196 protein-coding genes, 1 tRNA gene and 1 pseudogene (2 of these 198 cut by a window edge) are annotated in these 230,686 nt (G+C 53.0%); 103 read left to right on the top strand and 95 right to left on the bottom strand.

Features of this window, described 5'->3' with window-relative positions; translation table 11 throughout:
- Positions 1-481: the end of a cellulose synthase family protein gene (locus HU175_RS01430; protein ID WP_176564893.1), read on the top strand. The gene continues 1,004 nt to the left of window position 1, outside the view; 481 of the gene's 1,485 nt are visible here — the last part of the coding sequence; the start codon falls outside the window, past its left edge; the stop codon is at positions 479-481.
- A 57-nt stretch (positions 482-538) separates the two neighbouring features.
- On the opposite strand, the gene HU175_RS01425 is transcribed toward HU175_RS01430, so the two are convergent.
- Positions 539-2,152, bottom strand: coding sequence for a carboxylesterase/lipase family protein (locus HU175_RS01425; RefSeq protein WP_176564892.1), 1,614 nt, complete (start codon positions 2,150-2,152; stop codon positions 539-541).
- Between the two features lie 152 nt (positions 2,153-2,304).
- Here HU175_RS01425 and HU175_RS01420 point away from each other — a divergent pair, with 152 nt between their 5' ends.
- Positions 2,305-3,036, top strand: a complete 732-nt coding sequence (locus HU175_RS01420) for an NUDIX hydrolase (RefSeq protein WP_176564891.1) — start codon at positions 2,305-2,307, stop codon at positions 3,034-3,036.
- Between the two features lie 3 nt (positions 3,037-3,039).
- Here the strand turns inward: HU175_RS01420 and HU175_RS01415 are convergent, their stop codons facing one another.
- Entirely contained in the window at positions 3,040-4,146 is a 1,107-nt protein-coding gene (locus HU175_RS01415) for a hypothetical protein (RefSeq protein ID WP_176564890.1), read from the bottom strand.
- Positions 4,147-4,217: 71 nt separating this feature from the next.
- Positions 4,218-6,350, bottom strand: coding sequence for a S9 family peptidase (locus HU175_RS01410; protein WP_176564889.1), 2,133 nt, complete (start codon positions 6,348-6,350; stop codon positions 4,218-4,220).
- A 104-nt stretch (positions 6,351-6,454) separates the two neighbouring features.
- Here HU175_RS01410 and HU175_RS01405 point away from each other — a divergent pair, with 104 nt between their 5' ends.
- From HU175_RS01405 to HU175_RS01390, 4 genes are all read left to right on the top strand, one after another.
- Positions 6,455-7,150, top strand: coding sequence for a DUF3431 domain-containing protein (locus tag HU175_RS01405; RefSeq protein ID WP_176564888.1), 696 nt, complete (start codon positions 6,455-6,457; stop codon positions 7,148-7,150).
- 111 nt (positions 7,151-7,261) lie between these two features.
- The gene (locus tag HU175_RS01400) at positions 7,262-8,755 is read left to right on the top strand and encodes a M20/M25/M40 family metallo-hydrolase (protein WP_176564887.1); all 1,494 of its coding nucleotides are present in this window, start codon (positions 7,262-7,264) and stop codon (positions 8,753-8,755) included.
- A 142-nt stretch (positions 8,756-8,897) separates the two neighbouring features.
- A complete protein-coding gene (locus tag HU175_RS01395) occupies positions 8,898-9,305 on the top strand; it encodes an FtsL-like putative cell division protein (RefSeq protein ID WP_176564886.1) in 408 nt (135 codons plus the stop codon).
- Positions 9,292-11,424: a penicillin-binding protein gene (locus HU175_RS01390; RefSeq protein ID WP_176564885.1), complete on the top strand. Its 2,133-nt coding sequence runs from the start codon at positions 9,292-9,294 to the stop codon at positions 11,422-11,424. Before HU175_RS01395 ends, HU175_RS01390 begins: the two co-directional genes overlap by 14 nt.
- A gap of 4 nt (positions 11,425-11,428) precedes the next feature.
- Here the strand turns inward: HU175_RS01390 and HU175_RS01385 are convergent, their stop codons facing one another.
- From HU175_RS01385 to HU175_RS01365, 5 genes are all read right to left on the bottom strand, one after another.
- Positions 11,429-12,157: a DUF1223 domain-containing protein gene (locus tag HU175_RS01385; RefSeq protein ID WP_176564884.1), complete on the bottom strand. Its 729-nt coding sequence runs from the start codon at positions 12,155-12,157 to the stop codon at positions 11,429-11,431.
- A gap of 12 nt (positions 12,158-12,169) precedes the next feature.
- Entirely contained in the window at positions 12,170-12,970 is an 801-nt protein-coding gene (locus HU175_RS01380) for a molybdopterin-dependent oxidoreductase (RefSeq protein ID WP_176564883.1), read from the bottom strand.
- On the bottom strand, positions 12,967-13,686 hold the full coding sequence (locus HU175_RS01375; RefSeq protein ID WP_176564882.1) for a cytochrome b/b6 domain-containing protein: 720 nt from the start codon (positions 13,684-13,686) through the stop codon (positions 12,967-12,969). Before HU175_RS01375 ends, HU175_RS01380 begins: the two co-directional genes overlap by 4 nt.
- 89 nt (positions 13,687-13,775) lie before the next feature.
- Complete coding sequence (locus tag HU175_RS01370; RefSeq protein WP_176564881.1) at positions 13,776-14,372, bottom strand: peroxiredoxin-like family protein; 597 nt, start codon at positions 14,370-14,372, stop codon at positions 13,776-13,778.
- 105 nt (positions 14,373-14,477) lie between these two features.
- Complete coding sequence (locus HU175_RS01365) at positions 14,478-15,338, bottom strand: AraC family transcriptional regulator (protein WP_176564880.1); 861 nt, start codon at positions 15,336-15,338, stop codon at positions 14,478-14,480.
- A gap of 129 nt (positions 15,339-15,467) precedes the next feature.
- On the opposite strand from HU175_RS01365, the gene HU175_RS01360 reads away from it, so the two are divergent.
- The 6 genes from HU175_RS01360 to HU175_RS01335 all read left to right on the top strand — a co-directional run bounded on the left by HU175_RS01360 (position 15,468) and on the right by HU175_RS01335 (position 24,131).
- On the top strand, positions 15,468-16,304 hold the full coding sequence (locus HU175_RS01360; protein WP_176564879.1) for an MBL fold metallo-hydrolase: 837 nt from the start codon (positions 15,468-15,470) through the stop codon (positions 16,302-16,304).
- Between the two features lie 61 nt (positions 16,305-16,365).
- Complete coding sequence (locus tag HU175_RS01355; protein WP_176564878.1) at positions 16,366-17,148, top strand: patatin-like phospholipase family protein; 783 nt, start codon at positions 16,366-16,368, stop codon at positions 17,146-17,148.
- Positions 17,149-17,383: 235 nt separating this feature from the next.
- Positions 17,384-20,434, top strand: a complete 3,051-nt coding sequence (locus tag HU175_RS01350; RefSeq protein WP_176564877.1) for a SusC/RagA family TonB-linked outer membrane protein — start codon at positions 17,384-17,386, stop codon at positions 20,432-20,434.
- Between the two features lie 18 nt (positions 20,435-20,452).
- On the top strand, positions 20,453-21,832 hold the full coding sequence (locus HU175_RS01345; RefSeq protein WP_176564876.1) for a RagB/SusD family nutrient uptake outer membrane protein: 1,380 nt from the start codon (positions 20,453-20,455) through the stop codon (positions 21,830-21,832).
- 338 nt (positions 21,833-22,170) lie between these two features.
- Positions 22,171-23,394 carry an OmpA family protein gene (locus tag HU175_RS01340; RefSeq protein ID WP_176564875.1) on the top strand — a complete coding sequence of 408 codons (1,224 nt, stop codon included), beginning with the start codon at positions 22,171-22,173 and terminating at the stop codon, positions 23,392-23,394.
- Positions 23,395-23,468: 74 nt separating this feature from the next.
- The gene (locus HU175_RS01335; protein ID WP_176564874.1) at positions 23,469-24,131 is read left to right on the top strand and encodes an endonuclease III domain-containing protein; all 663 of its coding nucleotides are present in this window, start codon (positions 23,469-23,471) and stop codon (positions 24,129-24,131) included.
- A gap of 152 nt (positions 24,132-24,283) precedes the next feature.
- Here HU175_RS01335 and HU175_RS01330 read toward each other — a convergent pair whose 3' ends face one another.
- Positions 24,284-25,453, bottom strand: a complete 1,170-nt coding sequence (locus HU175_RS01330) for a TlpA disulfide reductase family protein (protein WP_228724282.1) — start codon at positions 25,451-25,453, stop codon at positions 24,284-24,286.
- Between the two features lie 267 nt (positions 25,454-25,720).
- Between HU175_RS01330 and HU175_RS01325 the strand changes: the two genes are divergently transcribed.
- Both HU175_RS01325 and HU175_RS01320 read left to right on the top strand, forming a co-directional pair.
- Entirely contained in the window at positions 25,721-26,764 is a 1,044-nt protein-coding gene (locus HU175_RS01325; RefSeq protein ID WP_176564873.1) for an isoaspartyl peptidase/L-asparaginase family protein, read from the top strand.
- A gap of 272 nt (positions 26,765-27,036) precedes the next feature.
- The gene (locus HU175_RS01320) at positions 27,037-27,924 is read left to right on the top strand and encodes a cation diffusion facilitator family transporter (protein ID WP_176564872.1); all 888 of its coding nucleotides are present in this window, start codon (positions 27,037-27,039) and stop codon (positions 27,922-27,924) included.
- 52 nt (positions 27,925-27,976) lie between these two features.
- Here HU175_RS01320 and HU175_RS01315 read toward each other — a convergent pair whose 3' ends face one another.
- The 3 genes from HU175_RS01315 to HU175_RS01305 are packed head-to-tail and all read right to left on the bottom strand — an operon-like array spanning position 27,977 to position 30,238.
- Positions 27,977-28,609 carry an NAD(P)H-dependent oxidoreductase gene (locus tag HU175_RS01315; protein ID WP_176564871.1) on the bottom strand — a complete coding sequence of 211 codons (633 nt, stop codon included), beginning with the start codon at positions 28,607-28,609 and terminating at the stop codon, positions 27,977-27,979.
- 30 nt (positions 28,610-28,639) lie between these two features.
- Positions 28,640-29,347, bottom strand: coding sequence for a DsbA family oxidoreductase (locus HU175_RS01310; protein ID WP_176564870.1), 708 nt, complete (start codon positions 29,345-29,347; stop codon positions 28,640-28,642).
- Positions 29,348-29,383: 36 nt separating this feature from the next.
- Positions 29,384-30,238, bottom strand: a complete 855-nt coding sequence (locus HU175_RS01305) for a pirin family protein (RefSeq protein ID WP_176564869.1) — start codon at positions 30,236-30,238, stop codon at positions 29,384-29,386.
- 921 nt (positions 30,239-31,159) lie between these two features.
- Between HU175_RS01305 and HU175_RS01300 the strand changes: the two genes are divergently transcribed.
- The 6 genes from HU175_RS01300 (at position 31,160) to HU175_RS01275 (ending at position 49,889) form a co-directional block, all read left to right on the top strand.
- Positions 31,160-40,456, top strand: coding sequence for a beta strand repeat-containing protein (locus HU175_RS01300; RefSeq protein WP_176564868.1), 9,297 nt, complete (start codon positions 31,160-31,162; stop codon positions 40,454-40,456).
- 332 nt (positions 40,457-40,788) lie between these two features.
- A complete protein-coding gene (locus HU175_RS01295; RefSeq protein WP_176564867.1) occupies positions 40,789-42,039 on the top strand; it encodes a hypothetical protein in 1,251 nt (416 codons plus the stop codon).
- Positions 42,040-42,088: 49 nt separating this feature from the next.
- Positions 42,089-46,870, top strand: a complete 4,782-nt coding sequence (locus HU175_RS01290) for a beta strand repeat-containing protein (protein WP_176564866.1) — start codon at positions 42,089-42,091, stop codon at positions 46,868-46,870.
- 30 nt (positions 46,871-46,900) lie between these two features.
- Positions 46,901-47,821: a T9SS type A sorting domain-containing protein gene (locus HU175_RS01285; RefSeq protein WP_176564865.1), complete on the top strand. Its 921-nt coding sequence runs from the start codon at positions 46,901-46,903 to the stop codon at positions 47,819-47,821.
- 248 nt (positions 47,822-48,069) lie between these two features.
- Entirely contained in the window at positions 48,070-48,912 is an 843-nt protein-coding gene (gene accD, locus HU175_RS01280; RefSeq protein ID WP_176564864.1) for an acetyl-CoA carboxylase, carboxyltransferase subunit beta, read from the top strand.
- Positions 48,912-49,889 carry a radical SAM protein gene (locus HU175_RS01275; protein WP_176564863.1) on the top strand — a complete coding sequence of 326 codons (978 nt, stop codon included), beginning with the start codon at positions 48,912-48,914 and terminating at the stop codon, positions 49,887-49,889. Before accD ends, HU175_RS01275 begins: the two co-directional genes overlap by 1 nt.
- On the opposite strand, the gene HU175_RS01270 is transcribed toward HU175_RS01275, so the two are convergent.
- The 9 genes from HU175_RS01270 to HU175_RS01230 form a co-directional block, all read right to left on the bottom strand.
- Positions 49,890-51,002 (bottom strand): T9SS type A sorting domain-containing protein, encoded by a 1,113-nt coding sequence (locus HU175_RS01270; RefSeq protein WP_176564862.1) that lies wholly within the window; start codon positions 51,000-51,002, stop codon positions 49,890-49,892.
- 245 nt (positions 51,003-51,247) lie between these two features.
- A complete protein-coding gene (locus HU175_RS01265; RefSeq protein ID WP_228724281.1) occupies positions 51,248-51,880 on the bottom strand; it encodes an IS5 family transposase in 633 nt (210 codons plus the stop codon).
- Between the two features lie 183 nt (positions 51,881-52,063).
- Positions 52,064-52,519 (bottom strand): hypothetical protein, encoded by a 456-nt coding sequence (locus HU175_RS01260; protein ID WP_176564861.1) that lies wholly within the window; start codon positions 52,517-52,519, stop codon positions 52,064-52,066.
- 64 nt (positions 52,520-52,583) lie between these two features.
- Complete coding sequence (xylA, locus tag HU175_RS01255; protein WP_176564860.1) at positions 52,584-53,918, bottom strand: xylose isomerase; 1,335 nt, start codon at positions 53,916-53,918, stop codon at positions 52,584-52,586.
- A gap of 91 nt (positions 53,919-54,009) precedes the next feature.
- Complete coding sequence (locus HU175_RS01250; protein ID WP_176564859.1) at positions 54,010-54,768, bottom strand: hypothetical protein; 759 nt, start codon at positions 54,766-54,768, stop codon at positions 54,010-54,012.
- Between the two features lie 81 nt (positions 54,769-54,849).
- Positions 54,850-56,244 (bottom strand): sulfatase, encoded by a 1,395-nt coding sequence (locus HU175_RS01245; protein ID WP_176564858.1) that lies wholly within the window; start codon positions 56,242-56,244, stop codon positions 54,850-54,852.
- Between the two features lie 99 nt (positions 56,245-56,343).
- A complete protein-coding gene (locus tag HU175_RS01240) occupies positions 56,344-56,706 on the bottom strand; it encodes a DUF5615 family PIN-like protein (RefSeq protein ID WP_176564857.1) in 363 nt (120 codons plus the stop codon).
- Positions 56,703-56,927 carry a DUF433 domain-containing protein gene (locus HU175_RS01235; protein WP_176564856.1) on the bottom strand — a complete coding sequence of 75 codons (225 nt, stop codon included), beginning with the start codon at positions 56,925-56,927 and terminating at the stop codon, positions 56,703-56,705. Before HU175_RS01235 ends, HU175_RS01240 begins: the two co-directional genes overlap by 4 nt.
- A gap of 25 nt (positions 56,928-56,952) precedes the next feature.
- Positions 56,953-58,437, bottom strand: a complete 1,485-nt coding sequence (locus HU175_RS01230; RefSeq protein WP_176564855.1) for a xylulokinase — start codon at positions 58,435-58,437, stop codon at positions 56,953-56,955.
- A 294-nt stretch (positions 58,438-58,731) separates the two neighbouring features.
- Between HU175_RS01230 and HU175_RS01225 the strand changes: the two genes are divergently transcribed.
- On the top strand, positions 58,732-61,185 hold the full coding sequence (locus HU175_RS01225; RefSeq protein ID WP_176564854.1) for a family 78 glycoside hydrolase catalytic domain: 2,454 nt from the start codon (positions 58,732-58,734) through the stop codon (positions 61,183-61,185).
- A gap of 2 nt (positions 61,186-61,187) precedes the next feature.
- Here HU175_RS01225 and HU175_RS01220 read toward each other — a convergent pair whose 3' ends face one another.
- A complete protein-coding gene (locus HU175_RS01220) occupies positions 61,188-63,251 on the bottom strand; it encodes an OPT family oligopeptide transporter (protein WP_176564853.1) in 2,064 nt (687 codons plus the stop codon).
- Positions 63,252-63,379: 128 nt separating this feature from the next.
- On the opposite strand from HU175_RS01220, the gene HU175_RS01215 reads away from it, so the two are divergent.
- The 3 genes from HU175_RS01215 to HU175_RS01205 all read left to right on the top strand — a co-directional run bounded on the left by HU175_RS01215 (position 63,380) and on the right by HU175_RS01205 (position 65,718).
- Positions 63,380-63,452 (top strand) — tRNA-Gly (locus tag HU175_RS01215).
- A 622-nt stretch (positions 63,453-64,074) separates the two neighbouring features.
- Positions 64,075-64,680 carry a hypothetical protein gene (locus HU175_RS01210; protein ID WP_176564852.1) on the top strand — a complete coding sequence of 202 codons (606 nt, stop codon included), beginning with the start codon at positions 64,075-64,077 and terminating at the stop codon, positions 64,678-64,680.
- Between the two features lie 306 nt (positions 64,681-64,986).
- A complete protein-coding gene (locus HU175_RS01205; protein WP_176564851.1) occupies positions 64,987-65,718 on the top strand; it encodes a hypothetical protein in 732 nt (243 codons plus the stop codon).
- Positions 65,719-65,758: 40 nt separating this feature from the next.
- On the opposite strand, the gene HU175_RS01200 is transcribed toward HU175_RS01205, so the two are convergent.
- The gene (locus tag HU175_RS01200; protein WP_176564850.1) at positions 65,759-66,451 is read right to left on the bottom strand and encodes a TlpA family protein disulfide reductase; all 693 of its coding nucleotides are present in this window, start codon (positions 66,449-66,451) and stop codon (positions 65,759-65,761) included.
- Between the two features lie 289 nt (positions 66,452-66,740).
- Here HU175_RS01200 and HU175_RS01195 point away from each other — a divergent pair, with 289 nt between their 5' ends.
- From HU175_RS01195 to HU175_RS01185, 3 genes are all read left to right on the top strand, one after another.
- Positions 66,741-67,037, top strand: coding sequence for a hypothetical protein (locus tag HU175_RS01195; protein ID WP_176564849.1), 297 nt, complete (start codon positions 66,741-66,743; stop codon positions 67,035-67,037).
- Positions 67,038-67,086: 49 nt separating this feature from the next.
- Positions 67,087-67,347 carry a hypothetical protein gene (locus HU175_RS01190; RefSeq protein ID WP_176564848.1) on the top strand — a complete coding sequence of 87 codons (261 nt, stop codon included), beginning with the start codon at positions 67,087-67,089 and terminating at the stop codon, positions 67,345-67,347.
- Positions 67,348-67,806: 459 nt separating this feature from the next.
- Complete coding sequence (locus HU175_RS01185; RefSeq protein ID WP_176564847.1) at positions 67,807-68,148, top strand: LytTR family DNA-binding domain-containing protein; 342 nt, start codon at positions 67,807-67,809, stop codon at positions 68,146-68,148.
- 38 nt (positions 68,149-68,186) lie between these two features.
- Here the strand turns inward: HU175_RS01185 and HU175_RS01180 are convergent, their stop codons facing one another.
- A complete protein-coding gene (locus HU175_RS01180; RefSeq protein ID WP_176564846.1) occupies positions 68,187-68,573 on the bottom strand; it encodes a hypothetical protein in 387 nt (128 codons plus the stop codon).
- A gap of 249 nt (positions 68,574-68,822) precedes the next feature.
- Here HU175_RS01180 and HU175_RS01175 point away from each other — a divergent pair, with 249 nt between their 5' ends.
- A complete protein-coding gene (locus HU175_RS01175; RefSeq protein WP_176564845.1) occupies positions 68,823-69,422 on the top strand; it encodes a phosphatase PAP2 family protein in 600 nt (199 codons plus the stop codon).
- A gap of 33 nt (positions 69,423-69,455) precedes the next feature.
- Here the strand turns inward: HU175_RS01175 and HU175_RS01170 are convergent, their stop codons facing one another.
- Positions 69,456-70,994 (bottom strand): PQQ-dependent sugar dehydrogenase, encoded by a 1,539-nt coding sequence (locus HU175_RS01170; protein ID WP_176564844.1) that lies wholly within the window; start codon positions 70,992-70,994, stop codon positions 69,456-69,458.
- 218 nt (positions 70,995-71,212) lie between these two features.
- Here HU175_RS01170 and HU175_RS01165 point away from each other — a divergent pair, with 218 nt between their 5' ends.
- From HU175_RS01165 to HU175_RS01155, 3 genes are read left to right on the top strand one after another with little or no spacing between them, the layout of a single operon-like run.
- Positions 71,213-71,794 carry a vitamin K epoxide reductase family protein gene (locus HU175_RS01165; protein WP_176564843.1) on the top strand — a complete coding sequence of 194 codons (582 nt, stop codon included), beginning with the start codon at positions 71,213-71,215 and terminating at the stop codon, positions 71,792-71,794.
- A gap of 23 nt (positions 71,795-71,817) precedes the next feature.
- Positions 71,818-72,174 carry an SPW repeat protein gene (locus HU175_RS01160; RefSeq protein WP_176564842.1) on the top strand — a complete coding sequence of 119 codons (357 nt, stop codon included), beginning with the start codon at positions 71,818-71,820 and terminating at the stop codon, positions 72,172-72,174.
- 36 nt (positions 72,175-72,210) lie between these two features.
- On the top strand, positions 72,211-73,194 hold the full coding sequence (locus tag HU175_RS01155; RefSeq protein ID WP_176564841.1) for an SDR family oxidoreductase: 984 nt from the start codon (positions 72,211-72,213) through the stop codon (positions 73,192-73,194).
- A 39-nt stretch (positions 73,195-73,233) separates the two neighbouring features.
- Here HU175_RS01155 and HU175_RS01150 read toward each other — a convergent pair whose 3' ends face one another.
- From HU175_RS01150 to HU175_RS01125, 6 genes are all read right to left on the bottom strand, one after another.
- Positions 73,234-74,364: an NAD-dependent epimerase/dehydratase family protein gene (locus HU175_RS01150; protein WP_228724280.1), complete on the bottom strand. Its 1,131-nt coding sequence runs from the start codon at positions 74,362-74,364 to the stop codon at positions 73,234-73,236.
- A 16-nt stretch (positions 74,365-74,380) separates the two neighbouring features.
- Positions 74,381-75,877: a vitamin K epoxide reductase family protein gene (locus HU175_RS01145; RefSeq protein ID WP_176564840.1), complete on the bottom strand. Its 1,497-nt coding sequence runs from the start codon at positions 75,875-75,877 to the stop codon at positions 74,381-74,383.
- A 208-nt stretch (positions 75,878-76,085) separates the two neighbouring features.
- A complete protein-coding gene (locus HU175_RS01140; protein ID WP_176564839.1) occupies positions 76,086-76,643 on the bottom strand; it encodes a DUF4136 domain-containing protein in 558 nt (185 codons plus the stop codon).
- A gap of 64 nt (positions 76,644-76,707) precedes the next feature.
- Positions 76,708-77,688: a mechanosensitive ion channel family protein gene (locus tag HU175_RS01135; RefSeq protein ID WP_176564838.1), complete on the bottom strand. Its 981-nt coding sequence runs from the start codon at positions 77,686-77,688 to the stop codon at positions 76,708-76,710.
- A 14-nt stretch (positions 77,689-77,702) separates the two neighbouring features.
- Positions 77,703-78,248, bottom strand: coding sequence for a hypothetical protein (locus tag HU175_RS01130; protein WP_176564837.1), 546 nt, complete (start codon positions 78,246-78,248; stop codon positions 77,703-77,705).
- Between the two features lie 92 nt (positions 78,249-78,340).
- The gene (locus HU175_RS01125; protein WP_176564836.1) at positions 78,341-79,672 is read right to left on the bottom strand and encodes a DUF2254 domain-containing protein; all 1,332 of its coding nucleotides are present in this window, start codon (positions 79,670-79,672) and stop codon (positions 78,341-78,343) included.
- 239 nt (positions 79,673-79,911) lie between these two features.
- On the opposite strand from HU175_RS01125, the gene HU175_RS01120 reads away from it, so the two are divergent.
- The 3 genes from HU175_RS01120 to HU175_RS01110 all read left to right on the top strand — a co-directional run bounded on the left by HU175_RS01120 (position 79,912) and on the right by HU175_RS01110 (position 83,123).
- Entirely contained in the window at positions 79,912-80,709 is a 798-nt protein-coding gene (locus tag HU175_RS01120) for a hypothetical protein (RefSeq protein WP_176564835.1), read from the top strand.
- Between the two features lie 129 nt (positions 80,710-80,838).
- Positions 80,839-81,996, top strand: a complete 1,158-nt coding sequence (locus HU175_RS01115) for a zinc-dependent alcohol dehydrogenase (RefSeq protein WP_176564834.1) — start codon at positions 80,839-80,841, stop codon at positions 81,994-81,996.
- A 29-nt stretch (positions 81,997-82,025) separates the two neighbouring features.
- Positions 82,026-83,123, top strand: a complete 1,098-nt coding sequence (locus HU175_RS01110) for an SDR family NAD(P)-dependent oxidoreductase (protein WP_176564833.1) — start codon at positions 82,026-82,028, stop codon at positions 83,121-83,123.
- Positions 83,124-83,565: 442 nt separating this feature from the next.
- Here the strand turns inward: HU175_RS01110 and HU175_RS01105 are convergent, their stop codons facing one another.
- Both HU175_RS01105 and HU175_RS01100 read right to left on the bottom strand, forming a co-directional pair.
- Positions 83,566-85,716, bottom strand: a complete 2,151-nt coding sequence (locus HU175_RS01105; protein WP_176564832.1) for a plastocyanin/azurin family copper-binding protein — start codon at positions 85,714-85,716, stop codon at positions 83,566-83,568.
- Positions 85,717-85,738: 22 nt separating this feature from the next.
- Complete coding sequence (locus HU175_RS01100; RefSeq protein WP_176564831.1) at positions 85,739-87,640, bottom strand: family 16 glycoside hydrolase; 1,902 nt, start codon at positions 87,638-87,640, stop codon at positions 85,739-85,741.
- A 358-nt stretch (positions 87,641-87,998) separates the two neighbouring features.
- On the opposite strand from HU175_RS01100, the gene HU175_RS01095 reads away from it, so the two are divergent.
- Entirely contained in the window at positions 87,999-89,966 is a 1,968-nt protein-coding gene (locus HU175_RS01095) for a TonB-dependent receptor plug domain-containing protein (protein ID WP_176564830.1), read from the top strand.
- A 300-nt stretch (positions 89,967-90,266) separates the two neighbouring features.
- Here the strand turns inward: HU175_RS01095 and HU175_RS01090 are convergent, their stop codons facing one another.
- Entirely contained in the window at positions 90,267-90,557 is a 291-nt protein-coding gene (locus HU175_RS01090; protein ID WP_176564829.1) for a hypothetical protein, read from the bottom strand.
- Positions 90,558-90,621: 64 nt separating this feature from the next.
- On the bottom strand, positions 90,622-92,097 hold the full coding sequence (locus HU175_RS01085; RefSeq protein ID WP_176564828.1) for a TonB-dependent receptor: 1,476 nt from the start codon (positions 92,095-92,097) through the stop codon (positions 90,622-90,624).
- A 221-nt stretch (positions 92,098-92,318) separates the two neighbouring features.
- Here HU175_RS01085 and HU175_RS01080 point away from each other — a divergent pair, with 221 nt between their 5' ends.
- Genes HU175_RS01080 through cobU form a run of 3 tightly spaced genes read left to right on the top strand, consistent with a single transcriptional unit; the run spans position 92,319 to position 94,988 of the window.
- Positions 92,319-93,407: a FecCD family ABC transporter permease gene (locus tag HU175_RS01080; protein ID WP_176564827.1), complete on the top strand. Its 1,089-nt coding sequence runs from the start codon at positions 92,319-92,321 to the stop codon at positions 93,405-93,407.
- On the top strand, positions 93,404-94,522 hold the full coding sequence (locus tag HU175_RS01075) for an ABC transporter ATP-binding protein (RefSeq protein ID WP_176564826.1): 1,119 nt from the start codon (positions 93,404-93,406) through the stop codon (positions 94,520-94,522). The genes HU175_RS01080 and HU175_RS01075 overlap by 4 nt, the downstream gene beginning before the upstream one ends.
- Positions 94,485-94,988 (top strand): bifunctional adenosylcobinamide kinase/adenosylcobinamide-phosphate guanylyltransferase, encoded by a 504-nt coding sequence (gene cobU, locus HU175_RS01070; RefSeq protein ID WP_176564825.1) that lies wholly within the window; start codon positions 94,485-94,487, stop codon positions 94,986-94,988. Before HU175_RS01075 ends, cobU begins: the two co-directional genes overlap by 38 nt.
- Before the next feature lie 62 nt (positions 94,989-95,050).
- Here cobU and HU175_RS01065 read toward each other — a convergent pair whose 3' ends face one another.
- Complete coding sequence (locus HU175_RS01065; RefSeq protein WP_176564824.1) at positions 95,051-96,499, bottom strand: S41 family peptidase; 1,449 nt, start codon at positions 96,497-96,499, stop codon at positions 95,051-95,053.
- A 225-nt stretch (positions 96,500-96,724) separates the two neighbouring features.
- On the opposite strand from HU175_RS01065, the gene HU175_RS01060 reads away from it, so the two are divergent.
- Positions 96,725-97,213, top strand: a complete 489-nt coding sequence (locus HU175_RS01060) for a hypothetical protein (RefSeq protein WP_176564823.1) — start codon at positions 96,725-96,727, stop codon at positions 97,211-97,213.
- On the opposite strand, the gene HU175_RS01055 is transcribed toward HU175_RS01060, so the two are convergent.
- The 5 genes from HU175_RS01055 to HU175_RS01035 all read right to left on the bottom strand — a co-directional run bounded on the left by HU175_RS01055 (position 97,210) and on the right by HU175_RS01035 (position 103,438).
- Positions 97,210-97,563: a YraN family protein gene (locus HU175_RS01055; protein WP_176564822.1), complete on the bottom strand. Its 354-nt coding sequence runs from the start codon at positions 97,561-97,563 to the stop codon at positions 97,210-97,212. The two genes, HU175_RS01060 and HU175_RS01055, sit on opposite strands and share 4 nt — an antisense overlap.
- 40 nt (positions 97,564-97,603) lie before the next feature.
- Positions 97,604-100,666, bottom strand: coding sequence for a lantibiotic dehydratase (locus HU175_RS01050; protein WP_176564821.1), 3,063 nt, complete (start codon positions 100,664-100,666; stop codon positions 97,604-97,606).
- 137 nt (positions 100,667-100,803) lie between these two features.
- Positions 100,804-101,163 (bottom strand): hypothetical protein, encoded by a 360-nt coding sequence (locus tag HU175_RS01045; RefSeq protein WP_176564820.1) that lies wholly within the window; start codon positions 101,161-101,163, stop codon positions 100,804-100,806.
- Positions 101,164-101,442: 279 nt separating this feature from the next.
- A complete protein-coding gene (locus HU175_RS01040; protein WP_176564819.1) occupies positions 101,443-102,648 on the bottom strand; it encodes a sensor histidine kinase in 1,206 nt (401 codons plus the stop codon).
- Positions 102,649-102,652: 4 nt separating this feature from the next.
- Positions 102,653-103,438, bottom strand: a complete 786-nt coding sequence (locus HU175_RS01035; protein WP_176564818.1) for a LytR/AlgR family response regulator transcription factor — start codon at positions 103,436-103,438, stop codon at positions 102,653-102,655.
- Positions 103,439-103,629: 191 nt separating this feature from the next.
- Between HU175_RS01035 and HU175_RS01030 the strand changes: the two genes are divergently transcribed.
- The 19 genes from HU175_RS01030 (at position 103,630) to HU175_RS00940 (ending at position 120,772) form a co-directional block, all read left to right on the top strand.
- Positions 103,630-103,932, top strand: a complete 303-nt coding sequence (locus tag HU175_RS01030; RefSeq protein WP_228724279.1) for a helix-turn-helix domain-containing protein — start codon at positions 103,630-103,632, stop codon at positions 103,930-103,932.
- Between the two features lie 27 nt (positions 103,933-103,959).
- Positions 103,960-104,391 carry a hypothetical protein gene (locus HU175_RS01025; protein ID WP_176564817.1) on the top strand — a complete coding sequence of 144 codons (432 nt, stop codon included), beginning with the start codon at positions 103,960-103,962 and terminating at the stop codon, positions 104,389-104,391.
- 140 nt (positions 104,392-104,531) lie between these two features.
- Positions 104,532-104,723 carry a hypothetical protein gene (locus HU175_RS01020; protein ID WP_176564816.1) on the top strand — a complete coding sequence of 64 codons (192 nt, stop codon included), beginning with the start codon at positions 104,532-104,534 and terminating at the stop codon, positions 104,721-104,723.
- Positions 104,724-105,151: 428 nt separating this feature from the next.
- Positions 105,152-105,424 (top strand): hypothetical protein, encoded by a 273-nt coding sequence (locus HU175_RS01015; protein ID WP_176564815.1) that lies wholly within the window; start codon positions 105,152-105,154, stop codon positions 105,422-105,424.
- Positions 105,425-105,493: 69 nt separating this feature from the next.
- Positions 105,494-106,252, top strand: a complete 759-nt coding sequence (locus tag HU175_RS01010; RefSeq protein WP_176564814.1) for a GLPGLI family protein — start codon at positions 105,494-105,496, stop codon at positions 106,250-106,252.
- Between the two features lie 34 nt (positions 106,253-106,286).
- On the top strand, positions 106,287-107,081 hold the full coding sequence (locus HU175_RS01005; protein ID WP_176564813.1) for a GLPGLI family protein: 795 nt from the start codon (positions 106,287-106,289) through the stop codon (positions 107,079-107,081).
- Positions 107,082-107,094: 13 nt separating this feature from the next.
- A complete protein-coding gene (locus tag HU175_RS01000; protein ID WP_176564812.1) occupies positions 107,095-109,731 on the top strand; it encodes a hypothetical protein in 2,637 nt (878 codons plus the stop codon).
- A gap of 11 nt (positions 109,732-109,742) precedes the next feature.
- Positions 109,743-110,318: a TlpA disulfide reductase family protein gene (locus HU175_RS00995; protein WP_176564811.1), complete on the top strand. Its 576-nt coding sequence runs from the start codon at positions 109,743-109,745 to the stop codon at positions 110,316-110,318.
- 61 nt (positions 110,319-110,379) lie between these two features.
- The gene (locus tag HU175_RS00990; protein ID WP_176564810.1) at positions 110,380-111,306 is read left to right on the top strand and encodes a bestrophin family protein; all 927 of its coding nucleotides are present in this window, start codon (positions 110,380-110,382) and stop codon (positions 111,304-111,306) included.
- A gap of 108 nt (positions 111,307-111,414) precedes the next feature.
- The gene (gene lipB, locus HU175_RS00985; protein WP_176564809.1) at positions 111,415-112,182 is read left to right on the top strand and encodes a lipoyl(octanoyl) transferase LipB; all 768 of its coding nucleotides are present in this window, start codon (positions 111,415-111,417) and stop codon (positions 112,180-112,182) included.
- Positions 112,183-112,227: 45 nt separating this feature from the next.
- Positions 112,228-112,632, top strand: a complete 405-nt coding sequence (locus HU175_RS00980) for a hypothetical protein (protein WP_176564808.1) — start codon at positions 112,228-112,230, stop codon at positions 112,630-112,632.
- A 29-nt stretch (positions 112,633-112,661) separates the two neighbouring features.
- Positions 112,662-113,399 (top strand): ribonuclease H-like domain-containing protein, encoded by a 738-nt coding sequence (locus HU175_RS00975; protein ID WP_176564807.1) that lies wholly within the window; start codon positions 112,662-112,664, stop codon positions 113,397-113,399.
- A 27-nt stretch (positions 113,400-113,426) separates the two neighbouring features.
- Positions 113,427-115,928 carry a ribonuclease R gene (gene rnr / locus HU175_RS00970; protein WP_176564806.1) on the top strand — a complete coding sequence of 834 codons (2,502 nt, stop codon included), beginning with the start codon at positions 113,427-113,429 and terminating at the stop codon, positions 115,926-115,928.
- 72 nt (positions 115,929-116,000) lie between these two features.
- Positions 116,001-116,435: a nucleoside deaminase gene (locus HU175_RS00965; RefSeq protein ID WP_176564805.1), complete on the top strand. Its 435-nt coding sequence runs from the start codon at positions 116,001-116,003 to the stop codon at positions 116,433-116,435.
- Between the two features lie 114 nt (positions 116,436-116,549).
- Entirely contained in the window at positions 116,550-117,374 is an 825-nt protein-coding gene (locus tag HU175_RS00960) for an outer membrane beta-barrel protein (protein WP_228724278.1), read from the top strand.
- Between the two features lie 60 nt (positions 117,375-117,434).
- Positions 117,435-118,406 (top strand): polyprenyl synthetase family protein, encoded by a 972-nt coding sequence (locus HU175_RS00955; protein WP_176564804.1) that lies wholly within the window; start codon positions 117,435-117,437, stop codon positions 118,404-118,406.
- Between the two features lies 1 nt (position 118,407).
- Positions 118,408-119,031, top strand: a complete 624-nt coding sequence (locus tag HU175_RS00950; RefSeq protein ID WP_176564803.1) for a rhomboid family intramembrane serine protease — start codon at positions 118,408-118,410, stop codon at positions 119,029-119,031.
- A 16-nt stretch (positions 119,032-119,047) separates the two neighbouring features.
- Entirely contained in the window at positions 119,048-119,935 is an 888-nt protein-coding gene (locus HU175_RS00945) for a LytR/AlgR family response regulator transcription factor (protein WP_176564802.1), read from the top strand.
- Between the two features lie 135 nt (positions 119,936-120,070).
- Entirely contained in the window at positions 120,071-120,772 is a 702-nt protein-coding gene (locus tag HU175_RS00940; RefSeq protein WP_176564801.1) for a DUF2306 domain-containing protein, read from the top strand.
- On the opposite strand, the gene HU175_RS00935 is transcribed toward HU175_RS00940, so the two are convergent.
- The gene (locus HU175_RS00935; RefSeq protein WP_176564800.1) at positions 120,769-121,467 is read right to left on the bottom strand and encodes an SGNH/GDSL hydrolase family protein; all 699 of its coding nucleotides are present in this window, start codon (positions 121,465-121,467) and stop codon (positions 120,769-120,771) included. The genes HU175_RS00940 and HU175_RS00935 overlap by 4 nt on opposite strands.
- 161 nt (positions 121,468-121,628) lie before the next feature.
- Between HU175_RS00935 and HU175_RS00930 the strand changes: the two genes are divergently transcribed.
- Entirely contained in the window at positions 121,629-124,763 is a 3,135-nt protein-coding gene (locus HU175_RS00930) for a PVC-type heme-binding CxxCH protein (RefSeq protein WP_176564799.1), read from the top strand.
- A gap of 46 nt (positions 124,764-124,809) precedes the next feature.
- Complete coding sequence (locus tag HU175_RS00925) at positions 124,810-125,739, top strand: hydroxypyruvate isomerase family protein (protein ID WP_176564798.1); 930 nt, start codon at positions 124,810-124,812, stop codon at positions 125,737-125,739.
- 88 nt (positions 125,740-125,827) lie between these two features.
- Here the strand turns inward: HU175_RS00925 and HU175_RS00920 are convergent, their stop codons facing one another.
- From HU175_RS00920 to pnuC, 3 genes are all read right to left on the bottom strand, one after another.
- Positions 125,828-126,136, bottom strand: a complete 309-nt coding sequence (locus tag HU175_RS00920) for an isoamylase early set domain-containing protein (protein ID WP_176564797.1) — start codon at positions 126,134-126,136, stop codon at positions 125,828-125,830.
- A gap of 159 nt (positions 126,137-126,295) precedes the next feature.
- A complete protein-coding gene (locus HU175_RS00915; RefSeq protein WP_176564796.1) occupies positions 126,296-126,835 on the bottom strand; it encodes an AAA family ATPase in 540 nt (179 codons plus the stop codon).
- Positions 126,832-127,500: a nicotinamide riboside transporter PnuC gene (gene pnuC, locus HU175_RS00910; protein ID WP_176569081.1), complete on the bottom strand. Its 669-nt coding sequence runs from the start codon at positions 127,498-127,500 to the stop codon at positions 126,832-126,834. Before pnuC ends, HU175_RS00915 begins: the two co-directional genes overlap by 4 nt.
- Before the next feature lie 103 nt (positions 127,501-127,603).
- Between pnuC and HU175_RS00905 the strand changes: the two genes are divergently transcribed.
- A complete protein-coding gene (locus HU175_RS00905) occupies positions 127,604-128,113 on the top strand; it encodes a GNAT family N-acetyltransferase (RefSeq protein ID WP_176564795.1) in 510 nt (169 codons plus the stop codon).
- A gap of 97 nt (positions 128,114-128,210) precedes the next feature.
- On the opposite strand, the gene HU175_RS00900 is transcribed toward HU175_RS00905, so the two are convergent.
- Positions 128,211-128,537: a HesB/IscA family protein gene (locus HU175_RS00900; protein WP_176564794.1), complete on the bottom strand. Its 327-nt coding sequence runs from the start codon at positions 128,535-128,537 to the stop codon at positions 128,211-128,213.
- Positions 128,538-128,693: 156 nt separating this feature from the next.
- On the opposite strand from HU175_RS00900, the gene HU175_RS00895 reads away from it, so the two are divergent.
- Positions 128,694-130,343 carry a M1 family metallopeptidase gene (locus HU175_RS00895; RefSeq protein ID WP_176564793.1) on the top strand — a complete coding sequence of 550 codons (1,650 nt, stop codon included), beginning with the start codon at positions 128,694-128,696 and terminating at the stop codon, positions 130,341-130,343.
- A gap of 15 nt (positions 130,344-130,358) precedes the next feature.
- Here the strand turns inward: HU175_RS00895 and HU175_RS00890 are convergent, their stop codons facing one another.
- Genes HU175_RS00890 through HU175_RS00880 form a run of 3 tightly spaced genes read right to left on the bottom strand, consistent with a single transcriptional unit; the run spans position 130,359 to position 132,712 of the window.
- On the bottom strand, positions 130,359-131,411 hold the full coding sequence (locus HU175_RS00890; RefSeq protein ID WP_176564792.1) for a hypothetical protein: 1,053 nt from the start codon (positions 131,409-131,411) through the stop codon (positions 130,359-130,361).
- Positions 131,412-131,463: 52 nt separating this feature from the next.
- Positions 131,464-132,183, bottom strand: a complete 720-nt coding sequence (locus tag HU175_RS00885) for a hypothetical protein (RefSeq protein ID WP_176564791.1) — start codon at positions 132,181-132,183, stop codon at positions 131,464-131,466.
- Positions 132,155-132,712: an RNA polymerase sigma factor gene (locus HU175_RS00880; protein ID WP_176564790.1), complete on the bottom strand. Its 558-nt coding sequence runs from the start codon at positions 132,710-132,712 to the stop codon at positions 132,155-132,157. The genes HU175_RS00885 and HU175_RS00880 overlap by 29 nt, the downstream gene beginning before the upstream one ends.
- A 190-nt stretch (positions 132,713-132,902) precedes the next feature.
- On the opposite strand from HU175_RS00880, the gene HU175_RS00875 reads away from it, so the two are divergent.
- The 4 genes from HU175_RS00875 (at position 132,903) to HU175_RS00860 (ending at position 136,559) form a co-directional block, all read left to right on the top strand.
- The gene (locus HU175_RS00875) at positions 132,903-133,994 is read left to right on the top strand and encodes an AAA family ATPase (RefSeq protein ID WP_176564789.1); all 1,092 of its coding nucleotides are present in this window, start codon (positions 132,903-132,905) and stop codon (positions 133,992-133,994) included.
- Entirely contained in the window at positions 133,991-134,611 is a 621-nt protein-coding gene (locus tag HU175_RS00870) for a hypothetical protein (protein ID WP_176564788.1), read from the top strand. The genes HU175_RS00875 and HU175_RS00870 overlap by 4 nt, the downstream gene beginning before the upstream one ends.
- Entirely contained in the window at positions 134,608-135,984 is a 1,377-nt protein-coding gene (locus tag HU175_RS00865) for a cystathionine beta-synthase (RefSeq protein WP_176564787.1), read from the top strand. Before HU175_RS00870 ends, HU175_RS00865 begins: the two co-directional genes overlap by 4 nt.
- A 206-nt stretch (positions 135,985-136,190) precedes the next feature.
- Positions 136,191-136,559: a hypothetical protein gene (locus HU175_RS00860; protein WP_176564786.1), complete on the top strand. Its 369-nt coding sequence runs from the start codon at positions 136,191-136,193 to the stop codon at positions 136,557-136,559.
- Between the two features lie 223 nt (positions 136,560-136,782).
- On the opposite strand, the gene HU175_RS00855 is transcribed toward HU175_RS00860, so the two are convergent.
- Entirely contained in the window at positions 136,783-137,448 is a 666-nt protein-coding gene (locus tag HU175_RS00855; RefSeq protein WP_176564785.1) for an arginine-tRNA-protein transferase, read from the bottom strand.
- A gap of 253 nt (positions 137,449-137,701) precedes the next feature.
- Between HU175_RS00855 and HU175_RS00850 the strand changes: the two are divergent.
- Positions 137,702-138,550, top strand: a pseudogene (locus HU175_RS00850) (GH39 family glycosyl hydrolase); the annotation flags it as partial.
- 48 nt (positions 138,551-138,598) lie between these two features.
- Here the strand turns inward: HU175_RS00850 and HU175_RS00845 are convergent.
- Positions 138,599-139,435 (bottom strand): IS3 family transposase, encoded by an 837-nt coding sequence (locus tag HU175_RS00845; RefSeq protein WP_176564784.1) that lies wholly within the window; start codon positions 139,433-139,435, stop codon positions 138,599-138,601.
- 14 nt (positions 139,436-139,449) lie between these two features.
- A complete protein-coding gene (locus HU175_RS00840; protein ID WP_176564783.1) occupies positions 139,450-139,740 on the bottom strand; it encodes a transposase in 291 nt (96 codons plus the stop codon).
- Between the two features lie 2 nt (positions 139,741-139,742).
- Here HU175_RS00840 and HU175_RS00835 point away from each other — a divergent pair, with 2 nt between their 5' ends.
- On the top strand, positions 139,743-140,681 hold the full coding sequence (locus tag HU175_RS00835; protein WP_410528574.1) for a GH39 family glycosyl hydrolase: 939 nt from the start codon (positions 139,743-139,745) through the stop codon (positions 140,679-140,681).
- Between the two features lie 82 nt (positions 140,682-140,763).
- Here the strand turns inward: HU175_RS00835 and carB are convergent, their stop codons facing one another.
- Positions 140,764-143,640 (bottom strand): carbamoyl-phosphate synthase large subunit, encoded by a 2,877-nt coding sequence (gene carB, locus HU175_RS00830; RefSeq protein WP_176564782.1) that lies wholly within the window; start codon positions 143,638-143,640, stop codon positions 140,764-140,766.
- Between the two features lie 314 nt (positions 143,641-143,954).
- Between carB and HU175_RS00825 the strand changes: the two genes are divergently transcribed.
- Positions 143,955-145,397, top strand: coding sequence for a hypothetical protein (locus tag HU175_RS00825; RefSeq protein ID WP_176564781.1), 1,443 nt, complete (start codon positions 143,955-143,957; stop codon positions 145,395-145,397).
- Between the two features lie 72 nt (positions 145,398-145,469).
- Here the strand turns inward: HU175_RS00825 and HU175_RS00820 are convergent, their stop codons facing one another.
- Complete coding sequence (locus HU175_RS00820) at positions 145,470-146,246, bottom strand: ferritin-like domain-containing protein (RefSeq protein ID WP_176564780.1); 777 nt, start codon at positions 146,244-146,246, stop codon at positions 145,470-145,472.
- Between the two features lie 20 nt (positions 146,247-146,266).
- Entirely contained in the window at positions 146,267-147,019 is a 753-nt protein-coding gene (locus HU175_RS00815; RefSeq protein ID WP_176564779.1) for a ferritin-like domain-containing protein, read from the bottom strand.
- A 374-nt stretch (positions 147,020-147,393) separates the two neighbouring features.
- Here HU175_RS00815 and HU175_RS00810 point away from each other — a divergent pair, with 374 nt between their 5' ends.
- On the top strand, positions 147,394-147,849 hold the full coding sequence (locus HU175_RS00810; protein WP_176564778.1) for a PA2169 family four-helix-bundle protein: 456 nt from the start codon (positions 147,394-147,396) through the stop codon (positions 147,847-147,849).
- 80 nt (positions 147,850-147,929) lie between these two features.
- Here the strand turns inward: HU175_RS00810 and HU175_RS00805 are convergent, their stop codons facing one another.
- The 8 genes from HU175_RS00805 to HU175_RS00775 form a co-directional block, all read right to left on the bottom strand.
- Positions 147,930-148,796: an aldo/keto reductase gene (locus HU175_RS00805; protein WP_176564777.1), complete on the bottom strand. Its 867-nt coding sequence runs from the start codon at positions 148,794-148,796 to the stop codon at positions 147,930-147,932.
- A 102-nt stretch (positions 148,797-148,898) separates the two neighbouring features.
- On the bottom strand, positions 148,899-149,756 hold the full coding sequence (locus HU175_RS00800; RefSeq protein WP_176564776.1) for a prephenate dehydrogenase: 858 nt from the start codon (positions 149,754-149,756) through the stop codon (positions 148,899-148,901).
- A complete protein-coding gene (locus HU175_RS00795) occupies positions 149,753-150,910 on the bottom strand; it encodes a pyridoxal phosphate-dependent aminotransferase (RefSeq protein WP_176569080.1) in 1,158 nt (385 codons plus the stop codon). The genes HU175_RS00800 and HU175_RS00795 overlap by 4 nt, the downstream gene beginning before the upstream one ends.
- A gap of 96 nt (positions 150,911-151,006) precedes the next feature.
- Entirely contained in the window at positions 151,007-151,591 is a 585-nt protein-coding gene (locus HU175_RS00790) for an NUDIX hydrolase (protein ID WP_176564775.1), read from the bottom strand.
- A gap of 18 nt (positions 151,592-151,609) precedes the next feature.
- Positions 151,610-151,747 carry a hypothetical protein gene (locus HU175_RS00785; RefSeq protein ID WP_176564774.1) on the bottom strand — a complete coding sequence of 46 codons (138 nt, stop codon included), beginning with the start codon at positions 151,745-151,747 and terminating at the stop codon, positions 151,610-151,612.
- Positions 151,748-151,762: 15 nt separating this feature from the next.
- Complete coding sequence (locus HU175_RS24920; RefSeq protein WP_255433089.1) at positions 151,763-151,885, bottom strand: hypothetical protein; 123 nt, start codon at positions 151,883-151,885, stop codon at positions 151,763-151,765.
- Between the two features lie 46 nt (positions 151,886-151,931).
- On the bottom strand, positions 151,932-152,072 hold the full coding sequence (locus HU175_RS00780; RefSeq protein ID WP_176564773.1) for a hypothetical protein: 141 nt from the start codon (positions 152,070-152,072) through the stop codon (positions 151,932-151,934).
- A gap of 98 nt (positions 152,073-152,170) precedes the next feature.
- On the bottom strand, positions 152,171-152,440 hold the full coding sequence (locus HU175_RS00775; RefSeq protein ID WP_176564772.1) for a hypothetical protein: 270 nt from the start codon (positions 152,438-152,440) through the stop codon (positions 152,171-152,173).
- Between HU175_RS00775 and HU175_RS00770 the strand changes: the two genes are divergently transcribed.
- The 5 genes from HU175_RS00770 (at position 152,439) to HU175_RS00750 (ending at position 163,194) form a co-directional block, all read left to right on the top strand.
- Complete coding sequence (locus HU175_RS00770; RefSeq protein ID WP_176564771.1) at positions 152,439-156,782, top strand: T9SS type A sorting domain-containing protein; 4,344 nt, start codon at positions 152,439-152,441, stop codon at positions 156,780-156,782. The two genes, HU175_RS00775 and HU175_RS00770, sit on opposite strands and share 2 nt — an antisense overlap.
- Before the next feature lie 95 nt (positions 156,783-156,877).
- Positions 156,878-157,468, top strand: a complete 591-nt coding sequence (locus tag HU175_RS00765) for a hypothetical protein (RefSeq protein WP_176564770.1) — start codon at positions 156,878-156,880, stop codon at positions 157,466-157,468.
- 116 nt (positions 157,469-157,584) lie between these two features.
- Complete coding sequence (locus tag HU175_RS00760) at positions 157,585-158,880, top strand: TolC family protein (protein ID WP_176564769.1); 1,296 nt, start codon at positions 157,585-157,587, stop codon at positions 158,878-158,880.
- Positions 158,881-158,911: 31 nt separating this feature from the next.
- Positions 158,912-159,874 carry an efflux RND transporter periplasmic adaptor subunit gene (locus HU175_RS00755; RefSeq protein ID WP_176564768.1) on the top strand — a complete coding sequence of 321 codons (963 nt, stop codon included), beginning with the start codon at positions 158,912-158,914 and terminating at the stop codon, positions 159,872-159,874.
- Between the two features lie 140 nt (positions 159,875-160,014).
- A complete protein-coding gene (locus tag HU175_RS00750) occupies positions 160,015-163,194 on the top strand; it encodes an efflux RND transporter permease subunit (RefSeq protein ID WP_176564767.1) in 3,180 nt (1,059 codons plus the stop codon).
- Positions 163,195-163,231: 37 nt separating this feature from the next.
- Here the strand turns inward: HU175_RS00750 and HU175_RS00745 are convergent, their stop codons facing one another.
- The 5 genes from HU175_RS00745 to HU175_RS00725 form a co-directional block, all read right to left on the bottom strand.
- A complete protein-coding gene (locus HU175_RS00745) occupies positions 163,232-163,588 on the bottom strand; it encodes a VOC family protein (RefSeq protein ID WP_176564766.1) in 357 nt (118 codons plus the stop codon).
- Between the two features lie 2 nt (positions 163,589-163,590).
- Positions 163,591-164,445, bottom strand: a complete 855-nt coding sequence (locus HU175_RS00740) for a sugar phosphate isomerase/epimerase family protein (RefSeq protein ID WP_176564765.1) — start codon at positions 164,443-164,445, stop codon at positions 163,591-163,593.
- A gap of 121 nt (positions 164,446-164,566) precedes the next feature.
- Complete coding sequence (locus HU175_RS00735; protein ID WP_176564764.1) at positions 164,567-164,962, bottom strand: DUF4870 domain-containing protein; 396 nt, start codon at positions 164,960-164,962, stop codon at positions 164,567-164,569.
- 122 nt (positions 164,963-165,084) lie between these two features.
- A complete protein-coding gene (locus HU175_RS00730; RefSeq protein WP_176564763.1) occupies positions 165,085-168,537 on the bottom strand; it encodes a pyruvate carboxylase in 3,453 nt (1,150 codons plus the stop codon).
- Positions 168,538-168,700: 163 nt separating this feature from the next.
- Positions 168,701-169,108 carry a hypothetical protein gene (locus tag HU175_RS00725; RefSeq protein ID WP_176564762.1) on the bottom strand — a complete coding sequence of 136 codons (408 nt, stop codon included), beginning with the start codon at positions 169,106-169,108 and terminating at the stop codon, positions 168,701-168,703.
- Positions 169,109-169,277: 169 nt separating this feature from the next.
- Here HU175_RS00725 and HU175_RS00720 point away from each other — a divergent pair, with 169 nt between their 5' ends.
- Positions 169,278-172,568, top strand: a complete 3,291-nt coding sequence (locus tag HU175_RS00720; RefSeq protein WP_176564761.1) for a S41 family peptidase — start codon at positions 169,278-169,280, stop codon at positions 172,566-172,568.
- Positions 172,569-172,806: 238 nt separating this feature from the next.
- On the opposite strand, the gene uvrA is transcribed toward HU175_RS00720, so the two are convergent.
- Positions 172,807-175,677: an excinuclease ABC subunit UvrA gene (gene uvrA, locus HU175_RS00715; RefSeq protein ID WP_176564760.1), complete on the bottom strand. Its 2,871-nt coding sequence runs from the start codon at positions 175,675-175,677 to the stop codon at positions 172,807-172,809.
- Between the two features lie 407 nt (positions 175,678-176,084).
- On the opposite strand from uvrA, the gene HU175_RS00710 reads away from it, so the two are divergent.
- Positions 176,085-177,134 carry a ribonucleotide-diphosphate reductase subunit beta gene (locus HU175_RS00710; RefSeq protein WP_176564759.1) on the top strand — a complete coding sequence of 350 codons (1,050 nt, stop codon included), beginning with the start codon at positions 176,085-176,087 and terminating at the stop codon, positions 177,132-177,134.
- A gap of 111 nt (positions 177,135-177,245) precedes the next feature.
- On the opposite strand, the gene HU175_RS00705 is transcribed toward HU175_RS00710, so the two are convergent.
- The 5 genes from HU175_RS00705 to HU175_RS00685 all read right to left on the bottom strand — a co-directional run bounded on the left by HU175_RS00705 (position 177,246) and on the right by HU175_RS00685 (position 181,925).
- Positions 177,246-178,646: an ArnT family glycosyltransferase gene (locus HU175_RS00705; protein ID WP_176564758.1), complete on the bottom strand. Its 1,401-nt coding sequence runs from the start codon at positions 178,644-178,646 to the stop codon at positions 177,246-177,248.
- A 66-nt stretch (positions 178,647-178,712) separates the two neighbouring features.
- A complete protein-coding gene (locus tag HU175_RS00700; protein ID WP_176564757.1) occupies positions 178,713-179,759 on the bottom strand; it encodes a glycosyltransferase family 4 protein in 1,047 nt (348 codons plus the stop codon).
- Positions 179,760-179,810: 51 nt separating this feature from the next.
- Complete coding sequence (locus HU175_RS00695; RefSeq protein ID WP_176564756.1) at positions 179,811-180,278, bottom strand: regulatory protein RecX; 468 nt, start codon at positions 180,276-180,278, stop codon at positions 179,811-179,813.
- Between the two features lie 42 nt (positions 180,279-180,320).
- Positions 180,321-181,235, bottom strand: coding sequence for a TIGR01777 family oxidoreductase (locus HU175_RS00690; RefSeq protein WP_176564755.1), 915 nt, complete (start codon positions 181,233-181,235; stop codon positions 180,321-180,323).
- Positions 181,236-181,373: 138 nt separating this feature from the next.
- Entirely contained in the window at positions 181,374-181,925 is a 552-nt protein-coding gene (locus HU175_RS00685) for a hypothetical protein (RefSeq protein ID WP_176564754.1), read from the bottom strand.
- Between the two features lie 312 nt (positions 181,926-182,237).
- Here HU175_RS00685 and HU175_RS00680 point away from each other — a divergent pair, with 312 nt between their 5' ends.
- From HU175_RS00680 to HU175_RS00665, 5 genes are all read left to right on the top strand, one after another.
- Positions 182,238-182,828 carry a TetR/AcrR family transcriptional regulator gene (locus HU175_RS00680; RefSeq protein WP_176564753.1) on the top strand — a complete coding sequence of 197 codons (591 nt, stop codon included), beginning with the start codon at positions 182,238-182,240 and terminating at the stop codon, positions 182,826-182,828.
- A gap of 106 nt (positions 182,829-182,934) precedes the next feature.
- Complete coding sequence (locus HU175_RS00675) at positions 182,935-183,660, top strand: SDR family oxidoreductase (protein WP_176564752.1); 726 nt, start codon at positions 182,935-182,937, stop codon at positions 183,658-183,660.
- A gap of 49 nt (positions 183,661-183,709) precedes the next feature.
- A complete protein-coding gene (locus tag HU175_RS00670) occupies positions 183,710-184,264 on the top strand; it encodes an alpha/beta fold hydrolase (protein WP_228724277.1) in 555 nt (184 codons plus the stop codon).
- Complete coding sequence (locus HU175_RS24735) at positions 184,162-184,557, top strand: alpha/beta fold hydrolase (RefSeq protein ID WP_228724276.1); 396 nt, start codon at positions 184,162-184,164, stop codon at positions 184,555-184,557. Before HU175_RS00670 ends, HU175_RS24735 begins: the two co-directional genes overlap by 103 nt.
- 58 nt (positions 184,558-184,615) lie before the next feature.
- Positions 184,616-185,632 (top strand): NADP-dependent oxidoreductase, encoded by a 1,017-nt coding sequence (locus HU175_RS00665; RefSeq protein ID WP_176564751.1) that lies wholly within the window; start codon positions 184,616-184,618, stop codon positions 185,630-185,632.
- Between the two features lie 210 nt (positions 185,633-185,842).
- Here the strand turns inward: HU175_RS00665 and rimK are convergent, their stop codons facing one another.
- The 4 genes from rimK to HU175_RS00645 are packed head-to-tail and all read right to left on the bottom strand — an operon-like array spanning position 185,843 to position 189,615.
- Positions 185,843-186,751: a 30S ribosomal protein S6--L-glutamate ligase gene (gene rimK / locus HU175_RS00660; protein ID WP_176569079.1), complete on the bottom strand. Its 909-nt coding sequence runs from the start codon at positions 186,749-186,751 to the stop codon at positions 185,843-185,845.
- A gap of 28 nt (positions 186,752-186,779) precedes the next feature.
- On the bottom strand, positions 186,780-187,283 hold the full coding sequence (locus tag HU175_RS00655) for an ATP-dependent zinc protease (RefSeq protein WP_228724275.1): 504 nt from the start codon (positions 187,281-187,283) through the stop codon (positions 186,780-186,782).
- A gap of 5 nt (positions 187,284-187,288) precedes the next feature.
- Complete coding sequence (gene holB, locus HU175_RS00650; protein ID WP_176564750.1) at positions 187,289-188,416, bottom strand: DNA polymerase III subunit delta'; 1,128 nt, start codon at positions 188,414-188,416, stop codon at positions 187,289-187,291.
- 5 nt (positions 188,417-188,421) lie between these two features.
- Positions 188,422-189,615: a putative sugar nucleotidyl transferase gene (locus tag HU175_RS00645; protein ID WP_176564749.1), complete on the bottom strand. Its 1,194-nt coding sequence runs from the start codon at positions 189,613-189,615 to the stop codon at positions 188,422-188,424.
- Positions 189,616-189,845: 230 nt separating this feature from the next.
- Between HU175_RS00645 and HU175_RS00640 the strand changes: the two genes are divergently transcribed.
- A complete protein-coding gene (locus tag HU175_RS00640) occupies positions 189,846-190,937 on the top strand; it encodes a hypothetical protein (RefSeq protein WP_228724274.1) in 1,092 nt (363 codons plus the stop codon).
- Positions 190,938-191,481: 544 nt separating this feature from the next.
- Here HU175_RS00640 and HU175_RS24730 read toward each other — a convergent pair.
- Together HU175_RS24730 and HU175_RS24725 are read right to left on the bottom strand one after the other, a co-directional pair.
- On the bottom strand, positions 191,482-191,838 hold the full coding sequence (locus HU175_RS24730; RefSeq protein WP_228724273.1) for a hypothetical protein: 357 nt from the start codon (positions 191,836-191,838) through the stop codon (positions 191,482-191,484).
- A complete protein-coding gene (locus HU175_RS24725; protein ID WP_228724272.1) occupies positions 191,813-192,220 on the bottom strand; it encodes a transposase in 408 nt (135 codons plus the stop codon). The genes HU175_RS24730 and HU175_RS24725 overlap by 26 nt, the downstream gene beginning before the upstream one ends.
- 109 nt (positions 192,221-192,329) lie before the next feature.
- Between HU175_RS24725 and HU175_RS00630 the strand changes: the two genes are divergently transcribed.
- Positions 192,330-192,842 carry a hypothetical protein gene (locus HU175_RS00630; RefSeq protein ID WP_176564748.1) on the top strand — a complete coding sequence of 171 codons (513 nt, stop codon included), beginning with the start codon at positions 192,330-192,332 and terminating at the stop codon, positions 192,840-192,842.
- Between the two features lie 30 nt (positions 192,843-192,872).
- On the opposite strand, the gene HU175_RS00625 is transcribed toward HU175_RS00630, so the two are convergent.
- Both HU175_RS00625 and HU175_RS00620 read right to left on the bottom strand, forming a co-directional pair.
- The gene (locus HU175_RS00625) at positions 192,873-193,382 is read right to left on the bottom strand and encodes a hypothetical protein (RefSeq protein ID WP_176564747.1); all 510 of its coding nucleotides are present in this window, start codon (positions 193,380-193,382) and stop codon (positions 192,873-192,875) included.
- A 53-nt stretch (positions 193,383-193,435) separates the two neighbouring features.
- Complete coding sequence (locus HU175_RS00620) at positions 193,436-194,329, bottom strand: ChaN family lipoprotein (protein ID WP_176564746.1); 894 nt, start codon at positions 194,327-194,329, stop codon at positions 193,436-193,438.
- Between the two features lie 83 nt (positions 194,330-194,412).
- Between HU175_RS00620 and HU175_RS00615 the strand changes: the two genes are divergently transcribed.
- From HU175_RS00615 to HU175_RS00590, 6 genes are all read left to right on the top strand, one after another.
- Positions 194,413-195,828, top strand: a complete 1,416-nt coding sequence (locus tag HU175_RS00615) for an ATP-binding protein (RefSeq protein WP_176564745.1) — start codon at positions 194,413-194,415, stop codon at positions 195,826-195,828.
- Between the two features lie 6 nt (positions 195,829-195,834).
- Complete coding sequence (locus HU175_RS00610) at positions 195,835-197,496, top strand: FAD-dependent oxidoreductase (RefSeq protein WP_176564744.1); 1,662 nt, start codon at positions 195,835-195,837, stop codon at positions 197,494-197,496.
- Between the two features lie 55 nt (positions 197,497-197,551).
- Positions 197,552-197,815 (top strand): UBP-type zinc finger domain-containing protein, encoded by a 264-nt coding sequence (locus tag HU175_RS00605; protein ID WP_176564743.1) that lies wholly within the window; start codon positions 197,552-197,554, stop codon positions 197,813-197,815.
- Positions 197,816-197,906: 91 nt separating this feature from the next.
- Complete coding sequence (gene egtB, locus HU175_RS00600) at positions 197,907-199,079, top strand: ergothioneine biosynthesis protein EgtB (RefSeq protein WP_176564742.1); 1,173 nt, start codon at positions 197,907-197,909, stop codon at positions 199,077-199,079.
- Complete coding sequence (gene egtD / locus HU175_RS00595) at positions 199,043-200,122, top strand: L-histidine N(alpha)-methyltransferase (RefSeq protein ID WP_176564741.1); 1,080 nt, start codon at positions 199,043-199,045, stop codon at positions 200,120-200,122. Before egtB ends, egtD begins: the two co-directional genes overlap by 37 nt.
- 176 nt (positions 200,123-200,298) lie before the next feature.
- Positions 200,299-200,697: a response regulator gene (locus HU175_RS00590; protein ID WP_176564740.1), complete on the top strand. Its 399-nt coding sequence runs from the start codon at positions 200,299-200,301 to the stop codon at positions 200,695-200,697.
- Positions 200,698-200,704: 7 nt separating this feature from the next.
- Here HU175_RS00590 and HU175_RS00585 read toward each other — a convergent pair whose 3' ends face one another.
- Entirely contained in the window at positions 200,705-201,310 is a 606-nt protein-coding gene (locus HU175_RS00585) for a hypothetical protein (protein WP_176564739.1), read from the bottom strand.
- Between the two features lie 213 nt (positions 201,311-201,523).
- Here HU175_RS00585 and HU175_RS00580 point away from each other — a divergent pair, with 213 nt between their 5' ends.
- From HU175_RS00580 to HU175_RS00555, 6 genes are all read left to right on the top strand, one after another.
- The gene (locus tag HU175_RS00580; protein ID WP_176564738.1) at positions 201,524-202,111 is read left to right on the top strand and encodes an RNA polymerase sigma factor; all 588 of its coding nucleotides are present in this window, start codon (positions 201,524-201,526) and stop codon (positions 202,109-202,111) included.
- A gap of 99 nt (positions 202,112-202,210) precedes the next feature.
- A complete protein-coding gene (locus HU175_RS00575; protein WP_176564737.1) occupies positions 202,211-203,314 on the top strand; it encodes a FecR family protein in 1,104 nt (367 codons plus the stop codon).
- Between the two features lie 249 nt (positions 203,315-203,563).
- Entirely contained in the window at positions 203,564-206,965 is a 3,402-nt protein-coding gene (locus HU175_RS00570) for a TonB-dependent receptor (protein ID WP_176564736.1), read from the top strand.
- A gap of 12 nt (positions 206,966-206,977) precedes the next feature.
- A complete protein-coding gene (locus HU175_RS00565; RefSeq protein WP_176564735.1) occupies positions 206,978-208,444 on the top strand; it encodes a RagB/SusD family nutrient uptake outer membrane protein in 1,467 nt (488 codons plus the stop codon).
- Between the two features lie 183 nt (positions 208,445-208,627).
- The gene (locus HU175_RS00560) at positions 208,628-210,031 is read left to right on the top strand and encodes a glycoside hydrolase family 30 protein (RefSeq protein ID WP_176564734.1); all 1,404 of its coding nucleotides are present in this window, start codon (positions 208,628-208,630) and stop codon (positions 210,029-210,031) included.
- 109 nt (positions 210,032-210,140) lie between these two features.
- A complete protein-coding gene (locus HU175_RS00555) occupies positions 210,141-210,947 on the top strand; it encodes a DUF1080 domain-containing protein (RefSeq protein WP_176564733.1) in 807 nt (268 codons plus the stop codon).
- A gap of 94 nt (positions 210,948-211,041) precedes the next feature.
- Here the strand turns inward: HU175_RS00555 and HU175_RS00550 are convergent, their stop codons facing one another.
- Positions 211,042-212,187, bottom strand: a complete 1,146-nt coding sequence (locus tag HU175_RS00550; protein ID WP_176564732.1) for an acyltransferase family protein — start codon at positions 212,185-212,187, stop codon at positions 211,042-211,044.
- Positions 212,188-212,836: 649 nt separating this feature from the next.
- Between HU175_RS00550 and HU175_RS00545 the strand changes: the two genes are divergently transcribed.
- The 3 genes from HU175_RS00545 (at position 212,837) to HU175_RS00535 (ending at position 215,650) form a co-directional block, all read left to right on the top strand.
- On the top strand, positions 212,837-213,130 hold the full coding sequence (locus HU175_RS00545; RefSeq protein ID WP_176564731.1) for a hypothetical protein: 294 nt from the start codon (positions 212,837-212,839) through the stop codon (positions 213,128-213,130).
- Between the two features lie 134 nt (positions 213,131-213,264).
- Positions 213,265-214,143, top strand: a complete 879-nt coding sequence (locus HU175_RS00540) for a DUF1684 domain-containing protein (RefSeq protein WP_228724271.1) — start codon at positions 213,265-213,267, stop codon at positions 214,141-214,143.
- An 85-nt stretch (positions 214,144-214,228) separates the two neighbouring features.
- On the top strand, positions 214,229-215,650 hold the full coding sequence (locus tag HU175_RS00535; protein ID WP_176564730.1) for a phytoene desaturase family protein: 1,422 nt from the start codon (positions 214,229-214,231) through the stop codon (positions 215,648-215,650).
- 13 nt (positions 215,651-215,663) lie between these two features.
- On the opposite strand, the gene HU175_RS00530 is transcribed toward HU175_RS00535, so the two are convergent.
- Both HU175_RS00530 and HU175_RS00525 read right to left on the bottom strand, forming a co-directional pair.
- Positions 215,664-216,092 (bottom strand): RrF2 family transcriptional regulator, encoded by a 429-nt coding sequence (locus HU175_RS00530; RefSeq protein ID WP_176564729.1) that lies wholly within the window; start codon positions 216,090-216,092, stop codon positions 215,664-215,666.
- Between the two features lie 62 nt (positions 216,093-216,154).
- Positions 216,155-216,856 (bottom strand): redoxin domain-containing protein, encoded by a 702-nt coding sequence (locus tag HU175_RS00525; protein WP_176564728.1) that lies wholly within the window; start codon positions 216,854-216,856, stop codon positions 216,155-216,157.
- Positions 216,857-217,152: 296 nt separating this feature from the next.
- On the opposite strand from HU175_RS00525, the gene HU175_RS00520 reads away from it, so the two are divergent.
- Positions 217,153-217,656, top strand: coding sequence for a SixA phosphatase family protein (locus tag HU175_RS00520; protein WP_176564727.1), 504 nt, complete (start codon positions 217,153-217,155; stop codon positions 217,654-217,656).
- Positions 217,657-217,667: 11 nt separating this feature from the next.
- Here the strand turns inward: HU175_RS00520 and HU175_RS00515 are convergent, their stop codons facing one another.
- The 5 genes from HU175_RS00515 to HU175_RS00495 all read right to left on the bottom strand — a co-directional run bounded on the left by HU175_RS00515 (position 217,668) and on the right by HU175_RS00495 (position 223,483).
- The gene (locus HU175_RS00515) at positions 217,668-218,285 is read right to left on the bottom strand and encodes an energy transducer TonB (RefSeq protein WP_176564726.1); all 618 of its coding nucleotides are present in this window, start codon (positions 218,283-218,285) and stop codon (positions 217,668-217,670) included.
- Positions 218,286-218,403: 118 nt separating this feature from the next.
- Positions 218,404-219,873, bottom strand: a complete 1,470-nt coding sequence (locus HU175_RS00510) for a TonB family protein (RefSeq protein ID WP_176564725.1) — start codon at positions 219,871-219,873, stop codon at positions 218,404-218,406.
- Positions 219,870-222,047 carry a TonB family protein gene (locus HU175_RS00505; RefSeq protein WP_176564724.1) on the bottom strand — a complete coding sequence of 726 codons (2,178 nt, stop codon included), beginning with the start codon at positions 222,045-222,047 and terminating at the stop codon, positions 219,870-219,872. Before HU175_RS00505 ends, HU175_RS00510 begins: the two co-directional genes overlap by 4 nt.
- On the bottom strand, positions 222,044-222,415 hold the full coding sequence (locus HU175_RS00500) for a BlaI/MecI/CopY family transcriptional regulator (protein ID WP_176564723.1): 372 nt from the start codon (positions 222,413-222,415) through the stop codon (positions 222,044-222,046). The genes HU175_RS00505 and HU175_RS00500 overlap by 4 nt, the downstream gene beginning before the upstream one ends.
- 108 nt (positions 222,416-222,523) lie before the next feature.
- Positions 222,524-223,483: a hypothetical protein gene (locus HU175_RS00495; protein ID WP_228724270.1), complete on the bottom strand. Its 960-nt coding sequence runs from the start codon at positions 223,481-223,483 to the stop codon at positions 222,524-222,526.
- Between the two features lie 60 nt (positions 223,484-223,543).
- Between HU175_RS00495 and HU175_RS00490 the strand changes: the two genes are divergently transcribed.
- Positions 223,544-224,170, top strand: a complete 627-nt coding sequence (locus HU175_RS00490) for an HAD family hydrolase (RefSeq protein WP_176564722.1) — start codon at positions 223,544-223,546, stop codon at positions 224,168-224,170.
- Here the strand turns inward: HU175_RS00490 and HU175_RS00485 are convergent.
- Entirely contained in the window at positions 224,167-224,619 is a 453-nt protein-coding gene (locus tag HU175_RS00485) for a hypothetical protein (protein WP_176564721.1), read from the bottom strand. The two genes, HU175_RS00490 and HU175_RS00485, sit on opposite strands and share 4 nt — an antisense overlap.
- Positions 224,620-224,742: 123 nt before the next feature.
- On the opposite strand from HU175_RS00485, the gene HU175_RS00480 reads away from it, so the two are divergent.
- A complete protein-coding gene (locus HU175_RS00480; RefSeq protein ID WP_176564720.1) occupies positions 224,743-225,039 on the top strand; it encodes an SCP2 sterol-binding domain-containing protein in 297 nt (98 codons plus the stop codon).
- Between the two features lie 119 nt (positions 225,040-225,158).
- On the opposite strand, the gene HU175_RS00475 is transcribed toward HU175_RS00480, so the two are convergent.
- From HU175_RS00475 to HU175_RS00465, 3 genes are read right to left on the bottom strand one after another with little or no spacing between them, the layout of a single operon-like run.
- Complete coding sequence (locus tag HU175_RS00475; protein WP_176564719.1) at positions 225,159-227,393, bottom strand: xanthine dehydrogenase family protein molybdopterin-binding subunit; 2,235 nt, start codon at positions 227,391-227,393, stop codon at positions 225,159-225,161.
- Positions 227,390-228,385 (bottom strand): FAD binding domain-containing protein, encoded by a 996-nt coding sequence (locus HU175_RS00470; protein ID WP_176564718.1) that lies wholly within the window; start codon positions 228,383-228,385, stop codon positions 227,390-227,392. The genes HU175_RS00475 and HU175_RS00470 overlap by 4 nt, the downstream gene beginning before the upstream one ends.
- Positions 228,386-228,388: 3 nt before the next feature.
- The gene (locus HU175_RS00465; RefSeq protein ID WP_176564717.1) at positions 228,389-228,910 is read right to left on the bottom strand and encodes a (2Fe-2S)-binding protein; all 522 of its coding nucleotides are present in this window, start codon (positions 228,908-228,910) and stop codon (positions 228,389-228,391) included.
- 607 nt (positions 228,911-229,517) lie between these two features.
- Here HU175_RS00465 and treZ point away from each other — a divergent pair.
- On the top strand, positions 229,518-230,686 hold the 5' portion of the coding sequence (gene treZ / locus HU175_RS00460) for a malto-oligosyltrehalose trehalohydrolase (protein ID WP_176564716.1). 697 nt of this gene lie beyond the right edge of the window; the window shows 1,169 of its 1,866 coding nt (coding positions 1-1,169); its start codon is at positions 229,518-229,520; the stop codon falls past the right edge of the window.

The following is a 230,686-nucleotide window of genomic DNA, read 5'->3' as shown; positions in this document are numbered from 1 at the left end:
TCGACGGATGCACCCAGAATGGGAGACGGTGTTTACAGTCATCAACTTGTTCCAGGTCAATCTGCTGATCCTCATTACCTTCTACGGCATCCCGCTCTGGGCATTGGGTGAAAAGAACAAAGCTAAACTAGCCTGGTATTTTCCGATGTACTCGTCGCTGATGATGGGGCTGTCGCTGCACAACACCATTGCTGTGGTTGAAGGATACATTGGTCGTAAGACGCCCTTTGTCAGAACGCCTAAATTCAACGTGAACGTATCCAGCGACAGCTGGGCAGCGAACAAGTACGTAAGTCGTAAACTGAACTGGCTGACCCTGGTAGAGGGGACACTGGCGCTTTACTTTCTGGGAGGTCTAGCCCTCGCGTTTTATGTGAACGATTTCCGGATGTTCTTCCTGCACATTATGCTGATGGTGGGCTTCGGGATGGTATTTATTTACTCGCTGGTCCATGCGGGGCAGAAGACTGTGACGGCATAAAAAAGGGCGCTCTATGGAGCGCCCTTTTTTGTTTTATTGAGTTGGTAGTATCGCTGACTATTGGGCGGATTTTTCCATGAACAGGTAGCGTGCCCGGTTTTTGTCCGGCTCCACCCGCGTGTTAACGTCAATGTGCATAACGGGTGGAGTATCTCCTCCTTTCAGAGCTGGCCATTCGGGTAAGCCAGCTCCGTTCGGATTACCGGTTTTGACGAAGTTGGCGAAATATTCCTGCATCACTTTTGATACGTTATAATCGTCGGCAGTCCACTGGTAAACATCATTGTACGGCAGGTTACCCATCGCATATTCAATTTCGGCTGAGTGAACGGCTCCCCGCGCTGCGGGCATTTTAGGCGCGTCGCCACCGCGTACGACACCACCAGCCAGACCTGCCGTAGCGTTACCCATGGAGGCTTTCATGGCTGGACGAGGCCGCGAGAACAGATACTGATACACTGGCTTACCGCCCGTTTTGCTTTGCAGGTCGGCCCAGCGCCAGGTGCTGAAGGCAATAAAGCGGTCGCTGGCCAGGTCAGTAGCCGATTGCAGCGCTTCTTCATCGTTCGAGGCCGGGTATAGTTTCAGAACTTCATCGGCCTTATCGTTGTACAACCGCTGCACGGCTTTCTTGTAGTTTTCTGCGGTTGGCTGCTCGCGGCCAATCACGGCAAACGGACTCATCTCTTCGGAATTCCAGCCTACCAGCAGGGGTACGTGCGCCTGTTCTCCTGCTTTGAATGACTCGACGGGAGCCTTCGTAAAGAAGTAACCATCAATGGCGGGTGAAAAACGAGGGGTGTTCGGTTTGGCTGTTGCTTCCAGAACTTGTTCCGCTGACATCGCCCGTAGGTCGGCCAGTGATTTTGCACCAACCATTTCGGCAAACTTAACGCCCTGTTCTTCCGCTTCGGCCAGTTTGACGGGGGGCAACGCACCCAACAGCGAACCGCTCTCTCCGATAGCACCAGCAATTAGATTTTTAGACAGGGGCGACACCATCTGGGCGCTAACCGAAATCGATCCGGCTGATTCCCCGGCGATGGTTACGCGTTTCGGATCACCACCAAAAGCGGCAATATTGTCCTGTACCCACTTCAGCGCTGCCTGCTGATCGAGGAAGCCGTAATTGCTCGACGATTTATGCGGAGACTCTTTTGTCAGCTCCGGGTGGGCCATAAAACCGAAAACCGAAAGCCGATAGTTTACCGTAACAGCGACCATACCTTTCTGTGCCATGCTTTCGCCATCATAACGGCCTTCGGAGCCGTCGCCAGCTATCAGACCTCCGCCGTAGAAATAAACCAGCACCGGCAGTTTCTCCTTACCTGATTTGGCGGGCGTCCAGACGTTTAGATACAGACAGTCTTCGCTCATGCCATCAGACCGGAAACCCATATCGCCGAAAACGGCCCGCTGCATGGCGCGAGGGCCAAACTTGTCAGCTTTGCGGACACCCTGCCAGTTTTTGACGGGCTGTGGTTCTTTCCAGCGCAGATCACCAACGGGGGGGGCACCAAACGGTACGCCTTTGTACATCCGGATGCCCGTTTTCTCGTTGGTAACGCCCTCCAGCGTACCATTCTTTACCTTGACCTGAGGCCCAGTCTGCGCCATTGTATCCGGCAGGAAACTAACAGCTGTTAACAAGAGAATAACTAGTTTTTTCATTGCTTATAACCAAGTATAGGGTATTTGTTAGGAAAAATGTACAAGGCAATTAGCCTTGTTATGCTATTATTGTAACAATATGGTACAATAGTAAATCTTTCTTGGTTAACTGACAAATTCTGTTCGTTACTTGCCAACGATTTTTTATGGGTATGGAAAAGCAGGCTGAGTATAAGGTGAGCGACACACGGGGGGAGGGTTTTCTGCCAGGGCTGGCTATGGATTTCGTTATTTTCGGATTTCATCAGAATCAGCTGAAAATTCTGCTGCTCGAATACAAAAATACAAGCCTGTTTGCCCTGCCCGGCGGCTTTGTGAGAATCAACGAAGACTTAAATGAGGCTGCCCGGCGTACACTGGCCGAACGGACTGGGCTGCATGATATTTATCTGGAGCAGTTTTATACTTTCGGCGATTTAGGCCGCTACGATCCGGAACCCATGCGCGCCATTATGCAGGGAAAGGGCCTGACGCCAACGGACGACCATTGGCTGCTGCGCCGGTTTGTGACGGTCGGGTACTACGCCCTGCTTGACTTCACCAAAGCAAGCCCGATTCCGGATGCGCTGGCCGATCACTGCGAGTGGTGGGAACTGAGTAGTCTGCCTACGCTAATGCAGGATCACCGGTATATTGTTGAGAAAGCGCTGGATACGTTACGTGCCAATCTGGACCGAATGCTTGGTTTGGCGTCTCTATTGCCCGAAACGTTTACTATGGGCGAACTACAGAGCCTGTACGAAACGATTCTGGGTCAAAAGCTGCACCGGTCGGGATTTCAGCGCAAAATGCTGAGTCTCGATGTGCTCGAACGAATCGAGAAAAAATACAGTGGTGGGGCTCACAAAGCCCCGTACCTCTACCGGTTTCAGACCGGTGCGTAAAGATCACCGCTGGATTCGATACGTTTTGAGCCAGGCTTTCAGCACGACCGGATCGGATAAATCCTTGATGTCTTTCTTGGTGGCTTTGATACTTCGTTTCAGCGAGCGAACGTCGTTGTTGAAGCTCAATTCCAGACCTAGTACGGAGCCGACCATCATAAACGGCTGACCCATAGCACCCGCAAGCTGGCTCTGTATGCCGTACAATTCATTGTCCAGTTCCTCAGCCTGCTGTTTCAGGATTTTGTTGTAATACCGAAGCTGATCATCGGCGAGGGTTTCGAGATGCTGCTGGTCGATGCGATTAAATTCAAGCTGGAGCCGGAGCAGGGCCAGCAGATCGCTTTTCTCGTAAGCCTCCGTCACGCGCTGCATGATTTCAGTCTTCCGGTCTTTCTCGGCTTCATCGGGTTCCCGGTCAGGGTGAAATGCCTTGACCAGGTCCATGTACAGAGTCCGAACAGCCTTGGTAATGTTACGTTCTTCCAGCTGCTTTTTGGCTTCCCGTTCCAGTTGTTTGGCCGTTTTGGGCTTTTGAGCGCGTTTCTGCTCAGCCTGTTGCTGACGTTCGGCATTGGCTTCCTGCTTGCTACGTAGTTGCTCGTCGACGTAGGCCGTGAATTTTTCCTTGGTACTAACATCCACAGCCGGGTCGAACGTAATGCCGTACATCGAGCTGACCATTTCTTTCATTACGTCCGAGATCTGAGCGTCTGCTTCAGCATCGGTAGCATCGAAGCTATCGGTATTGTACTTGTCGAAAATGGGTTTCAGCTCGTCCATACCGTGCTCGCTGATGAGGTCGTAAGCGAGGTTACTGATCAGATCAGCCAGTTTTTTCTTTTCCGTTTTGGTGACTTCGTTCCGTTCGTACGCCCGATCAAACAGCCAGATAAGATCGGCCCGGAATTTGTTCAATTCATTCAGAAGGGGTACGTACTCCTTGTGAACGCGCTGCTGCAGCGAGGTAGCGGCCTGCCGGAAGTCAACGAGTTGCTGCTCCAGGTCACTGATTTTACGGGTCAGTCGGTTAAACTCTTTCTGCGCTTTGGAAAGGGGCGTCTTGTCTTTGCCGGGCGTCGGGATGCGAACGAGTTGCAATTGGCTCATGGGGTAAACATACAAATTCCCCCGGTTAGTGCCAGTCGGCAGCAACCAGGGGAATCATAAAAGAAAAAAGATTACTGCTGGATACCGACCAGATTCAGCATGAACGCGTACTCAAGGGCGGTTTCTTTCAACGCCTGGAACCTGCCCGATGCACCACCGTGGCCCGCTTCCATGTTGGTGTGAAGCAGCAGTTGGTTGTTGTCGGTTTTTAGGGTACGTAGCTTGGCAACCCACTTGGCGGGTTCCCAGTACTGCACCTGCGAATCGTGCAGACCCGTCGTGACGAGCAGGTTTGGATACGCTTTCTTCTCGACGTTATCGTAGGGCGAATACGACTTCATGTAGTCGTAGTACGTCTTGTTTTTCGGGTTACCCCATTCTTCAAACTCACCCGTCGTCAGCGGAATACTTTCGTCCAGCATCGTCGTCACGACGTCCACGAATGGTACGGCGGCTACGACGCCCCGGTATAACTGCGGAGCCTGATTAATGACCGCGCCCATCAGCAAACCACCCGCGCTGCCGCCCATGGCAAACAGCTTGTCGGAGCTGGTGTACTTGTTTTCGATCAGGAACTTCGATACGTCGACGAAGTCGTTGAAGGTGTTTTTCTTCTTCAGCATCTTGCCGTCCTCGTACCACCGACGCCCCATTTCCTGGCCACCCCGGATGTGGGCAATGGCGTAAATGAAACCCCGGTCGAGCAAACTCAGGCGGGTGGAGCTAAAGCCTGGATCAGTCGAGTAGCCGTACGAGCCGTACGAGTACTGGAGCAAAGGAGCAGAACCATCTTTTTTCGTGCCTTTGCGGTACACAATCGAGACCGGGATCTGAACGCCATCACGCGACTTCGTATACACTCGCTCCGATACGTAGTTGTCTTTGTTGAAGCCACCCAGTACGTCCTGCTGCTTTTTCAGCGTCTTGACCTTGGTGTCCATGTTGACATCGTAGGTCGAGCTGGGTGTCGTCAGCGACGAGTACGAGTAGCGCAGTACGTTTGTGTTGAAATCCGGGTTGTAGCCAATGCCCGCTACGTAAGCCGGTTCGCCGAAGTCGATGTAGTAATCGTCTTTAGCCGGCGTGCCCGTCTTTTTCTGGTTGATAACCCGGATGTTGGTCAGGCCCGCTTTTCGCTCGCCCAGCACCAGGTAATTGGCAAAGACGTCCATGTTGGCCAGGTACACGTCGGCGCGATGAGGGATAACGTCTTTCCAGGCGTTTTTATCCGCATTTTTTCCCTCGGCGACTTCCATCAGCCGGAAATTCTCCGCCTTCCAGTTCGTGCGGATATAGAATTTGTCTTTGTAGTGAACCAGGTCGTATTCGTGGCCTTTCTCGCGGGGCAGGAACGTTTTGAACGCGTCGGTTGGCTTGCTGGCTTCCAGCAGTTGGTATTCGGTCGAGACGCCGTTCTGGTCCGAAACGATGGTGATGTATTTCTTCGATTTCGTCCGGCCTAGGCCCATGTAAAACTGGTTGTCTTTCTCTTCGTACACCAGTACGTCATTCTTTGGGTCGGTACCTAATACGTGCCGGTAAACCTGATAGCCCAGCAGGGTTTTTACGTCTTTTTTAACGTAGAAAAGCGTTTTGTTATCGGCTGCCCAGGCAAAGCTGCCTGCTTCGGTGTTGGGGATAGCTTCCGGATAGATCTGGCCGGTTTTCAGGTTTTTGACCTGCAGCGTATACAGGCGACGGCTGACGGTATCCTGCGCAAAAATGGCCAGCTCGTCGTTGTCCGATACTTCGTAGCCGCCGAGCTGGAAATAGTTATGCCCTTTGGCCATCGTATTGCCGTCGAAGATAATCTCTTCGGCAGCGTCCAGCGAGCCTTTTTTGCGGCAGTAGACCGGGTATTCTCCCCCCGTTACGTATTTGACGTAGTAGTAATAGTTACCTTCCTTGTAGGGCACCGATTCGTCCTGCTGCTTAATCCGGCCTTTCATTTCCTCGAAGAGCTTTTCCTGCAGATTTTTGACCGGCGCCATCACCTGATCGAGGTAGGTGTTTTCGTCCGTCAGGTATTTGATGACCTCAGGATTTTCGCGTTCGTTGAGGTAATAGTAATTGTCGATCCGAATGTCGCCATTGGTCGTCAGTTCTTTAGGCTTAACGGCGGCCTTCGGAGGAGATACTTGTTGTGCTTGTGTCATGCCGTACAGCGTGAGCGTGGTGATGAGGAGTAAACAACGTTTTTTCATAGATCGTTTGTTGTTTGGGGATGCGTAAATGTACGTAGTCATGGGCTGGTTCGTATCGTCGTCTTTCTAAAAGGTCGCATCTTTGCCAATCCAACCTGGTACATATGCCTGAAGTAGAATTAGTTGTTGCCCGCTACACCGAAGACCTAAGCTGGCTGCGTAAGCGCCCAGCGTCGCTAGGGGTTACGGTGTATGACAAAAGTCCGGACCGGTCGGCAGGGGATACGGCTTTGGTCTTGCCCAATGTGGGCCGTGAAGCCTATACCTATCTGCACCATATTGTGAGTCGATACGATAGCCTGACTGACTGGACGGTATTCTGCCAGGGCAAACCGTTCGATCATGCCTTCGACTTCAAGAAAACCTTGCAGGCTTTAACTGCTGATCCTGACGCCTTCATGACAGGGAATTGGTTTCGCTGGCTGGGCCACCTGATCGATACGGACGACAATCGGGGGGAGCGCCTGTTTCAGCCCTGGAGCAAAAACGAAGATGGGCGTGGACTCGACCTGCTGGGTTTTCATAAAGCATTGTTCGGTACTGATGGTCCGGAACGGTATACGTTCGTGCTGGGGGCGCAGTTTATCGCGCACCGCGACCTGATCCGGCAGCAACCACTGTCATTTTATGAACGGGCACTGGCCGTATCCATTACGTTTCCCGACGCGGCCCACTGCTACGAGCGGAGCTGGGACCGGATACTGGGCGTAACGGGTATCGACCCGGACTGGCTGGCCGGGCGCCAGACAGTATACCTGAAGCCAATGAGACACCAGGCCGATACGGAGCAAAATCAATAGAACGGAGCCGCAACAAAAAATTTTATTCGATTAAAACGTTTTCCCGATTTCTGGCGTCTTATCTAGCAACTCCTCAGCCGTATATTTAGCGGAGTGTAAGTCATTCTCTCTATGCATCGAAAGCTTTACGTATCTCCTTTTCAGTTTGTTCTACTGTGTGCGGGGGCCGTTGGGTGCCTGACGGCTTTTCTGCCCGCCAAAAACTCACTCGAAAAAACCTTCGCCCGGATCAACGAAGAAGTCAATCAGCACAGCCGGGCTTATGAAACGCTGGCCGATGCCTCGAAGACGATTGGGCATCGGCTGACGGGCAGCGCCAATGGTAGCAAGGCCGAAGCCTACGCCTACCAGCTGCTGTCGTCCTACGGCTTCAAAGACATTCGCTACGAACCGTTCGAAGTAGAAGCCTGGACGCGAGACACCGTTACGTTATCGGTCGTCCCCCGGCGGAGCGATGACTTCCGTGAGGTGCCGGTCGTGGCGCTGGCGCATTCGCCGGTTGACGCCCATGTGTCGGGTGAGATTGTCGATGTGGGCAACGGACTGGAAGGTGACTTTGCGGCCGTAAAAGACAAAATCAAAGGCAAGGTCGCGCTGGTAAACATCGGCCTGGCTGCACCAACGCGGGGCGCCCGGAACCTGCACCGCTCCGAAAAAACGGCACTGGCCATTCAGTACGGAGCATCGGGCGTTATCATGGTCAACCTGGTCCCTGGCAACGTACTGCTGACGGGGACGGCTTCGGTAACGGGAAAGCTGATCCCGATCCCATCGGTCTGTATCTCGCTGGAAAGCGGGCAGGCATTACGGACCTGGATGCAGGAAACGCCTTCTCCGCTCGAAGCGACCATTGATATGACCAACAAAAGCCGGAAGATTCGCGCCCGTAACGTGATTGCTACGTTGAAAGGCTCGAAACTGTCCGATGAAAAAATCGTTGTGGGCGGGCACCTGGACTCGTGGGACCTGGCCACCGGCGCAATCGACAACGGCATTGGTTCATTTGCGGTGATGGACATCGCCCGGACCTTCAAAGCGCTCAAATTAAAACCCAAACGTACGATTGAGTTCGTCTTGTTTATGGGCGAAGAACAGGGGCTTCTGGGCTCGAAAGCGATGGTAGACGGCATACGAAAAGCTGGTAAGCTCGACCATGTACGGTATATGCTCAACCTGGATATGACGAACGATCCGACGGGACTGAACGCTTTTGGCCGACAGGATATGGTGCCGTTCCTGAACACCATTGGTGAAACCATGAAGCAGATCGAACCCGCTTTCGCGAACCAAATGCAGAACCAGGCTGGTCTCCATTCCGATCACCAGCCGTTCATGCTGGAGGGAATTCCAGTAGTGGGTATGAACGGGCATCTGGAGCGCTCGGTGCTGGATTGTTACCACGCTAACTGCGACCGGATCAATCTGGTCAACGCCAATCAGATGAAAAACACGGTTCGCTACGCGACGATGCTGCTGTACGCGCTGGCCGATGCTGACCAGTTACCTGCCAAACGCCAGACCGATACGCAAACCCGCGATTACCTGACAGCGCAGGGCCTGCGTACTCCACTGCAGCTTGCCAATGAGTGGCGCTGGAAAGAGTAATCGAACACCTACCCATTGACTATAGAGTCGGTTGTTTTATAAAAATGGCCGGCTCTTTTCGTATACGGCTCGGATGGATGCGGGATGTTTTCGTTACTTTGTATATACTGAGTAGACGAACTAACCCACAAGTTTCGGCATCATGGCCAAGAATACTTTTCGGCAGCCCGAACGGGTTGTCAAGCAGCAGCAACAACGGCGTCGGCTCCGGCTGGCGTACGGCCTGAATCGCCTGATTGGCCTCGACCGCCTGTTTGGCGAGGATACAACCTGGCCGATCCGGAACATCGACCGGATTTTGTGGATAACGTTTCTGATCATTGTGTATATCGGCCTGAATCACAACGCCGAACGGCTTGTCCGGCGGATTCAGCGGGCCAATCGGCAGGCGGATGAACTCCGCTCGGAAGCTACGGTGCTGAAAGCCGATTTCATGAAAAGCGGTAAGCAGTCTGAACTCAGCAAGCGCGTTGAAGCGCTGGGTCTGGTGATGACCGACAGCCAGCGACCTCCTCACAAAATTATTGTCAAGATCGATGAGCAACATTAAGGAAGATATCATCCAGCGATCCAAGCACATTTTTTATCTGGTTATGGTGCTGGCTTGTGTCGTCGTGGGGCGGCTGATCTATCTCCAGTATTTTGATGAGTTCAAAGGGAAACACTGGCGGGACCGGGTTGTTGAGGCCACCATCAAGCGTGATACGCTCCGGGCAATGCGGGGAAATATCTACGCGGCCGATGGCAGCCTGCTGGCCACTTCACTACCGACATACGTTGTGGGGCTGGATCCTACGATGGCCAAGCCCGATTATTTTAACAAAAAAGTGGATTCGCTGGGTATACTGCTGGCGCATATCTACGGCGACCGGTCGGCTCGTGATTATACCGATCTGGTTCGGGATGCCCGCGAGCGGAAGCGTCGTTATGTGCTGCTGAACCGTCGGCGTGTAACCTTTCAGGAACGGCAGTACATGCTGAAATGGCCGTTCTTCCGGTCGTCGGCCAAGGTGGCGGCCCGGGGCGGTGTGCTGCGGCCGTACTACGAGCGCTACCATCCGTTTGATCAGATGGCGGAACGGACCATCGGCAATCTGGACGCTAAAACCGGCCGGGGGCTGATCGGTCTGGAAGCCAGTTTTCAGTCGGAGCTGGCGGGTAAAAACGCGGTTGGTCTGGTTGAGGTGCTGTCGGGCGGGGTCCGTAAACCCGTGAGCGATGGTCCTGATATGAAACCTGAACCGGGTATGGACCTCTACACGACGATCGATGTCAACTACCAGGATATGGCCGAAACGGCGCTGCGAAAAACGCTGGAGAAATACGGCGCGGCCAAAGGGTGCGTGATCGTGATGGAAGTGGCTACCGGCGAAATCCGGGCGATGGCGAACCTGACCCGCCAAACTGGTCGGGATGGGAACGCGCGTTACGTCGAAAACTTCAACCATGCCCTGTCGGGCCGCACTGATCCAGGCTCGACCTTCAAACTGGCTACGATGATGGCGCTGATGGAGGAAAAAGCCGTTTCACTCGATCAGACGACGGTACATACCGGGCCGGGAATCATGAAATACAAAAGTGCCTACATTCGGGATGCGCACCGGGGCGGTATGGGCACGCTGACGGCCCGGCAGGTATTCGAGAAGTCATCAAATATTGGTACGCATCTGCTCATGCAGCGGTATTTCTATAGCCGCCCGGACCTGTACTGCCAATACCTCCGGCAGTTCCACCTGACCCAGCCAACCGGCATCCGGATGAAAGGGGAGGCCGTGCCGGTGGTACGTAATCCGGACATGAAAGGCTGGAGTAAAACCTCGCTGACGTTTATGTCGTACGGCTACGAAATGCAGATTACGCCCCTGCAGATGCTGACTTTCTACAATGCGATTGCCAACAATGGCCGCTGGGTACGGCCTATGCTGGTGCGTCAGATCAAACTGGCCGATGAGGTTGTGGAAGACAACCAGCCTTACGTTGCGCCCGAACGGATCTGCTCGCCCGAAACGGCGAAAAAAGCGCAGGAACTGCTGCGGGGGGTGGTACAGCGTGGGACTGCCCGGCACATCAACAGTGCACACTATGCTATTGCGGGTAAGACCGGAACTGCCCAGAAGATCGTAAACGGCAAATATCAGGTTGGTAAATACTATACGTCGTTCATTGGTTACTTTCCCGCAAGTAAACCCCGGTACACTGTATTGGCGGTGGTCGATAGTCCACAGGGGGACAATGCCGATTTACTGTATGCCGGTACGGTAGCCGCTCCCGTTTTTCGGGAAGTGGCCGACCGGATTGTGGCTTACGACATTCAGATGCACGAACCTACACGGTCCAGCCAGCAGCAGGGTCGGCCGGATCCCAAGCTGATGGCTGGCTACGCCAACGACCTGCACATCATCAGCAATCATCTGAACATGAACGAGGTGCCATCGACAGAAGGCTGGGTAGAAGCGACATCGAAAGGCCAGTGGCGGTCGCGACCGACGAAACCGAACCAGGTGCCCGACGTTCGTGGATTGAGCCTGCGCGACGCCTTGTTCGTGCTGGAAAACAAAGGTTATCGCGTACTCATTGAAGGCAAAGGGCGGGTAAAAGAACAGTCCATGTCACCCGGTCAGTCCATTGCCGATGCCAACTCGAAGACGATAACTCTGCGCCTGGGCTAGGGGATCAAAGTTGCTTTGCGCCAATAATCTGGAGGTTGTCGGTACGCTGTACGTAAAGCAGCAGGGCCGTTTGCTGACTGGTGAGTCCAGCCGGTATAGGTAGCGTCAGGCTTCCCGATGTACCATTTGGCGTGACTGATGTAAACTGACGTACAACATTGACATTCTGCAAGGTACGTCCGCCGTTTTCGCCAGCGCGAACGGCGGTCTGTGCTTCCTGCTGGATCAGGGCGGCATTGACCTGGTACGGCCCCGCTTCTGATAGCGCATACGTAACGGCTACCTTGTCGGACGAGTAGGCGGCTTTTCCCGTGATCTCGACTAAAGAACTAGCCGACTGCTGTTGTATAAGCTGCAGAACCCGGCCTTTCTGGCCACCAATCACATCCTGCCGACCATTGATAATCAGTTGGGGCGTGTAGGTCTGGGTTTTCAGGCGTCGGTCATAGGCACGCTGCCTGTCGGTGAACGCTCTGGCGCTGAAGGGGTCCTGCCAGCCCAGGCGGTTCCAGTAATCGACGTGGAAGGACAGTCCGTAAACTTTCCGGCCAGCGTAGCTATCCTGCTGCGTGAGTTCACGCAGTACCTGGTCGGCAGGTGGGCAGCTGGAGCACCCCTGCGACGTAAACAGCTCCAGCACTACCACGGGTTGTGGGGCCGGTCTGGTTGACGCTGTCATCGACAGCAGAGCCGTTAGGCCAATCAGGAGTATGCTGATGAGGTTCTTTTTCATGTGGTCGCTTAATTACAAACCTACGTAGTAGTCATAACCGCGCTCGAACCAGAAATCACGCGGGCGCTCGTCGGCGAAGAAGATCCGACCGATCCGTTTAAGATTCTTGACGCCGTATTTAACCGGAATAATCAATCGCAATGGCGCCCCGTGCTGCGAATTGATGGGCTGCCCGTTTAACTCGTAGGCTAGCAGCGTCTGCGGGTGCATCGCGCTTTCGATGTCAATACCGACGTAATACCCTTTGTCCGGCGTTTCCATGCCAACGTACTTGTACAGATCGTCGGTGTTGTCGGGGCTGGGTACGTTACCGCTTCGGGTACCCAGTTTGTATTTTTCCAGAAAGTCAGACAGCCGGACACCGGACCAGTTTTGCATCTGACTCCATCCTTCGATGCATTTAAATTCGTAGGTCAGCTCGTGCTTGGGCAACGATTTGATATCATTCATTGTCAGGTAAAGAGGTTCCTGATTGGATCGATCTACCTGGAGCTTCCAGTCGGTGGGGATAGGCTGTTTGAGACCATCAGACCCGTTGACGCGGGCAACCTTGGCGGCTGCTTCTCTGGGAAACGTAGGGACCAGGTGCGTATCGCTGAAGTAGGCCCGGGATACTGTTTCGTTGGCGTCGAGGACGTAACGAAGTGGTTTCTTGACGCCCCGTAATTTGCCGCTGTTCGCGATCCATTCGTAGATACCAACAGGAACGGCGGCTGCCAGAGCAAACCAGCCAAATGATTTTAATGCCCGACGACGAATGGCCGATTCGGGGAGGTCTTCCTGGGGTAAGTTGGGTTCGGTAGGCTGACTCATGAGGCAATGGGTTGCGTAGGTGTATCGGTGGGTTCTTCATCAACAAGCGGACGGTCGGGATCGTTGGGCTTGATGGTTTCAAAACCCGTAACCATCGATTGGAAATTCTGCCAGCCCGCCTGGATAACCTGCCAGATATGAATAACGAAAAACAGGACGAAGCCAATGGTAAGCACAAAATGCTCCAGCCGGGCCGCTTCATACCCGCCCAGCAGGGTGGTTAGCCCGTTGAACTGCGCTGGTTTGTAAATAGCGTAGCCTGTCAGCGCGGAGCCAATGCCCATCAGCATCACGGTGAAATAAGCGATCTTCTGCGCGCCGTTGTACTTGATAAATGGCGGCTGGGTTTTACGGAGGCCGAAATCATACAGTGTTACCTGAATAGCCTCCCGGAACGAATGCCGGTTTGGCACCAGATGCCGCCACTCGCCCGAAATGAAGGTGTAAAGAATATACAGAATTCCGTTGGCTATGAAGACCCACATGAATACCCAGTGCCAGGCCATACCATCGGCTAGTCGGAACGGTACATTCAAGGCTTTGTAAAAGCCATCCGGGAAAAATGAAAATAGTACGTAATCTCCGATCTGGATTTTATACGGATCGTAGGCCCAGTAAATGAGCAGGCCACTCCAGATCATGACGAACAGCACTGGGAAATTAATCCAGTGAAACCATCGGATGGCCAGCGGATGCTTATGAACAATACGTTTCATGCCAAAATGGATTAATTACAGAAGTGAACGATTCGTAAGACCGTTACGTACAATAACGGTCTTACGGATATAACGTTTGGCTGGATTACCTAACCGCGTACAGTTTCAGCCGCTACTTTAAGCAACTGCCCCGGTATTCGTTCCTTAAAGTTGGGATTGATATACTCAAACTTAATAATACCCTGGGGGCTGAGCAGGAACACAGACGGAACAGGGAGTAGTTTCTCCGTATTCTTTCCGGCACTGCCTTTCTCCAGGGTAGCGCTGTAAGCCGCCGGGGCTTTGAAAGCCAGCCCAAAGGCTTTAGCGCTCGTCAGGTCTGCGTCAGAAAGCAATGTAAAACCCAGTTCGTTTTTGTCGAGTGTACTTTTCAGGTTTGCCGGACTGTCGGTGCTGATGGCTATGATCTGGTAGCCCATTTTCTTCAGATCGGGCTCCAGGGTACGCAGTTCTGCCAGTTGTCGGTTACAGTACGGGCACCAGCCTCCCCGGTAGAAAATAAGAACCGTTGGTTGCCGGGCTACCTCTTTCGTCAGCGAAATAGACTGCCCGTCAATCGTTTGCAGGCTAACGTCCGGAATCGTTTCGCCAATCAACAGAGGACTGATGTCCTCGGCTTTCTGAGGGACATCGGCGACGGGAAGAAAGGAGACGGCACACAGCGCCAGGGTAAGCAGTATTTTCATGGTTTGGGAGTTGATAAGAGGGCCATTTTGGGCTTCAGCCTGAAGACCGGACAAAGCTGATGGTTTTTTCGGGTCCCTGGAATAGCATTTGTGCCTGTTCTGTTATCAACTTTTCCCGAGGTCTGGAAGAGTATTCTGATTTTCTTTCCGAAAATCAGAAGGAGCTAGTTTAATCTGTTTTTTGAAAAAACGACTGAAGTTGGAAACTTCCTCAAAACCCAGCTCAGCCGCGATCTCTTTCGTCGATTTATCGCTGTATAACAGCAATCGCCGGGCTTCCATCGCTATCCGTTCGTGGATAATCTGCCGGGGACTTTGCTGATTATACAGCGCAAACACATTCGCCAGGGTTTTGGGCGATTTGTTCAGTAGGTCGGCGTAGGCCCGAACGTTGTGAAGTGTTCGGTAATTGATCTCGACCAGCAGATTAAATCGCCGGACCAGAGTTAGTTCTTTATCGCTCAGGGCTCCGTCTACGTATTGCTCCCGTCCCAGACGGGTTAGTTTGATGATCAGCCGTTTCAGGAGCATCCGCAGCATTTCCCCCTGAATCGTATCCTGGGTCGAAAATTCGTCGTAAAAGACGGTTAACAGCGCACCGAACCGGTGTTGCTCCTGATCCGACAACTGAATAAACATCGGTATTCGAGCCCCGTAGAACAGAAAACCAGCGCAGGAAACTTCTTCGTCATGGTCAGCAATGCAATAGAACTCCCGGTCGAACTGCCAGGCCACAATAGTCTCCGGTTCCTCGAAGGCAAAGGATTGGCTCATCATGAGCGGTAAAATCGACTGCGCTGGCATTGAGTAGGTCAGGTTATCGATTATCACCTGTTGCGTGGGGCCGGTGTTCCAGGCAATGGTCAGCAGACGCCCATGCCGGAACGGGACCTGATCCAGGAGCGGCTCGGCGCAAAGCAGCCGTAAACGGCCTTTTGTTCGGGAGTCATGGTAGTTGTACTGCATACAGCAGCCGGGGCGGTTAGCAAAACTGACGTTGGGAGAACAAGTTACGGAGGTCTGGTCCGCCCAACCAAATAAATGACCGGCTCCCCCGCTTCCAAATACTGGAAATATACTGCACCTTCGTCTGGTATGATGCTTCAAACTCTTAATACGGGCTTATTCAAACTCGACGGCGGAGCTATGTTTGGCGTAGTGCCCAAACCACTCTGGAATAAACTTAACCCGGCCGACGAACAGAACCGCTGCACCTGGGCTATGCGCTGCCTGCTCTACGAATCGGGCGAGCGGTTGCTGCTGGTCGACACCGGTATTGGTGACAAACAGGATGCTAAATTTTTCGGTCATTACGATCTGCACGGCTCTGGCTCGTTGCAGGGGTCTATTCGTGCGGCTGGCTACGACCTGACCGATGTAACCGACGTACTACTCACGCACCTGCATTTCGACCACGTTGGAGGAGCCGTTCAGCGTACCGGTGATCTGCTTCGGCCTGCGTTTTCGAACGCTACGTACTGGGTTCATTCGGCGCACTGGCAGTGGGCTACTGAACCGAATCTACGCGAGAAAGCCTCTTTTCTGGCCGAAAATATCCGGCCGCTGCAGGAAAGTGGTCAGCTCAGTTTTCTGGACAGACAGCCTTTTCCGTTTGAGGCCATCGATCTGATGTACGTCGATGGCCATACCGAAAAGATGGCCTTGCCCATTTATCGTATCGGGGGCCGGACCGTTGCTTACGTAGCCGATTTGATTCCATCGGCAGCCCATCTGCCACTGCCGTACGTAATGAGTTACGACGTTCGACCGTTGTTGAGTATGGACGAAAAAGCCCAGCTACTCCAGCGAGCCGCCGACGAAGACTGGATACTGGTGTTCGAACATGATCCGATAGTGGAAGCGGCCACTGTCATGCATACGGAAAAAGGCGTGCGACTTCGTGACAAAGGTCCATTAAGCGCGTTTTTGTAGACAAGCAGATGGTCAAACTAAAGCGTAAAACGGGTCGTTTACGAAACAGAACATCAGGATTATGGCAAGAATTGGAATAGCCCTGTCGGGCGGAGGAGCACGGGGTATTGCCCATCTGGGCGTTATGAAAGCCCTGCTGGAAATGGGCGTACAGTTCGACCAGATTGCCGGAACCAGTGCGGGAGCTATTGCCGGAGCGCTCATTGCAAACGGGTATTCTCCCGACGAAAGCCTGAAACTAATCGAAACGTCCTCATTCATGCGGCACCTTCGACCGGCCTGGAACCGGATGGGACTCTTACGTATCGACACCATCATTGACCTCTATAAAAAGTACATTCCGCACGATAGTTTCGAAGGATTACAAATTCCGCTTCATGTCGTTGCTGTCGATCTGACCGACGGAATCCAGGTGATCTTTGAGCAGGGGGAACTGATTCGGCCGGTACTGGCGTCATGCTGCCTGCCGGGAATTTTCGAACCCATGATCATCAACAAGCGGCAGTACGTAGACGGGGGAGTACTCAATAATCTGCCGTCCGACGTGATTGAGAACAAGGTGGATATTATGATCGGGTCACACTGCAACCCCTTCGGGCTGGCTCGTCCCATCCGATCCATGCGTAGCGTGATTGAGCGGAGTCTGATTTTGGCGGTGCAGAGCAAAACCCGCGAAAAATTCCAGCGTTGCCAGGTACTGATTGAACCAACGGAACTGATGGGCTACAGCCCGACCGACATCAGTAAGTCGCGCGAGTTGTTTCGAATTGGTTACCAGCATACCCAGCAGATGGCTAGCCAGATTGAAAAAATCCTTATACAACCTGTCTCGACGTCGACCTAGAAAGACACAAGATACATTCATACGTATTTTTCAGGCGCCGGAACAAATGTATTCCTCAGTGCTTGGCAAGCAAGTGTCAAAGCAGTCGTGATTGGGGCTGCTTTCTTGCTTTCGTCACCTTCCTGCTTTGCTTTATACTACCAGATAATGAAATGAATTATTATTCTGTATAGCTTTTGATGTAACAAACTTTACCGCTTACTTTAGCAAATTCACAGACGTAAAATACCAATCTATGAGACGTTTTTTACTGTTTATAGTCGTGATCTTATGCGCTATAACAACGAATACCCTGGCCCAGGAACGACGGGTAACGGGGAAGGTCACATCCGCCGAAGACGGTGGAGCCCTGCCGGGCGTATCGGTCGTTGCCAAGGGAACAACCCGGGGAACACAGACTGATTCCGAGGGGAACTACTCAATAGTGCTGCCTGATAACATTGCTACGCTGGTATTCAGCTTTGTGGGCGTAACAACGCAGGAAATCAACGTAGGCAGCCGCACGACGGTTGACGTTGTCATGAGCAACGATACGCGCTCGCTCGACGAAGTGGTCGTAACGGGGTACGGTGCCCAGTCGAAACGGAACCTGACGGGGAACATCGCCAGGGTATCGGCCCGGGAGATCGAAAATATTCCGGTTCCCAGCGTCGAGCAGGCTTTCCAGGGTAAGCTGGCGGGCGTGCAGGTAACCTCCCTGAACGGTAAAGTTGGTCAGGGTATTCAGATTCGGGTGCGGGGGGCGTCGTCGCTGACGGCCAGCAGCCAACCGCTCTACGTCATCGATGGTATCCCCATTACGTCATCGGACCAATCGTCGACAACGGCGCCAACGAACCCGATTGCCGACCTGAACCCCAACGACATTGAGTCGCTGGAGGTGCTGAAAGATGCGTCGGCGTCGGCCATCTACGGGGCCCGGGCCTCGAACGGCGTCGTGCTGATTACGACCAAGAAAGGAAAGGTCGGGAAAACGACTTTTGAGGCATCAGCGCAGGTCGGTGCGAGCTCTCCCACACATCTGCGGACGTGGCTGAATACCCAGCAGTATGTGGAACTGTTTCAGGAAGCCCGGGCCAACTCGGCTGCTTTGGGCATTCCGGTTTATTCGGCGGCATCGGTAGCGAGCCGCTTTACCCGTTATGCGGCCGATAATGCTGCAGGCTGGCAGGGCGCTAATCCGCTATACAATACGGATTGGCAGAAAGAAGCGTTCCAGAGTGCACCGTCACAGCAGTACGATCTGAGCGCTCGGGGCGGTGACGCCAAAACGCGGTTCTTCGTATCGGGGCAGTATTTCGATCAGAACGGTATCCTGATCAAAAACCGGTTCCGCCGGTTGGGGGCTCGTGCCAACCTGGAACACAGCGCAACGGACAAACTGACGATCGGTGTCAACTTAAACCTGACCCACTCGATCAACGACCGGGTATCGAACGATAACGCCTTTTCGACCCCATTGCAGATCGTGGCCCTGCCGCCAATAACCCCGGTGATTGATCCGCGCACGAACCAGTTGAGCGGTAATTACACACTGTATTATAACCCGCTGCTAAACCGAGATTTCGCATCGCTGCAGGCGCGAGTGTACCGGATTATCGGGAATGCTTTTGCTGATTACAAAATTTTGCCTGGATTATCGTTCCGAACCGAGTTTGGTACTGATCTGATTGCCCAGCAGGAAGAAGAATACTACGGTCAGGAAACGGCCCGGAATACGGGAGCACCGAATGGATTGGGAATTAACACCTTCCGGCAGGTAACGAACTACACGACGAACAACTACTTTACATTTGGTCAGACCTTCGCTGAGAAACACGCCATCGACGCTACGCTGGGGATGTCGTATCAGGAGTCGCGGACGAATAGCGGCTCGGTAACGGGGCAGCAGTTCCCAAGTGATGCCTACAAGCAGATCACGTCGGCGGGACGTATTACGGGCGGAACCGGTGCCGAAACGCGCTTTAGCTTCTTGTCGTACTTTGCCCGCGCCAACTACCGCTTCAACAATCGCTACCTGATTGGGGTATCAGGCCGGGTTGATGGTTCATCGCGCTTTGGTGCCAACAACAAATATGGTTTCTTCCCGGCGGTATCGGCGGGCTGGATCATTACACAAGAGTCGTTTATGCAGAACGTGAAAGCGTTGAGTACTCTGAAACTTCGGGCTAGCTATGGCTTGACGGGTAATGCCGAAATTGGAAACTTCAACTCACAGGCATTGTATTCGGCTGTAGGTTATGCGGGTGTTCCGGGACAGGTGCCCATTCAACTGGCTAACCCGGATCTGACCTGGGAAAAAACCCTGCAAACTGACATCGGTCTGGAGTATGGTTTCCTTGGAGATCGAATTACAGGGGAGATTGACTTCTATCAGAAAAACACAAGTGGTTTGTTATTGAGTGTAAACGTACCAGGTTCAACAGGGTACCGGTCTCAGCTCCGAAACGTTGGTAATCTCGAAAATAAAGGCGTTGAATTTGTTTTCAACTCTCAGAACCTGGTTGGCGATTTCCGCTGGAATACGTCGCTGAACGTGGCCTACAATAAAAATACCGTAACGAATCTGGGTGGTACAACCATTACGGGTAGCTTCCTGAACCGGGCACAGGAAGGGCAGCCGATTGGTGTGTTTGTTGGCCCTGAATATGCTGGAGTTGATGTGCAGAATGGCGACGCGCTGTATTACACCAACACTGATCTGGGCAATGGAAGCCGGGACCGGGCAACGACGAACGACTATAATGCGGCTGCATTCGTGCCGCTAGGAAGTCCAACACCGAAATTTACGGGTGGGGTCACCAACTCGTTCTCCTACAAAGGTGTTGAATTAAGCTTCCTGTTCCAGGGACAGTTTGGTAACTACATCTACAACGGGGGCGGTAAATTTCAGGAAGCCAATGGCGACTTCTTCGACAACCAGGACATCTCGCAGCTGAGACGCTGGCGGAATCCGGGTGATGTTACCGACGTGCCACAGGCTCGTCTGCTGGGCGGCAACGGTACCGGCGAATCATCGCGGTACCTGCAGAAAGGTGACTACGTTCGTCTGCGAACCATTACGCTGGGATACTCGCTGCCAAAACCGATTATCAGTCGGGTTGGTCTGAACCGGGTGCGGGTGTACGTAACGGGTCAGAACCTGCTGACTTTTACGAATTACACAGGCTGGGATCCGGAAGTAAACTCCGATGCCTACCAGGGTAACCCGGTTAACCTTGGGATCGACTTCTATTCGGCACCACAGCCGCGCACAATCGTTGGTGGGTTACAAATTGGCTTCTAAGCGACAATTCAAGACACGATGAAAACAAAGCATTCTCTTCTCTTTATGTCGGCGTTGTCGCTATCTCTGTGGCTGACTTCGTGCGATAATAAACTAAATATCGAGCCGGTAACTTCGATTGGAACGTCGCAGGCGCTGAGTACGGCTGCCGATTTACAGGCTCTGCTTGCTGGTGCATACGACGGCATTAGTAGTGCATACCTTTATGGAGGTGACCTACAACGTGACGGCGAACTGCTGGGTACCGTGCCCAACACAGGCGATGTTCTATGGACGGGTACATTTGCAGCACCTCAGCAGATATATACAAAGAATATTCTGATCAATAACAGCCAGGCTGACTTGACTTGGACGGAAGCGTACCGGACAATCAACATCTGTAATACGGTACTGGCAAATCTGAATCTGGCCGCTACGGCCAATCGTCCCCGGATTGAGGGCGAAGCCAAATTTATCCGGGGTTCTATGTATTTTGAGTTGGTGCGCTTTTTTGGCAAAGCCTGGGGCGATGGCGATGCCAATGTGAATCTGGGTGTTCCCATTGTGACGACACCAACGGCGGTGCTTAACGCCGGTAGCAATATTCCCCGGAATACGGTGGCAGCAGTCTATGCACAGATTATTCAGGATCTGACCCAGGCCGAGACCAATCTGCCTAACGATGGAACCAATGGATTCTTTGCGACCAAAAGTGCTGCATCGGCGCAGCTTTCCCGTGTGTACCTGCAGCAGGCCGATTATCCAAATGCGGCCAATGCCGCCAACCGCGTAATTGGCCGCAATACGTTCTCGCTGGTGCCTCTGGAAGGTGTATTTGACTTACGTGCCTTCCTGAATGGAGTGAATACAGCCGAGACGATTTTTGCCGTTCAGATTACGGACCAGGATGGCACCAACGACCTGAATACGTTCTATGGTTCGTCGGAAGTAGGCGGTCGTGGCGACATCGAAATTACGGAAGCGTTCTTCAACCAGTTAGAAGCCGACGATTATCGAGGAGCGCTTTTCTATCAGGATGATATTGGCGCTATTCGGACGTACAAGTACTATAACCAGTACGGCAATATCCAGGTTTTCCGCCTGGCCGAAATGTACCTGACGCGTGCGGAAGCGAATTTTCGGGCGGGTACCACGGTGGGTGCTACGCCACTGGCGGACATCAACCTGATCCGGGCACGGGCCGAACTGGGCGCAATCACTCAAGCACAATTAACCGTGGCTGAGATCCTGCGTCAACGCCGGATTGAACTGGCTTTTGAAGGAACGCTGATTCACGATCTGAAGCGTACGCGCAGCCGGGTTGGCTCGCTCAACTGGAACGATTCGCGTCTGATCTATCCAATACCACTGCGGGAAATCACGACAAACCCCGCACTGGTACAGAACCAGGGGTATTAACCAAAGAAGATAGCGTATGCGAAGCGGCTCCCCGATTGGGGAGCCGCTTCGCATTTGACGGCTTACCACTTTTGATGATGTACAAACGGCCGATCCGAAAAACTTAGCGTCGACGAGGTACTTTCATTATAACTCGCCGTTTAAGTACAGCACGATTTTTCAAAGACGTTTATGCTCGTATTTGAGTGGATAGTACCAGGCCACTGTCATGAGCGTACTCGACAAAACAGCCGTAAAATTGTACGCGTGGGAAGGAAGAAATGCGAATGAATTAAACCCAAAACTACAAGTCGTTGTCAAACGTTTAGTGTAGACTAACTCTCTGTCAGACAACAACGATGAACCGCTTTCTCCTCTTTCTTTTATTGACGTTTGCTGCGCCTGGCCTATACGCGCAGGTGCAGTACGCTACGCCTAACCCACGCATTGAAGACGCAAATGACCCCGACGTGACTATTCAGCGCGTCGAGCTCACAAAAGAATATACAATTGTGTATATGAAGTTTCAGCAGGTACGGCAAAGCTATCGGCGAAGTATGCCCCGGATGTTCAGCCTGCCATCAGAAAGCAATATTGGTCTACAGGCAAGTACCAAATTATACGTTAATCAGGGGGAGCGATCGTATAAGCTGATTCGGGCCGAAAATATTCCGTCGGAGATGCGTCGGAAAGTAGCACCCGGTGAACAGGTTGACTTCGTTGCTTATTTTGAGCGTATTGATCCAGGGTATACTGTATTTGATCTATTCGAATGCAAGGATTATATTGATCAAAAAGGTGGTGCCATCACTTGTTTTAATTTCTGGGGTGTTCATATCATAAATCCGGCCAGACAGCAATATTCACAACGGCCCCAGCCCAAAACCCAGCCCCGCGCGACGCCAGCTCCGCCAAAGCAAGCACCAGCTCCTCAACCGCCGGTTGCTGTTGCGCCGGCGGTAATAGCCATCAACGGCGTAACGCGCGATGCTAAAACCAAAGATCCCGTACAGGCCACGCTGACGTACCGGCTTATTTCGGGGGCGGAGGTGACTGGCGACGGCCCCGCCGACTCGACCCGGAGCGCAATCCCATCGGGTGCTTATTCAATCCCTGTCGAAACGCGGGGCGTTTACGTTGTTACAGCATCGGCAAAGGGATACTTCAGTCAGAGCGATACGCTGGCAACGAACCGGGTGAACATATCCCGCGATTTTAATCTAGTACCTATTGAAGCCGGAGCCCGGATTACGTTGAAAAACATCTATTTCAACGTATCGAAATACGACCTGAAGTCAGAATCCTATCCCGAACTGGAGCGGTTGGTAGGTATTATGCGGGATAATCCAACCATGCGCATCAAGCTGGAAGGACACACGGATATCGTGGGCGATTTTGACGCTAACGTGGAGCTGTCGCGCAATCGGGTCGATGAAGTAAAGCGGTACTTGGTATCAAAAGGCATCAACAGCGACCGGGTTGAAACGGTTGGCTATGGCCCATCGCGACCTATTAATACGAATCGCTCGCTGAAAGAGCGGCCCGAAAACCGGCGAGTTGAACTAGTCATCGTGCAGGCCTGATAAAACAGTTTGGTTGATTTAGGAGTCATGTTGACGCGGGTGACGATTTCATTACCCGCGTTAACTACTCCGTCATGAAACCCGACTTTGATCTTGGCCTCGTTCTGCGCGAAGTCGAAAAAGCGATCCAGCCTTATCCAAAAGCGGCCATGTTTGAGCTGTTTGAGCAAGGGTACGATACGTTGTTCGAACAGCTGATTTCCTGCATCATTTCCATCCGGACGCTGGACGAAACGACCATTCCGGTTTCGTTGCGGCTCTTTGAACAGGCACGTACCCCTGAGCAGATACTGGCGATCGACATCCCAACGCTGATCGATCTGCTGTATGGGACGACCTACCCCGATCAGAAAGCATACACCCTGCACGGCATCGCTGATCGGATCATTAACGAGTTTGGCGGAGAGTTGCCCGCCGATTATGAAACTCTAATTTCACTGAAAGGCGTTGGCCCGAAATGCGCAAACCTGGCGCTGGGCGTCGCAACGGGACAGGCGGCCATCAGCGTCGATGTCCACGTTCACCGGGTTGTCAATCGCTGGGGATACGTGCAGACCAAACAGCCGGAGCAGACGTTGAAAAAGCTGGAAGCGCAGGTGCCTCGTGAGCAATGGGTAAATATAAATCGGCTACTGATGCCCTTCGGTAAACACATCTGCACCGGTTCACTACCTCGCTGTTCCACCTGCGTCGTGCTGCCTTGGTGTGAGCAAGTAGGCGTTGAGCGGCATCGGTGATTTAGACGTAAGAAGAAAGAGGTAAGACAAGATTAGACAATAGAGAAAAGAAGAAAGAGAAAAGACCGCTCGTGTCTGAAGTCATCAGCACACGAGCGGTCTTTTCTCTTTCTTCTTGTAATACGGTTTTTTCTCTTTCTTCTATCCTTCTCTTATTTCACCGGCAGCAGCTCAGCCAGTTTTTTGCCGAGTTCCTCCCCGCGAATGTTTTTTGCCAGAATCTTGCCGTCGGGACCGATCAGAAAATTCTGGGGAATAGCCCGGACGCCATACATCTTGGCGACTTCGTTGTCCCAAAATTTGAGATCCGATACGTGCGTCCAGGTCAGGTTATCCTTGTGAATGGCTTTGATCCAGGCGTCCTTGGCATTGGGACGGTCCAGCGACACGCCTAACACGGTAAACTGACGATCTTTAAAGGCATTATAATTCTGGACAACGTTCGGATTTTCGGCCCGGCAGGGACCGCACCAGCTCGCCCAGAAATCAACCAGCACGTATTTGCCTTTGAAGTCGTGCAGCGCAATTTCCTTACCCAGCGTATCGGCTTGTGTAAAATCGGGCGCCACAGCCCCGATGGATGTTTGCTTAATGGCCCCCAGCATTTTGTCATACGACTGGCCCAGCTGGGTATTTTTGACTTCTGGTGACAGACCCGCGAAGAGGGGTTCAACCTCGCCATATTCCGGGAAAGAGCCCCCGTAGGAACGCAGCGCATCCAGACTCACCAGGCTTTTCGGATTTGCCTGAATAAACTGTTTCAGGAACACTTTCTGATCGGCCTGAATCGCTTCGTAACGCTTGTCAATGCTGGCTTCAAATTCTTTTGACTGGCGCTGCTCGGGTGTTGCCGATCGGTACTCTTTCATCAAAGCCACCATCTGATCACTGGCGGGCTTTAGTAGATTCTTTAACTTCTGGTTATCGGTATTCAGCAAAGTGCCGCTGGCTACCGCGTTGTTCAAGGAGTCAGGGCTAATGACGGCAATTGTACCCGGCTCCAGATAAACACCCGTGCCCGGAATAGGCCGGGCCCGGCTGTAGCCCGTACCGAGTTTATCAACGAGCAGTGTAGCCTGAAGAGGCTCTTCGACGGTACCTTTAAATTCGAACGTACCAGTACTGCTCACCAGGGCCGAATCCATCTGAGGGGCTCCTTTAACCGTATAGCGCAGATAAGCTTTAGCGGGCGCTTTCGTCGTTCCCAGTTTGCCCTGCAACGTAAACGGGCCACTCTGAGCGAATCCCTGCTGGGCGAGTGTTAAGGCTGGCAGAAGAGCCAATGCGGCCCACCTCATGACGGCTGTTAGCTTTTTTTTCATTGTGATAGGTCGATTAAGGCGTTAAGCCCGTACTATGCGTTGACTAAATTTCGATTAATAGGCAAAGAATATTTTCTGTGTCAGCCTGATAGGTGAGCTTGACTGCTTAAAGCTACGACTTCACCGGTGTTTTTATACGTAAACCCCTCAATTTATAGTTATTTTGCGTAAACGGACGCGCAGAATTTAGGTAGCCGGCGGGTGCTGGTTTTCGATTATACTGATTGAACAGCGTGCGTGAGTAGTCGACGCTAACCAACTTTTTTTATGTCATCAAGACGGTCTTTTCTTCGCTGGAGTGCGCTGGCCGTGCCTTTTACCAGCCTTACTGAAACCTTTGCGCGTACAACGGTACGAAGCAGTGCAGTCGCCAAACCCCTTGTTATTTCAACCTGGGACAGTGGTACCATTGCCAACGGAGCTGCCTGGCCCGTGCTGCAGAAAGGCGGTAATGCACTAGATGCCGTTGAACAGGCGGGTATTGCGATTGAAAACGATATCAACTGCTGCGTTGGGCTGGGTGGTAATCCGGATCGGGACGGCTATGTTACGCTGGACTCCTGCATTATGGACGATAAATACAATTGTGGGTCGGTTGTTTTTCTGGAGCATATCAAACACCCCGTTTCAGTGGCGCGTAAACTGATGGAAACAACGCCCCACGTCATGCTCGCGGGTGAAGGAGCTTTGCAGTTCGCCCTGGCAAACGGCTTCAAAAAAGAGCCCGAAAAGCTTTCGGCCGATGCGGAGAAGACGTATAGGGAATGGCTGAAAAAGTCGGAGTACAAACCGATTATCAATATTGAGAATCAGAAACCCATGGGCAAAAAAGGCGGCCCGTTCGCGCCCTCTTATTTTGACGACGGCACGCCTAATCACGATACGATGGGTACGCTCGCACTGGATAAAGCCGGTAATCTGTCGGGTATGTGTACCACGAGCGGTATGGCGTTCAAACTACGCGGTCGAATAGGGGATTCACCTATTATCGGGGCTGGTCTTTACGTCGACAATGAAGTGGGCGCGGCCACCTGCTCGGGTCAGGGCGAAGAGGTTATCCGAACCTGCGGCACGCACCTTGTCGTGGAGGGGATGCGGTCGGGACTCTCGCCGAAAGAAGCCTGCAAACGCGCCGTTGAACGAATCATCAAAATCAATCCGGAGAAAGCAAAAACCTTTCAGGTGGGTTTTATTGCGGTCAACAAACAAGGCGAAGTAGGGGCTTACTCGATTCAGAAAGGGTTTAGTTATACCATCACTCAGGGCGACGAAGCGGCCAAAGTTGTTCCTTCTGAAAGCCATTTTGCCTAGAGCTGTTTTCCGACAACTACCACCCCCTGCCCCCTCCTAGAAAATTAGGAGGGGGTTGTCAAAAGTGTTCCCCTCCTGTTTTAGACAGACGGTCCGCCGTTGCGGAGGGGCTAGGCAGGGCGGCCCGTGCCGGTGGTCAGAGCCACACCTCTACAAGATTAGCCCAAAATGGGTGAGGGGAAACAGCGGACAACCTAACTAACCAATACACTGGCCAATTATTCAGGATCAGGTTTTGTTTATTGAGGAACAGAGCCTGATGATCGCATCACATGGAAGCAACACCACTGGAGCCACATAAAGCCAAACGAGGGGAGAAAACGACCATTACCGGTATTCTGGTTAATATTGGCCTGGTGCTGGCAAAAGGATTGGCGGGCTGGTTCGGTAATTCCTACGCGTTGCTGGCCGATGCGATGGAATCGGCAACTGATATTCTGACGTCGTTTTTTGTGTGGATCGGTCTGCGTACAGCTGCTAAAGCGCCTGATCAGGACCATCCGTATGGGCACGGCAAAGCCGAACCGCTGGCTGCCATCGTGGTATCTATGGCCCTGGTGGGCGCGGCTATTCTGATTGCAGTACAAAGCATTCAGCATATTCAGGAACCTCACGAAATTCCGGCTCCCTTTACGCTGATCGTGCTGGCCGGGGTTGTTATCGTAAAAGAAATCCTGTTCCGGCGCGTGGCCAAAATAGGAAATGAGGTCGATAGCAACGCCATCAAAGCCGATGCCTGGCACCATCGTAGTGACGCAATTACCTCATTAACAGCCTTTGTTGGAATTAGCATTGCCCTGATCGGGGGCCCCGGCTACGAAAGCGCCGACGACTGGGCAGCTCTCCTGGCGTCCGGGTTCATTGTCTACAATGCGTACACCATTTTCCGCCCGTCGTTTGGCGAAATCATGGATGAGGTGCCCGCTGGTGACTGGCAGCAGGAATTGAAAACGCTGGCAATGAGCGTACCGCAGGTAAAGGGAATCGACAAGTTTCGGGTACGAAAAACCGGATTTGAATTTTATGTTGATCTGCACGTACTGGTGCCCGGCCAGCTAACGGTAACAGAAGGTCATGCCATTGCTCACGCCGTCAAAGACGCTATTCTGGAAGCAAAACCTTCTGTTTATGATGTACTGGTGCATATTGAACCGGCCTGAACAAAAAGACCCAGTCAATCCTGACTGGGTCTTTTAGCTTTCATGCTTGGGCTTACGCCATTTCCAGGAAGAAGTCTTCGGCGGGCCGTCTTACCTTGGCTGCTTTTGCCAGAAAATCATTCTCCGCATCCCGGTACCCCAGCGCCAGAATAGCTATGCTCTTTAACCCTTTGGCTGGTAGGTCAAGAAGTTCGTCAAGGGCAGAGCCATTGAATCCTTCCATTGGCGTCGCATCAACCTTTTCAACCGCTGCTGCGATCAGCGCCGAGCCCAGACCTATATAGGACTGACGAGCTGCCCAGTTATAGCGTTGCTCATCGTCCATCGTCAGCAGTGATCCTTTGATTGAATCCGCAAAGGGCGTCAACGTGTCGGCACTGGTTTTCCGGGTATCGGCAATCAGTTGAATGTACCGGTCAATGTGTTCGGCCTCGAGAGATGTCCAGGCGGCAAAGATTAGGATATGTGAAGCTTCAACAACCTGCGGCTGTGGGCAGGCCAGCTGATGAATCTTCCCTTTCAACTCGTGGCTGTCTGTAACGATCACATTGTAAGGTTGCAAGCCTACTGACGAAGCCGACAGGCGAATAGCTTCCAGGATTGTATTCAATTTTTCTTCTGGAACGGGCTGACCGTTCATACGCTTGGCAGCATACCGCCAATTCATGGCATCAAGTAATTCCATAGTTGGATATGAGTAAATTGATTTTATAAATTATGTAGTTGGTAATTCGCAGGAACCGTCTGGTTCACAGGCTGGTCCGTCGTTGCTGGCAACGGCTTTGGGTGCCAGTTTCGACCAGGCTGTTTGTAGCGCCCCCAGAAATGTTTCTGGCTGTTGCGCCCCTGACACGGCGTATTTATGATTCAGGACGAAAAAGGGTACTCCCCGAACGCCAATCTGGCGCGCTTCGTACAGGTCCTGGTCAACGGCCTGTCCGTATAGATCGCTTGCCAGCATGGCATTTACCTCCGATGCATCCAGACCAATGTCGGTACCCAGTTCCAGCAGCGTAGCGTGGTCGGCCGTGTTACGTCCTTCGGTGAAATACGCTTTGAACAGGCGTTCCTCAGCGGCATCACCCAGCCCGCGCTGTTTAGCCAGTTGGATAAGCCGGTGCGCATCCCAAGAATTGGCGACCACGGCTTTGTCAAAACGATACGTCAGACATACTTCCTGCGCCATTGCCGTTACGCGGTTGTTCATCTGCTCAGCCTGCTCCAGACTCCAGCCTTTTGCGTTAGCGAGGTACTGATTGATGGAAGTTTCCGGATCAGTTTCCATGTCCGGATTCAGTTGAAAGCTTTTCCAGGTTACCCGGATATCATCCCGGTTCGGGAATTGGCTGAGTGCCTGTTCAAATTTCCGCTTGCCAATGTAGCAGAAAGGGCACATGACATCACTCCAGATTTCTACGTCCATAGTTGGTAATGATTTGATCGTCAGTAAGTTTTGTGCTTAGTGCGTCCAGCTGCCAAACTTGCCTTTGCGATAATCGTCGTACGCCTGGGCGATTTCGGCCTGTGTATTCATCACGAAAGGCCCCTGCGAAACGACGGGTTCATTCAGTGGTTTGGCATGACCAAGTAGCAGTATACTTTCCTGATCTGAGGTAATCGTCAGGGGGCCGCCTGTCTGATCAAACTGCGCCAGGTGCAGTGACTTTACCTGCGTACCGTTTGCTTCGAGCGCCCCCCGAATCATGTAGAAAAAGATCGTATGGCCGTCTGGTATGTTAACTGTCAGTTTGCCGCCTGGCTGGAAGAAAATAGTATTCAGAAAAACACCTGTATCAGAAGTAAATGCAGCTGCGTGTCCGTCCCAGTCGCCCGAGACCAGATTAACCGTTACCCGGTCATTGTCCAGTTTCAGGCTGGGGATCTCGTTTTGCTGGAGTCCTTTATAGAACGGCTTCGTCATTTTGGAGCGGGCGGGCAGGTTAATCCACAGCTGTAAAATCTCCAGTTGGCCACCCTCTTCCATAAATCGGTCGGATGAAACTTCAGCGTGGATCAGGCCACTACCAGCCGTCATCCACTGTACCCCACCGGCCTCAATAACGCTTTCGTGCCCGCTGCTGTCCTTATGCGCAATGTCGCCGTCGATGATAAACGTAACCGTCTCCATCCCCCGGTGTGGGTGGGGGCCAAATGGGAGACCATTGTTGTGCGGTTCGTAGCGTTGCGGACCGTGGTGATTCAAAAAAAGGAAAGGATCAACGTACTCAACCGACCGGGTGGGCAGCGCCCGATACGTGATTAAATCCGCAATAGGCGAATAGTCGGCGGCACTAATTTTTTTAATGTCAGGCATGATTTCTACAGGAGCTACTGCTTCCTGTTTTATCGTATGTTACGTTTTATAACAGTGTTAACTATTCGTGAATAAACAAAGTTCCAGCGCCCATACAAATCCCTATTCTTTGAGACCTGGCGGCTGATCTATCCTATCGGGGGAAGCCCATTATATGAGCAAAGTTCGCCGGATTTATACCGTATATATATAGGCGCAAAAAAACGACAGATTGCAAGCGCGTAATCAGATGGCCCCCGTCCGGGAAAAAAGGCATGGGAAATCAAATCTGACCTCCTCTTTGTAAAGCCCCGGCAACACCAGCGAAAGCTGAAAGCCGGATAAAAACTCGCTCTGCTTCTCGGAAGAAAATCGTAACCGATACACAGGTTTGGTGGAGACGGAGAATGGGCGGGTTTAAGTGTAAAATGGCTCACTTTTTGTTACAAACAGAGCTCTGGTAGGCTATAGTTATTTATAGCTATTCGACCAGATAAAAGTCTCCCCGACGTAAGCCTATCTAAAGGATAATCCCCTCAGAAATACTCATTGGCATAGTTTCTGTACTTATTGGGGTGTATACATAGAGCGAAAATATAAATCTATAAGTCAAAAAACTTGTAATTCTATTACGCTGGTGTAGGCATAAAGTCGGATGTAGTATATATGGTATGTATAGTAATGTCTATTGCGTAACCATTTGCTGCATTCGTACGCTTTTGTTGCAGTAAGTAAACATTAACAAATAATTAACTCACTTAATCCACCAATTCCGGACTGGTACGTAGAGGAACTTGTCAGGAATTTCTCACTAAAGGCAATCCTCGAGCAATTTACTTTTAGATCCAATTTATGGAATCAACCGTTTACTGTACGTCTAAATCCACTCTGTTGCAATTCTCCCGGAGAGGCCCTTCTCTGCCGGGAAATTGGTTGTTAGCAATGGGTATGGTCTCCGATGGTTACCGACGCCGGTCGGTATTCGCGTCGGTCAGTTTGCTGATGGTACTTCTGATGTCGTTGACGCAGGCACAGGCGCAGACAACAGCCTGTAATTACCGAACGCTCACGACTAACAACTTTACGGGCGCTACTATTATATCGTCAGGTGGAGTTGGGTTGATTCCTGGAACTGTAACGAATCCGGGTAACCTGATCGATAACCCCAGCGTGAACAACTCCGCAACTGTCAGTACGTTTATTGGCGTGCTTGGTGGTGGTGGACAGATTACTGTTGGTGCTGGCGAAACATTACCTGCCAGTACTACGGTTGGTTTCGTGCTAAGTAACTCGGGAAGTGCGATCAGTGCAAGTTTGCTTAATGCAATAACGGTAACGACCTATCTGAATGGTACCCAGCAGGAGCAGAGTGGAGGAAGCAGTCTACTATCGCTAAATCTGCTTACGCCCATTCTTGGTACACAACCAGCCGTTGCACTGACAACAACAAGGCCCTTTAACCGGGTGCAGATTACTGTTAGTAGTTTGCTGAGCGTTGCTAACACCACGCAGATTCTTTATCCGTTTACGCTCTTTCCAACGTTAGCGGCTACGGCTACGGCAGTAAATGCCACAGGTGCTGCTTCGGCAGATGGCGCGGTAAACCTGACCGTGTCGGGCGGACGTTCTCCTTATACGTATGCATGGAGTAATGGCGCCACAACGCAAAATATAACGGGTGTTAATCCAGGTACTTATACAGTTACCGTAACCGACGCAAATGGTTGTACAACAACGGCTTCGGCTACAGTAGGTATTGCAGTTGCTCCCTGTCCAACAGCGGGGCAAAACGGCTTTACTGCGTTTACGTTTGGATCACCAACAATAACCGGTACTACTACAAACCCAATAGCACGCTATACTAATGTAGCTACGCTCAATGGTCAGCAGGTTGATATTATAGGTCAAGTAACTGGTGGTACATACGCAGGAGTAGAATTTACAAATGTAGGAACTGATGCTCAGTTCTTGTTAACGGGTAATTCTGGGACAGCTGCGACTCCAAACAGCGCTACTGCAACCGTTCGTTGGTCATTTGTTAGAACAGGAACGAATACTCCTGTTCCAGTTCAGGCTTCGTTAACGATAGGAGACCTCGATTTAATTGCCATTAGTAGCACTAATGCCAGAACAGAGGCTTTTGATATATCGAAAGCAAATTTATTCTCCTATGCGACAGAGCAAGGTGGGACAGTAACAGTAACGAATGTACCAACTGCTAACTTTGTTCGCTTCCAGGGAACGCAAAACCAGAGCACAGGGAATTCTTCCAACTTTGCAGCAACAATCAACTTCGTTGGTATAACCTCATTTGATATTGTCTATCGTATCTCCAATCTGCGAACTTCTAATTTAGAAGCTGGTTTCACATTCGATGGATCTGGTGATATAGCCTTTACAAATAAAGTTTGCGTAGCTGTTCTGGATACGGATGGTGATGGAATTCCGAATGCAAACGACATTGACGATGATAATGACGGTATTACAGACGATACAGAGGGAGGTCCTCTGGTCGATACAGATGGGGATACAATCCCTGATCTGTATGACCTGGATTCTGACGGTGATGGTATTCCTGATAACATCGAAGCGCAGACCACTGCAGGCTATATTGCCCCAGGTGCGATAACTGCTGTCAATGCACAGGGCTTACCGCTGGCATACGCATCGACAAATGGTTTGACGCCTGTCAATACTGACGGTACTGATCAACCGGATTATAAAGATACAGATAGTGATAATGATGGTCGACCAGATCGTACTGAAGCAGGGCTCGCAGCAGCTGGAACGGATGCTGACCGAGATGGCTTAGATAGCAGTGCTGATGCTAATAATAGTGCATTTGGTCCAGTCAATGCTAACATTACTAATCCGTTAACAAATTATCCGAATAACGGGACACAAGTAAATTTCCGGGTTGCCCAGGGAACTGTAGCCTTTGGGAACTGTGCCAATGCAACCACTACAGGTGTATTTGTTGCAGGCACGGCGTCTACTGGTACATTAACCATACCTATAACAGTAAGTCAGGCAGGTGCGGTTGACTTCACCGTAACTGGAACCGGGTTTACATCGGTTCCTGCTTCGATTACGCTGACGGTCGTAACGAGCCAGACTGCCGTTTCAATTCCGATTTCCTACGATGGAACTGGAGTTGCCGGTACGAGGACACTGGCCGTTAGTTCGTCAGAAGCGTCAAATACTTGCGCACCTGTTGTCAGTGTGAGTGCTGCACCAAGCATCAGCATCGACAGCCCACGTAACATACAGACGACGCTGACGCCAACCGTGTCGGGAACGGCCACGCCAGGTGGTACGGTGATCATCACCGGGGCCAATAGCGCAACGCTTTGCTCCACGACAGCAACGGCGGGCGGAAGTTATTCCTGCGTAATTAATGCAGCAACAGGTGTTAACTCGCTGACTGCTATCGTTATTACGCCAATCGGTGTGAGCCCGACGCCCGCAACAACGAGTTTTACGGCTGTGGCTCCGCCCACGGTGAGCATCGTCTCGCCCCGCAACGTAGTGACGAGCCTGACCCCAACGGTATCGGGCACGGCCACCCCAGGTAGTATCGTAACCCTGTCCAGCCCCACCAACGCGACCCTGTGTTCGACCACGGCCACGGCCGCGGGTACGTACTCGTGCGTGGTGACGGTGACGGCCGGTACTAACTCGATCACGGCCATTTCCCGAAATGCGGGCGGCACGAGCATCGCCGACGTAACGACGTTCACGGCGGTCGCTCCACCAACGGTGAGCATCGTCTCGCCCCGCAATGTGCTGACGAGTCTGACGCCAACAGTGTCAGGTACGGCTACACCAGGTAGTATCGTAGTTCTGTCGAGTCCAACTAACGCTACGCTCTGTTCGACCAACGTTTCGGCAACAGGTACGTACTCGTGTGTAGTGACAGTAACGGCGGGTGTGAACTCGATCTCGGCCATCTCGACCAATGCTGGTGGCATCAGCGCGACGGACGTAACGACCTTCACGGCCGTAGCCGCGCCAACGATCGCGGTTCAATCGCCAAGCAATATTCAGACCTCGACCAACCCAGTGGTCTCGGGTACGGCTACGCCAGGTAGTTTGGTCACGATCACGGGGCCAGGCAACGCCACGCTTTGCTCGACCACGGCTACGGCTGGTGGCAGCTTCTCGTGTGCAGTAACGGTAACGCCAGGCACCATATCAGTAACGGCAGTGGCGACTAACGCAGGTGGCACCAGCATCCCTGCTGTGACCAGCTTCACGGCACTGGCACCACCGACGGTGAGCATTGTCGCACCTCGCAACGTGCTGACGAGCCTGACGCCAACGGTATCGGGTACAGCAACGCCCGGCAGCATCGTAACGCTGTCGAGTCCAACCAACGCGACCTTGTGCAGTACAACAGCCACGGCTACGGGTTCTTACTCGTGTGTGGTAACGGTAACGGCAGGTGTCAACTCGATCACGGCAATTTCTCGGAATGCCGGCGGCACGAGTGTCGCGGACGTGACAGCGTTCACGGCTATCGTAGCACCGACCGTAGCGATTCAGTCTCCGAACAACATTCAGACCTCGACCAACCCAGTGGTATCAGGTACGGCTACGCCAGGTAGTTTGGTCACGATCACGGGGCCTGGTAACGCCACGCTTTGCTCGACCACGGCTACGGCTGGCGGCAGCTTCTCCTGCGCCGTAACAGTAACGCCTGGTGTCACCTCGGTAACGGCGGTGGCTACCAACGCAGGCGGCACCAGCACACCAGGCGTAACCAGCTTCACAGCTTTGGCACCGCCAACGGTAAGCATCGTCGCTCCACGTAACGTACTGACGACGCTGACCCCAACGGTTTCGGGTACGGCTACTCCAGGTAGCCTGGTTACACTGACCGGTCCAGTAGGTACTACGCTTTGCACGACGACAGCTACGGCTCTGGGGTCTTACTCCTGCGTAGTGACGGTGGCTTCGGGTGTGAACTCGATCACAGCCATCTCGACCAACGCAGGTGGCACGAGCATCGCAGACGTAACGACCTTCACGGCGGTGGGACCACCAACAGTGAGCATCGTTTCGCCACGTAACGTGCTGACCACCTTGAGCCCAACCGTCTCGGGTACAGCTACGCCAAACAGCACCGTGATCCTCTCCAACGCCACCAGCGCCACACTTTGCACCACGACGGCTTCGGCCACGGGTTCTTACTCGTGTGTGGTGACGGTAGCCGCGGGCGTCAACTCGATCTCGGCCATCTCGACCAACTTAGGTGGCGTGAGCGCGACGGACGTAGCAACCTTCACGGCCGTTGCCGTACCGACGGTAGCGATCCAGTCGCCAAGCAATATTTCAACGAATCTGACGCCGACGGTATCGGGTACAGGTACGCCAGGTAGTGTGGTAACCATCACCGGTCCGGTGGGCACGACGCTTTGCTCGACCACGGTAACGGCGGGTGGCAGCTTTAGTTGCGCAGTGACGGTGCCAGCGGGTGTGAACTCGGTGACGGCGGTCGCCACCAACGCGGGTGGCACCAGCACGCCGAGCGTGACCAGCTTCACGGCTTTGGCTCCGCCAACGGTGAGCATCGTGGCACCACGTAATGTACTGACAAACCTGACTCCAACGGTATCGGGTACGGCCACGCCAAACAGCACCGTAATTCTGACCGGTCCAGCGGGTAATACGCTTTGCACGACGACAGCTTCGTCTCTGGGTTCCTACTCCTGCGTGATTACCGTAACAACGGGTGTAAACACCGTGACGGCGGTAGCGATCAATGCGGGGGGTACCAGCGTGGCGGACGTAACGAGCTTCACGGCGGTGGGTCAACCAACGGTGGTAATTCAATCGCCTAATAATATACAGACTAACCTGACGCCGACGGTATCAGGCACAGCCACGCCAGGTAGCGTAGTAACCATCACAGGGCCAAGTAATACAACCCTGTGCTCGACTACAGCCTCAGTTGGTGGTAGCTTCTCCTGCGCAATAACAGTAACACCAGGTGTAACATCAGTGACGGCAGTCGCTACGAACAATGGCGGTATTAGTACCCCAAGCGTGACCAGCTTTACAGCCGTGGCTCAGCCGACCGTAGCGATCAACTCGCCCCGCAACGTAGTGACGACGCTGACGCCAACGGTGTCGGGCACGGCCACCCCAGGGGCGACGGTCGTCCTGACGGGGGCTAACAACACGACCCTGTGCAGCACCATGGCCACGGCCAGCGGTTCCTACTCGTGCGTGATCAACGCAGCGGTGGGTATCAACTCGGTGACGGCTATCGCCACCAACGCGGGCGGTGCCAGCGTGGCGGACGTGACTTCGTTCACGGCGGCCGGTGCGCCAACCTTAACGGTGACCGCGCCGGTGGGTGTGTCGACGACGACCTCGCCGACGGTGTCGGGCACGGCTACCCCGGGTAGCGTGGTGACCATCACAGGGCCAGGTAACACGACGCTTTGCTCGACCACAGCCTCAACCTCGGGCAGCTTCGCCTGCGGGCTAACGGGTCTGCCAGTTGGTCCGACCAGTGTGACGGTGACGGCCTCGGGTCCTGGCGGTTCGACCAGCCAGCCCATCAGCTTCACCACGGTGGCTCAGCCCACGGTGGCGATCAACTCGCCCCGCAACGTAGTGACGACGCTGACGCCGACGGTATCGGGTACGGCCACCCCAGGGGCGACAGTGGTTCTGACGGGGGCCAACAACACCACGCTTTGTTCGACCACAGCCACGGCTTCGGGTTCGTACTCGTGCGTGATCAACGCAGCGGTGGGGGTCAACTCGGTGACGGCTATCGCCACCAACGCGGGCGGTGCCAGCGTGGCGGACGTGACTTCATTCACGGCGGCTGGAGCGCCAACCCTGACGGTGACCGCGCCGGTGGGTGTGTCGACGACGACCTCGCCGACGGTGTCGGGCACGGCTACACCGGGTAGCGTAGTGACCATCACGGGTCCAGGTAACACGACGCTTTGCTCGACCACAGCCTCGACCTCGGGCAGCTTCGCCTGCGGGCTGACAGGTCTGCCAGTTGGTCCGACCAGTGTGACGGTGACGGCCTCGGGTCCTGGCGGCTCGACCAGCCAGCCCATCAGCTTCACTACGGTGGCTCAGCCCACGGTGGCGATCAACTCGCCCCGCAACGTGGTGACGACGCTGACACCAACGGTGTCGGGTACGGCCACCCCAGGGGCGACGGTCGTCCTGACGGGGGCCAACAACACGACCTTGTGTTCGACCACGGCCACGGCTTCGGGTTCCTACTCGTGCGTGATCAATGCAGCGGTGGGGGTCAACTCGGTGACGGCCATCGCCACCAACGCAGGTGGCAGCAGCGTGGCGGACGTGACTTTGTTCACGGCGGCCGGTGCACCAACCCTAACGGTGACCGCGCCGGTGGGTGTGTCGACGACGACCTCGCCGACGGTGTCGGGCACGGCTACCCCGGGTAGCGTAGTGACCATCACGGGTCCCAACGGGGCCACCCTGTGCAGCACCACAGCCTCAACCTCGGGCAGCTTCGCCTGCGGTCTAACGGGTCTGCCAGTTGGTCCGACCAGTCTGACGGTGACAGCCTCGGGTCCTGGCGGCTCGACCAGCCAGCCTATCAGCTTCACCACGGTGGCTCAGCCCACGGTGGCGATCAACTCGCCCCGCAACGTAGTGACGACGCTGACGCCAACGGTGTCGGGCACGGCCACCCCAGGGGCGACGGTCGTCCTGACGGGGGCCAACAATACAACGCTCTGCAGCACCACAGCCACGGCTTCGGGTTCCTACTCGTGCGTGATCAACGCAGCGGTGGGGGTCAACTTGGTGACGGCCATCGCCACCAACGCGGGCGGTGCCAGCCTGGCGGACGTGACTTCGTTCACGGCGGCCGGTGCGCCAACCCTAACGGTGACCGCGCCGGTGGGTGTGTCGACGACGACCTCGCCGACGGTGTCGGGCACGGCCACGCCGGGTAGCGTGGTGACCATCACGGGTCCCAACGGGGCCACCCTGTGCAGCACCACAGCCTCGACTTCGGGCAGCTTCGCCTGCGGGCTGACGGGTCTACCAGTTGGTCCGACCAGTCTGACGGTGACGGCCTCGGGTCCTGGCGGTTCGACCAGCCAGCCCATCAGCTTCACCACGGTGGCTCAACCGACCGTAGCGATCAACAGCCCCCGCAACGTAGTGACGACGCTGACGCCAACGGTGTCGGGTACGGCCACCCCAGGGGCGACGGTCGTCCTGACGGGGGCCAACAATACAACGCTCTGCAGCACCACAGCCACGGCTTCGGGTTCCTACTCGTGCGTGATCAACGCAGCGGTGGGGGGCAACTCGGTGACGGCCATCGCCACCAACGCGGGCGGCAGCAGCGTGGCTGATGTGGCCAGCTTCACGGCGGCCGGTGCACCAACCTTGACGGTGACCGCGCCGGTGGGCACCTCAACGACGACCTCGCCGACGGTGTCGGGCACGGCTACCCCGGGTAGCGTAGTGACCATCACGGGTCCGAACGGAGCCACCCTGTGCAGCACCACAGCCTCAACCTCGGGCAGCTTCGCCTGCGGTCTAACGGGTCTGCCAGTTGGTCCGACCAGTCTGACGGTGACGGCATCGGGTCCTGGCGGTTCGACCAGCCAGCCCATCAGCTTCACCACGGTGGCTCAACCCACGGTGGCGATCAACAGCCCCCGCAACGTGGTGACGACGCTGACGCCAACGGTGTCGGGCACGGCCACCCCAGGGGCGACGGTCGTCCTGACGGGGGCCAACAACACGACCTTGTGTTCGACCACGGCCACGGCTTCGGGTTCCTACTCGTGCGTGATCAACGCAGCGGTGGGGGGCAACTCGGTGACGGCCATCGCCCAGAACGCGGGCGGTGCCAGCGTGGCGGACGTGACTTCGTTCACGGCGGCCGGTGCACCAACCCTGACGGTGACCGCGCCGGTGGGTGTGTCGACGACGACCTCGCCGACGGTGTCGGGCACGGCTACCCCGGGTAGCGTGGTGACCATCACGGGTCCCAACGGGGCCACCCTGTGCAGCACCACAGCCTCGACTTCAGGCAGCTTCGCGTGCGGACTGAGCGGTCTGCCGGTTGGTCCGACCAGTCTGACGGTAACGGCCTCGGGTCCTGGCGGTTCGACCAGCCAGCCCATCAGCTTCACCACGGTGGCTCAACCCACGGTGGCGATCAACAGCCCCCGCAACGTAGTGACGACGCTGACGCCAACGGTGTCGGGTACGGCCACCCCAGGGGCGACGGTCGTCCTGACGGGGGCCAACAATACGACGCTCTGCAGCACCACAGCCACGGCTTCGGGTTCCTACTCGTGCGTGATCAACGCAGCGGTGGGGGGCAACTCGGTGACGGCCATCGCCCAGAACGCGGGCGGTGCCAGCGTGGCGGACGTGACTTCGTTCACGGCGGCCGGTGCACCAACCCTGACGGTGACCGCGCCGGTGGGTGTGTCGACGACGACCTCGCCGACGGTGTCGGGCACGGCTACCCCGGGTAGCGTGGTGACCATCACGGGTCCCAACGGGGCCACCCTGTGCAGCACCACAGCCTCGACTTCAGGCAGCTTCGCGTGCGGACTGAGCGGTCTGCCGGTTGGTCCGACCAGTCTGACGGTAACGGCCTCGGGTCCTGGCGGTTCGACCAGCCAGCCCATCAGCTTCACCACGGTGGCTCAGCCCACGGTGGCGATCAACAGCCCCCGCAACGTAGTGACGACGCTGACGCCGACGGTGTCGGGTACGGCCACCCCAGGGGCGACGGTCGTCCTGACGGGGGCCAACAATACGACGCTTTGTTCGACCACGGCTACGGCTTCGGGTTCCTACTCGTGCGTGATCAACGCAGCGGTGGGTATCAACTCAGTGACGGCGGTCGCCACCAACGCGGGCGGCAGCAGCGTGGCCGATGTGACTAGCTTCACGGCGGCCGGTGCACCAACCTTGACCGTAACGGGTCCGATTGGAACAACCGTCACCACGACGCCAACGATATCGGGTACGGCCACACCAGGCAGTACGATTGAAATCAGGGATAGCAACAACGTTCTGCTCTGCACGACGACGGCTCAGCCGAATGGAAACTTTGCCTGCACGCTCACAAGTCCTTTACCCGTTGGGCCGAATACGCTCAGGGTAACGGCTTCGGGACCGGGTGGTAGTGTGAGTCAGTCCATAAGCTTTACAACAGATGATTGTCAGGCTCAGGCTCCAACCCTCAAAAAGTCCTAAATAGTTGACGAACCTGGCTTCCGTGAAAGAATATCCTCATGGAAGCCAGGGCGTTACTAAACTATAACATCGACGAAGCTATGCGGTCTTTTTATACAGATAAATCCTGTCGAACGAGCTCCAGAATTGTGCGATACGCAATATGGGTAGGCGTTTTCTTTGCCTCTGCCTTTGGTACAGTATTTGCACAAGTTGGGTGTACTTACCGGGCTGGTACAATCAGTTTTGTAGCCTCGGGAGGTAATATGGGGGCAGCTTATACGACACAGTACATTTTGGCTGATGTTAATGATAAGATTCTTGCCACTAGCTCTACAACCAGCTTCAGCAGCGTGGCAGCAGGAAATTACAGATTATACGCACTGAATTATGACACATCGAAAGGAGTAACGGGCAATACCGTTAACTCGACGATCTCGTCTATAAGCGGTTCCTGCTTTGACGTATCAGCGGCCTTTCCAATTAACGTCTGTCCACAGGACGGCTCTGGCTGTGACTACACGGTAGGTACGGTAAGCTTTGTGGCTTCCGGCGGAAATATGGCGACAGAGTATGCAACAAGCTATGTGCTGACCAATGCTGACGGGGTTGTTACGGCTATTTCCGGTACGGCATCATTCACCGTAACAACGGCTGGCACGTATCTGGCACACGGTTTGAATTATAGAAACGACGGTACGCTGGCCGGCTTGTCTGTTGGTCAGTCCCTGAGTACGGTAACCGCCAGTTGTATTGACGTAGGGACACCGACAATTATTCAGGTTTGCGGTCCTCAGTACGTAACACTGCTGCCTAAGGTATATCTGCAGGGCGCTCTGTTCGGCGTCAATTCACCTGAAGTATTGATGCGTGACAATCTGCGGATGATGAACTACCTGCCAACTACGAGCCCTTATCCGTCACTTGGCTTAACGGGACTTACCTCGACCACGGCAGTTAGTCCAACGATCTTTGCCACTACAGGGCAGGACGCTATTGTTGACTGGGTATTTGTCGAGTTAAGAAGCGCAACAAACAACCAGCAGGTAGTAGATAGTCGGTCGGCACTGGTACAGCGGGACGGTGATATCGTGGCCGAGGATGGTGTGTCGCCCCTGCGATTCAACCAAGTGACTTCCGGAAATTTCTACGTGGCCGTGAAACACCGAAACCACCTCGGCGTAATGACCAGCACGGCTATTCCAATGAGTACGACGGGAACAATTGTTGACTTCAGAACTCCGCTAACACCAACGTATGTCCTGACGGCAGGCAACCTGAGTAATCAATCACAGGTGATCGTGGATCAGGGTGTAGCTCTATGGGCAGGTAATTCGCTGGTAGACAAAAATGTCATCTTCCAGGGTACCAATAACGACGTAAATGCTATTTCGCAACAGGTAATCAATGCCCCAGGCAACACGTTTGTGACACCTTTCTATAAACTGAGAGGCTACTATGTGGGAGATATCAACATGAACGGCGAAACGATTTTACAGGGTACCGGTAATGACGTGGATTTCATTTTTCAAAATGTTATTAAAAACCATCCAGGTAATATCCTGAAGCAAAATTTCTTCATCATCAAGGAACAACTGCCCTGAGCAGTGCCCTCACCCACCGCTTGTTGATACCAGGTAAAACACACATTGTATGAAACGTATTTCTACGATTTCGCTCTTGTTGGGATTATTGCTGATCTGTAATCTAGTACGGGCGCAGCAATCGTCTAATTCTGTAAAGTTTAAGGTTACATATGATGCTGCCACACAGATTTATACCACATATGTTATTCCCAACTATAGCGTACCTAATGCGAACAATAATCTAACCACCGAAAAAGGCGCTACAGCGCAATTCACAGTGGTTGTTCCGAAAGACTTCGTAATTTCCAGCATTACGGACATCAATGGTACCTGGGATAAAAACAACCTGAAATTAGGGCCAGGTCAACCACAGCAGAACTGGAGCGCCTACCCGTCCCTGGATCCAAATCTGAACTACTATGTTATTGGTAAGGCTCCAAATGAAACGGATTACGGTGCTTTTATCACAGGCCAGCCAGTACCCCTGTTTTCCTTCAGAGGGAATGGTTGTTTTGGGCCGATCTATCCATTACCCGCTAACGATCCATTTATCAATGCCGCCGACCAGTATCTGTCGCTGAACGTTGGTAACAGCTTTTACTCCCGGTCGGGGCAACCCGCCGGTGGAAACCAGGTGCCACTGGAGCAGTTCGAGACACTTATGGGGCCTCCGGCCGACTGTCGTCCACCGGTAGTACTGGTAGCCAATCCGGATAACGCAACGATTACAACGGGTTCTGTCAGCACAGTAGCGGTGCTGGGCAACGACACCAACACGGGTCGCCCGGCTAGCACGAGTAACGTAACGGTAAGCATTCTGACACCACCAGCTAACGGTACGGCTGTTATCAATCCGAACGGTACCATCAGCTTTACGCCAGCTCCCGGATTTACCGGGCAATCCTGTTTTCAATATCAAATTTGCGACGTAACCAGTACCACTGCCTGCGCTAATGCACAGGTGTGTGTAACCGTACGACCACAAACGACAGTAGTTGCTAATCCAGACGCGGCCACCATCACGGCGGGCACGGTGAGCACCGTAGCGGTACTAGGTAACGATACTAACACGGGTCGTCCTGCGAGTATTACCAACGTAACGGTGAGCATCGCCACACCATCACCTAACGGCACAGCTGTCGTGAACGCCGACGGCACCATCAGCTTCACCCCGGTGGTGGGCTTTGTGGGCCAGGCTTGCTATACCTACCGCATCTGCGACATCACCAGCACCAGCGTTTGTGCAACCGCACAGGTCTGCGTGACGGTCAACCCGCAAACAGCCGTAACCGCCAATCCAGACGCGGCCACCGTCACGGCGGGCACGGTAAGTACCGTAGCGGTGCTGGGCAACGACACCAACACAGGCCAGCCAGCCAGCATCACCAACGTAACGGTGAGTGTGACTCAGCAGTCGCCCAACGGCACAGCTGTCGTGAACGCTGACGGCACCATCAGCTTCACGCCAACGGCGGGCTACACCGGCACCACCTGCTACACGTACCAGATCTGTGACATCACCAGCGGCACGGTCTGCGCCACGACTCAGGCTTGTATCACGGTCAACCCGCAAACGGCTGTAACCGCCAATCCAGACGCGGCCACCGTCACGGCGGGCACGGTAAGTACCGTAGCGGTGCTGGGCAACGACACCAACACAGGCCGTCCGGCCAGCATCACCAACGTAACAGTGAGCGTGACCCAGCAGTCGCCCAACGGTACAGCCGTCGTGAACGCCGACGGCACCATCAGCTTCACCCCGACAGCGGGCTACACCGGCACCACCTGCTATACGTATCAGATTTGTGACCTTGTCAGTGGCACGGTCTGCGCCACGACCCAGGCTTGTATCACGGTCAACCCACAAACAGCCGTAACCGCTAACCCGGATGCGGCTACCATCACCACAGGCACGGTGAGCACGGTAGCGGTACTAGGTAATGATACCAACACGGGTCGCCCGGCCAGCATCACCAACGTAACGGTGAGTGTAACCCAGCAGTCACCCAACGGCACGGCGGTAGTGAACGCCGACGGCACCATCAGCTTTACCCCGGCGGTGGGCTTTGTGGGCCAGGCTTGCTACACCTACCGCATCTGCGACATCACCAGCACCAGCGTTTGTGCAACCGCACAAGTCTGCGTGACGGTTAATCCGCAAACGGCCGTAGTAGCTAACCCGGACGCGGCTACCATCACCACAGGTTCGGTGAGCACGGTAGCGGTGCTGGGTAATGATACCAACACGGGTCGTCCTGCGAGTATTACTAACGTAACAGTGAGCCTTGCCACGCCACCTGCCAACGGTACGGCGGTAGTGAACGCTGATGGCACCATCAGCTTCACCCCGGCGGTGGGCTTTGTGGGTCAGGCTTGCTATACCTACCGCATCTGTGACATCACCAGCACCAGCGTTTGTGCAACCGCACAAGTCTGCGTGACGGTCAACCCGCAAACAGCCGTAACCGCTAACCCGGACGCGGCTACGATTACAGCGGGCACGGTGAGCACGGTAGCGGTGCTGGGTAACGACACCAACACAGGCCGTCCAGCCAGCATCACCAACGTAACGGTGAGCATTGCTACGGCACCTGCTAACGGTACAGCAGTGGTCAATGCCGACGGCACCATCAGCTTCACCCCGGCGGTGGGCTTTGTGGGTCAGGCTTGCTACACCTACCGCATCTGTGACATCACCAGCGCCAGCGTTTGTGCAACCGCACAGGTTTGCGTGACGGTTAATCCACAAACGGCCGTAGTAGCTAACCCGGACGCGACCACGATCACAGCCGGTGCAGTAAGCACATTGGCAGTACTAGGTAACGATACCAACACAGGCCGGCCAGCGAGCATCACCAACGTAACGGTGAGCATTGCTACGCCATCACCAAACGGCACGGCGGTAGTGAACGCTGACGGCACCATCAGCTTCACGCCAACAGCAGGCTACACCGGCACCACCTGCTATACGTATCAGATCTGTGATATCACCAGCGGTACGGTCTGCGCCACGACCCAGGCTTGTATTACGGTCAACCCGCAAACGGCCGTAACCGCTAACCCGGATGCGGCCACCATCACCACGGGCACGGTGAGTACGGTAGCGGTGCTGGGGAATGATACCAATACCGGTAGCCCGGCCAGCATCACCAACGTAACGGTGAGCATTGCTACGGCACCTGCTAACGGTACAGCAGTGGTCAATGCCGACGGCACCATCAGCTTCACCCCGGTGGTGGGCTTTGTGGGCCAGGCTTGCTACACTTACCGCATCTGTGACATCACCAGCACCAGCGTTTGTGCAACCGCACAGGTCTGCGTGACGGTCAACCCACAAACAGCGGTGGTTGCCAACCCAGATGCCGCTACGATCACGGCGGGCACGGTGAGCACATTGGCGGTGCTGAGTAATGACACCAACACAGGCCGTCCGGCCAGCATCACCAACGTAACGGTGAGTGTGACTCAGCAGTCGCCCAACGGCACAGCTGTCGTGAACGCTGACGGCACCATCAGCTTCACCCCGACAGCGGGCTATACCGGCACCACCTGCTATACGTATCAGATTTGTGACATCACCAGCGGTACGGTCTGCGCCACGACCCAGGCTTGTATCACGGTTCGTCCGCAGGCTATGGTAGTGGCCAATCCGGATAGTGGTACAACCACCGCCGGATCTCCTATCACGATCAATATTTTTGCGAACGACAATAGCAACGGGGCTCCAGTAAGCTCGACCAACGTAACGGTTAGTCTGTTAACACCACCTGCTAACGGCACGGCTACATTGACAGCTGACGGACGGATTCTGTACCGATCTGCAGCTGGTTTCTCTGGAGTCGACTGCTTTACGTATCAGATTTGCGACGTGAACAGCACTATTGCCTGTTCCTCGGCACAGGTCTGCGTAACGGTATCTGCTGCACCGGTTCCAGTAGTATTGGCTGCTAACCCGGATAGCGGCACAACAACTTCGGGTACGGAAATAATTACCCGCGTACTGGCTAACGATACGAACACGGGTCGTCCGGCGAGCGCTACGAACGTAGTCGTGAGCCTGCCGACACCACCTGCCAATGGGACAGCAGTGGTGAATGCCGATGGTACGATCAGCTTTACACCAGCTACCAGCTTCACGGGAGTAACCTGCTATACGTATCAGATTTGTGATCTGACCAGTACAACGGTTTGCACGACGTCTCAGGTGTGTATTACAGTACTGCCAAAACCAATCGGCAATGCTGATATCCGCGTAACGAAGGCGCTGGTTGGTAACAAAATCCGGGCAATCAACGATGTCGTTACGTTCACGATCGTCGTGAAAAACCTGGGTGCCGACCGGGCAACGAACGTAGTTGTTAAAGACAGTCTGGGTAGCGGTCTGCAGTTTGTTTCGGGTTCAACTACGGTTGGTACGTATGCCGCATCAATGCTGACAATTCCTGCCCTGGCAGCCGGTGACAGTGCTATCCTGACCGTCAACGCCCGGTTGCTGGTAGAAGGTATCGCCTTCAATTACGCCCGGACAGTGTCGCTGGATCAGGTTGATCCGAACAGTGCCAACAACAGCGATCAGAGCTGCGTATCGGTTCCCGTGAATGTGTGTACGGGGGAAGCCATTGTGGCAACCATTCCGTCGCTGTACACCAACGTAACCTGGTATAAGGACGGTGCGCAGGTAGGTTCAGGAAACACAATCACGCTGGTTGCTGCGGGTACCTACACCTTTAGCGCGTCAAACTCGACTTGTCCTGCGGGGGGATGTTGCCCACTGGTTGTTGTTGAGCAGAATTGCTGCCCGGCTAACGTATGTGTACCGTTCGTCATCACGAAAACGAGACGGAGATAGCCGAACTGTCAGACTTAATCCATTTCGATTATGAGAGCATTAATTGCCACGTTATTGATTGCCGGACTGAGCCTGAGCCAGGCCCTTGCCCAGTCAGCTTCTAACTTCTCGGTCAAGTACATGGTTACGTACGACACAGACAAGAAGTTATACACCGCCTGGATCATCCCGGAATATAGTACGCCTAATTCCAACAATGGCGATACGGAGGAAAAAGGGCTGACGGCTCAGTTTACCCTGAAAGTACCAACCAACTTTCTGGTATCGAACATCAAGGACGTACGGGGCACCTGGGAGAAGAGCCCAATCAAAATTGGTCGCCAGAAAGAGTTTAACGTGCAGGGCGTAAGTCCTTTCTACGAGTATTACGTCATTGGGAAAACTCCGAGCGAAACAAACTACGGTGAGTTCAAAGAAGGTGAGCCGGTAGCGCTGTTCACTTTTACGGGGCAGAACGGCAATCCGGCCGACGTAACAGTGCTGGAAAATAATGACTCATTCATCAAGATTGCTGATGAGCGGATGTCATTAAACGTAGCCAGCAGCTTTTATTCCCGCTCGGGTCAGGCTGCTAATATGAACGCCCGTCCACTGGATCAGTTCGCCCGGCCGACAACAATGAACACGGTTCTGACCGAAATGGCCAAGAAACTAACGGCTATTGCGCAGTTAAACGGTGTGTCGGAAGGAGTTGAGGAAATGTCGGTTATTGCTTATCCCAACCCGGTTGCCGAAACCCTGAACGTGAAGTATTTCTCGCAGCAGGATGACGCAATCCGTCTGGAAGTTGTCGACATGAAAGGCAACATCAACCAGACATCAACCCAGGAGGTGAAGCGGGGGGTAAACACGTTCCGGATTAACATGGAGAAATCAGCGGGCGGCACATACTTGCTGCGGACGGTTGTCGGCGGTAAAGTGGTGAACCGGAAAATTGTCAAAGATTCGTAACCAATTTCACCATTTATAAACCCAGGCCCATTTGGTACTTACCGAATGGGCCTTTTTGTTGGCCCTCAATAGACGGAAGAAATCGGCTCAGAAAGCCTTGTTTGCTAACCTATATAACTAATTCAGCGGCCCTGACGAGCGTGAATGTAAACGCTTTTGATTCGGTCACCTGATTTCTTCGTAACTTTACAAGCCGTTTGCCCATCAACAGGGTTTAAGCGGTAACAAGCCAACTGCAACGAGAGAATATGTCCTGGTTCGTCCGAAAAGATAAGGGTATTCAGACGCCGACCGAAATGAAACGGGAAGCCCCCGATGGTCTTTGGTATCAGTGTCCGAATTGTAAAAAAATCATGCATACGCGGGAGCATAAGCTCAATGCATTTACCTGCGTCCACTGCAACTACCACGAGAAAGTGGGCTCCGAGGCCTATTTTTCGATTCTCTTCGACGACAACGAATTCACAGAACTTGACGCCGATATGATCTCGGGTGATCCGCTGAAGTTTGTCGATACGAAAGCCTATCCGAGCCGGATCAAGACAACGATCGAAAAAACGGGTCTGAAAGACGCGGTTCGCACGGCTTATGGTCCAGTGCACGGCCAGACGGTAACGATGGCTGTGATGGATTTTAACTTCATCGGCGGATCAATGGGGTCGGTAGTAGGGGAGAAGATCGCACGCGCGATTGACTACGCGATCGCCAACAAAACGCCGTTCTTAATGGTCTCCCGCTCGGGGGGTGCCCGGATGATGGAAGCCGGTTTCTCGCTCATGCAGATGGCGAAAACCTCCGCTAAACTGGCGCTTTTAGCGAACGCTAAATTGCCGTACGTATCCTTGCTGACTGATCCCACGACGGGGGGAGTTACGGCGTCTTACGCAATGCTGGGCGACTTCAACATTGCCGAGCCCGGTGCGCTGATCGGTTTTGCCGGTCCCCGCGTTATTCGGGAAACGATTGGCAAAGACCTGCCCAAAGGCTTCCAGAGCGCCGAATTTGTTCTGGATCACGGGTTCCTTGATTTCATTGTTGACCGGAAAGATCTGAAGGATAAACTAGCTACTCTATTCCGGATGCTCCAGTAATGCGACTCGTCTCCCATCCTGTTCTCTGCAACTACTACGTAACGTACCGCTGTAACGCCAGTTGTAGTTTCTGCGACATTTGGGAGCGTCCATCGCCTTACATCACACTCGAAAATGCGCGCCAGAATCTACGCGATCTGAAAAAACTGGGCGTTCGGGTGGTCGATTTTACGGGTGGTGAACCCCTGCTGCACCGGCACTTACCCGAACTGCTGCAGGAAGCGAAACAGCTCGGGCTGATTACGACAATCACGACCAATGCCCTGCTCTATCCTAAACAGGCGGAGCGGCTTCGTGGGCTGGTGGATATGCTGCATTTCTCGCTGGATTCGCCCGTTGCCGAGGAGCACGACCAGTCGCGGGGTGTAAAGTGCTTTGATAAAGTAATGGAATCTATCCGGATCGCTCGCCAGTTGGGGGAGCGTCCGGATATTTTGTTTACGGTCTTTGAGCACAATGTTCACCAGATTCGGCAGATGCACGAGGAAATTTGCCTGCCCAACGATCTGGTGCTCATTCTGAACCCGGTTTTTGAGTACAACACCGTCGAAACCGGCGATCGCTTTTCGGAAGAGGCACTGCAGACGATGAGCTGGTGGAGTCGCCAAAAGAACGTGTATCTGAATGATGCATTCATTCAACTCCGGCGCGACGGAGGAAACCACGTAGAAGACCCCATTTGCCGGGCCGCCAGCACCACCATCGTTATTTCTCCCGAGAACAAGCTTGTTCTGCCCTGTTATCACCTGGGGCTGAAAGAATACCCTATCGACAACGAGCTGCATACGCTCTACCATTCGGAAGAGGTACAAAAACTCGTTGCGCTGGAAGGCCGTCTGCCGGCCTGTGAAGGCTGCGCCATTAACTGCTACATGCAGCCCTCCTTTGCCGTTGAGATGAGCAAATACTGGTGGAAAGCGCTGCCCAGTACGCTCAAATACAACTGGCTGAAAGGTACCTGGAAACAGCTTCTCTAGCTATCGTTTAAGGACTTTCTGCGTCAGCGTACGCTGTCCAACCTTCGCCCGGAGCAGGTACGTTCCGGCCGACAGATTTTCCGTACTGATTACCTGCTCGTGCTGCCGGGCTGCCTTCGTAAAGGTCGATTGATGAATTAACCGCCCGTTCATGTCCAGCAGTTGAACCGTAGCGGGGAGGGTGCGGGTGCTCTGAATCGTTACCTGCAACCGATCGTCGACCGGGTTCGGAAAAGCGCTGAATAACACATCTTCGTCGCGGTACTCGGGCAGGGCAGTAACCAGGTTAGTACCAAGTACGGCGGGTTCATAGGCTGGCAGGGGCGTGGGCGAACCAGGTCGGTCAATGACCATCAGGATAATTTCTTCCTGCGTCTGGCTGATAAGCGTACCTCGTCGGTATTCGCTCACGGTCAGCGCTACGCTGAAATTGCCCTGCTGAGTAGGTACATCCCAGATGAGTACGCCCGTTGCCGAATTAAGCTTGAACGTACCCTGCCGGGTCAAATCGTTCGGAAACTGAAACGAACTAACCGCTGTAACCGACGTACAGGGTTCTATCATCGCCTTGTTAAGTGGCCGGGCCAGACCATATACCAGGCTGTCTCCATCGGAGTCGGTAGCGCGCAGATTGACCGTTGCTCGCTGGTTAACAGTTAACGTATCGCCGGAATAGGCAAATACAGGCGTTTGGTTACCTGAGTTGCTGATTGAGAGTGTAGTAGTGAGCGCAAACGCGATCTGGTCGGCGCTGGGGATGTTCTGCACCCCAGTTCGATTGACAACACCAACCGTAAGCGTATAAACGCCCGGACCGGCGTAGGTATGCATGACCTGATACGTATTGACGCTGATCGTACGATTGGCCAGATACTGCCGGGCCTGACGTGGGACTAGTAGCGAGCTACCATCGCCGAAGCAGATTTCCTGTTCCGTACTTACATCAGCCGCTGCTCTGCCGTATAGTTCATCCATATACAGGACAAGCGTAATCTGCTGCGTCAGGGCATTGGTTGATGCGGACTGCGTACGAATGTAGCCACCGCGTAAATGGGTGGCATGCGCCATCTGAAGGCCTGCTACTAGCAGAACCAGCCAAAGAAAAGGTTTCATGGTGTTTACGTTAAAGGGAAGTCGGAATACACCACAATAACTATGGATGAAAATCTATTCGTACGTTAGCCGAAGAAGATTTAGAGCGTGTTGGGGAATTACATTTGGTTCAAACCTCAAATACGCTGTAGTATCACTTGAATGTTAGCCAAATACAGCCAGTTGACCGAAGAAGCTACCGTATACTCATAGTCCTTGACGATCCGGCGGAAGAAATTGGTCCAAGCGATGCTGCGTTCGACTACCTATCGCTTAGCTACTGGTACAAAGCCTTGAGCGGACTCGGGACGCGAGGCTTTTTCAAATACAATACTCCACCCCTCCAACTCACGGGCAAACACGCCGTTATAAGCTTGATCGCCGTAGATTTTCTCCAGCCGTTCGCCTACGCGCCACAGCATGTTGGTGATCAATGGCACGGCTAAGGGGCCGTCAGCCTCGTTAGCCGCCGATACGTCAGCTACCCACAAGCGCCCCTGGGTATCCACGATTAGAGTTCGTTTGCGGCCATTGATACGCTTGTTGCCGTCTAGACCGCGCTGTTCACAGATCATGGGATGCAACTTAACGCTTTGTGAATCAATGCATAGTACTGATGGATGACTTGCTCGTCCGGCTTGCTGACGGTCGAGTTGATTCAAAGCAGCGTTGATCTGCTCAAATATACCAGCCTGTTTCCACTGATCGAAATAGTAGTACACCGCCTGCCAGTGTGGCCAATGCGAGGGCAGGTTACGCCACTGACAGCCGGTTCGAAGCAACCACAACAAGGCGTCTACGATGTGGCGCAAATTATGAGTCCGCTTGCGTCGAAGGTCAAAGAAAGGCGAAATTGCGGCCCATTGAGGGTCGGTCAGTGGTTGCCACTGTTTAGTCATTGCTTCATGTCTTGGTCGACACAAAGTTGACACGACTCTCAAGCTTTCTCAATTCCCCAACACGCTCTTATTAAGCGGTATTGTTCTCATAGACAGCTCACTACGCAATAGGTCGACTAACAAAAAAGCCTGCGCTTCTGAAAGGCAGGCTGACTCGGACAGGTGCATTATTGATCCGACTGGCTAGGGCAGGTCCGGGCACGTCTCCGTCCGGCGCGTGTCGATGATGCTGTGAATGTACCATTTGTCGTCCATCTTCACTAGCGTAAACGTATTGACGCCACAGTGACTCTTCTTGCCATTCAGGTAAAAGACGTAGGGCGTCCAGGCGGTGGCCAGCAGAGGCTCCGTTTTGATGTCGTACGAAGCCAGCCGCTCATCCAGAGAACCCGGTTTCTGCCGTCCGATCGACGTAACGAATTTAGCGATGGCGGTTTCCTGAATCATCACTGACTTTTTCATGCTAACGCTGGTAAGTGTAGAGGTGGGCAGAAAAACCGATTGTACCATCGACGAGTCGGCTTTACGCATTCCCGTGAACAGCCTATCGATAACAGCCCGAACTGCCGTTTCATCGTTTGACTGAGATAGGGCGGGAAAAGAACAGACCAGCAGGCAGAACAGGGAAATGTATTTCATGGGGAGGGGGTATGAGGTGCCGCAAAAAAAACAGCCCGATCAAGTCGATCGGGCTGTGGGAAACCTAGATATACTGGTTGACAATCATTTCGTAGAGCTCTTGTTTGCCGCTGAGTTGTTTTGGCTCACCGTTGCTCATCGCGTACTCACGTAAGTCTTCCAGCGTTAGCTCGCCTTTTTCGAAACGGGCGCCTTCTCCCGAGTCGTAACTGGCGTAGCGGTCGGACCGCATTTGCTTGTACTTTGATTTTTCCAGAATCGCTTCGGCGGCAATGGCTGCCCGGGCGAAGGTATCCATACCACCGATATGGGCGATGAAAATATCTTCGAGATCGGTTGAGTTCCGGCGCGTTTTGGCGTCGAAGTTTACCCCCCCCGATTTGAAACCACCCGCTTCCAGAATCACCAGCATCGCTTCGGTCAGCTCATACACGTCAACGGGGAACTGGTCGGTATCCCAGCCGTTCTGGTAATCACCCCGGTTGGCGTCAATGCTGCCCAGCATGTTATTATCAACGGCAACCTGCAGCTCGTGGGCAAACGTGTGGTTAGCCAGCGTAGCGTGGTTGGTCTCGAGGTTAAGTTCGAAATCGTCCTGCAGACCGAATCTGTTCAGGAAGCCAACGACCGTAGCCGCGTCGAAGTCGTACTGGTGTTTGGTTGGTTCCATCGGCTTGGGCTCGATGTAGAACGAACCTTTGAAACCCTGTTTCCGGGCATAGTCGCGCGAGATCTGAAGAAACTTACCCAGGTGCTCCTGCTCCCGTTTCATGTTCGTGTTCAGCAGCGACATATACCCTTCGCGGCCGCCCCAGAACGTGTAGCCCCGACCACCCAGCTCGATGGTTGCGTCGATGGCGTTTTTCACCTGCCAGCCGCCGTGGGCCAGTACGTGGAAATCCGGATTGGTGCTGGCGCCGTTCATGTAACGCTCGTGCGAGAACAGGTTGGCCGTACCCCACAGCAGTTTGACACCACTGGCGGCCTGTTTCTGCTTGGCGTAATCGACAATGGCGCGGAAGTTCTTTTCGAACTCGGCGTTTGATTTGCCTTCAGGTGCTACGTCCACATCGTGGAAGCAGTAATAATCCATCCCGATTTTAGTGATGAATTCAAAGGCTGCATCCATTTTATCGTGGGCCGCGCCCAGAGCATCGGCGTTAGCATCCCAGGGGAAGTGCTTGACGCCCGGTCCGAAGGGGTCACCACCGGTACCGCAGAAGGTGTGCCAGTAAGCCGTCGCGAACCGGAACAGGTCTTTCATGGGTGTGCCCAGGATGGGGCGGGTAGCGTCATAAAACTTAAATGCGAGCGGGTTGTCCGATTCGCGGCCTTCGTACTGAATAGGTTTCTCGACAAATGGGAAATACGTTTTGTCGCCAAGGGTTAACTGAGCCATACTTGCTGGTTTTGGAACGAATAAGGTCCCAAAGGTCAGATACCTTTGGGACCTTGTCAACTATATGAAAGACAAATAAGCCAATTTACTACTATTGGGGCAGCGTGATGTAGAACCCGTCTGGCTTTCGGAAGGCTGTTGGGGTTGAATATGTATTGTCATATTGAAGAACCGGTTGCGCAACAATTTCCGCTTTGGGCAGCACCCGTACGTCGGACGCCCAGAATTGTGTATCGATATGAAACTCGTTTTTGAAGTCTTTATCGGTCGAGAGTGTCAGGTAGTTTCGGAACGTCAGCGGTGATTTTTCTTCGGAGTAGTTGAAGATGCTAACCACGATTGGCTGTTTCTTACCCGGGTCTGCCTTCGAGTTCTGGTGCGTGATTTCTGGCTGTCCTTTCAGTAGGAGGTTTCCCTGTGGGACGACGACAAAATCCTTTTTCTCAATTTTAGTATTGGGTGGAATAAAACCAACCGCGTCTTCTTTGGTAATCGTACCACTCAAACTACCAGTCGAGTAGCGTCGGTATAAACCCGAGCCGGCGAACGAGCCCGACAGATTTACGTTTGCTACGTCGTACCAGTAGTCCAGTTTGTTCTGCCCAATAATGAACGATGAGCGTTTCCAGTCGACGTAGAGGGGTTGCTGCAGTTTATTAACCAGCGTGATGTGCATCAGACCCCGGCTGCTGGAGAAATCGTAGGTAAGCGTCAACGTATCATTGTCCAGTACCAGTCCCTTGTCCGGAACGGTCTGAACGTTGTTTCCGCGTAACGTAACGAGCTGGGCCTGGGGCGAGCAGGCCGCCAGTGCCAACAGGCACAGAGCGAGTAAAAAGAACGTTTTCATAGGCGTGTATCAGTTGGTCGAAATATATGAAATGAACCATTAGTTTAATGTCTATTCATTCCACAATCGGCAGAATCTGATTTATTGCCTGGTCAGTCCCGCCCGCCAGGCTAATAATCTTGCCTTCATGTCGCCGGCCAGCTTCGCATGCTGACCCGCTACGTCCGTTTGTTCGGCTGGGTCGGTGGTGAGGTCATATAACTCGGCACCGGTGCCATCGGCATTGAGCAGCAATTTCCAGTTGCCCTGTCGCATGGCCAGATTCGGGCTTTTATCGCGACCTGCCGGGTAACGGAACGATACGCTATTACGGCCATATTCCCAGAAAAGAGGAGTTTTGCGAACGCTGGGTTTACCCAGTAATACGGTTGCTTTGTTTTCGCCGTCGGTAGATGAATTACTCACTTTTTTGCCTGCCATACTGACGAACGTAGGCAGCAGATCGACCGCACTCAACACCGACTGATTGTCAACCTTGCCTTTGGGTACTTTGGTAGGATACCGAACGATAAAAGGCATTCGGATGCCTCCTTCGTACAGGGAGAGTTTGCTGCCCCGGAACGTAGCCGACCGATTTCCCTGAAAGGTAGGCAGCGCGCCGTTATCGCTGGTGAAGACAACGAGCGTATTGTCGTCGACCCCCAATGCTTTGAGCCCTGCTATCAGCCGACCGATCTGTACATCGAGTTCAGCCAGGACGGCCTTGAATTCGCGCGGCTTTTCGGTTCCGTTCGGAAACTCGTTGAGGGTTGTTTCGTCGGGTACCCAGGGCGTGTGCACATCGTCGGGCCAAAGGTTAATGTAGCAGGGCTTACCCGGGTTTCGTTTCAGAAAATCGAGTGTTTTGTCGACGAAGTAGGCCGTGCGGTTCCAGCGCTTCACACTGTCCGATTTAGCCCATATCCAGTCGGTCGACGTGAGCAGCGGATCAGGATCAGGGCTTTCCCAGGTGCTGGCGTATTCATCAAAACCGTATTGACGGATACCCGGCGCATTGTCAACATCGCGTCCCCCGCCCATGTGCCATTTGCCAAAGTGCGCTGTCGCATACCCAGCCCTTTTGAGCTGACGCGCCACTGAGGGAGCCGACGCATCCAGAAAGTCGACCTGTTCGCAGGTACGATTGTGTTTTTTATCCGCCAGAAACGAGGTGATTTGCCACTTGCCGGGGACGTTACCCGTCAGCAGACCCACCCGCGAAGGCGAACAAATTGGGGCGGCACTGTAATAGTTGGTAAATCGAGTACCCTCGGTAGCTAGCTGATCAATATTGGGCGTTGGCGGCAACTGACCCGCCGTCGGGCTGGATCGATAGCAGCCTACATCGCCGATACCCATGTCGTCGATTAGAATCAGGATGATATTGGGCTGCCGATTCGTCTGCTTTGGAACCAACGCTGGTTTGGGCATCCAGAAGCTACTCAATAGCGCTAATACGCCTACACTTACTACCAAAAGGGCAAGACGACGATTCATATAGTAACGTGAGTATCGGGTTTAGGAATCGATGATTACCGGAAATCTGGCTAGAAGCAGTTCCAGTCGATGATAACATTGGAGTAACTTGTAGCTGGCCTAAAAATGCTCAAGACCATTCTGATAAATCGCCAAACATCCATCTGAGTCTATTTTTTCGTCAGATATGAACGATTCAATGCTTTGTTTATGAAGAACGAGTAACGCTACAAGTTGATCGTTAGCTAGGTTACCTGTCCGTAACCAGATGATTTTAGGTGGGTGCCCATAGAGTGCCGTCAGATTGTAAAGATCTTCATCGAAGGTTACAATCGCATACTTCTTTTGTCTACAGAACTCCCAGATGGCGCGGTCGTCCCTATTATAGAGTCCGTTCTCCCGAACGCCCTCTACAACAGGAAAATACTCTTTTAATTTCTTTACGACACGGAATGAGATATTCTGGTCCAGAAGTAGCTTCATGCCGCGATGCGAAGATGGTTCTCCTTATGTGCTGCAAAAGCAAGACTGGCATAAATATCATCTTTAGTCAGCTCGGGAAAATCGCTGATTATTTCATCCATCGTCATCCCGGATGCCAACCAGGATAGAATGTCTCCTACGGCAATACGCATACCGCGAATGCAGGGTTTACCTCCTCGCTTTCCGGGTTCAATGGTAATAATCTGCCGATAGTCTACCATAGCAAAACTATGTTTAGCGTTTAAACTACAATTTCGATTCCAGCAGTTCCAGCCAGCTGTTGTAGGCGTTTCGGGAGGCTTCCTGAGCACGCATGTCAGGCTCGATGGTTTTGGTAATGTTCAACCCGATAAACGCGTCCTGCTGATTTTTGTAGTGCCCCAGGCCAATACCAGCCCCGCGAGCAGCACCCTGCGCCCCGTCGGTGTTATACAGCTCGATGGTAGCCCCGGTCAGGTTGGCCATCGTATCGCGGAAGAGAGGGCTTTGGAACATATTGGCTTCTCCGGCGCGAATGGTCTGGACGCCAACGCCCACGCTTTCCATGATCTGGATGCCGTAATACAGGGCAAAAACAATGCTTTCCTGGGCAGCCCGGATCAGGTGGGGCAGGCCATGCCGCGTTAGTTGCAGACCATGAAACGAAGCGCCCAGGTCTTTGTTCTCCAGCATGCGTTCTGCACCATTACCGAACGGCAGACAGATGAGGCCATCGGCACCAATCGGCGCTTCGTGGGCCAGCAGATTCATGTCGTTGTAGCTGATCGATCGGCGCAGAATCTGATTCCGCAGCCAGCTGTTCAGAATGCCCGTTCCGTTCACGCAGAGGAGTACACCGTAACGGGGCGTTTCGGGAGTGTGGCTGACGTGCAGGAACGTATTAACGCGCGATTTGGGATCGTAATCCAGCTTGTCGCTAACGCCGTAGACCACCCCCGACGTACCGGCGGTGGCCGCAATCTGACCCGGCTCCAGCACGTTCAGCGAGAGCGCGTTGTTCGGCTGATCGCCCGCGCGGTACGTAACGGGCGTACCCGCTGCCAGACCCAGCTCAGCCGCGGCCGCTGCTGTTAGCTCGCCCTGGGGCGCGAACGTAGGTTTGATGTTTGCCAGGAGTGATTTATCGAAGCCGTAATAGTGAAGCAGGAACTCGGCGGGCTGATTCTCCTGAAAATCCCAGAGAACACCTTCCGAAAGCCCCGACGCCGTGGTCACGACCTCGCCGGTCATGCGCATCGCCAGGTAATCGCCGGGGAGCATGAACTTGGCAACGTTCGCATACACGCCCGGCTCATTGGCTTTCACCCAGGCCAGCTTGGCCGCCGTAAAGTTGCCGGGAGAGTTCAGCAGGTGCTGTAGTGTACGATCATGACCCAGGTCGTCGAACGCCTGATTACCAAAGGGCACCGCCCGGCTGTCGCACCAGATGATGGAAGGACGCAGTACGTTCTGTTGGTCATCAACCACAACCAGGCCGTGCATCTGGTACGAAATACCAATCGCCTTCACGTCTTCTGGTTTGACATTGGCCTGCTGTACTACAGCTTTGCTGGCCAGACAGGCATTTTTCCACCAGTTTTCGGGCTGCTGTTCGGCAAAACCAGCCTTGGGCGCTTCAATCGCCATTTCTGTTTCGGGGAAAAAAGCCGAAGCAACGGCCACGCCGGTATCGGCATTTACCAGACAAGCTTTTACGGAAGAACTACCAAGGTCAAAGCCAATAAAGAACATGCGGAAGAGGGTTAAGAATTTACTGCGAAAGTACAACGAACGCTCGATAATCAGTAAGAAGCTGTTTGAGTTAGCGATTTGAGCCAGAAAGTAGTGGATTTTAGTTGCCAGCAATCGGACCGCCGAAGCGGACACTTTTAGAGTGCGTAGCCGTAGCTACGGACGAAAAAACCGGGCCGCCGGGGCGGTAACGCAGTGGGCAGCTAAAAGACGCACTTTGCGGCCCAAGCGATTAATTTAAATCAGCTTCTATAAACACCGAAATTGTCTCTTTGCGCTGTAACTTGCTGCCCTATGAATACGTTTTTCCGCCGGACGCTTCTGCTTATTCTCTTCAGCGGGTACACTGCTGTTTTGGCTCAGACTCCCTCAGCCTGGGCGACTCAATACTGGACAGCCCGCTGGATTGCGCATCCAACCGCCCCGGCCAAACAATACGGTATCTTTCATTTCCGCAAGTCGACCAATCTGCCACAGAAGCCCAGCCGGTTTATCGTCCATGTCTCAGCCGATAACCGCTACCGGTTGTTTGTGAACGGGCAGTCGGTAGCAATAGGCCCCGCCCGGAGCGATATTCTGAACTGGAATTACGAAACGCTTGATCTGGCACCCTATCTGCAGGTCGGCCGGAACGTATTGTCAGCCCAGGTTTGGTATCTGGGCGAATCGGCACCAGTTGCGCAAATGAGCTACCAGCTTGGATTCATCATGCAGGGCGATGGGGAAGCCGAGAAAGCCGTCAACACGGATGCTACCTGGAAAGTGTTTCACAATCAGGCCTATTCGCCTATCAAAAACGACAATGCCAAGCTTCAAACGTATATCGTTGTCGGTGATGGCGACAAAGTTGATGCGGCTCAGTATCCATGGGGCTGGGAACAGTCAGCCTTCGACGATGCCGCCTGGACAAGCGCAAAACCCCTGTGGTTCAGGGCAAAGCCGCGCGGACTGGGAACCGATGGCAACTGGCAGCTGGTACCCCGTACCATTCCGCTGATGGAGTCCTACCAGGAGCGACTGGCGGCCGTTCGTCGGGTAGAGAACGGAACAATGGACAACAGCTTTCTGCTGGGGCGGTCACCCGTTACGGTTCCGGTCAATACCAGAGCAACGTTCCTGCTCGATCAGGGCCACTTGACCAACGCGTATCCTGAACTGACCGTAAGTCAGGGAAAAGGAAGTGTTATTACACTGACGTATGCCGAAGCGCTCGTTGATGCTGCCGGGAAAAAGGGCAATCGGAACGAGGTGAACGGCCGGACGATACGCGGTTTTGACGATCAGTTTGTAGCCGACGGGGGCAATCAGCGCCAGTTTCGACCGCTCTGGTTCCGCACGTACCGATATCTGCAACTGACTGTCGAGACGAAAGAGCAGCCGCTGGTGCTGAATGATCTGGTTGGCCAATATACGGGGTACCCATTTTCGGAGAAGGCAACGTTTGCCGCGAACGTTTCTATGCCGGCGACTGGTACATCTACTGGGGCAACGCCGATCGTATCTACGTCTGGTGATGCAACGCTAAAAGCAATCTGGAACGTAGGCTGGCGAACGGCGCGGCTGTGTGCCGGAGAAAACTATTTCGATTGTCCGTATTACGAACAGCTTCAGTACGTGGGCGATACGCGCGTGCAGTCGTTGATTTCGCTATACGTAACGGGCGACGACCGGCTGATGCGGAAAGCTATTCAGGATTTCGATCATAGTCGTTTCAACGACGGCCTGACGCAGAGCCGTTACCCCAGCGCTGATTTCCAGGTAATCCCGACGTTCTCGCTGTTCTGGGTGTGTATGGTGCACGATTATTGGATGCACCGGCAGGACGACGCCTTTATCAAAGCTATGCTGCCCGGTGTGTTGAGCGTACTGAACTGGCATGAGCAACGGCTGGCTAAGAATAAATTAAATGGTCCGCTTGAATGGTGGAATTTTGTTGACTGGTCGGCCTGGAAAAACGCCGGTGCCGAAACGGCAGGTGGGGTTCCGGCGGGGGCACACGATGGCGGGTCAAGCATTCTGACGTTGCAGCAGGCGTACACCTACTTCCGGGCGGGGGATCTGCTGGCTCACTACGGCCAGAATGAACGGGCCGAATACTACCGGGATCTGGGCCGACGACTCAATAAGGCCGTTTTTGAACAGTGCTGGGTAGCCGATCGCGGCTTATTTGCCGATACGCCCGCTAAAAAATCGTTCAGTCAGCACGCCAACATCCTGGCAGTATTGACGGACGCCGTTCCCGCAGCGCAACAGGCTGGATTGCTGCAGAAAGTGATGAACAACGTACCGTCCGATTCGCTGACGCAGGCTACGTTCTACTTCAAGTTCTACCTGTTCGAAGCGCTCAAAAAGACAGGGTTAGGCAATGAACTGATTCCGCAGTTAAAACCCTGGCGGGATATGCTGGCGATGGGCCTGACTACCTTCGCCGAAAACCCCGAACCAACGCGGTCAGACTGCCATGCCTGGAGCGCGTCACCCCTCTACGAACTACTGTCAACCACCTGCGGTATCCGACCCGCCGAACCGGGCTTCCGCTCAGTACGTATCGAACCGTTCCTGGGTGAGCTGACCAGCGTAACGGGCAGTGTGCCGCACCCAGCGGGCGACATCGCCGTAAAGTTTCAGAAAACACCCGCCGGTGGTCTGACGGGAACGGTTACGTTACCCGCTAACCTAACCGGTACGCTGCGCTGGAACGGAAAATCGCTGGCATTAAAAGGGGGAGAGCAGGCTATAAGTCTCTAAGGCTAATCGCGTTTGGTACCGATCCGATAAAGCATAAGGGCCAGCCCGACGAAAGTAAGGGCTCCCAGCAACATGTAGCCGCCTTCGCCCAAAGCACTGGCCAAAGTGGGTTCCAGTGTCATTGCTGTCAGACCGTTGTATATCGATTCATTAACCGAGAGCAGGGCAACAGCCACCCCAGCCAAGGCCCCGCCAGCCACGAGCCCGGTTGCGAACAGATTGCCTTTGCCAAGATCGGCATCTTCTTCAACGGTACCCGTACGCTTGGCCTGCCAGTCGACCAGCGCTTTCACCAGTCCCCCCGCAAAAATGGGTAGGGTGGTAGACAGGGGCAGGTAAAGCCCCACGGCAAACGCCAGAGCGCTCACGCCAACCAACTCGAAAACGAAAGCGATGAATGCGCCAACGAGTACGAACTGCCAGTCGAGGTTGAACGAGAGTAGCCCCTTAATCAGCGTGGCCATCAGTGTGCCCTGGGGAGCCGGAAATTTATCAGAGCCAATCGCGTGCGTGATACCCTGAGCCAACAAATCCGGCGTTGGTGTATCGAGTACTTTCACCGTAGCGCCAATGACCAGCGAGGAGACAATAACACCGATGAACAGGGCGATCTGCTGATAACGGGGCGTCGCGCCAATCAAGTAACCCGTTTTCAAATCCTGCGACGTAGCACCGGCATTGGCAGCCGCTACGCAGATCATACTGCCAACAACCAGTACGGCCGGTTCATAGGCCTTTCCCGTCAGCCCGAAGCCAATAAAGACCAGTGCCGTACCCATGATGGTGGCAATGGTCATCCCCGAAACTGGCGATGAACTGGAGCCAATCAGCCCAACAATCCGGCTGGCCACGGTGACGAAGAAGAAGCCAAAGACAATGACCAGTATGGCGATCAGCAGCTTGGTGAGGAACGAATCGCCGGGAATTTGCGGAAGCAGGACCATCAGTCCTACCAGAATAATGCTGCCAATGATGACAACCCTGACGCTCAGATCCTGTTCAGTACGTGGTACGCGGCTGCTTTCGCTGAGTTTACTTTCGGTCTCAATCGCGCTGACGGACGATGAACTGAAACTTTGACGAAAGGACGAAACAATAGTCGGAATCGTTTTCAGCAAGGTCATAAAACCACCAGCCGTAACGGCCCCCGCACCAATTTGCCGGATGTAGGCCCGATAAATGGCGGCCGCGTTGTCAGAAAATGTATGCGTTGCTGGGTTCCAGCCGCCTGGCCCGCCCGCTTTTTGCAAATCAGAGAGATAACCTAGTTTCTGCAACTGCAACGCAATCGTATCGCCCGGCACGACAGACGCCAGCAGTGGAATCAGGCCCAGCCAGGCCAGAATACCCCCACCGACGAGTACTGCCGAGATACGAAACCCGATGATGTACCCTACGCCCAGATACTCGGGTGTGATCTCACCCGCGACCTGCGCCGAAGGGAAATACCGGTTCGCCTGTTTGGTAGCCCAGACGGGAACTTCGGCCACGATATGCAGAACTTTTTGCAGGACGGCATAGATCAGAGCAATCCCCAGTCCCTGGTAGGCTGTCTTCGCAAAGTTGCCGCCTTTCTCACCGGCAATCAGTACCGACGCGCAGGCCGTACCTTCGGGATAGGGGAGCGTACCGTGTTCCTGCACAATCAGCGACCGACGTAGTGGAATCATCATCAGGGTACCCACTAGCCCACCCAGAATCGCCAGCGTCAGAATAGTCCAGTAGTTAAAAAAATCAGCACCGGTGCCGTTGGTCAGAAATAGAAACCCCGGCATCGTAAACACCACGCCTGAGGCAATACTCTCGCCCGCCGAACCCGTGGTCTGGATAATATTATTTTCCAGAATGGTCGTGTTTAGAAACCTACGGCCCAGCGAAATAGCCAGTACGGCAATCGGGATGGACGCCGAGACCGACAAGCCTGCTTTCAGCGACAAATACACGGTCGCAGCCCCGAAAAGGACCCCAAATACGGCCCCGGTGATAATGGCTTTCAGGGTAAACTCTGCGGGGGATTCAGCGGCCGGAATAAATGGCTTATGAGCAGGAGCAGAAGCAGGTTGCATAGGCTAACAATTTGGGCGAAAGTACGCGAAAAGGGCCGAAAATAGATGAGTTTACTCCTGGTGATGGCTCTTTCTGTCGAACCCCTTGACAAAATCCCTGACTTAAACGTATGTTTGCCTTTCTCCAGGCGGGAGTAGCTCAGTTGGTAGAGCGGCAGCTTCCCAAGCTGCAGGTCGCGAGTTCGAGACTCGTCTCCCGCTCATTGAAAGACAGTCGATTCGCTTAGCTGCTGATCGACTGTTTTCGTTTTAATAAAACAAGTCAATACCTTACTCTGATTGACTAAGTAAGTTGACATCAGGTAGAGACAGGGTGCCTGACGTAGGCTGCTGGCGGTGAATGCTTCCTTTGTAAGTCTCAATGGCTTCTTTTTAATGGAGTCGAAGTCAACGCGTATACATAGGTTCTGACAGTGACACCATCAGAAACTAGCTGGCGAATCATTCTAGCCAGCTGTTGAAAAGGTAATACGACTGATGGGGCTCGACCTGCTGTCGAACGTACTGGAAAGTGTGCAGCGGGTAACTGAAAAGGGCATGACCAGGTAATTATCTAGCCATATTCAGCGGCTCGCCAATTTCAGAATTATGGTCATTATGATGGCAATTCCGCGCTAAAAAGGGCGATTTTTATGTATTGCCCAGCGAAGGTGATAGGATTAGCAGGAAGGAGTACAGTCGATAGGAGGGGGGATTATCCACACCGGTTGTCTACATACCGAAAAGCGAACCACGATGATAGTGTTACTTGTCAGCTCAGGCCTACACCGGTTGTAGTTACATGAGCTAGATAACATTTATAACGGGCTTTAGTTGTTGCAGTATGAGTAAACCCTCCCAGCCAAACACCGCCCTTTCCTTAACCGACTCCAACGGCCGCGAGCTGCTGGAAGCGACCCTTAACGATTACGTTACCTTCCTGCGTCGCCAACCGGCGGTTTGCGGGAGCGCTGAGCAGCAGGAGGCTCTCATCAAGCATGTCGCACAGGGGCACGATCTGATCAAACTTGTGGCAGCCGAACGACTTAAAATCACTCGGCAACTCGACCACCAGAAGCACGACTGGATGGAGCTCGAAAAGCAGCTAACAGCGCCTATCCTGTCGGCTATGCAGCCATTGAAAGACGCCGTTGAGCATTATAATCGGGAGATGTTACGTATACGGGAACATCAACTAGCCGAGGCCGCTCAGCAGGCTGTTGTCAATCACTCGGACGATACCAACTGGCTAACACCGAAGGTGGCTGTCATCGACAAGCCCAAAGGCGTACAGATGCGCTGGACGTTTGAGGTGGTCGATCGCAACCAAATTCCGAACGGCTATTGGATTATCGATGAGGGCGCGATCAAAGCGGCTATTGCTGATGGTATTCGGGAGATACCGGGTGTACGGATTTACGAAGAGGCCGTGACTACGTTTCGCAAGTAGGCATTTGTCGCCGTTAGCAACCATCAGTTACCTGTCTGCTCTACTCAATCGTCTTTACCGGAAAGTAGCGAGCCATGGGCAGTATGAACACCGCCATAAAATCAGCGCCCGACTACGTAAGTAGCCGGGCTTTTTCATACAAAACGATGAGGGCAATTATCAGAAAAGCTTAATTGGCCTACCAATGATGACGAATGGTGTACCAACCATCCGTTTTCTGCAAAGTCATAGTATGGCCAAAGACGTCTCTGCACATACTACCGATAGCCTGGTGCCGTTAGCTACCAGAACGCTAATTGCTGCTGTGTGAAGCCGTTACTACTCGTCTTAATCGCTCTGTGTATCCTTATTAACCTGCCCAACGCCTTCGGTCAACAGGTCGATGCGAACTTTGTTTTCTCGAAAGTTCTGGCCAGGCTGGACACGATCGATCAGCTGAACTATGATAACCACATTAGCATCAACTACTTCTCAGAGGGGTACCAGCGACAAACCGAGTTGAGGGTTTATATCGAGTTTGATGCAAAAGAGCCGCTTCTTGGCGCCCGATTTATCCAGGGCAATGCAGACTATCAGACCGTTTTTAACGGCAGTCAGTATTTCTACATCGATAAGAAAAAGAAAACGATTCAACTGACGGCAAAGCCAAGTAAGACAACCTTCCGGAGCGAGACCTTTTTTGTTAACTCCTTCTACACCTTAAAGCATTTCCTACCCCAGGTTATCAGCCGTAAGGACTGGGTCAAACGTACTGGGGATACCCTCATCAATGGGAAGCCTTTCCGGATGGGTAGTTTCACCCTGCACAATTACATGATGGGTCGGTTTGGCGTTTTAGAGAAGCTGGATATGGCTAAAGACATCACCTACACAGTTATTGTAGACAACTCCGGCCTTCCTTACCAGGTACTTCAACGGGATAACCTGAACCCCAGGGATTATCTGTTAATTACTTTTTCCCAGATAACTAGCACTGGAGCACCTGCTCAGGCAGAGTGGCAGTATGAGACTTACCTGGATAAGTACAAACCTATTTGATAGTTGCTCACGAAACTATCGGTCGGTTAATAAAGAAAAATCACTTCGTCAGAGCTTGATCAATTGCCTCTACAAGACGCTCGTCGACAATCGGTTGATTTGTCTGTGGATTAATGGACGCCCCCGAAAAAATGGCCTGAATGATCCCGGCCTGATCAACCACAAAATGATAGGGATACCCTTCAATAGTTAAGGCCGAGAATAGGGGTTCTGCTTTCGGCAGTACTGTATAAGTAAATTTTCGTTTCGACAAGATCCGGTTTACCTGCTCGGCCGACTCCGGAGCAGGCGCAATAAACACAATCTTATCCCCTTTGTACTTAGCCTCCAGATCGCTGAGCACCGGCATTTCTTTCAGACATGGAATACAGGTGGTCGACCAAAAATTGATCACAATCAACTTATTCTTCAGTGATGCGTTGCTATAAACGTTGCCCTGACGATCCTTCAATGAAAAAGTAGGTAATGGTTTCCCAACCCATTTTTCCCGAAAGGCATCATTAGGATTTACGGCCATCACCTCGAAGGTAATCTCCGTCTCCTTGTCCTTCTCGGTTACGTCAATGGTGGCAATAGGTTTGCCCCTGTTGGCCGCAGTAATACTATCAAACTGTGTCCGCGAATACCGTTGTCCTTTGGGATCAATATAGACCTTTGGCTTGGTAGATTGGCCGTAGGCCATGCAGGCAAACAGGCACGAAATAGTTAGGGATAGCAGGCGTTTGTTGAGCATTAGTGTGAAGGGTTCAGTGAACAGGCACGGTAAATAAATCGAAGGTAGCATAAATCGCAGTCGTCTTGATGCCTTTTTCGGTTTATCCCGCCAGTTTTTTGGAAGGAGGTTACTGGACCCTACCAACGCCCCCTCGACCAACTCCTGATCGGCATCCCGCCAAACTATAACGCGTCTGAATAGGCACCTGGATCGTCGCAGACAAACAATGGCGCAGCGGCAAAAATGAATCGCGAATCTAACTGGCAGGCGTTAATCTGAGTTAGAGTAGAAACAAATTGTTACGTCGATGGACCAAACCTTTCAAGATGATCTCTATTCCTGGCTCGGTGATGTAAACAGGGGGGAGCTGGACATGGATGAAGCAATCGCGCTGATTCAGGCCCGCGTTCAGGGGGCTACCCGCGAGATCGTAGACAGCGTTACGTCGGATGCTTTGGAGCGGTCAAACCGGGAGGGTATGCGGATGAGTTTGCAGCAGGCAAGGCTGGATTTTGACCTTGATCAGCGGGAACCCCTGACGCCCGCCGAGGAAGCAACTGAACTCCTCGGGGAAGAGCCGGAACTGGGTGGCATTAGCGATTAATATGTCTAATTTCCATAGATAAGAGCAAATAGCGCCCTAGCTTTGTAGTATGAAGCTTAGCGATGACCATCAGACATTAGTCGATTTCTTTGCCACCACTGCCCTACCAACTGGTGTTCAGCATGTTAACGAATACAGCGTATTTCTTGACCTGCCAGCGGCAACCCGGATGTATCTCCAGCGACTTTACAGCGATGTAGAGGCAAGTCAGCGGTCGGCCGCGCTGGCGCTGACAGGAATAAGAGATTGGGCGCTACAGCAGCACGTTGACACGAATCCCGACTACGCTGACGCATCGGTAAGCCTGTAAACACGGGCACCAGCTTTTGCCTTTCCAGTTTTCTCCCCGAAAGAAAGCTCTGTCTGATTGGCCCGGTCTATACAGACAGAGGAAATAAAGTGCGTGTTGGCAATACGTCTACCACGGAGGCACAATAAATACTACGTAGTAGAATAGAATCGCCGGGCCTGGTGCTCGATTCATGCAACGGTCCGCACAGGCGATGACGTCAGTCAATAGGCGCGGTATCGCTGCCGTTATCAGACGTTATCAGTCAGCCCCCGAACGTACCGGTGGGGCTGGATCACCCAAAGAAGCAGCTGATCACTTTGGAGCGAGTAGTCTGCCGGGCTTTGTCATCAGGTGGTTTAAAACATATGCGGAGAAAGCTTGTTGATTCAAATCGCTTACTCATGGTTGATAAGTAGCCGGAACAATCCATCCGGCGGCTTATATCGTAAGTTAAGTTTCAACAACTATGAAAAACTGATGGCACTCCCTAAACTAATCGATCAGGCAGACCGGATTGCATTACTGACCGGCGATGTTAATTATACTTTTATCCACTTTGTCGACGCCCCCCAGTTAGTCATCTGTAAGACGTTGAAAGAGTGTACTGAGCAGCTGCAGAATTTTATTCGTATACATAAGCGCTACGCCATCAACCCGAAATACATTGAGAAGGTAATCGTTGCGGATCAGGAAAAGGCCAGTGTATATATTGGCGGTAAGTCGGTACCCATCAGCAGACGCCGGACGAAAGAGGTGATGATGAAATTGTGGCAAAACAAAGCCTCCTGGCTGACTAAAACTGCCGAAACGGTAGCCTAGTCATAATCCGTCTTCAATACGCTTTGTAGAATCAGTTACTAAGCTACATGCAACAGCATTCGCTCAACAACCTGTCTAGTTTCATCGGTGGTTGAGGGTTTTACCAGAAAATCGACTGCTCCTTCGTCAAGCATATCATCCCGATTACCCGCCAGTTCACTGCCCGAATGAATCACCATAGGTACAGCCTCGCAGCCGATCTGCTGACGAAGGTCGGCCTGCCAATGGGGTTCGTTTTCGCCGATCAGCAAATCGAATACAAATAGATGAATTGGCTGATGCAGCCAGACCCTGGAGCTTAGAAAAGCATCGGACGATTCAAACCAGGTTAGTTTGAGCCAGGGGGCATGTTGCTGGAAGGCTATCTGAAGCAGCAGAAAGTCGTCTTCATCATCGTCGATCATGAGTACGTGTTTAGTTTCCACGGCGCTAGTTGGATAGTAGTAACAACTACAACTTCCCGCCCGGCTTAACGCCTTTTTAATTGCTTTATTTTCAATTATACGGCAAACGGCTGACCACGAACTAACAATTTCGAAAACGGCTCACTTTCTGGACGGGTAATTGCCAGATGACCCGAGCATGACCTAAAAACAGGTTGAACTTTCAGTGTACGAATTTGGCGGCTTTAGCAACAAATGAGACCCGTTGTGCGTCTCTGATTCCGTCGTAATTTGCCGGAGAAACTGACGCTCTCCTTGCTCCAGAAAACGGCTCGGCTAATCTCTATCATCGGACACCCGCTTGTTACGTTGTCCCTCTTCTCGCTGTACATAGCATTTCAGCGGCTGCCTCGCCAGAATGCGCTTGTACTGAGTGTCCTGCTGCTTGGAGGAATGGTAGTTCCTATCTGCTGGCACAATTACCGGCAGGTTAAGCGGGGCCATTACACCAACTTTGACGTATCCCACCAGGGGCAGCGCACTCAGTTTTACCCGATACTGATCGGTCTGTTGAGCGTAACGACCTTACTCCAATTTATAACTGATCAGCCGCGACCAATCTGGCTCGGAACGCTCTGCGTGCTGGCGCTGCTCGTTAGTGCCTATGTCCTCAATTATGTTATCAAAGTGTCGCTGCACACCGCTCTGTCATTTTTCCTGGCCTGGGTTATTTACTCCATTAGTCCAACGGGCGGAATCGTGATGGGTCTTTTCGCGCTGCTGATTACGGCGTCGCGACTTGTGTTACGTCGACATACGGTGAGCGAGGTCATCGCGGGCTTTCTGTTGGGATCAGTTGCCGGGGCGGGTTGCATCTGGCTGGTTAATTAAGCTGCGTTGAGGCAGAGTCTGTTGGGTTGACGCTTACCGGCGCTTTTTTCGTCTGTCCGGCACCAGTCGATCGGGGGTTGGGCTCGACGCGCTCTTCTGATACGTGAATTCAAGAATGCATCCCCGACAAACGGTTTCTTTAGTCGCTTCGCCGGAGGGGCCGGACGTTACCAGCGAGCTGTCGGTGGCCAGGTACAGTCTGGTACCATCCGGCGATAGGGCTATGTCACGGTACCGGATCGGTGCTTTAAAATACGTTAGTGTATCGCCGGTAACCTGACTGCCATCGGGCGACAGTTGTAACCGGATGAGCTGCCCTGTTTTCAGGGTGGACAGGAGGAGCGAGTTTTTCCAGCCGGGAATAGCATCAGATGTATAGACCGCCAGGCTGCTGGGTGCTTCGGCAGGCCAGTCGGGTTGGTTCGGGTCTTTGGTGCGAATCTTGACAAAAGCGTACTGGAGTGTATCGGCCGGGAGCGGATGCAGACTTTTAATCGGCTCCCGGAACGTAGCAGGACCTATGGCGCTGGCGTTGTTCTGCTCGCTGGTGATCGTTGGGTAGGTTGTGTTCCAGATGCCCGGCAGGCTGTCGTGTTCGGTAACGCCAGCGGCCAGTCCATTGTAATTGCCGTCGTTGTAGCCAATTACCAGCGGATGACCATAGTTCTTGCCTTTTTCGATCAGGTTGATCTCGTCATCGCCAACCGGCCCGTGTTCTGAGGCATACAGCCGTTCCTGACCACCAATACGGGCGTGGGTTAGCCCCTGGGCATTCCGATGGCCGTAGCTCCAGACGGCGTTTTGCCGGCGGGTATTGAACGGGTTATCATCAGGAATCCATTGGTCGCTACTAGTCTGACTGGCGTCGGGTTCCAGATTAAAACGTAATACTTTGCCTTCATACACGTCGACTTGCTGGGCGTGGTTTGGGCGTCCGGCGTTTGCGTACTGACCAGCACCCAAGTCTCCGACCGTGTAAAACAGGTAAGGTTTGCCGTTGACAGGGGCAATCAGTAACCGACCGGAATTATGGTCGTTGCTGCCCGGAATGGTATCGCAGAGGATAAGAGGTTTTGTTAGTTGCTGAGCCGTTTGGTTGTATTCATAACGTACCAGCCGGGTTCGGAAATAGTAACCGCCGTGATTAGGCCGACCACCGTCACCCGGTTTGTCGGCGCCTTCGTACATGTACAGATAAGCCAGATAGACGTACGGTTTATCCTGGAGCAACCGGGGGTGAAGTGCCATACCCATCAGGCCACCCTGCGGCCATGGTTTCCCTCCGTCCTGCTCGTCGGGCACGAGGTCGTAACGAGGAAACTGCCGTTCGTTGGTCAGGTCAAGCAACACCCGTTTAACGCCCGTCGCCGGGTCAATACGGCTAACGATATACCCCTTTGCTTCAGTAATCCACAGAAACTTGTCGGGCCCATACGTGATCTCCCAGGGGTCGCTGAGTTTATCTGCAACGATCCGCCGGGTAAACGTTTCCCCGCGGGGACTGATATAGGTTTGTGCCCGAACGATCTGAGCAAAAACAGAGAGGAATAGTAACAGGAGAGAACGTAACACGCAGGCTGAAGTTGTTTCATCAATAGAGCCGCTCGGACAGGGAAATGTTTGAGCGATGCGGGTAAAGTGATCGTAAGAACAGGTAGCCGCCGGGGAGTTTCCGAAACCCAGATAATCAGAAATAAACAAATTATCGGGTAAGTCAGTCCTGAAAGAGGTTGTCTTATTGACTGGTTACCTGCTGGAGACGGTCTGTTTTCTGAATAGCGCTTTCGTTCATGGCCGATACTCATCACTCTGCCCATCTGTCGAACCATCCGCCCGGCTGGACCTACAATCCATCGAGCTGGCCTGAACGTGTACCGCTCGTTGTGATCGCCGTTGTTGGCCTGCTGATCTCGCTGTATCTGGGGCTCTATCAGTTACGTATCATTCCCGATGTGTGGGACCCCATTTTCGGATCGGCTTCCAGTAAGAAAATTCTGAATTCACCCTTGTCCAAAGTACTGCCCATTCCTGATGCGCTCCTGGGCGCGATCGGATACCTGATTGACGCCATTAGTGGGGTTGTTGGAAAAATAAAACGCTGGAAAACCATGCCTTGGATTGTTGTGCTTTTCGGCGTGGCGGTTGGCCCGCTGGGAGTCACCAGTTTGTTTCTGGTGATTGCCCAGCCTGTGCTTTTCGATGCCTGGTGCAGCCTGTGTATGGCGTCGGCCGTGATTTCTATCATCATGATCGGCCCGGCAATGGACGAGGTGCTGGCTAGTCTGCAGTATCTGCAGCGCGTGAAACGGAGTGGTATGTCGGTCTGGAAAGCGTTCTGGGGCGACAAAGAAATCAGTGCCAAACTAGCCTGACTATGTGGCCAAGAATCATAAATATGTCTATTGGAATATGGCTGATGGCCTCGCCCGCTGTTTTCCAACTGCTCAAACCAATAGCTTCTAACGAGCACATCATGGGCCCGATCATTGCCTCCATCGCCATGATTGCTATCAGCGAATCCATGCGCGATTTCCGCTACCTGAACGTACTGGCTGGTGTCTGGCTGCTGATAGCTCCCTGGGTGCTGGGGAACGAAAATACCCGGTCGATCCTGAACGAAATGGGGATGGGGACTCTTGTCGTCATCATGGCGCTGCTTGGTGGCCTGCGTACTGACGAATTCGGTGGCGGGTGGCAATCGCTGTTCGCTGATAAGCCAAAGCATGAACAGGACGCGAGCCGCCTAACGTAGCGACTAGCGCCAAAAAACGGTTAACTGATTTACTCAATGGAAAACAAGAAAGTAGTTGTCGTTACGGGGGCTTCGGCCGGGTTGGGTCGGGCCATTGTCCGGGAATTTGCCAAAGAAGGGGCCGATGTTGCCCTCATCGCCCGGGGTATTGACGGGCTGGAAGGCGCGAAGCGCGAAGTCGAAGCCTACGGCGGGCGGGCGCTGATCTGCCAGCTCGACGTAGCCGACGGGGAAGCTGTGGACAAGGCTGCCAGCGAAATCGAGGAAAAGCTCGGCCCGATCGATGTTTGGGTGAACAACGCAATGATCAGCGTATTCGCGCCTGTCAAAGAGATGACGCCGGGCGAATACAAGCGCGTAACCGACGTAACGTACCTGGGGCAGGTAAATGGTGCGCTGGCCGCGCTGAAACGGATGCAGACGCGCGACCAGGGCAGTATCGTTTTCGTCGGGTCGGCCCTGGCGTATCGCGGTATTCCCCTGCAGTCGGCCTACTGCGCGTCCAAACATGCGATTGAAGGCTTTTACGATTCGCTCCGGACGGAACTGCTGCACGACAAAAGCAACATCAAAACCTGCATGGTGCAGTTGCCGGCCATGAACACGACCCAGTTTGGCTTTGTCCGCTCTAAACTCCCCCGCAAGCCCCGGCCAATGGGAACCATTTATCAGCCTGAAGTGGCGGCTCGAGGTGTAGTGTACGCCAGTAAGCGAAACCATCGGGAGTATTACATCGGCTGGCCAACGGTGCAGGCTATTGTTGGCAACAAGATTGCCCCCTGGTTTGCGGACTATGTACTGGCCAAAACCGGCTTTGATGGACAGATGACCGACGAACCCGAGGACCCAAAGCGGAGCGACAACCTGTGGGAACCCATCCCCGGTGATCACGGTGCGCATGGCCCGTTCGACGATAAGTCCTGGTCGGCGAGCCCGCAGTTCTGGGCGGCCAAAAACAAGTTTTCCTTACTGGCGTTGGGGCTGGCACTCGTGGCCGGTATTGCCTTAGCCAAAAAGTAACCAGGCCAACCGTTGTTGTCCCGGCAGACCAATAATTTACTAGTCTGCCGGGGCTCCTGCTTTTTCCTGTAAGTCGTTCGGCAGTTCCAGATCATTCTCCTGGTACCAGGCTACCGGGTCTTTTTTCAGGTTAATGACGATATCAGGTAACGTATCGCTCAGGCTGTGTTTGGGCGTCCAGCCTAGTTCCTGTCTGGCTTTGTCGATATTGAGTTCGTAATGATCGTCGGCCCGGTCGATCATCCAGGGTTTAATAAACGGATCGCTGACCAGATCCTGAGCGGCTGCACCCACTTTCGCCAGAAACTTGGGCAGTTCGATCGTCATCCAGTCGGTACCGTACAGGATTCGGGCGGTGGTTTCCTGAATCTCGGCATAGCTCACCGACTGGCTTTCGCCAATATTATAAATTGTTTCGGATGGGAGCTGGTGCCGTTTTTGAATGGTCAGTTCGATGGCGTCGACAATGTCGTCGAGGTGGATGTATGAGTTGCCCGAATGCGTATCGCCCGAGTAAAAATGACTGGTGAAGGTCCGCTCGTAAATCCGCTGAATCTGGTGAACAACCGGAACGGAGTTCCCCATCTCGTTGTATGCACCCGCCACCCGTAGAATGGATACTGGAATTTGGCCGTGTTCCTTCAGGATAATCTCTTCCGTGTCGACTTTCGATTTTGGATAATCCCAGGCGGGGTCCAGCGGAGCCGATTCGTCGAGGGGGTGACCGGGCGTTGTGGGTTTGTAAATCAGCATGCTGCTGGAGAAAATGAACTGCTCCACCTCGAATGACTGGAGTGCCGCCAGCAGATGCTTTGTGCCCTGAACGGTCATTTTTTCGTACAAGGGGCTGGGTTCACCGGAAAAATCGTAGTAGGCCGCCAGGTGTACGACCGACGCAATCCGGTTGCCAAACTGCTCCCGTACTTTTTCCAGCGACTGTTTGATATTTTCCGGGTCGGTAATATCGTTGCTGATGCAAACGGCTTCTTTGGGCGGATAAGGTGGCCCGGCATGATCAAAACCGATGAGCGTAAACTCGTTCGCCAGTTTCCGGATCAGGGCGCTGCCAATAAGGCCGCTGCTACCCGTCACCAGGACAACCCCTTTCTGATTAGCACCTGCAGGCGGATTTGACTCGTTCGACGGCTGGCTACTTGGTTGATTCATCATAGTTATCTACTCAGGTTTATTTAACGTATTGATCCCAGTCGCCGTAGTGCTCCTTGATCTGCCCACGGGGAATGGCTAAAGCGGCAATCAGCAAACCGACGACCAGGCAATTCGTGGCCAGTATACTAGGTACACCATCTATAAACCAGATTCCACCGGCTACGGTTAGCCCCAGCAGCACATTCAGATACCGGCCCATCCGTAGCACCTCGCCCATACTGATAACTGCGACAACTACGATCAGGGCTCCGCACAGGTGGTTCAAACTAGCCGTGGGTGTCTGGATGGCTACCCCGAAAACGGCCGGCGAGAACACCAGCCAGATACCCAGTGCGACCGACAGCGCTAAAGTCCAGGGAAAGCTCATCCCCCAGATCGACGCCTGAAAAACGGTGTTCTGCTGCTGCGGGAAGCTCATGATTGTTGGCGACCGCTCATCCGTTGAGCCGCCATCGACACCACCGCCCCGCCAGAATACTTTCCAGAAATTTTCGCCTTTGCTGATGCGCTGCTTCATGTACTGCACCATAGCGATAACTTCATCCACCTCCAGCGGAATCATAGGCATCATGATGACGGCCGCCAGAATGCAGAACGTACACCAGTACCCGACTACGAGCGGCTGCGAAATGACTAGAAAGATATGGACCAGCCCGAGCGGAATAACCAGAATACCAAAGAACGTAACCATCCAGGGCATGGTACGCCAGCGGGCCGAACTGCCCATCCAGCCCATCAGAAACTCGAACGTATAAGCAAACGAGCCCAGGCCGCCGTCGGAAACCGGCAGCGCGTGCGACATGGCTGAATTCAGGACGTGGATCGTGCTGTCGCCAAAGAACGGATCGTAGGGGTGGCTCAGGTAACCCAGCTGAAAAGCGGCCAGGTAGCGGGATACCAGCCAGCCCAGAAAACCCAGCACGATCATGATCCAGCGCTGGGGCCAACTCGACGGATTGTACGACCAGCCGGGCGGGGTGTCGGGGCCCATTTCCATGTACATGATCATGTTGGGCATACCCGGAATGAGAATAGTCAGGCCAATAACGAGTACGCCAACCAACGTATCATTCAGATAGGCAGCAGCCGAGGGCGACCATAAAACGAGTGGCGCCATGCTGAGCCAGATGCCAACGAAGCAGCAGATCCAGACACTGACAGGGCGGTTGGGTCGTAGCGATCGATACCCGAAAACAATAAGAAGCACACCACTGATAATATCACTCCATCGCAAGGCTTCTATCCGATCTGGCAGCGACAGCCAGACCGGACGCCCTCCACTGGGCATCACCGGGTTTTTGGCGTAATCGAAGGTAAACGGACTGACCAGCACCCACACCCCCAACATAATAACCAGCCAGTAGATCCAGAGGGTTTGCATCTGGTGGCTGTTCAGCATGTCGGTACGTTGCTGCGGGCTCATCATCATGTCATGCCCGTTGTCGTGGTCCTGCTGCTTGTCCGGTTCGTGCATCATGGGGCGCGTAACCCCTCGATTACCCATCTGTTCCATTAGTAAAGCCGTTTTTAAAACAACTCAGTAGACTACCGGTGGTTTGTAAAACCGGCAGAATACCAGAATCTTACACTGATTTTCCGGAATTCTGTACACAGTCAGGGGCAAGATTGCGGTGATGGGAAGTATAAAAAGCCGGCGGGCTACTCTGGAATTTGTTCATGAACAATCTCCAGAATAGCCCGCCGGTATGGACTAGGGGCAATTAGTATTTATCGGCCCGGTACGAGTACTTCTCAAACAGCAGATTGATGGCCTGTTTGACCTTGTTCTCATCCCGGTCAAAACCGTTCGTGTTGGTTAAACCCGACGAGATCCCACGCCAGATCACCTGACCGCTTTTGGTATCGACCAGATTCAGAATGACGGAGCCGGCTGGCACTTCAAACGTTTTTTTATCCTCGGGCTCCCGGATTTCGTTCGCGCCGAAATAAGAAACACCGTAGCTTTCGTATCCTTCGATTTTGGTCGGTTTATCAAACACGCGGAAGTTGACTAGAAGATCTGGGGAATTCCGCGTGAACTTATACCCGCGCCCATCCAATGAGAAGGCAACAGCATCACGAATTCGTTTTTTCAGCTCCAGGTCATTGAGAAAATAAAGGCCCGGATCAAGTTTACTGTCAACCTGCGACGCCCAGGCGTAGGTTTTGTATTTATCAAAATTGACGTCCGTTGCCTGATCGACGTCCGTTGTCATTTGTTGGGCCTGGGTTAACGTAGCGGTCAGGAGCAGAGCCAGCGCAAAGAATACAGTTTTCATCTTATGTTGAGTTAGTTAAATGAACAGCGACAGAACTAATAACTAGACGCCTTACTAAGTATAACTACTGGTCTTTCGAATTGTTGGCCAGAGTTTTCTGCGCGGGTAGGGCGGGGCGTGAAAGAATAGCCGGTCCGCTGGGTTGCTGTTCGAGCAGAACAACCGTATGTGGGTACGGCATGTCGATACTGGCTTTGTCAAGCGCCAGCTTGATCTGAGTAACTACCTGATCGCTTATTTTTAAAACGTTGGCCTGATGAGATTCTGTCCAGAAATAAACCGTCAGATTAACGGAGGAACCGGCCAGTTCTGATACGTACACCCAGGGAGCGGGCTCGGTCAATACGCCATCAACACCAGCCAGTACGTGGTGAATAACCTGCCGGGCTTCTTCGATCGAGTCGGGGTAACCGATCCCCACCACAAATTTTACCCGGCGCTTGTCAAAGGCCGTACGGACAGTTATTGAACTGGTGTACACATCGCCGTTGGGTAAAATTACCCGCTCCCCGTCATAGGTTTTCAGACGGGTCGACCGCATGTTGATGTCTTCGACGGTACCTTCGAACTCCTTCACCCGAATCTGATCGCCAACCCGGAACGGCCGACGCCAGAGAATCAGCAAGCCGGCGAAAAAATTCTGTAGAATGTCCTTGAAGGCAAACCCGATAGCTACAGACGTAATCCCGAGGCCAGCGATAATATCGCCGGGTTTAAACGAAGGAAAGATCACAACACAGGCTACCAGAAAACCGAGAATCGTAATGAGCATACCAACAATACGGCTAACAAGGTTCGCCAGCATGTTGTCAATAGCGTGGGTCTGAACAGCTACTTTGTTGATTACTTTCTGGACTACTTTACCCAGTACCCAGAAGAGTAAAAAAACAAACAGGCCAACCAGCAGATACGGTAACCGTTCGACTGAGCCTTTCAAAAAGTCGCGCACCGTACGCCAGAACAAAACAAACCCATCGTTCAGCGTAAATGGCGGCTCATTTACCGGATCTGTCTTCGGCTGTAAATACATTAATAACGTGAGCATAGGGTAGCGGTGGACTAATTGGCTGATAGCGAATCCGGAAGAATAGGAGCCGGGTTATAAAACATGACCAATGTGCCCATTCGCTGGTTGGGGGCGGTGATGGGGGCCGAAAGCTCGTAGGGTTTCTTTGGATTGAAATACACGCCCTGTTGCTGGAGTAGATAGGCTGGAAAGCGCCCCTCGAACGTAGTGCCCTGGTTTTTCTTGTTGGTGGAGATGGTGATTTTCCCCGCCGTATCAACCAACAGCACCTCTCTAACCCCGCGGTCTTTCACCAGCGTATTAAAATATTCGTTGACTTCGCCAGCTTTATTCTGGAGTAAGGCATTCCGGACAGCCCACACGAACGCCTTCAGACCAAAAGTGAGTTGTTGCCGGTCGTTGGCCAGCTGGTTCTGCTGAACTGCCGTGCGCAGATTGGTCCGCTCCTGCTCAAACTCGTTGTTGAGCTGCCAGTTGCGGAAAAGCAGATAAGCAGATGCAATGATAAGTACGGCAATAGCGGTATACAGGACAGCGTACTGACGGTACCAGACTGTCGTTGAGGAATTGGTAGTCATTGGATTAGTGATTTGTTGTTTTTACGGATTGAACTATAACGGATGGTTCAGTTACTAAGTAGAACTGCCCGAAGGTCGTTGCTGTTTGAGACTCAAAACCAGTCTTCCCGAATCTCTTTGTGCAGGGCTCCTAGCTGTTGCTTTTCGTAAGAGGTCGCCAGTGTCGCGTCACCCTGCTCCAGTAGTAGTCGAATCTGCTCCTTTACCACAGCCTTCCGCTCATCTGTTTGGGCATGATTTCCCACGAGCACCAGCGCCCGTAGCAGACGACGTAGCACGGCGTGGTTTCCCTTGGCATTGATACGCGGTAAATCAAAGGCTAGCTGAATGTAGTTGGTAAACGTAGCTGAATAGGTCAGCATCCGAAACTGGTGCCCGTCGGAGCGGAGAGGCCCCGGATAGGTGCGTTTGGCCAGTTGCTCGCAGATACTACTGAGCTGATCCACGGCCATAACGGCTGTGGTAGTGTCGTTAATGCCGGGCGATAGAGCCTTCAGGACCACATCGACCAGCTGCTGAATACCAAAACTAACGTCCTGCTCGACGCTGCGGTGCCGGCCAATGTTGACAAGGTTCAGCAGGTTATCGGGCCAGTCGGGTTCAGCGGGATCAGGCCGGGTCATGTCGCTGCGTACACTAAATACCGTATCGTCCTGCGCCACAAAGCCGCCAATCTGCTTTTCGACCCGGATAACAACCTTATGGCGGGAAGCCCACTTCAGCAACTGTTTGGTATCGATATGTTGCAGGTAACCCGAGTGGCTGGCTACAACCGGATGCCAGCCGATTTCCTCCTCGGCGTATTGTTGTGCTGCTTCCGCCTGTTCTGGGTTATCGATGGTTTCGCCAACACGACTGGGAAACAAGTCATCGATGGCATCGAGTGTTTCGTCGGTGATGTTCTGCACGATCGTGCCTGTCTGCATCGACTCGGCGATGTGGTGAATGAAGAAGATCAGCGCGATAACACCACCCAGGGCTAGCACCAGACCGGCCAGAACGGCCGTAGCCGGCACAAATTTCTGCTCGTCGGTACCGCGAATGGTCCCCAGTACAATCAGGCAATACGTGAAGGTGCCGACAAAGTACCCCATGACGAACTGGTTGAGCCGATCCCGCATGAAGTTGCGTAGAACACGGGGGGAATACTGGCTACTGACCTGCGAGATGGTTGACAGAGTAAGCGAAAAGGACAGGGTAGCCACGGTCAGCATTGAACTGGCAATGGCGGATAACATACCCCGCGATCCCTCGGCGCCAACGCCAAACAGAAGCGGAAACTGTTTCTGTCCCTGCCAGGATGTACTGGCATCAAATTGAACCAAGCTGTAGGCCAGGCCGAAAGCACCCAGGAGCATTAGTCCTGGTACGAACCAGAGCGATTCACGTAGCTGTTGCCAGTATTGGCTTAAACGGTTCGTCATTTATATAGAAAATACTATAATGACAACCGTATCTGCCCGAAATGGTTACAACATTTGTGACTACGCTGAGCCGGGGGCTTGCCTGAAAAGAACGAAGAAACGCCTGTAGATGTGTAAGAACGACCGGCGCTTGCAGCCGTACCAAAAGCCGCTGGTCGGCGAAAAGGAAGGCTTTCTCGCGGCCTCTGTTTTATAACCCTTTACGAATTAGAGAAGTATCCTAAACACTACCTATACCGATGAAGAAACGGCTACCCGCCATTGCCACTATTGGCTTGCTGCTGACGTGTATAGGCTGCGCCAGCGTACGGCAACGTAGTGAAATCACGGCTCTGAACCAGATTTTCACTATACCGGGCCGACAGCAGCTGTTCGTCTACAGCAAAGGGAAAGTGATTTCCAAGACCCTGCCGCACCGGGCTAAAGCGGCTCTGTATGAGAAAGGCGATACATTATATGCGGAATTCATTGCGACCAGTCTACGGCCCGACGACAGAAACCCCGCTACCATTGACCAGACGGATTCGTCGGCTACGTTGTTCGTGCATTACAACCCCGTGCTCAACAAGCTCGAAGAAAAAAGTCCCTGGTTTCGCTACCAGACCTCCGGGCTTGATATTGACCTGGTAACCATGCCGCTGCAGTACCATTTTGCCACAGATGGCCTGCCCGGACAACTGAACGATTATCCGCTGAATTTTCATGTGCATATCGGGCTGCTGTCTGAAGTGGGTCGCTACCGCACTACGTACTTTCGGCGGAACCAGCGGTCGGAAATTCAGTCGTTCAGCTTTGGTATCGGTGGGCTGATTGGCGTATCGCCCATGCTGGTGAACTCCTTTAACACGAACGGGACCGTTCCCGACGAGTACCAGGCGCTGGGTATCAATTATGGTCTGTCGAGTGTCTTTAGCTTCAAGAGCTTTTCGGCTGGTTTTGCGCTGGGATACAGTAAACTGACCGACCGGAACGACCCCGTTTGGGTGTACCACAGCAAACCCTGGCTTGGTCTGACGCTGGGCGTAAACCTGAATTAGTCCTGTATGAAACTGGCCTACCCGACGCTGTAAGGAAATGGGCAGAAGATGGGTCATAAATAAACCAATCCTATAGACTAGGGTTGTATTGAAACGTTACCAAACCTGTCAGTAAACGCACTCCAGTATATGAAGGCAGCCGTATTCCATAAAATTGGTGATATCCGGGTTGAAAACACGGCCGATCCCCGCGTTGAAGATCCTCGGGACGCGCTTATTCGCGTTACCTCAACTGCTATATGCGGTTCTGATCTGCACATTTACGACGGATTTATTCCCCAGCTTCAGAATGAAGTACTGGGGCACGAATTCATGGGTATTGTAGAAGATGTCGGGTCCGGCGTTACGAATCTGAAAAAGGGCGATCGGGTCGTGGTACCGTTTACGATTGCCTGTGGCAAGTGCTTTTTCTGCGATCATAATCTGCAGATGCACTGCCAGAACTCAAATCCCGAACACTATGGGCCAGACGGCGGACTGCTGACCGAAAAGGGGGGTGGTCTGTTTGGGTACACAGATCTGTATGGCGGCTACAATGGCGGTCAGGCGGAATACGTCCGGGTGCCCTACGCTGACTACGGATTACGGCACGTACCGGAAGAGTTGACCGACGAACAGGTACTGTTTCTGACGGATATTTTCCCGACGGGCTGGAGTTCGATCGAGTGGGGTGAACTGCGCGGGGGTGAAACCGTAGCCATCTTCGGATCGGGTCCGGTGGGACTGATGGCCCAGAAATCGGCCTGGATACAGGGAGCTGGCCGGGTCATTGCCATCGACCCGCTGAATTACCGGCTGGAACGGGCAAAACGGGTCAACAAGGTAGAAACAATAAACCCTAACGAGGTTGACGTAGTTGAAGCTATACGACAGATGACGCAGGGCCGTGGGGCTGATGTCTGCGTGGACGCCGTGGGCATGGAAGCTGATCGATCGCTGCTGGATAAGGCAAAGGCCGTTCTGAATCTGGAAAAAGGCACGCCCAAAGTACTGGAGTTGTGTATGCAGGCAGTTCGGCGGGGTGGTATCGTGTCGGTGGTGGGTGTGTACGGAACCCCTTTCGACAACTTCCCGGTTGGCCGGATGTTCGACAAAGGCGTTACGGTCCGTTTCGGTCAGTCGCAGGTCCACAAAAATATCGATCACCTGCTGGATCTGGTAGTGCAGGGTAAAGTTGTCCTGGACGATATTATCTCGCATACCCTGCCGCTGTCTGAAGCCGCACGGGCGTATGATATGTTTAAGAATAAAGAAGACGACTGCACCAAGGTCGTTCTGAAACCTTAATAACAGTTAATCAATTAGTAAACTCAACAATGGAAAACCTAACCGGAAAAACAGTCCTGATCACAGGAGCAACCAGCGGCATTGGCCGTGAACTCACGAATCTGTTTGCAAAAGACGGCCATAACCTGGTACTGGTAGCCCGTTCGGGCGAAAGTCTCGATCTGATCGCAAAAGAATACGAGGAGCAGTTTGGTGTAAAAACCATGACGATAGCGCAGGATCTGGCTGACCCGAAAGCGGCAGAGACCATTTACGAAAAAACGAAAGGAACCACGATTGATATTCTGGTAAACGACGCCGGGCAGGGAACCTACGGCAAGTTTGCTACCGAAACCGACATCGAGCAGGAACTGGCTATCATCCAGACCAATGCTACGTCGTTGGTGCACCTGACCAAGCTGTTTTTGAAAGACATGGTTGCCCGTAATTCGGGTAAAGTCCTGCTGCTGGGCTCTGAAGTGTCGGTATTCCCGAACCCTATGATGGCTGTGTACGGTGCAACGAAGGCCTTTGTCAAATCATTTGGCGAGGCCATTCGGAATGAGCTGGAGGGAACGAACGTAACGGTTACGGTGCTGATGCCCGGTGCCACCAATACCGACTTTTTCCAGAAAGCAGGTGCCACTCACGTCAGAGGGGCGGACCCCTCGAAAACAGCTGATCCGGCTGCGGTTGCCAAAGAAGGCTACGAAGCGTTGATGCAGGGGAAAGATCACGTCGTAGCTGGCTGGACAAATAAAGCCCGGGTAGCTATGGCGCACGTACTGCCCGATCCGCTGCTGGCCAAAGGCGTCCGCCGGGATATGACACCCAAAGATGAATCGGAAGATGAATCAACAAATGCAGCCGTAAACGTAGCGATCGGGATTGGCGTCGTAGCTGGCCTGCTGGCCGGCATTTATTTCGCTTACCGGCAGAGCAGCCCTTACGACAAAGTGAAATACCGGTATAAAGCGAACAAGGCGCTCAGCGGATTGAAGAACTCATCGGCAGCCGCTGTTGATTCCGTGAAAGGATCAGTGCTGAGTGCAAAAGGCAAAGTGGATAACTCACCGGCTGGCCTGGTTGATTCCGTAAAGGGAGCACTATATAACGCAAAAGCCAGCGTGGAAGAAGCACTGGCCTAAACGCCAGCAGACGTACCGAAGGCTACCTACTGACGAGTAAATTCGGTAGAATCTGAGTAGTATATCATTAAAATCCGGCCATAGAAAAGGGTGTCGAAAGACGCCCTTTTTTATGCGTATACGCTAGGCTGACGCCCTGATCGATCTACCGCCTAACAAAGATACTTAGTCTGTAGATTTAGTAAGATCGTGTTAATTTCTTGTCTTGGTGTACCCGCTTATAAATCCTATCACAACGTTACAAACCGCGGGTTTTGTAAACATTAAGGAAGGCCGTTCGCTACACTGTTGAATTATTTTTCGTCCCATGAAAAAATGAACTACTATTTTTCGCAGTGTTACCATAATTTTTTAAAAAGTAACTAACATATACTAAAAACGGGGTAGTTACACTAAGTAACTACCCCGTTTTTAAGTAATTGACAGCCAGTAATTAGTAAATTTATTTTGTCACTTTCATAGTGCCCTGCATTACGTAAAAATGCCCCGGAACCGAGCATTCATACGTATAATCGCCTGGCTTATCAGGAGCCACAAAGTAAATGGACTCGCTGGTATTAGGCTGCAGGAGATTCGTGTGGTGCAGGACTTTATCCGTTGTCGGTATATAGTTACGTTCCTGCCCTTCGAGTCCTAGCTTCATGGCCAGCTCACCCACCTGAATGGCTGAGCCCGGCTGCACGACCACGAAATTGTGGAGCATGTCGTCCTCGTTGTTGAACACGACCCGCACCTTGCTGCCGGCCTTCACCTGAAACTGTTCTACCGAAAACTTGAGGCCCGGTTTGGTACCCATATTGATTGTGAAATCAGGTTCACCCCAGCCCGCTGGCATTTCGGTAACCCGTTTTGGACCGGCATTAACAGCGGTCCTGCTTGCTGCGGCCGGTTTAGCCGTTGTTTTGCCCTTCGTCGTCGTTGCCGCCGGTTTTGACGTATTCATCGCCATCGCCGAATGATCGTGTTTAGGAGCCGCCTGGGCAATGTTCAGCTTCTCGCCATCGGGCAGGTTATTCAGCGTGTAATAGCCTACCGCATGGAGCAGGGCGCGGCCCTTGTCAGAGCGGAGACCGTCCGTTTTGATTTCATGGATGTAGCCCAAACGCAGACTGTCGACAACGAGCCGGGCTTTCAGACCATCTTTCGACACAACAACACCCTTGATGGGACAGTTGGCGCGGTTGATCACCGGACTGCCGTAGGTTGAGTGGTACTTATACGAAAAACCAGTCACTTTGTACGTCTCCGGATTAGCTGCTAGATCCTGGTCGACGGGTTCGGTGAACTCAATCTCAAAACCGTCGGGCATAGCGTGAATGGTTCGCATTTCGAACGGCATCTTGCCCGTCCAGACCACCCGTTGCAGACTGAAGAGCTCCTTACCCGTCGACGACCAGCCTCGGCTGGTCATGCCTACAAACATGGAGGCATCATGTCCCCAGACCAGGCGTAGTACCCCCGATGAGAAACCTTCCCGGAAGGGAAAAACCACGCCCTGGTAGGCGCCTTTTACTTTTTCCAGATCGACGCGGGACAGGATACTCTGACCCTGATCGCCCACAAAAAGCTGGTTGTCAAACGGGCCAAACTTCCCGTTCGTATTGTCCGTCAGCAGCCCCGAGGTCGAGATGCCCAGAATACCGTGGGGCAGCCAGACGGCGGGCGCTTTCAGCGCTTTAAAGTTTTTCGCTACGTCATAGAGCGGTTCGCCGGTGTTGGGGACATCCTGCGGTTTAATTTTCAGCGGAGAACCCGGCAGGTCCGTCCAGCGCAGACTCTCGGCATTGCCCAGAAAATCGCCTTTCTCCACCTGCGAGATCCGGCCCGAACCAACCCAGTCACCTTGGTTTTCGGTGTAGAAATAATCACCGGCTGCGTTCATGCCGTAACCCGCCGGTGAGCGCATACCAGCCGCAAAAGGCGTCATTTTTCCCTGTGGGTCAACTTCGATGGTCCAGCCTCGCCAGGGAGCCAGACTTACGCCATGCCCTAAACTATTGCTCCAGCCCACATTGAGCGTAATGAGCATGTTGCCGTTGGGAAGAAACGTAGGACCGTAGGAATACTCGTGGTAGTTACCCGACAGTGGCCAGGAATAAACCTTGTCGTACGAATCAGCCTTACCGTCGCCGTCGGTATCGCGCAGGCGGGTGATCTCGCTACGTTGTGTTACGTAGATGGCCCCGTCGCGATACGTCAGACCCAGCGGTTCGTGCAGGCCGTAGGCAAAACGTTTGTAGGTAGGCTGGGCTGAGCCCGCAATGTACGGGTTCGATACCATCCAGACTTCGCCCCGCCGGGTACAAATTGCCAGGTTACCGTCGGGCAGGGTAACCATCCCGCCTACCTCCAGAATAATATCTTCCGGAACGGGCAGCGAAATCAGTTTATAAAAATCATCTTCTTTCTCGGGATCCGCCTGGACTTTGGCCAGCCCTTTTGGCTGAGGGGCCGGCTGTTTGCTGCTCGAACTAACGGGCAACCCGTCTTTCGACTGAATCTGACCAAAAAGCAGTCCACTGGTGCAGGTAATCCCCGCCGTCAGCAGCGCCGTTTTTAGCAGTGACTGTATGGGAAAAAATGGCTTGTTCATGAATCGACGAATGGGGTAGGGCCTACCAGATAAAGGAATAGGAGACAACATTGCCTTTTTTAGCGCTGACGGGGAGCAGCAGCTCTTTTGTGTTTGTGGCCGTGGTTCGGATAACGGGTTTTTCTTTATCTGCCAGCTCGACAAAATACTGTTTGCCATTGACGGCGTAAAGGCCGTTGGGCAGCTGGGTAATGTCGTTACCCGCGGCCACCCGGCACCAGATTTCGTTAGGAGAGTCTGTGCCCGGCGTGGCGACGCCCGGCGTTACTGTAAACGTATGGGTTAATTTCCGTCCTTCGTCGGCCGTTGTGATCGACTCGCGGACGGAAGCCGTACCCAGCATTGACTTGAAGACCGGCCGACCAGCTTTGTCGATATCATAACCCATGTTATTATAGGTTGCGTTGGAGTCGGGCCAGGCTGCCTGCTCGTTCGCCAGCACCGCCAGCGACGGTTTGCCGGGTAACTCGATCACGCTGCCCCGCGGTACGGCCAGCTGCGTTTCACCCCGACCATGCCACATGGGTGTCGTTTCCAGGAAATCACCCCGCCAGATAGCTAATAGTTCACCTTTTTGCAGGTCGAGACTGTAACTCGCCCGGCCGGGTTCGCCCACAGCGATCGTATGGGTATGCTTCTTGCCGTTATGGTTCATAAAACCCCGCTGCATGGTGGTTTCATTGTCGGCGCGCAGGCGAATCTGTCCCACGGGTTCCTCGGCCCGGATTACTTCGTTAAGCGTCGTGTACTGAACGCCCGGTCCTTCGACCGACAGGCTGATGTCATCGCCTTTGGCGTACCATAACTTATAGGTTTTATAATACGTCAGCTCAACGGGATAATCACCAGCCTGTAGTTGTGTCGTCAGGACAGCGGTACCGCCGTTCTTTCCTGTAATATCGAGTAATTTCTTGCCGTCGATGGTGAGCATACCCGCGCCGTTGGGGCGTTCAGGATTCGTTTCGGCAGGAATCCAGCTCAGGTTCAGTTTGAGGAGATACGTTCCCGACGTCGGTAAGTGAATGGTTCCGGTGATTTTCCCTCCGAATTTATCCAGGCTGCCGGTACCCCGGTGCGCCAGCAGATCGATCACCATTTCCCGGCGTGGAGTCTGCGCATTTAGATCGGCAAACGATCGGAAGTTACCTTCGTAGGTTTGCAGTTTGAGGTTCGACAACGTAACGGGTTCGGTACCGTATGCTTTATAGCGGATGTCACGTACCGCCAGCGATCCCTGCTGCCCTTTGATGACGAGTGGAGCCGTTGCTTTCTCGTCCTGCGCGACAGCCGAATGAGTCGGGCCGGTCAGTTCAATGTTTTCGTGAATAGTAACACCGTTCAGTTTGACGCTCACGAACCGGGCATTGGCCGTTTTGCGGCCCTGCGCGTCGAAGCGGGGCGCCCGGAACACGATGCTGTAATGCTGCCACAGACCCGGTGCCCGGTTTACGTTCTGAGCGGGCGCGTGGCCCTCGTAGCCCTGTTGACCAGCAGTACCCTGCTCGTTCCAGCGTTCTTCAATAGCGCCACCGTCACTAACCGTCGGCGTTTTGGTGCCCCAGCTATCGACCAGCTGAAGACCGTACCGACCCTGAAGCAGCAGTAAGGCTTTGGCGTCTTTCTCCAGCATGACGTCTATTTCGAGAGCCAGATCGCCGTGCTGCAGGCTGGTGCTGATCGGGTCGTTGGCTTTGGCTGTTGGGAGGTTGACCAGAATACCCGTGCCTTTGCCAAGGCTGGGTTTGCCCGCTTTGTTCACATCGTAATAAACGTCTCCCGCCAGCTGCCAGTTGGAGCCGGTGGCCAGAAAGCCCTGCATGGTCTGCAACGGTATGGTGGAGTAAGGTAATTCGTCGGTTTGTGCCGCTGTCCTGAATGCACAGGCAAGGAGAAACAGCAGGCAGTACCAGGGTTTGTGTTGCATAAAATGAAAATGAAGTAAAGGATTATTGGTAGAAAAGGCGTTTTTCGCTGTGGATTACTTACTAGCTACGCAGGTTGGAAGAGACCACTGACAACAGAAAGAGTACAAACCGAAAAGAAAGAAACGCCCTATAAACCTGCCGAAACGGAATCGTAGTTTTTTCCGGAAAGTTCTTATATTTTAACGAAATTTCACCACTAATCAAGGCTTTAATTTCGTTTTGCGGTTAAAAAAGTACTAAAGCAACCTTCAGAACATCCTAGCCATTCTACTTTCTTTTTGACCAGCGAGCGAATCATCGGGGTTTTTCATTCATTTTTGCGGGCGTTTTACCAATGGGTACTTATACCCGACCTACATGATTCGATTTTTTACGCTGATGCTAACGGGGTTCTTTCCCGCAATGATCCAGGCTCAGTCGACAACAAATACCGACACGACAAAAAATCTGGCTCCCGTTTACGTAACGGCTTCCCGACTGCAGCAAACAGCCGCCGAGCTGGGACGTAACGTAACGATCCTGCCCGGCCGGGAGATCAGCCGCTTCCCGGTCAATTCGCTGGACGATCTGTTACGGGTGCTGCCGTCGATTGACGTACAGAGCCGGGGGAGCTTCGGCGCTCAGGCCGATATTACTCTGCGGGGCAGTACGTTCAACCAGGTTTTGATTCTGATTGATGGTATGCGAATCAACGACCCGTTGACGGGCCATTTCGCGGGTTATTTCCCCATTACACCGGCCGAGATCGAGCAGATCGAAATTGTACGGGGCGCTGGCTCTGCCGTGTATGGCCCCGATGCCGTGGGCGGTGTGATTAATATCGTCACGAAAACGTTTGCCGCCCGGGCGCAGCAAACAAAGACTACGGAAGGACAGGCCACCGTGCAGCGGGGGCAGTGGAATCTCTGGAACGTTAACGCGGGGGGCTTCCGGCAAACCGAAAAACTGCGCGTAGGGGGGGGCGTATTGATCAATACAACGCCCGGTCAGGCACTGGCCGCGCCCAGCACGCAGCGGAACGACGTCGACTTAAAAACGTACTCGCTGTCGGGAAGCTACAGCTTTACACCAAAAATCAGCCTGGCGGCCCGGGCTGCGTTCGATCGGCGGGATTTCAACGCGCAGTGGTTCTACACAACGAGCACGGCCGATCTGGCGCGTGAGACAACGCTACGGAATCTATACCAGGGCCAACTGCGAATTCAGGAAAGTGCCAAACAGCAGACCGAATTGCAGTTTACGCATATCTACTCTACGGATCGCTACGTGTTTAACCCCAGCCCGACGTTCGTACCGAGTAACCACCGGATGCAGTTCTCGCTGGCGCAGTTAAACCATTTTATGCAGCTGAGCGACCGCTGGAAAGCGAGCGTGGGTGGCCAGTATGATAACCGGCAAATCCAGTCTAACGACCGGGGCGACCATACCACCTGGCACTGGGGCGCCTTTGGTATCCTGACAACGCAAACCAGCTTTGGGCTGACGGCCACGGGAAGTCTGCGCTTCGACTGGGATCAGTCGTTCGGGCGGGAGCTGGTACCGCAGTTGAACCTGAGTTACTCTCCGCTGGCGCAGCTGGTGGTACGTGGCTCGGTGGGGAAAAGTATCCGGGCGGCCGATTTTACAGAACGGTACACGTCCAACAACCTGCCCGGCCCCCTGTCGGCGGGTCGGAACATTGGGCTACCAAATCTACAGGCCGAGCGGGCGCTGAACGCCGAACTTGGCGCCGACTGGATGCCTGCTTCGGGGGTTACCGTAAAAGCAACGGGTTTCCTGCGTAACGGCAGTAACCTGATCGATTACGTAAGTGTATCGGGGGCCGACGTAATTCGGCAGACGGGTCTGACCAACGTAGCTGCCGACCGGATGTACCGACTCGCGCAGAATCTGTTTAGTGTGCAGACGCGCGGTATTGAGGTTGAACTCTGGATCAAAAAACAACTGAGTGACAAGTCAACAATCGACTTTATTGGGGGGTACACGCTCCTGAATACGGCCAGTCCGGTTGTTTCTCAGTACCTGGCCAGCTTTGCGCGTCATCAGGTAAACAGTAGCCTGGTACTAACCGCTGGCCGGTTTAACCTCGGTCTGACGGGGCAGTACAAAGTCCGGAATCAGGCGGCTGTGGAAGCCATCAACCGGCAGCTGACGGCCAACTACAAAGTATTTAACGCGAGAGCTGAATTTGCCGTGCTGGCCAATGTATACGTAACGGCACAAGTCCAGAACCTCTTTAACGAGCAATACGCCGATATTCTCGGTGCACAGATGCCTGGTCGCTGGGCGATGGGTGGCCTGCGCTGGCAATTCCGGAAAAACTAAGTGTAAACAGGACTACAGGACCGTGTAAGTAAAACCAGCGTTGTTGTGTATGACCCGCCGGGCTTCTGAAACTCTCGCCCACCCCGCACCTGATGCCGCATAAGAGTAATCAGGCTGCTAACCAGCAACGAAATCAGGCTGGTGATCTGAAGTCCAAGGGCCGATGCGGGGGCGGTATCTTTTTCTCTCCTGGTTACTACCGTAATAACCCGGCCGGATCATTACGGTAGTGGTAGAATTTGTAAGGCTAATGCGCTAAACCTGATGTATTTAGTGGGTTACCTTTCCGAATTTTAGGTATTAACGAGGAAACTTAGGTCCAAGAACTTTAAAATCAACCAGAATAATGAAATCGCTTATCAAATCTGCTCTGTTTACGATGTCGGTTGTTGCTATGACGACGGCTTGCTCTTCGAACAAATCTTCGGAATCAACCACGACCGTTCCAGGGGATTCGACCACGACGATGATGGCCGATTCGACCATGACGACGGATTCTTCGTCGACGATGATGTCGTCTGATTCTGCTTCGATGCCAATGTCAACATCGGCTGCGTCAACGTCGGCTACGTCGACGACCATGACCAGCACTACGAACTAGTCGTTCTTTACTGCTGCAATAAAAAAGGTCCGCTGTTCGAACAGCGGACCTTTTTTATTGAGAGTCGGGTGTCAGTTGCTCTTCCTGTTTTTGCCGAACCTGCTGCCCGATGGGGACGTAGTCGACTTCGCAGGGGTAGCCAAAGAGACAGTAATCCTTAATTCGCTGGGCGACCCGTTCGGGTACCATCTGTTCCCAGCCATCTTCGCCCTGCTGAATCATTTCCAGCACCCGGTCGGTAGAGATGTGAAGATTTTCCTCGTTGTAATCGGTGATATCCTCGATTTTGTCGTTCCGCACCAGGTACTGGAACAGCGGTTCCATTGTGGGGGAAAGCTCAAATTCGTTGCAGGTATAAACCGCGTCGTTGCGCAGGGTTGGGTAAACAAACAGTTTGACCTTTCGGCTGAACAACGTAGCAAATGATTCCAGAATGCCCCCCGGCAGAAATTCGTAGTGGTCTTCTTCGAAAATGTATTCCAAATTCGGAATCCCAACAACGAGCCCGATCTTGAGCCGCGTTAGTCGGGCCAGGTAGGCCACCAGTTTGTAGTATTCCAGATAGTTGGAAATCATTACGGTCTGGCCCATGGAGCAGAGAATATCTACCCGGTCCAGGAAGTCCTTTTCGTCGATACTCTGATCGCTCGATTTGAGGTTGTGCAGGGTGAGCTCGGCAATGGATACGACCCGGTTTTCGTCGACATCATGCTCGGCCTTGAACTGTTTGACGCCGTTTTCGATCATATCCATCTGGACGTTCGTAACCGGCCGCAGCCGTCCGCGCATCACCAGAATGTTTTTCTTGTACAGCGCTTCCGAGGGCTGCAGCACCTGCCCGTCGGGGCCAAACAGGGCCGCATCCGTAAAGCCATTGCGAACCAGGTGCAGGCTCATCAGCCGGTTGTCGACGTCCGCAAAATCAGGGCCGCTGAACCGGATCATGTCGATCTGAATACGATCCGGCGTCAAGTCATCCATAAGCGAGAGAACCAGCGTTTCGGGCGATTTGGCGTAATAGAAAGCGCCGTAGATCAGATTGACGCCAATAATCCCCAGTGCCTGCTGCTGCACAACGTTTTCGTTATCCAGCATTCTGACGTGGATGATGACGTCGTTGTAACCTGACTGAGGAGAGAGCTGAAACCGGCAGCCGATCCAGCCGTGGGCGTCGTTGGTTTTTTGATAGTTCAGCGCGACCACCGTATTCGCAAATGCAAAAAACGTGGTTTCGGAACCACGTTTTTCGGCAAGTCGCTTTTCCAGCAGGCTATATTCTTTGCTCAGCATTTTAACGAGCCGAGACTCGACAACGTAGCGTCCACTCTCTTCGACCCCGTAAATGGAGTCACTAAAGGTCATGTCATAGGCCGACATGGTTTTAGCGATGGTACCCGACGAACCGCCGGCTTTAAAAAACATAGCGGCCGTTTCCTGGCCCGCACCGATCTCGGCGAAGGAGCCATAAATCCGGCGATCCAGATTAATACGTAGTGCTTTTTGCTTCGTGCCTATATTCTTTTCGTACATCGTGTTGGATACTTAGCTGGTTAAAGATACGCATACAAACGCACAAACATAGAGATGAGCAGCCCTGCCCCTGTTCCTTGTCGGCATCAGCCAGATTGCCGGGTATCGAATCTACGGCTCTATATTGTCGTACTTTTGCCTATACTTTTACCAGTGAACGTTACTAGTAAGTTAACGTAAATTGACCAGCAAATGGTTGGCAAATTGTCAAGATCATTTACATGAACATACCCGTTATCCCGACTGAACGGACGGAACTACCTATACAACCCACCTGGCGCCAATTTTTGTTGCCTGGGCTGTTTATTCTGGCGTTCTTCTGTTTCTTACTGGATATTGCAATAGGAGCCGTATCGATTCCTTTAAAAGACGTTACCCAAATTGTGCTGGGCCAGGGATCGGAAAACACGGCCTGGCTCTATATTATCCAGAAAATACGACTGCCTAAAGCTGTCACTGCCGTCGTTGTGGGCTGTGGCCTGTCGGTGAGCGGCTTGCAGATGCAGGCGCTGTTCCGAAACCCCCTGGCCGGGCCCTCGGAGCTGGGTATTACGGCGGGGGCAGGGCTGGGCGTGGCTGCGGTGATGCTCGGGGGTGGAAGCAGCGCCAGCCTGTACGCCATTCGTCAACTTGGTATTTCGGGAAGCTGGCTGCTGGTGCTGATGGCGTCGCTGGGTTCGGCGCTGGTGTTGCTGCTGGTACTGACCATCGGTGGGCGGCTGCGCGACAATGTGGTGCTGCTCATTGTGGGGGTTATGGTAGGAACCATTACGTTGTCGGTCGTTAGCATCTGGCAGTATTTCAGCCAGCCCGAACAGTTGCAGGAATACCTGATGTGGACGTTTGGTTCGCTGGGGGGCGTTGTCGACAGTCACTTGCTGGTGCTGGGCGGTACTGTTTTGACCGGACTTGTCCTGGCTTTTGCCTCGTCCAAATCGCTGAACGTTTTGCTCCTGGGCGAAAACTACGCCCGGAGTATGGGCCTCCACGTTGGCCGGAGCCGACTATTTATCCTGATCAGTACGAGTTTGCTAACGGGCAGCATTACCGCTTTTTGCGGGCCAATCGGGTTTGTTGGGATAGCGGTACCACACCTGACCCGTTCGTTGTTTGATAGTGCCAATCATCGGCTTCTGATTCCGGCGACCTGCCTGATCGGAACGGTACTGATGCTCCTTTGCGACAGCCTGGCTCAGTTACCTGGTACGCAGTCGGTACTACCCATCAACGTCGTTACGTCGCTGCTGGGTGCCCCCGTCGTGATCTGGATCATTGTGCGTCAAACGAACCTGCGGGCGGCCTTCGCATGAACGAATCACAACCAATCCTGACAGCCCGTAATCTTACAATCGGGTATAGTAGTCGTAAACAGGCCGGACGCGTAGTGGCTGAATCGCTCACGCTGGATGTATGGCCGGGGCAGCTGGTCTGCCTGCTGGGGCCGAACGGAGCCGGGAAATCAACCCTGATGCGCACGCTGGCTGGGCTTCAGCCCCGACTCGGTGGGGTGGCAAAACTGGCCGGGCAGGAGCTGAATGACGTAGCCCCGGCGCAACTGGCCCGCAACATGAGCCTGGTTTTGGCCGAGCGGGTTGACGCGGGAAATCTACGGGTGCGGGAGCTGGTAACCCTGGGCCGGACACCTTATACCGGCTGGCTGGGACGTAGCACCGCTGAGGATCTGGAGAAAGTAGAAACGGCTCTGCGCATGACCAATACGTTGCAATACCAGGATCGGCGAGTGGATCAACTAAGCGATGGTGAACGGCAGAAAGTGATGCTGGCCCGGGCCCTTGCGCAGGATACGGATCTCATTCTGCTGGACGAACCCACCGCCCATCTGGACCTGCCCAACCGAGTTGAGATGATGCGGTTACTACACCAGCTCACCCGCCAGACGGGTAAGGCCATTCTTCTGTCGACGCATGAACTGGACCTGGCATTACAGGCTGCTGACCGGCTCTGGTTACTTGCCCCCGGTGGTAAGCTGGCTACTGGGACGCCGGAAGATCTGGTGCTGGACGGTACGTTTGAGGCTACCTTTGCCCGTCACGATGCCCACGCCGGATTCTATTTCGATCAGGAAACTGGCTCGTTCACCATTCACGCCGACAGCGTCGGCCCGTCGGTTACCGTAACCGGCGACGCTGGATTAGTTTTCTGGACTCGGCGGGCACTGCAACGTGAGGATTTTCAAGTCAATCAAACCGCTACGGCTACTTGCACGATTGACGCGATTCGGGTAGGTGATACGCCCTACTGGACATGTAGGCATGTAGGCGAAACGCGTCAATTCAATAGTGTCGAACAGGTGCTGGCTTTTCTGCAAAGGCTGAAAGGACCGGTTATATCAGGTAATACAACAAACGAGGATTTACCCGAGGAGTATGATTATTTACGTAACGGGGGGAGCGCGAAGCGGTAAAAGCCGGTTTGCGCAGGAGCGTGCCCGTCAGCTTAGCGATTCGCCGGTATATGTGGCCACGGCCCGGATTTGGGATGATGATTTTGGCCAGCGGGTGCAGCGCCATCGCAACGAGCGGGGGCCGGAGTGGACAACTCACGAGTCAGAACTGGATTTGCACCAGCTGCCGCTGGCTGACCGTGTCGTTGTGATTGACTGCGTAACGCTCTGGCTGACCAATCTGTTTATGGCGAATCAGAACGACATCGACCAGACACTCGCAGCCTTCAAAGCAGATCTGGATAAACTTCGGGAGATACCTGCTACGTTCCTGATTATCTCCAATGAGATCGGGATGGGTCTGCATGCCGATACGGAGCTTGGCCGGAAATTCACCGACTTGCAGGGCTGGGCTAATCAATACGTAGCCAGCGTAGCCGACGAGGCTATTTTTATGGTGTCGGGATTGCCGATGCGGTTGAAGTAATTCCTCAAAAAACGAAAGACGGCCTTTTAAGCCGTCTTTCGCACATAACATGTATGCTTTGCTTAGGGAAGAACAGGTAGCTGTCCGTTGAAGAACATGTTGCTGCCGCCCGCTTTCCGTTCGATGGAAGAACTTACCTCATAGGTAGGCGCTGTTGATTGGGTAACTACCCGCGCCGAACCAGAAATTTGGGCCAGGGCTGTGCTAAGCATGGTTTCCCGCGTATCGCCCAACTGCCGCCAGACTTCGTTCGTGTATTCTTTCACCTCAATCGTTGGTGTAAAACCGGTTGAATAATCCGATTGATTCAGCGAATTGAACGACTTGGTCACAATGGGCTGCATCCCCCATTTGTATCTGCCTTTGTCGTCAGAAATCGTGAAGGAGCCAACATTCTTACCATAGGTTGTCGTACCAATAATCGTAACCGGCATGTATGGTTTCAGCCCATTAATAACCAGTTCACTGGCCGAGGCTGTGCCGTTGGTGGTCAGAACAATCAAGTTATTCAGACTATTACCAATGTTTGATGCTTTCTGCACAAAATAGCCGTTGAACGCATTGGCTTTTTGGGTCTGATAATACTCGGTGAGCTGTTTGTTGTATTCCTGCCGATAAAATATTTTCGAGGCATCAATACCTTTACCAATCAGGCTGGCCAGATTTTGCGCCGATGATACGTATCCACCAGGATTGTACCGAAAATCTAAAATCAGATCCGTAACGCCCTGCGCTTTGAATTTTGCGAAGACGTTATCAACCTGCGTATCGTACGTACGGTCATTAGGGCCACTTGGTCCGGTAACGAACTGATTGTAGACAAAATAACCTACTTTTTTACTGCCAACGGTGTATACCGAGTCCAGATAGACGGGGTTCGCTTGGAACACAATCGGCGTTGTTTGCTTCGTCGTCGTTGTGTTGACGATGGACGTACCGTCAATCTTTGCCAGTGTGTACGTTTTTGTATCGCTGGCTCCGTAAACCAGGTCGTAGTAATTCGCCCTCGTCAAGGTCTGTCCATTGACCTGATAGAAAATGTCGCCCCGTGCCAGGCCCGCTTTTTCAGCCGGAGAGCCTTTTAATACATAAAGAACCTTGCCAACAATATCGTCGCCGGTTGATGAGCGCAGATAAAGCTTGAATTCAAGACCATCCGTCTTGCTGACACCACTCAGCGAAGCTTTCAAATCGTCGGCACTTTCCTGAATCCAGGAAAACCGGTCGCCGGTTGGATTGGTAGTGGCGTTATAGGTGTACAACAGCGAGCTAAAGAACTTATCGGGCGATAACGACTTATCTGGATTCGCTGGAATCTTGTCACTCCAGTAGTAGTAATACTGCATGTTACCCAGAATCCAATCGTTAACGCCTGCCGTCGTAGTACTAGTGGGTACTGTCGCCGTGGCCGCCGGCGTAATCGTGTCTGCTTCTTTTTTGCAGGAAGTTACTAAAACAGAACCCGTAATCAGCGTAAGCAAAAGCGAGCGTCCGACGTGAAATGTGTTCATAAATTGTTGTTTACTGAGCAGGAGATCGTTTGTTACTACTAAACGCCGAATCGTCGAAAAAAATTAACAATAAGGCTTCTGGATACCAATTATTTTTTGGTTAAAGCGCCTGTATGGTTGCTGGTTGCCGGGGTTTACCCCATTAGCTGGCAGAATCCCGCTAAATCACCGTTCTTTGCGCAAGAAACCCGTTGCTTCTGGTTCAAAACTGATTCCGACTAACTTATGAACGTAAAAACTATACGCTGGTCAATGCTGACCGTGCTGCTGTTGTTTATACTCAGCGCGTTTCGGCTGGTCGATAAAAACTGCGTCTGGGAAACCTATAAACTACAGGTTACTGTACCGGACGACTTCAACGTGCTTAAGAACACCAACGAGGAGTTCGAACTGGAAGGCGATGGCATGTCAATTACCTTCGATACGTTCGAACAAAACGTATCGGCCGACGAGCTGGGTGAAGCGACAAACGAAGCCGCTGCCGCGCTGAAAATGGAGAATATCCGCGAGCAGCAGACTATCCAGCCCAACGGTCTGGAAGGGCATTATGTAGAAGGGCGCATCGGCGAAGACCGGATCATTCTGGCGGGGATGCTCGACCCGGAGAGTAACGTAAATTTCTTTGTCGCCATTACGTTCGACAACGAGGACGACGTGGCTGAAACCGACGCCCGGACCATCCTGAACAGCATCCGGCGACTGTCGGATAACTAATAAAAAGCATCTTCGACGTGTTTGATCCGTCGTTCGTTGTCCGACAGCGTAACGGCCACAATGTCAAACCGCAGATCGTGCGTCCAGTTCGTGGCAAAGACGTACTGTTCGGCGGCTTTCATTACCAGTTTGGCTTTGGTGTAGGAGACAAACTCTTCCGGGTTGCCAAAACTGAGATTCGTTCGCGTTTTCACTTCCACAAAGATCAGCATCTTCCCCTTTCGGGCAATTAGATCAATTTCTGCGTGCTGATGCCGGTAGTTACGGGCAATGATCTCGTAGCCTTTTTCTTCCAGAAACCGGACGGCTTCGGCTTCTCCCTGTTTGCCGGTTTCGTTATGCTGAGCCATAGTGGTGTTGATAGAACGCAGCGGTAAAATAGCTAAATTCTCAAACCGTCAAACGGCTGGTTGCCAGCGTGGAGTCGTAATATTTTGTCAGACAGTGGTAAATGATTAATTCATAGGCACGCTGCTTGTACGGAAACAGGCGGTTGACCGCCATGTGGATCAGGCTGCTCAGGATTGAAAACAGCACATTTCGGTCCGAAAGCTCAGTTGCCAGTAGATAGAGCTCGGTTGTCTGATCGCTGCCGGATGAGCCGTTACGTTGACCGAGTACCTGCTTCATGTCGGGCTGGTACTGCCGGTATTTTTCGTTGAGTTGTTTGCGTAAGGCGCTGTCACCGTTAAATTCCAGAAAGAACCTGTCTTTCAGGATCTGTAGCAGCGCATGCCGTTCGGACAGGCATAGGTTGGCTTCGATCAGGAGGTGATCGATTTTGCTGATGGCAAACATAAAGCGGATCTGTTCATCGCAGGCGTCACCCGTACGATCCAGAAAATGCAGCGTAGCCAGGCTGTCGGTGCAAAACAGAGCTTCGCAGCGATCAATCTGATCGACTCCATAGCGTTCCAGCTCCCGCTGGTACGTATCGACCTGGATTTTGTGGACAATGCCGCCTTGTACGTAGCGATGAAGAATCTGCTCGATGGCGCGGATAACGTGCGAGTAGAATTCCATATGTGGATTTCCCCGAAAACGAAGCCGCAAATGTGGATCGGGGTCATTGTACCGGAGAAAGAAAAACTGGCTGATAATTCGTTTCTCCAGGAGTTGCTGGATCACGGGATACAGGCCGTTAATCAGTACCGTATCCGCCGACTTTTCGCCCACGTACAGTTTTAGATACAGCCATTCACTCCCGATCGAGAACCGGCGCTGTGGCATCGTAACCGGCTGGGGAGGTAAACCCGGAATCCGGGGCGCGTCCGGGTTACAGAGCGGGATAATAATCTCGTGGAGAAACCGGGGAGGAACAGGGTTGTCTGCGTGCGTAACTGGCGGTACCAGGCATTCAATAAGTCGGGTTGTTTCCTGTTTGCGTAGTACCTGAACCAGCAGTTGGAGCGAGGCCGGAACGTGACTATCAATGAATAATTCGCTGTCGGCCGATGCAATAAAGACGTGTTGCGGGATTCCCAGCGCCCGCATTTTTTCGGCGGTGTCGACTACCGAAAGGTGTTTGAAATCCACGCGCTGTAGCAGCCAGGTCGCCCGGCTCAGAATGACCTGCCGGTAGCGAACTCTGGGCAGATAGGCCTGCTGATGTAGAAGGCTCCAGTCCCAGCGAATATGCAGGTGGGCATCCTGATGCTGTAAGTCGCACAAAAATCGGTAAACGGGCAGGCCATCGTGGTAATTATGAGCGTTGGACAGGCGGGGAATAACCCGCTTATTCAGGCGACGCGAGCGTAAAATAACCTGGCTGTTACGTATGGAAACGACCAGGTCCTGAATCGGAATCTGCTGGTCGGCCGGCAGCGAGGATTTGCCCAGATATGGAATTTCGTAAGCGTACAGACCAGGGCGACTCATGATATTGCCGGCCCGGGAGTCGGGACAGTGAACGATCTCGGCGAAAATGACATCCGGATGGTGCTGTTCTTCCGCCTTCAGGCAGGTCTGTACTAATTCCTGCAACCTGGCATCGCCAGAACAGAACCGGCTCAGCAGGTTGACCGAGGATGGGCCTTCGCAGGCCAGCATGTTGAACTGAAAATTTCCCTGGTCAATGGCTTCATCGGAACTGGCCAGCAGGTTTCCGTACGCATAAAAACTGTGCGCCGTTGGTGGCGTTGTCTGATGGCGGCTCAGCTGGTCGATGTCTACGTCTGTTAGCAGAAGTTCTGATTGCTGATTTCGCAGCGTTTGCGTGAACTTGTCGAGCAGGAATGACTGCCACCAGCTATCTGATGCGGCTTGAGAGCTGGTGGCCGGTGTCGTCAAAGCCAGATCATCGATCATCGGTGCATACCCAACGCCCAGCGCCGACTGATGCCCATAACCTACGCCTGCTTCGTGGTCCAGTGCCAGCGCCAGCGAAACTTCTTCATCTTCGTAGCGATGGTAAAATCGGTGTTTGAACGTATCCAGATCCGGGCAGACGATAGGTTTGCTCAATACTGCCAGCTTCTCAATCGTCTTTTCCAGTTGCTGAACAACCCGATTGCTGAGTTGATGCTGGGCGTCCGGAAAAAACGTGTCAACCTGCACCGTCGTGGCGTTGGTGGCTGCGTAGCCACGTTGCTGTAGCCAGCCCCGAATCTGCTGATATGCGGCCAGTCGATTGTCTTGCTGATCAAGGAATTGACGAAGTACCTGTAGTTGACTGGTTAACAAATCTGTTCCTGCCAACGACGCTATTTTCCCGATTAATAGATGGAGGTAGTCCGGTCCCGTCAGGGTTGGCTCAATCTCAAAAACCAGCAGTTGATTCTCAATGAGCTGTTCCAGATAAGTTTGCGCATGATCGGGAGCAACCCCCATGTCGATCAGGCTTTGCTGCAGAGCCGTCAGTGTTACGCCCGATGCGGCCCGTTCAAGCAGTTGTACCAGATAATCGTTTGTTTCGATGGCGCTGATGAAATGGTGTCGTTGCTGACCGCTTCGCTGCTGCTCGATATACCGGTACGTATTGCTGACAGGATACAGGGACGAATTGGGGTAAACCAACAGTTGCTGGCGGACGATGGGTTGGTTGATTAGCCAGTCTTTCAGCGCAATCTGGCACTCAATGTCAAGGCGGGTATGTAGGCTGACCGGTGCCGACGGGCGAGGCTGGAGGTTCGTACTGCCGTTGATGCGCCCTGTGGTGCAACCCGCAAATAAACCAAAAGGTGTACAGCGGGTGCTCATCCGGATCAGGTACTTGTAGAGCGTTGTCTGTAACTTCTCCGCTTCGGAAACGGATTCACCCGCCTGCCAGCGCAGGAAGCGGTCATACAGACTTGGAGAAGCTACGTACAGAGCTTCCTGTGCAGCTGGACAACTGTACCAGCTGCGTAGTGCTTCATCGATGGATTGGGTCGTAAGTGTCTGGTGGAACTGCTGTAGTGCGTCGATCGAATTAGTAGGCCGTCGAAACAGATAAAAACCAGCATTACGAATCATGGCTAGAGGATAAGTTACATACTGCCGTAAATAAGCGGCTCCTTATCAGGAATCAAAGCAAAGTATCAAATACTACTCATTAAATTTAGTATATTCTGTATTGCTTTAAATTGACAAAACGATAACAGGAAATATACTTATTTTACTTGTAGTAAATATTTGTTGATTGCCTGTTCGAACTGACCCGGCGAAAAAGGTTCTTCCAGAAAAGACAGGGGCCTCAGGTAATAGGAGTCGAAAACCGACTCAGGATACAGCGCCGTTGCAATAAGAGCGGGCTGACTGCGTAACGCAAGCAGAAACGGCTCGGGGATTACGTACTCCGGCGCTGGCAGACTAACAAATACCAGGTCGTATACGTCAGTCTGTAATTTATGCAGCGCTTCATCGGAATACGCACCGGCCCAGGCCAGATCCAGACAGCCGGTGCGTAGAATGTAGCGCTCGAGCGGATTGTCCGCCTGCCACCAACGGTTGATGAGAAGGCAACGGTACATCAATGTGTGATGAGGGTATTAATGATGTCACAGAGAAATCCCGATTTAACCGATGAACCAGCACCGTGCATATTGCTCAGGTTAACCAGTCTTTCTTTTTTTACTGTTAGCGGAGAGGACGTAGATTGTGGGTGCATACCGGATAATGTGTTAAAGTTGAGGAGATACGTGGTTGCTTTCGCTGAAACGAATGTAGGGGCAATCCACTCCTTTCCTCAACTTATTTAGACGAGCTGGGGCGTATTTTCGACCAATGCGTACGGGGAGCAGGCGAACGAATTAAAGGGACGAAACGACTGGCTGGCCAAACGGCTGCAGTTGTAGAGAAAGCTGCACGTCGAACAGCTCCGCTGTTTTCTGTATGGTTAACTGGTGACGGCCCGGATACAGCAGATCAAGTCGTTTTTGTACGTTATCCAGGCCAACGCCACCGGATTGGGGGGTAGCGGGGCGCAGGCCGGCCAGTCCAGACGTAGTCGGAATAGTATTCTGAACGGTAAAATGCAGCGTATTGCCGTTCAGCGCGGCCGCTACGTGCACAAAAGACCTGGTACGGTTTAGGTTGACGCCGTGCTTAAACGCATTTTCGACGAACGAAATCAGCAGGAGTGGAGCAATCTGGTACTGATCAAAATTGCCAGTAGCGGTGAAGGTGATCTCTGTTTGCTGCTGGGTATACCGGGCTTCTTCCAGCCCCAGGTAATTTCGGATATAATCCAGTTCGTGGGCCAGTGCTATCGCTTCTACGTTGGACTCATATAATCCATACCGCATCAGATCGGATAGTTTCAGAATCAGATCGGCCGCCTGCTCGTCAACGTCTATCGTACGGGTATAAATGCTGTTGAGCGTATTGAAGAGAAAATGCGGGTTGATCTGAGCTTTTAGAAAGTTGAGTTCGAGCGCCAGATTATCCCGTTCCAATTGCAGACTCCGGCTTTCCAGACTCAGCTTGTCCCGCTCCAGCCGCAACAGGCGGTTCTGGTAGTTTATCGTATCCCGGAAGGCTTTTATAAAAAGCAGGACGCTGACAAAGAACAGGCTGTACCCGTAATTCCAGAGAGCCAGTTTCAGACTGGTAAAGCAACCGAACAGACCGCCCGGCTGCATCAGGTTTGTCCAGATGCGCTCTACGTACGAGAGTTGTCCGGTCTGGTAGCCATTGCTGAACGGCTGTAACGCCTGAAAACCGTAGAAATTCGCTACGTAAACCAGGAAATAACACAGTACCAGCGCAGTGGCCAGCGGTATAAGTTTCAGATTGTACAGAAAGCGGGGGAATATCACGTGCCCGATGCCGTAGTAGACCGCTACTGTCTGCGCAAACACCAGGTAAGATCCAAGCTGAACAACGGTGTCGTTGTCGCTGAAGATACGTACGGCAAAATAGTACCGGATCAGCAACCAGACGGCCAGCCAGATGAGCAGATGTAACCCGATCTGACGACGGCGCGTGATCTGGAATAAGCTAAAGCGCCCTGCCATCTGCTTACCGGACCTGGTTCTTTTTCAATGCCTCCAGCACAGATTCCCGGTACGTAATACCAATCGGAATTTTTCGGGCATCGGTGGTAATAATCTGATTCCCGTCGATTTCGCGGATGGCCCCCTGCCGGACAATATACGATCGGTTGACGCGCAGGAACAGATTTGCCGGCAGCATGCTCTCGATCTTGGTCATTGTCATGTGCGTAATCAGCGACCGACTGGTCGTATGAATTTTCAGGTAGTCTTTCAGGCCTTCAATAAGAACAATCTCGTCAAGCATGAGCCGAACCAGCTTCTTATCCTCCTTCACCAGCAGAAAATTACTGACCGGACCTGATTCTGCGACGTTATCGGAGGGAGTAGCCACCGGGGATGAAAGTACGTCCGGAGTGGGGGCCACCGGGGGACTTGCCGGCGGAATGGGCTGGTTGCCCACTACCCGATTGATAGCCCGCATAAACCGCTCGAACGAAACAGGTTTCAGGAGATAGTCAGCCACCTGGTGTTCGAACCCGTCGACGGCGTAGTGTGGATAGGCCGTAATCATGATGATGGCCGGACGTTTGGCGGGTAGTAACCGAATGAACTCGAAGCCTGTCATCTCCGGCATTTCTACATCCAGAAAGATCAGGTCCGGCTGTAGCTGCTGTACTTGAAAAAGCGCATCGACCGCATTGCTGCACGTACCGATAATTTCCAGGAAAGGAACCCGGCGAACGAATTTCTCGATAAGCTCCCGAGCCGGGGGTTCATCGTCAATGATGAAACAGCGCAGGGATTGATTCATAGTTTGAGGAAAGCTGGCCTACTGAACAGATGCCTAAGATAGGACCTAATTTTCATTGATACACCATTCATCCGTACTGGTCGAAAAAAGACCCTGATTGGTCGAAATAGTTTTTAGCCGCCTGCCCGGTTCGTTTGCTTTGTTCCAGTAATCACCGCTGCCCGGTGGTTCCGCTAAAAGCCTCGCTACCCATGAACAACACCGCTAGTACGAACAGTCAGCCGACGTCTAATCCATTTTCGGTGCAGATTATGAGCACCAAAATCCGTAAGCTCCGCGAAATGTATGGCTACCCGCAGGAGTACGTTGCCTTTCAGATGGGAATCAGCCAGGCTGCGTACAGCAAGAAGGAAGCTGGCCGGACCGAGCTGTCGCTCTTCTGTCTGCACAAGATTGCCCTCATTTATGGCCTCAGCATTATTGATCTGATCAGCCTGAGTGCGCAGGAATTACTCTTGAAAGTGCTGCAAAGTGATACCGGAGCCTGTGCCTGACCGTAACCGTCTACCCCCAGAAAGGCCATGAAAACGGAACAATCACTACAGTGCCCCAGCTACGTTGCTAAATCCGGCGCCGAGCTCTTCGGCATTGTCGGACAGGATGGGACAGTAAACTATCTGGACGAGCCAATCAGAGTTGATCAGTCATTTGTCGACGCGGCCAAAGCCCGCCAGGCCATAACGGGGCAGGCAGCCGAAGAGCGCTTCCGGTTTGCCGGTAAATGCATACAAGGCAAGTGCGGTCAGTGGGATCATGGGCATTCGGCCTGTAGTCTGGTTGGTCGGGTGATTGATGCCATGAATCGACAAGCCGATCAATTGCCCGTTCCCTGCGCCATCAGAAGCCGTTGCCGCTGGTATAGCCAGGCTGGTGCCGATGCCTGTGCCAATTGCAGTGAAGTGGTACGCAACGCCGAGCAGCGTCGTCTGGCAGACCAGCCAGCTGCGCTATAACGAAAGAGAATAAACTAGACTTACAAGTTATTGATAGTCAGTATTTTGTCTATGAAATTTGTATTGTTAATGTGAGACAGCAAAGCCACTGACTACAAGCTAACAAACCAAAAATGTCAAATCGCTAACCAATAGAAACAATGAAACAATCGGTGCAGTCACAGGTCATGAACCTGAAAAAAACGTCCGCTTCCCGGCAGGATTTCATGCAGAAACTGGCTAACCTGGAAACGGGCTCGGTCAACCAGCAACAACTCCAGCAACTGGCCCACAGTGAGGGCGGCATCGTGATCGAGATTCCTATTCTGGGCATCGTGATCAACATCCCCTAATTATGGGTTCGGGCTATCCAAAGCTTCTCCAGCGCACAACACATATTCTCCATACAGCATGCTGCCGCGGCTTTGTCAGTAAAGCCAACGCGAACGGCGGAAAGATTCGTCCGGAAGAGTCTTTCAGGAAGGTTCTGCCTTCCTCCAGCAAGTGGGTCAATGCCCGTTACTACGTTCGGGCCTTTCCCAGCCTACTACCGACCTAAGGAAGACAGTCAGACAAAACCCTCACGTGGGTATCGGCCAGGACCGATAAAACAGCGCTGGCTAAGCGGTTGGTAGATAATCGGGTAGGCCCCGTGCGTACGCAGCACGACCCGGATTTATTGAGGCTGCACGACTACAGTGCTGTCTGCTAAACCGGCACACCTAAAGAATACTCAATTTTTACCGTCAATTTTTTTCACCACTCAAACCAAATTTTTCTCATGAAAACGCTTACCAAATTCTCGCTGGCTATTGCTCTGTTCGTTTCATCATCGGCTGCTTTCGCGGCCCCGGCTGTCAACACAGCGGCCGATAAACTGGCTGGCTCGAAAGCAGTCATCACGATGACCAGTGAAGCCAAACCAGCTCAGGTGGCTACGGTGGACGCAGCCACGGACGCCAACGTAGTAAAACAGCCGGTAACCTGCACCGCTGGTGTTAACCTCGTCTTCGTCTCGTTCGAAGTAAGCTGGTGCTGCGCCAACTGCGATTAATCCTCTCCAGGTCGGTCAGGGCAGCACTCCCTGACCGACCTGTTTAACTCCCTCTTTCCAATCCGACTCATGAAAACGACCTATCTTCTTATCGCCCTGTGCGTATCGGCAGTCAATAGCTTTGCGCAGCAAACTGGCCATTTCGCCTACCGGATCACCTCAAAAACGGTGACAGCGGTCAGCGACTTATTCTACGACGGCAATCAGAGTGTTTTCGTCCTTTACGACAAAGACGTGAAGCGCCCTTCGGATACGACCGCATCGGTTGGTGTCGATGGCAGTAACCACCGGATGATCAATCTGAACATCAGCGACGGTAAGGATTTCGCCCTGTTCAAAGATTACAGGACGGGCGCCATGGTCTCCCGCGAGTTGATCTTCAACGGCAAGAAGTGCATTGTCAACGATTCGATTCCGGCGCTGGACTGGAAGCTGGAGCCCGAGAAGAAAATGATCGGGCAGTATGAGTGCCAGAAAGCTACCACGACGTTCCGCTGCGCGAATTATACAGTCTGGTTCACAACGGCCGTTCCGCTGAGCCTTGGTCCCTGGAAACTGGGTGGCCTACCTGGCCTGATTGTCGAAGCCGTCAACGAAAATATTGACTTACGGTACCAACTGGTCGCGGCCGAATACCCGTCTGCTCAGGCTGCTGCTTACACCATTGCGAAGCCGAACACGGGTGATCCAATCTATTCGTTCAGTTCGTTCGCCGAGATTCAGCAGAAAGAGCTGAAGCGCATGCAGACTTTCCTGATGTCAATGGCCGGAAATCCGTCGCAGAGCAAGTTTACCGCCAAAATGCCCGAGTGCTTCGAGCAGAAATAACTCAGCGTAGACCAACCTTAAACCAGAAATCGCCATGAAAACGTCTCTCTTAATCTTACTCGCGGCCCTGGCATCCTGTCTACCCGCGCTGGCACAGTCGGGCTACCAGATCAGCTATACACTGGGTGGTGAACTGACCGGCCGGGGGGTGTTGCGCTGCTACCCGACACAATCCGTTTACGAAGAAAAAAGCGGGTCTGCCGGAAGCCCGGAAGCGAAAAGCTATCCGAACGAAACGATTGCCAAGGCTATGAAAAACGTGAACAAAGACCAGCCTGTGGCTATGAACAGCCAATTTCTGTTCAAGCGGGATTTAACGAATCAGACGCTTCTCTACGCCGAATCCGAAACACCCTACGGGTATACGGTACAGGATAACACCCTGCCTGAATGGACGATCCTCAACGAAACCCGCAAGCTGGGAAACTATACCTGTCAGAAAGCCAAAACTCTGTTCCGCGGCCGCGAATACGTAGCGTGGTTTACCCGGCAGATCCCTATCGAGTCAGGCCCCTGGAAGCTGGCGGGGTTGCCCGGCCTGATCCTGGAAGCTACGTCTGCCGATCAGCAGTATCAGTTTCTGTTTGCTGGAATGCAGACGACGACTCAGCCGATTCATGTAAGCTTTCATAAATCGGTGCTGACATTCCCCCAGTACGTTCAGAAGGTCAATCAATACTACCAGGAGCGGGCGAACAAGATATACGCCGAGGTGTCATCCGGGTTTCTGCAGCGCTTTGGCGTCGTGAAAACCAGCCCGGTGTCGATGAACGTCGACAACATTGAGAAAGATCTGGCAAAGCGTTACGTATCAACTGCCACCAATTAGTTAGTCTGCACGGATGGGCCGCCTTTTATTGCTGATCGGATTCATGAGCGTACTGAGCTGGGGAGCCAGCGGCCAGGTACGGATTAGCGGACAGGTGCTGGCGCAGGAAACCCAGCAGCCAGTGGACGCGGCCCACGTCCTGCTGTATCGCAGTGCCGACAGTGTACTGATCGCCTTTGGCCGAACAACAAAGGAGGGGTTTACGCTGATGTATGCGGGTAAAACCGATCAAACGTATTACCTCAAGGTTTCGCACATTAATTACCGGGAGGCTAAACGAACGCTGACCCAGGAGCAACTGTCCGGTGCGCCGGTACGTGTCGAGATGACGCCGGGGTCACACCTGCTCAACGAAGTGAAGATAACGGCCGCCGTTCCCGTGCGGGAGGTTGGTGACTCGACCCGCTATAAAGTTAATGCCTTTATGTCGGGCGCTGAACAGACGCTTGAAGACGTTCTGCGAAAAATGCCGAACGTACGGGTGGAAGACAATGGCGATATCTATTTCAAGAATAAGAAGATCGAAAAAATATACCTGGACGGCGACGACCTGATTGGCAGTACGTACCAGACGGCGACGAGAAGTATCAACCCCACAGTACTGAACGAGGTGCAGGCTATCGAAAATTTTACGGAGAACCGACTTCTGAAACAACTGGCCAATTCCAACAAAACCGTGCTGAACCTGACGGTGAAAGACGATCGGAAGGCCCTTGTGTTCGGTATGATCGACGCGGGGCTCGGGCCGCAGCGGCATAACGTAGTCGGGAATCTCTTTTCCTACAGCCGGCGTGTCAAGGCATTTGCTACGGTGGCCTCGAATAATGTCGGTCTGAAACGACTGGACATAACCAGCCAGACCCCCACGCAGTTTACGAACGAGATCCGTGATGATGAATTTCTGCTGAAACCCGTCGCGCAGACGGTACAGCCCTTTACGCAGTACCTGAATTCGCCCTTGGAGAACATCAACAACGAGCGAATGGCCAGCGTTAATGGCGTTGTTGCGCCGACCAAAGCCCTGAAAATAACGACAAATCTGATGCTTTTTGCCGATCAGATTCAGTTGACACGGGCGCAGTCCTACCAGATTTTAACGGATACGCCCTTTTCGTATCAGCAGATTGACGGCCTGCGGCAACGACCTGTGCAGGGGCAGTTCAGCATGCAGGTTGCTTACGACTGGTCGCCCACGACGTCGATCCTGTACAAAGGAAGCCTGAAGGCTAGAGACATTAGCCTGACGCAAACGACAGATTTTACCGGCTTGGGCACCAGGCAGCTATTCCCCCAGCAGTTTGTGAACCAGGCAAACGACCTGCGCCAGTTGCTGGAGGTAACGCACAAGCTGAATCAACGGAACGCGCTGGTGGCGTCACTGCGCTATACCGACGCCCGGCTGGGCGAACGGCTGAATGGTCAACTGGCGCCCGCCCTTGCGGTGTCCCTGCTGAACGACACGCTGAGCCAGGGAACTTTCCGGCAGCGAATGGAGCAGCGTAGCCGGATCGGCGAAGGAAAATTAACCTGGTTTTATGGGAACAACGGACTGAAACTGGAGCAACAGGCAGGTACCTCGGCGATGATTGCCAATCTGAACCTCCAGCAGGCAACGGCTTCCGTCAATGCTGATCCGTACACACTCCCCATCCAGAAAACCGTCGTCTACGGCCGTAGTGCGGCAAAATACAGCTGGGATAAACTGGAGCTATCGGGGAACGTACAACTCGATCTGGTGTCGGCGCAGATCGGACCGACCAGCTACCGGCGGCAGATTGTACAGGCCAGCGTATCGGCTGCCTACCGAATGAGCGAGTTGAGCCGGCTACTGCTGACCTACCAGAAAGAAGCGACGCCGGTTGCCAATAGCTTACTGCTGAACCGCTACGTCGTGACCGACTATCGGTCTGCGCAGCAGGGGATCCAGGGGTTGCTGTTCGACCAGCGCGAACAACTGGTAGTCAGCTACCTGTTTACCGACGTTATCCAGCGGAAAATGACCGTTCTGGCCAGCTTGTTCTCGAACCGTTTCAATAACCAGTGGGGGCTGGTGGATTATCAGTTGATGCCGACTTACTCGGTGTTCCGACTGCTGGATACGCCCGGTGTACGAGCCGACGGTGTCAATCTGGTACTGGAAAAACTTATTTTCCCGTTGGCCGGTAATATTCGAATTGATGCTAAACTACTGCGGAGTAAGATTTTTCAGATTCTGAACGGGAAAATGCAGACCACGGTGAGCTATCTGCCCATCATAACCGCCCGGCATACCACGGTGTTAAATTCGCCGTTTAATCTGGAAATTGGCGGAACGTACCGGCATACAGCTCTTACCGTTTTTCAGAATGATCTGCCGGTAACGCAGGCCTTTACCGTAGTGAATATCTATGCGCATCTGCTCTACCGGAAACCCAAACTAACGCTTGACCTGACGACAGAATCGAACTGGATACAAGGTCGAAGCTATTCCTTTTTGAAGGCTAACGCATCCTACAAACTCTCCCGGAAAATTGGACTGCGGCTCGAAGCGGCTAACCTGCTTAATCAGCGCAATTTTCGGCAGGTAACAGTTACCCCGGTCAGTTACGCCGAAATGGTGTACCCCTTACTAGGCCGACAGGGTTTGCTGCACGTACAATATAATTTCTAACTTGCTTCGCCATGAAAAAATTAGCTGTCGTTTTAGGGCTTATACTGCTGGGACTGGCGTTTCTGATTGTTAAATACGACGTCAAAATCAAGCTTGGTGCCAACGAGCAGAAAATTACCGGCGACAATAACTTCGTCGATGCGCACCTGAATCAGTCATTACCCCCGTTCACGCTGACCGACCTGAACGGAAACGAAATTTCGAGTCAGGCGTTGACCGGCAAGCGGGTCCACATCAATTTCTGGAGTACGTCCTGCAAACCCTGTCTGGAGGAGTTTTCGGAACTGAATCACCTGAAAGCGCAGGCCGGTGACGATGTGGTATTTCTGGCTATGGCTCCCGACAACGCCGAAAAAGTCAGCCGAACGGTGCACCGGCGGCCATTTAATTATACACTTATTCCCGATGCTGGTCAGTACCTGGCGCAGCTAGGGGTGACGGCTTATCCTAAAAATTTCTTTGTTGACCGCGCGGGCATTGTCCGGCGGATTACCGAGGGCTCCCAGCAGAAACTGGATGGTGCATCTCTGTCGCTGAAAGCCGATAATTTCAACGTCTATCGGCAGATACTGGACGCAATGAAATAGATTCGCGTAGTACTCGTCGAGCGTATTCGCTGGGTAGGTAAGCAAAAATAGACGGATCGCGATGATAATTTACGACGCAAAAGACTGGTTTACCGCCATTCGGCATTTTCATACCAGCTACGTCATTCGGGTACTGCTGCAGCGGGTAGCCTACGTTACAGGCTATGGCGTAGCTGTTACGTTGATCGACCAGTATTTGTTTAATCTGGAGGTGCCCATCGATGGCATCTTTTTTTCGTTGCTGGGGATTCTGCTGAGTTTGCTGCTGGTCTTTCGGACGAACACGGCCTATGACCGGTTCTGGGAAGGGCGTCGCCAGTGGGGATCGCTGGTTAATACCAGCCGCAATCTGGCCGTGCTGCTGGATGCATTGCTGCCGGACGATGACGCTCGGAACCGACGTTATTTCGCTTCGGCTCTGTCCAACTTTTCCCTGGCGCTGAAAGGTCATCTCCGAACTGGTGTCGAGTGGACCGATCTGATCGAAACAGACGACGAGAGTCTGGAGTCGCTAAAACGGCGTGGACACGTTCCCAGTCGAATCGCGGCTCTGTTGATGCGCCGATTTCAGGTACTGAAGCAGGAGCGGCTCGTTGGCGACGCGGACCTGATCACGCTGCGGTTGTATCACCAGGCGTTGCTGGACATAACGGGTGCCTGCGAACGAATCAAGAAAACCCCGATCCCCTTTTCGTACAGCTTTTTTATCAAGCTCTTTATCACGCTGTACCTGCTTCTGATGCCGCTGGTACTGGTCAATACGTACGAGTCGGTTGTTATCATTGCCAGTGCGCTGGCGGCTTATGCCCTGATTGGTGTGCAGATGATTGGCGACGAAATTGAGGAACCCTTTGGGCTGGACTGCAACGACCTGCCGCTAAACCAGATTGCCCACACGATTCAGCGAAATATGCACGACATCCTATCGGTGGAGATGCCGGTAGCTTCTGGCGTGAAACCAGAAGTTGAGTACACAAAGGTTAACTGATTCAACATGGGTAAAAACGCCCTGACCGGGCAGCTGATTGCTATGTCGAACGAAACCCGCCGGTTCTATTGTTAATAGAGCAGCGGGTTTCTCTTTTGCCGCCTTGTCATGAATTCTTGTCTAAATAAGCAGGTCACCGTTCGCGAATTAGGGTTGATCGATTACCAGGCCGCCTGGGATGAGCAGGAACGCCTGTTCGCCCAGATCGTCGATCAGAAGATGCGCAACCGAACCGTATCGCCCGATGCGCAGCAGCTAACACCCAACTACCTGTTGTTCTGTGAGCATCCGCACGTGTACACCATGGGCACCAGCGGCCATCTGGACAACCTGCTGGTGGACGAAAACCGGCTGACGAACGAGCTGGGCGCTTCGTTTTACAAGATTCGGCGGGGGGGCGACATTACGTACCACGGACCGGGGCAGCTGGTCGGATACCCGATTCTGGACCTGGATAACTTTTTTACTGACATTCATCGCTATATGCGGTTATTGGAGGAAAGTATTATCCGGACGCTGGCGGATTATGGTCTGCAGGCGGGTCGAATTGAAGGTGAAGGATCAGATCGCTTAACAGGTGTCTGGCTGGACCCGAATGGTCATAATCCCCGGAAAATCTGCGCGATGGGCGTGAAAGCGAGCCGCTGGGTAACGATGCATGGTTTCGCGCTGAACGTCAATACGGATTTGAGTTATTTTGGTCATATTGTCCCCTGCGGCATCAGCGACAAGGCTGTTACGTCGCTGTCGGCCGAAGTGGGGCATGCGGTACCCCTGCGGGAAGTGGCTGGCCACGTGCAGCGGCACTTGGCCGATTTATTTGACATGGAACTTACCGATTTGCAGCCCGTTGCGCTGTCGGATATTGGGGAATAAAAGTGGTCAGCTTCCCCGGAAGTCTGAACTGTGTTACGTTTACTGATGAAGAAAGACATTAATTTTTTGCCTGTTGAGGGCGTGCAGGTGGTCATTGCCCGCAAGAAAAATGAGCTGAATGAATATGACTGGCAGGTGTTTGTCATCAACCAGAATGACGTAGCGATTACCAACGTGTTTGTTACGTCGAAAGGGTACGGTCAGAAGAATGATGAAGAACAGAAGACGTCAACCCTGCGGCATTTCTTTACGGAGGTGAAGCCCGGCGGGCACGAAGTGGTTGAAACGATTATGCCTGACGTGTTTCACCTGAATAATGAATACTGGGTCAGCTACTTTATTGACGGTCAGATTTTTGATAAAAAATTTATCTTCGTTCCTGACAGCATCGTGGAGGAAAACCTGATTACCGTTCCGGCCCTGGGTCTGGAAGGTATCCTGCACGACTGATTGCACGAAACCTTTACCCGTTTACGCCTATGCCGCAGTCCGTCTCCTGGAAACGTCGACTTAAAAACTTTTTGTTTATTGACCTCAAAACGGTAGCGGGCGAAGCATCGCTGCTATCCGCCGATCCGCGGCTGCAGCGGCAGTGGGAAGAAAAAATCAGGCATTTCCGGAACGAAGACGACCTGTCGGCGGCTGCCTGGTACGACCGTCGGGCGTCCTACTACGCGGAGTTTGGCAAAATTATCGCCGTCGGCATTGGCGGTCTGTATTTCACCGATGATGACCAGCCCCGGCTGAAAGTTAAAGTGCTGGCCAACGACGACGAAAAAGCGTTACTGGATGAGTTACTGGTCATTCTGAACCGTTACCCGGCTGGTGAGTTAACCCTGTGCGCCCATAACGGAAAAGAGTTCGATTTCCCCTATCTGTGTCGGCGGCTGATGGCCAACGGGTTACCCCTGCCTCATGCCCTTCAGATTTCCGGCAAGAAGCCTTGGGAAATTACCCACCAGGATACGCTGGAACGCTGGCAGTTTGGCGACAAACGGCATTTTGTCCCTCTCGATCTGCTGGCTGCCGTGCTGGACGTACCCACCCGTCCGCTCGAATGGCAGGGCGATCGAACCAGCGAAGTGTATTACCGCGAACACGACTGGCCGCGCATCGAGCAATACACTCAGGACTCGGTGGTGATGCTGGTGCAGGTGTATATGCGGATGGTGGGAGCCCCGCTCGTGGCAGACGAGCATATTGTAGTTAGTGAGTAAGCCCGCTGAGATAGCTGGGCACCAAACATGAAAAACGAAAAACCAAAAAATAATAAATACAACCGATCCGCAGCGCCGTCATCGCGTCCGGGTGCTGCCAAAGCAGCGCGGTCGCGGGAGAAAGGCGCCGAAAAAGCCGGTCAACGGCCCATTAAACAGGCAAACTCATTCCTGGACGAAGTAAAAGATGATCTGATCGCGTTCTTTCAGATCAATGACGAGCAGACGTTCACGCAGGATCAGGTGCTGGATCACTTTGACGTGGGCGATCGGAAAATGAAGCTGATTATGCACGGCCTGATCGGTGAGTTAAGCGATGAAGGGGCCATTATCCGTAACGATGATGGCAGCTACCGGGCTAACAAAGGTGCCAATACCATTGACGGCGTGGTTGATCACGTTAACTCCCGCTTTGCCTTCGTCATTCCCGACACGGCCACTGGTATTCGCGGTGATCGCGATGATGATATCTGGGTATCGACCGACGACCTGAACGGTGCCGTCGATGGTGACCGGGTTAAGGTCGTTCGCTTTGCCGATTCGCGCAGCGGATCAGGCGGACGTTCCCGTCGGCGGATTGAGGGCAAGGTTGCCAGCGTAATTGAACGCGGCCGGGCCGAACTGGTTGGCCGGATTGAAACGTGGCCTACGTATGGCTTTGTGATTCCGGACAATAAGAAGTTCTACGAAGATATATTCATTCCGGAAGATAAACTGGGCGGGGCCAATGATGGTGAAAAAGTAATCATTCGCCTGACGAAATATCCGGACGGAAAAGGCGGCAAACAGCGCTTTGAGGGTGAAGTTATCACCGTACTAGGCGTTGCTGGGCAAAACAACACCGAAATGCACGCTATTCTGGTGGAGTTTGGCTTGCCGATTGATTTCCCCGAGGATGTAGAAAAGGAAGCCGAACGGATTTCAACGGAGATTCCGGAGCAGGAGATCGCCAAACGGCGCGACATGCGTACGACAACGACCTTCACAATTGATCCGGTCGACGCCAAAGATTTTGATGATGCCTTGTCGGTGCAGATTCTCGATAATGGCAACTTCGAGATTGGTATTCACATTGCCGACGTAACGCACTACGTAGTACCCGGCTCGAAACTGGAGGAAGAGGCTTACAAACGCGCGACGTCTGTTTATCTGGTAGACCGCGTGGTGCCGATGCTACCTGAAAAGCTGTCGAATGGACTCTGTTCGCTACGTCCAAATGAGGATAAACTGACGTTCTCAGCAGTTTTCGAGCTTACGCCCGAAGCCAAAATCGTAAACGAGTGGTTTGGTCGTACGATCATTCACTCCGACCGCCGATTTGCTTACGAAGAAGCACAGGAGATCCTGGACAACGAGCAAGGAGATTTCATTACGGAGCTGTTGCTGCTGAACGAACTGGCCTACAAACTCCGCGACGAGCGCTTCAAGAAGGGAGCTATCAATTTTGAAACGGTAGAGGTGCGTTTCAAACTGGACGAAGAAGGTATCCCTATTGCGGTGTACCCGAAAATTCGGCAGGATACGAACAAACTTATTGAGGAGTTTATGCTGCTGGCTAATAAACGCGTGGCAGAATACGTCCATTCCCTGTCGAAACGGAACAAAGACGGCGAGGAAAATACGATGGTCTACCGGATTCACGAAGGACCCGACAGCGACCGGCTTCAGCAATTCGCAGATTTTGCGGGACGACTAGGTTACAAACTCAAACTGGACGACGAGCACCTGTCGAATTCGATGAACCGGTTCATGGCCAGCATCGAAGGCAAACCCGAAGCAAACATGCTCTCGCAATTGGCAGTACGCACCATGTCGAAAGCGCGGTACAGCACCGAAGACCTGGGCCACTTTGGGCTGGCGTTTAAGCGGTATTCGCACTTTACGTCGCCCATTCGTCGCTATCCTGATATGATGGCGCACCGGTTGTTGCAGCACTACCTCGACCGGGGCAAACCCGTTGAGCAGGAGCCGCTGGAAGAGCAGTGCAAACATGCATCGGCCCGCGAGAAAATGGCATCTGACGCCGAACGCGCCAGCATCAAATACAAGCAGGTGGAATTCATGAGCCGTATGGAGCCCGGTCGGACGTTCGATGGGGTTATCTCGGGCGTGACGGAGTTCGGAATTTTCGTGGAGATCACAGAAAACAGCTGCGAAGGACTTGTCCGGATGCAGGATCTGAGCGACGATTTCTACGAGTACGACAAAGATAACTACCGCATTATCGGCCAGCGAACCAAGAAGATGTACACCTTCGGCGATCAGGTCGAAGTACGCGTCAAGGAAACCAATCTGGCTCGTCGGAGCATGGATTTCGCGCTGGTAAGCGACAAGGCCGGACGCGCTACAGATGCCGGTCGCGACGTAACGTTTGGCGGTAGACGCCGATCCGATCGGGGAGAGGACCGCAGTTCCAGAAACTCCAGAGGAAGCCGTTCGGGTAGTGCGTCTTCCCGCAGTTCCTCTTCCCGTCAGGAAGGACCAGCCGCCAAAGGTCAGAACCGGCGCGGTGGCCGCGGACGGCGGTAGTAGTACGTAATAAAGCTAGCCCGGCAGATTATATCTGCCGGGCCTTTTTATCGATAAACCAGACAACAAACTATGGACGAATTCATGCAGGAAGCTATTCGGCAGGCCCAAAAAAGTTTGAGCGAAGGCGGTATTCCCATCGGCTCGGCGCTCATTAAAAAAGGTAAGCTCGTTGCGTCGGGGCATAATAAGCGGGTGCAGGAGGATAACCCGATTCTGCACGGCGAAATGGACTGCCTGAATAATGCCGGTCGGGTGGGTTCGTTTCGTGACACGGTGATTTACTCGACGCTGATGCCATGCTACATGTGCGCCGGCACCATCGTACAGTTCAAGATTCCGAAGGTGATCGTGGGCGAGTCGCGGACGTTTGCCGGGGCGCGGGAGTTCATGGAACAGCATGGCGTTGAGGTTATCGACCTGGATTTACCCGAGTGTGTTGACATGATGAATCAGTTCATCGCTGACAAGCCAACTCTCTGGAATGAGGATATTGGCGAGCTATAAATCAAACCGCTTACGAAATAAGTAACGGTATTTTGGTAGGTTGTTTACTTCAGGGCGTTTGGCAATCCGGCAAAAGCTTATTTTGCTGACTTGGAACCGTAACGTGCTGAACCTGTGAAACTTTACTGCGTACTAACTACGCTGATAGCGCTGTGCATCTTAAGTACCGATGCACACGCCCAGCGATCCGAAATCTGGCGGGAGAAACCCGGTACCTGGCTGCTGAACGCTGGCCTGGGGACAACACACTATACCGGCGATATGAGCCAATGGGGTGATCTGTCTCATCTGCGCCTGGGGGCGGCCCTAAGCGTTGCTGCTGCTTATCGGCTGTCCAGGCAACTTAGCTTTCGGGCCGAAACGCAGGTGTACTACGTCCGGGGTAGCCAGCGTGGAACGGAACTCAGTTACAATAACCTGTCCTTTTTTAGCATCAATCCCGAGCTCTGGGCCGGAATGCAGGTCGATTTCTGGCCGGTTGACGATCGGCACAAAGCGAGTATACCGTATGCGCTGGCGGGTGTTGGACTGACCTATATGACCCCCCAGACTACGTACAAGGAACAGTCCTACAGTCTGGCGCCCCTCCATACCGAAGGCGTCGACTACAGTCGGCTTCCGCTTATTGTTCGGTATGGACTGGGGGTGCCCGTGCTGGCGACCGACCGGTTCAAATTACACCTGGAAGGGACCTACACCCACGTGCTGAGCGATTATCTGGACGATGTCAGTACAATCTATCCCGACCGCAGTACCATGAGCCCGGTTGCGGCTGCGCTGTCCGACCGCCGGGCCGAGATTGGCTTAGAGCCTAACAAGGTTGGTGAACAACGCGGAAACAGCGACCGGAATGATGGCTATTTTATCCTGTCGGCGCGGTTTATTTTTGTCCTGATGACGCCCAACCAACGGAATTACCGCCGGATGTTTGGCGGTTAGGGTTTTGGGGCTATTTGCCTTATTTTTGGCCAAAACTAGGTGAGTTATTGCCCGAACCGAATGAGTCCAGCTATTTTCATTGACGCAATCCAAAACGAACTTCAGCTTACGCAATACGGGCAGAATCCGCCCGAACTTTACGATCCGATTCGCTATATCATGAGCCTGGGCGGGAAGCGGATGCGTCCGCTACTGACCCTGATGGCAGCATCGCTCTTCACCGACGACTGGCAGAAAGCCGTCAAACCGGCGTTGGGGGTGGAGGTATTTCATAATTTCACGCTGATGCACGACGATATTATGGACCAGGCGCCACTACGTCGGGGCCAGCCCACTGTGCACGAAAAATGGAATCAGAATAGCGCTATTCTGTCGGGTGATGTGATGCTGGTGAATGCCTATGATTTGCTACTAAACGTAGAGCCCAGTAAACTACAGCCTATTATGCTCCGGTTTAGCCGGACGGCGGCCGAAGTTTGCGAAGGTCAGCAGCTCGACATGAATTTTGAAACGCGCTGGGACGTTACCGAGGCCGAATATATCGAGATGATCCGGTTGAAAACGTCAGTGCTGCTGGGCTACGCGCTCGAACTGGGTGGCCGCATCGCCGGTGCCTGCGACGAATCGACCCGGCAACTGTACGATGGTGGCGTAAACATCGGCATTGGCTTTCAGTTGAAAGATGATCTGCTGGACGTGTACGGCGACCCGGCGAAATTTGGCAAACAGGTAGGCGGGGACATTATTGCCAACAAAAAAACTTTCCTGCTGATCGAAGCGCTGGAACAGGCAGAAGGCAGCGCGAAAGAAGAACTGATCGGCTGGCTCAACGCCATCGAGTTCGACAAGGCCGAAAAAGTGCAGGCTGTTACGGCCATTTATGATAAATTAGGTATTCGGGAGCTAACCGAAAACCGGATCAACATGTATTTCGACCGCGGGTTTGATTGTTTTGAAAAGATCAACGCTGATACTGACCGGAAAAACGTACTGATTCAATTTACCCGCCAACTGATCGAACGAGAAAGCTGATATGAGTGTCACTATCCTAATAATTGTCGTTACTGCCATTCTTAGCGTCTGGGCGTGGAATAACGCTACTATCATGTACGGCTGGGTCCTGAATCCGTACGACGTAGTAAGCAAGAACCAGTACTATCGGCTGCTTACCTCAGGCTTTCTGCATGCCGACTGGGGGCACCTGATCTTCAACATGATTACCCTCTACGCCTTTGGGGGCGTTGTCGAATACCTGTTCAGCATGCTGTTCGGACTGGTAGGCCCGACTTATATACTGGGCTTTTATCTGGCTGGGATTGTGGTGTCGGATATCCCAACGCTGATCAAGCACCGCAACGACCGCAACTACAACTCGCTGGGCGCTTCGGGGGGGGTATCGTCAATCGTTTTCGCGGCTATCATGTTCAGCCCACTGCAGAAGATTTACATTTTCTTTATTCCTATCGGGATTCCGGGCTTCATCTTTGGCGGCATGTATCTGGCCTATTCGTACTACGAAGCACGTCAGAACCGCGGCAATGTCAACCACGATGCCCACTTCTACGGCGCTCTGTTTGGCGTGATCTGTATGATTCTGATCTACCCACCGGTGTTGCCACAATTTATCGAGCAGATAAGTAACTGGCGCCTTTTCTGATCTTACGTTGTAGCCTATGTTTCGGCTATTCGGGCAACCCTATCCAGCGAACGATTCGCTCGCGAAAAACCTCCGGCGGTCAGCCTTGATTGGCCTGTTCGTTGGTTTGTTTCTGCTCGTGTTTCAGCCGTTTAATCTTAGCCTGTGGAAAACCGACTACAAGGCGTTAAAGCTGCTGGGTTTCGGTGTGGTAACTGCCGTCGTCACAGCCGTGAATTTTATTGTCTGGCCCCGTCTGTTTCCCCGGCAGTTTTCGGAAACAAAATGGACCGTTGGGCGCGAGATTCTGCTCATCACGTTTAATATTCTGCTGATTGCTGTCACGAACGGTTTCTACATGGCCGCCTTAATCGGTGACCTTAGGCTGACGGGGCTAAACTGGGTGAGCATGGTTCTGGTTACGTACCTGGTCGGTTTGTTCCCCGTTACGGGTGTAGTGCTGCTCAATTACATTGCCCAACTGCGAAAATACAGCCGGGCAGCCGCCGAGTTACCGGTACATTCAGTACCGTCCCCGGAATCGGTTTCGATGCCAGACGAGATAAAAGAACAGGCTAGCAATACAGTAGAGTTTGTTGCCGAGAACGAAAAAGACAAACTGGTTATCACCGCTACCGACTTATTGTATGTCGAATCGAGTGACAACTACTGCACAATCGTCTACCTGAAAAATGGTCAGCCCGTCAAGCCCTTGCTGCGGAGTAGCCTGAGCCGTCTGGAAAACCAGCTGAACCAGTCCCACATTGTCCGGTGTCACCGTTCTTACCTGGTGAATCTGGACCGCGTTGAGCGCGTAACGGGCAACGCGCAGGGCTACAAACTTCACCTGCTGAACAATCAATTTATTGTCCCTGTCTCCCGCCAGTATAACGATACGCTGGTTGCCGAATTGAAAGCTTTGTAATTGGTCCCCCCGTCTGTCCCGACGAGTGTTCATCTTTGTCATTCGCCCCAAAAAATGCCGTACAGCCCTTTATAGGGCCATTTTCGATTTCGTCGCTGTATGTTTGCTTCATCCAAACGCAAACCAAAAACAGCCATGAAAACGCTGATCGTTATCCTACTGATTACCCACATTGCCGCCGGTATGATTGCCTTATTAACGGGCCTAGTACCTATGTTCTCGAAAAAAGGAGGTAAGCTACACAACCGCTCTGGTCTGATCTATGTCTATTGCATGATTACCGTGGCGATCACTGCGCTGTTGCTGTGCGGACTTCAGCCGTTCAAAATGATGCGGCTGTTTCTGACCGGCATTGCCGTGTTTAGTTTTTACCTGTGCTTTACGGGATGGCGCGCTACCAGCCAGAAGATGGGACGGATCACTACGTTTGATCGGGGGCTAACCTACGTAACACTGGTGGTAAGCGCATCAATGATTGGCTTTGGCCTATATCTGGTCAGTCAGCCGATTAATTCAATTTTTCCTATTCTGTTCACGTTTTTCGGCGTGTTAACAGGCGTATTTGCGTCGAAAGACGTTCGGCAGTTTGGTAAGCCAACCGAAAGAATGCACTGGTTCTTTCAGCACTTTATCCGGATGGGTGGCTCGTACATCGCTACGTTCACGGCCGCGCTGGTAAATAACGTCGATCGCCTGTTGCCCGATAATGCGCCTGATTGGTCGGCGACGGCAGCCTGGATTCTGCCCAGCCTGATCGGTGGCATGCTCATTGGGCGGACCGTGAAGTATTACAAGGAGAAATTCAGCACCTCTGCCCGAAAGGTAGTAGCGGTTTAAGGTTTCAGCAGTGCTTTTGCCACGGGCAACGCCTTTTCGGCCCACAGCTTCATCTGCTTCCCCGAATAATGTAGTCCATCGTTGGCGAACTGCGTAGCATCACCGGTAGCCTGGCGGCTTATGGGTGTAATATCAACGTACGAAACGCCTGCTTTCTGGCATTCTGCCTGCGCAATCGCGTTAAACGTATCGATTTCGGCCGCAATCGTCTCCGGGTTGCGGCCGTTGGCGTAAGGTGATTTACCCCAGTCGGGAATGGAAAGCACAAAGACGTGGCTGGCGTTTCCTTTCGCAAACGTAATGGCTGTTTTCAGCAGAGCTTCAAACTCGGTTCGATACCGTTCCTGGCTCTGACCCCGATATTGGTTGTTCACGCCGATCATGAGCGACACCAGATCATACTGATTTGTATTGCCGCTGGTGCCAATAGCGGCCTGTAGCTCGGCCGTTGTCCAACCCGTACGGGCAATAATATCCGGATCACCTACGTCCAGTCCGTCCTTACGCAACATGCCTGCCAATTGTACGCTCCAGCGAGCCGACGCATCGACGCTTTCACCAATGGTGTAGGAGTCCCCGAGGGACAAAAAACGGTACGTCGACTTTGCTCCGTTGGGATTCAGAACCATAGTGGGTGTTGTTGAGAGCTGCGTGCAGGCAACCAAAATAGGAAGAAACAACAGAAGAACTTTCATACGAGTAGGTCTTTTGCGAGCGGGCTAATAAGGAGATATACGACGGAGTACGCTTCTAGGATGGGTAGAGTATAAAAATGGCCAGCCAGGTAAGTTGATTATAGTACGGGCTGGATTTATTTTTACACTTACGCATCAAAAGCAACAAAATACTCTTTTCTGTGTACAAGCAATCTCCCTCCCGATTTTGGGCTGTTACTTCGTCGAGACGTATACTCGCTCTGTCGGCCGTTGGTGTACTGGCGGGCGGTCTGTTCGTGAATGCCTACCAACAACGATCGCTGAACAGCGCATCGAAACCGTTTCTGGAACAGTTATTCGCGCAGTTGACCGATGATGATAAACACGACCCGAAGTATGCCGTTGGTAGCCTGAATGTAGCGCCGGGTTTGGAAGCAACTTTGTTTGCGGCCGAGCCCATGTTGATCAACCCGACCGACATTGATGTGGACGAAAAAGGCCGCGTCTGGGTGTGCGAAGCGTACAACTACCGCCCGGCCATCAATGGTAACCCAACCCGCAAGGAAGGTGACCGGATTGTTATCCTGGAGGATCAGAATGGCGACGGAAAAGCCGACGTGAGTAAGGTTTTTTACCAGGGGGCTGATCTGGAGTCGCCCCTGGGTATCTGGGTGCACGGCAACCAGGTTATCGTTTCCGATAGCCCGAACGTATGGGTATTTACTGACGAAAACGGCGATGATAAGGCCGACAAGAAAGAGCTGCTCTTCACGGGTATCAGTGGCGAACAACATGACCACGGGATGCATACCTTTATTTTCGGACCAGACGGGAAGTGGTATTTCAACTTTGGTAACGAAGGGGGGCAACTGAAAGATAAAGACGGTAATCCGGTCATTGATCAGGTAACGGGCAAGCCCATCGATAAAGAGAATTTCCGGCAGGGGATGGCGTTTCGCTGTGATCCCGGTGGGAAAAACGTCGAGGTGCTGGGCCAGAATTTCCGGAACCCTTATGAACTGGCAGTCGACTCCTACGGTACGGTCTGGCAATCGGATAACGACGATGATGGCAACAAGGGAACACGTATCAACTACGTCATGGAGGGCGGCAGCTACGGCTATACTGATGAGCTGACCGGCGCGGGCTGGCAGGCCAACCGGACGAACCGGGAGCAGGAAATCCCGCTGCGCCACTGGCACCTGAACGATCCGGGTACGGTACCTAATATGCTGCAAACTGGCGCGGGTTCGCCAACGGGGATTATCGTGTACGAAGGCGATTTGTTGCCCGAGCAGTTCCGTAATCAGGTCATTCACTGCGATGCGGGTCCGAACGTAGTACGGTCTTATCCCACTCAGCAAAATGGTGCGGGGTACAAAGCTTCGATTGTCAATCTGCTGGAAGGCGCTCGTGACCAATGGTTCCGTCCGGCGGACGTATGCGTCGCGCCCGATGGGTCATTGATCATTGCCGACTGGTATGATCCGGGTGTTGGTGGCCACCAGGCGGGTGACCAGCAGCGGGGGCGTATTTACCGACTGGCTCCCCCAAATTCGCCATACAAATTACCTACTCTGAACGTAACAACGACGGAGGGGGCCATTCAGGCGCTGCAAAGTCCGAGCATGGCCTTTCGCTATGCGGGCTGGAATGCGCTGCGGGCGATGGGCAACAAGGCCGAGAAACCACTGGCGGCTCTGTACAAAAACTCAACCAACCCACGGATGCAGGCGCGGGCGCTCTGGTTGCTGAGCAAGCTGGATACCGGTAAAAAATACCTGGAAACGGCGCTGAAAAGCCCGAACCCGGATCTGCGTATTACTGCGCTACGGGCCGCTCGCGAGCAGAAAGTAGATATTATTCCTTACGTAAAACAACTCCTCAAAAATCCGGTAGCTGGCGCAGGTGACGCTGCTGTGCGTCGCGAATGTGCCATTGCGCTACGTCGTAATACGTCGCCCGAGGCTCCTGCCCTGTGGGCACAGTTGGCCAGTAAGCACGATGGTACCGACCGCTGGTATCTGGAAGCGCTGGGTATTGGCGCCGAAGGCAACTGGGATAGTTATTACGCTGCTTGGCTGAAACAGCAGCAGGCCGACCCGATTGCCAATGCGGCTGGCCGGGATATTGTCTGGCGCGCCCGGACGAAAGAGTCTGTACCCTTACTGGCTAAACTAGCGGGCGACCAAGCTACGCCACTCGACCAGCGGCTGCGGTATTTCCGGGCTTTTGATTTCAACCCGGCTGGTGCCGAAAAATCGAACGCTTTACTGGCTATGTTGCAGGCAAACAGCGGTTCGGTGGAAGTAACCAAGCTGGCGTTACGTCACCTGGACCCTGCTTTTGCGAAAACGTCGCCCGTCGCGGCCAAAGCCCTAAACACATTGTTGGATGATGTCTACAAAACGCAGCCCCAGGAATATATTGAGCTCGTTGCTCGTTACGAACCTGCTTCGGAAAACGACCGCTTGCTGCAACTGGCCATGGCCAAACCGCTGGAGGGCGTTGGTCGGGATGCCACGCGGCAACTGCTGAAGCAGAAAGGATCACCACTGGTCTGGAACGTTCTCAACAGTAACGACATGAAATCAGCCCAAACAATGATATCGGCGTTACGTCGGGTGGGTACAAAAGAATCGATCGACATTCTCAAAACGGTGGCGCTGGACGAGAAACGGTCTGCGGACCTGCGCCGGGATGCAACCCGGGCACTGGGTGGCAGCTACGATGGCGAAGATGTGGTTTTGGCGTTACTTCGCTCGGGTGAGATCAAAGGACCGTACAAAACGGCAGCTGTGCAGGGGGTGAGTGGTGCCTGGCGAAAAATGATCCACCAGGAAGCCGCTACGTACCTGGATGCAGCCGCTACCGCCGGTAAGAAACTGCCGTCGATGCAGGAGCTGATGGCTATGAATGGTGATGCCACCCGTGGACTGACCGTTTTTAAAACGAACTGCGCGGTCTGCCATCAGGTAAACGGTGAAGGAATGGACTTTGGGCCGAAACTCTCTGAGATTGGTTCCAAATTGCCTAAAGAAGGTCAATACCTGGCTATTCTGCAGCCTGATGCGGGCATCAGCTTCGGTTACGAAGGCTACGAAATCAAATTCAAGGATGGCAGCACGGTGGCCGGAATCATTTCGAGCAAGACCGAAACGGACTTGCAGGTCAAATTTCCGGGTGGGGTTGTCTCCAATTACAAAACTGCCGACGTAGTATCGATGAAGCAGCTTGATTCGTCGATGATGCCGGCGGGTCTTCAGGAAGCGATGAGTACTCAGGAACTGGTCGACCTGGTTCAATACCTGTCAACTCTAAAAAAGAAACAATAATTGTCCAACAGTAGACCGCTTCGGCGGGGAACCCCTTTCCTTTTTTATGCAACGACGTAGTTTCGTGAAATCAACATTAGGCGTAGCCGGAACGGCCATGTCAACAGGAGTGCTTGGTGGTGTAGCCTCGGGCGTATCAGCGGCAAAGCACACGTTTAAGCTTAAATATGCCCCCCACTTTGGCATGTTTGAGAACAGCGCCGGAAAAGACCCCATCGATCAGCTTAAGTACATGGCTGACTTAGGATTCACCGCGCTGGAAGACAATGGGATGATGGGTCGCGATCCGGCCATGCAGGAAAAAATTGGTAAGGAAATGCAGCGCCTGGGAATGACAATGGGCGTATTCGTACTCGATAAAGGTGGCAACTCCCAGAATACACTGGCGGCTAATAAACCAGAACACGTTGAGATCTTCCTGAACGGATGCCGGAAGGCGGTAGAAACCGCAAAGCGCTGTAATGCGAAATTCACGACAGTCGTACCCGGCGATTTCGACCGAAGCCTACCGATTGGCGTGCAGACCGGCAACGTAATCGACGCACTACGTCGGGGAACCGAAATTCTGGAGCCGGCGGGTCTGACTATGGTGCTGGAGCCGCTCAGCGATACGCCCAATCTGTTCCTGCGTACGTCCGATCAGACGTACGAAATCTGCCGGGCGGTGAATAGCCCGTCGTGCAAGATCCTGTTCGACGTGTACCACATGCAGAAAAACGAAGGGCACATCATTCCGCACATCGACTGGACCTGGAAAGAAATTGGCTATTTCCAGATGGGTGACAATCCCGGTCGGAACGAGCCAACAACCGGCGAAATCAACTACAAAAACATCTTCAAGCACATCTACCAGAAAGCTAAAGCCGAAAACAAGGAATTCATTTTCGGGATGGAGCACGGCAAATCAAAGCCCGGCAAAGAAGGCGAAGAAGCGCTGGTGAAGGCGTATGTGGAGGTGGATAGTTTTACGGTGTAGAGGAGGAAAGGGAGGATGGAGGAAGGGGAGGAGAGGGGTAATAAAATCCCTTTTGTCCCCTTCCTCCATCCTCCCTTTCCTTCCTTTTTTACAATACTACCACTGAGTTTTCTTCTCCTGAAACTCCGCTGGCTACGTATTTATCGGCTTCCCAGTCATTTTCCCAGGTGTTGCCGTCGAGGACAAAGCGATACTGATATTCGTTACCTACGGGCAGTTCGACGGTCGCTTTGAACGAGCCATCTTTCTGTTTCTTCAATTCCTGGGCTGTCGTATCCCAGTCATTAAATTCACCGGCTACAAAGACTTTCTTGGCCCCATTGACAGCTTCCGCTGGCAATGCAAACGTTACTTTACAAACAGGTTTACTTTTGAGGAATTGTTTGGCAACTGCCATATTGGTTAACTATTTAGTTTCTGCTGCAAAATTATAGCACTAAATAAATAAAGTCATAACAATCAAGTGGTTGAGTACAAAGATTCTTAAAATAATACTAAAAGCTATGCCTTGTATTATAGTTATATGAAGTATAAACCTGCTGGTAGAACATAAAATCTATCCAATTTGCAGAAATTTATTCGCGATTTGCCGGACCGTTTCGATTCGTTCTGGAAATGAACCGCTTACCAGAACATAGGATATAGAACGCTGGTCGAGTTCGTTCCGAAAGCGGGTCATCATCTCCTGACGCCGTTCGCCAAGGTCGCGTAATCCATCCGCAATCCAGGGTACATCGATGTCCAGCAGGACGTACTGATCGTACTGAATTCGCTTTTCAAGCTCGTACAAAACCGGCGGTATTTCATGCAGATAAACCGCCGAATAAATCTGCGTCGTGATCAGGTCGGTGTCGCAGAACAGAATCCGGTTGGCCTCTTGTTCGGCGGCTTCTACAGCTGCGGTCTGGGCGTAACCGATCTGGATAATATCGTCTCGCGAAAAATCATTGGTGAAGACCATGTCCCGAGAAACCTCAGGCACAAAAACCGTCTGATACTCTTCCGCCAATTGCCGGGCCATGGTCGTTTTACCGACGCTCTCGGGGCCATATAGGCAGATCTTAACGACAGGCGTTGGGGCAGGTTCAATACTCATGCCGGGCGGGTTGAATAGGATCGGTATTCACGGGTCCAGTACCAGGCTCCCTGAAAGGCAACCAGACAAAAAACGGCGTATTCCAGGCTAATGAACTTCACGCCTTTGATGTAGTAGATGTAAGTGCTGATCAGGTCGACCAGCAGCCAGACCCACCAGCATTCCAGCTTCTTCTGAATCATCATGAACGTACCAATAATACTCATGACCGTCGTGAACGAGTCGAGGTAGGGAAACGCGCTCGGCTGACTAAACGCAACCGGAAACCAGACGTGCAGATTCTGGGCGAAGGTGCCCAGCGCGAGCGTAGCAACCAGACCGCCCAGCAGCGACAGGTATAAGGGTTTACCTAGCAGCCGGGTGATGCGTAATTCGTTCTGCGCGTCGGCCTCACCCGCTTTGGGGTGGGTCCAGCGCCACCAGCCCTGCAGGTTCGTCACCAGGAAAAACACCTGTAGAAACATGTCCGGATAGAGCTGAACCTGATAGAACAGAAAGAAAAAGAGCGTAACACTGGCGGCACCTACGGGCCAGCTCCAGACGTTGGCCCGAGCCGCCAGAAAAGTAGCTAGAGCGCCCAGCATAGCCCCAACGAACTCCAGGTAACTCATAGAGTATCCCCAGACGGAAAAAAAAATGGTATTGATATCGAAAAAGTCGGTCATTCCGGAGCGGATCAGGCGGGCTTCGTTTACCTTTAGTGCTACAAGTATACAGCGCAATTCGCTTTTGGAAGACCCGTACAGACAGTTCTGCCGCGAACTCGTTATGACAATTGATACCCCCCGCCTGACGCTGAGGCCGCTCACGCTCGAGCAGCTGGCTTTGCACGTTGCCAACGATCAACGACTGGAGCAGTCGTTGGGATTACGAAAAGGTCACCGGGCTGTGGTAGAGCCTGTGTTGAGTGTCATTACCCATTTCACAATTCCCCGCCTGCGCGACCCCAAAAACGACCCGCTGTTTCATACGATGTGGATCGCCATTGACCGGCAAACCAAACAAATTGTGGCAGAAGCTAAATTCAAGGGCGAACCCGACGAAACGGGAACCGTCGAGATTGGCTACGGTACGTATCCGGCTTACCAGCGGAAGGGGTACATGACCGAGATGGTGAGTGGCATGGTTGAGTGGGCCGGGCAGCAGCCCGAAGTCTGGCGCGTTGTAGCCGATACCGACGTGGAGAACGTAGCGTCGCAGAAAGTGCTCGAAAAAAACCAGTTCCAGCTATTCGACCGAATCGAAGACATGCTGTGGTGGGAGCGGCTGTTTGATTGATTCTTTTGAAGGAAGAGGAGATACTGGAAACAAAAGAAGGTCGATCAACTCGGCTGTTGCCTGTTGATCGACCTTGCTATATCTGGAAGATGGCGCTTTAGACCGCGAAGCTTTCGCCACAGCCGCAGGTACGGGTAGCGTTTGGATTCTTAAACTGGAATCCCTTGCCGTTCAGACCATCTGAAAAATCAAGTTCGGTACCGGCGAGGTATAGTAGACTTTTGCGGTCTACCAGGATTTTAATGCCTTTGTCCTCAACCAGGTGATCGGTTGGTTGCTGCGTCGCATCAAATTGCAGGTCATACATCAGACCCGAGCAACCACCGCCTTCAACGGCTACGCGGATGGCAGTGTCGTCGGCAAGACCGTCTTTATGACGGAGTTCAATTATCTTATTTTTGGCAATTTCTGAAACAGTGACCATTGGTAACGGGGGTCTATGTTGACGCGAATCAATGCTAATCTCTTAACTTTCCGCCAAACGGAAAAGTTCTTTATCTACTTATGCTGGTCAGCAACAAATCAAACTGACTGGCTAAGCCGCTCGTTTAGAGGGAAGAGCGATTATGATTAGTCCAGAATGAGTAAGCAAACGAAAGGGTTTTTAGTAAGTTTATTTTTGTGCCTGACAGCGGTCGCACATGGGCAGGCCGTTGTTGGATCGGCCCGGTACACACAACCCGGCGTTGACGTAGTAAATTATAATTTTTCGCTAACCATCAGCGACTCGACCAATCAGATTCAGGGTGAAACAACAATCCGGTTTACCCGCGCCGACGATCGTCAGACGGTCTGGTTCGATCTGGTTGGCAGTAAAGACAATGCGGCAGCGGGCATGCGTGTGCGGGAGGTAGTAACCGCCGATAAAAAAACGATCCCCTTCACGCAACGTAACGATAAGGTCTTTATCAACTTACCTCCGGCGCCTAACCTGCCAACGGAGGTTACGATTACGTATGAAGGCGTTCCGGCTCGGGGGCTGATCATCAGCAAAAATAAATTCGGGGAACGGACCTTCTTTGGCGATAACTGGCCCAACAACGCCCGTCATTACCTGCCCGTGGTCGATCACCCATCCGACAAGGCGACCTGCTCGTTTAGTGTCAACGCCCCGGCTACGTACCGCGTGATCTCGAACGGAAAATACATCGGCGAAACCGCTTTGCCGGGCAACCGAAAGCTGACACGCTGGCAGGAAAGCACGCCCATTCCTACGAAAGTGATGGTGATTGGGGCAGCCCGCTTTGCTGTCGATGAGGTTGGTTCGGTCAATGGTATTCCCGTACAAAGCTGGCTCTACCCACGCGATAGTCAGAAGGGTTTTGTCGATTACCGGCCTGCCAAAGAGATTCTGCAATATTTCATCAGCAGGATCGGGCCGTATGCCTTCGAGAAACTGGCCAACGTCGAGTCCACAACGGTGTTTGGCGGGATGGAAAATGCCAGTTGTATTTTCTACAACGAGAAAGCGATCGTTGGTAAGAAAGATTCGGATATGGAGGCCCTGCTGGCCCACGAGATCGCCCACCAGTGGTTCGGTAACTCGGCCACCGAAACCGACTGGTCGCAACTCTGGATGAGCGAGGGGTTTGCTACGTATTTTTCGGCGCTTTACCTCGAACATGCCTACGGTCGCGATACGCTCAACGCCGTGCTGAATCAGAATAAGGGACAGATTTTCCGGTACACGGCCCTGAAACCCAAAGCGACCATTATCGATTCCGTCACCACAAATCTAAATGACCTGCTGAACCCGCTGAATTACCAGAAAGGCGGCTGGGTGCTACACATGCTCCGGAACGAAGTGGGCGACGATACGTTCTGGAAGGGCATCCGGACGTACTACGAGCAGTTCCGCTTACGTAACGCGCAAACCAGCGATTTACAGGCTGTCATGGAAAACGTATCGGGTAAGAAGCTGGGACGCTTTTTTGAGCAGTGGCTCTACGAACCCGGCTACCCCGAAGTTGTGTGGGGTTCCAGTTACGATGCCGCTAAACAGGCGTTGGTGATCGATGCCCGGCAGGCGCAACGTAACGGGACGACCTTTACCATTCCGCTGACGTTCAGTTTCCGCGACGCCAGCGGACGAGAAATCCAGCGTTCCCCCCGCCTGACGATGGATCAGCAGAACCAAACATTTACGATACCGTTGTCTGCTAAACCCGCTTCCGTTGTCATCGACCCGGACAATGTCGTGCTGATGCGCGCTGTACAAATGGGTAAGTAAGGCACACTAACGCTATCAAAACCCAACCACCAGCCGGAGACTCGGGTTGACCTGCTTGAAAAAACCATTCATGTAGATGTCGGCCTGCACCTTAAATAATCCATTTTGGTAGATGGTGCCGCCCAGTTTAATGGTATTGGGCGCGAAATATGGGTCTGATCGGTGAACCGGAAGCCCCACGTAGAACGAGCCTATTTGCTTCGAGAAATTGCTGGTTCGGCTGCTCTTGTCTTTCCGGTAAAATGACACGCCCGCATGCACAAAATCATTTCGGAACGTCTGAAAGGACTGATCGGTTGCTGACTGGAAAAAGAAGTTGGACGTGTAGCCAACGAAATAACCCACCTGCTGAAACCGGGTCGGTACGATTTCCAGGTCGAAGTTGAACGACGGAACCCACTGGTTGCGAATCAGACCGACGCCAATACCGGGATGAAAACTCAGAAATGGATCGCCGATGAGGCCGGGTGTCTGAAACGTAGGTTTGCCGGTAAGCGGCTGGAGCAGGTTAAACGCGTAACGCGGATTGGTCAGGTTATGGTGTTTAAAACCGCGTACCGATTCGAGCGCCTGTTCTACCTTCGCATTGACCCCGCCTGTGCTAAGCAGTTTTTGAAGGTCACGTAGGTTGTTAACGAGAAAATAGACGGCAAAATCGGTGGAAATCTCTCTGGCGGAAGTCGATAGCCAGGCGACTTGCAGCGTATCCTGCTTCGTTTTCACTTCAACGGGGCTTTCGCCATCCCGAAACCGGAAATCGGTGGTCACCTGTGGAGCCGACCGTAACGCCAGATCGCGATTGTCGGGCCGGAGTTTAAAGAGTGCATGGGCAGAGCGCGTCGGACGTTGCGTGGTGTCTTCCACGATTCGATAATCGTCCATAAACAGACGTAGCACCGAGTCAACGTTTTTATGAGCCTGAACTTGTGCATACTGGTCGAAGCCAATCAGCAACGTATTACGCTGCCCCAAATCAATTTCGATGTGGTTCAGGCCGATAAACTTTCGTTTGGCGCCCGGTTCGGTCAGGTGATTGCCGGTCGATTGGCACAAAGATTTCCCAGCCATGCTCAGTAAGAGCACAGTAATAAAGCAGACTAGTCGCATGATTATATTGGTTTTAGTGGTTGGTTAAAGGCATGACCAGCGCTGGCGGACTATAATCCGGCGTCGTATTGGTACGCTGCTGTTCGTTGTTCGTCGGTCCACTGCCTAACCGGACGAAATGATCGGTGCGGTAAAGTTTAGGGGCCGCTTCGTCCTCGGCTCGCAGCTCATTCTCGTGCATTACCCGAAAGCGCCGTTTGGGCGTAGCGGCTGCTATGTTCGCTTTGCGAGGTGCTGGTATGGCATCCGTAATGAGTATGACTGGAGTTTCTACTACCTGAGTAGTAGCTTCTGGCTCGCTGGACTCATGTACAGTTGCTACGTTGTCGAGCCGATGGACACGCTGGACAGAAACCGCAGTACGCTGTCTTTTTTGCTGATGGGTTTCCGCCAAGGTGGGCGCAGATTCAGGAATTTCTTCCCGCTGATTTGGCCTGGCCCCAGATATCGTATCGGTTTTAGCGCGATACGTAGCCATCTGGTCGGTTGGACTTACTCCTGGCTTACCGTTCGGCAACGACCATACCAGCCACCCGGCTGCGACTGCGGACACACAGGCTGCCGACAGCCACCACCACGCTCGCCGACGGTTGGGTTTAGCCTGGAGTTCAGGACGTAGCTGGCCCCACAAACGCTCCGCATCGAACGATGAACCGGGCGGAGGGGCGTCGGGCAGGCGGCTCAGCGTTTGCCGCACCCATTCGTCAGGTAGTTCGTCGTTTTTCTGTTTCATAGCCGTTCTGGAGTAACCAGGTTTGTAAAAGTGCCCGCGCTTTGCTCAACTGCGACTTGGACGTGTTCTCGGAGATGCGTAGCTGTTCGGCAATTTCGGAATGCGTGTAGCCTTCAATGGCGTACAGGTTAAACACCGTTCGATAACCGGGCGGCAACTCGCGGATGAGGGCGTAAATCCGTTCGGCATCCAGCCCGGTATCGGGCAGCGGTACACTGTCGGGCAATCCCTCCGCTTCATCTTCAGTCTGAAAAAGTGGCAGGTGCCGATTCGCCCGCAGATACTGCAGCGCTTCGTTCACAACAATGCGCCGTAGCCACGCTTCCAGCCCGTTATCGTCGCGGTACGTAAAGGTGGATATACTCCGAAAGGCTTTCAGCAGGGCTGTCATCAGCACCTCTTCGGCTTCCGGTTCATTCCGGACATAACGCAAACTGACGCGAAACAAGCGGTTAGCGTACTGATCGAACAGCCGTTTCTGGGCGAATGCATTCCCGCGTTGGCACTGTTCAACCAGTTGTTTCGACATAACCCTCTACCAAATACAATGACAGAAATGCCGCTTGAGCCAAAAGGGTTGCCTGAGCTGAGAAAGAATTATTGTCGGGAGATGTTAATCGGCGAGAAACGGCAGGTTGGCAAACCAGCCGTCCAGGTGATTGCCCCCGACAAAATAGGGCTGTAAATTGTTAACTTGTCGGCACTAACGCTCCATTGCCATGCTCAAGCGCGTATCCATCCAGAATTTCAAGAGCCTGAAAGACGTCACGCTCGACCTCCAGAAAGTCAACCTGCTCATCGGTCCAAATAACTCCGGCAAGACGAATTTTTTGAAGGCGTTGGAGTATTTTGGGAAGAATTATAATAATTTCCCTCGTACAGAAGATAGGTCATTAACATTCAATCGTAATGGTTTACCTATTTACTATCATTTAATTGATGATAGTGAAGACGCTGTACATATTAAAAAGGGGTTTGATTTTCGTTCGGGTGATATAATAGATTTTAGCATTTATAACAGTAAAATTAAAAATATTGGAAGCGGTACTGTATTTGATATTGCAGGAGAAAAAGAGCTACAGACGCTTATTACTGGCGCTAATATTTATAAGCCAGACCCTAATAAACTCACTCAACCAGGACCAGTAGGAATAGGAGAGGAAATGGTTAATTCAGATGTTTCTAATTTAGTAGGGTTTCTAGATATAATGCTGAGTAAATATCGGAGGACTGTTTTTAATCAAATTGAAACTGATTTACATAATTGTATTTCAGAATTTGATGAGATCAAGCTAGAAGATGCTCTATACATTACAGATGAACAAAAAAGAAAATTCAAAGAAAATTCATTTAAGCGAATTGGGTTAGGGAATAGTGAGAAAAATGTATCATTTTGGGCTGACGAACTGTCCGAAGGTACACTGTATTTTCTTGCACTTCTATCAATTGTTAATCAGCCAAAGCCTCCAAAATTATTACTCTTAGAAGAACCGGAAAAAGGTATTCATCCACGCAGAATACGAGAAGTTATGGACTTGATCTTTCGCCTTGCTGAAGAAAAGGACGTGCAAATTATTTTAACGACTCATAATGAGCACGTGTTAGATGACTTTACTACACGTCCGGAAGCTGTTTTTGTGTTTGATAAGAATGAAGATGGTGCTACCTGTGTGAAAAATTTGCAACGGAATATTATTGAACCGTTTAATGAATACAATCAAAGTATAGGACTTGATGATATTGATCTGACTTCGAATTTAAGTGAAAATTGGATTTATGGACTTTTAGGAGGAGTCCCTTCTATTCCATGAGCAAGATATTACGTTATACATTAGTTGGAGAGGGATTCGCTGAATACCAATTTATACCAACCTATATGAACTGGGTTACCAAAGAGAATGGTAACGTTCAAGCCGTGAGGACAAATATTCAGATAGCTATTTCTAAAAATCCAAGTGTTTCGAAAGTTCTACAAGAAGCGGCATCATTATGCGCTCTTTCATTTGCTGATAAAAAGAGCCCTTGCAATCTTTTCATTGCTGGTATAGATTTAGATACTTCTGATTTTACTGATGATCTAGAATATCACAGTGCGCGATTACAAGAAATAATAAATAGCATGGGGAAAGTTTACCAACTTTACAAAGATAAAGTAATTCTTTTTGTTCCAATTCAAGCTATCGATTGCTGGATTCATTATGTACAATCTGATGCAACGCCTAATAGCCTCGAATCGACAAACAAAGATGACACAAAACGTAAAGTTTACGGATCTAGACAGGATCGGCCTCAAATTGAAAAAGTAGCTCGTGAAGCGGGAGCCAAAGCTGATTTTAACAAACTCGCCCGCCAATCGCGCAGTTTCAAACACTTCCACCAGCAGGTCGTTCAGTTTGTACAGCAGTACAACAAAGACGGACGACCATGAATTATTACAATTCCATCATCGACACCATCGGCAACACGCCGTTAATAAAGCTCAATAAGGTTGCGAAAGGCATCCGGGGAACGGTGCTGGTAAAGGTGGAATATTTTAACCCTGGCAACTCGGTGAAAGACCGGATTGCCGTGCGCATGATCGAGGATGCCGAAGAACGGGGAGTTCTGAAACCTGGCGGTACGATCATCGAAGGCACCAGCGGTAACACCGGCATGGGCCTGGCGCTGGCCGCTATTGGTAAAGGTTATAAGTGCATTTTCACGATGGCCGATAAGCAGTCGAAGGAGAAAATCGACATCCTGCGAGCGGTAGGTGCCGAGGTGGTCGTCTGCCCAACGAACGTATCGCCCGAAGACCCGCGTTCGTATTACTCCGTCGCCCAGAAACTCAACCGCGACATTCCCAACTCGTTCTACCCAAATCAATATGATAACACCGCCAACGCGGCCGCGCACTACGAAACGACTGGCCCCGAAATCTGGCGCGATACGGATGGGCGTGTAACGCACTTTGCGGCTGGCGTTGGTACGGGCGGGACCATCAGCGGTACGTCCCGGTTCCTGAAGGAGCAAAATCCAAACCTGATTTCGATCGGGTTGGATACCTACGGCTCCGTGTTCAAGAAGTATAAAGAAACTGGCCAATTCGACGAGGGAGAAATTTACCCATACATGACTGAGGGAATTGGTGAGGACATTTTACCGAAAAATGTCGATTTCGGTGTTATCGACCTATTTATCAAAGTAACCGACCGGGATGCGGCCATCATGACCCGGCGACTGGCGCGTGAGGAGGGTTTATTTGTGGGCTGGTCGTGCGGAACGGCGGTGCATGGCGCGCTTGAATGGGCAAAGGATCACCTGAACGACGACGACGTACTGGTTATTCTGTTGCCCGATCACGGCACTCGTTATCTGGCGAAGGTGTACAACGATACGTGGATGAAGGACCACGGCTTTTTGGAAGATCGTGCGTTCAAAACGGCCCGCGATATCATTCGTCACAAGAACGGTTCCTCCCAACTGACTACTATTGGCTCGGGCGTATCGGTCAATCAGGCCATTCACGTCCTGAACCGGTACGGCATCTCGCAGATCCCGGTTACGGACGATGACGGCCACATCGTGGGCAGCCTGACCGATTCAACCGTCTTGAATCGCCTGATCGAAGACCCTGCCGTGAAAGATCACCCCGTCAGCGAAGTTATGGACAAACCCTTCAAGTTTGTGGGGCTGGATAACACCATTGACGCGCTGTCGTCGCTAATCGACCGGGATAACAAAGCCCTGCTCGTCCGCGACGAGAAAGAGCAAATTCACATTATCACCCAGGCTGACTTGCTGGCAGCCATGACGAATTAAAATTACGGATAAATCAGATGTACAGTAGTGGATGTCTTTCTCAATAAGACATGATTAGTAGCCAAATGACTAATTATGGATTGCTTATGGGCCGATCTGGGCGTAGGATGTAACCATTAGATAACAAAAGTGGCAATAGTTTACAGACGGAGTAGATATTTAGTTTACTGAAGAGTTCTGTTTGGTATACTAACCCATTTATCAACATGCTACGTTTCTTCACAAATATGACCAGAGAGGCTGTACTGACAACTGAGAGCATTGCAGCCGGTGTAGGTGCTACTGAGTTAGCCGGTGACAGCCGGTTAGATGCATTCACGAAAAACGTTGCCGATCTTCGAGACCGGCTGGCATTAGCTTACAATGACCGTAACCTGGCGCTACGAATTTTTGACCGCTTATCGCGGGAATCGTACGGACAGTCAAATCGGGAACGGTTTATTATTAATGAGTTGGATTTCGAAATTCAACTGGCCAAGGCAGGCGGTTTTGCTACCATAGTTAACTATTACCTGAGCGAATTAACCATACAACCCGCTTTGTGGGAGGCCCGGTCAGTTCGTAAACGGAAGTAGACCGTTAAACGCGTTTATCTGATATGTACTGTAAATAATAAGTCCGGTAAAGATACAGATGGCCTGAATCTTGCAGGGTATTAACCAATGCAGTCATGTATTATTCAGGATTTTACTCAGCCTGTCCGCGAAAAGCCGGGCAGGCTGTTTTGTTTAGGCTCTTGCCGGAAACATGCGTAATAGATTGATCCGCTTGCCATCGAGCGAACGTAATAATCGCTAATTAGACCGCTCTCAGCTTTTCGTCTGATTGCTGGTTGATCCAATCCCAGGAAAAGGGGAGCCAGGTGCCGCTGTTTTCGTCGAGGACTTCGGTAGCCGACTGGCAGGCAAATAGTTTATAATCAAACTTGGGATAGTTTCCGACGATGTAGCCGGGATAGTAATACGTTTTCCGCTGCTGCCGGGCGTAGTTGATTTTTTGTAGCATCAGGAACTTGCCCAGGCTCTGTTTCCGGTAATCAGGATGGTAGAAATTCATGATCCCCGCAATACTGCAGGCACCGTTATCAAAAATTCCGGCGGCAATCAACTGGCCATTATCGCGCACTTCCACAACAGACGTATCAAACACGTTGCCGGTGCTGTTGCCCAGCAGGCACGACTGAACTGATTCGGGGGCGTCAAAATCGATGGAACTGCGGTAAATAGCGTATAAATCCTCTAATTCATCAGTTAGCGTAAACGGAACGACAGTTACTAAGAACTGGTCGTTAATACGCAGCAGCCGCGATTGTTTAGGACCGAACGTAACGACAGCCAGATCGAGCCGGAGCCAGTAAACCGGATGCAGGTTATTCTCAAGAATCAGGTAGCGGCAGGTAAATACTTCCTGCTGCATTCGAAAGTAACCCAGGCTAAGAAAAAAATCCAGTTCGTATCCGCTCATTGTGTGGAGGCTTGCTAGTTATCAAGGTAACAAAAAATAACCAGATGTAGGCAAGCAACATCAGATGACAACTTACCGAAGCGGTAATTTAAAAAAGCCGACGAATCGGGTTACCCACCTGTTCATTGCGTCAGCTCAACTAAAATACTGCCCCTGAAGTAAGAACACTCTGGGTATAACTGGCCGGAATTGAGCTTAGTAAAGCGGCTGACCTGCTCCGACAAAAAACGTGTCTTTTTATCCTGCCCAATTCATGAAGCACCATACGACAAATTTCTGGTTCACGCTGGTAGTCCTGGGAACGGGTGTTCTCAGTTTGCTGCCCGGCGCCGATAGTCTGGGCCAGACCAGTGCCGAAAAACCGGTTACGATTCAGGTCGATTTAACCAAAGACAAAGGTCCCTTGAAACCAATCTGGGCCTGGTTTGGCTACGACGAACCCAACTATACCTACATGAAGGACGGCAAGAAACTGCTGACCGAAATCGCCCAACTCAGTAAAGTGCCCGTCTACGTGCGCGTGCACAGCCTGTTGGTGACGGGTGATGGGGAAGCCGCTCTGAAGTGGGGGTCAACGAATGCCTACACGGAAGACGCCAACGGGAAGCCAGTCTATGACTGGACTATTGTCGACAAAATATTCGATACGTTCATCGAGCGGGGCATGAAACCCATCGCTCAGATCGGGTTCATGCCCCAGGCCCTGTCGACTAAACCGGAGCCGTACCGCCACCACTGGAAACCCGGCGATAACTACAATGACATCTACCTGGGCTGGGCTTATCCGCCCAAAGATTACGACAAGTGGGCCGAGCTGGTTTATCAGTGGGTGAAGCATTCGGTCCAGAAGTATGGCAAAAAGGAAGTGGAAAGCTGGTATTGGGAGCTTTGGAATGAGCCTAATATCAGTTATTGGAAAGGCTCGACCGAGGAGTATATCAAGCTGTATGACTACACTGCCGATGCTGTTAAACGGGCACTTCCTACGGCCAGGATCGGCGGCCCCGAAGTAACCGGACCATCCTGGGAGGGATCCAGCAAGTTTTTCAAACCGTTCATGGAGCACGTTGTCAGCGGGAAAAATTACGTAACGGGTAAGACAGTATAGTGTACCCCATTCTCTGTACCACCATTTGGCTAAACGAAATGATTAGTTGAGAGATATATGTTGTTTCTCCTTCCCCTCCATCAATACCGCTGCCGGTGTCCGATAGCCTAATGACTGGTGAGGTCGTTGGTGATTGTAATAGCGAAAGTACTTGGTTAAACCCGCTCGAAGTTCACTGCCAGTTTGGTAGTTGCGCAAATAAACATCTTCGTATTTTAGCGTTCGCCAGAAGCGTTCCACGTAGATATTATCCAAAGCTCGCCCTTTGCCATCCCAACTGATGGCGATCTCATGCCCTACTAATACAGCAATAAAGTCATCACTGGTAAACTGACTCCCCTGATCCGTATTGAAGATCTGTGGTTTGCCCCATTGTCGTAGACTCTGTCGCAAGGTATCGATGCACCAGCCTGCTTCCAGCGTATTGCTCAACTGCCAATGCAAGACATAGCGACTGTGTAAATCCAAGATGGCCATCACATAAAAAAAGCCTTTGGGCATAGGAATGTATGTAATATCCGTTGCCCACACTTGGTGAATGCGATCAATGACCAAACCACGTAGTAGATAGAAAAAGCGTTGTCGAGGCACACCCGGTTTGGATAGATTAGGTTTAGGGAACTGTGTTTCCAGACCCATTAAGGCCCGTAGACGACGCACGCGCTTAATATTTACCACCCAGCCCTCCTGATTCAAAAGAACCACCAGCCGACGATGGCCTAGATCAGGATGTTCGACATACCATTCGTCTAATCGGCGCATGATCTGTAAAGTTTGATCATCAACGGGAGTAGGTTGATAGGACAGACCGGCCCGACTGACACTTAACAGCCAGCACTGTCGGCGGAGACTCAATTCGGTATTGGAGCGCTCAATCATGGCTCTTCGCTGGCTTAGGGGTTGGTCGCTAATTTTTTTTTGAGCCAGGTTAGCTCCATCTGGAGCCGTCCAATCTGTTCGTATAAAGGCCCTGTTTCATCGACAACGGGCTTTTCAGCCCTCTTCTGTTGGTCGAATAGTTGTGGGACAGCGGCCATAAATGCCTGTTTCCAAGTCTGCACTAACTGTGGATGCAACTCGTGTTCGCTAGCGATCTGATTGAGCGTCTTGTCCTGACGGAGTACTTCTAAGACGACCTTCACCTTGAACTCGGAGGTGAACTGACGACGACTTTTTGCTTTCATGGTTGACTAAGTTAGCAACCATTCCGACAAGCTTAAGGAGTGGTACAAAAAAGCGGGATCACTATACAGGGAGCCCTATTGATTTCATTACCTTTCACGCTAAAGGTGCCCCCAAACTGGTCGATGGTCATGTGCAGATGAACATGGGTACGCAGCTGCGTGACATTGACGAAGGGTTCAAAATTGTTGCTTCTTATCCCAGCCTGAAAAACCTGCCAATCATTATTGGCGAATCGGACCCGGAGGGATGCGCGGCCTGTTCGGAAGATGTCAGTCCGCAGAATGCTTACCGGAACAGTACGATGTATTCCAGCTACACGGCTGCTTCATTCGCCCGGAAATATGATCTGGCCCAGTCGCGGGGCGTGAACCTGGCGGGAGCGGTTACCTGGGCGTTTGAATTCGAAGATCAGGCCTGGTTTAGAGGGTTTCGCGACCTGGCTACCAACGGTGTGGATAAACCGGTGCTGAACGTATTTCGCATGTTCGGGATGATGCCTACGAATCGGGTAGAGGTCAAAGCAGGACTGGCATATGACTACGTCCGGATACGGGATAAAAGCGTCCGGGACGAAGCCGATATTAACGCCCTGGCTTCGAAGGACGCCAAATCGGCCGCGGTAATGGTCTGGAATTACCACGATGATAACCTGCCCGGGCTCGACGCGCCCGTTTCGGTGCACCTGACTGGATTGCCCAACGGAAACGTAACATTGCATCATTACCGGGTCGATCGGCAATATAGCAACTCCTATGAGACCTGGAAAAAGATGGGCTCTCCCAAAACGCCGTCTGCGGAGCAGGTTGCCCAGCTCGAAAAAGCGGGTCAGTTACAGCAGTTCTCTGCTCCCGAGCGAGTGTCAGTGAAGAATGGTGAAGCGGATATAAAGCTGACCCTTCCCCGACAAGGTGTTTCACTGCTCAAATTGACGTGGAAGTAAATCGACTTCAACGATACCCTGATAAAACAGTTGAGCCACGCCCAATGGACGTGGCTCAATGTATAACTGACAGTATTTTCGCCTACCGGCTTAGATATAAATTCCGTTCGGCGTAGACCTTCTGGAAGAAGTCGTCGGTCAGATCATCAATAAAGTAGATGCCCTCACCCGTAGATTTCATTTCTGGTCCGAGTTCCTTGTTCACGTTCGGGAATTTGCTGAACGAGAACACAGGAATCTTGATCGCGTAGCCGTTCTTGACGGGCTTGAAATCGAAATCCTTCACCTTCTTATCTCCCAGCATTACCTTCGTTGCGTAGTTCACGTACGGCTCCTGGTAGGCTTTACAGATGAACGGTACGGTCCGGCTGGCACGTGGGTTGGCTTCGATAATGTAAACTACCTCGTCCTTAATGGCGAACTGAATGTTGATCAGACCAACCGTTTTCAGCGCTACGGCAATCTTTTTCGTATGTTCCTCAATCTGCCGGATCACGTTCTCGCTCAGGTCGAACGTAGGCAGTACCGCGTACGAGTCGCCGGAGTGGATACCCGCAGGCTCGATATGCTCCATGATCCCGATGATGTAGACATCTTCGCCGTCACAAATGGCGTCGGCTTCGGCTTCGATAGCGTTTTCGAGGAAATGGTCGAGCAGGATGTTATTATCCGGAATATCCTGCAGAATCTTCATCACGTGCTGCTCCAGTTCGCTCTCGTTGATAACGATCTTCATGTTCTGCCCACCCAGTACGTAGCTTGGACGTACCAGCAGCGGGAAGCCCAGTTCACGCGACAGTTCCAGCGCTGCTTCGGCCTCGCGCACCGTACCGAATTTCGGATAAGGAATGTCGAGTTTCCGGAGCATGTCGGAGAAGTGCCCCCGATCTTCGGCCAGGTCAAGTGCCTCCCAGCTCGTACCAATGATCTTGATACCGTAACGGGTCAGTTTCTCGGCCATTTTTAGGGCCGTCTGGCCGCCCAGCTGCACAATCACGCCCTCGGGCTGCTCGTGCATAATGATGGCGTGAACGTGCTCCCAGAACACCGGCTCGAAATACAGCTTGTCCGCAATATCAGGGTCGGTCGAAACGGTTTCGGGGTTACAGTTGATCATGATCGTTTCGTAACCCGCTTCTTTGGCCGCCAGTACGCCGTGTACACAGGAGTAGTCGAATTCGATACCCTGCCCAATTCGGTTTGGTCCCGATCCCAGGACAACAATCTTTTTCCGGTTCGACCGGATCGACTCATTACCCGGCAGGTCCGAAACCGGCTCCGGCCGGTCCAGGGTTATCGGCAACTGGTTGTTGAAGGTTGAGTAGTAGTACGGCGTACGGGCCTCAAACTCGGCCGCACAGGTATCGACGCATTTAAACACCCGGCGGATGTTATGCTGCTGACGGTACTCATAAATCTTACTTTCCTTAACGCTCAGAATATGCGCCAGCTGCCGGTCGGCATATCCTTTCTGCTTAGCGGTACGTAATAACTCCGGCGGGAGATCCTCTAGATCATACTTCTGGATTTCGCGCTCCAGCTCGATCAGTTCTTCGATCTGATGCAGGAACCAGGGGTCGATCTTCGTCAGCTGCTGAATCGTCCGGAACGACATGCCGGCCTTGAAGGCATCGTAAATGTGGAACAGCCGGTTCCAGCTCGGATTTTTCAGACTTTTGGTCAGCGCATCGCGGTCGGTAAGTTCACGACCATCAGCACCCAGACCGTTCCGCCGGATTTCGAGCGACTGACAAGCTTTCTGCAGGGCTTCCTGGAAGTTCCGGCCAATACCCATGGCTTCACCTACCGATTTCATCTGCAGGCCCAGCGAACGATCGGCACCGGGAAATTTGTCAAAATTCCAGCGGGGAACTTTAACGATTACGTAGTCGATGGCGGGCTCAAAGAAGGCTGAGGTCGTACCCGTAATCGGGTTGATCAGTTCGTCGAGGTTATACCCAACGGCCATTTTAGCGGCAATCTTCGCAATGGGGTAGCCCGTCGCTTTCGACGCCAGCGCCGATGATCGGCTCACCCGTGGGTTCACTTCGATAACGATGATATCGTCGGTTTGTGGATCAACCGAGAACTGAATGTTACAGCCACCCGCGAACTGCCCGATGCCACTCATCACCCGAATGGCCAGATCACGCATTTTCTGGTACAGCGTATCGGGGAGGGTCATGGCCGGGGCTACCGTAATGGAATCGCCGGTATGGATACCCATTGGATCGAAGTTCTCGATCGAACAGATGATGATGAAGTTACCGTTGTTGTCACGCAGCAACTCCAGCTCATATTCTTTCCAGCCCATTACGCTCTGCTCAACCAGTACCTCGTGCACCGGTGATGCGTGCAGGCCGTTGGTCAGGGCTTTATCAAACTCTTCGGGCGTGTTAACGAAACCGCCACCCGTACCGCCGAGCGTAAACGATGGGCGGATAACAAGCGGAAAGCCAATTTCCTGAGCGATTTCTTTGCCTTCCAGGAACGAGCGGGCTGTACGGCCTTTACAGACGCCAGCACCCAGCTGAAGCATCAGCAGACGGAATTTCTCACGATCTTCTGTCGTTTCAATCGCTTTGATGTCTACACCAATGATCTTGACACCAAACTGCTGCCAGATACCGGCCTTGTCGCAGTCGATCGCCAGGTTGAGGGCCGTTTGCCCCCCCATAGTTGGTAGCACCGCGTCGATGGGTTTTCCCATCTCCTGGTGTTTCTTCAGGATCTCAACGATGGATTTTTTCTCCAGCGGTTTCAGATAGACATAGTCGGCGTTGATCGGATCGGTCATGATCGTTGCCGGATTGGAATTAATCAGGGCAACTTCAATACCTTCATCCCGAATCGAGCGGGCAGCCTGCGAACCGGCATAGTCAAATTCACACGCCTGACCAATAACGATGGGGCCAGAGCCAATAATAAGTACGGAGCGAATGCTGGCGTTTTTAGGCATTTTTCAACGGGGCAAATGAAAAATGAAGATTTTTCTTCTGACAGATAGGCACCAATGAGGGCGGCCTAAAAATCCCGCAAAATTAGGGCTTCTGGCAGACACTACCGCAAAATTTGCAAAAACTTAATGGAGAGACTCTAAACAAATCGATAACGGGCGCCTTCGAGCCGTCGTAAAACAGACAAATAAGGTCATTCCGTGCGTTAGATAACTGAGTCGCCTATGGACTGGTCCATCGGGTAAGAGTTTACTAATACGGTAGGAAAAGGCTATTTCTGCCCTTATTTTTGACTATCTACGTCTGTTCGTTACCTATGAACCTTCTTCGTCTGTCTGGTTGGGCTGGTCTGACTCTGCTACTGGGCATTGCCTGTAGCCGCGATTTCCCGGCTACTATTCCGTACACGCCCCCCACAACGCCTACAGTACCCGGCACCAGCACACCCGTTCCGCCACAGGTGCAGCCCGCTCCGCAGAAACGGCTGTTTCTGACAAACGACAAAGTAAAGGTGGCGATTGACCTTAGTGTGGGTGGTGCCATTACGTATCTGTCTGAAGCGAACAGCAACGAAAACATGGTCAACAATGCTGACTTAGGACGGCAGCTTCAAACGTCTATCTACGCCGGGCCGTATCCATATAGTGTGAACGGGAAAGACCCCGTCTACCAATGGCGGAACCTGGGCTGGAACCCGGTGCAGAGTGGCGATGTGTTTAACCACTCTGCGCGGATAGTCAGTTACCAGCAGGAGCAAAACAAACTCTACGTAAAGACAATCCCGCTCATCTGGCCCCTGTTCGACGAACCGGCCGACTGTACCATGGAGCACTGGCTCGAAATTAAAGACAATACGGTACACGTTCGCTGCCGGATCGTGGTCAACCGCGCTGATACCACCCAGTATGAAGCCCGGACTCAGGAAACACCCTGCGTGTATCTGAATGGCCCCTATCACCGGATGGTAACGTATACCGGAAACCAGCCTTTCACGAATGGACCTGTTTCTGAGTACAAGGAACGGGATATGATTACCCGCTATGCGTCCGAAAACTGGATTGCGTTACTCAACGAGAGCGGCCGGGGAGTTGGTCTGTTCCGGGCCAATGAGTACCGGTATCGGACAGCGGGCTTCGGAACAACCCTCGTCGGGGGCGAGTTCGACATGCCGAGCGGTTATATGAACAGCGACAGTTTCCTGGTGATCGACCACAACGGTACGTACGAATATGACTATACACTAGTGGTTGGGTCGCTAACCGACATTCGCCAGTTTGCCTACAATCAGCCCCGGCCCGCAGTAGCACCGAACTACCAGTTTGCCCAGAGCCGACTCGGCTGGTATTATTACAATACACGGGATCTCGGCTGGCCCATTCAGAACGAATTGGCCGTTAAGTGGGAGCGCTTCGATAAAACACAGTCTCTCTTCCGGATCATGAGCCCGCTGGCGTACTGGCGTGCCGCCGATTCGCCAAAACTGTACGTGCAGGCTGCCTTCAAAACGGGCGCAACGGCGGCACGGCTGGTCTGGCGCAAACCGGAAGATCCTGATTTCATTGACGCGCCTGAGCGGCTTGTCGAGTTTCCCGTCGTTGGCGATGGTCAATACCGAGTGTATGAAATTGATATGAGCGGCCGAAACGGCTGGGACGGTATCATCAATCAGCTTTGTCTCACGCCAGCTGCTAACCAGTCGGCGGCCGAAGCTGGCTCAATGATTCGGTTACGCAGCCTGACAGCAACACGCCCAAACTAGGCCGAGCTTACTGATAACAAAAAAGGATGCCTCGAACGAGGCATCCTTTTTTGTTATCAGGTATTGGTTCGCTTATGCCAGGAATGGCGTAGCAATAGCCAGAACCTGCGCTTTGGTGAGCGGTTCGTCGAAAGCTTCCGTAACGCGGGCCATGCTGTAACCCGTAGCTGATACCAGGTTAACACCACCTTGCGTAACGTTATCTTCACCAGCGTAAACAGCTGCTGGAACACCGCCCGAATCAGCGTTAACGATATAACCTTTCTGACCGCGCAGCATCCGAACGCGGGCTGCGTGACGAGCTTCTACTGAGTGAATCTGCAGCGCCACTGTCAGAACTGCAGGAGCTGAGATCAGCGCGCCCGCCTGTCCTTTATAGGCACGAACACCTGTATCTTCCAGTGCCTGAGACACCGCCAGATACGTCTGGTAGTTTGTCAGTACATCGGCAAAAGCACCTTTGTACGTCAGGTCAAATGCTGGTTTAGCGATAGCAGCACCACCTAAAGCTGATTGCAGCAACGCTACGTGCGCGTTCTCATGTTTGGCAATCTGAGTATAGATCGTACGACCTGCACCAGAGGGGATCAGACCGGAGGCCGCTAAACCTTTGTTGTAGAATTCTGCTTCCAGATACTCCAGCAGCAGGGCAAAGTTCAGGACGTCAGCGACTGAACTGTTCTGCGCGTAAGATTTGTTAAGGATAGCAGCAAAAGCAACCGGAGCAGCACCGGCCATTGCTTTCTTCAAAAAGTTGGAGAAAACGTGGCGACGGGATACGTGGTCAAGCCGTTCGTACATGTCGGCATCCACCTGCTCAATTTCATTCAGTATGTTTTGTAAATTCATGACAGATAAGGGGATTTAGACTAGGCAACTCGGCGAACCGGCATTGCGTTGATGGTTTCGTAAACGTAAGGAGCAACGAGAGTCAGGACTTCGCCTGGTACGCGGATTTCTTCCAGACCCGAAGATGGGAAGACGACGTCATCGCCTGCGAAGTTAGCTCCGTCTGGGTACAGCAGGGTGTTGATGATCGCTGCGTGACGTGCTTCCACTGAAACGATTTTACCAGCGAGCAGCAGGTAATCAACGTTTTTGATGAATTGACCTGCGCCGTTGTACGCCGACACACCAATTTTTTCGAACAGAGCAGCGGCTCCTAGTACACTTGCCCGGCTGCTGAAGTTGATGCTGGTGAAATCAGGCGTCAGACCTGGAATAGCAGCACTCGACAGAGCGGCTTTGAACAGCTCGCGGTGTACAATTTCGTGGTCACGGATGTCGGTCAGGATCGTTTTTTCCATTTCGGTCATGCCCGAAAATGGGGTCATTACAGCCTGGGTGTAGAAAGCAGCTTCGAGCTGTTCCAGAGCGTAAGCATAGTTCAGGATACCGACATCGTTGCTACCCAGGTCACCTAGATCGACGGTGCGGTAACCGGCCCGGGCTGCACCCGTTGGAACTGCTTCGTCTAATTGATTGGTACAGGCACTAAGTGCAACACCGGCTGCGGCTGTAGTACCCAGATAGCGCATGAAGAGTCGGCGTCCTACTGCCGCTGACTTGGCGTCAGACAGCAATTGACTCACGCCAGCTTGGTCGTTGGATTGTTTTTCCATTGAGTTACTGAATACGTTAAAGGGAGAGTTTCCACCGCCCATCGGCAGAATTACCCTAACTACGCGCTGCCCCGGCAAAAGGATTTGAGAAATGATCAAATATCATGTAAGTGGTAGTTTTACTGATTCTACGGTATAGCGAAATGCCGTTTAAAAAAAAATACAACAATATCTCGAATATGTAATCAAATAGAATTAATGGGAGCCTATGAGAATAGGATGATTCAGGGGGTTTGTTGGTGCAAAAAGAAGAAAAAAGTAGTCTCCCAGAATTGTATAGTAGTCACTCAGAAAATCTTTCCAAAAACTTTAACAGACTTTCCAACAATTAAGGTTGGCTATAGTTTTAATCATCAAACTATAACTCATCTGTTATGATTAAGAACGAAGAAATCGTTGACGACCTCAACGACCTGGTAAAAATCAACAACGACCGGATTCAGGGTTACGAAAAAGCAGTAGAAGATAACGAAGATGCAGGACTGGACGATCTGTTTCGTCATTACATCATTCAGAGTCAGAATTTCCGTAGCCAGCTGGCTGACCATATTGTACGTATCGACGGTCTAGCCGTATCGGATGCAACGTCGACCGACGTATCGAGCAAAATTCACCGGGCGTGGATCGACATCAAAGCGGCCGTAACGGGTAAAGACCTGGATACGATTCTGAGCTCAGTAGAGTTCGGTGAGAATGCAGCCGTTGAAGCCTACGAAGATGCGATCGAGAAAGATCACATTCCGGCTTACATCAAAGAAGATCTGACCAAGCAGCTTAGCGAACTGAAAGCTGCTCAGGAAAAAATCAAAGCGCTGCACAAAGCAGCCTAGTAAAGTAATTATCAAGTAAAAAGGGCGCCAATCAGTTGATTGGCGCCCTTTTTACTTGTGTGTTCAGGCCGAGCCAGCATTTAAGCGGGCAGAGGCATATCCTGCAAATCGTCGTCGGTCAGTTTGATTGTTGCCGCCTGTACGTTTTCTTCGAGGTGTTTAACCGATGAGGTTCCCGCGATGGGCAGCATCGCTGGCGACGCAGCCAGCAACCAGGCCAGGGCAATCTGAAATTCAGTAGCGCCATGACGTTCAGCGACTTTCTTGACGGCGTTTTCGGCGCCGAGGTCGCCACCACCCAGCGGGTACCAGGGAATAAACGCAATACCGTTTTCTTCGCAGTATTGCAGAACGCTGTTCCATTTCTGCTGGCCGAAGCTGTACATATTCTGTACCGATACAACATCGAAATATTCCTGAGCTTCCTTAATCTGCTCGACGCTCACTTCCGATAAGCCAATATGCCGGATTTTGCCTTCCTGTTGCGCTTCTTTCAGGAACGTCAGGTATTCCTTGGAAGGGACCTTGTCATCGAAGCGGTGCAGTTGATAAAGATCGATCTGGTTTAGTTTCAGTCGTTTCAGGCTACCTTCCAGCGCTTCTTCCAGGTGCTTACGGCTACCGTCTACGGGCCATTGGTTTGGTCCAGTACGTAGCAAACCGCCTTTTGTGCCGATAATCAGGTCTTTTGGATACGGGTATAAGGCTTCGGCGATGAGCTCCTCTGATACGTAAGGACCATAGCTGTCAGCCGTATCGATAAAGTTGATGCCAAGTTCAGTGGTGCGTTTCAGCACACGAATGGCTTCGTCATGATCTTTTGGGGGACCCCAGATGCCGTCGCCAGTGATACGCATGGCACCATACGCCATACGGTTGACGGTCAGATCACCGCCGATGGTAATCGTCCCAGCCTGCGCGGCCGGTTGTTGATCAACAGATTGCATAAACGCTGTTGGGTTTGTTAGGTTACGGACCCGGCGTCGCGCCAGGTCCATAGTGTAAAACCAACGAAAGCGTTTTTTGTGTCGTTGCCGGTAAAATAGTTTTTAACGTTTCTCAATGCCGTCCAGCACCCGACGAATTACGTTAGCCTGTTGCATGAACGAAAGTGAGGTGGTTAAATCCTGCTCGTCGATGACCTGCTTAAACTGTTGCAGAAAGTCGATGTAGGCTGCCAAGGCGTCTGATACGTTGGTCCGGTTCTGGTCAAAAATGGGCGCCCACATCTGGGGAGAACTTTTTGCCAGCCGTACGGTCGAGCTGAAGCCGGTGCTGGCCATATCGAAAATTGCTTTCTCGTCACGTTCCTTATCCAATACCGTCAGCCCCAGCGCAAACGCGCTGATGTGGCTGAGGTGCGATACGTAGGCCAGGTGCAGATCGTGTTCCTTTGGGGTCATGAAAAACAGCTTCATGCCGATGTCCCGGAACAGACTTTCGGCCAGTGCCAGACTATCCGGACGGCTTTTCTCTCGATCGCAGATGATCAGGTTCTTACCCGGAAGCAACTCCCGGAAAGCCGCGCCGGGTCCTGAGTTTTCGGTACCTGCCATCGGATGAGCCGCTACGAACTGATCCCGTTTGGGATGGGTATCGACGGCTGAGCAGATCAGCTCTTTGGTTGAGCCCAGGTCAATAACTGTCGCGTCTGGCCGTAATTGATCCAGAATAAGGGGTAATAAATCGGTGATGATATTGACCGGCGTTGCCAGAATTACCAGCATACTTTTGGCGACGGCTTCGTCCAGCGGCAGCAGTTCATCGACGATGCCTTTTGCCAGGGCTAGCTGCCCGTTCACGGGCGACGCGTCGACGCCAATAAAATGCATTTTCGGGTACTTCTCCCGGAGGGCCAGGGCGAATGAACCGCCCAGCAGCCCAATACCTACAATACTGACGGTCATGGGTTGATGCGATTTACGGCCTCCCAGATACGTTCTTTCGGCAGGCAGAGCGAGATACGAATATACCGCTGGCCTTTCGGGCCGAAAATGAAGCCGGGGGCCAGAAAAATGTGCTTGTTAACCAGCAGGTCATCGACCAGCGCTTCGGCAGAAGCTACTGATTCTGGCAGCTTTGCCCAGATGAACATGCCCTCCTGATCAGTGGCGTAGGTGCAGCCCAAAACGTCGAGCAGGGCGTGAGCGGCTTCCATCCGGTCGGCGTAAACGGCGTTACGTTCCCGGTGCCAGTTGTCGGAGTTGGTCAGCGCTTCGGCAGCCGCGTCCATCAGGGGTTTAAACTGCCCCGAGTCGACATTGCTTTTTATGGTCAGGACGGCATCAACGTAGGCTTTAGCCGCAGCCATCCAGCCAATCCGCCAGCCGGCCATATTGTGCGATTTGCTGAGTGAGTTCAACTCAATAGCTACGTCCTTCGCCCCGTCGATCGACAGGATGCTGATCGGCGATTTTTTGTTCAGAATCAGGCTATACGGGTTGTCGTGGCACAGCAGAATCTTGTGGTCGTGGGCAAACCGAACGGCCCGCTCGAACAGGGCCTGCGTGGCCGGAGCACCAGTCGGCATGTGCGGATAGTTCATCCACATGATCTTGGTTTTCTCTGTCACCAGGTCCGCCGTAGCTTCCCAGTCGGGTTGCCAGCCACCATGTTCGAGCAGGGGATACTCCTGCACCTGCGCACCCACCATCTGGCTGACGGCCCGGTAGGCCGGGTATCCCAGCTCGGGTACTAATACGCCATCGCCCTCGTTCAGGAACGTCAGCGATAAATGCGTAATACCTTCTTTAGAGCCAATCAACGGCAGAATTTCGGTATCGGCATCCAGCGTTACCCTGTACGTATGCGCGTAAAAACGAGCGATAGCCTGACGCATGCCGGGGGTACCTTTATACGGTTGATAACCATGCGAACCGGGCTGCTGCGCCGACGCGATGAGCGCATCGATCGTATTGGACGAGGGCATCATATCGGGGTTGCCGATACCGATGTTAATAATATCGTGACCAGCTGCCTGCAGTCGTCGAACTTCGGCCAGTTTAACCGAGAAGTAGTATTCCTGCGCTTGATCGGCACGGTGGGCCAGGGGGATAATCATTGCCAGTGCGGTACGCTGGGTACCGGAGTAATTGTCAGATAAAACAACCCGATTGGGTTGGAGCGGCAAAGATACGGGGATTATTCCGTCGTGCTCCTAGAAATATCGGGTTGGTTCCGAGGCCGACGCTGCGCGCTTAAGCAGATATTTTAACAGGGGGGCTGCATGAAGAGACTGCATAATGTCGCCCGACTCCAGCAGCTGAAGCGCCCGTTCCGGCGAAACCACGTGCACTGTGATCTCTTCGGTCGATTCCAGTTGCTGAGCCTGTTGTAACGTAACACCCGTTGCCAGGTAGGCGTACGTAAGGTTGGCGTGCGTACCGGGGTTGGCCGACAGCGTCATCAACAATTCCCAGGTGCCCCCGCCAAAGCCCGTTTCTTCCAGCAGTTCGCGCTGGGCCGCTGGCAGTGGGTCCTCACCCGGATCGACAACGCCCGCGCAGAGTTCATACGATACCTGCCCGAGTCCGTGCCGATATTGCCGGATCAGCACTAACTGACCATCGGTCGTAACGGCCGTTACATTAATCCAATCGGGGTATTCCAGGACAAAATAATCGGGGATAAAACCGCCATTCTGCATCCGGACGGCATCTTTACGTACTGTAAACCAAGGTAAACGGTGCAGGTATTCTGAAGATTCGACCTGCCAGGGCCGGGGGTCATTGTTGAGTGTCATGCCGCAAAGGTAGGGCCGTTACCGAACCAACGCATCGGCAAAGCGTAGATACTGCTGCCAGTCGTACAGCGTTACGTCATATTTTCCGCTACGGATGTGGTAGCGAACGGTCTGGCCAACCGGCTGATTCAGGGGTGGAAACGTCGTGGTGCCCAAACCCGTTTTGCTATATCAGCGTCGGGACAGAGCCGCTCCGCTTTCGCCCGCTTTATTACCGACTACGGCGGCAAATCGCTCGTCCTGCGGCCGCTTTACCCAGGCGTGAATGGCCAAAAGCAACAACCCGCTTGCCATCGATGAGCGGATCGATTTGCAGATAGTCGAGGATCCGACTCAAGGCTCAGACCCCCACAGCTCCCCAGTTGTTAGCACAAGACGTATCGCCCAGCGCCGACCGGATACCTGACCGCCAGCCCAGCGGAAAATCAGGTTCAATATAACCGTAGTACGCCGTCACCAGCGCGTAGCCGCGGGCAATCAATGAGTCGACGCTCCAGCGTTGAGTGGCGCGTCCCCGGTCGGTTTATGTGGCACGGTTGTTGATCGTCTGATCATTGGTTTTTGCGACCCAGCTTGCAGCTAATCGAATAGCCGGGTCTGAATGGATGGTATGATTGCCGCTGAAATTAAGCCCCAAAAAGGCAGGGACTGGTTTTTTTGATTGCCTTTGGTCTGTAAATCAGGACGTTGATAGGAGGGGGTTGGGGATAGTCGGTTAGCCAGATGATTACCTGCTTGCGGATTGCCCGGCCCTTGCTGATTTACTGGAAAAGCGCCGGTTGGGGAGTAGAAAAGATAATGGAGATAAAAATCAGTGTCGATCACGATTCTGGGTTTGATTGTTAGCATGTTACGTTCGCGTTTTTTTCGCCTGTTGGGCACTGTTCTGGGACTGGTATGGGGCCACATAACCCTGGCCCAGACCATTACAGCCGCTTATGTTCCCGATCCGGTATGTATCAACACCGTGGCCAGCTTACCCTTTACCGTAGCAGGACAGTTTGAATCCGGAAATACCTTTATTATCCAGATTCGGAATCAGTACACACAGGAAATTCTTGTTCAGTCTCAGGCCTTTGCCGCTAGTCCGGCGCAGGTTCAGTTACCCTCGAGTCTGCCCAACTATACTGAAGAAGGTCGGTATCAGTACCGGATCGTGAGCAGCAGTCCCTACGCCGAAAGCGCGTGGACGAACTGGCCCAAAGTGATACTCCCCGCCGTAGTGACCCTGACTGGTCCGGCCACACCGGCCGTTAATCCGTACCAGCCCGTTACGTTGCAATACGCCGTGCAGGGCAGTTCGCCCGTGAGCATCACGCTCAGCGATGGTACCCGGCAGGAGCTGTCGGACTGCTGTAACAGCACATTTACGCAGAACGTAACGGTATATCCGGAACGGAGTACAACCTACTCGATTACGGCGGTGGATAACAGTTGCGGAGTAGGCGCCGGGAATGGAACCGCTGCGCTGACGGTCAACCCCATTGCCGTGAAAACGGTGTCGGCCTCGCCCGCCGTGGTTTGCGTGGGTAACGAGTTTATGGTCGCGTATTCCAAAGGGGCCGGTAGTTTTGGGACGGGTAATACGTTCAAAGTGCGGCTGATTAGCTATAACCCGTTTGCTACGGCGGCACCCGCCAACGCCCGCCAATATGAGTTGGATGCGGTCGAATTCAGCGGTGGACTGAAAGTCCAGCTGCCATCATCCTTTACAGCTACGTCGTCGTTTTATGTGCAGGTGCTGACAACGAATCCCGTAACGGCCAGTGATCCGACGGGTGTGCAGTTAACCGTCAGCCCGGCGGCTTCGGCCCAGATTACTACGCCCAGCCTGACGATTGACGCGGGGCAGCGCCAGGCTATTTCTGTGCAGGCGCGTGGACGGGGTCCTTATCAGGTAGTTCTGAACGATAGCCTGCAGCTGGCCATTGACGAATCCAATGGTACTGGGATTGGCAACCTGATCGTTCGACCCAGACAGACAACGGCCTACCGGATTACGAGTTTTCAGAGCACCTGCGGCCCGGCCGCTATCAACCCCTCCAGCACGACGGTGACCGTACGGCAGGGAATTTCGATTGATTCCTTACCCGGTAGTGGTTACCAGCGGGGGCCGGTTTGTGAAGGCCAGCAGATCCGGCTACCGGTTACACTAAATTTCCTTCAACAATCCACGACCCAGTATTTTGTTGATTTTCGTTATGGCAGCGGTGGAAACGTACTAGCCTCAGCACCCGCTACGCTGGAAAACGGTCGGACGCTGGTGTTTACAATTCCTGCCCTGCCTACAGACAGCAGTGGTTTCCTGGCTACCCGGAATTACAGTCTGCGCATACGCACCACTGCACCCGCCACAGAAGGAGCTTCGGACCCGAACCAGACGCTTGTGGTGACCCGCAAACCACAGCCTTACTTTGCGGCCGACGACCGGCAGCGCACGCTGGAAAGCCCGGGCAGGGTGGCTTTGCGTGTTCAGAACATTGGTGGGGGACCGTTTACGTACAAGCTGAGCGGCAGCCCGGCGCAAAGCAATACCTGTTTGAACTGCGACGATCTGAGCGTTCAGGTGTATGCCGCAACAACGAAAACTTTCAAGATCGATTACTTTGAGAATAGCTGCGGGCGTGTGGATAACCTGTCGACCACTGCTGTCGTAACCGTCGAAAATCCGAATGCCGCGAGCGTGGAGATCGATTCGGTGCAGCAAAACAAGTGCAACAGCGATAGCATTCAGGTGTTTTTCCACACAAACGGTACGTTCGCTGTGGATAACTTATTTAGCATACAGGCGGCCGCTTCGTCGCTGGGCGAAGGCTGGGGCTGGACCGATGCCGCCGTTGTTGGACAGGGAACCCGCAGTCCGATCCGGATTAAACTGCCGGACGATCGGAAAGTGCGGATCAGCGCAACGAATCCGGCGATTGCCAGCAATGAGTTCCAGGTCAGCGTGAATCAGAAGCCAACCGCGTCGCTCGAAATTCCCGAAGTCATCAACAGTTATTACCTCTACGGGTCAGAACCCAACACAATTCCGACGGGCAGCGCGGTCACCCTGAACGTAACACAGCTAACGGGGAAAGGCCCTTTTACAACGGTATTCACCAATGGCACGACCGACTTTACGGCGACCTCGGGCACAAGCGTAACGGTTAAACCGGTGGGTAAAACGACGTATCGACTGAAATCGATTGCAAATGCCTGCGGAGTAGGGACCGTATCGAACCAGCAGATTACGTATGTACCGCAACCGTACCGGATTGAACTACCCGTTCGCCCCGCTACTAACACCTATTACTTTACGTTCTGCGGAGGCAGCAGCCTGAGCCTGCCGTTCATTACCAATCCATCGGCCCCGGCAGGTACCGAATATCAATTGCAGCTGGCGTCGCGCCGGGATTCGGTGTTCAGCACCATTGCCACGACAACCACCTCTCCGGCTGTCGCGACCATCCCGGCTTCGCTGACGACGGGCGATTATTACCTGCGGCTGGTCGCGAAAAATTCAGATGCCCGGACGGCGGCCCTGCTGGTTCGTGTATCGCAGCCACCAACGGCGGCCCTAATAACGGCCAGCCTCGCTTCGGTCAGCGCGGGCAGCACCGTGAAACTGACCGTTAACCTGACGGGAGAATCACCGTGGCAGGTAGTCTTCTCGGATAAAGTAAGTCAGTCGTTCACGACTTCACCGGCCGTTCGGGAGCTGACGGCCACCACGGGCCAGACCTATTCAATTCGTACGGTCACGAACGGATGCGGCTACGGTACCGCGACGGGCGAAGCAACGATTGCGGTCAAGCCAACCGTTGCGCTCACCTTGACGTCTGCTGTGGGGCAGCCCATCTGCGCGGGTCAACCAGTAACGTTCCGGGTTGCCAATACCGGTGATTTTGCGGCTGGGACAACGCTGGCTTATACCCTGATCAACACCGTTACCAAGGCCGAAACAGCACTGACCAACGCCACGCTCAACAGCGGACCGGTGTCGCTGACCCTGCCAACGACCGTTCCGGCCGGAACGTATCAGGTGCGGGCCTCGACTTCGGGTGGACAGGGCGAAACATTGAGCGGTAACTTTACGGTTAGTGGGCTGCCAGCCTACTCATTGTCGGGAAATACGGTCATCAACGCCGGTCAGTCAACGTATCTGAACCTGAACAACATGGGTGGGGTAGGGACCTCCGAGCAGGTCAACTATACCCTGTCGAATGGCTTCCAGGGCGCCTTCACCGCCTATGGCAGCAACGCCATCATTCAGGTCGCCCCCACGCAGACAACCAGTTATAGTCTCGTATCGGTCAGCAATGGCTGTGGAAACGGCCGGGCAGCGGGCCTTGCTACCGTCACGGTCAACGCGGCCAGCGATAAAACCGTTACGGCCACAAACGTATCGTCGGATTTATTGTGCAGCAGCACAACCATCGCTGTTGATTACGAAACAACCGGTACGTTCACAACGGGCAACACCTTCACCATTCAACTGTCGGATTCGACGGGAGCTAACTTCAAAGCCCTGACAACTACGGGGACCAGCAGCCCCTTACGGGCCGTTATCCCTTCCGGACTGCCGTCCAGCGCGGGGTATCGGATTCGGGTGGTAGCCAGCGATGCTAACGTGGCCAGTGGGGCCAACCCGTTCACGTACCGGGCGGTGGGAAGTCCGACGGCCAGCTTCGATTCGGCTATGTACTTGCTGCAGCCCGGCAAAGCCGTCCAGATTAAACTGCGGTTTACGGGCGATGGCCCCTGGACGTACAGCGTGCAGTCGGGACAAATCAGCCGAACGTTTACGTCGACCACTAAATCAGCTGTACTGGACTGGCAGCCGAATACCGGTGCTGGCTCGTACCAGATAACCGGTGTGTCGAACGCCTGCGGAGTGGGTGCCCTGCTGGAACCGTCAACCACACGGGTTGAACTGGTCACGGCAACGGAGCCGGTTCTGGCGCCCAACGTTCGTATTTATCCGAACCCCGCCAGCGACCGGGTCTGGATTGAACTGACAAATCTGCCCAAACCCGTAACCGTACAGGTAATTGACCTGACTGGGCGCTTGCTAAGCCAGCAACGTACGTCGGAGCCGGTTGCCGAAATCAGCCTGACCCCGTGGGTGAATCCGATAGTTCTGGTGCGGGTAGCCGTTGACAAAACGGGGCAACAGTTTACGTATCGTATCCTGCGTCAAGGCAATTAGACCGGGCTTTTTTCGGCCCGGTTATATTAACCATCGGCCCTGGTTCGTTGTCTAAACGGTTTTCGAAACCGGTTTGCAGGCTTTTTACTCTTCTGATGAACTATACGCTTTCTCTTTTTTCGGTTGTTGTCTGTCTGTTTGCGGCTTCCTGCCAGCGCCCCGTTGCTTATTTTCAACCCACAGCGCGTGCGGCTGCCAGCCGGTTACCGGTTGACGCCTATAAACCGGGCGCTGACTCGGCTGTTCTGGTTGCTGATGTACAGGAGGAAACGCTGCCTGAGACTATAACCGGAGAAGGATCTGCCGAACCAGTAACGGTCAGTCGCAAAAGCGTGCCCCAGCAGACAACCGGCCATCGAATCGAACAGCGGGTACAACGGATCGAAAAGCTACTGACCGAAAGCCGCCAGGAACGAACCACCCAGCAACCACGTCCGAAACCACAGAAAAAGTTAAAACTGGGTAACCGGATTCGGCAGAGTCTGGGTATGCCCCTGCGTCAGGAACTGAACTGGTGGCAGCGCATCAGCTGGAAACTGAAAGCGTCGGTAATCGTTATTCTGATCGCCGTTCTGTTTGCCATCCTGCACATTACACTGCTGGCGGTTATTTTCGGACTTGTTGGCGCGTTTCTACTGCTCAGCGGTCTCCGGCGGTCGTTCAAGGTCAGGCGCCCCTGGTTCTAACGGCGCATCGTAACGAGGTACTTATACGGATTGAGTATATTTAACAGCCTTTTAATTGAGTAGTAGACGGTTGTCGGACAGGCATTTTGTTATTTTGCCAGGTACTTCCGAAACCAATGTTACTCAGGAAATTACTATTTAATCTATTCTTAATCAGTGGCCTACAGCTGGCCGCTTATGCTCAGTCGCCATTAACGCTTCGGCAGGCGCTGCAGCAGGTACGTACCAATAGTCCGGCGTTACGTATCGAACGTCTGAATATCAATGCCGCGCAGGCCGATGAGGTAACGGCTAACCTCCGCTCGAACCCAGTTCTTAACAATCAGACCTTATTTCAACTCAATCAGGGACAGCCTGCCGTGCCGGTTACCGATGCCCCAGGCAGCCTGAGTCGACAACGGCGGCAGTTCTGGTTGCAGGCCACCAAAGAGTTTGATATCCATCACAAACGGGATTACCGTACGCGTTTTGCTCAGGCCAGTACGAGAGTAGCAGAACGAAGTGTGGCCGAAACGGAACGCACTATCCTCTTCGATGCGGCTAATCGGTTTCTGGATGCCTGGTACGCTCGTATTCAGGTGGTATTACTGGAGCGAGCCCGCGCTAACACCGATACGTTGGTACAGCTCAACCGGGTACGCCTGAAAAATCTGGCCATTTCTACTACCGATCTGACCCGGACGCGACTGTTGCTCGATCAATACGAATTACAGACACGTACTGCCCAGCAGGACCTGCGCAACCGACTCAACGAACTCCGGCTGGTGCTGGGTACCACCGACAGTATTAGTGTGGCCATGAACGATTCCATCGTTAATCCGGCTGTTCCCAACCCACTGGTGCTACATCCCGTTGCGCTGGCCCCGGCTGACAGCCTGCTGCAACTGGCATCCACCAGCCGGACCGATGTGGGGGTGGCCGCGGCTACCGTCGAAGCGGCTCAGCGCAACCTGGCGTTACAACGGGTGTTGGCTAAACCGCGTAACGAAGCCGGTCTAATCTGGAACCCCCAGAACAGCGTGCCCTATGCAGGGGTCTTCCTTACGCTCGAACTACCGTTCTACAACCGCAATCAGGGCGAAATTCAGAAAGCGCAAATCACGCAGAACCAAGCCAGTCAGGCGGCTACCTTAGTACAGGCACGTATTCGAACCGAAGTGAGCACTGCCTACGAGTCGTTTATCGCCAGCCGTCGGAACGTGGAGCGCTACACGGGCATCCGGCGCGATGCCGATCAGGTGCTGGCGTCCGTACGCTACGCCTATCTGCGGGGAGCTACGAACCTGATCGACCTTTTCGAAGCGCAACGCTCCTGGTTCGAGACGCAGACGGCCTATTACGAAGCCGTTTACACCTACCGTCAGAATTACATCCGGTTGCTATACTCGACCGGGCAGATCAATACCTACTAATCCGCAATCTTCAGGCTAGTTACTCGCAAAAATGATATCGCTTCGTCATGTTGTTATCCTGCTGGGGCTCATTACGGTCTCCTGCAAAGAAAAATCCAAGCCGGTAGTGACGGCTATCCCCCGGCCCGAAGTGAGTGCCGACGGGAAGAAAATTACGTTTCCCGACGCGGCTATGATAAAGCCATTTACGACGGAACCGGCGCAGCCCGGCGCTATCCGGAATGATTTTTCGGCTCCCGGTCACGTAGCGGCTATGGTGGTTCGTTCTATCGAAAGCCCATCCGAGCGGCTGGTGCTGTTCGATAATCCGGATCTGTCGGCGAATTATACGGCCATTCTGCAGCACCGGATCAATATTCAGACCCAGCGGGGCAACCTGGCGCGGGTGCGCGATTTACAGGCGCACGGGGCCGCATCGGGCAAGGAAGTCATCGAAGCGCAGACCCAGCTGGCTAACGAAGAAGCGGCCATTATCAGCGATGAGGCTACGCTGAAACTAGCCGGTTTCGATCCGGAAGCGTTACGTCGCGCCAAACCCAACACCAGTCTGGTAGTCTGTGAGATTCCGGAAAATCAGTTCGGCAGCATCCGGAAGGGCCTGCCCTGTACGCTCAACTTTGCTTCGTTCCCGAACCAGCACTTTCAGGGACGGATTGACGATATCAACGATTACGTAGACAACACCACCCGTCAGATTAAACTGCGTATTGCCGTTGACAATCCCGACGGGCGCCTGAAAGCGGGTATGTACGCTACGGTGCAGTTTGGCGTGGTCGAAGGAAATTCTATCACGGTCTCGCGCGACGCCGTGGTAACGGTGCAGGGCCAGGATTACGTCTTCGTGAAAACCGGACCAAAGAGCATCGAGCGTCGCCCGGTTCAGCTCGGTCAGCAGCAAAACAACCGCATTGTAGTACAGAACGGCTTACGCAACGAAGACGCTGTTGTTGCTGCCAATACATTGCAGTTAAAAGGACTAAGTTTTGGGTATTAATTTTTTAAGAGGAAAGGAAAAAATGGAACATGGAACAAGGAGAAAGAGGCAATAAGCTACTGCGTTAAGATTGCGGACTCCTCCTTGTTCCTTTATCCATTCTCCTCGTTTCCAGTCTTCTTCCTTTCCTCCTCCCATTTATGATTCAGAAATTAATCACGTTTTCCCTGCGCAACCGCTGGGCCGTTGTTGGGCTGGCGGTTGCAATGATGGGGCTGGGCCTGTGGTGCTTCAAACTGCTCAAGATCGAAGCCTACCCGGATATTGCCGATACCAACGTTGTCGTCATTGCGAAATACGACGGACGGGCCGCCGAGGAGGTCGAGCAGCAGGTGACAATTCCCATTGAGCGGGTGCTTAACAACGTACCACACGTAACAGATCGCCGGTCGCGAACGATTTTCGGGCTGTCGGTGGTGCAGCTTAACTTCGACGAAACCGTAACCGACTATTTCGCCCGGCAGCAGATCATAGAACGGCTCAGTAACGCGCAGTTGCCCGATGGCGTCGAGCCGGAACTGGCTCCGTTGACAACCGCAGTGGGTGAAATTTACCGGTACGTGATCGAAGCGCCGGCTACGTTCACGCCCATGCAACTGCGCGATCTGCAGGACTGGGTCATCATTCCGCAACTCCTGCAGGTGCCTGGCCTAGCCGACGTAACGACCTTCGGCGGCCCCATCAAACAATACCAGGTTATTCCGGACCCTGCCAAGCTGCGCAAATTCGACCTGACGTTGCAAGAGGTGGTCGATGCCCTGCAGAAAAACAATCAGAACACGGGGGGGAATATCGTCGCTCGGGGTGGACAGGGGTTTGCTGTTCGTGGGTTAGGCGCGTTGAAAACGCCTGAGGATGTACAGAACATCGTTCTGAAAACCAACGAAGGCGTACCCGTATTCGTCCGGGACGTCGCCAGCGTGGAAATCAATCCACCGTCACCCTCGGGGATTCTGGGCTACCGGATTCCGGATGAACACCTGGATGCGGTTGGTTCAACGGAAGGGATTGTCCTGTTACGTCGGGGGGAGAACCCCAGCGAGGTACTGGAACTGCTGAAAGAAAAGATCGCTGATCTGGAAGCGCGAGAACTGCCCAAAGGCGTTCATCTGCGGATTCTATACGACCGGGGCTTCCTGATCGACCATTCGCTCGAAACCGTAGCGCACACGCTGATCGAAGGGATTTCGATTGTCGCGATCCTGCTCGTTCTGTTCCTGGGGAGTCTCCGGGCCGCGCTGGTCGTTACGGTGACGATTCCGTTTTCGCTGCTGTTTGCGTTTATCCTGATGAAACTCGTCGGCATCCCGGCTAATCTACTCTCACTGGGCGCTATCGACTTCGGGATCATCGTGGATGGCGCGAGTGTGATGGCCGAGCATTTGATTCGACGATACCGGTCCCCGCGACCGACGGACCGAACGGAAGGGCTGGTCACGGTTACGACCAAATCGGCGGGCGAAGTGGCGCGGGAGATTTTCTTCTCGGTCACGATCATCATTCTGGCGTATATGCCAATCCTGCTGATGCAGCGGGTAGAAGGGAAGCTCTTCAGCCCAATGGCACTGACGTTGTCGTTTGCCGTAATCGGGTCGTTGCTCTGTGCCCTGACGCTGATTCCGGTGTTGATTTCTTTCGCGTTCCGTAAAGCACTCGACCCGAACGGGAAGCCGCTGAAAGAACACAAAAACTTTCTGTTGTCGCCCCTGGAGCGGGGTTATCAGCGGCTCCTGCGGTCGGCGTTGTTCCGGCAGCCCCGGCTGGTCGTAGGTGTAGGAATGACGATTGTGCTGGTCATGATCGGCTTTGGCCTGAAGCTCGGTACCGAGTTCCTGCCGGAACTGGACGAAGGTTCGATCTTCATGCGGGCATTCATGCCGTCGGGGATTACGATTCAGGAAAACGCCAAGATCGCGCCCAAAATCCGCGATATCATCGGCAAATACAAACCCGTCAGTTTCGTCATCACCCAATCGGGACGTAACGACGACGGTACTGACCCGTTCCCGTCGGACCGGACTGAAATCCTGGTAGGGCTGAAGGACTACAGTACCTGGTCAGACAGTATATCCAAAAAAGAAATTGTCCGGTCGATGCAGGCCGAGCTACAGGAAGCATTTCCTGGTGCGTTCTTCTCGTCCGGTCAGCCGATTATTGATCAGGTGATGGAGATCGTGACGGGCAGCGCGGCTGACCTGGCTATTTCGGTGGTCGGTAATGACCTGACACTGATGCGGTCCAAAGCGGATAGCATCGCTGCGCTGGTACGTGGCATGAACGGGGCCGTATCCGTGAATATTGAACAGGAAGGACCACAGGATCAACTGGCCATTCGCATCAACCGCCCGGCCGCGGCTCGGTACGGTATCAACGTATCCGAAATTGAAGGCATGATCGAAGCGGCCATTGGTGGCAAGGCGGTGGGTTCGATCTACGATGAGGCTAAACGATACGATATCGTGGTACGCTTTACGCCTGAGAGCCGGGGGAGTATTGACGCCATCCGGCAGTTACAGGTGCCCTCCGCCACGGGCGCTCTGATTCCAATGAGCGAACTGGCTGACATTCGTTACGTACAGGGGCAGACGAATATCTACCGCATCAACGGCAAGCGGATGATTACTGTCCGGACCAACATTCGTGGGCGCGACCAGGGTGGCTTCGTACGCGAGATCAGCCAGAAAGTAAGCCAGCACGTCCACATTCCGGAGGGCTACAGCATCATCTACGGTGGTCAGTACGAAAACCTCGAACGGGCGGGCGGCCAACTGGCTATTTCGATTCCGCTGACGATTGTTGTGGTGTTTCTCTTCCTGTTCATGCTCTACGGCAACGTGCGTGATACGTTGCTGACGCTGACCTGTCTGCTGTTTGCCCTGGCGGGTGGCATAGTCTCGCTGCTGTTACGTGGGTACAACTTCAACGTATCGGCCGGGGTTGGTTTCGTGTCTATCTTTGGTATATCGGTAATGGCGGGGGTACTGCTGGTGTCGGCGCTAAACCGGAGTCTGGAACATAGCGATAAGTCACTGCTGGAAATCACTATCGACACGGCGCAGGAACAGTTCCGAGCCATCATGGCGATCATGGTCGTGGCGATCATTGGTCTGGTTCCAGCGGCTATTTCGAGCGGTATCGGCTCCGATGTGCAGCGGCCACTAGCCACGGTGATTATCGGCGGCCTGACAACAACGTTGATCTTTACGCCCCTTCTGATTCCTCCCCTGTTTTACCTGGTTAACCGCCGTCGGATGCGCCCAACTGTCGGTATTGACGGAAAACCGCAGCCCGAACCGATTGAAGAAGGAACGGAGATTTAACAAAAGCAAACAAGGGCTCTTGAAGAGCCCTTGTTTGCTACGCATTGTACTGCAAAAACTCAATCCGGTTATCGAAGGGATCGCGAATGAAGAACCGCTGCCGACCGTCGATTTCAGAGGAATACGCAAGGCTGACTCCTTTCTGAATCAAATCCTGTTTAGCGGCTTCCAGGTCAAGAACTTCGAAGGCCGGATGCCGGGCGGAGTAATAACCGCCCGCTTCTTCCCGCAAATGCAGTTGAATGTCGGCGATGGTAAACCAGATAGCTCCCTTCGGATGATTACCTGGAATTTCGGTCAACTCAAGCACGTCGCGGTAAAAAGCACGAGCCTCGGCTGTTTTGCCTTCCGGTATGGAAACCAGAATGTGGTCTAACCGCTTGAATTGAATCATAATTACTGCTGGTTAAACTCGTCTACTTTCCGGCGCATGAATGCCAGGCTGCCTTTGGCCAGTTCGTCGGCGTCGTAGCGCGACGGACGCCAGAGCGACACGGCACTGGCCATACCCGGTACAGCCGATGAAAAATTTTCCAGTACCAGATTACCGTCGTAGCTGATCGCTTTCAGCGCCCGAAACAGATCGTCCCAGTGCACATTGCCTTCTCCGAGCATGCCCCGATCGCTTTCGGTCATGTGAACGTGCTTCAGCGACGATCCTGCGCCGACAACCGGATCATAGAAATTCGATTCCTCAATGTTCATGTGAAACGTATCGAGGTGCAGTCCCAGATTCGGCTTATTGATACGTTTCAGGAAACCCAGTACGTCGTCGGCGGAGGTACAGACGTAACTTTCGTAGCGGTTGATGGGCTCAATGCCGATAGTAATGCCCAACTGAAGGGCATAATCGGCTACGTCGGCCCAAACTTCGCAAACAGTGTTCTCTTCTTCCGGCGTACGTGGCTGGCCGCTGAATACACCGATGCCGCTGTGCAACACACCGCCCAAAAACGTTACGTCGAGCTGGGCCGTTTTGTCGAGCGCTGCCTTTATGAGACGGGTAGCTTCCTGCGGATGAAAGGGAATGTGCGCCGTGGGGGGTAGGTTCAGGGAGCACACTGCCGACAGGCTATGATCCGCTAACTGCTTTTTTACCGTTACGGCGTCAAACTCCATCGACGGGGGCAGCAGAATTTCCAATAGGTCGAAGCCGGCTGCAGCTGTTTTCTGAATGGCGTACAAACCACCCTCGGGTGTCCAGCGGGGTGGGATCCAGGATAGGAGTGAAGCCCCAAATTTTGGATTCATAAAGTCAAACGTCTTAATAAGCAGTTGGTAAAAGTACCGGAATAGGCGGGATAAACGAACTACGCCGTTAAAAACAGAGTGAGGCTGTTTTCAACGGCGTAGTAGCATAAAACAATACGTATTATCTGATAAATCGAAAGCTGATCGGGTATCGGTAGTACTCGCCGTTGCTGGCTTTGATGGCGGCAATGACGGTAAAGATGAGCCAGACGGCGCCAACAATCCAGATCAGGAAAATGCCCACTAAAATCAAAAACAGGACAAAGCAGACGGCAGCCGCCAAAGCCATTGTAATGTTAAAGTTAACAGCTTCCTTGCCGTGGAAATTCACAAATTCGGAACGTTCTTTTTGAATCTGCCAGATAATGAGTGGCGCAATAACGCTGCCGATTACCACAAATGAGCCGGGGATGGCGCTCAGGTGCGTAATAACGGCCCAGGTGCGGCTGTCGGAATCGCTCAAAGGTGGTTGCCCGGACGAACTCGAATAGGGTGGAATAGGTGGTCTGTTTTCCATGCGGATTCGTAACTGTTTGATCAATATAACTTGCTGACAGCTAGTAATGTTAGTTGGTGTTCTATAATCAAAAAGCCCCACCGGTTCGCGGTGGGGCTTTTTGATAAATTAGACGAACAGGATCAGGCCATGTCAACGACCCAGTCATCCTGTTCAACTACGGTGCCTTCTTTCAGAACGATCTTGCTGATCTTCCCTTCTTTGGGCGCCGAGACGATACTTTCCATCTTCATAGCTTCGATCACAAACAGTGGCTGGTTTTTCTTCACCGTGTCACCTTCCTGAACCAGAATCCGGGTCAGGCGGCCCTGCAGCGGGGCACCCACATCGCCGGGTTTGCTGACCTTGGCATTGATTTCTTTTTCGACTTTCGACGATTTATCACGAACCTGCACCTGTCGGCTCTGGCCGTTCAGTTCGAACGTAATGGTCCGCATCCCGAATTCATCGGGTTCCGATACGAACAGCAGCCGTACCAGAATAGTCTTACCGGCTTCAATGTTGATCAGGATCTCTTCGTTCTCCTTCAGCCCAAACAGGAAGGCGGGCGTCGGAATGATGCTGACATCACCGTACTGCTCGTTGGCTTTGTAGTACTCATCGTATACCTTCGGGTACATCTGGTACGACAGGTAATCCAGGAAGCCGTCGTTCTTGGGGTATTTCTCCTGGAACGTCTTGAAATCCGCGTCGAAATCGATTGGTTTCAGGTGCTCGTTCGGGCGACCCGTGATCGGTTCTTCGCCTTTCAGAATAATTTCCTGAATGTCTTTCGGGAAACCGCCAACGGGCTGCCCCAGAATCCCCTTCATGAATTCTTTTACCGACTCCGGAAAGGCCAGCGACTCACCCTGCTCCCGGATATCGTCGGGCGTCAGGTTGTTGGCTGTCATGAAAATGGCCATGTCGCCCACCACTTTCGAGGACGGCGTTACCTTGACGATGTCGCCGAACAATTGGTTGGCAACGACGTAGTTTTTCTTCAGTAGTTCGAACTTGTCGCCCAGGCCCGTTGCGTTGGCTTGTGGCCGCAGATTGGAATACTGACCCCCCGGAATCTCATTTTCGTAGACTTCCGCGCTGCCCGCTTTCATCCCCGACTCAAACGGATAGTAGTATTCCCGAACATCTTCCCAGTAGGTGGAATAGGCGTTCAGTGACTTCAGATCGATGGGACATTCGCGCTCGTGGTCCTGCATCATGGCCACGACGGAATTAAAATTGGGCTGCGAGGTCAGGCCAGATAAGGCACCAATGGCGCAGTCGATAATGTCGACGTTGGCGTCAACGGCTTTCAGGTAGGTAGCGGCCTGAATACCCGCCGTGTCGTGGGTGTGCAGGTGAATCGGAATATCGACGGCCTGTTTCAATTCACGAATCAGTACGTCGGCTGCCTGTGGTTTCAACAGACCAGCCATATCTTTGATACACAACAGATGCGCACCCTCGTCCTCCAGCTGGCGGGCCATGTCAAGGTAGTACTGCAGCGTATATTTTTTATGCTCGTTCGGGTTGAGCATGTCGCCGGTATAGCAGATGGCCGCTTCGCAGAGCGCGTCGGTGCGTTCCCGAACGGCTTTCATACTGACCTTCATCGCTTCAACCCAGTTGAGCGAGTCAAAAATCCGGAAGATATCAATACCCGTTTCCCAGGAATTTTCGACGAACTTCTCGATCAGGTTATCCGGATAGGCCGAGTAGCCGACGGCGTTGGAGCCCCGGAACAGCATCTGGAGCAGCATGTTCGGCATGGCTTCACGCAGAGCTTCCAGTCGTTTCCAGGGGCTTTCATACAGGAAGCGCATCGATACGTCGAACGTAGCACCACCCCATACCTCCATCGAAAACAGTTCGGGGTGGTTCTTGGCAAAGCCTTCGGCAACTTTCTGTAAATCCTGTGTCCGGACGCGGGTAGCCAGCAGCGACTGGTGACCGTCGCGGAACGTCGTGTCGGTGTACAGGATACTTTTCTGATCCTTTACCCACTGCACGAAGCCCTCGCGGCCCAGTTCTTTCATCCGGTCCCGATTGCCGGATGGATACGGGCCAAATACGTCGAAGGGCGGCACGACGGGCATTCGAAATACCTTGCTGTCGTCCTTCTTTTTAACCTCCGGGTTGCCGTTTACGATGACATCGCCGAGGTAATTGAGCACCCGCGTTGACCGGTCCTGCGGCTGTTTGAGCATGAACAGCTCGGGATGGCTCTCGATGAACGATACCCGCGCTTCGCCCCGTTGGAAGAGTGGATGGCTGATTACGTTCAGCAGGAAGCCAATGTTGGTTTTTACGCCCCGAATCCGGAATTCGACCAGCGCCCGCGCCAGCCGCTGGGAGGCACCTTTCAGGGTCCGGCCCCGCGCCGAGACCTTCACAATCATCGAGTCGAAGTAGGGCGAAATCTTGACACCCGCGTAGCTGCTGCCCTCGTCCAGACGGATACCAAAACCTGCCGCGTTCCGGTAGGCAATGATCGTCCCGAAATCGGGTTTGAAGCCGTTGGCGGGATCTTCCGTCGTAATCCGGCACTGGATGGCGAACCCGTTCAGCGGAATCTCATCCTGGTTGTGAATAAAGATACCATTGTCGGACAGTTTGTAGCCCATCGCAATCAGCAACTGCGTCCGCACGATGTCGATCCCGGTTATTTCCTCCGTGATGGTATGTTCAACCTGAATCCGGGGGTTAACCTCAATGAAGAAGATGTTCTCATTTTTATCGACGAGGAACTCAACTGTACCGGCGTTGGAATAATTAACCGCGCGGCCCAGTTGCAGGGCGTAGTCGTACAGCTTCTGCTTGGTTTCCTGCTTTAGTCCCAGCGACGGGGCAATCTCGACTACCTTCTGGAAGCGCCGTTGCACCGAACAGTCGCGTTCGTACAGGTGAACGATATTGCCGTGCTGATCGCCCAGCAGCTGTACCTCGATGTGTTTGGGTTCTTCAATGAATTTTTCGAGGAAGATAGTATCATCCCCGAATGCATTCCGTGCCTCGTTTTTGGCCTCGGTGAATGCTTTCTCGAAATCATCCGGCTGCCGAACCACACGCATACCACGTCCACCACCTCCGGCGGCTGCTTTTACCATGACCGGGAAGCCAATCCGTTCAGCTTCCTGACGGGCAAATTCCGGACTCATGTTCTCCTCGCGGGAGTCAGGAATAAGTGGTACGTTGGCCGTTGTCGCCAGGTTTTTAGCCCGGACCTTATCGCCCAGGGCTTCCATCGCTTCGGGCGATGGGCCGACAAAGATGATCCCTTCTTCGCGGCACCGGCGGGCCAGTTTGACGTTTTCGGACAGGAAACCGTATCCCGGATGGATCGCGTCAACCTGGTGCCGTTTGGCCATCAGGATAATACCTTCTACGTCGAGATAGGGCTTGAGTGGCTCATCATCCCGGCCAATCTGGTAGGCTTCGTCTGCCTTGTTGCGGTGCAGCGAATAACGATCTTCGTACGTATAAACAGCGACGGTGGTGATGCCCAGCTCGGTAGCCGCCCGCATAATACGGATGGCAATTTCGCCCCGGTTCGCAACCAGCAGGCGTTTAATCGGGCGGATGTATTCCTTCATGCTTTTCAACAAAATCGGCCTAAGGCTGTATTACGTTAAATGACAAGGCAAGATTGTTGAAAAATTTGGGAAACAGTGCGCTTTTTAGAGAAAGCTTAGCAAAATGCCCTGTATTGCCAAATGGGGTCAATGCTGATCAGCGTTGATTTACGAATGGCGAACGCTACGTTGTCTTACGTCCTGTAATGTATTTCCAGGCGGCATTGGCAAAGACGAGAGCCAGCAAACCCGGCAGGAGAATAACCCCGGCCCGGAAACCCGCACCGGTGAGTTTGTAAACCCCCGCGTTGTACTGGACGTAACTCTGAAAAAGCCAGAACACCGATGCCGCCAGCAAACCAACGGAAATAACGATACCGGCCGCCTGTCCCAGTCGTCCGGCAAACCAGGCAATCAGTTGAGCCAGCACAACGATCACGGCTACCGTACCGAGCGCTTTTGGAAACGTTTCCAGATACGAGTATTCAAAGAAAAACACGCCCGCCCGGCCAACGAGATTGGGGTGCGCAAGGAGCCAGCCGTCCAGCAAAACCAGGACGAGCAGTAAAACATAAAAGAAGGGATTTCGCATAAATCAACTCCGGTGAGTATTCAGGTGGCGAAAATAGTGAATGTCGACAGTGCAACGTATGGCGCCATACGTTTCGTGTTTATGAATCAGCAACTGATTTAAAAGCTAATACCGTGAATAATTTGGCTGTCATCAGCTGATTGTGCAGAATAGGAAAGTAATTTCGCCTATGCACAAAAATTTACGACGCTTCATCACGATTCTGCCATTGCTGGGCAGCCTAAGCCCGGCCTTGTTGGCGCAGTCAAAGAAGGTGGAATCCCGGGTGGAACCCCAGTTTGCCTACGCCGAACCGACGATCTCGCCCGACGGTAAAGAAATCGCTTTCATCTCCGGGGGCGACATCTGGACTGTACCCGCCGGTGGGGGAGAGGCTCGTTTGCTGGTCGCTCATGCCGACAACGAAACCCGGCCGCTGTACTCTCCTGACGGCCGTTATCTGGCGTTTGGCTCGACCCGCACAGGAAACGGCGACATCTACATCCTGACGCTGGCAACCGGCGAACTCCGGCGGCTGACGTACGATGACGGTCCCGAAACGCTGAACGCCTGGTCGAACGATGGTAAGATGGTCTACTTTCAGGCGGGTAGCCGGGATATTTCCAGCATGAATGACATCTACCGGGTAGCCATTTCGGGCGGAACCCCCATGCTCGTCACGGCGGATCGGTACGCCAGTGAGTTCTTTGGGGCGCCCTCGCCCGATGGCACAACGCTGGCATTTTCGGCCCGAGGTATCTCGGCCGCGCAGTGGTGGCGCAAAGGCAGCAGCCACCTCGATCAGACGGAAATCTGGACCTGTAAGATCGGCACCAAAAAAGGCGACAAGCCCACATACGAACGGGTAACCGAAGGCGGAGCCAAAGAGCTGTGGCCCATGTGGAGCGCTGACGGACAAACGCTGTACTACGTATCGGATCGTGGTGGGAAACAGAATTTGTGGTCAAAACCGCTGAAAGGCCAACCCACCATGCTTACCTCGTTCAAAGATGGGCGCGTACTCTGGCCAGCCATCAGCCACGACGGAAAACAGATTGTATTCGAGCGTAATTTTCAGATCTGGAAGTATGACGTAGCGTCAAAGCAGGCATCACCGGTAGCGATTCAGCTACGGGGCGCGGCCGCTGGTTTATCGGTCGATCACCTGAAGTCAACAAGCCAGTTTCGTGACCTGGCCGTATCACCCGATGGGAAGAAAGTGGCCTTTACGTCGCATGGCGAAGTCTTTGCCGCGTCGGCGAAAGACGGGGGCGATGCCGTTCGGGTGAGCAACAGCCCGGCGGTGGAGTCGCAGCTGGCCTGGACACCAAACAGCCGGTCGCTGATTTACGTCAGCACTCGTGGCGGTACGGCGAACCTGTTCCGCTACGATTTTGCGACCCGCGACGAAACCCAACTTACGGATGATAAACTGGACGATAGTGCGCCGGTTATCTCGCCCGATGGCCAGTTGGTAGCGTTTGTGCGAAACGGGCAGGAGTTACGCGTACTTGATCTGAGTAGCAAGAAAGAGCGACAGTTGTACAAAGGCTATCTGGGCCGGGCACCCTTTTCGAGTACGGGTTCTGTTGTCTGGTCGCCCGACGGGAAGTGGGTCGCGTTTGCCGCCTACGGGACCAAAACCTTCCGCAACATCTGGGTTGTTCCAGCCGCTGGTGGTGAAAGCCGCCCAGTTAGTTTCCTGGCCAATACGTTTGGCGGCAACGTCAACTGGAGCCCCGACGGCAAATACATTCTGTTCAATACCACCCAGCGGACGGAAACAGCGCAGGTAGCCCGGGTTGATCTGTTACCACGTCTGCCCAAATTCCGGGAGGACCAGTTTCGGGATTTGTTCAACGAAGAAATTCCGAAAACGCTGAAGCCCGCTACGTCGCCAACACCAGCCGAAAAAACAACGCCCCGCGATACGCTGGCTAGTGCAGACAAAGCCAAAGCTGGCGATAAAACGGCGACCCGGATTGTGTTTGATGATATCCGCCAACGGCTTACACTGTTACCCCTCGGCATGGACATCGATGCTCAGACGATCAGTAAAGACGGCAAAACGTTGCTAATTACAGCCAGCGTAGCGGGGCGGCAGAACCTGTACACCTACTCACTGGACGAAGGCAGCAATGAACGCGCCGTTGCCCGGCAGCTGACCAGTACGCCCGGCGGTAAAAGCAGCGCACAGTTTACGGCAGATGGAAAAGACGTTTTCTACCTGGAGCAGGGCCGTATCCAATCGATTTCGCTGGATAAACGCGAGCCGAAACCGTTGAGCGTAACAGCTGAGCAGGATGTTGATTTCGCTACGGAAAAGTTACAGATGTTCAGTCAGGCTTGGGATGTGCAGAATAAGGGTTTCTACGATCCCGAGTTTCATGGAACAAACTGGCAGGAGGTCCGTAAAACGTATGAGCCATTGGCCGCCGGTGCCCGTACTGCTGATGAGTTACGCCGGCTGCTGAATCTGATGGTGGGCGAGTTGAATGCCTCCCACTCGGGTGTTGGCGCACCGGCGGGGTCCGCAGATATTTCGACCGGTCGTCTTGGTCTCCGCTTCGACCGGATTACGTACGAGAATACCGGCAAATTACTGATTACGGAAGTAGTTGCCCTGAGTCCGGCGGCCATTGTCGGTACGATAAAACCCGGCGACTACCTGGTCTCTGTTGAAGGCACGCCAATTGATGAAAAAACGAATCTGGATCAACTGCTGAGCAATAAGATCAACCGACGCGTAACGCTGGGTATTGCGTCATCGCCTTCGGCAAAAGCCACCGAGGTGAACGTATCGCCGGTTAACCTGTCGACAGAGAAGGGTTTGTTGTATAAGCAATGGGTGCAGCAGCAGCGTGAGTACGTGGATAAAGCCAGCAAGGGTCGGTTGGGTTACGTGCACATGTTTGACATGTCGGCCGAATCGCTGAATCAGCTGTACCTGGATCTTGACGCTGATAACCACGCCCGGGAAGGCGTGGTCATTGATGTTCGGAATAATAACGGCGGTTTTGTGAACGCCTACGCCATCGACGTATTTGCCCGCAAAGGCTACCTGACGATGACCTCACGCGGTTTGCCCGCTGCCCCCGCGCGTACACAGCTGGGGCAGCGGGCGCTCGAAACACCAACGATTCTGGTTACGAACCAGCACTCGCTGTCCGACGCCGAGGATTTCACAGAAGGATACCGAACGCTGAAACTGGGCAAAGTGGTGGGTGAACCCACGGCGGGCTGGATCATCTTCACGTCGGCGGCTCAGCTCATCGACGGCTCGACCATCCGGCTGCCGTTCTCCCGCATTACCGACAATTCAGGCAAAAACATGGAACTGGCTCCCCGGCCCGTCGACGTTCCCGTTTCACGCCCGATCGGTGAGAGCTACACCGATAAAAATACTCAAATGGACGTAGCCGTCAGCGAATTGCTCAAGGAACTGGACGGCGCAAAAGGCAACAAGATGACAGGTAAATAACACAATCGGGGCCCTCAAATTGATTTGAGGGCCCCGATTAGGTAAGCAACGTGAGCTGCGGATGACTAATTTCTGTCATTCCGACGTTAGGAGGAATCTCCGATACTAGTAAAATCTAATCACTACTGAAGATTCCTCCTAACGTCGGAATGATAAAAATTTTCGTAGTTAAAATACTGTAAATGAGTTGTCTGTTCTGGCAAATCTCCGTGATATACGCTATAGACCTATCTGATTACTAGCTGTTCTCCAACTCCATCTTCAGGAACTTACCGGTATAGCTGCCTTTGACTTGGGCCACTTTTTCGGGGGAACCCTCGGCGATGATTTGGCCGCCTTTGTTACCCCCTTCCGGCCCCAGATCAATCAGGTGATCGGAGACTTTGATCACGTCCAGATTGTGTTCAATGATCAGGACCGTGTTGCCTTTGTCGGTTAGCTTGTTCAGGACGTCGAGCAGGTGCGCAATGTCCTGGAAGTGCAGCCCTGTCGTTGGCTCATCAAGAATGTATAGCGTCTTTCCAGTGTCTTTCTTTGACAGCTCTTCGGCCAGTTTGACGCGCTGCGCTTCACCGCCCGATAACGTAGTTGCGTGCTGGCCCAGCGTAATGTAACCCAGCCCCACATCGTTCAGCGTTGTTACTTTACGCAGAATCTTGGGTTGGCTGGCGAAGAATTCCAGGGCCTGCTCCACCGTCATGTCCAGTACGTCGGCAATGGATTTGCCTTTGAACCGGACTTCCAGCGTTTCTCGGTTGAAACGTTTGCCTTTGCAGGTTTCGCACACCACGTGCACATCCGGCAGAAACTCCATCTCGATCTTTTTCATGCCCGCGCCCTCGCAGTCTTCGCAGCGGCCACCCTTGACGTTGAACGAGAACCGACCCGGTTTGTAACCCCGGATTTTCGATTCGGGCAACTCGGCAAACAGTGTTCGAATTTCCGAGAACATGCCCGTGTACGTCGCCGGGTTAGACCGGGGTGTCCGGCCAATGGGGGACTGGTCTACTTCTATGACTTTGTCGATATGCTCCAGCCCTTCAACCGTTTTGAACGGTAGCGGTTCGCGCTTCGATTTGTAAAAATGCTGGTTCAGGACAGGGAACAGCGTTTCGTGGATCAGCGACGATTTGCCGCTGCCCGATACGCCCGTAATCGTTACCATCCGCCCAAGTGGTAGCCGAAGCGTTACGTTCTTCAGGTTGTGGCCCGTGGCGTTTTTAATGACGATGAATTTACCATTTCCTTTCCGGCGCTCGGTGGGAACGGCAATGGCCCGTCGGCCGCTGAGGTAAGCCGCCGTTGTACTGCCGTTTTTCAGAAATTCTTCCGGCGTACCAATGCCGACCACCTGACCCCCGTGCCGACCCGCACCGGGGCCGATGTCCAGGATGAAATCAGATTCGAGCATCATGTCCTTATCATGCTCAACAACCAGCACCGTGTTGCCCAGGTCGCGAAGGTTCTTCAGCGAATCAATCAGCTTGACGTTGTCGCGCTGGTGCAGCCCGATGCTAGGTTCGTCCATAATGTAGAGAACCCCGACGAGCTGCGTACCGATCTGGGTAGCCAGCCGGATGCGTTGGGCTTCACCGCCCGACAACGTACGTAACGACCGATCAAGCGTCAGGTAGTCGAGGCCGATGTCGAGCAGAAAGCCGATACGTTTCCGGATTTCTTTCAGAATTTCTTTACCAATGACGTTCTGGCGATTGGTCATCCGACCTTCCAGACCCGTGAACCAGGTCGTCAGTTCCGAAATGTCCATGCGGGCCAGCTCGGAGATGTTCTTCTGGTCGATCCGGAAGTACAGCGATTCTTTCCGCAGCCGGGCACCCTGGCATTCGGGGCAGGTCTTGACGACCATGAAGTCTTTCAGCCACTCTTGAATTTTGTCCGTGCTGTTTTCCTGCTGCCGTTTCAAAAAGCTGATAATGCCTTCGAAGCGGGGGGCGGGAGGTTCTGCTTTGCCTTTCTTCGGCGCGGAAGTTTCTTCCTCGTCGGCGCCGTACAAAAGTACGTTTAACACCGCTTCCGGGAATTTGGCAACGGGCGTGCTGAGGTTGAGCTTGTTGCGTTTGAGCAATGCTTCGATCTCCCGGAAAATCCATAATTCGCGGTACTCACCCAGTGGGGCAATCGCCCCTCGGCTGATACTCAGTGATTTATCGGGGATGATCGACTCTTCGGTGATTTCTTCAATCACGCCCAACCCGTTACAAACCGGACAGGCACCGTACGGCGAATTGAACGAGAACGAGTTTGGCGAGGGCTCGTCATAACTAATTCCCGACTCCGGATCCATCAGGTTCTGCGAGAAATACACCAGCGCCCCGGAGCCATCGAGCATTTGCATGGCGCCTTTGCCCTGTTTGAGCGCCGTTTGCACTGACTGACTCAATCGGTACCGATCTTCCGGCTTAGGAACGATCCGGTCAATGACAATTTCGATATCGTGAATCTTGTACCGGTCGAGCTGCATCTTCGGCACAATGTCCTGGACCGTACCGTCGACGCGCACTTTGGTGTACCCCATCTTGGCGATCTGCACGAACAGCTCGCGGTAATGCCCTTTCCGACCTTTGATAACCGGTGCCAGTAGGGTCAATTTCTGACCAGCGTACTGTTCCAGGATCGTATCAATAATCTGATCCTGCGACTGACGCTCCATTTTACGCCCCGTTACGTATGAAAAGGCTTCACCGGCCCGGGCGTAGAGCAGCCGCAGAAAGTCATAAATCTCCGTCGTTGTGCCAACCGTCGAGCGGGGATTTTTCGACGTAGTCTTCTGTTCAATGGAGATAACCGGGCTGAGGCCGTTAATTTTGTCTACATCGGGACGCTCCATGTTGCCGATAAACGAGCGGGCGTAGGCTGAGAAGCTTTCCAGGTAACGCCGTTGTCCTTCGGCATAAATCGTATCAAACGCCAGCGACGATTTACCACTGCCGCTGATCCCCGTCACGACCACCAGCTTATTGCGGGGGATCGTGACGTCAATGTCTTTCAGGTTATGTTCGCGGGCGCCCAGCACTTCAATATGCTCGTATCCCGTCAGGTCAATATCAGATAGTCCGGCCTGCTGTCCGGTTGCTTTTTCGTCGATCACGTTGTCGTTGGTTCGGCCCGCTGTTGGGACAGGCTTATTCTTAAAAACAACGTAAAACGGGCGGGGGGAGTTTCAACAGAAGAGACCAGATTCAGGCGAGGTATGCACGTATCAATCTGTTCCATTGATTTGCTGTCGCGGACCAGTCTCTACGGTAGCCAGATAGTTTTTTGTATTAAGTTAAAAACGCTGAACTATTTCAAGAACTTAACCCGGAGTACTTCTATTAAGTGGCTGACTGATTGTATGTTATAACGATGAGTCATTAGTAATAAACGGGTTGTGCCGATTAATCAACTTGGATAAGCGGCCAGAACGCCTAAATTTGTTAACTCGATTTCGCTTGCTTTCAGACCCGTCATGCCCGGTGCTGACCGGGTCTTCATCGTATACTATACAGCCACATTATGTTACAAAATGAAGTAGTTGAGCCGATTCTACAGGAAGACAAAGGCCGTTTTGTGTTATTTCCCATTCAGCACTGGGACATCTGGGAATTCTACAAAACGCACGAAGCATCGTTCTGGACGGCCGAAGAAATTGACCTCGGTCAGGATCTGAAAGACTGGGCCAGTCTGAACGATGGTGAACGGCATTTTATCTCGCACGTGCTGGCATTCTTTGCCGCATCGGACGGGATTGTCAACGAAAACCTGGCCGTTAACTTTCTGTCGGAGGTACAGTACGCCGAAGCCAAGTGCTTCTACGGGTTTCAGGTGATGATGGAGAATATTCACTCCGAAACCTACTCGCTGCTGATCGATACGTACATCAAAGATCCGGTAGAAAAAGACCGGTTGCTGAACGCCATCGACACCATTCCCTGCGTACAGAAAAAGGCTGAATGGGCGCTGCGCTGGATTGATAACGGTACGTTCGCCGAACGCCTGATCGCGTTTGCCGCTGTAGAAGGTATCTTCTTCTCGGGTTCGTTCTGCTCGATCTTCTGGCTCAAAAAACGTGGTCTGATGCCGGGGCTGACGTTCTCCAACGAGCTGATCTCGCGTGACGAAGGGCTACACCGTGATTTCGCGTGTATGCTTTATACCGACCACATCAAGAACAAAATGCCCGAATCGCAGATTTACGACATCATTCGTAATGCGGTGGAGATTGAGCAGGAGTTCGTTTCCGATGCGCTTCCTGTATCGCTGATTGGCATGAACGCCGAATTGATGAAACAGTACATTGCGTTCGTCGCCGATCACCTACTGGTGACCCTGGGTCTGCGTAAGCTGTACAACGTAGCAAACCCCTTTGATTTCATGGATATGATCTCGCTGCAGGGTAAAACGAACTTCTTCGAGAAGCGCGTGGGTGAGTATCAACGCGGTGAAGTCATGTCGAAATTCCGCTCCATGAAAGCACAGGCGCAACAGCCGCAGGGCGCTGAACAGATGACTGCGCAGCCAGTGGCCGAAGAACCGAAAGGGTTCATTATGGACGCCGATTTCTAAAATTCATAATGGGAGTTTTCTCAAAGGAAGAAGGCCCTGCACGAACGTTCTTCGGCAGGGCCTTCTTCCTTTTTGTTTGTCCCGATCGCTGGTTTCCTGCGGACTGAGTGACTACGGTTGTCGTTCATAGATGCTGGTCATATCATCCCGGAAGATTAGCTGGTAAGTACCTATCCGATCAGGTACATCAAGCGGAATTACGTAGCTGGCCGTTTTGTACCCATCGCTCACTACATATTTGGCGTTTTCCTGAGCCGCTAGCCGAAAGAACTCTTCCAGCGAAGCTGTTTCATGTTTTGCAGAGTAATAGCTTAATCCGTGAATACGATAGTTTTCTATTTGACCAAAAAAGAAGCTGATTGGAGCGATAACCTTTGTTTGCCGGTCAGGCATGTGCTGAGCCAGCGTATTGTTGTAGGCAGGAACGTAACGAGTGGTGTAATTCTCTTCCAGTACTTTTCCAATGCTGAACAGCGCAAAGCCATAGTAAATGATTAGCACACCCGTGCCGGCCCGTTGCTGCCAGACAGGGCTGTCTGGCAGATAAACGGTCAAGCATTGAGAAGCCAGAAGAACGAACCAGGGTACGAAAAGAATGTAATAAAAGTCAAAGTTGCTCTTGGTTAACAGCCAGAACGCAACAATAAGCAGCGTTAAATACAAGGGTACGGATTGGGAAAGCGACAGCGCTCGTCGGAAAATAAGCACACACAAAAGCACCAAAACGCTCAAGGGAACTTCTCCGTGACTATGAAAAAATAGTTGGTGGTAGTTGAGCATAACATACAGCTTGTCAATCAGCTTAAAATTGGATTGCGTTGCCGGATCGTTGACAAACTGATCAAGCATGGCGTTAAACTGATTGTCGGCCAACGCATCGAGGCCGTATATACTTAGGGTAAGGCCGCCGAATAAGCTGAACCAGATTACTGCTCGCCAATTCGTTTTTACCAGTAACCAACCAGCTCCCGCAACCAGATAAATTATACCGTTTAAGTGGGTCAGCGCGGCCAAACCCGCCAGGCAACCCGCGAGTAGTACATTGGATGGTTTGTTGTTCGGTCTGTCCAGCGCCAGATAAGAGCCTAGCCCGAACAGCATACACATGATCTCGGGCCTGTTGATTGAAAAATACCGGATGATCGCTCCACAACCGAAATACAGAATAAGAGCTAACAACTGCTGCTTTTTCGACGCTCGCTGGTTATAAACCCAGATCAGGTAACCAGCGATAAGCGCACAGAAGGTCGTAAGAAGCTTGCTGGCGGGTAGTGAGAAACCAAACAGCTTCATTACCAAAGCGCCCGCGTAAATAAACAGTTTGTGAAAAACATAGATCCGATCTTCCCAGCCGTTCAGCCCTCGGAACAACTCGGACCGAACCCACCCATCCCGCACTAGCCAGTAAGACTGTTCGGCAAACCAGGCGTCGTCGAAGTGCTCAGTCCGGTGGTAGCAGGTAAGCAGGAGAGCAACGAACAGGATAAAAAAAGCAACGGAAAATGTCTTCAACGAAGGGAAAGGAAACGACATTAACGTAACGGTTGGGTGAGTAGGGAATGCCTGAGGCAGAGCAGTCTAAACACGCTGGTACAGTTTCCAGTAGTCGGCGGCAACGGCGGCCCAGCTGAATTTCTGGCTCTGTGCCCGCAGCCGATCTGGCATGGTGGGGTCGTTTCGGTACGTGTCCATACCGTGGCGGAACGTCTCAACCACGGTATTTGGCTCGAAATCGGAAAAATAGAATGCTTCGTCGCCCCCTACTTCGGGCAGGCTGGTCAGGGTGGAAGAAAAGACCGGTTTGCCAAAAGCCATGGCCTCGACTACCGGAATGCCAAAGCCTTCGAGTCGGGACGGAAACAGGAGCGCGTCGCAGTTGGCGTAGAGCCACCATTTGGTCGCTTCGTCAACCGGGCCAGCGAGCAACACCCGGTCGGCCACTCCCAGCTGTTGCGCCTGCTCCCGAATCTGCTGGCTGTAAGCGGGTTTGTCTGGTCCGGCCAGTACCAGCCGGTATTGGGGAAACGCTTTCAGAATGGGCAACATCGTATGCACGTTTTTATACGGTTGCATCATCCCGATAAAGAACAGAAAGGGCTTGTCTGGCTTGATAGTTGGAGGCTGGGTTGGTAGACTGCTGGGGGTATTGACACCGCAATAAATGGCTTCAACGGGTGTCGTCGGAGGGACGTTCAACTGTCTCTTTACGTCCTTGGCTACGTAGACCGAAATGGTCGTTATGACCGATGCCTGATCAATGGCGTGCTGATAGCGTCGTTTCTGCCTGGCTTTCCGTGCATCTGAGTATTCGGGCATGGACAGGTAGTTCAGGTCCAGAATCGTGTAAATCAGCTTGCTCTGGCGTTGCGGCAAAAACCGGGATCCCTGGTACAGGGAATGCCACACATCGAACGACCAGGGGTGCAGCACCCGGCGCCAGCGACTCGCTACGATGTATTTTGCCGATGGCCCAAAAACGCCTACCTGATCCTTGGGAACCAGAAACGTAATCTCCCAGCCCGGCGGTTGCTGCCGGACCAGTTCGAGGCCCAGGTTCAGACAAACCTGTCCTAATCCGCTGGTGAGGTTAGACATCCGTTCGGTATCGAGAAAAAGGCTGGGCATGCGGCTGGTTAGGATCAGTAAGCCGCAAAATTGGCTAAAAATGGGCAGTTTTCAGAAGCCGGACTCTTCGCTGCCCAAGACCGAGAAGATCAGGTCTGATTCATACCCTTTGCTGAGCGCATACCGCACGAGTTTTTGCTTGATCACCAGTGGATTGTCGTCGCGCAGGCTCCGGCGTTTTTTGTCGAGCAGTTCGGTCAGCGTGGTCTGGTAATCGTCGGGAGCAATCTCCTTCATAGCCTGGTCGAGGTTATAACCCGTGATGCCGCGTTGCTGTAGATGTTGCTTGATTTTCCGTTTTCCCCAGCTTTTAACACGAAATTTTCCTCCGGCAAAACTTTTGGCAAAACGCTCTTCATTCAGGTAGTTCTGCTGAATGAGTTCGGCAATCACCTCCTCCGCATCATCTCCTAATACACCCCAATCTTTCAGGCGGTCGCGAACTTCCTGCTGCGTGCGTTCCTGATAGGCGCAGAACAGGGCGGCCTTGCGCAGGGCGTCTTTCAGATAGTCGGTCATGGTACCAAAAGAACAAAGAAACGTCCTGAATACTTCCCCGAATTACGACTTCAGCAGATTTTCCAACGCCCGGTTCAGATCTGCGTATTGATACTGGAAGCTCGTTTCGTCGGTGATACGTTTGTTGAGAACGTAGTTCCCGCCCGTGACGGTCGTCGCCATTTCACCGAACATCAGTTTGATCGCGAACGCCGGAATATTGGGTAGAATTAGTGGGCGACGCAGAACTTTGGCGATGTCGCGAGTTAGCGTTTCGTTCGTTACTGGACCCGGTGCTACGGCGTTATAAACCCCCTGCCACGACTCGTCCTCAACAGCCTGGATAAAGAGTCGGCATAGGTCGTCGAGGTGAATCCAGGAAATATACTGTTGCCCGGAAGCCAGCGGAGCGCCAGCACCCAGCCGGATTGGTTGTGCCAGTTTAGGCAGAGCCCCGCCGTCCTGCGCCAATACGACGCCAATCCGCAGCTTCACCGTCCGGATGCCGAGGGCAGCTACCTGATCTTCGGAGCGCTCCCAGGCACGGGTGACCTGCGCCAGAAAATCAGAACCACCGGAGCTGGTTTCGTTCAAGGGACGGTCGCCGGTATCACTGCCGTAATAGCCAATGGCCGAGGAGCCAATGAACGATTTCACTTTATGCGGATTTTTGGCCAGCGCCTGCGCCAGCAACGCTGTGGATTGCGTCCGGCTATTGAGAATTTCTTCTTTCCGGTCATCGGTCCATCTCTCATCAGCCACACCCGCCCCGGCCAGATGAATGATATGATCGGCCGTCATGATTGCCTGCGGATCGAGATGACCTTTCTTGACGTCCCATTGATAGACGTTAACCCCCGGAATTGATTTCGTTGACCGGCTGAGGTAACTGATCTGGTACCCCTGTTGCTGTAATAACTCTGTCAGACGACGGCCAATAAGGCCCGTGCCGCCGGTAATAAGGATAGTCTGTTTCATCCGGTGAGTATGTAAATAGTACTATTTATGTACTACATAACCGACTAGGATGCATTGGGTTTACCAAAACAGAAGGCTTGTGCGCTAGGGGAAGAGCAAACAGAAATTAACTAGCTGTGAGTCAACAATGGAATAGTTTTACATCCGCCACTCTTTCGGCAAGCCGAGCTGGCGGGCGTACTGCGATGGCGCAGCGTAATGAACCCAGCCCAGCAGCTTATTGATTCCATCGGAAAACTCGATGTAGTAGTCGGGATCAAGCTTCTCCGCTTTTTTCAGCACCTGCTCCGCACGCTTGGCGATGTATTCGGCGGCTTTGTCGGTGCGGGAGTTGTATTTCTGAAGCAGATGAGCGTTATGTTCGTAGAACGTATTGAGCATGAGCAACATCAACTCCACCTCGCCGTATTTATCCTTCGTCACTTTCAAGTGGCGCGTGATGTAGCCGCTGACAGTCCGCATGTCCATCATGACCCAGCCGGCCGAATCCTGCCCCAGGTTCGCCGTCCGACGGATAAACTGCCGGATCAGTTCGCGCCGTTCTTCAACGGTGTTTCCTTCTTCTACCAGCTCGAACTGAAGCTTTTCGGTGAGCGTCGCATCTTTGGCAACCAGACGCAGAAGGAGTTTATCTTTCTCCCCAACCGGCATCCGGACAATGGCTTTTTTGAGTTCAGGATCAAGAGGCATAAGTAAAGAGCGAAAGAATGAAAGAGCGAAGAAAACAGGATTAGCGGAAGAAACGAAGAAAATGCGTCAGCAATTCGTTCCGCTTCGATGATCCGGACGATTCTCACTAAGAGCGGTTATAAACAATCAAATGGCGGACAAAAGCAACGTATATATCGCTTGAGAGTTGAGAGTATAAAAAAAGCTATTTATGGTAATCGGTAAGCAACCGTAATTGATGTAAGGAGAGTAGCATGTAAAAAAGATCAATGAGTTTGTTGTTTGTGAAATATACTTTTTGGTATATTTACGGACTGATTAATGATCGATACCATGCTGACGAAAGCCGAAAGAACAAAGCAGTTTATTCTGGAAACGGCAGTTCCCCTGTATAATACAAAGGGAATCGCTGGAGTAAGCATAGACGATGTGCTTGCTGCTACAAAGCTGACGAAAGGCTGCCTATATGGGCATTTCCAGAGCAAAGAAGATCTCTCTGAGCAGGTCATCGATTTGGCACTGCGTAAAACTACCGACCGAATGCGCCAGGCTATTTACAACGCCAAAACGGCAAAAGCGAAGGTGTTTGCCTTTCTGGATTTTTACAAAGATCCAATCCAGACCTTTATTCCAGGTGGGTGCCCTATTTTTAATACGGCTGTCGAAGCTGATGACAGCTACCCGATTATCAAACAAAAGGTGGCCTCTTTGATCAGAATCGGTCAGCAGGAGCTTACGCAGGTGCTGGAAGCCGGTATTCAAAACGGCGAATTCCCGACCAATCTGGACCCGAAGGCCTTTGCCTTTAAACTCGTGGCTGCGGTAGAGGGCGGGCTCATCATGTGCAGAATCCTGGACTCCGTAGGGCCGATGCAAACATTGATTAAAAGCCTGAAATCGGAACTGGCCCAATACAAGCCTTAATTTTTTTTGTCAAAAAATAGACCAAAAGGTATAAAATGAGCTAAGAGAATTACACACAATGATTACCCAACTATTGATTAAACCACATTTTTAAGAATCAAAAATCATGAAAACAACAGGAAATGCCGTATTTATTAGCGGAGGTAGCGCAGGCATTGGGCTAGCGATTGCCAAAAAACTGAGCGCAGCGGGCAACAAGATCATCATCAACGGACGCAGTGCCGAACGGCTGCAAAAAGCTCTGGGCGAACTGGAGAATGCGGTAGCCATTCAGGGCGATCTGTCGCTGGAAGCGGACCGGATTCGGATCGCCCGTGAACTGGCAGAACAGCATCCGGACGTCAATATCGTTGTCAACAATGCGGGGGCTGCGTTTATGAACAACCTGAGCGACAGCGCCAATAACACGGCCGAGAAAGCCTACCAGGAGATCAATACGAATTATTTGAGTATCGTTGATTTTACGTCGAAACTACTGCCCCTGTTACTAATACAGGACGATGCGGCCATCGTCAACGTAACGTCTATTGCGGTTTTCCGGGGTAACAAATACCTGCCGACGTACTCGGCCAGTAAGGCCGCTCTGCACAGCTACACCCAGGGCTTGCGCGATACGTTTGCCGACAACGATAAACTGAACATCTACGAATTATATCCGCCCCTGGTTAATACGGAATTTTCGGCCGAGATAGGGGGCGCCAAGGGCATTCCAGCGTCGGAAGTAGCCGACGAACTGTTTCTGGCGCTGGCCACCGACCAGTTTGAGGTGCCGGTTGGCGATGCCAAACGATTTCATCAGTTAGCTGAGTCGCTTTCAGCCAATAGCCATTGAGCACGGTCTGCCAGCCATTTTCTACAATTAGAATTTACTAAGCACGGTCATGACAACCCACCAGTCAACCTATGCCACGGTACCCACCGAGTTCATCACCGCTGCCAACGGCATCACGTTCGCTTATCGCCGGCTTGGTCAGAAACAGACGGTTCCGATCATTTATTTCGGTCATTTGACGGCCAATCTGGACAATGCCGACCCCAGCATTATGGATGCGCTGGCCACCCGGCACGAAATCATTTCATTCGATTATCGGGGCGTAGGTGCTTCGTCGGGCGACGATGCCGAATCCATTGCCGATATGGCGAAAGACGGACTGGCATTTATCAAGGCGCTGGGCTACGAAAAAGTAGATATTCTGGCCTTCTCGATGGGTGGTTTTATCACGCAGGAACTGATGGCGCTTGAACCTACTCTGGTGCGGAAACTGATTCTGGCCGGCACGGGTCCACGGGGGGCGAAGGCATCAGCGATGTCGTCGGGCTTACGTACCTGGACATGGCCAAAGCATTATTTACGTTCGTTGACCCTAAATATTACCTGTTTTTCAACTCGACCGACTCCGGTAAACAGGCCGCGCGTCTGTTCCTGGATCGCCTGAAGGAGCGGACCGAAAACCGGGATAAAGAGGTCGGACTTAGTAATTTACAGGCTCAACTCCACGCCATTAAGGTATGGGGACATGAGTCACCCGCCGATCTGTCGGGATTCACGCTGCCCGTGCTGGTGATCAATGGCGACCACGACCGGATGGTGCCCACGTCCAACTCCTACGATCTGGCCAAACGGCTCCCCAACGCGCAGTTGCACATCTACGAGAATTCCGCCCACGGCGCTATTTTTCAGTATCACGATGATTTTGTAAAACGCGCACTGACTTTTTACGCAGCCTGATCCGGTCAAACCCCTAACCAGAAGGACCGAAACAAATCCTCACAAAAAATCAATCACTATGAAAGCATTCCTGATTAACAAATACGATAAAGCGGGAGTCATGCAGCTCACGGACGTACCCGAACCCGGGGTCAACGATACAGACGTGCTGGTGGACATTCATGCGGCCGGGCTGAATCTACTGGACACCAAAGTAAAAGCCGGCGAGTTCAAGCTAATTCTACCCTACAAACTCCCCCTGATCATGGGCCACGACGTAGCGGGGGTCGTTACGCAGGTGGGAAGCCGAGTGAAGAAATTCAAGGTTGGCGATGAAGTCTACGCCCGGCCAGCCGACGGCCGGATTGGTGCCTTCGCTGAACACATTGCCATTGATGAAAACGACGTAGCCCTGAAGCCCCAAAATATTTCGATGGTAGAAGCGGCTTCCCTGCCGCTGGTTACGCTGACCGCCTGGCAGTCGCTGGTCGAGCTGGCTCACCTGAAAAAAGGGCAGAGCGTGTTCATTCAGGCGGGTTCCGGTGGGGTTGGTACCGTCGCCATTCAGCTTGCCAAACACTTGGGGGCAAAAGTGGCAACCACCGCTGGAGCCACTAGTTTCGACGCTCTGAAAAAGCTGGGCGCCGATGTGCTGGTCGATTACAAGACTCAGGACTTTGAAACGATTCTGACCAACTACGACGTCGCACTGAATAGCCAAGACACAAAAACCCTCGAAAAATCGCTGAACGTAGTGAAACCCGGCGGCACGGTTGTCTCCATTTCAGGCCCGCCCACGGGCGATCTGGCGGAGCAGAAAAACGCGCCCTGGTTCGTAAAAATCGTGATGAACTTACTGAGCATGGGTATCCGGCGAAAAGCCAAAAAGCGGAACATCGATTACCAGTTCCTGTTCATGCGGGCCAACGGCCAGCAACTGACTGAAATTGGTAAACTGGTGGAAACCGGCGTCATCAAACCTGTAGTCGATAAGGTCTATCCGTTCGAGCAGGCCAACGACGCCTTGGCTTACGTGGAAAGCGGCCGGGCCAAAGGAAAAGTAGTCATCAACGTAAAAGAATCATTCAATTACTAATTAGAACGGCTTTCAGCGGGTAATCAGTCTCGTAGCTGATGGCCTGCCCGCCGACGAACTGATGGTTGGCCTGGCAATCGGCATCTAGAGCATTGTAAGCCTGAGAAAATGTGGAAGCTATAACTAACCGCCTTAATTTGCTTTTTACGCCGAGATTATATCGTTTTAGTATAGTTCAGATCAGTGAAAAATGGGAACCTAGTGCCGCCATCATACCCCTACCATATCACTTTCGTCGGCGCGAATTTTGTCTTCGACGTAAGCGATGATATCGGCGGCAATGTCCAGGCCGGTGGCGGTTTCGATACCTTCCAGGCCAGGCGATGAATTGACTTCGAGCACCAGCGGCCCCCGGTCGGAGGGAAGCATATCAACACCCGCGACTTTCAGGCCGAGGGCGCGGGCGGCTTCGATGGCTGTCTGCTCCTCGTCAGCCGTTAGCGTAACGGGCACCGCATTACCGCCCCGGTGAATATTAGATCGAAATTCCCCCTCGATTCCCTGCCGTTTCATGGCTCCGACCACGCGTCCGCCGACGACAAACGCGCGAAGGTCTGCGCCTTTGGCCTCCGCGATGAATTCCTGCACCAGAACGTGTTTTTTTAATCCGTAAAAGGCTTCGATGGTTGACTTAGCGGCTTTGGCTGTTTCGGCCAATACGACACCGATGCCCTGGGTTCCTTCGAGTAATTTGATGACGACAGGCGGCCCGCCCACCAGTTCGATCAGCCTCGTTACGTTACCGTTTTTGGGGTGATTGGCAAAGACGGTTTTGGGCAGTTCAACGCCCGCTTTGGATAGCACCTGTAGGCTCCGCAATTTATTTCGTGACCGGCTGATGGCCTGCGATTTGGCGGTAGTAAATACCTTCATCATCTCAAACTGCCGTACGATGGCACAGCCGTAATCGGTCGCCGACGCGCCAATGCGGGGAATGATGGCGTCCACGGAGGTAAGTTCCTGACCTTCGTACAACACTGAGGGTTTGCCGCCTTCGATCATGACCTGGCAGTTGAGGTGATTCACCACAATAGCCTCATGCCCTCGCTGCTGAGCGGCTTCTCGCAGCCGCCGGGTTGAGTATAGTGTCGGACTGGTCGATAGGATGGCGATACGCATCTGGAAAAGATTGGTCAGAGGTCCGTCGTTAGGCCGACGGGCCATCGGTTGAGTTTGTCGAAGAGTTTTTTTGTTGCGGGCGATTCTGCTGTTTGGCCGTGTACGAAAGGTCTTTCTGAGCTACGTCGACCACAAAGCGGTTACGTAACAGCCGACGACCCAGTAACACCGGAAAGCGAAGCTGCTGCCGGTCGGCCAGGGAAAATTCGGTTTGAATAATTTCGCCGAACAGAATAAGGCGCAACTCGATGACGTATCGTAATTCAGCCACGCCGAATGAGTTACGGATCATCCGCTGGCTGTACTCGTGCCGGGTGAAGGGCCGGGAAACCTGCCCATGCTGGTCAATAGTCCGGAAATGCAGGATCGAATGCGTTTCGGACTGAACAAGCCATACGTCGTGGCAATGCAGCGCCGAGGTCAGCGCTCCCGTATCAATTTTAGCTGGCACGTCGGTCAGGCCCAGATCCGGGAAGTCGACCCGGTCAGTCATACCGATAATCCGGTTGGGCAATACATCGCGGGCTGTCATACCGGTTAGGAACGAATCAATCGACTAAATGTCAAGGATATATCCAGCATCAGCATTTTAGCGCGGGCGTTCCGTTCGAGGTGGTACAGGGCCTCGTTCAGGTCAGCCACGATCCGCTCGATGTGCTGGATGGTCAATACTTTGGCGAAGTTTTTTACGAACGCCAGTTCATCGTCGGGCAGACGTAGCAGGGCACTGGCTCCCTGCTGCCACAAAAACAGATCGCGGTACAGGCGAAGGCTGTACTCGAGCACGCCCTTTTGTTTCTCTTTGCTGAAACCGTCGAACTGGTCGGCCTGTTTGACGAGCGAAATCAAATCCTGCCGGTAGCAGGTGCGCATCCACTCCGCAAACCAGGTGTGCGTATCCGAACTTTCGCCCCCGCTGGTTTCGGTTCGACTACGTTGCAGGGCTTCCGATAGATCGCCGTCGGCCAGATAGGCTAGCCGCCGGGCGGTGGTTTCGTCCATATTCTGATGCTGCCGCAGGTACGTAGCGACTTCCTCATCCGAAAAAGCCGATACGGCTACCCGCTGCGTTCGGGACAGAATCGTGATCAGAAGTTTGTCTGACTGGTTCGTTACCAGCAAAAATAACGTCTGTGCCGGTGGCTCTTCCAGGACTTTCAGCAGAGCGTTGGCCGACGTAACATTCATCAGCTCGGGCAACCAGATCAGCATGAGCTTGTACGCTCCTTCGTACGACTTCAGTGACAGCTTTTGCAGGATGTTCCGGGCTTCTTCGGCTGAGATGTTCCCCTGCTTATTATCGGCCCCTGTTGTTTCGAGCCACTCCGACAAAGTCCGGTACGGTTGGTCGAGCAGGAATTTGCGCCAGTCGGCGAGGTAAGCTTCGGACGTTTTTCCCTTCGCCATATTGGCGACTGGGAAAACCATGTGCAGGTCGGGGTGGACGAGCTTCTGCATCTTCACGCAGGACGCGCACCGACCGCAGGAATCGTCCGGCTGCTTGTCTTCGCAATTGACGTACTGGGCCAGCGCCAGCGCCAGCGCCAGATTAGCGCTGCCCTGCGGCCCGTCGAACAACAGGGCGTGGGCCAGATGGTTCGTCTGCACCGCCCGTAGCAGCAACTGTTTGGTGTCGTCCTGACCAACGATTTCGTTGAAAAGCATAGGGATTAGCGGGTGGGTTGCGTGTTATCAGCAATGGTACGCAGAATGGACTCTTCTACGGCATCGAATGGTTTGCCGCGCCGGGCAAAAGCCTCACGGGCCACCTGTATTGCCTTGTCGATGCGATAGGTTGTAAAGCCGTCGGCAGTGCCTCCCCATGAGAACGAAGGGATGAATTTTGGTTGGAAACCACCGCCGAAGACGTTCGTGCTGACGCCCACGACCGTACCTGTGTTGAACATGGTGCTGATGCCCACCCGCGAAAAATCACCCAGCAGCAGTCCACAAAACATACGCCCCGTATCTTCGAGCTGACCCGTGGCGTAGGCGTGGAGTTTGACGTTGCTGTAATCGTTTTTCAGGTTCGAGTTATTGACGTTAGCGCCGAGGTTGCACCACTCACCAATAACCGCGTTGCCCAGAAACCCGTCGTGGCCTTTGTTGCTGTAACCGAAGAAAACCGCGTTGTTTACCTCACCGCCTACTTTGCAGAATGGGCCGACAGTGGTGTTGGGCCGCATCTTCCCCCCCAGATTAACCGCCGATTCCTCCCCCAGCGAAAACGGACCGATAATGATAGCGCCTTCGCTGACGGTTGCGTTCCGACCAATGTAGATGGGACCCGCTTCAGCGTTCAGGATGGCGGCTTTCACCGTCGCGCCCTCTTCCAGAAAGACGTTCTCCGGGACGTAGCAATGCGTAAACGGATCGGTGATCGGCTGCGACTGCCGTCCGGCGGTGATTCGGGCGAAGTCAGCGCGAAGCTGCTCGCCGTTTGCCGCAAAGATGTCCCAGACGTGCCGGATAATCGTGAGCGGCTCGCTAAAGAAATCAAACTGGAACGTAGCGTCGGTCGACGCGGGCGCATCGGTCAGCGCACTTGCCGTACGTAGCGCCAAGACCAGACCGTCCGGTGTTGTTAATCCTTGTTCAGGTGCCAGCTCAGCAATAGCCTGCTGGAGCGCGGGCGTTGGACAAACGGCGCCGTTGATGTATAGATTGTCGGTCGTGGAAACCGCCGGAAACTTGGTTTGTAGATAAGATACCGTCAGAAACGACAGCGTAACGTCGAACACGTCGGCCCATTTTTCGGCCAGCGTCTGAATCCCCACGCGAATACCAGCCACCGGGCGGGTAAACGTAAAGGGAAGCAGTGCCGTGCGCAGGTTCGGGTCGTCGAATAAAATCAGATTGGGCATTTGCTCATAGATGAAAGACGAAAGATAAAAGTGACACAAGAGGAAAGGCAAAAGACGCAAGATAATAGACAGGAAATGTCAGGTTCTTCTTAGCGTCAGTCTTTCATCTCATATCTTACCTCTTTCATCTCGCTATCTAAACCGCAAATATCCGACCTTAAATCGGAAAAGCAGCCTCCAAACCGGGCTCTGTAACGAACGTAGCATTTTCTTAACATTGGGGCTTACTTTTGCCGAAACCTTTACCCGTGCTCCTGACGACAGACGCCCTCATTGACCGTATTAGCCGGTTGCAGCAGCCTGATGGTTTGTTTGCATCATACCGGAGCAACGCGGCTCTGTTTTACCGGCGTCCCGATACCAACATCTTTTTTACGGTCATAACGGTCTTTACGTTGCAGCGTCTGCGCGATTCTGTTTCGCCAGCCGCCCAGCAGCAGATCGACCTCATTGCTGAACGGGCCGAGCGGGCCTATGAGCGATTCCAGAACAAGGACGGACTGAAAACCTACAATTTCTGGCCAACGCGCCCGTCGCAGCACTTCTCCAACGGCTACCTGTTTCGCCATTTCGAACACTTCCGGATTCCGGACGATATTGACGATACGGCCATGGTGTACCTGACTACGGAGACGACATCGACTGAGCGTCTGTGGCTAAAGGAAAAGTTAAGTCAGCACACGAACGGAAGCCAGCCCCCCCGCCTGATCCAAAATACGTATTCCGACTACCAACAGTTACGGGCCTATTCAACCTGGTTCGGTAAAAACATGCCCGTCGATTTTGACGCCTGCGCGCTGAGCAACCTGCTCTACTGGGTGTATCAGGATAACCTGCCCCGCAACCAGCACGATACTGATGCGCTGACGTATCTACGATCGATTGTCGAGACGGGTCGCTACGTAACGGAGCCGTTTCAATGTGCTCCCCACTACGCCCGGACCTCGCTGATTATTTATCACCTGGCGCGGCTGCTGTCGGCGTTTTCGATTCCGGAATTAGAAGTTACTCGACCTCGGCTCGTCGCCGATTCGTATGAGCAACTGAATCGTGCTACAAACCAACTCGAACGGGTACTATTAACAACGGCGCTGCACTGGCTGGGTGAACGACCGTTCCTCGTTGATCTGGACAATATCGAACAGGCATTCGATACGTTTCATTTCTTTATCGCGGGTATGCTGACCGCCTACGAACAGCCCTGGTTACGTCGATTTGCCGACCGGCCCTGGGTGCAGATGCGCTGGCAGTGCGAAGCCCACAACTGGGCGTTGGTGACCGAGTACTTGGTGTTAGTAACGGGATCCGTCAAAAAAGAATAGACAAGATTGACAGCATGTTAAAAAAATATTGGACAGGATTACAGGATTTTCAGGCGTCTATAAATCCTGTAATCCTGTCCAATATTTTTTTACAAACTCATGTTGCTATCTATGAAAATCGTCTAACCGGTGATATATCGCCCGGTGTTGGAACAGGGCAATATGGCCGGGCTTACCATGTCCTCCAGTTTTTCTTCTGATCCTAGTAGAATCCCTATGCGCTGGCTGATAGGATCTGCTTGGTATGTTGCCGGAAAGGTCCTAGAAGGTCAGGAGAATCTAAGTGGACGACCGGTTCGCTAGTACTGGTATGAATGGAAAATGGACTAATAGCTCATTTATTGGCAGAAGGCTACTCCTGAACTGTTGCTATTCAAGCGACCTATGTTGGCTTTAGCACCTATCGTTTTCTTTTGCCTGTTGGTTAGTACTTATGTCTTAGAACGTGTTTGGGAATTATGTTTGGTTGGCTAATTCGATTCGTTGTAACATGATCTGAATATTAGCTAAATACAGCCAACTTACCGAAGAAGATACGGTGTACTCATAATCTTTGACGATCCGCCGGAAGAACGGGGTCGCCCGAGCGATTCGTCCAGGCAATGCTCCGTTCCACGACCCAACGCTTAGCTATGGGGACAAAACCTCGAGTTGATTCGGGGCGGGATGCCTTCTCAAAATCGATACTCCAGTCGGACAAAGATTGGGCAAAGACACCATTATACGCCTGATCACCAAACACCTTTTCTAACCGCTCTCCGGCTCGCCATAACAGGGCGCCGATGAGCTTGCTACCCGCTGCCCCATCAGCTTGATTAGCAGAGTGGACCCCCGCCACCCATAGCCGCCCCTGGGTATCGACAATGAGCTGACGTTTACGGCCGCACGGGCGGCCCCGCATTAACACGTTTATGAGCATCTAGACCACGCTCTTCCCAAATCATAGGAGCTAGCTTTACTGACCGCCCGGCGGCCCGGTGAGAATCAATGCATACAACTGATGGTAAGCTTTCTTTGCCAACCCGTTGCCGATACAGTTGATTGAGTGCTGCGTTAATTTGTTCAAAGATTCCGTTGTGCTTCCAGCGGTCGAAATAATAGTAGACTGATTGCCAGGGAAGATCATCAAAGGGTAAATTCCGCCATTGTCCACCTGTTCGCAAAAGCCATAAAATGATGTTGACGATCCGTCTTAGATCATGTTTTCGTTTGCGTTGAAGGGCGAAAAAAGGCGAAATTGCGTCCCACTGAGCGTCGGTGAGCGGTTTCCACTGTTTAGTCATTGCTGTATGTCTTGCCGGGCCGCCGGGCGGTCGACACAAAGATGACACGACGCTCAGCTCTTCTCAATTCCCAAACACATTCTTATAAACCAGATTTCAGCTTCTTAGTATGACTTTATATCAGTTGGGTGAAAGGGAAAATGGCTTGCTTCTGCAAATCAATAATGCAGCCGGACTGATCGAAGAAAAATTGAAAAAGTTGGAAGAAGAGGGGGTATTTGAGGCATATAAACAAGTGCATAGCCAGTATGCTGCTCTTGCTCAGGAAAACAGCGAAGCCCTGAAGAGGGGTTTGTTTCTCCAATGGTATGCCCTAGTAGAGCCTCCCTTCCTGAGTGGCATTAATGATATTGACCCGCAAGCAGAGACGCGACTTATAGATACTCTGGATGATAAAATTAGCCAAGATGAAGTTGAACCTGAACTCTACGCTATGGTGAGTTATTATGCCGATTGGGAGTTTGTATTTGACCGCTTTGCGGGCTGCGATAATCTTCAGCGGTTGATCAGCGGCCGATTAAGCTACAATCGTATTATTCATCAACTAAAACAAAGTAACCTGACTACCAGAGGTCAAATGGGAATCTATTGGCAGTCAATTATTTCTCTTGTTGGAAAGTAGTTTTATGAAAATGTGATTAATTGTTCATATTTACTGTAAATAAGATCCAACATTAAATACATCAAAGCTTAAATTGTTGACAGGTATCGTGGTAATTTTCTGTCTAGGACTATTCTTTGACAGGTCTGCTGTTTTTTTGATGACTTTGTATAGGTAGAAATCTCCTCGTATGTTCCGAAAATATAATTCGTATTCATAATGATAACGATTGCCGTATTCAAATGAATAACAAAATCCATTGGGTAATTTCTTTATAAAGTTGGTGGCGTATCCGCTTCTTGATTCAGTAGATAGTAACGATTTTTTATTTGTCCGGCAGTAGCTGCCATAGTTGATTACCAAAAACCTATCATCCCTTGATTCGTTGATTGCCTCGTAAATAACGTATCGCTTATTGTTGATTTCTATCGATAAAGATTTTTCTGGAGAATACTTATCTGGATCCGGGCAGTCATCATTACTCTGAGGAAAGAATATGACGTTAAGCCCCAGTGCCAACAATATATTTGTAAGCAAAAGCTGCCATGTATGAATGTTCATAATACCAGGTCTAATCAAACGTTACGTCAGGCTAAAGCGGATAACTCCAATCTTTAATACGTCTTGGCCATGTCGTCGGGGATAGCTAGGATAAAGTCGGCGAGCTGCTTGTTGTCGGCTTTCGGTTTCTCAATATCCGGTAGTTCGACGGTAGAGATGGTCACGATTTTCAGGTCTGGTCGCTGCTTGCGCAGATACCAGACGATGCCTTCGAAGTTTTTGGAGTGATAATCGCCGTTGAGGTGCAGCAGCGTCTGACCGGGCTTCAGGTTCTGCAAAATAAAGTGCGCCATGGTCGCGTCCTTAATGGCCTGCGCTCGGGCAAAATTGGCCGATATATCCGCGTTTCCGACGTGTGGGTTCTTGCTGTCGCCTGAACCATGCCCGCCCATCATATCAAGCATGCCTTTATAACCCGGCAGCGTCAGATCGACCGTAATGGGCAACGGAGCTATCTGTTGCTTGGCCTCGGCAGATAACGTATCCAGCGCTGTTAATCCCTTACGGGCCACCAAACTGGCATATTTACGGGGCACGTTGGTCGCCACGAACGGAACCTTGTTCTCCCTGGCTAGGTCGACAATAGGTTTGTAATCGGTATTGAAATTCGGCCAGAGCCGGGCCTGGGCCGCAAATTCCTTGTCGGTCGTACGGCCATCTACGTAATCCGTCAGCGCCTGCTGGTTATCGGCTTCAAACATTTCGGCCCCCAGCACCAGCGCCCCTTTTTTCTCCTGTTGCAGACTTTTGGTTAATTGCAGCTCCAGCCAGTGGCACAGAGCGTTGTTATGCAGTTCGCCGAACAGCACCACGTCGGCGCTGGCAGCCTGCTGGGCCAGTTTATTGTACGTAGTGGTTTTCAGATTGGCCGTGTAAAGCTGGTAGGCTGGTTTGTCGGGTTGAAACGCAAAACCGACAAGGCAAAGCAGAAAGAGGACTGCGCGCATGGTGGAAAGTCGAGTATGTACCGCTGTAACCAATCCGGTTCAGCATTAGTTACCTGTTTGAGTTAAGCTGCTGAAATTACGGTATGACGCTGTTAGAAACCTTACGTCAGTTTTCATTTTTTGCGTTCGTGCCCGATGAGCACCTGCGCTGGTTACTGGACCGGGCGCAGGAAGAGCGCTATCCAGCTAATCATGTTTTGAATAACCCCGGTGAACCGGTCGATTATTTGACGCTGATTCTGGAAGGTGTTATCGTAATCGATACCGGGCATCCGGGGCACGACGATGATCTGATTACGTACGGCCCTTATTCGGTGATGGGCGTGCTGCCTTTTTCGCGGATGAAAGAAATGAACAACCGCGTCATTGTAGAAGAGCCTGCTTACGTAGTACGCATGCACCGCGATCACTTCCGGGAGATGACGCAGACCTGTTACGAGCTGACGGAAGCGCTGGTGCAGCAGATGACCAGCCGCGTGCGCGAAATTACCCGGCAAACGCAGCTGGAGGATAAAATGGCCTCGCTGGGGCGACTGTCGGCGGGGCTGGCCCATGAACTGAACAATCCCGTTGCTGCCGTGGCCCGTTCTGCCGAAACGTTACGGGATTACCGATGCGTAGCGCCGGACGTATTCAAGGCGCTGATGCGGCTGAATCTGAACGATACACAGGTAGACGCCATCAGCGATCTGTTTCATCAGAAAATCAATCAGACCGACCGAAAGCCCTTGTCGATGATGGAACGGAGCAGTCTGGAAGATGATTTGCTGGACTGGCTCGACGAGCATGGGATGAACGATGACGAATCCGGTGCGTCTATGGACATTGTCGGGCCGCTAACCGAATATGGATTCACCGTTGATGAACTCGATACGTTGCTGGAGCAGATTGGCGAAGAAAACCTGCCTGGGGCTATGCGCTGGCTGGTGGACAACCTCATGACCGAGCGCCTGGTGAACGACATCGGCCAGGCGTCGGAACGGATTGCTACGCTTGTTACGTCGATCAAGAACTACACCCACATGGACCGGAGTTCGGGGCGGGATTCGTTTCAGCTGGCCGACGGTATTCATAGTACGCTGACATTGCTTGGGCACAAGCTCAAAAGTAAACACATTCAGCTGACCGTCGATATGCCGAACGATCTACCCACCGTCTGCGGTCGGCAGGGCGAACTCAACCAGGTGTGGACCAACCTGATCGATAACGCCATTGACGCTATGGCCGATGGAGGAACGCTCACCATCAGCAGCGAAGTCGAGCGGCATAGTGATGGCGAGGAATTTCTGCTGACGAAAATAACTGACAACGGCAGCGGTATCCCCGAGTCGATTCGGGATAAGCTGTTTGAACCATTCTTTACGACCAAGGAAATTGGCAAAGGAACCGGTCTGGGGCTCGATATCGTGCGGGGCATTGTGAAACAGCACAACGGATCCATTAAATTCGAATCAAAGCCGGGCCGGACGGAGTTCTGCGTGTGCCTGCCAACCAACTAGCCCTTTATGAAACTCCCGATTATTTTTGCCATTGACGATGATCCGCAGGTGTTACAGGCTATTCAGCACGACCTGCGTCAGCACTACCGAAAGCACTACCGGATCTTATGCACCGAATCGGCGCAGGAAGCGCTGGACGCGTTGCCGGATCTGGTCCGGAAGAAAGAACAGGTTGCTTTGTTTCTATCCGATCAGCGCATGCCGGGTATGACGGGCGTTGATTTTCTGTCCAGGGCCCGAAAGCTGTTTCCCAACGCCAAGCGGGCGCTGCTGACAGCCTACTCCGACACGGAAGCCGCCATTCGCGCGATCAACGAGGTGCAACTGGATTACTACATCGGTAAGCCCTGGAATCCACCCGAAGAAAAGCTATATCCCGTACTCGACGACCTCTTGAGTGACTGGCAGTCGACGTATCGTCCCGGCTTCGATGGCCTACAGCTCGTTGGCTATCAGTTTTCGCCCCAGTCGCATGAGTTGAAAGATTTTCTGGCGGGAAATCTGTTCCCGTATCAGTGGCTTGACATCGAAAGTGATCCCCGAGCGGAGGAGCTGCTGTCTCAGAATGAACTCAGTCAGGCAGATCTGCCCGTCGTTTCCTTTGCCGATGGTACGGTGCTGGCGCAGCCGAGTCTAAGTGACCTGGGTACTAAGCTGGGCCTGCAGCCGAAGGCTAAAGCCGAACTGTATGACCTGGCCATTGTTGGGGCTGGTCCTGCCGGTCTGGCGGCAGCGGTGTATGGTGGGTCAGAAGGGCTGAAAACCATTCTGATCGACAAACGAGCACCGGGCGGGCAGGCCGGAACCAGTTCCCGAATTGAAAATTACCTGGGGTTTCCAAACGGCCTGAGCGGAGCCGACCTGACGCGCCGGGCTATTTCGCAGGCAACACGTTTCGGAGTCGAATTTCTGGCTCCGCAGGAAGTTGTTTCCATTACGTCCAGTGGGCAGTACAAGACGGTCAGTATGGCCGATGGTAGTCAACTGGTCACGCGGGCAGTTATTCTAAGTACGGGTGTGTCGTACCGGCAGCTGGAGAACGAAAGTCTGCAGAAATTTACCGGAGCGGGCGTGTATTACGGGGCCGCTACGACCGAAGCCTATGCTTTCAAAGATAAGCCGGTCTATGTCGTTGGGGGCGGTAACTCGGCGGGGCAGGGGGCTATGTACCTGTCGCGGGTGGCTTCCGAAGTATTTATCTGTGTTCACCGGCGCGGCCTGAGCGAAACTATGTCGCAGTACCTGATTGACCAGATCGACCGGACGCCCAACATCAAAGTGCTGGGCTGCACGGAAGTGATTGAAGGCAAAGGTCACGATCACCTGGAAGAACTGGTGTTGAAAGACCTGGATACCGATACCGAACGGACCGTGTCAGCGGGGGGACTGTTTATTTTCATTGGTGCCAAACCGCTGACCGACTGGATCGAGATGGACATCATCAAAGATCCCAAAGGGTTTATTGCTACCGGCCGGGATCTGGCCCGATACGCCGATTTCAAGAAAGTCTGGCGGTATGATCGGGAGCCTCATCTGCTTGAAACATGCAGCATTGGGGTATTTGCCGCGGGTGATGTTCGCGCCGGAGCGATGAACCGGGTGGCGTCGGCGGTGGGCGAGGGGGCTATGGCCGTCAGCTTTGTCCACAAGTACCTGGCTGAAACCTAACAGGCTTACTCCGGATGATCGACAGTACCTTAACCATGTTCTAAAACTTACTGCTATGGCCTGTTCTCACCTGACTGATCTGACGGCGGTTCAACTGCCCGAGCTACCCGCCGTCTGCGAAGAATGCGTCCAGATGGACGGCGTCTGGGTCCACCTGCGTACCTGCCAGACCTGTGGCGTTACGCTCTGCTGCGACTCGTCGCCGAACCAGCACGCGACGAAGCATTTTCATAAGACGCAGCACCCGGTTGTTGCCTCCGCCGAACCACATGAACGCTGGCTCTGGTGCTACGTTGATGAAGAAATGGCCCGGTATTAGTACTCGATCTACTTTGGTGTATATCCGCAACTTATTCGGCTGGAACTGGTTATAGAGAGAACCCTCACTTCTGGACTCTCATCATTCAATCGTGATCGCTGAACAAACTTTAACTGACCAGTACCTGCGGGTGCGCGCCCATTCGGAAGCGATCTGCCGGGGACTGGAAACGGAAGACTACGTCGTGCAGCCCGTTGCGGACGTAAGTCCCCCAAAATGGCACATTGGTCATACCACCTGGTTCTGGGAAACCTTCCTGCTGACACCGAATCTACCCGGTTATAAACCCTTTCACGAGGACTTTAGCTACGTTTTCAATAGCTATTACGAAACCGTGGGCAAGCGCGTACTGCGTACCGATCGGGGGAATCTAAGCCGTCCGACGGTAGCTGGCGTTTATCAGTACCGGGCTTACGTTGACGGGTACATGCAGCAGTTTCTGGAAACGGTGGAACTGACTGATACGTTACACACCCTCATCGAACTGGGACTGAACCACGAGCAGCAGCACCAGGAACTCCTTATTACCGATATCAAATATATTCTGGGCAACAACCCGTTGCTGCCGGCCATCGACATGCCCGTGCAGGAAAATCCTCCACTAGTGTCAGGTCCGTCGGTAACGCTGCGCGAGGGTATTTACACCATAGGCTACCAGGGAAAAGGGTTTTGCTTCGACAACGAGCTGGGACCGCATAAGGTGTATCTGAACGAAACAACAATCTCGGGCGGGCTGGTAACCAACGCGGAATACCTGGCCTTCGTGGAAGCCGGTGGTTACCGGAATTTCCGCTACTGGCTGGCCGATGGCTGGGCGTGGGTGAACACCAACCAGATTCAGGCCCCCTTATACTGGCATAAAATCGAGAGCCTGTGGTATACATACACCTTCGATGGCCTGCAACGGCTGGACCCCGACGCGCCCGTTACGCACGTCAGCCAGTATGAGGCCGATGCGTACGCCCGCTGGAAACAGCAGCGACTCCCCACCGAGTTTGAATGGGAAGCGGCCACGCAGGCTGATAACGCCTTTGCGTGGGGCACGCGATGGGAGTGGACTAATTCGGCCTACCTGCCTTATCCCGGCTTTACAACCGCCGAGGGGGCCGTGGGCGAATACAATGGAAAATTTATGAGTGGACAGATTGTACTACGGGGCGCGTCGATCGCCACGCCCGATGGTCATGCCCGGCCAACGTACCGCAATTTCTTTCAACCTGACAAACGATGGCAGTATACGGGAATACGTTTAGCGGATCAGTAAATATCGATCCTCTGGGTAGTGCAACCCAGGTTAGTGCACCCCAGGTTGATGCACCCCAGGTTAGTGAGCTTACAACCAATCAGGAGCAACAAGCCGATATAGATCCGGCGCTGGCCGAAGAAGTACGTACCGGCCTGCGGCAAACACCAAAACGCCTGTCGTCACGGTTCTTCTACGATGCCGAGGGCAGCCGGATTTTCCAGGCGATTATGCATGCGCCGGAGTACTACCTGACCCGGTCGGAGTACGAAATTCTGGAGACGCAGAAAGCGGAACTGCTACGGCTGTTTCAGCCCGATGGTCGGCCATTTGAACTGGTGGAACTGGGGGCGGGCGATGGCCTGAAAACCAAAGTGCTGCTGTCCTATTTCGTCGAGCGGGGCGTATCGTTTACGTACGCGCCGGTGGATATATCGGCCGACGCATTGGACGGTCTAACGGCCGATATTCGGCGGCAGTGGCCCGATATTCGGCTTAACCCCCGGCATGACGATTATTTCAACGCACTGGAACAACTCTCGGCCGAGTCCGACGCCCGGCGGGTGGTACTGTTTCTTGGGTCGAACATCGGTAATTTCGCGCCTGACGAAGCCGTCGATTTCTACCAGCAGATCAGCGACCGGCTTCGCCCCGGCGACCTGGTTCTGACGGGTTTCGATCTGCGGAAGCATCCGGCCGTTATCCATGCGGCCTACAACGATCGTCAGGGCCTGACACGGGCGTTTAATCTGAATCTGCTGCGTCGCCTGAACCGGGATCTTGACGCCCGTTTCGATCTGGCTTCGTTTGATCATTACGAAACCTACAATCCGGAAACCGGTGAGGCCCGGAGTTATCTGGTCAGTCAGAAAACGCAGACCGTCCGGATCAACGCCCTCGATATGGACGTAGCATTCGACTACGGCGAGATCATTCACACGGAGATTTCCCGGAAGTTCACCCCGGCCGACATTAACGGACTGGCTGGCCTGACCGGTTTCTCGGTAACGGGCTGGCTGACGGATTGTAAAGGCTACTTTGCTGACGTAGTATTTGAGCGATAGTTACGTTAAGCATTCTACAAAAAAGACCGGGTATTCCCGGTTTTTTTGTGGCTAAAAAACAGATGCCGTTACGGTAATGATGAAGATAAGCAAGTTGTTAAGTATCGGAAAATAGTTACAGAACGTTGGTAATTCGCTGAATTTCATTAGCTTGCCTTCGCTTTCCCGCTACGACTATGAATCAGTTTTCGCCCCTGTGGCTGGTTGATGACGAGCCCGATAGTCACCTGATTATGGGACTTGCGTTACGTTCTGCTAATCCGGCTATTGTCCCCACTTTCTTAAAAGACGGCGACGAGTTTCTTCATTCGCTGCGGCAGACTCCCCGCTTGCCAAAGGTCGTGCTGCTGGACCTGTATATGCGTCGGCTGGATGGCTTTCGGGTGCTTCGGAGGTTACGCAATCAGTCGACCTACCAAGACATCCCCGTGGTTATACTGACCGCATCGCACGATGAGCGGGACCGGGAAAAAGCCATGCTTCTGGGCGCAACCGATTACCGGATAAAACCGGTTAGTCTGGAAACAACCAAAGGGTTACTGAACTGGGTAACAACCCGGTGGCTGCAACAGTAGAAAGTAATCAGACTCCTGCCAGGTAATCGGTCAGGGTTTTCCACTGAATTTTCTGATAAAAAAGCCAGCCCATTTCGGCAATCGCCGTGTTGATCAGCGCGTGTTCACCGGCCTGCCCGCCTTCGTTGTTGATTCGCTCATTCCGGCCAATTTCACTGGCTATTATTGAAGTGCCCTGTTTTTCTACGCGGAACGTACTGCTGGACTCCTTCCGAAAAAAGTGTCTGGTTTCGGTGTGCTGGTTTCCCGGCTCCTGAGAAGGGTGCACCGTAAATTCGGCCAGACTGGCAGCGGAAACTACCGATTGTACATGGACCCAGCTTTTGGGTACCGGACCCGGCAGCGACACTTTTATGTAGTCGCCAGTCTCCACAAAACCGCCTGGCTTGGGATGCCCATTGGCATCATGCAAAACAAAATCAGAGGTGAATGCCGAAATGGACGACCAGCTGTTAACATCAAAAAGACGCTGAACCGCCTGGCCGAAGAGTTGGTGGGCCGTTGTCTCGTCAGGAAGTACCCGCTGACTGGAGTAAGTTTTGTGCTTAACCTCCTCACCCTGTAATACCTTGATCTCGTGGCGAAGCTGACTGAGTACGTTGGTTCGTTTCATGGCTGTCGGATGGGCAAAATGAATCGGTCCCGTTGGCTGGTTAACATACTACGTCTGATTGTGTTCCCACAAAAGAGCTAGTGTTCTGTTTTGGTCTTTAGGCGCATTGGATAGATCAGAAAAGCGGAATTTGTATGATTATGGTACTATTTTATCTTTAAGTAGTCATCTGCACTCGTTATTCGGTAAATTAGTATCCTAATTCCGTTTACGATGCCCAACTCCGATTCCCTTTTTGCTACAAACGACCAGCTTCTCTGGCAGCAATTTCGGAAAGGAGATACAGTGGCGCTGGGGCAGCTATCCAAAAAATATTACCGTTCCCTGTTCAATTACGCCACTCGTTTTACCAGGGATACGATGCTGATTGAAGATTGTATCCAGGACATGTTTCTGAAGCTATGGGAACGTCGCGGTTTTGTGGGCGATACCCAGTCCGTCAAGTTTTATCTCCTTAAAACGCTACGTCATCAACTGATCAAACACCATCAGCATCAATTGCCGGAGGACGCCTGGGACGAAAGCAACGAGCAGGCCGACGAAGAAACCATCGAAAGCCAGCTCATCAGCCAGGAAAACTGGTCCTCGACTACCCAACAACTCAACAATCGACTGTCGGCCCTGCCCAAACGACAGCGGGAAGCCCTGTATTTGCGCTACTACGAAAACCTGTCCTACGAGCAGATTGCACAAACCATGAACATCAATGCGCAGTCGGTGGCTAACCTGTTACAGAACTCACTCCGGCGACTGCGGGATCTCTGGACGTACGTGCTGTGGCTGTTTTTACTGCAGTTCTGAGGAATTGGACTGGGCTTACAAATTTTTTAACAAATAATGAGTACATCCGGACCGAAAACGGATAATCTAGAATAGAAGGCTAGTTGGTGCCACTTTTCGATGATAGAGTATCAGTTTTTTGAGGTCAATGATTTTCTGGAAGATGAAGCGTTCCGGCAATGGGTGTTTCATCCCCAACCGGCCGATGTGCACTTCTGGCAGACGTGGCTGGACAATCATCCCGGCAAGCAGGCAACTGTGGCGCAGGCCCGGCAACTGCTACTCAATATTCGCGGGGAGCAACTCCCGTTGACGGATGCGCACATCGACGATAAAGTGGCTCAACTGCTGGTGGCTCTCCGGCAGCAGGAAGCAACTGCCCGCCCGCAGCCAACCCTTATTCGTTCGCTCCGACAACGCTGGTACTATGCAGCAGCCGCTGTAGTACTGCTGGGCGTTGGCCTGATTGGGTATTATCAGTTTCGGGCGCAACCGTCTATCTATATACGTCAGGTAGCGCGGGCGACGACCCCGCTCCAGGAAGTGATCAACGACAACGACCGGCCGGAAAGCGTTACGTTGCCCGATGGCAGCGTCGTTACGCTCTATAAGAACAGCCGACTCAGCTATCCGCGTGCGTTTGCGGGTAACCAGCGTGACGTATATCTGACGGGGGAGGCTTTCTTTCAGGTAGAAAAAGATCCGACAAAACCGTTTCTGGTGTACGCGAACGAACTGGTGACCCGGGTGCTGGGAACCAGCTTTGCCGTGAAAGCATACGATCAGGACAAGCACGTATCAGTTTCGGTAAAAACAGGGAAAGTATCGGTGTTTACGCAGGAGACGGCCCAGCAGAAGGCCAGCGCTACCAGCCACGAACTGGCGGGGCTGATTCTGCTGCCGAACCAGCAGGCTACTTTGGAACGTACCGATAAGCGACTAACCAAATCGCTGGTAGCCCAGCCGCAGCCCGTCGACGTTCCTGTGGCTAATCAGGAAGTACGGTTCCGGAATACGCCCGTAACCGAAGTATTTGCCCGGCTGGAAAAAGATTATGGAGTCGACATTGTTTTCGACGAAACCCTACTGACCAACTGCACCTTAACGGCTACCCTGAGCAACGAACCCCTCTTCAAAAAACTGGAGTGGATCTGCGCCGGTACCGAATCCAGCTACACAGTCATTGACGGTCAGATTCTGATTACCGGTAAGGGCTGTAATTAAGTCAATTCTCAACGTCAAAACCCGAGCTGCCCCCATGAAGAAAAACAACTAATTACCTACTTCCATAGACAAAAAAAGTCGCCGGTGCTGCAACACCGACGACCTGGTATTACCCCGCCGATGTCGCCAAACAATCGTCCTCTGAAAAAGAGGAGCGCGGGATTTCTTTTGCCCATTCTCAGGAACCGACAAAAAGCTCCAAAAAATATGAAAAACCATCGACAATTGCGTGAGCAAGTCTTTAGAGTCATGCAAATTAGTCTTTTCCAACTCGTTCTGGCTATTGCACTGGCGGGCGTTTCCTTCGCCCACAGCAGTAACGGTCAGGCCCTGCTGGACCGCCGGGTGACGGTCACCAGCGAGAACCAGCCCATCAGCACAGTGCTCGATCAGATCGAACGGGAAGCCAGTGTGCATTTTCTGTACAGCCCCCAGCTGGTGCAGGCCAGCCGCCGGGTAACGTACCGGTCTACGAATCAGAAGCTGGCGGTAGTGCTGGCTCAGTTGCTGAAACCGCTGCAACTCGATTATGAAGTAAAAGATCAGCAGATTATTCTGAAACGGCAGGTCGCCCGCTCGACATCCATGCTGATGCCGGAGACGGATGAACCCGCAGTTGCGACTGTTAATCCTGTTGACCAGACCATTACCGGTAAAGTAACGACCAACACCGGCGAAACGCTGCCCGGTGCCAACGTCGTAATAAAGGGTACGACCCGCGGTACGTCGACGGACGCGAACGGAAATTTTACGCTAAGCGTACCCGATGGCAACGTCGTCCTGGTGGTTAGTTCGGTGGGGTTCCTGCCGAAAGAAGTCGCCGTGAACGGGCAGACGACAATAAACGTCAGCCTGGAATCGGACGTGCAGGCGTTGAGCGAAGTGGTCGTCGTGGGCTACGGTACCCAGCGCCGGCAGGAGCTGACTACGGCCGTAACCTCGGTCAGTAGTAAAGCCATCGAACGGCAGCCGGTAGCCGGTTTTGACCAGGCTCTGCAAGGTCAGGCCGCCGGGGTTCAGGTAACCTCGCCAACGGGCGCGCCCGGTGCCGGGATCAACGTCCGGATTCGCGGGAACAACTCGATCAGCCTGACCAACTCGCCCCTGTACGTCATCGACGGGGTGCCTGTACTGCCAACCTACGACCGCGAGCTGTCAATTGGAAACCAGCGGCCCAATCCCCTGAACACGCTTAACCCGAACGACATCGAAAGTATCGACGTACTGAAAGACGGTGCGGCCGCGGCTATCTACGGCCTTCGGGCGTCTAATGGGGTTGTGGTGATCACGACCAAGCGCGGTAAGACCGGAAAGGCACAGGTAAGTTTCAGCGCGTACTACGGTGTGCAGCAATTGCGCAAGAAAATCCCGATGCTGAATTCGCAGCAGTTTGCCCAGTACTACAACGACGCGCAGACGGCGGCTGGTAATGCCCCTGCTTTCACGGATATCAACGCGCTGACGACCAATACGGACTGGCAGGATGCCGTGTACCGCTCAGCCGCTATCCGCAACTACCAGATCAGCCTGAGCGGAGGAACCGAGCGGACGAAGTACTACGTATCGGGTGCCTATTTCAAGCAGGATGGGATTGCCTTGAACTCAGGGTTCGACCGGTATAACTTCAAACTGAACCTGGATCAGCAGATGGGCAATCGCTTCCGGGTAGGAACAAGCCTGAACCTGAGTAAGACGAGTAACAACGGTAGCGTACGTAGTGAGTTGGGACCGGGTAACTCCGGCACCGTACTGGGTGCGCTGGCGCAGATCCCAACCATCCCCATCCGGAACGCCAGCGGTACATACAGCATCAACCCCTTTCAGCAGTTCGATAATCCGGTGGGTAACCTGCTGGAAACCCGCAACCGGGCCAACATCTACCAGGCCATCGGTAACGTCTACGGCGAACTGGATATCCTGAAAAATCTGACGTTCCGTAGTTCGCTGGGCCTGGATTTCCGGTCGCAGATCGAGAACGAGTTTATCACCCGCGATTATCCGGGTACGCAGAACGCCAACCCGGCTAACCGGGGCAGCGCCCGTACGGGTACGAACCAGCAGGTGATCTGGCTGTGGGAAAACACGCTGACTTACAACCCCGAACTGGGCGATAAGCATAACCTGACGCTGCTGGCTGGTCAGTCGGTGCAGGAGTCGGATCGGTTTACGTCGGGCGCGTCGGTGTCGGGCTTCCCGTCGAACGCTGTGCCGTATCTGTCGGCCGGTACGTTGTTTTCGGCACCGTTCAGCTACCAGGACCAGTGGGGCCTGATGAGCTACTTTACGCGGGCCATTTACAATTACGATGAGCGCTACCTGGCTACGCTGAGTTTGCGGGCTGATGGATCGAGCCGCTTTGCACCAGGTAACCGGTTCGGGTATTTCCCGGCTCTGTCGCTGGGCTGGCGGATGGCGCGTGAGTCGTTCTTCCCGAAAGATGCGGCCCTGTCTGACCTGAAACTGCGGGCCAGCGTGGGGGCCAACGGCAACCAGGAGATCGGAGCCTACGACCGGTTCAGTACGTATTCGTCGGGCCGGAACTACTTCAATGGCACCAGCGTCGTGGGTGGTATTGCCCCCGACCGGATTGGAAACAATGCCCTGAGCTGGGAAACGACGGTGCAGTACAACGCGGGTGTTGATCTGGGCTTCTTCAAAGATCGGCTGACGCTGACACTCGATGCGTATTTAAAACAAACAACCGGCCTGCTGACCAACGTACCACTGCCGCTGAATGCCGGGGCGCAAAGTCCGCAGATCACGCAGAACGTGGGCGATGTGCAGAACAAAGGTATCGAACTGGGTATCAACAGTACCAACATCCAGAGCGAGGGCAATGGCTTCAACTGGTCAACCAACTTCAACTTCACGCTAAACCGGAACAAGGTGGTAAACATCGGTACGTTGCGGAATGACCAGGGCGAGGAAGTGGACCGGGTAATCATCGGCGACTATACCGTGACGCAGAAAGGAGCCCCGCTGGGCGCGTTCTACGGCTACGTCATGCAGGGTATCTTCCAGTCGACGGGTGAGATTGCCGAAGCGGCTACCCAGCCTGGCCAACCCAAACCTGGCGACATTCGCTTTGCCGATCTGAACGGTGATGGTGTGATCGATGCCAACGACCGGACGATCATTGGCAACCCAAACCCAAAATTCATCGCGGCCATCACGAATAACCTGACCTACAAAGGCTTTGAGTTGAGCGTATTCTTCCAGGGTAGCTTCGGCAACGACATCTACAACCAGAACCGCACGGTAATCGAAGGTATGTCGGACCCGCTCAACCAGACCACGGCCGTGCTGAATCGCTGGACGCCGACCAACACAAACACGAACATACCCCGCGCTGTTCGGTACGACCCCAACCAGAATAACCGCTTCTCAACCCGCTTCATCGAAGACGGTACCTACGTGCGGCTAAAAAACCTGACGCTGGCCTATAACCTGCCGAGTGCGTTCCTGCAACGGATTAAAGTAGGCAGCGTACGGGCGTACGTAACGGCGCAGAACCTGCTGACCTTCACCAAGTACAGTGGCTACGACCCGGAGGTAAGCGCTGATCCGTTTTCTTCGGTTGGCTTCGGCCGGGACTTTGGTGTGTATCCACAGGCCAAGACCTACACCGCCGGTATCAACGTTACTTTCTAATCGATACGACCCATGAAACGAATAGCCATTCTTTTTTCTTCCTTATTGCTGCTGGCGGGTTGCGATGTTCTGGATAAGCAGCCGCTGCCGAGCATTACGCCGGAAAACTTTTTCACCAACGCCGACGATGCCGAAGCGGCCATTACGGCTGCCTACGACGCGATGCAGGTGGCGGGGTATTACGGGCAGGATGCCAACGTAATTGGTGAAATGCCGTCGGATAACTGTACCAGCACGAACGGCGACGTAAACGCGATGGAGCGGATTATCTGGACTCCGCAGACCGGCCAGGTGAACAACTACTTCCAGAATCTGTACATCAGCATCAACCGGGCCAACGCCGTGCTGAAATACGTACCGGCCATCACAATGGACACCGCCCGCCGGAACCAGATTGTGGGCGAAGCCTACTTTCTGCGGGGGCTTCACTATTTCAACCTGGTTCGTTTGTACGGGGGTGTCCCGCTTCGGCTGGAGCCCACGGAGTCGGGAGAAAGCAGTATCGTCACGCTGGCCCGTTCGACGCCTGAGCAGATTTATACGCAGATCACCGCCGATTTACAGCAGGCTGAACGCCTGACGGCTGCCGACCTGGGCGGGCAGGCGCAGAACCGGGCACGGGCGATCAAAACTACCGTGAACGCCCTGCAGGCGCGGGTTTTCCTGACTCAGCAGCGCTGGGCCGATGCTGCCACGGCTGCCAGCAAAGTGCTGAGCAGCAGTCTGTATCAACTGTCGCCAACGTTCAAAGGGTTGTATCCACCGGACAACAATCCGGAATCGATCTTCGAGATTCAGTACTCGGGGAATGCCGATGGTGGGTTTGTGCTGCCCGATCTGGTGCTGCCATCGCCCCCGGCTACCTACTCGTACCCGAAATTCAACATCCCCACGACTGAACTGATCGAGCGCTACGCCGATACCTTGACCGACCTGCGGTATAAGTTTACCGGGCAGGTGACGTCGGCCGGCCGGGATCATGCGAGCTACGTCAAAGCGACCTCGATGAACGTGAACGACAACGGGTATTTCGTCTACAAATGGACCAGTAACCCCAACGCCTTCAATAGTCCGGATAACTACTACGTGCTGCGGCTGGCCGATGTGTACCTGATGTACGCCGAAGCCATAAACGAGCAGAGCGGCCCTACTCAGCAGGCGCTGAACCGCCTGAATACTGTCCGGACACGGGCGGGCCTGCCGGCGCTGACATTGGCTGATCTGACGACTCAGCAGGCGTTCCGTAACGAAGTAGATCGGCAACGGCGGCTGGAACTGGCGTTTGAGGGCGAGCGCTGGTTTGACCTGATCCGCTACGCCCGGCATGCTCAGACAGGGACGGGCGTAAGCCATGCCGTTACGGCGCTGGATATCATTCAGCAGCAACGGGGCACGCGCGATGCCAACTACCTGTTGTTCCCGATTCCGCAGAACGAGATCAATAATAACCCACTGCTACAGCAGAATCCAGGGTATTAATCGAAAATTGTACGCACGAATAACTAAAGACAGCCACAAACTGTCTTTAGTCGTTTTAACAGAGAAGAGACGTAAGAAAAAAGCCATAAGACACAAGACGTAGGATGCGCTGCATAGCTGGTCCCTTGCCTATTGCTTCTTGTGTCTCATGGCTTTCTTCTTACATCCCCTTTACTTATTCCCATGACTCTATCAATCAACCAATACGCGGCTATCGGTGCTATAACGTTGCTGACCGCCAGCGTGAGTTTTGGCCAGAAAGCAAACCAAGTGGACTACTGGCTCACCGACCCCGGACATAACGTCCTGTTTGTGCAGCAGAAACCACTGCCGTTCACTACGGCCAGCGCCCAGCAACCAACCATTACCATTGACGCGGGGAAAACCTACCAGCCCATCGACGGTTTTGGGTACACCCTGACGGGCGGTAGTGCCATGCTCATTCATCAGATGGAAGCCGGAGCTCGCAGGCAATTGCTGAATGAGTTGTTCGCTACGTCGGGAAAAAGCATTGGTGTTAGCTACCTGCGGATCAGCATCGGCGCGTCAGATCTGGATGCGGAGGTATTTTCGTACGATGATCTGCCAGTTGGGGAAACGGACCCCGAGCTGGCTAAATTCAGTCTGAAGCCCGATCAGGAACACCTGATTCCAGTGCTGAAAGAGATTCTGGCCATCAACCCGAAACTGAAAATCCTGGGTTCGCCCTGGTCACCGCCAACCTGGATGAAAACCAACGGCAACTCGAAAGGAGGGAGCCTGAAGCCGGATTTTTACGGTACGTACGCGCAGTATTTTGTGAAATACATTCAGGGAATGGCCAGGGAAGGGATTCCGCTCGATGCCATTACGATCCAGAACGAACCGCTGCATCCCGGCAATAACCCCAGCCTGCTGATGCTGGCCGCCGATCAGGCCAAATTCATCAAGGACAACCTGGGGCCTGCGTTCAAAGCCGCTAAGATCAAAACCAAAATCTGGCTGTATGACCACAACGCCGACCATCCCGAATACGCTACGTCTATTCTGGACGATCCGGCCGCTAAACAATACGTAGACGGCTCGGCCTTTCACCTCTACGCGGGACCCATCGAAGCCCTAAGCAAAGTTCACGACGCGCATCCCGACAAGAACGTGTACTTTACCGAGCAGTGGATTGGCGCACCGGGGAATATGAAAACCGACCTGAACTGGCATGTAAAAACGCTGATGATCGGGGCCACCCGCAACTGGAGCCGGACGGTGCTGGAATGGAACCTGGCTGCCGACCCGAACCAGAAGCCGCACACCCCCGGCGGTTGCGACCGATGTCTGGGGGCCATTACGATTGATGGTAATAACGTGACACGCAACCCGGCGTATTACAACGTAGCGGTTGCGTCAAAATTCGTGCGGCCAGGCTCGGTGCGGATTGAATCGAACACCAGCGAGACGCTGCCAAACGTGGCCTTCAAAACCCCCAACGGTCGTATTGCGCTGCTGGTGCTGAACAACAGCGAGGCTGCGCAGTCGTTTACGGTGCAACAGGGAAAACAAACCGTAGCCATGACGCTGCCTGCCGGAGCGGTTGGTACGTATGTGTGGTAACGGAAGGCAGTAGAATCGCACCATTTTTTCTTTCTAAAAGAACGCAATGCGACAATTGCCCTATCTTTGATCGTTATTTAGACGCGTTTATTAATCCGCTTAGTTTTCAATGAAAAACGTCCCGCTTTCACTGGCCTGCTGCGTAGGTGCTCTCTCGCTGCTATTGGCTCAGTCGGCTACGGCCCAGACCCAACCCAGTAAACAAACGCCTGAATCGACCGAAATCTGGGAGCCAGTCCCACCGGTTGTCACACCGGGTAACCCATCAGCCAACGCTACGGGGAATACGCCCCCATCGGATGCTGTGATTCTGTTTGATGGCAAAAACACCGATCAGTGGGTAGCCATCAGAGGATACTCGCCCGAAAACTGGGAAAATAAAAACGAAGGTCCCCTGAAATGGCCGGTAACGGATGGGGTGATGTATTCGACCAAAGGTTTCTCGGCCCGGTCGAAACAGGAATTCAATGATTTTCAGCTTCACCTGGAATTCAAAACCCCGGAAAAAGTAGAAGGCAACAGTCAGGGACGCGGTAACAGTGGCGTATTCCTGCAGGGGCGCTATGAGCTGCAGGTACTGGACAACTACAATAACCCAACGTACGTCGACGGTATGGTCGGCTCAATCTACAAGCAGGCCATTCCGCTGGCGAACCCAAGCCGCAAACCCGGTGAGTGGCAGACCTACGACGTAATCTATCAGGCACCTAAATTTAACAAAGCCGGTATGATGACGGAATACGCTTACGTTACGGTGCTGCTGAACGGCATTGTGGTACAAAACCACGCGGCTATTCGTGGTACGACCGAGTACATTGGTTACCCTAAAGTACAGCCCCACGGCGCGGGTCCAATCCTGCTGCAGGATCACGGTAACCCCGTTGGTTTCCGGAACATCTGGGTGCGTCCGTTGTAAGGCATAGCATGTCTACCAACAAAAATCCCCTGGCCATGCGGTCAGGGGATTTTTGTTGGTAGACATCGGGTAAAACAGAGGTATGACCAGCCGGTTAACGTGCCCTGTCCGGTACCCGCAGAAGACGCTTCGCCAAGAATTTGCGCACCGGTTCATCGTACCATTTCAGGCAGAGATAAGCCAGGAGTATAGAACCGATAACAAGTGCTGCTGCGCCGGGAAAGGACTGCCCGAAGGTGAGGTTTTTGTTTTTAACCCAGGCATAATACAGGTAGATAAAGGGGTAGTGGACCATGTATAGCGGGTACGAAATATCTCCTAAAAACTTGCATACCCGAACGGTTAGCTGGTCTGTTGTCTTTCCCGAGGCTCCGAGGTAAACAAGCAGGGGAAAGATAACTACAGAACAGACCGTATCGTAGACTCCGTTCATCCAAAGCTGCTCACTGCCGCCAAGGCGCGGTATGGCCGACAGCACAACAATCGCCAGACTACCGATCCAGAACGCCCCGTTTACCGCAAGGGGTTTGAACACACGGGATAACAACAAACCGGCCGGAAACGAGAACAGCATACGCAACGACCCGCCGATTATGTTTTCTTCGGTCAGCGAGAACCCGACGCATATATCGCCATATGGCCCCCCTATAGCGAATACGGCCAAGCCTAGTCCGGCTAATGCAACCAGACCCGAAAGTGCACTGGTCGAAAGCTTGCGGATAAAAAAGGCGTAGAGGATATTACCGATGTATTCAAAAAACAACGACCAGCTCGGGCCATTCAGCGGGTACATTTCGCCCACGCCCCGAATTTCAACACCGGGCGTCGCCGGAATCAGGCAGGCATTTATCAAGGTGGCTACCAGGAGCATCGTTACCGATACCTTTGATACGTCCCAGGCCGCGCAGCCCTGAAAATAGAACATAATCGCGCCGATAACTGCCCCCATGACAACCATCGGATGCAGGCGGATAAATCGGCGCTTAAGGAATTCCTGTACGGTCATCGTTTGCCAGCGGTCGTCATAGGCATACCCGACAACAAACCCGGACAGGATAAAGAAAAAATCAACGGCCAGGTAGCCGTGATTGATTCGTTGGTCTATATGACTGGTAGCGAAAGCTTCAAACAAGTGAAAACAGACGACCGTTATTGCCGCTACTCCGCGTAACCCATCGAGGATATTGTAATGCGGTTTTGTGTCCGCAAAGGCAGCCGCCGAGGTGTTGTTTTTTGGCATAGGTATCAGGAACGTATTGGAAAATCGAGACAACCTGAGCGTCGTGTTTGCTACATCGACCGCCCGGTGACCCGGCAAGTTAGCCAGCAACGGTTAAACGTGGAAGCCATGGAGCAAGACGGCGACATACAATGTCGGAGGCAAGCGGGTTGGGGGCTAATCATAGTACTGACCAGCTAACTGGCGTTTATCTGGAATGCCTGTTGTAACGGCCTGAAGAACGACTTGGGCAATTAGTCCTAAAAATCGATAGACTATTACTGTAATTGTCTGACAATCAAATTTTTATATTTTCCTTGCAAATAAAAAAAACGGCATTCAACTTTGCCCGTCAACGAAGCCGAGTGCTACAGATTCAATAGGGCTACACCCATGAAAAACAGACAGCAACAACTCTATATTCAGCTCGCATTCAGTCCATCGTCTCAACAAAGACTGATGCAGCGAATGTGGGTGGGCGTGGGAGACTGTTGAGGCTGTCTATACCAGTCGTCGAGCGTTTCGCTCCTTACCGACTATTCCTAATCCCAGTTCCTGACTAATGCCATAGCACACGAGAATACCTTCAATAGACTATATAATCAATAGAATAAGTAAATAACATAATTTCTGCATCAGCGTGTCGATTACATCAACCAACAAACGCATCATGTACTCAATTAAACAATCGTCGGGCAATGACTTGACTCGTTTGCCCGATAATGCGCCCATTACGTATCACGTGGCCGGATTTGACCGGATTCAGTTCGTGAGCGATATCATTCAGGCGGTAACGCTCGACGGTAGCAAACCCATTCTGGACCTTCATTTCGAATGCGATGGCATTCGGGCGGGCGGCCGAATAACAGTTCGATCGGCTAATCAGTATCAAACATCAACCCTATATGAGCGACTACGCTCGGTGCAGGGTGTCGTCAAGGTTGAACAAGTCAGGCCTGTATAGCAGTATGCGAAAACATATATGCATAGAACGGCACTCTAGTATGCGCCACCTGTGTGGCTGTTTGGTAACGTTCTGTTAATCAAATAGTCATGAAGTTTGGGCAATAGTATACTTTGTACAAATCAACCAAAGCTATGAAATCACTGAGCAAACCCATGGCAACGTTATTAGCCCTGCTACCGCTGCTGGCCTTCGCGATCGATACGCCCTACGAAGAAACGATCCGGGCGTGGCAGAAGAAACGAATCGAAAGCCTGAAAAGCGAAGATGGCTGGCTGAATCTGGCCGGGCTGTTCTGGCTCAAAGAAGGCATAAATACGCTGGGCAGCAGCGACAAAAATAGTATCGTTTTCCCTGCCAACCATAGCAAAGCATCCCTCGGAAAGCTGGTGCTGAAAAATGGAACGGTCACCTTCGAAGCAGCTCCCGATGCTGGGGTGTCGGTGGCGGGGCAGTCCGTTACGAAGCAGGCGGTTTTTCCCGCTACGAAACCAGTGGTGCTGGAACACCAGTCGCTACGTTGGTTCGTGATCAAACGGGGCGACAAATACGCGGTTCGGCTGCGCGATCTGGAAAGCCCCGAGGTGAAATCATTCGCGGGTATACCAACGTTCCCGGTCCAGGAAAACTGGCGCGTTAAAGCGAAATTTATCCCGACAACCGGTGAAAAAATCGCCATTATCGACGTTACCGGACGGGTGTCGCAGGAAGAATCACCCGGCAGACTGGTGTTTACGGTGGACGGTAAAGAGCAGATCCTGATTCCTACGGGCGACAAAGAACATTTGTTTGTGGTCTTTGCCGATGAAACGACCCGGCACGAGACTTACGGGGGCGGCCGCTTCCTGGACCTCGACGGCCCTAATGCCGATGGGTACGTAGACCTGGATTTCAACAAAGCTTACAATCCACCCTGTGCATTTACACCCTATGCTACCTGCCCAACGCCCCCGAAAGAAAACCGGCTGACGGTAGCTATTCGGGCGGGGGAGCAGTACAAAGGCGATCATTAGGGGCCCATCAGCCTGCCGGCAATCGATTCGCTGACGTAAACGAAATCCGCGGTTGGCAGTTAATAAAAAAAACAACGTGCAGATTTTGAGCCAATCAACATACGATGCGGTCGTCGTCGGGTCAGGGCCGAATGGTCTGGCTGCTGCCATTACGCTGCAGCAAAAAGGTCTGTCGGTGCTGGTGATTGAAGGCAAGCCAACGATTGGTGGAGGCTTGCGATCGGCAGAGTTGACTCTGCCCGGTTTCGTGCACGATATCTGCTCCGCTATTCATCCCCTGGCGGCTGGCTCGCCCTTTTTCAGAACCCTGCCGCTTGCCGAACACGGCCTGACGTTTGTAAATCCACCCATAGCAGCCGCGCACCCGCTGGACGGGGGTAAGGCCGCAGCTCTACGAGGGTCGGTCGCTGATACAGCCCGGACGCTGGGGGCCGATGCAGAAGCGTATACGAATCTGCTGGGGCCGCTGGTCGAGAACTGGCCGGGGCTGGCCCCCGACGTGCTGGGGCCGTTGCGATTCCCAAAACACCCCATCGATCTGGCGGCCTTCGGACTGAGTGCTCTGCAACCGATTACCCTGCTGGCCAAACGGTTCAAAACGCCCGAAGCGCGGGCGCTCCTGGGAGGTATGGCGGCTCACGCCATCCAGCCGCTTACGAACCTGACCACCTCGGCCATTGCGCTGGTGCTGACGGCGGTCGGGCATTTGCAGAACTGGCCGGTGCCCCTGGGCGGCTCCAACAAAATTGCGGATGCGCTGGCGTCGTATTTTCGGTCGATTGGCGGGGAGATCGAAACCGACCGGTTCGTTACGTCGCTGAGTGAACTGCCACCGGCGCGGGCTATTCTGCTCGACGTTACGCCCAGACAGATGCTGGCACTGGCGGGAGACCGGTTTTCGCCCCTGTATCGAAAGCAACTGGAACGGTACCGCTACGGTATGGGCGTGTTCAAGATCGACTGGGCGCTGGACGGCCCCATTCCGTTTACCGCTCCCGAATGCCGGCAGGCGGGTACGGTACATATCGGCGGTACGCTGGACGAAATCACGGCTGCTGAACAGCAGACGTCCGAGGGGAAACATCCTGATAAACCGTTCGTCCTGCTGGCTCAGCAAAGCCTGTTCGACGATAGCCGCGCCCCCGCCGGCAAGCACACGGCCTGGGCGTATTGTCACGTACCGAACGGCTCGACCGACGATCGGACGGAGGTCATTGAACGACAGATTGAGCGATTCGCGCCTGGCTTCCGGGAGTTGATTCTGGCCCGGCACACCATGAATACCCAGCAGGTTGAAGCGTATAATCCTAACTATATCGGAGGAGACATCAACGGCGGTATCATTGATATAACGCAGCTCTACACCCGGCCGGTTATTACGTTAGCTCCCTACAGTACGTCGGCGAAGGGAATATATGTCTGTTCATCGTCGACACCGCCGGGTGGTGGCGTACACGGCATGTGTGGTTTCCATGCCGCCAGACGAGCTATAGCGGATTTGTTTTGAAGATGCGCTGAGTTCAGTTCAGCACCAGTTCGTGCTGGACGAAGGCTTTGAGCGTAGTTTTTTCGTAAACCGCCAGATTGGCGTCGCGCACCCGTTCCATAATTGGCCGGATGGCGCAGGTAACTTCATCCTCACAATCGTCGCATTTTACGTAGAAATTGAGCGATACGCAGGGCGTTGGGGCAATAGGACCATCGATAACCCGCAGAATCTGCGCCAGGGTGACCCGCTCGGGATCGACACGTAGCATATAACCACCGCCTTTTCCCTTCTGACTTTGCAGGATACCGTGATTGCGAAGCTCAAGCAGGATAATCTCCAGAAACTTGCGGGGAATGTTTTCCTGGGCTGAAATCTGAGCAATCAACACCGGACCTCTGCCGTATTCTTCCGTCAGAGTTTTCAGGGCCTTCATGGCGTACTTTGCTTTCTTTGAAATCATGGGGATGAGTTTGCTAAACTACGTAGTGTACGAGTGGTGAAACAGGACTATATACGCCCAGGTTACATGGCTACCGCAGCGATCAGTCCCGCCAGCCACAAACCGAAAAATCCCAGTGAATACGGATTAAACGGCACGGTATCAATCAGGTCCGGCGTCGCGGCCGAAACGGAATCAACGGCTTCCAGAACGGCTTCGGTGTTCAGGGGAGAATCGAAGTTTTCGTCGATCCCATGATAAATGATCTGGCGATCGGGGCCAATCACGTACAGCGCCGGCACAAAGGCTTCGTCGGAGATGCCGGAGACCCGATCCCAGACCGGATTGTCTTCGCTGTACACGCCAAACTGACGCGCGACCTGCCAATCGGCGTCGTAAGCGAACAGGAAATCGACAACCTTACCCTGCCGTTGCAGTGCCTTGGGTGATTCGTTCGATAGGACGATCAGCTCGGCTCCGCTTTTCTGCAGCTCGTCGCTGAGCCGGATCAGGGCGTCCAGATGAGGTTCGGCGTAAGCACCCCAGCAAGGGCAGTAAAAGCTGACCACCACAGGCTTGGTTGCGGCCAGACTCAGCAGCGACACCGACGTAGCGGGCTGGGCGTGATTAAACAGCGACGAGCGCCACTCGCCGGTCGCACTCGACAGGCTGAAAAAAGGAGCCGTATCACCCGAAACCAACGGCGCAACAGCGGCTGATCTATGACGAGGTTTTGTCTGGACAGGGCGGATATCGCCTAGTTCGTTCGTGAATTCAAGCGTCATATTTTCTATTAATTTACTTATTCTATTGATTTAGTAGTTTAATAAAGGCCACTATGCTGAAACATAAGCTGCACATCAATCCGATTGTGGTTTGAGTGCCTTGTCAATTAGTAAGCGGTAGATTGTGTTTTCAGCGACGAAATTACGTTTCGACCACTGCTGAATTAATACACAATATCTATCAGAATACTAGATTGATGGACAAATTTGGTGATTGGTTCTGACATTCGCAAAAAACGTTTGGCGATAAATTGTACCGGGCCTGTGATTATCTTGCTATGATTTTCCCGATGACCATGCGCCAAATTGCTCTCTGCCTGCTTTTACTGACCGTGCTAACCGCCTGCTCGACAACGACGGTGTACGTAGTACGTCATGCCGAAAAAGTGTCCGAAACCGACTCGACAGATCTGAATCCGGTGGGTTTCAGACGGGCTGCCGCACTGGCGGATAAACTGGGGAATGAGCCCATCGACTCCATCTTCACGACGCCGTATCGGCGGACCCGGCAAACGGCGGAACCACTGGCAAAACGCCTATCGGTGCCGGTGCGTGACTATCCGGCAAAGCCGACCAGCACCATTACGGAGCGGGTTAAAGCCATCAGAGGGAAAACGGTGCTGGTGGTGGGGCACAGCAACACAATTCTGGAAATCGTAAAAGGGCTGGATGCCCAGCCCTCGCTTACGAAAATCGGATCGGATGATTTTGATAATCTGTTTCGGGTACGTATCAAACGTAAGCCGTTCGGCACATCCGTCAAGCTAACCGAGTTGACCTACGGCGAGCCAACGAAGTAACCGGCGATGCCTTACTTCGTGGTAATGGCAACGGTGCCCTGTTCTTTGTCGACGTCCATCCGCACAATTACGTTCGGATCAACGTTCCTGGCTTCCTCCTTCGTGACTTCTTTACCGTTAACCGTAAAGACTTTTATGTCTTGCATCATGTCGGACGACGAGCGGTTGGACGATGGTGGTGTACCGTCGAGGGAAAAATTGATGGGCAGATTGTACTTTACGTTAACGGGTGTTCCGCCTTGAGAACCTGGTTTCCAGTGGGGCATAGCCGCTACCACGCGGGCGGCTTCTTCGTCGGTTCCAAAGCCAAGCCCTTTGAGTATCTCGACGTTTTTAATCTCGCCGGTTGTTGTCACAACAAAGGAGACATATACCCGCCCGCTAACATTGGCACGCTCGGCAGCTGCTGGATATTTAATAGTCTTAGACATATAGTTGCCCAGTGCTGCCATGCCACCCGGAAACTCGGGTTGTTTTTCAACAACGGTGTAAATCTCACCTGCTATAGGTTGTTCGGTGGCCGTCAGTTCTTTTTCGGGCTGCGTACACATGGTTAACAGGGCGGCTACAGGTAATACGAAGGCATAGCGTAGCAGCGCAGAGCGATTGGACGCGGGTTTTTGTAACATGAGAATACGCTGTTTTGAGAATTAGTGTTGGTGCAATACGCATTGTATGATGCGTTGCGAGCAAGTTAGTTGCTTACGCGTAGTAAGGACTAAAAGAGGAAGGCCAGAACTAACACTCTTAAAGATTGTAGTTCTCAGTCTTCATTGCTAGAACACCATTTTTTGCGTCGAACTGAATTCCTATTTTTGAATCCTTCTCGTTCATGAGAGCAGTAACTGCTTTCATTGCCTTTATGTAGCCATCATATCCAACAGACTTGCCGTTAACAAGAAAGGTATTATATGTCTTCTTCAGGTCTTCACTGGTCTGGCCATCGATGTCTCCTTCCTCTTCCAAGACAAAATTGATCGGAAGATTGTATTTGACGTTGACCGGTACTCCATCCTGCGATCCAGGTGTCCAGCGGGGCATAGCGGCTACCACGCGGAGGGCTTCTTCGTCGGTGCCAAACCCAAGCCCTTTGAGTACTTCCACATTTTTGATCTCGCCATCGGTTGTCACGATGAAGCTGAGAAATACCCGACCACTAACGTTAGCGCGCTGAGCGGGCATTGGATACTTCAGATTTTTCTCCATGTAGTTGCCAAGTGCTTTCATACCACCCGGAAACTCGGGCTGCTTTTCAACGACGGTGTACACTTCTCCCTGCACACCTTTGAATTGGTTGGACTTCGGAATGTCGGTGATGACATTGTTCTTTTTCTCTACCTGAACCAGTTCTTTTTCAGGCTGGGTACACATGATCAGGAGGGCAGCAACGGGTAGCACGAGCGCATAGCGTAGCAGTGCTGAGCGATTGGAAGCGGGTTTTTGTAACATGAGGATACGTTGTTTTAAGGTTGATAAGGATGCGAAAGGAGTAGTAAGTGCACTGGGGGATGTTTGAAGCGCATAGGCAACTAGTTGCCGGGCGTAATCGGATGATGTGTTTTGGGGATTCGTTTCCTGACGAACGGCTGCCTGATCGGCCAGAAATTCGTGGACTTCCTGGAGAGAGCGCTTGTAGAAATACAGCACCGGATTGAACCAGAAGGCCGCCCACACCAGCTCAATGAACAAAATGTCGGCTGTGTGCCGCTGCCGGATATGAGCGATCTCATGACGAATCAGCATATCGGGGCGGAGTAATGCATCCGTCTGGCTTAGGACCAGATACCGACCGAACGAAAACGAAGGTGTTGAATCGTCAGGAAGCTGAACGAGCCGCAGGCCCTGCCACGACTCGACGGTGCCCGTTCGGATGAGCGTAAAAACGGCGCGCAGGTTGACCACTAGCCGGATCAGCATCACCGCAACGCCAGCCCCATAGATCAACCATAACCACTGACTGAGTGAAAGGCCATCTGTTGTCGACGTATCGGCAGCGCCAACGGTGAACGCAGGCAACGTAACGGTGCCAACGGGCAGCGACTCGGTGGCCTGACTCGGCAGTTCAACGAAGGGCAGCGCCAGCGAAGCCAGCACGCTGAGCAGCAAATAGGCGCGGTTAAGGCCGAAGAACGTGTTCCGGCGCAGGAATAAGGCGTAACAGCCGTAGAACAGTACCAGATATAAACTGGCGGTTAGGGGATAGGAGAAGGTGCTCATTTCTTTTTCGTGGTTATAAGAATTACGCCGTCTTTGCCTCTCACACCATACGTAGCGGTATGGTCGCCTTTGAGTACGTTGATCGACTCAATTGCGTTTGGATCTAATGCCTTGAGTTCCTGATCAGGCTGCTCAACGCCATCGATGATGTAGAGAGGCTTTGCGCCCGAAGGAGCCTTTACTGAGACCTTCGTCTTTCGCATTGAATCCGGCAGCGAATACGTCCGAGAACTTCCCTCGCTGTAGATAGTTAAGTGGGCATTTCCCTTGTCGTTGACGGCGACAAACGAGCGTGATTCGGGCTGTTTGGTAGCGGGAGCGGCCGTTACTTTCTTTTTATTGACTGCCGGAGATTCCGTTGCCAGGGCTACGTTGATGACAGATCGATTGGCCACTTTGATAAGCTGAGATTTAAAGCCAACAAAACTAAAAATCAGGGATTCCGATGGCGACGTATTGATTTTGTATTCGCCCTTCGCATTTGTTGTCGTACCCCTTGTCTGATCTTTAATAATGATCGTGGCCCCCGGCAGACCTTTCCCATCGACTGCGCTGACTACCTTTCCGGAAACAACCCTTGCGTTGCCCGCAGGCTGACTAATGACTTCTCGATTAGCATCGAGATTTTCCAGTTCAAAACGAATTGGAATTTGATAACGCACGGTTACAGGTTGCCCGTTTTGTTTAGCAGGTATCCAGTTCGGCATTTTGCTTACCACACGAATGGCCTCTTCTTCGCAACCCCCACCAACAGATTTAAGCGTTCTATTTACTTTCGCATCTTTTACTTTACCGGTTGGCGAAATAGTAAACGTGACATAAACATCTCCTTCCAAACCTGCGGCTCTAGCTTTAGTAGGATAGTGTAAGTTATGAGCCACGTAATTCATCAGACCTGGGACTCCTGTTGGGAATATAGCCGGCTCGGACGCAGCGGTAAATACTACTCCATTTTTTACAATACGAGTAGGTACAATCTTCAAGGGCATCGATGGATTAGGCTTAACGGCTTTGTAATCAGAGGTAGAACCCATGGCAGGAAGCTCGTCTTCCAAGGTGGGAGTTAGGCTAGGATTCAGCGTTAATGCATTATGCTTTATCCGTTTGGATAAGCTAGTCAACAGGAGTATATCCGTTCGGTAACCTAATGAACTAATCACAAGTTTTCCTCTTGAATCAATATTGCTGAGCTTATAAAATCCATTCTGGTTGGTAGTAGCAGCTTTAGTTCCATTCATGACAACAGCACCAGAAATAGCCTTACCATCAGCAGCATTAATTACCCGCCCTGATACGGTAATTGACTGGCCAGAAACCCGATCTGCTACAAGATCCGTGATCTCATCCCGCGCCGTCGTCATTGCCAGCAGACTCAGTACCAGCGGGGCAATCAGGACGTATTTGCCTAATGCCCATCGGCTCGTAGCCCGCTGCTGAAGCATCTGGATACGCTGTTTGAGCAGCGACGGATTAAAGAAGCCGTTTGCCAGAGATACGGGCTGGAGGCCAAAACTATAATCGACCAGCAACCGGGCATAATTGCGTTCGTACGCCGACGCCTGCTGATCGGCCAGGAACTCGTGCACCTGCCGGAGCGCCCGCTCCAGCAGCCACAGCGCCGGACAGGCCCAGAACAGACTACGCAAGACCTGCATCGCCAGTACGTCGACGCTGTGCCACTGCCGAACGTGAACCAGTTCGTGCTGGAGAATCAGCGCATTATCCCGGTCGGCGGGGCTGAGCACGACGTATTGAAAAAAGGAGAAGGTTGGGGTGGCAGAATTGGTTGGTAAGACCTGTATATGATCACTGTAATCAATTTTTTCTGACTGCCGGATGGTACGTAGCAGGCTGAACACCCGTGTTAGCAGGGCTGCCAGAAGTACCAGCGCAACGACTCCGTACCCCCATGCGCCCCAGACCGCCCAGTCGGGGCCAGTCTCTGCGGGTGCGATTGTGGCCGGTAGGATGATCACCCCCGTGGGGATAGGCAGAGTTTCCGGTGCCTCACTGGGCAGGGTTGCCAGCGGCAGCACCAGCGACAGAACGGCAGATGCCAGCAGGTAAATCCGGTTGAGGCCGAAAAACGTGTGCCGACGCAGCAGCAGGACATAACAGCCCGCCAACAGCAGACCGTAGAGGTTGGCTTTCAGGAAGTAGTCGAGCGCGTTCATTTGTCTTTGGTTTGGTTAAGAAGCCTGATGATTTCGTCGGCTTCGTTCAGGCTGATGTTTTTGTCCTGCACGAAGAACGAGACCAGTTTTTTCAGTGAATTGTCGAAGTAGTTGCTCATGAGCTGCTCGGTCTGGAAACGCCGGTAAGCCTCTTCCGTAATCAGTGGGTAGTATTCGTGCGTTTTTCCATACGCCGTGTAGCCAACCATGCCCTTTTTTTCCAGAATCCGGATAATAGTCGATACCGTGTTATAGGCAGGTTTCGGTTCGGGCAGCTCGGCCAGTACGTCCTTGACAAAGCCTTTTTTTAGCTGCCAGAGGACACGCATAATCTCTTCTTCAGCCTTGGTAAGTTCTCGAAGTTCCATAGTGGGAGCAAGGTATGACTAATGTGTTAGTTTTTCAACTAATATATTAGTTATTATGTTTATAGTAAATTGAATTTCTGAACGAAATACGTGAAAGTCAGGCAGAAATTACTTCGAAAGTGTCAGAATAAGCCCCTGTAAATTCTGATCGATGGAGCGCACGGACGATTGTAATTGGTTCAGCATATTGGCCCGGGTGTGCAGATCATCGGCCTGATAAGCTCCGCCCGTGCCGAAGAAAAGCTTTTCCTTATCCGGGCTGGGCTGGGGGAGTACGTACTCAAGCCACCGCTGGCGGATGTTGGCACTGATGGAACGCTGACCGCTGTTGCTGAAAGCGGGTTCGTTCAGTACGTACCAGATAAAAGGCGGGTAACCTGATGAGACCTTACGCTGATTCCAGATGTCAGTCAACAAATTGCGGGGATGCTGATAGGACACCGTTTGCTGCGAAGAAAAAGCCGCTAATCCGCCCAGGGCCGCGCTGGCAACTCCGCCCCCAATACCGATCACCTTGTCGGGCGTATCAGCCTGTATCAGCGTACTCACAACGGTCGTTACGGCCCCGACAACAATCGACAGGATCGTCAGCCGACGCACCCGGCGGTTATCACGCTGGTCCAGGTATTCGGCCAGTTGATCGGCACGCTCGCCTTCGCAGTCCAGTTCAGCGGCCAGACTTGAAATCTCCGTTGAAGCCAGGAGTAAGCGGTGAAGAATCTGCTGCCGTTTGGATAACTGCTCCAGCCGCGTATCGATCTGCGAATTGGCTTCCAGTTGCTGCAGCTCCAGCAAAAGCGGCAGCGTACCGGTTGCGTTGGCCAGCAGCAGATCGTGCTGGCTGTACCGCTGACGCAGCGACGGATTAGCCAGCAGGAACGGTTGAATAGCGGGCTGGGGGAGATAAGTAGAATCGTATGTATACGCCAGCGCCGGGTCGCAGAAGCTATCGTTCAGGCTGGCCCGCAGGACTGGTCGGTTGCTGCCGCAGGCGCTCAGTACAATCAGCAGAGAGAGAAAGGCTACGAAACGATGCGTGATAGGTTCAGAAGTGGAAAGTGCAGTCATAGTCAAAGCAAAACTTAAGCAGCGGCTTTTGGTTGAAGAAATAAACCATTCTTGCTACTGATGCTGGACAATCAACCAATCAAAGCCTTGTTTCTGGACATTGGCGGGGTGCTGCTGACCAATGGCTGGGACCGGCACGCCCGTCGGCACGCGGCCGAGCTGTTCGGGCTGGATTACGCGCAGCTCGACGAACGCCATCATCTCACATTCGATACGTACGAGTCCGGCAAACTCTCGCTGGATGACTACCTGAAGCGAATCGTTTTTTACGAAAAACGCCACTTTTCTCCGCTGGAATTCACCCGGTTTATCATGGAGCAGTCGCAGCCGTTTCCCGAGATGATCGAGCTGATGAAACAGCTCAGACAACAACACGGTCTGAAGCTGGTAGCGGTCAATAATGAAGGACGGGAAATCAACGCGCACCGAATCCGGCAGTTCGGGCTCGATACGTTTTTTGACGCGTTTGTGTCGTCCTGTTACGCTCACCTGCGCAAACCCGACACCGATCTGTACCAGCTGGCGCTGGACGTAGCGCAGGTCGAACCGGAGCAGGTTGCCTATATCGACGATAGGCTGATGTTTGTGCAGGTAGCCCGTACCATGCGGATGCACTGCATTCAGCACGTCGACTACGACACAACCCGCAGTAAACTGGCCACCCTGGGGCTCACCCTGGACGGTTAATGCATATCCTTGATATTGAGCCAGTACAGGGCTACGAATACAAAGCTGAACACGACCCCGAACGATGTATTGATCGCGCCGAAACCGGCCAGACTAACTGGCAGAACGGTCCCGACAACGACGCCCGCTACATAAATCCAGAAGCCAATCCGGCGCAGGTTAAACATCAGAATGGCCCCAGTGAGTGTCAGGAGGGCATAGATTAGCTGGGCAATGGCCAGCGACCGGATTTCGTCGGTATCGCCGGGCATGGGCTGGTCGCCGGACGAGCGATCTTCAAAGTACTGGTTGGGTTTATCCTTCCGTTCTTCGGGCGTATCGTTGGGCTTGACGTAGGTGGTTTCGGCCGCGGCCTGGGTGTTCGTCAGCGAAATGGTGGCATCAGCCAGGCTGATGGCGCAGCCGATAAACGACAGAATGCAGAGTATAGTCAGAAATTGAGAACGCATAGTGGGGCTGAGTCGCCGGTTTAATGCGCAAAATAAGTTGGTTATTGTCGAATTTACGCCTGTCTGCCGTTCCGTAAAACCTTATTTTAGCGCCATAGTTTCATTTAGTAAACCCCAAACGACATGACCTTACAGGAATTGACGGATCAAATCCGTACCAAAGCCGCTAAAGCCGAATCCCTGAACGCGACCGCTAAACTCGTTACAGATCAGGGCATTGTTTATATAGACGCTACTCAATCGCCCGTGACCGTTTCGAACGAAGATAAACCCGCCGACTGCGATCTGCACGTTAGCGTGGATAACCTGGTGAAAATGGGCACTGGTAACCTGAACCCTATGATGGCCTTCATGTCGGGAAAACTCAAAGTGAAAGGCGATATGGGCATTGCCATGAAAATGGGTCAGGTAATGGCGTAAGTGCCGCTGGCTTCGTTTAGCTTTTAAAATCAAATCAGCCCGGTCATTCACGACCGGGCTGATTTGATTTTAAGCCGCGTTTACCTGTATTAAGCGGCTGCCATTGAGTATTTTAGCTTTTACTGGATGATCTTGTCCAGCGTGATCGGCAACTCGTTGATGCGTTTGCCGGTCGCGTGGAAAATGGCGTTAGCCACGGCCGCTGGCATACCTACAATACCAATCTCGCCCACGCCTTTTACGCCGAGAGGGTTGATAATGTCGTCGTGCTCTTCCACGAAAATGACATCCAGATCGTGAATATCGGCGTTCACCGCAACGTGGTATTCTGCCAGGCTGTGGTTCATAAACCGACCGATGTTATGATCCAGAACAGTTTCTTCTTCCAGCGCTTTGCTGATGCCCCATACCATTCCGCCAATGATCTGGCTCCGGGCCGTTTTGGGGTTCAGGATGCGGCCGGCGGCAACGGCCGTTACCGCCCGTGTTACGCTTACCGTACCCAGATCTTCATCGACTTTCACTTCCACAAAGACGGCCGAGTGGGCTGCACGGGCAAATTTACTTTGCTTCAGCATGTTAGGCAGCGACGTAACGGACTCGGTTACAGCCCGGCCACCGTTCTGATCGACAATCGTCTGTAAGGATACCGAAACAGAAGCGTCAGTTGCCAGCCGCATGCTGCTGTCCGCAAAAACAACATCGTCGAATTTGACCTTGGCGAATGGCGAGTCCGGCATTTTCTTCGCCAGCTTGAACAGCTTTTTGCCGAGTTCTTCGCAAACCTTTTTCACGGCCGAACCAACCGTGGCTGCTGTCCACGAACCGCCCGAGATAAGAGAGAAAGGCATATCACTGTCGCCTAGCCGGAAAAGCACGTCTTCCATCGGCATTCCCATCGTCTGGGCGGCAATCTGCGTCATGATGGTATAGGTACCCGTACCCAGATCGGCCGTTGCGCAGACGATCCGTAATTTACCGTTGACGGTAAGCGTGGCTTCGGCGCTGGCGAACATCTGGTTGGCATCCCAGATTCCGGTTGCCATTCCCCAGCCAATGAGATTGTGTCCGTCTTTCATTGAACGAGGTTCGAGCGGACGTTCCGACCAGCCAAACCGCTCGGCACCCTGCCGAAAACATTCCCGGAGTTCCTTGCTGGAGTAGGGTTTGTCTTCCAGTTCGTTCCGTTCCGCGTAGTTAATCAGGCGGAACTGGAGCGGGTCAATACCTGCTTTGTAGGCCAGTTCATCAACGGCGCATTCAAGAGCTGCTATCCCCGTAACCCCGCCCGGTGCACGCATATCGAGGGGACTGTTTACGTCCAGTGGAACAAGTTTATGCCCCAGCGTTACGTTTTTGACGGGGTAGAGCATACCCCCCCAGTTTACGACCGTTTCGACATAATCTTCCATCTGCGAGGTTTCGCCGATGGCGTCGTGGAAAAGAGCATTAATTTTTCCTTCGTCGGTAGCTGCCATTGCAACATGCTGAATCGTGTTGGGACGATGCCCAAACGTAAACATCTGCTGGCGGGTCAGCGTAACCCGAACGGAGCGTTTGAGGTCCAGCGCGGCCATCGTTGCCATAAACAACTGGTACTGGGGACGCAGACCGGAACCAAAACCGCCACCCATGTAAGGCGACATAATCCGGACGTTGTCACCTGACAGACCAAACACCTGCGTTACGTACATTTTACTATTTGTAACGCCCTGTGTTTTGTCATAAATCGTCAGCTTGCCGTCTTTTTCAAAAACCACCGTCGAGGCAAACATTTCCATTGGGTTATGGTGCTCCACCGCGTGCACGTAGGTAGCCGCTACCTGGTTCGGGGCTGCGTTATACGCCTTTTTGAAATCACCTTTGGGCTTTGGTGGTGGTGGTTTCAGCAGGCTGGCTATACCGGACTTAGGTTTGCGGGCCTTGTCCAGGTTGAGAAGCAGATCCGTTTCGTGATCAGCCTCCTCATAGGTGATGTCAACAAGAGTGGCCGCGAAGCGGGCCAGCTCAAACGTTTCGGCAACAACCAGCGCTACGGGCTGGGCGCTGAACTTGATTTCAGCATCATACAACGGGCGGAACGGCGAGCCCGGTGGGGCGTCCTGGTCGTTGTAGCTAAAATCGAGTTTGGCCGTGCTGGGGCGGTTTTCGTGGGTGAATACTTTTAGTACACCAGGAAGCGCCATAGCCCGGCTGGTATCAATACTCACAATTTTTCCTTTGGCGATAGCGCTCGATAGTACGTAGCCATACGTTAGCTCCGGTACGTTGAACTCGCCCGCGTATTTGGCTGCCCCCGTAACCTTGGCTTTACCATCAACGCGGCTGACGCCTTTTCCTATTACGTTGCTCATTCGGTTGGTTCCTGTTTAGCAGCTATACCCAGCGCCCGGACGATGGCGCGTTTAGCCAGTTCAATCTTAAACGTATTGTGCCCAAAGCCGGTAGCGCCTTCCAGCAGCTTCTCGGCAACGAGCTGATAGTTTTCTTTTGTTGCCGGTTTGCCGATTAATAATGCTTCGGCTTCGGGCTTGCGCCAGGGCTTGTGCGCGACCCCCCCGAGCGCCACACGAGCGTCGGTCACTGTGTCGCCATCCAGTTCCAGGGCGGCTGCTACCGATACGAGGGCAAACGCATACGAAGCCCGGTCACGTAGTTTCAGGTAGGCATGGTATTCCGAAAAACCTTTGGCGGGCAGGTCGATAGCCGTTACCAGCTCTCCGGCCTGTACGGTATTGTCGCGCTGCGGTTCGTCGCCGGGCAGCCGGTGGAAGTCGGCAATGGGAATGCTACGATCCCCGTTTGGCCCCGACACCTGTACCGTAGCGTCCAGAGCCGCCAGCGCGACGCACATGTCCGACGGGTGGGTGGCAATGCACTGGTTGCTCGTCCCGAGAATGGCGTGGATTCGGTTGTAGCCGTTAATGGCGCCACAGCCCGAACCGGGTTCGCGCTTGTTGCAGGGCGTAGCGTTGTCGTAGAAATAATAGCAGCGGGTCCGCTGAAACAGGTTCCCACCGTTCGTAGCCATATTCCGTAACTGGGGTGAGGCACCCGCCAGAATTGTCTGCGCCAGGAGGGGGTACCTTTTTTCGACCTGTTCGTGGTAGGCCGTATCCGCGTTGGTGACCAGGGCTCCCAGGCGCAGGCCGCCCGCTTCGGTATCTTCGATGGCGGCTAACGGCAGGTGATTAATGTCTACCAGGTGGTCGGGCCGCTCGACGTTCTCCTTCATCAGGTCGATGAGGTTGGTGCCGCCCGCAATGAACTTGCTTTGCTGGTGGGCCGTCTGCTCACCCACGGCATCGGTCACAGAAGCGGGTTTTGAGTATGAGAAACTATTCATGGATCAGGCTTTTTTGGGAACTTGCAGTACCTCGTTTATGGCGTCGACAATGTGCGGATAGGCACCGCAGCGGCAGATGTTGCCACTCATCAGCTCGCGGATGTCGGCGGTGGTACGCACACGCCCTTCGTTCATCAGCCCAACCGCCGAACAGATCTGCCCTGGGGTGCAGTAGCCACACTGAAAGGCATCGTGTTCGATGAACGCACTCTGGATGGGATGTAATGCGTCGCCCTCGGCCAGTCCCTCAATAGTCGTAATGTCGGCGCCCTCTTTCATCACGGCCAGCGTCAGGCAGGAATTGATTCGTTTGCCGTCAACCAGCACCGTGCAGGCCCCGCACTGGCCATGGTCGCAGCCTTTTTTGGTACCCGTCAGGTCTAGATACTCCCGGAGAGCATCCAGCAGGGTTGTCCAGGGGGCAATGGTTAGTTGACGCCTGGTGCCGTTGACGGTTAGCGTTACCACACGGGTTTCGGGTAGCGTGGCTGCCGTATCAGTATAACTCTTGGTTTCAGCTAGCATATCGATTAAACAGATTTATGTGTTTAACTCAAATGGGCGCTGATAAGCCGGGGCTAAATTTGATTGTTATCCAGTGGCCTACTGAACCGATAGAGCGTTATATTCAATGAAATATAGCGCTGCGCGCATCACAGACGCATTTTTTCGAAATTGACAAGGGTTTATTACGTATGCGGCAATAACTCGTTGACTCCCGTTCCAGGCGCTTCCGGTATCAGCTTGCTTCCGGTGTTTCGCCTACCTGCAGGCATGGGGATGATTAATTTAATTGTTTGGGGGGTAGTCCTGTAGTGGGACTCTGACCACCCCCTGCCCCCTCCTAGAAAATTAGGAGGGGGTGAAAAAAGGTCACTTCTGCATGTTCCCCTCCTAATTTTCTAGGAGGGGCTAGGGGTGGTCAGAGCAACACCTCTGCAAGCTTAGGTCTCGGGTCAGTCGGACGCCCCATGAGGGGAAAAGCTGATTCCATTCTATCACAAACAGTGGCTCCCTTCCTGGCTGATCTGACAGCCGTGTTGTCTAGTTTTTATGGATTTGTCCTAACAGAAGAGCCGTCAATCGGTTATTTTTTAACAATCACTGAAAAACTGAAATACCATTCCGTTTTATGCAACAACTGGAACAACTAGTCAACCAGCGTCAGCTGGGCGTTACGTTTGCGCCCGATGGTGAAGCCCGTGTGCTGGTTTGGGCGCCGTTTGCCGAAGCTGTGGACATTCGGCTCCGTGATGGCGAATTGACGCTCCCGCTCGACAACAAAGTACCAGGTTACTGGCAGCTGACGACCGATCAGATCAAAGCCGGAGACTTATATACCCTTGTGCTTAATAACGACCGAAGCCTGCCCGATCCGGTTTCGATGGCGCAGCCGCAGGGCGTGCATGGCCCCTCACAGGTGGTTGATACGAGTACGTTTTCCTGGACCGATCAGGACTGGCAAAGCCCGCCCCTGAAAGATTACCTGCTTTATGAACTGCATACGGGTACGTTCACGGCCGACGGTACCTTTGCCGGTATCGAAAGTAAGCTGGACTATCTGGTTGAACTAGGCATCAACGCCATTGAAATTATGCCCGTAGCCCAGTTCCCGGGTGAACGCAACTGGGGCTACGACGGCGTTTTTCCGTTTGCGGTGCAGTATTCTTACGGTGGCGCGGCTGGCCTGCAGCAGTTGGTCGATGCCTGTCATGCCAAAGGGCTGGCGGTCGTGCTCGACGTGGTGTATAACCACATCGGCCCCGAGGGGAATTACCTGCCTGCCTACGGCCCTTATTTTACCAACAAATACAGCACCCCCTGGGGCGACGCCGTAAACTTCGACGATGACTACAGCGACAGTGTCCGGCGCTACGTAATCGAAAACGTGCTGATGTGGTTCCGCGATTTTCATATCGATACGTTACGGCTCGACGCTGTGCATGCCATCCGTGATGAGAGCGATAAGCACATTCTGCGCGAGATCAAGGAATACGTCGATATTCTGATGGTAGAAACCGGCAAGGCGCATCATCTCATTGTGGAACTGGACCTCAACGAAACCCGCTATATCAGTCCGCTCGAACACCAGGGCTATGGCATGGACGCGCAGTGGAACGATGAGTTTCATCACGCGCTGCGCGTAACGGCGGGGGGCGAACGTCACGGCTATTACGCCGACTACGACGGCATCAATCACCTGGCAAAGTCCTATAAAGATGCTTATGTGTACGATGGACTATACATGCCCCGGCGGTCCTGTATCGTGGGGAGCCCAACGAAAGGGCATCCCGGTCACCA

This window comes from Spirosoma sp. KUDC1026 (assembly GCF_013375035.1).
Taxonomy (GTDB): domain Bacteria; phylum Bacteroidota; class Bacteroidia; order Cytophagales; family Spirosomataceae; genus Spirosoma.
The sequence above is the reverse complement of the archived record's forward strand: the minus strand, read 5'-3'. Positions and strand labels throughout refer to the sequence as shown.

Excerpts from the sequence above, each read along its gene's own strand:
- HU175_RS01425 (WP_176564892.1), bottom strand. The coding sequence starts at position 2,152 with ATGAAAAAACTAGTTATTCTCTTGTTAACAGCTGTTAGTTTCCTGCCG.
- HU175_RS01420 (WP_176564891.1), top strand. The coding sequence starts at position 2,305 with ATGGAAAAGCAGGCTGAGTATAAGGTGAGCGACACACGGGGGGAGGGT.
- HU175_RS01415 (WP_176564890.1), bottom strand. The coding sequence starts at position 4,146 with ATGAGCCAATTGCAACTCGTTCGCATCCCGACGCCCGGCAAAGACAAG.
- HU175_RS01410 (WP_176564889.1), bottom strand. The coding sequence starts at position 6,350 with ATGAAAAAACGTTGTTTACTCCTCATCACCACGCTCACGCTGTACGGC.
- HU175_RS01405 (WP_176564888.1), top strand. The coding sequence starts at position 6,455 with ATGCCTGAAGTAGAATTAGTTGTTGCCCGCTACACCGAAGACCTAAGC.
- HU175_RS01400 (WP_176564887.1), top strand. The coding sequence starts at position 7,262 with ATGCATCGAAAGCTTTACGTATCTCCTTTTCAGTTTGTTCTACTGTGT.
- HU175_RS01395 (WP_176564886.1), top strand. The coding sequence starts at position 8,898 with ATGGCCAAGAATACTTTTCGGCAGCCCGAACGGGTTGTCAAGCAGCAG.
- HU175_RS01390 (WP_176564885.1), top strand. The coding sequence starts at position 9,292 with ATGAGCAACATTAAGGAAGATATCATCCAGCGATCCAAGCACATTTTT.
- HU175_RS01385 (WP_176564884.1), bottom strand. The coding sequence starts at position 12,157 with ATGAAAAAGAACCTCATCAGCATACTCCTGATTGGCCTAACGGCTCTG.
- HU175_RS01380 (WP_176564883.1), bottom strand. The coding sequence starts at position 12,970 with ATGAGTCAGCCTACCGAACCCAACTTACCCCAGGAAGACCTCCCCGAA.
- HU175_RS01375 (WP_176564882.1), bottom strand. The coding sequence starts at position 13,686 with ATGAAACGTATTGTTCATAAGCATCCGCTGGCCATCCGATGGTTTCAC.
- HU175_RS01370 (WP_176564881.1), bottom strand. The coding sequence starts at position 14,372 with ATGAAAATACTGCTTACCCTGGCGCTGTGTGCCGTCTCCTTTCTTCCC.
- HU175_RS01365 (WP_176564880.1), bottom strand. The coding sequence starts at position 15,338 with ATGCAGTACAACTACCATGACTCCCGAACAAAAGGCCGTTTACGGCTG.
- HU175_RS01360 (WP_176564879.1), top strand. The coding sequence starts at position 15,468 with ATGATGCTTCAAACTCTTAATACGGGCTTATTCAAACTCGACGGCGGA.
- HU175_RS01355 (WP_176564878.1), top strand. The coding sequence starts at position 16,366 with ATGGCAAGAATTGGAATAGCCCTGTCGGGCGGAGGAGCACGGGGTATT.
- HU175_RS01350 (WP_176564877.1), top strand. The coding sequence starts at position 17,384 with ATGAGACGTTTTTTACTGTTTATAGTCGTGATCTTATGCGCTATAACA.
- HU175_RS01345 (WP_176564876.1), top strand. The coding sequence starts at position 20,453 with ATGAAAACAAAGCATTCTCTTCTCTTTATGTCGGCGTTGTCGCTATCT.
- HU175_RS01340 (WP_176564875.1), top strand. The coding sequence starts at position 22,171 with ATGAACCGCTTTCTCCTCTTTCTTTTATTGACGTTTGCTGCGCCTGGC.
- HU175_RS01335 (WP_176564874.1), top strand. The coding sequence starts at position 23,469 with ATGAAACCCGACTTTGATCTTGGCCTCGTTCTGCGCGAAGTCGAAAAA.
- HU175_RS01330 (WP_228724282.1), bottom strand. The coding sequence starts at position 25,453 with ATGAAAAAAAAGCTAACAGCCGTCATGAGGTGGGCCGCATTGGCTCTT.
- HU175_RS01325 (WP_176564873.1), top strand. The coding sequence starts at position 25,721 with ATGTCATCAAGACGGTCTTTTCTTCGCTGGAGTGCGCTGGCCGTGCCT.
- HU175_RS01320 (WP_176564872.1), top strand. The coding sequence starts at position 27,037 with ATGGAAGCAACACCACTGGAGCCACATAAAGCCAAACGAGGGGAGAAA.
- HU175_RS01315 (WP_176564871.1), bottom strand. The coding sequence starts at position 28,609 with ATGGAATTACTTGATGCCATGAATTGGCGGTATGCTGCCAAGCGTATG.
- HU175_RS01310 (WP_176564870.1), bottom strand. The coding sequence starts at position 29,347 with ATGGACGTAGAAATCTGGAGTGATGTCATGTGCCCTTTCTGCTACATT.
- HU175_RS01305 (WP_176564869.1), bottom strand. The coding sequence starts at position 30,238 with ATGCCTGACATTAAAAAAATTAGTGCCGCCGACTATTCGCCTATTGCG.
- HU175_RS01300 (WP_176564868.1), top strand. The coding sequence starts at position 31,160 with ATGGGTATGGTCTCCGATGGTTACCGACGCCGGTCGGTATTCGCGTCG.
- HU175_RS01290 (WP_176564866.1), top strand. The coding sequence starts at position 42,089 with ATGAAACGTATTTCTACGATTTCGCTCTTGTTGGGATTATTGCTGATC.
- HU175_RS01285 (WP_176564865.1), top strand. The coding sequence starts at position 46,901 with ATGAGAGCATTAATTGCCACGTTATTGATTGCCGGACTGAGCCTGAGC.
- accD (WP_176564864.1), top strand. The coding sequence starts at position 48,070 with ATGTCCTGGTTCGTCCGAAAAGATAAGGGTATTCAGACGCCGACCGAA.
- HU175_RS01275 (WP_176564863.1), top strand. The coding sequence starts at position 48,912 with ATGCGACTCGTCTCCCATCCTGTTCTCTGCAACTACTACGTAACGTAC.
- HU175_RS01270 (WP_176564862.1), bottom strand. The coding sequence starts at position 51,002 with ATGAAACCTTTTCTTTGGCTGGTTCTGCTAGTAGCAGGCCTTCAGATG.
- HU175_RS01265 (WP_228724281.1), bottom strand. The coding sequence starts at position 51,880 with ATGACTAAACAGTGGCAACCACTGACCGACCCTCAATGGGCCGCAATT.
- HU175_RS01260 (WP_176564861.1), bottom strand. The coding sequence starts at position 52,519 with ATGAAATACATTTCCCTGTTCTGCCTGCTGGTCTGTTCTTTTCCCGCC.
- xylA (WP_176564860.1), bottom strand. The coding sequence starts at position 53,918 with ATGGCTCAGTTAACCCTTGGCGACAAAACGTATTTCCCATTTGTCGAG.
- HU175_RS01250 (WP_176564859.1), bottom strand. The coding sequence starts at position 54,768 with ATGAAAACGTTCTTTTTACTCGCTCTGTGCCTGTTGGCACTGGCGGCC.
- HU175_RS01245 (WP_176564858.1), bottom strand. The coding sequence starts at position 56,244 with ATGAATCGTCGTCTTGCCCTTTTGGTAGTAAGTGTAGGCGTATTAGCG.
- HU175_RS01240 (WP_176564857.1), bottom strand. The coding sequence starts at position 56,706 with ATGAAGCTACTTCTGGACCAGAATATCTCATTCCGTGTCGTAAAGAAA.
- HU175_RS01235 (WP_176564856.1), bottom strand. The coding sequence starts at position 56,927 with ATGGTAGACTATCGGCAGATTATTACCATTGAACCCGGAAAGCGAGGA.
- HU175_RS01230 (WP_176564855.1), bottom strand. The coding sequence starts at position 58,437 with ATGTTCTTTATTGGCTTTGACCTTGGTAGTTCTTCCGTAAAAGCTTGT.
- HU175_RS01225 (WP_176564854.1), top strand. The coding sequence starts at position 58,732 with ATGAATACGTTTTTCCGCCGGACGCTTCTGCTTATTCTCTTCAGCGGG.
- HU175_RS01220 (WP_176564853.1), bottom strand. The coding sequence starts at position 63,251 with ATGCAACCTGCTTCTGCTCCTGCTCATAAGCCATTTATTCCGGCCGCT.
- HU175_RS01210 (WP_176564852.1), top strand. The coding sequence starts at position 64,075 with ATGAGTAAACCCTCCCAGCCAAACACCGCCCTTTCCTTAACCGACTCC.
- HU175_RS01200 (WP_176564850.1), bottom strand. The coding sequence starts at position 66,451 with ATGCTCAACAAACGCCTGCTATCCCTAACTATTTCGTGCCTGTTTGCC.
- HU175_RS01195 (WP_176564849.1), top strand. The coding sequence starts at position 66,741 with ATGGACCAAACCTTTCAAGATGATCTCTATTCCTGGCTCGGTGATGTA.
- HU175_RS01190 (WP_176564848.1), top strand. The coding sequence starts at position 67,087 with ATGAAGCTTAGCGATGACCATCAGACATTAGTCGATTTCTTTGCCACC.
- HU175_RS01185 (WP_176564847.1), top strand. The coding sequence starts at position 67,807 with ATGGCACTCCCTAAACTAATCGATCAGGCAGACCGGATTGCATTACTG.
- HU175_RS01165 (WP_176564843.1), top strand. The coding sequence starts at position 71,213 with ATGGCCGATACTCATCACTCTGCCCATCTGTCGAACCATCCGCCCGGC.
- HU175_RS01160 (WP_176564842.1), top strand. The coding sequence starts at position 71,818 with ATGTCTATTGGAATATGGCTGATGGCCTCGCCCGCTGTTTTCCAACTG.
- HU175_RS01155 (WP_176564841.1), top strand. The coding sequence starts at position 72,211 with ATGGAAAACAAGAAAGTAGTTGTCGTTACGGGGGCTTCGGCCGGGTTG.
- HU175_RS01150 (WP_228724280.1), bottom strand. The coding sequence starts at position 74,364 with ATGATGAATCAACCAAGTAGCCAGCCGTCGAACGAGTCAAATCCGCCT.
- HU175_RS01145 (WP_176564840.1), bottom strand. The coding sequence starts at position 75,877 with ATGGAACAGATGGGTAATCGAGGGGTTACGCGCCCCATGATGCACGAA.
- HU175_RS01140 (WP_176564839.1), bottom strand. The coding sequence starts at position 76,643 with ATGAAAACTGTATTCTTTGCGCTGGCTCTGCTCCTGACCGCTACGTTA.
- HU175_RS01135 (WP_176564838.1), bottom strand. The coding sequence starts at position 77,688 with ATGCTCACGTTATTAATGTATTTACAGCCGAAGACAGATCCGGTAAAT.
- HU175_RS01130 (WP_176564837.1), bottom strand. The coding sequence starts at position 78,248 with ATGACTACCAATTCCTCAACGACAGTCTGGTACCGTCAGTACGCTGTC.
- HU175_RS01125 (WP_176564836.1), bottom strand. The coding sequence starts at position 79,672 with ATGACGAACCGTTTAAGCCAATACTGGCAACAGCTACGTGAATCGCTC.
- HU175_RS01120 (WP_176564835.1), top strand. The coding sequence starts at position 79,912 with ATGAAGAAACGGCTACCCGCCATTGCCACTATTGGCTTGCTGCTGACG.
- HU175_RS01115 (WP_176564834.1), top strand. The coding sequence starts at position 80,839 with ATGAAGGCAGCCGTATTCCATAAAATTGGTGATATCCGGGTTGAAAAC.
- HU175_RS01110 (WP_176564833.1), top strand. The coding sequence starts at position 82,026 with ATGGAAAACCTAACCGGAAAAACAGTCCTGATCACAGGAGCAACCAGC.
- HU175_RS01105 (WP_176564832.1), bottom strand. The coding sequence starts at position 85,716 with ATGAACAAGCCATTTTTTCCCATACAGTCACTGCTAAAAACGGCGCTG.
- HU175_RS01100 (WP_176564831.1), bottom strand. The coding sequence starts at position 87,640 with ATGCAACACAAACCCTGGTACTGCCTGCTGTTTCTCCTTGCCTGTGCA.
- HU175_RS01095 (WP_176564830.1), top strand. The coding sequence starts at position 87,999 with ATGATTCGATTTTTTACGCTGATGCTAACGGGGTTCTTTCCCGCAATG.
- HU175_RS01085 (WP_176564828.1), bottom strand. The coding sequence starts at position 92,097 with ATGTACGAAAAGAATATAGGCACGAAGCAAAAAGCACTACGTATTAAT.
- HU175_RS01080 (WP_176564827.1), top strand. The coding sequence starts at position 92,319 with ATGAACATACCCGTTATCCCGACTGAACGGACGGAACTACCTATACAA.
- HU175_RS01075 (WP_176564826.1), top strand. The coding sequence starts at position 93,404 with ATGAACGAATCACAACCAATCCTGACAGCCCGTAATCTTACAATCGGG.
- cobU (WP_176564825.1), top strand. The coding sequence starts at position 94,485 with ATGATTATTTACGTAACGGGGGGAGCGCGAAGCGGTAAAAGCCGGTTT.
- HU175_RS01065 (WP_176564824.1), bottom strand. The coding sequence starts at position 96,499 with ATGAACACATTTCACGTCGGACGCTCGCTTTTGCTTACGCTGATTACG.
- HU175_RS01060 (WP_176564823.1), top strand. The coding sequence starts at position 96,725 with ATGAACGTAAAAACTATACGCTGGTCAATGCTGACCGTGCTGCTGTTG.
- HU175_RS01055 (WP_176564822.1), bottom strand. The coding sequence starts at position 97,563 with ATGGCTCAGCATAACGAAACCGGCAAACAGGGAGAAGCCGAAGCCGTC.
- HU175_RS01050 (WP_176564821.1), bottom strand. The coding sequence starts at position 100,666 with ATGATTCGTAATGCTGGTTTTTATCTGTTTCGACGGCCTACTAATTCG.
- HU175_RS01045 (WP_176564820.1), bottom strand. The coding sequence starts at position 101,163 with ATGTACCGTTGCCTTCTCATCAACCGTTGGTGGCAGGCGGACAATCCG.
- HU175_RS01040 (WP_176564819.1), bottom strand. The coding sequence starts at position 102,648 with ATGGCAGGGCGCTTTAGCTTATTCCAGATCACGCGCCGTCGTCAGATC.
- HU175_RS01035 (WP_176564818.1), bottom strand. The coding sequence starts at position 103,438 with ATGAATCAATCCCTGCGCTGTTTCATCATTGACGATGAACCCCCGGCT.
- HU175_RS01030 (WP_228724279.1), top strand. The coding sequence starts at position 103,630 with ATGAACAACACCGCTAGTACGAACAGTCAGCCGACGTCTAATCCATTT.
- HU175_RS01025 (WP_176564817.1), top strand. The coding sequence starts at position 103,960 with ATGAAAACGGAACAATCACTACAGTGCCCCAGCTACGTTGCTAAATCC.
- HU175_RS01020 (WP_176564816.1), top strand. The coding sequence starts at position 104,532 with ATGAAACAATCGGTGCAGTCACAGGTCATGAACCTGAAAAAAACGTCC.
- HU175_RS01015 (WP_176564815.1), top strand. The coding sequence starts at position 105,152 with ATGAAAACGCTTACCAAATTCTCGCTGGCTATTGCTCTGTTCGTTTCA.
- HU175_RS01010 (WP_176564814.1), top strand. The coding sequence starts at position 105,494 with ATGAAAACGACCTATCTTCTTATCGCCCTGTGCGTATCGGCAGTCAAT.
- HU175_RS01005 (WP_176564813.1), top strand. The coding sequence starts at position 106,287 with ATGAAAACGTCTCTCTTAATCTTACTCGCGGCCCTGGCATCCTGTCTA.
- HU175_RS01000 (WP_176564812.1), top strand. The coding sequence starts at position 107,095 with ATGGGCCGCCTTTTATTGCTGATCGGATTCATGAGCGTACTGAGCTGG.
- HU175_RS00995 (WP_176564811.1), top strand. The coding sequence starts at position 109,743 with ATGAAAAAATTAGCTGTCGTTTTAGGGCTTATACTGCTGGGACTGGCG.
- HU175_RS00990 (WP_176564810.1), top strand. The coding sequence starts at position 110,380 with ATGATAATTTACGACGCAAAAGACTGGTTTACCGCCATTCGGCATTTT.
- lipB (WP_176564809.1), top strand. The coding sequence starts at position 111,415 with ATGAATTCTTGTCTAAATAAGCAGGTCACCGTTCGCGAATTAGGGTTG.
- HU175_RS00980 (WP_176564808.1), top strand. The coding sequence starts at position 112,228 with ATGAAGAAAGACATTAATTTTTTGCCTGTTGAGGGCGTGCAGGTGGTC.
- HU175_RS00975 (WP_176564807.1), top strand. The coding sequence starts at position 112,662 with ATGCCGCAGTCCGTCTCCTGGAAACGTCGACTTAAAAACTTTTTGTTT.
- rnr (WP_176564806.1), top strand. The coding sequence starts at position 113,427 with ATGAAAAACGAAAAACCAAAAAATAATAAATACAACCGATCCGCAGCG.
- HU175_RS00965 (WP_176564805.1), top strand. The coding sequence starts at position 116,001 with ATGGACGAATTCATGCAGGAAGCTATTCGGCAGGCCCAAAAAAGTTTG.
- HU175_RS00955 (WP_176564804.1), top strand. The coding sequence starts at position 117,435 with ATGAGTCCAGCTATTTTCATTGACGCAATCCAAAACGAACTTCAGCTT.
- HU175_RS00950 (WP_176564803.1), top strand. The coding sequence starts at position 118,408 with ATGAGTGTCACTATCCTAATAATTGTCGTTACTGCCATTCTTAGCGTC.
- HU175_RS00945 (WP_176564802.1), top strand. The coding sequence starts at position 119,048 with ATGTTTCGGCTATTCGGGCAACCCTATCCAGCGAACGATTCGCTCGCG.
- HU175_RS00940 (WP_176564801.1), top strand. The coding sequence starts at position 120,071 with ATGAAAACGCTGATCGTTATCCTACTGATTACCCACATTGCCGCCGGT.
- HU175_RS00935 (WP_176564800.1), bottom strand. The coding sequence starts at position 121,467 with ATGAAAGTTCTTCTGTTGTTTCTTCCTATTTTGGTTGCCTGCACGCAG.
- HU175_RS00925 (WP_176564798.1), top strand. The coding sequence starts at position 124,810 with ATGCAACGACGTAGTTTCGTGAAATCAACATTAGGCGTAGCCGGAACG.
- HU175_RS00920 (WP_176564797.1), bottom strand. The coding sequence starts at position 126,136 with ATGGCAGTTGCCAAACAATTCCTCAAAAGTAAACCTGTTTGTAAAGTA.
- HU175_RS00915 (WP_176564796.1), bottom strand. The coding sequence starts at position 126,835 with ATGAGTATTGAACCTGCCCCAACGCCTGTCGTTAAGATCTGCCTATAT.
- pnuC (WP_176569081.1), bottom strand. The coding sequence starts at position 127,500 with ATGACCGACTTTTTCGATATCAATACCATTTTTTTTTCCGTCTGGGGA.
- HU175_RS00905 (WP_176564795.1), top strand. The coding sequence starts at position 127,604 with ATGACAATTGATACCCCCCGCCTGACGCTGAGGCCGCTCACGCTCGAG.
- HU175_RS00900 (WP_176564794.1), bottom strand. The coding sequence starts at position 128,537 with ATGGTCACTGTTTCAGAAATTGCCAAAAATAAGATAATTGAACTCCGT.
- HU175_RS00895 (WP_176564793.1), top strand. The coding sequence starts at position 128,694 with ATGAGTAAGCAAACGAAAGGGTTTTTAGTAAGTTTATTTTTGTGCCTG.
- HU175_RS00890 (WP_176564792.1), bottom strand. The coding sequence starts at position 131,411 with ATGGCTGGGAAATCTTTGTGCCAATCGACCGGCAATCACCTGACCGAA.
- HU175_RS00885 (WP_176564791.1), bottom strand. The coding sequence starts at position 132,183 with ATGAAACAGAAAAACGACGAACTACCTGACGAATGGGTGCGGCAAACG.
- HU175_RS00880 (WP_176564790.1), bottom strand. The coding sequence starts at position 132,712 with ATGTCGAAACAACTGGTTGAACAGTGCCAACGCGGGAATGCATTCGCC.
- HU175_RS00875 (WP_176564789.1), top strand. The coding sequence starts at position 132,903 with ATGCTCAAGCGCGTATCCATCCAGAATTTCAAGAGCCTGAAAGACGTC.
- HU175_RS00870 (WP_176564788.1), top strand. The coding sequence starts at position 133,991 with ATGAGCAAGATATTACGTTATACATTAGTTGGAGAGGGATTCGCTGAA.
- HU175_RS00865 (WP_176564787.1), top strand. The coding sequence starts at position 134,608 with ATGAATTATTACAATTCCATCATCGACACCATCGGCAACACGCCGTTA.
- HU175_RS00860 (WP_176564786.1), top strand. The coding sequence starts at position 136,191 with ATGCTACGTTTCTTCACAAATATGACCAGAGAGGCTGTACTGACAACT.
- HU175_RS00855 (WP_176564785.1), bottom strand. The coding sequence starts at position 137,448 with ATGAGCGGATACGAACTGGATTTTTTTCTTAGCCTGGGTTACTTTCGA.
- HU175_RS00845 (WP_176564784.1), bottom strand. The coding sequence starts at position 139,435 with ATGATTGAGCGCTCCAATACCGAATTGAGTCTCCGCCGACAGTGCTGG.
- HU175_RS00840 (WP_176564783.1), bottom strand. The coding sequence starts at position 139,740 with ATGAAAGCAAAAAGTCGTCGTCAGTTCACCTCCGAGTTCAAGGTGAAG.
- carB (WP_176564782.1), bottom strand. The coding sequence starts at position 143,640 with ATGCCTAAAAACGCCAGCATTCGCTCCGTACTTATTATTGGCTCTGGC.
- HU175_RS00825 (WP_176564781.1), top strand. The coding sequence starts at position 143,955 with ATGAACCTTCTTCGTCTGTCTGGTTGGGCTGGTCTGACTCTGCTACTG.
- HU175_RS00820 (WP_176564780.1), bottom strand. The coding sequence starts at position 146,246 with ATGAATTTACAAAACATACTGAATGAAATTGAGCAGGTGGATGCCGAC.
- HU175_RS00815 (WP_176564779.1), bottom strand. The coding sequence starts at position 147,019 with ATGGAAAAACAATCCAACGACCAAGCTGGCGTGAGTCAATTGCTGTCT.
- HU175_RS00810 (WP_176564778.1), top strand. The coding sequence starts at position 147,394 with ATGATTAAGAACGAAGAAATCGTTGACGACCTCAACGACCTGGTAAAA.
- HU175_RS00805 (WP_176564777.1), bottom strand. The coding sequence starts at position 148,796 with ATGCAATCTGTTGATCAACAACCGGCCGCGCAGGCTGGGACGATTACC.
- HU175_RS00800 (WP_176564776.1), bottom strand. The coding sequence starts at position 149,756 with ATGACCGTCAGTATTGTAGGTATTGGGCTGCTGGGCGGTTCATTCGCC.
- HU175_RS00795 (WP_176569080.1), bottom strand. The coding sequence starts at position 150,910 with ATGATTATCCCCCTGGCCCACCGTGCCGATCAAGCGCAGGAATACTAC.
- HU175_RS00790 (WP_176564775.1), bottom strand. The coding sequence starts at position 151,591 with ATGACACTCAACAATGACCCCCGGCCCTGGCAGGTCGAATCTTCAGAA.
- HU175_RS24920 (WP_255433089.1), bottom strand. The coding sequence starts at position 151,885 with ATGGCAAGCGGGTTGTTGCTTTTGGCCATTCACGCCTGGGTAAAGCGG.
- HU175_RS00770 (WP_176564771.1), top strand. The coding sequence starts at position 152,439 with ATGTTACGTTCGCGTTTTTTTCGCCTGTTGGGCACTGTTCTGGGACTG.
- HU175_RS00775 (WP_176564772.1), bottom strand. The coding sequence starts at position 152,440 with ATGCTAACAATCAAACCCAGAATCGTGATCGACACTGATTTTTATCTC.
- HU175_RS00765 (WP_176564770.1), top strand. The coding sequence starts at position 156,878 with ATGAACTATACGCTTTCTCTTTTTTCGGTTGTTGTCTGTCTGTTTGCG.
- HU175_RS00760 (WP_176564769.1), top strand. The coding sequence starts at position 157,585 with ATGTTACTCAGGAAATTACTATTTAATCTATTCTTAATCAGTGGCCTA.
- HU175_RS00755 (WP_176564768.1), top strand. The coding sequence starts at position 158,912 with ATGATATCGCTTCGTCATGTTGTTATCCTGCTGGGGCTCATTACGGTC.
- HU175_RS00750 (WP_176564767.1), top strand. The coding sequence starts at position 160,015 with ATGATTCAGAAATTAATCACGTTTTCCCTGCGCAACCGCTGGGCCGTT.
- HU175_RS00745 (WP_176564766.1), bottom strand. The coding sequence starts at position 163,588 with ATGATTCAATTCAAGCGGTTAGACCACATTCTGGTTTCCATACCGGAA.
- HU175_RS00740 (WP_176564765.1), bottom strand. The coding sequence starts at position 164,445 with ATGAATCCAAAATTTGGGGCTTCACTCCTATCCTGGATCCCACCCCGC.
- HU175_RS00735 (WP_176564764.1), bottom strand. The coding sequence starts at position 164,962 with ATGGAAAACAGACCACCTATTCCACCCTATTCGAGTTCGTCCGGGCAA.
- HU175_RS00730 (WP_176564763.1), bottom strand. The coding sequence starts at position 168,537 with ATGAAGGAATACATCCGCCCGATTAAACGCCTGCTGGTTGCGAACCGG.
- HU175_RS00725 (WP_176564762.1), bottom strand. The coding sequence starts at position 169,108 with ATGCGAAATCCCTTCTTTTATGTTTTACTGCTCGTCCTGGTTTTGCTG.
- HU175_RS00720 (WP_176564761.1), top strand. The coding sequence starts at position 169,278 with ATGCACAAAAATTTACGACGCTTCATCACGATTCTGCCATTGCTGGGC.
- HU175_RS00710 (WP_176564759.1), top strand. The coding sequence starts at position 176,085 with ATGTTACAAAATGAAGTAGTTGAGCCGATTCTACAGGAAGACAAAGGC.
- HU175_RS00700 (WP_176564757.1), bottom strand. The coding sequence starts at position 179,759 with ATGCCCAGCCTTTTTCTCGATACCGAACGGATGTCTAACCTCACCAGC.
- HU175_RS00695 (WP_176564756.1), bottom strand. The coding sequence starts at position 180,278 with ATGACCGACTATCTGAAAGACGCCCTGCGCAAGGCCGCCCTGTTCTGC.
- HU175_RS00690 (WP_176564755.1), bottom strand. The coding sequence starts at position 181,235 with ATGAAACAGACTATCCTTATTACCGGCGGCACGGGCCTTATTGGCCGT.
- HU175_RS00685 (WP_176564754.1), bottom strand. The coding sequence starts at position 181,925 with ATGCCTCTTGATCCTGAACTCAAAAAAGCCATTGTCCGGATGCCGGTT.
- HU175_RS00680 (WP_176564753.1), top strand. The coding sequence starts at position 182,238 with ATGCTGACGAAAGCCGAAAGAACAAAGCAGTTTATTCTGGAAACGGCA.
- HU175_RS00675 (WP_176564752.1), top strand. The coding sequence starts at position 182,935 with ATGAAAACAACAGGAAATGCCGTATTTATTAGCGGAGGTAGCGCAGGC.
- HU175_RS00670 (WP_228724277.1), top strand. The coding sequence starts at position 183,710 with ATGACAACCCACCAGTCAACCTATGCCACGGTACCCACCGAGTTCATC.
- HU175_RS24735 (WP_228724276.1), top strand. The coding sequence starts at position 184,162 with ATGGCCAAAGCATTATTTACGTTCGTTGACCCTAAATATTACCTGTTT.
- HU175_RS00665 (WP_176564751.1), top strand. The coding sequence starts at position 184,616 with ATGAAAGCATTCCTGATTAACAAATACGATAAAGCGGGAGTCATGCAG.
- rimK (WP_176569079.1), bottom strand. The coding sequence starts at position 186,751 with ATGCGTATCGCCATCCTATCGACCAGTCCGACACTATACTCAACCCGG.
- HU175_RS00655 (WP_228724275.1), bottom strand. The coding sequence starts at position 187,283 with ATGACAGCCCGCGATGTATTGCCCAACCGGATTATCGGTATGACTGAC.
- holB (WP_176564750.1), bottom strand. The coding sequence starts at position 188,416 with ATGCTTTTCAACGAAATCGTTGGTCAGGACGACACCAAACAGTTGCTG.
- HU175_RS00645 (WP_176564749.1), bottom strand. The coding sequence starts at position 189,615 with ATGCCCAATCTGATTTTATTCGACGACCCGAACCTGCGCACGGCACTG.
- HU175_RS24730 (WP_228724273.1), bottom strand. The coding sequence starts at position 191,838 with ATGCGGGGCCGCCCGTGCGGCCGTAAACGTCAGCTCATTGTCGATACC.
- HU175_RS24725 (WP_228724272.1), bottom strand. The coding sequence starts at position 192,220 with ATGACTAAACAGTGGAAACCGCTCACCGACGCTCAGTGGGACGCAATT.
- HU175_RS00630 (WP_176564748.1), top strand. The coding sequence starts at position 192,330 with ATGACTTTATATCAGTTGGGTGAAAGGGAAAATGGCTTGCTTCTGCAA.
- HU175_RS00625 (WP_176564747.1), bottom strand. The coding sequence starts at position 193,382 with ATGAACATTCATACATGGCAGCTTTTGCTTACAAATATATTGTTGGCA.
- HU175_RS00620 (WP_176564746.1), bottom strand. The coding sequence starts at position 194,329 with ATGCGCGCAGTCCTCTTTCTGCTTTGCCTTGTCGGTTTTGCGTTTCAA.
- HU175_RS00615 (WP_176564745.1), top strand. The coding sequence starts at position 194,413 with ATGACGCTGTTAGAAACCTTACGTCAGTTTTCATTTTTTGCGTTCGTG.
- HU175_RS00610 (WP_176564744.1), top strand. The coding sequence starts at position 195,835 with ATGAAACTCCCGATTATTTTTGCCATTGACGATGATCCGCAGGTGTTA.
- HU175_RS00605 (WP_176564743.1), top strand. The coding sequence starts at position 197,552 with ATGGCCTGTTCTCACCTGACTGATCTGACGGCGGTTCAACTGCCCGAG.
- egtD (WP_176564741.1), top strand. The coding sequence starts at position 199,043 with ATGGCAGTATACGGGAATACGTTTAGCGGATCAGTAAATATCGATCCT.
- HU175_RS00590 (WP_176564740.1), top strand. The coding sequence starts at position 200,299 with ATGAATCAGTTTTCGCCCCTGTGGCTGGTTGATGACGAGCCCGATAGT.
- HU175_RS00585 (WP_176564739.1), bottom strand. The coding sequence starts at position 201,310 with ATGAAACGAACCAACGTACTCAGTCAGCTTCGCCACGAGATCAAGGTA.
- HU175_RS00580 (WP_176564738.1), top strand. The coding sequence starts at position 201,524 with ATGCCCAACTCCGATTCCCTTTTTGCTACAAACGACCAGCTTCTCTGG.
- HU175_RS00575 (WP_176564737.1), top strand. The coding sequence starts at position 202,211 with ATGATAGAGTATCAGTTTTTTGAGGTCAATGATTTTCTGGAAGATGAA.
- HU175_RS00570 (WP_176564736.1), top strand. The coding sequence starts at position 203,564 with ATGCAAATTAGTCTTTTCCAACTCGTTCTGGCTATTGCACTGGCGGGC.
- HU175_RS00565 (WP_176564735.1), top strand. The coding sequence starts at position 206,978 with ATGAAACGAATAGCCATTCTTTTTTCTTCCTTATTGCTGCTGGCGGGT.
- HU175_RS00560 (WP_176564734.1), top strand. The coding sequence starts at position 208,628 with ATGACTCTATCAATCAACCAATACGCGGCTATCGGTGCTATAACGTTG.
- HU175_RS00555 (WP_176564733.1), top strand. The coding sequence starts at position 210,141 with ATGAAAAACGTCCCGCTTTCACTGGCCTGCTGCGTAGGTGCTCTCTCG.
- HU175_RS00550 (WP_176564732.1), bottom strand. The coding sequence starts at position 212,187 with ATGCCAAAAAACAACACCTCGGCGGCTGCCTTTGCGGACACAAAACCG.
- HU175_RS00545 (WP_176564731.1), top strand. The coding sequence starts at position 212,837 with ATGTACTCAATTAAACAATCGTCGGGCAATGACTTGACTCGTTTGCCC.
- HU175_RS00540 (WP_228724271.1), top strand. The coding sequence starts at position 213,265 with ATGAAATCACTGAGCAAACCCATGGCAACGTTATTAGCCCTGCTACCG.
- HU175_RS00530 (WP_176564729.1), bottom strand. The coding sequence starts at position 216,092 with ATGATTTCAAAGAAAGCAAAGTACGCCATGAAGGCCCTGAAAACTCTG.
- HU175_RS00525 (WP_176564728.1), bottom strand. The coding sequence starts at position 216,856 with ATGACGCTTGAATTCACGAACGAACTAGGCGATATCCGCCCTGTCCAG.
- HU175_RS00520 (WP_176564727.1), top strand. The coding sequence starts at position 217,153 with ATGCGCCAAATTGCTCTCTGCCTGCTTTTACTGACCGTGCTAACCGCC.
- HU175_RS00515 (WP_176564726.1), bottom strand. The coding sequence starts at position 218,285 with ATGTTACAAAAACCCGCGTCCAATCGCTCTGCGCTGCTACGCTATGCC.
- HU175_RS00510 (WP_176564725.1), bottom strand. The coding sequence starts at position 219,873 with ATGAGCACCTTCTCCTATCCCCTAACCGCCAGTTTATATCTGGTACTG.
- HU175_RS00505 (WP_176564724.1), bottom strand. The coding sequence starts at position 222,047 with ATGAACGCGCTCGACTACTTCCTGAAAGCCAACCTCTACGGTCTGCTG.
- HU175_RS00500 (WP_176564723.1), bottom strand. The coding sequence starts at position 222,415 with ATGGAACTTCGAGAACTTACCAAGGCTGAAGAAGAGATTATGCGTGTC.
- HU175_RS00495 (WP_228724270.1), bottom strand. The coding sequence starts at position 223,483 with ATGACTGCACTTTCCACTTCTGAACCTATCACGCATCGTTTCGTAGCC.
- HU175_RS00490 (WP_176564722.1), top strand. The coding sequence starts at position 223,544 with ATGCTGGACAATCAACCAATCAAAGCCTTGTTTCTGGACATTGGCGGG.
- HU175_RS00485 (WP_176564721.1), bottom strand. The coding sequence starts at position 224,619 with ATGCGTTCTCAATTTCTGACTATACTCTGCATTCTGTCGTTTATCGGC.
- HU175_RS00480 (WP_176564720.1), top strand. The coding sequence starts at position 224,743 with ATGACCTTACAGGAATTGACGGATCAAATCCGTACCAAAGCCGCTAAA.
- HU175_RS00475 (WP_176564719.1), bottom strand. The coding sequence starts at position 227,393 with ATGAGCAACGTAATAGGAAAAGGCGTCAGCCGCGTTGATGGTAAAGCC.
- HU175_RS00470 (WP_176564718.1), bottom strand. The coding sequence starts at position 228,385 with ATGAATAGTTTCTCATACTCAAAACCCGCTTCTGTGACCGATGCCGTG.
- HU175_RS00465 (WP_176564717.1), bottom strand. The coding sequence starts at position 228,910 with ATGCTAGCTGAAACCAAGAGTTATACTGATACGGCAGCCACGCTACCC.